Below are 230,686 nucleotides of genomic sequence, written 5' to 3' on the forward strand. Positions count from 1 at the left end.
CCCGGCCGCGCGCCATACGCCGCCAAGCGTATTCCGAACCGCATGCCACCTTTATGCCGCGCCCAGGTCTGACGCGACGGCCTTTCCCGTGAAAATGCCGAACGCGCCGTTCGTGGTCAGGCTTTCGCCGCCGCCTTGCGCCGCCGCGCCGCAGCAGTACACGCCCGGGATGGCCTTGCCGGCGCCGTCGAGCAGCCGGCCGTTTTCGTCCACCACCGCGCCGCCGCGCGTGCGGAAGCGCACGGGGAACTGCTTGAGCGCATAATAAGGTGGCTTCAGGTCGTCCAGGAACTGCAGGCGCCCGAAATCGGAGTCTTTGCCGGCGCTGACCATACTGGAATAGCGGTCCCACGTCTTTTTCAGCACGTCTTCGGACACGCCCATGTTGCCCGCCAGCTCCTCCACCGTTTGGCACGGGCCCACCACGCGCGAAGCGTTTTTCGCCGTGATCTGCGCCGCGCTGCGCGACTGCCCGCTTTCGGAGATGCGCCCGTCGAAGATGGTCCAGAAGTAGCCGCGCTCTTCGGAGAAGCACGTTGCGGCCAGCGTGCGCATGTAGTCCTCGCTGGCGAAGCGGTTGCCCTGCGCGTCCACCACCAGCGTCACCGCGAACATGCTCCACGCCGCCGCGGGCGGTAAATCACTGGTCAGCGACGGGGTAACGGCCATGTCGGCCAGCTTGGCGCCCAGCGCCTGGCACAGCTTGTGGCCCTCGCCCATGGACGCAGCCGTGTAGCACCCCACGCGCTGCCACGCGGGCAGGTAGTCGCGCACCAACGCCTGATTGCTGGCGAACCCGCCCGTGGCAACCACCACGGCGCGCGCATGCACGTCGGTGACCGTGGGGGCTTCCTTGCCCGTGACGAAGCGCACGCCGCACACGTGGTTGTCCTCGTCAAGGATGAACGCGCTGGCGCAATAGCCCGTGGAGAATTGCACGCCTTTGCTGGACAGCTTGTCGCGCAGCGGCATCATGATGCTTTCCGTGTCGCCGATGCCGTTTTTCGGCAGCACGCGGCGGCGGTTCGCCTCGTTGGCCGTGTACGTGGCGGGGTCGTCGAACTGCGCGCCATACGAGTCGCGCATGCGGTCGACCCACTCGGGCGCGGCGTAGAACAGGCGTTTCGCGAAATCGAGGTCGGTCACGCCCGCGGCCCTCAGCGTTTCGCGACGGCTGGGCCACACGTCGTCGCAGCTTTCCGTGATGCCGGCATCTTTCTGCACCTTGCTGCCCACCACGTCCATGACGGCGTTCGACTCATAGCTTTCGCCGCCCAGCACGTCAAGCTTTTCGGCCACCATGACCGAAAGCCCCGCCTCGGCCGGGTCCATGGCGGCCGAAAGCCCTGCCACGCCGCTGCCCAGGATCAGCACGTCCACGGACGCGGAAAACGACACCGCGGGCTGGCCGAGCACGCCCGTGCCCTCGGCCGACGGGGTCGACACCGCCGAACAAGCGGAAAACGCCGGCACCGCCGCGACGGCCGCGGCCGCGCCCACAAGCTTGAAGAACGCTCGACGCTGCATGCAAGTAAGCCTTTCAGCCGGCAAACGGCGGCCTGCAAGAAAAAGCGGGCCGCCGTTTGGTTGGTTATCGAAGCCATGGTAACGCCGAAGGGGCAGGCCTGCGCCCGCCCCTTCCGAAATGCGTCAGATATTCGCGCCAAAGGCGCACAGCCAGCGCATGGGCGCGGGGCCGGGTGCGCCCCGCTTGCGCGAGGCCGCGCTGACAAGCCAACCGCCGCGCGTTCGCGGAATCGCACGTGACCACTCTCCCACCCCAAAGCACACGCATCACGCGCATCGCCCGGCACGCCTTGCGCGGGACGATGCGCAGCCGCACACCTAGTCGTAGAACTTCGTGTCCGGGAACGGCGGCTCGAGGGCGCGCTTGAACGCCTGCGACTCCACCTTCGCCAGCACGCGCTCGACGTCGGCGCGATTGAACCCGGCTTCCACCAGGCCGTTCTCGTTTACGCCGTGCTCGTAGTGCGCGATGAGCATGCGGTCAAGCGTGGCGTAGTCGATGCCCATGGACTTCTCGTCCTCCTGGCCGGGGGCAAGCTCGGCACTGGGCGGCTTCACCAGCACGTGCTGGGGGATGGGCGGCACCTGCCGGTCGCGCTCGGCGCGCTCGTTGCGCCAGCGGGCAATGGCGTACACGTCGGTTTTGTACAGGCCGCCGATAGGGGCGAACGCGCCGGCCGTGTCGCCGTACAGCGTGGAGTAGCCCATCATGGACTCGCTGCGGTTGCCCGTGTTCACCAGCATCCAGTTGTTCGCGTTCGAAAGCGCCATAAGCACGACGGTGCGGCAGCGCGCCTGGGTGTTCTCCGACGCCGTGCCGGCCAGCTTGCCGCAGCCCGAACGGCGCAGCACCGCCTCGAACGCCTCGAACGGCTCGCAGATGGACACGACGTGTGTTTCTATGCCCAGGCTCTCCGCCAGCTCGCGCGCATCGTCAAGCGAGTGGTCGGTGGAGTACGGGCCCGGAAGCATGACGCCGTGCACATGCTCGGGGCCGAACACGTCGGCGCACAGCGTGGCGATGACGCTCGAGTCGATGCCGCCGGAAAGCCCCACCACCATGTCGGTGAAGCCGGCGCCTTCCGCATAGGCGCGCAGCGCTTCGGCGCACGCCTGGTACATATCGTTCGCTCGCATAAGCCGTCCTTTCAGCGCAAGCGGAATTCCTTCACGTGCTAGTATGCCCAAGCCATGTTTCCGGGCTATTGCGAAACGCCCACAGCTTGGCAACAGGACGAAAAGCATACACAAAAGGGCCCGCTGCCGGGGCCTTCTGCACTTGCGAATCCTTTAGCGCTTGCGGCGTTTCACCAGCCTCGTTCACGTAGCATAGCTCGGCTGTCACCGATGCCGGACGCAGACCGTCCACGTCGTTCTCGTCATTCCACGCCTTCTTCACGCTGATGCCGTCGCCGATGAACGTACCGCAGCCCTTCCCCTTCGTGTAGGTGATGGTCTTCTTGTTCTGGTCGGCGAAGTCGTACGTTGCGCCCGCATCCTCGTGCGCGCTCAACGTACCGGACAGCGCGGTTGTTTCCGCCTTCACTTAGTTCATGTCGATGAACGGGGCGTTGGCGGTATCGAGGTCCTGCGCGATGGTACGCGGGAACGTCACCTCAGAGCCACCCGTCACCCGACTATTCTTGAATTTAATGACATCATGCTTGTTGATGTTCTCAGAATACAGCTTGAACGCGTCGGTGTTGTTGCCGAACACGATACCCTGGTTGTACCAGTACATGCCGCTTGGCAGCTGCCCCTGGGCGCTTTGCGTGCTGGCTTGGTTTTCGTCCGCCGTTGCCACCTTCGTCAGCGGCGAAAGCCCCACCACCAGGATGGTGGACATGACCTGCACCTGCTGATAGTTGACGTACAGCAGCCGTTTTCAAGCGTGGGCGTGGCAGACGCACCGCCCACCAGGCTTGAATATGTTGAAAAATGCTACTGGATGGCGCGAATCTGCTCGGCCAGCCATGTGGCCCATTCCTCCACGCCATCGCCTTTCGTGGCCGCAATCGGGAAAATGGGCGCCTGCGGGTTAGCCTGGCGCACGTTTTCGCAAAACGCCTGGCAATCGAAGCCAAACGCCGCCACGGTGTCCACCTTGTTCAACACCACGGCCTGCGACGCGCGAAATGCGCCCGGACATTCCAGCGGCTTGGCGTCGCCTTCGGACACAGACAAGATCACCGCCTTCGCGTTCTCGCCCAGGTCGAAGTCGGCGGGACGCGCCAGGCTGCCCGCGTTCTCCACGATCACCAGGTCAAGGCGGGCAAAATCCAGCTCACCGACGGCACAGTTGAGCGCTTCGGCGTCCAGGCAGCACGCGCCGTCCACGTCAACCCGCACGGCCGCGATGCCCTGCGCCTTGATGCGCTCAACATCCGCGTTGCTGGCTTTTTCGCTTTCAACCACGGCGATGTTGAACTCGTCGCGCAGAGCCTCGATAGTGGCCAGGATGGTGGACGTTTTGCCCGAACCGGGGCTGGCCAGCAGGTCAAGCAGGTACACGTGGTGCTCGGCGAAGCGACGGCGCAAAGCGGCCGCCATTTGATCGCTTTTGATGAAAGCAGATTGCTTCGTATCCATACGCACGGCGCTCCTTCCTGGTGATGGCGAATAGTGCAAAAAGCATGCGGCGAACCTCTGCCCAAGCAGCTCTCAACGAAGCAGCCAAAGGCGCCCGCGCAGCAAATCGGGCCACAAGCTTAGCGCCCAGCCCCGCCACGACAACACCGCCACAAGCCAAGGCGCAAAACCCGGCGCGAGCGCTCCAACGCCCGCAAAGTAAAATCTTGTAGCGACGCCAAAGCGCTAGTCGTCGGGCAAATCGACCTCGATGGAATCGATTTGCATCTCGCGTCCGGCAATCAGCTGCGTGGCGTAGCTGCCGCACTTCGGGCACATCATGTGGAAGCGGTCGTGCTCGTACTCGGCACCACAGTCAAGGCAGCGGCTTTTCGGCTTCACGATATTGATGTCAAGCTCCGCGCCCTCGCTGATGGTACCTTCCGTCAGCACCTCGAACGCGAAGCGCAACGAGTCCTCGATGGCCTCGGTCATCTCGCCGATGGACAGCACCACCTTCAGCACCTTCGTGGCACCGGCTTGCGCAGCAGTTTGCTCCACTGCGTCCATGACGCCCGTCATGATTCCCAGTTCGTGCATGATGCTCCTTTGCACACGCGATGCGCGCGGCCCCAAGCCGCGCACGGATGATACGCATCCATACTAGCCCATCAACAGCAATACGCCCCGCGAATCCCTGCAAAGCACCGAAACGCACGGAAGCCCGTGCGTTTGCACGGGCTTCCGGAACAATCAGTAACAGCAAGCGGTAAAACAGCAGGCAAGTTTGCGAAGCCTGCGACCTGGCTACTTGCGCTTGACGGCCTTCAGCGTTTTCGGCTTGTTGATGCCGGCTTCCTCGGCCTCTTCCTTTGCCAGCTCGTCGTTCTGCTTCTTGATGCGGTTGCGCAGCGCCACGCGCGCCAACAGCAGCGACACCTCGTACAGCACGATCAGCGCAGCGAACATGAGCGCCATGGTGACCGGCGAAGCGTCAGGCGTGATGATGGCGCAGAACACCAGCAGGCCAACATAGATGCCGCGCCAGCTGTTGCGCAGTTTCTTGTACGGCACCACGTTGAACACCACCAGGTAGAAGATGATCAGCGGCAGCTCGAAGGCAACGCCGAAGCCTAGCAGGAACTTGATGATGATGTCCACATACGTAGACATGCGCGGCGTAACGGTGCCCAGGCCAAGCGCCTGGTCGGTCAACCACTGGAACGCCGGGTTCAGGATGATGCAATAGCAAAACACTACGCCCACAATGAACAGCGCCACGGCGGCAACGAACGTGGGGATAAACCACTTGCGCTCGTTGGGCTTAAGCGCCGGCAGGAAAAACGCCAGCAGCTGCCACAAGATAACCGGCGAACAGGCCACGATGGCCGCCCAAATGGAAATCTTGAAGCGAGTGCCGAACGCTTCGAACGGGTCGATGGCCATGAACGACGGCAAGCCGTCGGGACCCTTCGGCAGGTAGTCGGCGATGGGGATCATGAGGAACTGACCCATGGTAGGCGTGGCGAAGTAGAACACGCACACGCCGATGAGCAGGCACACGACAATGCGCACCAAGCGCATGCGCAGCTCGCCCAAGTGATCGAAAAGGGGCATACGCGCCGGTCCGATAGGCATCGGTTATTCCCCCTTTGCTTCGGTAGATGCGGACTGGTTGGCAGCAGGTGCTGCAGAAGCCGGGGCGGCGGCAGGCGTTGCGGCCTCGGTGGACTTCGCGTCGGCGGCGGCAAGGGCGGCCTGCTTGGCAGCTTCGGCCTTCTCGGCATCGGCGGCCTGCTTGGCAGCGCGCTCGCGGTCGTAGCGGGCCTTGCGCTCGCTGAAGCTTTCCTGCTTCGCAACGGTGCGCGGCTGCTGGGAAGCGGCCTTCGAAGGTGCGGAATGCGTTGCCTGCACGGCCTTGCTAGCGCTGTTCACCGCCTTGCTGGCACCATTCGCGGCCTTCTTGCCCGCGTCGGCGGCCTTTTCCATAACGTCAAGCGGGTTCTTGAACGGTTCGTCGGAATCGGGGTCGTACACCTCGTTCTTGATAACCTTGTTCATTTCCTCCTGCGCGTTGCGGAATTTGCCGATTGCCTTGCCCAACGTTTTTGCCATGGCAGGCAGCTTGTCGGGACCGAACAGCAGAAATCCGAACAGCAGAATGAGGAATAACTCAAATCCACCGATACCAAACAAAGCAATCCCCTTTGTAAGATGTCCACTACGTCCGTTGGGGCGCCAGCGAAGCGCACAACAACAGCCATTTATAGTAGCACATTCGCCCGCAGCGCCTTCGAGCGCAAGTCCTCTACAGAAAAAGTATTCCTGGGGAATTTGGCGAACTTTTCGGCGCGCAAGGCACTAAGCGACGAATGGGCGCCGCACGTGCAAAGGCGAAGCGAGCCGCCAGCCCGCAATCGCAAGCGTAGACCGCGGGGATGCAAATCGCAACGACAAGAACGCGTAAACGCAAAGGCACGGCGAAACGCAAAACGGGCGCCCCGCCGAAAACGACGGGGCGCCCGCAACGTGCAACTTGGACACGCGTTGCCTACATGGACAGCACGGACAGCGCGATGGTGGGAATGCCCAACGCCAGCACCAGGATGACGCACACGACAATGGTGAAGATCTTCTTCGTGCGCTCGGCGCGCTCACGGCGGGCCTTCTCCTTGCGTTCACGTTCCTGAGCAGCCTTGATGCGCTCGGACTTCTGCTTTGCCGTAAGCTTTTGATTCGTTCCCATGTCCTACCTCAACTTGCTGCGAATCTCGATGACGCGAGCGATGTTGCGCGCCACTTCCACGCCCACGTGCCAATGGTTCTTCTCGTACAGCACCTTGCCGGCAACCATGGTCATCATCACATCGGAGCCGTTGCAGGCATTGACCACCGAGGAAACGGGGTCGGTGGTGGGCGTTTGATGCGAACCGGACAGGTCGACGGCAATGACGTCGGCCTGCTTGCCCACGTCAAGGCTGCCCACCTTGTCGTCGATCTTCAGCGCGCGAGCGCCGCCCATGGTGGCCATCTCCAGCATGGTTTCCGACTGCATGAACTCGCGCGAGTTCACGGCGCGCTGCAGCAGCATGCCGATGTGCATCTCGGCGATCATGTCGGTGGAGTCGGTGGCAGCGGGGCTGTCGGTGCCCAGGCCCACGCGCAGGCCGTTGTTCAAAAACTCGCTCAGCGGGGCCACGCCCATGCCCAGCTGCGCGTTGATGCGCGGGCAGCTGGCAATGGATACGTCGTATTCCTTCAGCTTGCGAATGTCGTGGCCGCTGACGTAAACGCCGTGCACCATCATGACGTTGTCGCTTTCGAACGCGCCCCAGTTCAGCGCGTAGTTCACCGGCGTGGTGCCCGTGGGCAACCACGGCGGAATCTCCACGAAGCCGCGCTTGGTGTCCATGGAGTGCACGGAAAACGGCGAGGATCCGTAGCGCACGAAATCGCATTCCTCGCGATCGCCGGCCAGGCGCAGCGCAACGGGCACGTTCTCCTTTTTGGCGAACTGCGCCACCTTACGGAACATCTCGGGATGGCACGCGAACACGGCCGACGGCGAAAGGCCGATGGTGACGCGGCTGGAATCAACCTCTTCGCGCCAGTGCATGAGGTCGTTTTCGGCCTGGTGCATGGCGAAATCCACACGGCGGCGATCCATGGCGCCGACCTCACGGTAGATGACGCTGCGCATGCCGAGCTTCTGCGTGGCCGTGCAGCTGGCGCCCGACGCCGTGATGTCAGCGACGGTGGTGATGCCGCTGGAAAGCGCTTCCAGGCCGCCAAGGACGGCCGAGTCGTACCAGTCGGCCACATCGAGCTTCGCGGACAGCTCGCGCATGGTCATAATCCACGTTGCGTAGGGCACGTCGTGCACGATGCCGCGCAGCACGGCGTTTTCCAGGTGCGTGTGCAGGTCGACGAAACCGGGCAGCAGCGCCGCCTGGCCATAATCGGACGTTTCCTCGTCGGGATAGCGCAACTTGAGCATGGCGGCGGTTCCGACGTCGCGGATAACGCCGTCGCGAACGAGCACGGCGCCGTTGTGGATGGGCTCCGAAGTGATGGGAAGCACGTACTGCGCGCACAAAAGCATGGATGGCCTCGCTTGTTCCGTGATTTGCAAGTAAACACGTATGATAGCACCGATGCGCCCGCCCGCCGGGCATCCACGAAAGCAACGCGGTAAGCGGAAAGTGGGTACCGCGGGGATGCAATGCGACGAGGAGACAGGAGCGACAAAGGACCCGAAACGACGGGGCGCCTGGTGTCGCAGCGTCATCAGGTGCCCCGTCGCCCCACCGCCCGGCCAGCACTAAATGATGTCCGGGCAGCCTGCACCTCCGCAGCTCTTACTTTATTGGAAGCGTTGCCGTGAACGTGGTGCCCGCCTCTTGCGTGCTGGCAACCGTTAACGTGCCGCGATGCTCTTCGGCGATGGCGCGCGCGATGGCGAGCCCCAGGCCATGGCCGCCCGCGCCGCTGGTGCGCGCCTTGTCCGCGCGATAGAAGCGATCGAACACATGCGGCAGGTCTTCGGGCGCAATAGGCGCACCGGTATTGCGCACCGTAAGCTTCGCGTGCTTGCCCGTCTCCGAAAGCGTTACTTCCACTGCGCCGCCTTCGTCAACGTACTTGCACGCGTTGTCGATAAGCGTGCCCGCCAGCCGGCGCAAGCGCTGCTTGTTGCCGGAAAGCGAGATGCCGGGTTGCACGTACGATTCCAGCTGCACGCCGCGCTCGAACGCCACGGACTCGAACTGCAAAAGCTCGCCTTCTACCAGGTCGGACAGGTCAACGGGCTCGAAATTCGCCCGCGGCGCTCCCGCGCCTGCGGCGGCCTCTTCCTCGTCCATCTTCGCCAGCTCCAGCAAATCGCCCACCAGGCCCTGCATGGCCTCGGCCTCGTGCTGCGTGCTTTCAAGCCACTGGCTTTGGCTGGCAACGCTGCGCTCGGGGTGCTCAAGGGCAATGGACGTATTCGCCAGGATTACGGTAAGCGGCGTTTTCAGGTCGTGGCTGGCGTCGGCCACGAACCGGCGCTGCTGCACCCATGCACGCGCCACGGGGCCAAGCGCCCAGCGGCTGAAGAACAGGCTGATGACGAAGAACACGGCCAGCGTGGCAACCTCGATGACAGCCAGCGTTGCCGCAAGGCTTTCCCAGCCCCGCGCCGAGCTGATGTCGGCGAACGCCAGATACATGTCGCCGCCCGCCTGACGCTTCAAGTAGAACAGGCCGGAATCGGAAAGCTTGCCGAAGCCCTCGGCGGCATCGGCAAGCTCGGCGCCCGCCTGCTCAAGCACGTCGTCGCTGATGGATGCCGTGTTGAAGCGACCCGACGCCGCCGTGACACCGTTGGCGTCTACCGTAAACAGCGCCACGGGAATAACCTGGCCGCCGCCCTTGTCGCGCCCGCCGATGGTGGGCCCGCCGAACCCGTCCGCATCATCGGCAACGCCAGCGGTAAACGTGCTTGCGCCAGCGCCGGTTGCGGTAGGAGAATCCTTGCCCGTCGCGTCAGAAGAAGAGGCGGCCGAAGCCGAGCCGCCGTCAGGCGTTTGCGCCGCGGCGGCAGGCTGGCCGCCTTCCCCGCTTGCGGCGGCCTGATCGGCCGAAGGACCCTCGCCCTCCGGAGCCGCGCCTCCATCGGGCTGGCCGTCTTTGCCCGGCTGGCCATCTTTGCCCGGCTGCTGTTTTCCCTGATGATCGGACGCCTGGTTCACCACGTCGTTCAGCGTGGCCTCAACCACCGCCACGCTTTGCTGGTAGTTCACCACGCAAATGGTGGCAAACACCGCCGTCAGCACCACGGCAACGGTGATCATATTCAGGGCGATGAACTTGATGCGGAGCTTCTTCAGCATGCGCGCGCCGCCTTACGCCGCAGACTGGCCGTCGACGGCAAGCCGATAACCAGCCTTGCGGATGGTCTCGATGCACGCTTTCGATCCCAGGAAGCGCATCTTTTTGCGCAGGAAGCTGACGTAGGCTTCCACGTTGTTGTCCTCGGCCGTGGACTCGATGCCCCACACCCGCTCGATAAGCAGCTCTTTCGACACCACTTGGCCCGGGTTGCTCATAAGCACTTTCGCCAGGGAAAACTCCTTGTACGACAGGTGGATGGTCTTCTGTCCGCACGTCAGGTCGTAGCTTTCCAGGTTCAGCGACAAGTCGCCCGCCGCAAGCTTTTCGAGCACCACCTCGCCCTGGCGACGCGTGAGCGCACGCAAGTGCGCCAGCAGCTCGGCGGGGCTAAACGGCTTGGTCATGTAGTCGTCGGCCCCGCTGTCAAGGCCGGTGATCTTGTCGGGCACGGCGTCGCGCGCCGTCAGCAGCAGCACCGGCGTGCTGACGCTTTTGCGGCGCAGCTCGGCCACCACGGTGAAGCCGTCCATTTTCGGCAGCATGACGTCAAGGATGACCACGTCATAGATGCCGCTTTCCGCATACGCCAGGCCATCGGCGCCGTTGTGCACCACGTCGACGCCGTAGTGGTTTTCCGTCAAGATATGCGCAAGCGCCTGCGCCAGGCGTACGTCGTCTTCCACGATGAGAATCTGCATGGTGTGCCTTTCGTTACCGCAAGTTCGCGCCAAGCCAAGCGCGAATGCCCCGCCAGCCGTGCCGCGCCAACCGAACGTCAGCAAGCAAACGACATGGGAAGGCGCAATCGTTCACCCAACAGTATACGGTGAACCCTGAAAGCGGGCTGAAAAGGCTTTACGTTGGCACGTTTCCGAGCTTTCCGAATCCAAAGTCATTCGAGAGCTTTCTTTTGGCATGTTTTTGAGCTTTCCGAGCCTTTATCCATCTGCAATCAAACCTTTTTGGCACGTTTTGCGATTTTCCGTAGCTAATCAGCGGATACTAGCGGGAACGAGATTCGGAAAGTTCGAAAACGTGCCAAAAACCCGGAAGCGACTGTCACAAGACTCGGAAAGTTCAAAAACGTGCCCGGGAGGTCCAACGCAAGGAAGGCCGCCCACCCGGACGACCTTCCTTCTGCTTGCAATTTGTGATTCCGCTTGCAGCCTGCGGCTCTAGCGTTCGTAAACCTGGTCGCAGCCGAGCAGGTCTTTCATGGTGTGCCAAATCTGGTGCGGGTCGCCTATGGGGTGCGCCAGCGGCTTCATCTCGTAGCGTTCCACCGCGCCCGACAGCAAGTCGACGGCGAACACCTCGTCGGACAGCGTCAGTGCCTGCTTCGGGCAGATGTCGGTGCAGCAACGGCACTTCACGCAATCGCCCGGGAAGTGCTCGACGCCGAACGTTCCGTCCTCGTCAGTGAACTTGCTGATGGCGCCCGTCGGGCAGAACGTGGCGCACATCTGGCAGCTGCTGCATTTGTCCGGGTCGATGATGACGTGGCCCCACAGACGCGTCTCGATCATGACGTCCTGCGGCTCGCCCAGGCTGGCCAGGCTGTTCAGCAAAAGCTCGCGGCGATCGGGGATGAAATGCGGCAGCGTGCCGTCTTCCATAACCTTCTGGAAGCGCGACTCGGGCTTGTCCTCGATGCCCAGCGTTTCCTTGACGGCGAAGTCGGCCGTGGTGCCGGCAGCCGTTTTGGCCTCGGACTTCATTTCCTCGAAGAAGTGGCGCTTGTCGGCGTCGAAACTGGCCTTGCCCTCCAGGCGCGCGCAGCGCGGGAACTTGGCTACCAGGTCAACGCGCATGCCGTTGTTCCAGGTTTCCAGCAGCGTATTGGCGGTGTCGCGCACCTGCTCGGCCATGTGGAAGCCGGTGGCGTGCGGGCATTCGCCGCACTTGCCCTCAACAAGGCTGACGTGCTTGGCGCCGGCAACGGCCAGCGTGGTGAGCAGGCTTTCCTCGACGCGGCCCAGGCACGTGACGGGCACGACCTTCGTGCGGTCGATCAGACCTTCGGCGGCATTCACGATCTGCTCGCACGCGATGATGACCTCACCATCGGCGGCACGCATAGCCTGGATGCACTGATGCAGCAACTCGGCGTCGTTGGGACGGTGCGCCTCAAGCGCGCACGTCGGGCACACGGTGGCGCACGTGCCGCAGCCGATGCACTTTTCCGGCGAGATGATCAGCTCGTTGTCCTCATAAGAAATGCAGCCTGACGTGCACACTTCGGCGCATTTCAGGCATTTTGCGTTACGATTGCGCACAACGGCGCAGCGGTTCTGGTGAACCGTGATATCGGCGCTCTGCAGTTTTTCGAGCAGACCGAAGAAATTCTTTGCACTTGGCATTGCTGCCCCTTTCTCGTCTACCCCCTTGCAAACCGCCAGTATAGCGGTTCCCCACACCAGTCGCCCCCACGACCCGAAACGTTAACGCCGGCAAACAGCGCGAAGGCAGAGGCTGACTGCCCTGCCTTCGCGAATGCGCTACTTGAACGCGCCCGTTGCGGCGTCGAACTCGCGCACGGTGCCGTCGGCGTACTCGATGCCCCACGTGCCGTAGTCCACGTCGAACGCGGGGAGCACCGGAGCCGCAAACGCGGGCTCGGGCTGCTCGGCCGCATCTGCCTCGCCGGCCTCAGCAAACTCAGCGGCCTCGCCCTCGGCAACGACATCGACGGCCGCAACGGCTTCCTGAACTGCAGCTTCGTCGACCTCGGCAGCCTGCTCTTCCGTAACCCCAGCGGCCTGATCGGCCTCGGCTTGCGCCTGCGCCGCCTCGGCGGCGGCCAACTGCGCCTCGTAGCTGGCGCGCGACGGGATGCGCACGCACGCGATGCCTTCGCCCAGCGCGCCCTCGTTCATAAGGTCGCGCACGCGCTCGACCATGTCCACGCCCTCGGCCGGGAACGACGAGTCGCTGCCCGTCTTCACCGCCATAAGCGCGTTGTCGCCGAACTCCAGCTCAAGCCAGTGATACGGAAACGCCGGCTCGCCGTTTTCAGCGTGGATGTTGTTAGCAGCCGTGATGGTGTTCGACACCTTCGCGAACATGTTGTGCAGCCACTTCGGCATGACGCCCTGCCACAGCTCTTCGGCGTCGGCGTTGGACTTGTCCCAATACGGGCGGTGCAGCTTGATCATGAAGCGCATGATGTTTTCCACGCGCGCTTCATCGACCGGCGCATGCGACTGCACCAGCGACGGCGCCACGTAGGAATACGAGCGCTTGATATCGGCAACCTGCTCGTCGTTGAATAAACGTTCGTCCAGGTCCATACGCAAAATTAAAGAGGGTCGAATAAAAGCGGTCATGGCTCATCTTCCTTTCCTGAGAGCAATGCGGACCGCGCACGCCCCCGCGCGCGTCGGTACTGCCTTCCACTTGGATTCTTCCCCAAACCCCGTCGCGAAGTATCGCGCAACCGCCGGCGCGTTGTCAAACGCCAGTTGCCGAAAGCGTTGCGGACAAGCTTGCTTTTATCCTGCAGAAAGCATAACGAACCGCGCGAAATCAACCCTTGACACCGCCGGCGCGCCACCCCTATCATCGGTTGTGGGGAGTCCGCCTGCGTGCGAGAGGCGCGCGGCAGACATGTTTGCAAAAGTCGGAGCTTCAGGGGTGAAGTTCCCGGAGTCGGCCTGACGGGCCGGCACTGTAGCGTCGAGCCGCTTGGGCTGGCGCTTGTTTTGTTGTAAGCAATGTCTGGGAGGGGCGGAGCATGTCTGATTCCACTTTCGATCTGTTCGATTCCGAGCTTGATGAGTTCGATCCGCTAGAGGACACCGGCGCCGACGAAGAAGAGGACGAGGGCGGCGACATCGCTGCTATCAGCGCCGCAACCGATACGCCCGGCGAACAGCCGGCCGAGCCCGTCGACACGCGCACGCCCGAAGAGCGCATCGACGACCTGTTCAAATCCATGGCCCCGCGCCGCAAGGTGCTGCTGGGCATCCTGACCTTCGTGGAAGAGCCGCAAACCGTCACCGACGTGAACGCGCACGTCGACAAACTGCAGGAAGACAACTTCAGCGTGTACACGGCCGCAAACCTGTGCAGCCTGCTTGAGCGCGCCGGCGCCATCGAGCGCGTCACCGCCGACGGCACGCCGGCCGACGAGGTTGAAACCGAGCCGAAGACCGTCGTCGTGGACGGCGTGGAGTACCTGGAAGCCGCCGAACCCGTTGAGGTGTTCTGGCGCATCACCGAGGCTGGCCAGGCAAAGCTTGATTCCGACAAACCCATCGACCGCCTTCGCACCCTGCTTGAGGAAGACGCGAAGTACGCCACCATCTACAAGCGCATCCTAATGCTGTGCAACGACGCGTCCGGCGCCACCACGCCCACCATCAACGGCGTTGTGGACAACGACCCGCTGGTGCAGAAGCCGCGCCTGTACGCGCCGCACTTCGTGGACAAGCTGGAGAAATGCGACGCGCTTGAATGGCGCAAGGCGTGGTTTACCACCGAAATCGGTAAGCAGGGCCTGGAAATGCTGGCAGATGTCGTGGACGAGCCCACGGCTGAATACGAGGAGAAGTAATCATGGCTGAGAACACCAACACCGCCGAAGAGGCAACCATGGACGAGCTTATCAAGCTGATTGAGCAGCGTGCCGCAACGTACGGCCTGCTCAGCCGCTTGTTCCGCGTGGAAATCGACCAGGAACTGCTTGACCAGCTGCACGGTATGCGCTTCCCCGCCGCCACGGGCAACTCCGATGTTGACGAGGGTTACCTGCGCCTGGCGAAGTACCTGTCTAACACCTGGGAGAACAGCCTGACCGACCTGGCCGTGGACTACACGCGCGTGTTCATCGGCCACGGCGTGGACGCCTTCTCGGCCGCTTACCCGTTCGAAAGCGTGTACACATCCGAGAAGCGCCTGCTCATGCAGGACGCCCGCGACGAGGTGCTGGCCATCTACCGTTCCGCTGGCCTGGACAAGCAGGACAGCTGGAAGGAAGGCGAAGACCACGTGGCGCTGGAGCTGGAGTTCGAGCAGATTCTGGCCAACCGCACCGTTGAGGCGCTGCGCCGCGGCGACGAGGACGAGGCCGCCGCGCTTCTGACCACGCAGCAGAACTTCCTGGAAGACCACCTGCTGTCCTGGGTGCCCATGATGACGGCCGACATGAAGCGCTTCGCGAAAACCGACCTGTACCAGGGCCTGGCGTATCTGACCGATGGCTTCCTGAACACCGACAAGGCGTTTTTGGACGACGTCCTCACCGACGAGGAATAGGCACCGCCCGCGGCGCGCGCGTTGAAACCGGCGCGCGCCGCGGTGACACTGCAAGGTTTCCCGGCGTGGAGGGCGCCGGCGTGGGGGCCGACATCGGGCGAACGAAAGAAGGAGCGATGACTACTACAGAAAACCGCACGGACCTGCCCGAAGGCCGCGCGGACAAGACGAGCCAGGCAGCGGGCGCGGCAAGGGCGCAAGCTGCCGAAAAGCAGGAGAGGACCGGCGGCATGACCCGCCGCACGCTGTGCCTGGGCATCGGCGGCGCCGCCGTGATGCTGGGCTTGGGCGGGCTGAAGTACGTGGCCCCGCAGGCCATCATTCGCCCTCCGGGAGGCCAGGATGACGAGCGCCTAATCAGCGCATGCATCCGCTGCGAGAAGTGCTACGAGATCTGTCCGCGCGACGTCATTCGCCCGGCGCACATCGAAGACGGCATCCTGAACATGCGCACGCCAACGTTCGATTTCAGCGACAACTACTGCGACTGGTGCACCGAGGAAAACGGCGGCACCCCGCTGTGCGTAAGCGCTTGTCCCACGAAGGCGCTTGAGCTGCCGGCCGGCGCCACGAAGGAGAACACCATCATCGGCCGCGCCGTCATCAACACCGACTGGTGCCTGGCGTACAAGCTGATCGGCTGCCGCTTCTGCTACGATGCGTGCCCCTACCAGGCCATGGAGCTTGACGGCGACAATCGCCCGGTGGTCCTTGAGAACAAATGCAACGGCTGCGGTGCCTGCGAAAGCGTGTGCGTGTCGCTGCAAAACGGTTCCATTTCCGAGGGCGCCACGGCGCGAGCAATCACCATCCAGCCGCTTGACCAGGTAGAAAGGTAAGGTGCGGTCATGAAAAAGAATTCGAAGACGCTGCGCACCTTAACGGCGCTTGCCGTCATCGTCATTGTGTTCGTCGGCTTTTTGACGAACCTGGGCATCGGCACCATTTCGGCGCCGGGCATCTGGGACATCTCCATCCTGTGCCCGCTGGGCGCGCTGGGCACCATGCTTGCCAGCAAGATGATGGTGCCGCGCGCACTGGTGTCGCTGGTCATCATGGTGGTGCTTATCGTCATCTTCGCCCGCGCGTTCTGCGGCTGGATCTGCCCGGTGCCGCTGGTGCAGAAGCTGCGCGACCTGTTCAGCAAGCCGCAAGCTAAAGAAGCGAAGGCCAAAGACGCCGACGGCGCCAAGGCCGCCAACGTGGCCCCGCTGACCGACGAGGAGAAGGCCGCGCTTGCCACCGGCTGCGAGAAGGACGCGAAGGGCCTGGCCGGCTGCGCCAGCTGCGCGAAGAAGCGCGGCGACGCCGTTGACGCCCGTCATTTCGTGCTGGGCGGCGCGCTGGTGTCCACGTTCATCTTCGGCTTCCCGGTGTTCTGCCTGGTGTGCCCCATCGGCTTGACGTTCGCCACCATTTTGCTGCTGGTGAACCTGTTCGGCCAGGGCGATGTCACATGGTCGCTCATCGTGGTGCCGGCGCTGCTGATCGCTGAAGTGGTGCTGTTCAAGAAATGGTGTCACAAGCTGTGCCCGCTGTCGGCGTTCATGAGCCTTATCGCGAAGCTGAACCGCACGTTCAAGCCCACCATCGATGACGCGAAGTGCCTGGAAACCAGCAAGGGCGCCACGTGTGGCCGTTGCGGCAAGGCCTGCAACGAGGGCATCGACCCGCGCCACCCCGAGCTTTCCGAGGCCGCCTGGAGCGAGTGCACGAAGTGCCGCAGCTGCGTGGACGCGTGCCCCGCGAACGCCATCACCATGCCGCTGATCGCCAAGAAAGGCGAGAAAGTTACGCTGGCGAAGAACGAGTAGTTGCTTGACCTGCGGCAACGCCATTGCTGCAGGATTTGCCGCCGGCGACACGTGCACGCTGGCGGGGCTTGCGGGCGGCGGGCGCACAGGCGCCTTGCCGGCCGGCAGCCAGCGCGGGAACTGGTACTTCCCGCGCAGCACGACGGGAATCGCCGGGCCGCGCGCCCGGCCTCCCGGGTAGAGGGTGGCTTAGCAAGGGCCTTGGGGGATAGGCCACCTTCTACCCGGGAGCAGCGCTCTCTCACCCCCCTCCCTCCCCACAGAAGAGGGCGCCGCTCCCCCTTGCACCATTGAAGCGCGCTTCGCCTCGCACCCCTCCATTTCGCGAAGCGCAAAAGTGGGACAGAGGGACAGTCCCTTTGTCCCACTCCCCCGTCGCAGCCGGCAAGCATCGGCGCGCGTGGCGAGGGGGTGCTTTGCGAACGCAAGGTAAAGCGTTCGTTGTTTTATGGAATATACCGCGGACGCGCTTGCGCGTTCGCTCATCGGAACGCAAGGTTCTGGCGTTCGCCGCGCAAGAGCGTCAATGCTCGCAGCGGGGCACAGGACCAACGCGTTCGCCATATATATAGGTATAAGCAGACATCAGCTGGGAGGTCTGAAATGACGCAGGATCAATCGCAGGTTGCCGCAACGCGCATCGTTGGCGGTGTGGGCACCGGCAAAACGCAGGAACTTATCAGCCGCGCGGTCGAGGCGCTGAAGCAGGGCGCGAAAGCCACCGACGTGCTGGTGCTGTGCGCCACGCCGCAAGCCGCGCTGGCGTTCAAGGCGCGCCTTGACGCCGCCGCCGAAGCTGCGGGCGTAAGCGCCGCCGACGTTGCGGTTACCACGCCGCGCGCGCTGGCGCTCGACGTGATGAGCGACGCCGAGGCCATCCGCTGGTCGGGCCGCGAGCCGCGCCTGCTGACCGATTACGAGAAGCTGTTCCTGCTTGAGGACATGAAAGTCAGCGGCCTGCGCCCGAAGCGCCTGCGCGAGATGCTGAAATTCTTCTACCGCAGCTGGACCGAGCTTGCCGACGACGATGAGAACTGGCTGTTGGCCGGCGAGGAATCGAACATCCACGAGCTGGTGAAGGCGAACCTGGCGTTCACGCGCAGCATCCTTGAGCCCGAACTGGGCAACCTGGCCGTGAACTACCTGCGCAGCCATGCCGGCGCGCGCGATGCCCACGCGTTCGCCCACGTGTTCGTGGACGACTACCAGCGCATCAGCAAGACATCGCAGCTGTTGGCAGGCCTGGTGGCGCGCGAATCGCTTACCATTGCGGGCGACCGCGTGGCCTGCGTGGAAGTGTACGACAGCTACCCGTACGCCGCCGGCCTGGACGAGTTCGTGGACGCGCACGCCGGTGCCGCCGACGTTGAGCTGACCGAGTGCCGCACGTGCGCCGCGGGCGCGCAGGCTGCTGCGAAGCTACTGGCCGACCCGGCTGTGGAGTCCGTGGCATTCCGGCCCGCAGACAGCGCTGCCGCAGGTGCAACCGAAGTGCTTGACTTCCCCGAGCCCGAAAACGAATTCGTGGGCGCGGCCAAGCGCGTGGCCGACGCCGTTGCCGAGGGCGTGTCCCCGGCCGACGTAGTGGTGACCGTGCCGAACGGCATCTGGGCGCGCAACATCACGAAGGCCCTGCTGGCCGCAAAGGTTCCCGCGCGCATCCTGACCGACCGCCAGCCCGTGCGCGGCGACATCCGCGACAACGCGCGCTGCGTGCCGGCGCGCGTGCTGACGGCGCTTGACCTGGTGGCAAATCCCGAGAATGCGCTGGCATGGCGCTGCTGGTGCGGCTACAACGACTGGCTGGCCAACAGCTCCGCCATCGCGAACCTGCGCGCGTACGCCGACGAGCGCAACGGGGGCCTGGTGGCAGCACTGCGCGACGTGCTGGGCGGCGCACAGGCCGTGAGCACAGGCGAGATCGACCGCGTGGTAGGCGCCAAGCGCGTTGCCGATGCGCACGCAGCAGGCCTTTCCGTAATCGAAGCTGCCGCAGGGCTTGAAGGTTCCGCACTGCTGGACAAGCTTGCCGAGCTGGTAACCGGTGAGGCGGGAGCAACCGCCCCGGCCGTGGTGCGCAGCCTGTGTCTGGCCAGCGAAGACAACTCCGCCGCCGCCATGGCCGCACGCTTCCGCGCTCGCCTGCTGGCCCCCACCATCGACGCCGCCGACGCCGTGCAGGTTGTGCTGTACGACCAGGTTGCGGGCCTGTCGCCGAAGATGCTGGTGGTTGCCGGGTTCGTGGCCGGCTTCATCCCGTGCCGCGAGTACTACGACAGCGCCGAGATGCCGCTTGACAAGCAGGAGCGCGAGCACGAGAAAGACGTGCGCCGCGCGTACGCCCTGGCTGGCAAGGCAAGCCAGAAGCTGGTGGTGTCGCGCTTCGGCATGACCGACCTGGAGACGGCCGGGCGCCTGAAGCTGCACATCGGCCGCATCCGCCTGCAAAACGGCACGCGCATGTGCATCATCCCGCCCAGCGACTTTACCGAGCAGCTAGCATAAAGGCTGGCGAAGGGAGCAGATGCTTCGCCAGCCACAACGTAGGGCTGGGCGAATGTGCGCCAGTAGCAAACAAGCGCGAAGCGTGTCACTGCCCCCCAAAGGGAATTTGGTGACGCGCTTCGCGCTTTCTAGTTAGGGAAGAGCTTTCGCTCTTCCCTACGAGTCTTCTTGCAAGGCAGCCTATTTGAGGTACAACACCCGCTCAACTCTACGCCCTGGAGCCCAGTAGCCACCTGAATTTTCGGGTGCACGCGTTGAGCAATGTTCCGCTAGAGCAAAAGCGGGTCAACATTCATCGCAACGCTGGCTTATAGCAGGGCTGCTTCCCAGTCCGCCTCTTTGAAGCCGGCGAGCACGAAGTCGGGGCCGACGACGATCGGGCGCTTCACCAGCATGCCGTTCGTTGCCAGCAGGTCGTAGGCCTGCGCGTCGGACATGCCCGCGTCAAGCTGCGCCTTCACGTTCAGCTGGCGATACAACTGCCCGCTGGTGTTGAAGAACCGGCGCAGCGGCAGCCCGCTTTTCGCGTGCCATTCGGCCAGCTCGGCAGCCGTGGGGTTGTCGGTCACAATGTCGCGATCGACATACGCCACGCCATGCGCGTCCAGCCACGCCTTCGCCTTCCGACACGTCGAGCACTTCGGGTATTCCACAAACAGCACTTCCTGCATAGTTGTTCCTTCCTCGCACCAGCGCACACCACCGCGCGCCTTCGCTATCGGTCTGTTCAGTATACAGAACAGATTTCACCCATTTTTGTTCTGTATACTGAACGGATTCACCTATAATCTGTTCTGTATACAGAACAACCTCGAAAGGTTTGCTCATGAACCACGAGATACTGAAGACAATCATCTTCGATCAACACCAGGTCATCAAAAACGCGACTATTGTACCGCGACGCTATTCATTCGACCCCCAAGCAAATTACGTTGTTACGGGCCTGCGCAGGTCGGGCAAATCTACGCTGCTCTACAAAGTCGCGCAAGATTTGGTTCGCGCTGGAGCAACATGGAATCAAATCATTTACGTCAATTTCGAAGACGAACGCCTCGCTGAATTCGGGCTCAATGATTTCAACGACATCACCGAAACCCTTGCCGAGCTCACCGACAAGCAAGGTTTTTTCTTCTTCGACGAAATCCAAAACATCCCTGGGTGGGAAAAATTCGCCCGTAGGCTTGCCGACGCAAACGAGCGCGTCTACATAACCGGCAGCAACGCAAGCATGCTCAGCAGCCAAATCGCCACGACACTTGGAGGGCGATACCTTACGAAGCACGTAAGCCCCTATCGGTTTGACGAGTACCTTGAAGCCCTCGGAATCCCTCACGACAGCGGCGCCATCTACGCCACGAAATCGCGGGGACGAATTCTGGGAGCGTTCGATTCGTTTTACCAAAACGGAGGTTTTCCCGAATCGCTGAGATATCAGTCGCAGCGCGAATACGTCGAAAGCGTTTACCAGAAGGTGCTCCTGGGCGACGTTGCCGCACGCAACAATGTTCGCAACCCCGATGCCCTGAGGGTGCTCATGAAGAAAGCCGCGGAGACCGTTGGACGCGAGTCGTCGTACACGATGCTTCACGGCATGCTAAGCGGCATCGGCTACAAAGTCGGCAAGAATACGGTCATCGACTACCTTGCGATGGCCAGAGAGGCATATCTGCTGTTCGACGTCGAAAACACCGTAGCGAAGTTTGTCGAACGCGAAGGCAACCCAAAACGCTACTTCAGCGACAACGGGCTGCTCAATTTATTCCTTGTGGACAAAGAGCCCACCTTGCTCGAGAACGAAATCGCCGTCGCTTTGCGGGGGGTGTTCGGCGAAGGACTGCGCTATATCAGGTCCGCGAAAACAGGAATCGACATCGACTTCTTCGTTCCCGAAGAAGGGCTGGCCGTTCAAGTTGCATATTCCCTTTCCGAAAGCGCACGCCCGCGCGAAGTCGGCAGCCTGGTGAAGCTTGCTCACGTGGACGATTCTGTGCGCAGACTTGCGATCGTGACGAAAGAAGAAGAGGGCGAAATCCAAGAAAATGGGGTACGCATTGAAGTGAAGCCCGCCTGGAAGTTCCTGCTGCAAGACTGCGTTCGATAGGGCGGGCAGCGCGGCCGCAGCCCACGCATCCCATGCGCCGCTCGCCCTGGAACGCCTTCTTGTAGTCCTGCCAATCGGGAATCTTGAAGCCGGCCAGCGCGATGCTGTTGCACACGTTCTCAGCGTCGTCGATGGGCCACTTCTCGTCGTCGGTCTCGCCGTCGCAGTACAGCCGGCCCGACTCGATGGTCTTGTAGATGCTGGTGGCGTCTGCCCAGCTGGGGTTGCACTTCGGGTTCGTGCGCTTCATGGGGTACTTCAGGCGGTCCGGATGGTACGCGGCTTGCAGCGATGCCTGGCCCTTCGAGCAGTGGTTGCCCATGGACTAGAAGGCGGCCTCGTCGCCTTCGCTGCGGATGACCTTGCCGTCTTGCACGTACACCCACACGCCGCATTCCATCTTGCCGCAGCCGCGGCACGTGGAACGAATGCGCTTGACCTCGCCGGTCGACGTGGAGCTGGCGCTGGATTCGGCCAGCGCGGTGCCGGTGCCTGCGATTCCGACCGCAGCAGCGGTAGCGGCAGTCATCTTCGCGAACGTGCGACGCGTCATCGTGAGCTTGCCCATGCATCCTCCTTTCTTGTGGCGCGCTTGCGTGGTGCGCCGTCTCCTCTTGCGGTTTGCGGCCTCTCGTCCGAGCCGCTTGCCGCCCCTCTAGTCGGCCGCGGGGCGTGCCCGCCGCCGACTTCGAGCTGCCGCGCACTGCCTTGGGCAGGGCTTGCGCGCAGCGCGTTCGACACTGGCCACGATACGGCGACAAGCGGGCGGCGCGAATCCGGCCGGTTGCATGGTTGAGGGCGGAATGGCGAAATCATGTCAGTAGCATGATGGCGTTGACCTGAGAAGACATTGGTTAACGAGTTAGGTTTGATTAACATGAGCAGCGGCCGAGAATGCGCGCGAAACCGAGATCATGACGATGTTCGCCAAGGGTCGCAACCTGGCCTACATCCAAGAGCAGCTATGCCTGTCAAAAAGCACAGTCAGCACCCACCGCCAGCACATCTACCAAAAGCTCGGCGTGCACTCAAGCCAAGAGATGATCGACCTGATCCAAGAGGAGAAGGCGTAAAGAAGGACGGTCCCGACCTTCGCATGGACACTTGGAGACGTAGCGTTATCTGTCCGGGATTCCCCGTCGCGAAGCGATGTCCGCCGCCCAAGAGACGGCGGGGAGCCGACCTGGGCCGCACTTCCCCCGCGACCGCAATCCGGACGGATAACGCTACGTCCCCAAGTGTCCGCCCGAAGTGTCCGACGGCAAAGGCTTTACTTCGCTTTAATCAGTAGTTTTACCTCATTCGCAATTTTTTTCGGGTTGCGAACGATTCCGCGCGCATATCGCACCAGCTGCAACGCCGGGCGCAATGGCGCGATTCTGGAAGCGCGCGGGAACAAGTACCCCAGCGCCTCATCGTTGGTTAAGCGCTCGCGCAGGTAACCGCGCTTTGCGGCGCCCAAATCGCCTTCGTGCTTCGCCTTCTGCTTATCAAGCCGGTTCTCCACCATTCGATTGCTGTTGCCATACGTACCGCTCCTCAGTAAATAGCGAAGGAGATCCGCTTGCTCGAACGGCAGCGGATCAACGGCGCAAGCTCCGCCGAAGCCCACGTCAGCCAGCGCACGCACACGAGCCTCGAAATCGAGCAGACCAGTCTCTCGCAACTCGGAGAACACATAGTCCCAATCCATGTCCATACCTTTAACGTCAAGAAGCACACGCGTATCGACCACGAAGCGGATACCGCAACCTGCGGCATCGAAGTGCTTGAACGCGTGCGCCATAATATAGACGTATTCATCCTCATCAGAGAAGCGGAACAGATGCGGGTCGTGCTCATCTCGAATAGCGCGTTTCCATGGGTTTTCGTAGTAAGCGGCCATGGGGCTTGAGGACGACACGAGGCAACGATGCGGTTCGAAATTGAAGATCGGCTGCTTTTCGAACGACTCATGATTGCCCACGCGCAACGACTTCGTGGTGTAACCCAAGTCATGCATCACGCGCTCGATAACACGGATGCCACGCTCCACCGTCGCTTCGCGCTCCGCATGCGTTGCGCCGCAAATGCGGAAGCCTTCGTCCTCGATAGGCTCAACAAACCCGTACAGAAAGTCGTTGTCAGCCATAGATCGCATTTCAGGACGCGGGTAATAATCCGCCAGAAGCGCGCCTTTCATTGGGAGGCACGATAGGCCCTCGAGCGCCAATGCAGCAAATACCAGCTCTCGTTCCGCATCGAAGCGAACTCGACGAAACAGCGTTATCTGGGCTTCGTTTTCCCATTGCCTTCTCAGATCAGCGGGAATATCGTCACGGGTTTCCGCGCCAAACCACGCCATACCCTCAACGCTGTTATGTTCAGCAAGCGCATGCACGCACCGCCAGGTCACGCCGACGGGTATTGGCTGCGCTGGCACGTCATGCAGACCGCAATCGATGAGATGCACCAGATATCGTCCCGCCCGATCGAGCATTTCGTTTTCCACAATGCATCCTTTCTCATATACCCGCCGAAATAGAAAACGGGGAAACGCTCAGAGCAAGTGCCCTGGCTCCAAAGCCTCCTGAGCGTCGTATCGCCATCTTGCCAATTCACTATCGCAAGCTTCAGTAGCCTGCCTCGCGCTATCGTTCGACGCAGGCCCCCTTGCGCATTTCCACTACGCGATCGCATGCGGCAAGCGTCGCCTCCCGATGCGTCACCAGCACGGCAGCCCTGCCGGGCAGTGCGCGCAGGTTGGCCAGCATCCTGCGCTCGGTTTCGGCATCGAGCGCCGAGGTCGCTTCATCAAGCAGCAGCACCGGCGCCTGGCTGTATACGGCGCGCGCAACGGCCAGCCGCTGCATCTGCCCCTCAGATAACCCCGTTCCGCGCTGCCCTAAAGGCGTGTCCAATCCCTGCGGCAACGCCCTAATGAAGTCCCATGCACATGCCGCCTTGCAAGCAGCAACAACGCGTTGCAAATCAAGGTCGTTACCCTGTTCGGCAAAAGCGACAGTATCGCAAATCGTACCTGCCATCAGGCGATTTCCTTGCGGAACAAACGCAAAAAGCCCCTTTGCCTCGCAAAGCGGGACACGTATGCCGCCAGCATCCTGCGCCCACGCCTCGCCCGATTGCGGCATATATGCGCCCAGCAGCAACTTCGTCAACGTTGACTTGCCAACACCGCTCGGACCAGCCAGGCCCACGAATTCGCCCGCATTCAGCGCAAAATCGCAGCCATGCAGCACATCATCGCCGCAATCATACGCAAACGACGCTCCACGCAACTCCAACTTTGAGAACGATGCAGATTCGAAAACGACATCATCGCCGGCAAAGACCTCGGCACTCATGCTTGCTTTCGTCGCGACATTAACTTGCATTTTGACATCAAGGCCGGACGAGCCGCTGCCTCTCGACCGCGCACCAGCTCCGTCGCCTTCTGAAACATTGATTGCACTTGCTTGCAGAACAGCACCAACGCTATCCCGCAAAGTCGTTGTACTTTGCTTGCCATCTATCTCCCGATTGAGCCCCATAAGGCGCTCAGAACTTGCAAGCATGGACGAGTATTTTGAGAACGATCCACCTAAGCTGGAAAACGGTGACTGAATCTGACCTATAAGCTGAACTATCGCCATAAGCGTTCCGTAGGTGCAGGTTCCGTTAAGGATGCCAAAGCCGCACCAACCGAAGCCCAGCACATACCCCATCTGCACCGCCAGCACAAGCGCCGTGCTGCAGCCGTTGGAAACATCCGCCTTACGCAAACGCGCACATCGGTGAGCGGCCATGGCGCGCTCGGCGCGCTCGCATACCTTACGTTCGCAGCAAAACGCGTGCACAACCAACAAACTGTCCAAGCATTCCTGCAGGTAACTGCGCATATTTCCTTCAGCTTCCTGCATGCCCGCATGCAGTCGCTTCAGTAGCGGGCGCACAGCCAATGAAGCTGATGCGGCAATGCAGCCGCCAACCACAAAAACAAGCGTCAAGCTTGGCGCCAGGGCAAACAAGGCTGCTACAACACCAACCAAGCGAACCGTCATGGAAACCATTGTCGGAATGAGGGTGCAGGCGCCATCGGCAACAACGGAAACGTCCGAGGTCATGCACGTCATCAGCTCTCCGGAATGCCGATGCTGCACGCGTTCGTATGGCTGTGCGAGCACGTCGGCAAAGGCGCGGCAACGCAGCTGATTCTCGAAACGCGACAGGGTTCGCTCAAGAAGAGCCCGATTGGCGGCGATACAAGCGACCTGAACGCACAGAATCCCGGCGAACACTCCACACCACAGCCAGAAACCATTGAAGCTTCCTGCAACCGCCTCATCAATGGTCTTCTGCATCGCCAGCGCAAAGCCGACAGCGTTTAATGCCATCAGACTCTGTAAACCACACAGCGCCACAATGCGAGTAAGCCCCGCTCGGCCAATGACGCCAGCAATCCAGCGGCGCGCAGGCATCCCGCCACCGAACACATGTTGCAGCTTCTGCCTTATATTCATTGGGACTTGTCTTTCCCGGGTTCTTCGCATACACCAGATGCGTCGACGGCAGCACGCTGTCCGGACTCACGCTTGCCGCAGCTCCCTGCAACGCTAGCGGCGTCTGACCCAATCGCGCGATGACGCGCCTGCCTTTTGCTGCCCTTCAAGCACCGTTTAGCGCGCCCGGCAAAAGCACGTGCCCGCATAGCATAACGGCGTAGCGGATAAATCGCATACCACGCACGCACATACGCTCGATAAGGCAAACCGTCCATATCTATCTTCTTCTCACCACGATAAAGCCCCGTCAGCACGCCGATAACGCGCTCATCTGGAATATCGGGTTCCTTGTTTAAGCAGTTATCGCCTAACATGGTGTAGCTGTCAGAGTGAACCTCGACGCATCGATGCAACACATAGTCGTCACCGCGGCGATACAGAGGAACCTCGAACCTGCGAAGCCGACGGCCATGCAGCGGCTCGACGACGATGGTATCGCGCCGGTTGCGCAGCATCGGACACATGCTCACCCCTACCGTAGTGCTCACGTACACACCTTGCTGAGCAAGCACCTCTTCTATATGTTTGCCGGACCGAGACACCGCCTATGCCAAAAATCCCTCTTCAGCAACCTGCTTCACAAACGCAGCAACATCCGTCGCGGCTTTCTCGCCGTCTACTTCATACGCAGACACAAGGTCAGCCGCAATCTCCTCGTTCGATTTGCCCGCCGCAAGTCCTTCCCAGATTACGCGACCCGTCTCGTTCAGCTTGATCATGCCGTGAAAGCCCTTGCTAGCTTCGCCGGTGGCGATAACGACCACCTGACCGGCAACTTCACGCAGCACAAAACCCTCTTTGATACGCATAACGCCTCTTCCCGATAAACCGGAGACAGCAGCAGCCGCACATCTGCCTCCCAATGATTAGCAACAAATAAGGTGCTTACTCACCTCGAAAGTCGATTGTCGAGAGAAGCAAGCACTGGCGTTCCGATAGCTAGATTGCCGGCCGATACGGCAATCCCGTAAGCGCTTCGAAACTTGTACGAACGGCGTCTTCGGACATATCGCAAGCCAGCGAAAACAGAGGCACGCGCGAGACCAGCGCATCAAGCAAGTCAAGCGTGTTCCCCGCCGCACAAGCGTCTCCAGGCAGGTAAACCTGACGTACCACCTTGCCCAAACACGCAGCTGGTTCTATACGGCAAATAGACGAAGCCCCCACGTCGCTGCGCGAGATCAGCACGATACCCGCCAGGGGAGCCGACGCATTCTCCTGCCAGCCTTCTTTACCTGCCCAAGGCGTACCGTACGCAATGGGTGACTCATCGGCGGCCGCAGGAATGCGCACGAACGGCTTGTCGCCGTTCACGACTCGCACGCCCGCACCCAGGTATTGCCGCCATAGCATAATATGTGTCGATTTGCCCGTTCCGCTTGGCGCCATGAACAGATACGCTTTGCCCGCGTATTGGATAACCGCCCCATGCACCAACATGCGATTGTGTTGCGGCAGCTCATTCGCGATGCTGCGCAAAACCGCCAACGTTTCCAAATACGAATCCGCCCAATGGCGACCTTCAGTCGCAATCGCTCGCTCGGCATCAATGGCTTCTTGGGACATCAATACAACCAAGTCCGCAGCCACAGCATCGTCGCACTTTTCCAAGTAGTCTTTGCACAGATGCCGAACATCCTGATGAAGAGCCAGTATGTCTACCGTCAAGCCGGCAAGACGAACCCGAAAACGCGTTTTCTCGAGCCCGTTGCCACCATTATCCGCGTGCTTCTTCATAACTTAGTAGTAACCCGTCCAAACGCCACCTTCGCTCGAAGGCTTGTCAGAAGAGCCTACTCCGCCATTACCCGAATTGCTGGAATTCGAGTTGTCGGACTCGCCATTACCACCAGAAGCATTACCGTCACCGGAGCCTTCCGCCGCCGGCTGATCGTTGCGCGAATCGGAGGCATCGCCATTACCGCCGGCAATGCTGCCAAAGTCCACCACATTGTCAGCCGACCCATCGTCCGCACCGCCACCGGATCCGATACCTGCTGCCGCAGAGCCCGATCCACCAGATCGACTCTGGCCAACCGGCGACTGCGAGTTCGTCCCCTGCGTCGTCTTCTGGCCGCTCGACTGCGCATCGGATTTATCGTTCGCAGGTTGCTCGGTAGTCGCACCGACTTGCTTAGCATCTTCCGACTTCGCCGAATCATCGCTTTTACCGCAGGTGACTAAAGCGATAGTAGTCGCGATTAGCAAGAGCGCGACGAATATCGCGATTGCGGCAATAGTTATTTTCTTCTTATCTATTGGAGCACATTTTGCGTACATACTCACGTCACCTGCTTCCCCGGAGAACGAACACGCTTTCTTTAGCATGAGCAAAGCGTGCCGAGCAACAAACCGCTTTTCATACGAGAGCCGCTCGGCATTAGCTCTCACCCGTATCCAGAATCCCTATCTCTCGCCGACAAGCATCTTCAAACGCCTGCATCATTAAACAGAATGGCAAACGAGTGCGCTCGGTTAAAACCAAAAGCCCTCGTGATTCAATAATCACGAGGGCTATGACTATTGCTGTAAGGCAGGGAACCCAGGATTTACTACGGTATCGCCAGACGAATCCGTAATCACATCCTCTCCCAGAAGCACCACTTGCATCGTCGGTTCTTTATACTGCTCTTTTTCCATCGCTTATCCCTTTCTATTCGCAAGCTTGAATGACTTTGTTTGCATAATCTATTTCATTGGCCCCAGCCAGAGAATAATCCCTGATGAGCTGGGCAACTTCATAGACGGATCGCTGTTGATAGCCGACTTCGCTTGCGGTTACTTCAGTTCCGTCAGCCGTCTTGTATTCCACAAAAGCTTTTTCACTGATAAGCGCCTTGTAACTTGCCTTCGGAACCGGAGCGAAAACGATATTGGAAGTCACCGTACCGTCAAGAAGATTCAGCTGGCGATCCTTCGCAATGGTTCTGTTGACGCTGCCGCCAGGGATATACCAATCCCATCCGTTCTGAACAAAGCTGCACTGTTCCGGTATAGACAAGTCGTAGCCAAAACGAAGCGAGGTTGACGTAATGGCATCGCCCAAATCCATACGCAGCGACCCGCCCTTGAAATGAATCAAATCGCTAACCTTGACAAACTTGGGGTAAGCTTGTCCATTCGCTTCTTCCGCTGCGTAGGCTTCGGTGAAGCTAGAATCCTTGTACCAGCCAGCAAAGGCGTAATCGCTGGACATGTTGAAGTCAGCGTTGTTGATAGCCATTCTGCCGCCATTAGCATTAGTGTAGTCTGCAAGGCTATAGGACTGGTTGACATCGCTTGCAAGCACAGCGTAATCGGAGAACTTCGCAGTCTCGAACGTGACTGCACCACCCTGCTCGTCAACGTTGGTAGGATCTATAAGGTCAACCTCGTCGTTGTGGACGCGTGCAACCGTGACCTTCTTGCCAGCGATAACTTGGGGATCAACCTCAATCGTTACCTCGATGGGATCCGCAGTCTCCTTGACGGGGACCGTAGCGGCAGCAGTCACATTGTTGTCGGAGTCCTTAACCTCCGTCACCATATCAACGGAAAGCTCAAACGGCACAACAGTCGCATTCTTGGCGGTATCGGCAATTTGCTGGTTCGCTACAACATCCTGATTAGCCTTAACAACAAGTTGGACGTTAACCGACGCTCCGCTCTTTGTTGCCTCCTCAGCAACCTTGTTGACTTCATCTGCCTTGCCCATAGCACTTGCGTCAACGGTAACGCCGCCGATATTGACCTCACTTGCGCTAGTTTCGACCGTAACATACTTAATCGACTCAGCAGCCTTTGCCGCCGACTCAGCAACCTTCTGCTGCTCGGCTTGCTCGACAACTACGCCAGAGGTGGAAACGGAGCCAGAAGCACTGCCACCCTCAGGTTTGACTTCTACGCCCTTTTCAGCGATGCCATAAGTGCCGTCGCTGTTCTTAACGCAAGCAAAGCCCTTGGCGCAGCAATCAGAGGGGACTTCAGCAGAGAACGTGCCACCGGAAACGGCAGCATTGCCACGATTTTCCGCATTGTAATAATTGCGAATCATCGTTTTGCCGCCTGCAAAACTTCCGCCAGAGACCTTGAGGTCATCTGTGTCCTGCCCGTAGGAAGATGTGAAGAGAACGGAAGGAGCCGTGCCCTCGGCAGTGAAGCTGCCCCCGGAGATAGTCGCCTTGCTCCAGTTCATAATCACATACTGGCTCGTATTGGTGAACGTACCGCCAGTGATTTCAAGCGTAGTGTTCGACCCGTTCTTCACCGCGTTGACGCCGCCAGAGAAGATGCCGCCTTTAATAACCATCTTTGCATTGGTGTCATCGGCGTTACAGAGATTGCTAGAATAGCCTCCCGCATTGCGGACAGTCGCCCCGCCCTCAATAGTCATGGTTCCTTTATTCTGAACCGTATACCAGCTATTGCCTCCATTGCCATAGAGCTCGAGCGCGCCTTTCTCCTGACTACGCTCGAACAACCCGCCCTTGAGCGTAGCCGTACCATTGTTGACCAACGCACCCTTAGCATGTGTGACGTTGTCAACCGTGCCGGTCTTCGCGGTGCTGGAGTCTGCGACAATCAGCGTGCCATTATTAGTGATGGTGTGGTCCCTGACGTTGGTGAGCTTGAAGCCATTAAGGTCGAGCGTAAGGTTCTTGCCCTCGGCGACCGTCACGTCCTCGGCGGCATTCGCCAGCAACTTGACGGTGTCGCCGTCCTTTGCGACATCGATGGCGGCTTGAACGGATGCATAGTTGGCGTTAGCCACTTGAGCCACAGCTTTTGAAACGGTATATGTTGCATCAGTGTCTTCGCCAGACTTCATGACGCAATAGCCATCAGCCATGAAGTTCGTGCCTTCGCCTTCAGCCGTATTGTTCGAGGGATCGAAACCCTTAAACGCACCGCCGGCAACCCTAATGTCTGCTTCGCCAGCCTTGCAATTCTCATCTTTGCAGTTTAGCGTCCATGCAGGCGTAGCGGACTCAAACGTGCCACCCTTAACAACGATGTTGCCTTGATAAGCATAAATCATATCGAACTGCTGGCAATCGGTGTTCGTAATCTGCTGCTTATAAGTTCCACCTTCAAGAGTGACCTTGGCGGCAGTCGACTCCGTCTGCACGGCCATAGCATATTTGCTGTTCTCAACAGCGGTAACCACGCCATAGCCCTTGATGGTTAAATCGCCAACCAGCTTAACATCAAATACACCGTGGGCACCATTGCCCGTGATGTTGTGACCATTCAGGTCAATGGTGACTTTATCTTTGATTTCGTAATAGTTGCTAGGCTCATTGATATCCTGCAGCAGCTTGACAACATCGTTAGTGCCCGCAACGGCATTAATGGCACTAGAAAGCGTGGGATAATTGACCCCGTTGACCTCTGCCGGAGGATTCGTCTTGGAAAGCCCATACATACCGTCACCAGACGTCACTACCGAGTAGCCATCTGCCAAGGTTGCTCCATTGGCGGAAGGGTCGGTAGAAAACTTGCCAGCTGAAACGGTAATCTTAGAATCATCCGTTTTTGCAGGGTAATTCGCAGCAGCATCAAAGACCAGCGCTGCGCAGGGGAGCTGATTTTTATTGTCGCCAACCCAACCCTTAATGCTACCCGTGCAGTTAAAGGTACCACCCTTAACTGTTACATTACCGGCACGCGCAACGATACCGGCACCGTTCGTGATGTTGAACGTACCGCCAGAGACGGTAATCTTGTCTTTCCACGGAGCATAGATACCACAGGCGATATAGCCATCGGTAACGATGGCACCGTTGAAGATGCCGCCTTTAATCGTGATTTCGTTGGATTCACCATCACGATCGGTGCCGTTACCGGCGATTACCGCATTATCGGTAGCGTTAAACGTACCATTTTTAATCTGGATGTAAGATCCGGTTGCTTTGCCCGTGATTACGGCGCCTTCGCGTCCCTCGTAGGTGCCCGAATTAATGAAGAGTTTGGAATCATCTCCACCAACTGCAACTGCAACGTTTTCCGAAGAAGAAACTTTGCCAGGCTCTTTGCTTGTCGATCCGCCCGAAAGATACAAAGTACCATTATTCAGTATTGCGGTACCTTTAGACGCAATAGTATGATTCATCAAATTAATGGTGATGCTTTTACCCTTAGGAATAACGACCGATTCGGTCAGCGTTACATCCATCGCCAACATCACAGTATTGCCATTTGCTGCCGCGTTAACGGCATCTTGCAGCGTTTTGTATCCGTCGCCCTTGCCGCGAATTGTAGCAACAACGGGCTCCTCAATCTCGGTTGCGCCATCTTCTGCTGCAAGCTTCTGAGCCGCAGGCGTCTCAGCTTCCAGCAGGGATTCGTCGGCATTCTGAGCTGCCGACTCTTGCCCGTTAGCAACTACCTTGCTGGAACCTTCATCTACCGAGTTCGAATCAGCTAGATTCTCAGAACCCCCCCCCCAGCGTGTTCTCGGCTTGAGGCTGTTCGGCAGCTGCGCCCGATTCAGCACTCGCGTCGCCGTCGCCGGCCCAAGCCGAAACTGGCGCATTAAGCGACACGACCATAGTAGCCGCTACCAGCACGGAGAGCGCTTTGTTGCCCAATGATGCCCTAGCCATCCCGTCACCTTCCTTTCGTTTCCCGACGCGCCTACGCAGAGCGTTCGCGATGCTTCGTCTTGACAACGCGATACGTGACCAGGTGACCGTCGGCGCAGCTTAAATTCCATATGCAGCTTGCAATGCGGCGGCACCTTACAGCTGAGACGATTTTATCGTCACCCCCCGCCCAGGTCAACGCAAGCAAAACCACTTGAAGTAAACTTTGGATTAAACGAACTTACCGATTGTCACCAGCGAATACACTTTTGCAACCAACGACATTCAACTGGTTTAGCCCCGCCGACATCATTACCACCTGAGCATCTAGCTCGACTGCGCCAACCAACCCTTTTTCATCAATCAAGCGAAGCACAGTGGAGCTCGAGCACGCTCCGCGAAAACCGCCACGAACGCTTAGAGGCTCGCACCGTCGCGCATCCAGCCCTTCCTCCACCTGTTCGGTATATTGAACAAATACGTACCGAATCTGTTCAATATACCGAGCGGATTCGACGCTGCATCTGCCCATCGTCACGAAAGAGGAAGAACGCGCCATCGAAGAGGACGGCAAGCGCACCGAAGTCAAACCCGCCTGGAAACTCCTGTTGCCAATCCGGGATAGCATCTCCTGGATTGGCAACACCTTCTTGGACACTTTTCTTAGATAGTCAGCCCCGCCAATCTGAACTCGACCGGGCTCATGTAGCCGAGCATCGAGGGGACACTTCGGGGACGTAGCGTTATCTGTCCGGGGTTCCCCGTCGCGAAGCGATGTCAGCCGTCCAAGTGGCAGCGGGGAGCCCGCCTAATCCGCACTTCCCCGCGACCGCAATCCGGACAGATAACGCTACGTCCCCATGTGTCCGGACAGATAGCGCTACGTCCCCGAAGCGTCCCCCAAGTGTCCGCGACCCGAAGCGTCCGACCGCTGAAGCCATCGAGGCATGCGCTGCCATTGCGGCCTTCGCAATGCGTTATGCTAATGAGTAAGCATGTACGAAAGGAGGGCCTTATGCGGGCTTTGGTGCAGCGCGTGACGCATGCGCAGGTGGATATCGATGGCGAAACGGTGGGCTCGTGCGAGCGCGGGTACCTGGTCCTGCTGGGCGTGGGCGCGGACGACGGCCCCGAGCAGATCGAGCGGCTGTGGGGCAAGATCTTCAAGCTGCGTATCTTCGAGGATGAGAACGGCAAGACGAACCGCTCGCTTGCCGACGTGGACGGCCAGGTGCTCATCGTTTCGCAGTTCACCCTGTACGCCAACTGCAAGAAAGGCAACCGCCCCTCGTTCACGAACGCCGGCGCGCCCGATGCGGCCGAGCGCCTCTACGAGCAGTTCGTAGCCCGCGCCCGTCAAGACGTGCCGCACGTGGAAACCGGCCGCTTCGGCGCCATGATGCAGGTCAGTCTCGTAAACGACGGCCCCTTCACCATCTGGCTTGACACCGACGAGTTATAAGGTTTCGCCAACCTGACAAGGGGACAGGTCGTTTGTCAGGTTAAGGCCCGATTGACAAGCACCCTCTCCTAGCTTTTTTTTCGAATTTGGTGACGCGCTTCGCGCTATTTTATTTGGATCGAGCTTTCGCTCGACCCTACGGTTCAATATGCATCCGAACCCAAACCCGCCTGTTGAATAGGGCGTCAAGACCGTTTTGCCCCCTTTTCAACCCCATACGTAAAAGAAGCCGCCCAATGGGCGGCTTCTTCAAATCCCGGATGTTTTCCCGCTCGACTAACAGTAGAACAGGATGTCGTTGTAGGTGGGCACGGGCCACAGGTCGTGCGCTACCACGCACTCCATGGCGTCGACGCCGGCACGCAGGCGTTCCATCTTCGGCACGATCTCGTGCGCGTACTTGTTCGCCTTCTCCTGCTCGTCGGCGATGGCGCGCGCCTCAAGGTGCGCCTCATGCAGGTCGTTCAGCGCGGCGTTGATCTCCTTAATGCCGTCGGTGACCTTCTTCAGCAGCTCGTCCTGCACAGACGTGTCGATGCCTGCGGCGGCGGACTTCAGCTCGTTGATCTCGTTCGCAACCAGCGTGGCGTACTTGTTGATGGCCGGCAGGTACGTACGGCGCGTCATGCGCTTCATGGTGCGCACTTCGATGTTCATAAGCTTGGTGTACTTCTCAAGCTTCACCTCGTAGCGGCTGCGCACCTCCACCTCGGACAGCACGTTGAACTCTTCGAACAGCTTGATGCTTTCGGGCGCAACGTACGCCGGCAGCGCATCGGCCGTGGTGCGGTTGTTGGCCAGGCCGCGGCGCTCGGCCTCGGCGGGCCACTCGTCGGAGTAACCGTTGCCGTTGAAGATGATGCGCTGGTGCTTCTTCAGCGTCTCCTTGATGTAGGCGATGGCGGCAGACTCGAACTCCTCGCCCGTCTTGCCCTCCATGGCGTCGGCGAAGTCCTTCAGCGACTTGGCCATGGCCGTGTTCAGCACCATGTTGCAGTCGGCCAAGTTCACCGCCGAGCCCGGCATGCGGAACTCGAACTTGTTGCCCGTGAAGGCGAAGGGGCTGGTGCGGTTGCGGTCCGTGTTGTCCTTCAGGAAGTTCGGCAGCACCGAAACGCCCAGGTCAACGGCAACCTTTTCCGCAGACGTGTACTCGTGGTCGTCCACAAGCGCGTCCACGATGGCGCCCAGCTCGTCGCCCAGGAAGATGGACACGATCGCCGGCGGGGCCTCGTTGGCGCCCAAGCGGTGATCGTTACCAGCCGACGCGACGGTCATGCGCAGCAACTCCTGGTAGTCGTCGACCGCCTGGATGACGCCCGTCAGGAACACCAGGAAGCGCAGGTTGTCCATGGGCGTTTCGCCAGGGTCAAGGAAGTTCGTCTTGCCGGCGGAAATGGACCAGTTGTTGTGCTTGCCCGAACCGTTGATGCCATCGAACGGCTTCTCGTGCTGCAAGCACACCAAGCCGTGATGGCTGGCCAGCAGGCGCATCTTTTCCATGGTCAGCAGGTTCTCGTCGATGGCGCGGTTTGCGTTCGTGAACAGCGGCGCCAGCTCGTGCTGCGCGGGGGCAACCTCGTTGTGCTTGGTCTTCGCCGACACGCCCAGCTTCCACAGCTCGCTGTCCAGCTCCTTCATGAACTCGTTGACGGTGGGGCGGATGGCGCCGAAGTAATGTTCCTCAAGCTCCTGGCCCTTCAACGGGGAGTAGCCGAACAGCGTGCGGCCCGTCATGATGAGGTCGGAGCGCTTCGCGTAGTCCTTCTCGCTGATCAGGAAGTACTCCTGCTCGGCGCCGACGGTGGGGATCACGCGATCGACATGCTCGCCGAACAGCGCCAGCACGCGCTTGGCCTGCTCGTCGATAGCGCTCATGGAGCGCAGCAGCGGGGTTTTCTTGTCAAGCGCCTCGCCGGTATAGCTGCAGAACGCGGTGGGGATGCACAGCACCTCGTCCTTGATGAACGCGTAGCTGGTGGGGTCCCAGGCAGTGTAGCCGCGGGCCTCGAACGTGGCGCGCAGGCCGCCGGACGGGAAGCTGGAGGCATCGGGCTCGCCCTGGATGAGCTCCTTGCCCGAGAAGCTCATGATGGCGCGGCCGTCGCCGGTGGGATCCAGGAAGCTGTCGTGCTTCTCGGACGTGATGCCGGACAGCGGCTGGAACCAATGCGTGTAGTGCGTGGCGCCCTTCTCGATTGCCCATTCCTTCATGGCGTGGGCAACCACATTGGCCACCTCGAGGTTCAGAGGCTCACCCTTCTGGATGGTCTTCATCAGGTCTTTGTACGTTGCAGATGGCAGCCGCTCCTGCATCGTGTGCTCGTTGAACACCATCGAGCCGTAGATCTCAGGAATTTTCGACATAGGCGTGAGCTCCTTCATAGTTACCTTTCAGACGCGTGCTTCCCTCGAGACTGCTTACGGGTAAGCGGATTTGCCAATTCTCGTAGCTTAGCATCTTGAGCAGACAAGCTGCACGTCAACTTGCTATAACTTACGGTACCGGCGCTATGTTTCCGGTAGTTTTCAGGGGCGGTAACGTTTCGTTACGCGCGCGGCGTGAAGCCCGTCGCCGCCAACCACTCCAAGATTCCCCAACGGCAATCAATGCGTAGCCCCGAACAACCGCATATCACAACAAGCGGTAGCATATCTTGCCGAAAATCGCTCATGTATGTGATTTAATTTGCCGGCCCGAGCAAACAGCCACTTGCTGCTTGCATATGCCCAGGTCACAGCAGTCTGCAACCGATGGGCACTTGGCATGTCACCAGCAAATCACATACATGAGCGATTTTTAATCCGAAACACGCTACTTGCAGCGCATACCGACAACAAATCACCCAATTCCAGTTCGTTGAGGAGCCTTCCTGCCCGCCTTACGCTCGCCTACCACAGCAAAGTCGCCATTGCGAGGTTCCGCCGCAAGGCTCACCTCGCACTCCTCCTCAAAAACGCGGAAAGCCCGCTTCGCAAATGCGGAACGGGCTTTCGTGGCTTGCACGGCTGCGTAAACGCAACCGAAAGGTGCAAACTTAGCGCTTGCTGAACTGCGGGCGCTTGCGGGCCTTCTTCAGACCGTACTTCTTGCGCTCGACCATACGAGCGTCGCGCGTCAGGAAGCCAGCCTTCTTCAGCTCGGCGCGGTAGTCGCCAGCTGCCAGCAGGGCGCGGGAGATGCCGTGACGCAGAGCGCCGGCCTGACCCGAGATGCCACCGCCGTCGATGCGGGCGAGCACGTCGAAGTGATCCACAGTATCCGTGACCTTGAACGGGGTCTTGGCATAGTCGAGCAGGGCCTCGCGGCCGAAGTACTCTTTGCCGTCACGACCGTTGACAGTCACCTTGCCGGTGCCGGGAACGAGACGCACGCGAGCGACAGCGTTCTTACGACGACCAGTGCCGTAGTACAATGCTTCATTCGCCATGGGTTAGTCCTCCATCTTGATCTCGACCGGCTTCTGAGCCATATGCGGGTGCTCAGCACCAGCGTACACCTTGAGCTTCATGCCCTGTGCACGGCCCAGCGTGTTCTTCGGCAGCATGCCCTTGACGGCATGCTCGATGACGCGCTCGGGATGCTTGGCCATGGCCTCGGCGAAGGTCTCAGACTTCAGTCCGCCCGGATGACCGGAGTGGCGATAGTAGCGCTTGTTCAGTTCCTTCGAACCGGTCACGCGAACCTTGTCCGCGTTGATGATGATCACGAAGTCACCGGTGTCCACATGCGGCGTGTACTGCGGCTTGTGCTTGCCCTTCAGAATGGTAGCAGCCTTGGTAGCCAGACGACCGAGAACCTGGTCCTCAGCGTCGATGATGTACCATTTGCGCTCAACTTCATGGGGCTTAGCGTGATACGTCTTCACTTTTTTTCCTCCATGTCCTTCCTGTTACGCTGTGCGACCACAGCGCACAGGGTGTCGTTTTTCAAAAGTGCAGGTCTGTTGGCCGCCGGTTTCCTACGCCAGCACGCCGGGCCAGGGTCTGGACACCCCATCCAGTGGCGCTGCCTCCACCCTACGTTTACGGGGCTTTTGAAAGCGAACTTTTGTAGTCTACGGGTTTTGGCGCGAGCAAGTCAATGGGCCACGAATGCTCAACTGGGGAAATCCCGTGATTTTCACACGGATTGCACAGGTCCCGAGCGCGCGTTTACGCAAACTGCAACAGGCAGACGGGCGTGCCGGTTATCGCCCCATCCTTGCGCGCGCTTTCGCATAGACGAGGAGCCCGACACCAACGCGAGAGGCGCATTTCGCGGCAAATTCATCGAGCAGGAACGCGTCTAATTTCTGACGGTTTCGCTTTCCGCGCTTACTCTAGGGACTGCCCGTCTCGCGTCTTGCGCAATCCCTCGGGGCGATAACTTGCTTTCTGGTTTGCCAATAGCCCGGCTTTCGGATGCTTTGATATCATGGTGCCAACGGTATTTCGCGCTCGGCAAACGGCAAACCGCCCGAACGTGCATATATAGAAAGGAAGCATACGTCATGCCTATCCGCATCCCCGACCAGCTGCCTGCAACCGAGCAGCTTGAAAGCGAGAACATCTTCGTGATGACGGAGCATCGCGCCATGCACCAGGACATTCGTCCGCTGCGCGTGCTGCTGCTCAACCTTATGCCGAAGAAAATCGAGACGGAAACGCAGATCATGCGCAAGCTGTCCAACACGCCGCTGCAGATTGAAGTGGAGCTGCTGCACACCATCAGCCATGAGTCGAAAAACGTGTCGCAAGAGCACCTGAAAACGTTCTACCGCACGTTTGACCAGGTGAAAGACAACCGCTATGACGGCATGATCATCACGGGCGCGCCCGTTGAGCTGCACGAGTTCGAAGACGTGGACTACTGGGACGAGCTGTGCCGCATCATGAAGTGGTCCACCACGAATGTGCACTCTACACTGCACATTTGCTGGGGCGCACAGGCGGGCATCTTCTACCACTACGGCATCCAGAAGCACGAGCTGCCGAAGAAGCTGTCCGGCGTGTTCAACCACGACGTGCTGAAGCCCTCCAGCCCGCTGGTGCGCGGCTTCGACGACAAGTTCTGGGCGCCGCATTCGCGCCACACCACCGTCGACGCCGCCGACATCGAGGCCGATCCGCGCCTTGAGATCGTGGCGCAGTCCGACGAGGCCGGCGTGTACATCGCGAAGAGCATCGACAGCCGTCACTTCTTCGTGTTCGGCCACCCCGAGTACGACACCGACACGCTTCGCAACGAGTACAACCGCGACGTGAACAACGGCCTTGACGTGCCCGTTCCCGCGCACTACTTCCCCAGCGACGACCCCACGCAAGAGCCGGTCAGCACGTGGCGCGCGCACGCGCAGCTGCTGTACACGAACTGGCTGAACTACTACGTGTACCAGACCACGCCCTACGACCTGGACAGCCTCGGCGACGCCGAGTAGCAATGCGGCAGGGGGGGCGCCGGCTATGCTCGAAGCGCTGAAGACCGAATGAGCGCCGGCATTCAACGAGTGCGGAAGAGGAAGCGCGCCAAACTCGTGCCGAAACAGCCGGCAACGGCTTGACGCCGTAGGTTGCCCCAACCGATTGGCAGGGCCCCACGCCGTGGTGCGGGGCCCTGCCTGCGCTTAGATGAGATAATGCTTCCGGACTAAAAACGGGAAGGAGACGAGCAGCCCCATGGCGAAGTATTACACGCTGAAACCGCAGGTCACGCCTTTGCCGAAAGCTGATGATGCGAAGGACTCGGCTGCGAAGACGGCGAAGGACGGTGAGCAGCCCAAAGACGATCCGTTCATTCGCGCCGAGGCCGAAGACGACGACGGGTACGACCCTTATTCGGACCGTCCGCCCACGCCCGAGCCGCAGTTTCAAGCGAACCCTTGGGATTAGAAGACCGCCCGCGCTGGAGAATCCAACGCGGGCGGTTTGTTTTGGAGAGCGGTACGCCGCGACCGATGGCTTTTACTTTTCCGCTGCGCCCAGGAACAGAGGGCTTTCGTTCCAGGTCAGGAAGTCTTCGAGTTTGAGGTCCTCGAAAGTTTTGACAGCGTGTTCGGCGCCGGCCTGCATTGCCTCCCACGTGCCGGCGTCGTCGCTATCGTACACGCCGAGCGTGCGGTAGCCCGCGTTGCGCAGCGTGTCGATGGCATACGCGGAATCCTCCACGCCCCAAGTGGTTTCCTTCGGCGTGCCCATGATTTCGCGCGCGCGGTCCCACACATCGGGCTGGCGCTTCGTGGAATGCACGTCCTCCACCGACAGCACGCGGTCGAGCAGCGGCGCGAACCCGCAGCGCTGCATGCCCGCCATCAGGTACGGCTTCGGGCTTGACGACGCCACGGTCAGGTGCGCCCCCGCCTCGGCAAGCGCGCGAGCGAACTCAAGCGCGCCCGGCCGCGCTTCGGCGCGGTTGCGATAGAAGTCGAGCATGTACTCGTCGATCGTACGCACCACGTCGCGGTCGTCTTCGCCCAAGCCGAAGTGCTCGTGGAAATACGCGCCGCATTCGGGAATGCTCATAGGCGCAAGCGCGGCGATATCGTCGGCAGTCAGTTCGCCACCTGCGCGTTTTGCCAGGTCATATTGCAACTCATGCCACACACCCATCGAATCGAGCAACGTTCCGTCGCAATCGAAGATCACGCCGATATTCGAAGCATCCATATTTGTCTCCTTATTACGGAAAAGGCGGGCTTATGCTGCCCGCCCCCCGAAAACTTGAGTTATGCCCGCGCGGTTATTCCTTGGCGCCGTACTGCTCGTAGTACTTGTCGATGGCGGCCTTGATGTCGTCGCTGATGACAACTTCGCCTTCCACCTCTTTGTTGTACAGGCACTCTACAACTTCGGCCATGCTAACGATGGACGCCACCGGGAAGCCGTACTTCTCCTGCACTTCCTTCTGCGCCGTAACGACGCCGCCCTTGCCCACTTCCATGCGGTTCAGGCTAACGATCAGGCCCTTCACGTCCACGTCGGCGGCACCCTTCAGGATGGGGTACGTCTCGTCGATGGACTTGCCGGACGTGGTGACATCCTCGACCATGATGACGCGGTCGCCGTCGTGCAGGTCGGCGCCCAGCAGGTTGCCCTTATCTGCGCCGTGGTCCTTCACTTCTTTGCGGTTGCAGCAGTAGCGCACTTCCTTGCCATACAGCTCCTGCAGCGCGATGGCCGTGACCACCGCCAGCGGAATGCCCTTGTAGGCCGGGCCGAACACCACGTCGAAGTCCAGGCCGAAGTTGTCGTGGATGGCCTGCGCGTAGTACTTGCCCAGGCGATGCAGCTGCTCGCCCGTGACGTACGCACCCGCGTTCATGAAGAACGGCGACTGACGCCCGCTTTTCAGCGTGAAGCTGCCGAACTTCAGCACATGGCTCTCCACCATAAAGTGGATGAACTCTTCCTTATACTGCTCCATCATATCCCCTTTTCCGTATACCAGAGTGGGACAAATGGACAGTCCCTTTGTCCCACTCTCACTCACAGGTCCACCAAAGTCAGCGAGGGCGCTTGTGGTGCGTCGTATTCGGTTGAAGCAAGCGGGCATTGGCCTTTGGGCCATGCCCGCGCAGCTGAAATCGAAGACGGCGTGCCACAAGCGGCCACAGCGTCGAGCAGGTCCGCCGGCCGGCAGGCCGGCGGAACCTCCTAGTCTTCTACGCGGATAACGCTGGGTTCGGCGCGCAGGACGTCGTCGAGCTGGCCGATCTCTTCGAGCACACGGCGCACGCTGGCCTCGCTGGCGGTGTGCGTGACATAGCTGAGGTTCACCGTTTCGTGCTCGGCGCTGCCGCGCTGCACCACGCTGCGCACGCTGACGCCGTGTTTGGCGAACACGCCGGCCATAGAAGCCAGCACGCCGGAACGGTCAGCCACGGCGAAACGAATGTAGTACTTCGTGTGCAGCTGCTCCATCGGCACGATGGGCAGGTTGTCGGTGCACGTGCAGCCGACAACAGGCGGGATGCCCAGCGTCATGTGGCGCGCCACCTCAAGCACGTCGCCCATAACCGCCGCAGCGGCCGGGCCCGCACCGGCGCCTTCGCCGAAGAACATGGTTTCGCCCACGGCGTCGCCCGTGACGTAGATGGCGTTGTACACGCCGTTGACCATGGCCATCTGGTGCGCCTTCGGCAGCATGGTGGGATGCACACGCACGTCAATGCCCTCGGGCGTGCGATGAGCCAGCGCCAGCAGCTTGATGACATAGCCCATGTCGTCAGCCGTGTCCATGTCAAGCTGCGTGATGTTGCGGATGCCCTCGGTGTACACGTCGCCCAGCTTCACGCGGCTGTTGAACGCAATGGATGCCAGGATGGCAATCTTCGCGGCGGCGTCGAAACCGTCCACGTCAGCGGTGGGGTCGGCCTCGGCGAAACCCTTCGCCTGCGCCTCGGCCAGCGCATCGTCGTAGGACAGGCCGTCGTCGACCATGCGCGAAAGCATGTAGTTCGTGGTGCCATTCACGATGCCCATGACGGACGTGATCTCGTTGCTGATGAGCGAATGCTTCAGCGGCTGGATGATGGGAATGCCGCCGCCGACGCTGGCCTCGAAGCCCACTTCCAGGTTCTTCTCGCGCGCCAGGCCCATGACCTCTTCGCCGTACGTTGCCATAAGCGCCTTGTTGGCGGTGACCACGTTTTTGCCGGCGTTCAGCGCACCCAGCACGATGTCGCGCGCAACGGTGGTGCCGCCGATAAGCTCGATGACGATGTCGATTTCCGGGTCATTCAGGATATCGTTGAAGTCGTCTGTGAACAGGTCGGACACGCCATGCGCCTCGGCCTGTTCGGGATTGCGCGAGCACACGCGCACAAGCTCCATGTCAACGCCCAGACGGCGCTTGAAATCCTCGCGATGGTTGTGCAGGATGTCGATGCAGCCGCCGCCGACGGTGCCCGTTCCCACAAGTCCAAGTTTGATGGTCATATATCCCCCTTCAGAAAAGGCAGTTCCCAACAGTTCCGCTCCAAGCCAACTCAACGAACCTGCCTACCCCAAACCCGCAGGTCAAACTAAATGCCGCAGGTCCAACAAAGTCAGCGAGGGCGCCTGTGGTGCCCGGAATCGGCCTGAAGCAAGGCGGCATTGGCCTTTGGGCCATGCCGCCGCAGCTGAAGGTCGAGGCCGGGTGCCACAGGCGACCACAGCGTCGAGCGGTCCGCCGGCCGGCAGGCCGGCGGAACCCTAAAGATCACGATGATAAAGGTCGGCGTAGGTTTCGCGACGGGTGGTCACGCGTGCTTCGCCGTCCTTCACGAACACGATGGCGGGACGCGGCTGGCCGTTGTAGTTGCTGGCCATGGTGTAGCAGTACGCGCCGGTGCCGAACACGGCAACCACGTCGCCCACCTCGGGCGTCTGCAGCGGCATGTCGATAACCACGGCGTCGCCGCTTTCGCAATGCTTGCCGCACAGCGTGACGATCTCGGTACGCGGCTGGCCCGCCTTGTTCGCGATGGTCGGTTCGTAGTCGGCATGATACAACGCCGTGCGGATGTTGTCGGACATACCGCCGTCAATGGCCACGTACTTGCGGATGTTCGGCAGCGTTTTCAGGATTCCGATGGTGTACAGCGTGATGCCGGGCGTTGCCACCAGGCTGCGGCCGGGCTCAACGGCCAGGCGCGGCAGCTTCACGCCCAAGCGCTCGCAGTTCTCACGCACGGCGTTGACGGTGCATTCCGCGAACTGGTCGATGGTGGACGGCTTGTCCTCGGCGGTGTAGGCGATGCCCAGGCCGCCGCCCATGTCCAGCTCCTCGACCTCGTAGCCGTACGTTTCCTTCACGCGCGCGATGAACTCCACCATGACCTGCACGGCCTCGGCGAACGAATGCAGCGCGAAAATCTGCGAGCCGATGTGGCAGTGGAGGCCAGCCAGATGCACGTTCGGAGCCTCCAGGGCGTCCTTCACGCATTTGAAGGCGAAGTCGTTGAGCATGGTGAAACCGAACTTGCTGTCCTCGCAGCCCGTGCGGATGTACTCGTGCGTGTCGGCCTCCACGCCAGGGGTGACGCGCATGTAGATGTTCTGAGTGACGCCCAGCTCGCCGGCAATTTCGCTCACGCGCGCCAGCTCGATTCTGCTGTCAACCACAATGCGGCCTACACCTGCGGAAATGGCCTCGCGCAGCTCCTGCGGCGTTTTGTTGTTGCCGTGCACGAACACGCGCTCCATGGGGAAGCCCGCCTGCTGCGCGCACCACAGCTCGCCACCGCCGGACACGTCCAGGCACATGCCCTCCTGCGCGGCGATGCGCGCGGCCTCCTTGTTCAGAAACGCCTTCGACGCGTAGATGACGTCGGAGTTTTCGTAACGGCTGCGGAACGACGTGAGGTACGTTTCCATGCGGTTGCGCAGGTCAGCCTCGTCCATGACGTACAGCGCGGTGCCTTCCTTGTGCGCCAGCTCAACCATGTCGACACCGCCCACGAACAGGTGGTCGTCGCGAACCTCGGCCGTCATGGGCAGCACGGCGCCCAGGTCCATGGTGGTTCGGTTGTCGGGTTGCTTCGTGTGGTCTGATGGTGCCAAAGACATGGGAGCGCTCGCTTTCTTCGCATTTCCAGACGCCTGTTGCGCGAGCTTGTTGCCCACGGCAAACTAGCGACGTTTTTAATCCGAACCATAGTACCAGCCCGCGCGCGATGCACCATGTCCGGCGCGTAAATTTCGCGCGTAAAACAGGTAAGGAAGTGCGAGGCTTCCAGAAGCAGGGACGCCGGCTGTTCGAGCGCAGGTGCGCCAATCATCCCGCGAGCCGCAACCCTGCGTTCAGAGCGCTCGACGCGAATTCAGCTGCAAGCATTCACGCTGCCGCCTGAATATATTGGCGCCGGTCGATCCACCGCCCTCGATGTCGTTTCGCTTTTGGGGAATGCAAGTCATTCACGGCGCCCTCGCGCTTGTTTTATCACGGCCGGAATCCTGCGGCCAGATGCGGTACCATGGGTGCCAGCGATATCGTTTGAAAGGGGAAAACAATGGCGAAACCCGAACCGTCTATGGACCAGTGGCTGGCCGAGGCGAAGCAAGATCCGAAAGCCGCGCAGTGCGGCATGTTCCTGACGCACAACGGCGTGGTACGCGTAACGCCGAAGGCGCAGGTGCGCGAGGGCGTCGAGGGGCTTGGCGATGTGGCGCAGGTCGACTTCAGCTACGACGCCGAAGGCCTTGAGCAAGCCGTCAAGGAAGCACTCACCTGGCCGGGCGTCTATTATGTACGCGTATGGCTCAACGAGGGCGTGCTGAACGTGGGCGATTCGCTCATGTACGTGCTCATCGGCGCCGATATCCGCCCGCGCTGCATCGACGCGCTGCAGAAGCTGGTCGGCAAGATCAAGAACGAGCTGGTGGTGGAGAAGGAGATCTACGCGTAGAGGCAAGCGACGCGCCTGTATCTCGTTCCAAATACGAAACGGTGGCGAAGGGATATCCTTCGCCACCGTTTTCTTTTTCGTGCGCTTTAGTCCGTGAAGTAGCGGACGCCGCTTTCGAACAGGGGCATGAACTTGTTGCCCGGGACGTTCTTGTACAGACCGTTGCCGCGGCGTTCCACGTGACCCATCTTGCCGAGCACGCGGCCGTCGGGGCTGGTAATGCCCTCGATGGCCATGACCGAGCCGTTGGGGTTCACGTCCCAATCCATGCTGGGCTGGCCGGCCTCATCAACGTACTGCGTGGCAATGCGGCCCGTCACCTCAAGCTCGTGCAAAAGCTCGGGGCTGCACACGAAACGGCCTTCGCCATGGCTGATGGCCACGGTGTGGATGTCGCCCGGCTCGCACTGGGACAGCCACGGGCTCAAGTTGCTGGCCACGCGCGTGCGCACCAAGCGGCTTTGGTGACGGCCGATGGTGTTGAACGTCAGCGTGGGGCAGCTGTCGTCCATGGGGCGGATGTCGCCGTACGGCACCAGGCCCAGCTTCACAAGCGCCTGGAAACCGTTGCAGATGCCCAGCATCAGACCATCGCGGTTGAACAGCAGATCGCGCACCGCTTCGGTAACCTCGGGGGCGCGGAAGAACGCCGTGATGAACTTCGCCGAGCCGTCGGGCTCGTCGCCGCCGGAGAAGCCGCCCGGCAGCATGATGATCTGGCTGTTCTTGATGGCCTCGACCAGGGCCTTCGTGCTTTCGGCAACAGCGGCCGGCGTAAGGTTGTTGATGACCAGCGTGTCGGCCACTGCACCCGCCTGCTCGAACGCGCGAGCGGAATCGTACTCGCAGTTCGTGCCGGGGAACACCGGGATGATGACGCGCGGGCGGGCAATGGTGCCGTTGTACGTGAGCGGCAGGCGGTTGTCCACCGTCACCTGCTTCACCGGCTCGCCGGAGCGGCGATACGGGTACACGCTTTCGATACCCGACTCCCACGTTTCCTGCAGCGCGGCCATATCAAGCGTCTCACCTGCGGCAACGAACTGATATGCCTCGGTGGTGGCGCCGATGACGGCAACGTCAAGGTTGTCGGTTGCCTGAGGCAGCTGCGCATCGTCGGCCAGTTCCACCAGGAAGCTGCCGTACGCAGGCGCGAACAGCGCATCGGCGTCCGCGTCGTCAAGCGACACACCGAAGCCGTTGCCCACGCACATCTTGAACAGCGCCTCGGCGATGCAGCCGTAACCCGGCGTGGAAACCGCCAGCGCCGCACCCGAGCCGATAAGCTCCTGCATGGCGTCCATGGCGGCCAGCGCGTCCTCGGCCGCCGGCGCGATGCCCTCGGCGTCGTAGCAGCGCGGCGCCACCAAGGCCACGCGATGGCCGGCCCCCTTGAACTCGGGCGACGTCACGCGGCCGACCTTGCCCACTGCCGTGGCGAACGACACCAGCGTGGGCGGCACGTCAAGCTGCTCGAAGCTGCCGGACATGGAGTCCTTGCCGCCGATCGACCCGATGCCCAGGTCAACCTGAGCCATAAGCGCGCCGAGCACGGCCGCCGTGGGCTTGCCCCAACGGTCGGCGTCGCCGCGCAGGCTTTCGAAGTATTCCTGAAACGTCAGGTACATGTCTTGGCGCTTGAAGCCGGCCGCCACCAGGCGCGCGACGGACTCGACCACGGCCACGTACGAGCCGACGAACTGGTCGGCCTCGGTCAGATACGGGTTGAAGCCCCAGGCCATGCCGCTGCACGTGGTGGTTTCGCCATCAACGGGCAGCTTGGCAACCATGGCCTGCGCCGGCGTGAGCTGGTACTTGCCGCCGAACGGCATAAGCACGGTGGCTGCGCCGATGGTGGAGTCGAAGCGCTCGGACAGACCCTTGTTCGAGCACACATTCAAGTCGCCGACCAGGGAGTTCATGCGCTCAGCAAGCGTAGTGCCCTCCCAGGTGCGCGCGTAAGCGCCGCCGTCGGCCACGTGCACGTCCTGCTGCTTGGGCGCACCGTTGCTGGCCAGGAACTCGCGGCTGACGTCGATGATGGCTTCGTCGTTCCACATGACGCGCACGCGCGGCTCCTCGGTGACCTCGGCCACCACGGTTGCCTCGAGGTTCTCCTCGTGCGCGTAACGCAAGAACTCGTCCACGTCGGCAGCGGCGATGGCGCAGGCCATGCGCTCCTGCGACTCGGAGATGGCAAGCTCGGTGCCGTCGAGGCCGTCGTACTTCTTCGGAACCTTGTTCAGGTTGATGCGCAGGCCGTCGGCCAGCTCACCGATGGCCACGGAAACGCCGCCGGCGCCGAAGTCGTTGCAGCGCTTGATAAGACGGCATGCCTCGCCGCGACGGAACAGGCGCTGGATTTTGCGCTCCTCGGGCGGGTTGCCCTTCTGCACCTCGGCACCGCAGTGCTCAAGCGATTCCAGGTTGTGCTCTTTGGAGCTGCCCGTGGCGCCGCCAATGCCGTCGCGGCCGGTGCGGCCGCCCAGCAGCACCACCACGTCGCCCGGAGCAGGCGTTTCGCGGCGAACGTGGTCAGCCGGCGTGGCCGCCACCACAGCGCCGATTTCCATGCGCTTGGCAACGTAGCCGGGGTGGTACAGCTCGTGCACCTGGCCCGTGGCCAGGCCGATTTGGTTACCGTAACTGGAGTAACCGGCAGCAGCCGTGGTGACGAGTTTGCGCTGCGGCAGCTTGCCGGGCAGCGTTTCGGACACGGGCGCCAGCGGGTTCGCCGCACCGGTGACGCGCATGGCCTGGTACACGTAGCTGCGGCCCGACAAGGGGTCGCGGATAGCGCCGCCCAGGCATGTGGCCGCGCCGCCGAACGGCTCGATTTCCGTAGGATGGTTGTGCGTTTCGTTCTTGAACAGGTACAGCCAGTCCTGGTCTTCCCCGTTCACGTCCACCTTGCACTTCACCGTGCAGGCGTTGATTTCCTCGGACTCGTCCAGGCCGGTGAGGATGCCCTTGGCCTTCAGCCACTTCGCGCCGATGGTGCCCATGTCCATAAGGCACACGGGCTTGGCGTCGCGGCCCAGTTCGTGGCGCATGTCCAGGTACTGCTCGTACGCGGCCTTCACGCGCTCGTCATCGATGGCAACGTTCGTCATTTCCGTGCCGAACGTGGTGTGACGGCAGTGGTCCGACCAGTACGTATCGATCATCTTGATTTCGGTGATGGTGGGGCAACGGCCTTCGCTTTGGAAGTACTGCTGGCAAAACGCCAGGTCAGCCTCGTCCATGGCCAGCTCGCGCTCATCGATGAAGCCCTGCAGCTCGTCGGCGGTAAGGTCAAGGAAGCCGTCGAGCACCTCGACAGGCGCCGGCTGGGGCTGCGCCATGGCCAGCGTTTCGCGCACATCAAGCGACGCCTCGCGCGCCTCGATGGGGTTGATGACGTAGTGCTTGATAGCGTCCACGTCTTCGCTGGTCAGCGCGCCGGAAAGCAGGTACACCTTCGCGCTGCGCACCTCGGGACGCTCGCCCTGGCTGATGAGCTGGATGCATTCGCTGGCCGAAGCCGCGCGCTGATCGAACTGACCGGGCAGGAATTCCACGGCGAACACGAGCGCGCCGTCGGCGGCAGGCAGCTCGGAGGTGGCCACGTCAACCTGCGGCTCGCTGAACACGGTGGGGATGCACTGCTCGAACAGCTCCTGCGAGATGCCCTCCACGTCGTAGCGGTTCACCAGGCGCAAGCCCTCAAGCGCCGTGATACCCAGGATACTGCGCAGCTCGTGCGCAAGCTGCTGGGCCTCAACGTCGAAGCCGGGCTTCTTCTCCACATAGATGCGGGAAACCATGGACGTCCTTTCTGTACGTCGTGTGCCGGGCGCACGCGGCGCCCTTCCGAAAACGCAAACGGGCACCGAACCGGCGCCCGCTTGCAAATTGCCTTATGAGGCCGAAGCGGGTTTGTAACCTGCTTGGTCTTGCTTACTGGTCCTTCTTCTTGCCGAAGCCGAACAGGCCCTTCTTCTTGGGCTCGGGCTCAGCGGGCGTCTCGGCGGCCTTCTTCTCGGCGGCGCGCTGGTCGGCCTTCGCCTTCTTCTCGGCGGCGCGTTGCTCTTTACTGGGGTGGCTGAGCACCTCGTCGGCGTACTTCTGGCGCGCCTTGCGGCACTTCGCGAAGTCGATGTAGAGCGCGGCGATGATGGCAACGTAAGCAAGCGCCAGCGTGACGTACGTTGCCGCGGCCGGCATGCCGAAGCTGTTGCCGGCGAAGCTGAGGCACGTCAGCACGATGGCCGCGATAAGGCACACCCACCAAATCTTGCGCAGGCGCTTGTACTCCGCGGTGGGCGGGTTGTAGAACTGGCGGTCGCGCTCCTGCTGTTTGGCGCGCTGCTGCTTGCGTTCGGCCTTCTTCTGCTGCGGCGTTTTCTCGGTGGGCTGGATGCGCACCGAGGACGCAGCCTTCGTGACCGGCTTGGCGGAAGCGGCGGATTTGCGCGTGGCACCCTTGTGGTTGTCGGTGGTGTAGCGCTCGTTCATCGGGTTTCGTTGGGTCATGTTCAGTCGTTTCTAGAATCGAAGAATTGCAGATGCGGCGAAGCCTCTCATTGAAACGCAACACCGTAGGTCTCGACTAAGTCAGCGAGGGTGCGCGAGGTGCCTCAGATTGCCTTGGAGACCGAACATGCCATTGGCATGTTCGGTCTCCATTTATGCGTCCGAGCGGACGCCATCAGCTCAGCTGAGCAGGCCTTATGGCCATGCCGCCGCAGCTGAAAGGCAAAATGAGGTACCTCGCGCGGCCGCAGCGTCGAGTGGTTTCGCCGGCCGGCAGGCCGGCGAAACATTAGTACTCGAACTTCTTGCCGGAAATCTTCTCGTATGCGGCGATGTACTTCTGGCTGGTGCGCTCGATAACTTCCTGCGGCAGGCGCGGCGGGTTGCCCGTGCGGTCCCAGTTGGCGTTAAGCCAGTCGCGCACGTACTGCTTGTCGAAGCTGGCCTGGTCGCGGCCCTCTTCGTACTCGTCGCCCGGCCAGAAGCGGCTGCTGTCGGGCGTGAGCACCTCGTCGGCCAAGATGATCTGACCGTCGATGACGCCGAACTCGAACTTCGTGTCGGCGATGATGATGCCGTTTTCGGCCGCGTGGTCGCGCGCGGCGGTGTACACCTTGATGGCCAGGTCGCGCAGCTGCGTGGCGGCATCTTCGCCGATGATTTCGGCGCAGCGCTCGAAGCTGATGTTCTCGTCGTGATCGCCGATTTCGGCCTTCGTGGAAGGCGTGAAGATGGGTTCGGGCAGCTTCGAGGAATTCACCAGGCCCTCAGGCAGCTTGATGCCGCACACGGTGCCCTGCTTCTGGTATTCCTTTAAGCCGCTGCCGGCCAAATAGCCGCGCACGATGCACTCGATAGGGAACATCTCGGCTTTCTTCACCAGCATGAAGCGGCCACGCAGGTAGTCGGCGTAGGGCTTGAACTGCTCGGGCAGGTCGGCCACGTCGGCGCTGATGAGATGGTTGCCGATGACGTCCTTGAGATGGTCAAGCCAGAACAGCGAGATTTGCGTGAGCACGGCTCCCTTGTGCGGGATCTCGTCCTCAAGAATGTAATCGAATGCCGAAATGCGGTCCGTTGCCACCATCAACAGCTTGTCGCCCAAGTCGTAAATGTCGCGCACCTTGCCTTGTGCGTCCGGCTTGATGTCGATTCCGCTCATGCCTGCTTTTCCTTTCCTATGCGGTTTCGCGCTGCGCGCACCGCGCACGCAGCCTGCTTATCCGCGCCGCCCCCGGCGACGTTGTAACCTTGCCATTATCGTCTATTTTTCATCGTCGTGCGAGCGTCCGAACGGTATCCCCGTTTTTTGCGCAAGTCGCTGCTCGCGCTGCTCTTTGCGCTGCTGCTGTTGCTCTTTACGTTGTTGCTGCTGTTCCTTGCGCTGCTGTTGCTGCTGCTCCTTGCGTTGCTGCTGCTCTTTGCGCTGTTCCTTGCGTTGCTGCTTCTGCTCTTCCTCTTCAGTGTACAGAGGCAGGTTGATGGTGAAGCAAGCGCCCTTGTCCTTCTCGCCTTCCACGGTGACGAACCCGTTGTGACGGTCGACGATCTCCTTCACCACCGACAGGCCGATGCCCAGGCCGCCGCTTTCGCGCGTGCGGCCGGCGTCGGCGCGCCAGAAGCGGCTGAACACCATCTTCGCCTCCTCGGGCGTCAGGCCGATGCCCGTGTCGCGCACGGCGATGGCCGCTTTGTCACCATGGCTGGAAACGCTGACGGTGATGGTGCCGCCCTCGGGCGTGTAGCGCACGGCGTTCGAGATGAGGTTGGCCGTGGCCTGGCGAATCATGTCGGAGTCGCCGCGCACGCGCACGCCGCGCTCCACCTCGTAGATGAGCTTCAGGCCCGAATCGGCCACGTAGGCCTCATGCGTGGCGATGATGCCGCTGATGAGGTCGCCCACATCGAGCACTTCCTTCTTCATGGGGTTGCTGCGGTTTTCCAGGCGCGACAGCTTCAAGATGGCGTCGACCAGGCGCGACAGGCGCTGGACCTCGGAGTTCACCGTTTCCAGGCGCTCCTCGTTCGGCTCGAACACGCCGTCGACCATGGCCTCGACCGTGGACTGAATGGCCATAAGTGGCGTGCGCAGCTCGTGCGCCACGTCGGTGGTAAGGCGACGCTCCAGCTTGCGGTCGCGCTCGATGGAGTCGGCCATGGCGTCGAACGTCATGCCCAGGCGGGCAATCTCGTCCTCGCCGCGAATGCCCGTGCGCGCCGAGAAGTCCCCTTCCTTGATGGCCCGCGCGGTGGACGCCATGGTATTGATGGGGCGCACCAGGTTGCGCGCGAACAGAAAGCCGATGCACGACGCCAGCACGATGGCAAGCACCGTGGCGAACACCATGGCCTGATAGGAGTTGCTCGAGAATTGCTCGTCGGCCTGCGTCAACAGCGACTCGCTGCCGTACACCCAGATGCGCACCGAGCCCACAGCCGTGCCGCCGTATTCGATGGGCGCGCTGGTAAACTGCTGGCTGGCGCTGACGGGCGGGGCAAGCGTGCGGCTGCTTTCGGAGCCGCCGCTTGACGACTGGCCGCCCGACGTCATACCGCTTTTCGTGCCGCCGTCGTCGTTCTCGATGGTAACAGCCGACGAGTCGTACACCGCCTTGCCGGTGGTGTTGTCGATGATGGCCACGCCCACGCCGCTGTTCAGGCTTTCGGCGTACTTCGCCACTGCCTCCACCTGCGGATCGTACAGCGTGTGCGATGTGTCGTACACCTCTTCGATGCGCGAGGCCGTGCTTTCGGCCAGCGACTTCATGTTCTCTTGCGTGTACGTATGGAAGTGCTGCTGCCACACGAACGACAGCACGCCGATGGCAACCATGGCGGTCATGGCCGCTATCAGGGCGAATGCCATGGTCATGCGCGTGGCGTACGTCAGGTTGTTCCACCAGTTGCGCACGCCCTGGAACGATTTCTTCTTGCGTTTCTTTCCCTCGGAGGGGCGCTCAACCACAACCGGCCCCGTGGATGCGGAGCCGGTCGTTTGAGCGTCTTGCGTTGTGTTGGTGTCCACGTGGCACGCGACCTTTCGTCACGAAATGAAAGGCGCGGCCGACGCTGCCAGCCGCGCGCTGGCTAGCGATGGCAGGTTACTGGCCCTGCTTGGTGGGATCCTCGAAGCGGTAGCCCACGCCGTGCACGGTGTGCAGCCACTTGGGGTTGCGCGGGTTGTCACCGATCTTGGCGCGCAGGTTCTTCACGTGGGAGTCGATGGTGCGCTCGTAGCCCTCGAAGTCGTAGCCGAGCACCTTTTCCACCAGCTCCATGCGCGAGTACACGCGGCCCGGGTAGCGGGACAGCGTGGTGAGCAGCTTGAATTCGCTGGCCGTGAGGTCGATTTCCTTGCCGGAAACCATGACCTTGTGGCCGGACACGTCGATGGTGAGCTCGCCGAATTCCAGCACCTCGCGCTGAGGCTCGGAGTCGGCATGCACGCGGCGCAGCAGCGCGCGGGCGCGGGCCACCAGCTCGCGCGGGCTGAACGGCTTGACCAGGTAGTCGTCGGCGCCAAGCTCCAAGCCGATGATGCGGTCTTCCACTTCGCCCTTCGCCGTAAGCATGATGATGGGCACATCGGAGTTGTCGCGGATGGCGCGGCAGACGCGCTCGCCGGGCACACGCGGCAGCATGAGATCAAGGATGACCAGGTCAAAGTGATGTTTCGAGAATTCTTCCAGCGCCTCCTGGCCGTCGCCCACAGCGGTTACCCAGTAGTTTTCACGCTCGAGATAAGCGGTAACGGCATCGCGGATGGCCTTCTCGTCCTCAACCAAAAGGATGCGGCGCGTTTCGTTGCTCATGGTTCACTCCTTAGGAAGTACGGTCCATGTTGACGTCCGGCGCGTCCCCCTTGGGCACGCCGGATGAATGGTGTTTGGGTTTATTGTAACAAGTGAAGTCAAACCGCTTCGCCCCTGTTGGCGAAATGACATAATTACCGCCATGGTAACCCGTAGAACATCTTCGGGCGGCACCTCGCGCCGCCCTTCCCAAACATCCCGCGCGAACAGGAGCACCGGCAAGCCGGCCCGCCCTGCACGTGGCGCTTCCGCACGCCCGAATACGGTTACGCGTGGCAGCGTTTCAGCAGGTCGTAGCCGCGGAACGCATGCAAGCGCACGCCCTGTTGCCGGGCGAGGCCCCGCTGGGCGCGGCAAGGCGACCCGCGGAGGCGCCGTGCGCAATGTCGGCTCGCGCGGTGCCGGCATGTATGTGGGCACCGCCACGCCCACGCCGCTTTCGGGCACACCGGGGCTTGGCGGCATCGGGCTTTCCGGCGGCGCGCCAAGCAGCCACGGCACGCCGCGAGCGGCCGCAGGCGATGGCGGACAGACGCTCATCACGCGCCGCGGGCTGCTGCTTGGCGCGCTGGGCGTCGGCGTTGTTGCCGCCGTGGGCGGCGGCGCGGCGGCCGTTGTCAGCAGCCAGGACAACAAGGCGCCCGACATCCAAACGCTGAAGGTGCCCACGGACGCCGTGTCCTCGATTTCAGACTTGTCCCAGATAGACAACGTTGACGACTGCATGACGAAGCTTGGCGAGTACGATCTGCCCTACGGCACGCTCGTGTTCGCCAACGACAGCAAGTTCGCCTGCTGCCTTCTGCCCACCGAAAAGGCGAAGCCGCTGACGCAGGTTGCCACGCTTTCGCTAAGCTCGGGCACCTACACCGTGGTGCTGGACAAGGCGCAGGGGCAAGATGACGGCTTCGAGATTTACGATGCGCGGTGCACGTCGCAAGGCGTCGTGTGGACCGAGGCCGACATTCTTGACGGCGTGTGGCGCGTGTTCTCGGCGCGCCTGAGCTCGGACGGCGGCAGCGTTTCTGGCGTGCAAAAGCTTGACGAGGGGTCCACCAGCGAGTTCGAAACGCCTACGATCGCCGCTGTGGGCAACCACGCGTTTTGGCAGGTCATGCCGAAAATCGACAACACCGTTTCCGCAGCTTCGCAAATTGCGCAGCTCAAGCGCGCCACCATGGGCAGCACCGATGGTAATGTGGTGTACGAGTCCGCTGGCCGCATGGCCACCGCGCCATACGCCTCAAGCGACGGCGTGGTTATCACGCCGCGCGCCGACGGGGCCTCGTCGTACTACCAGCTGACGCTTGTCAGCGAAAACGGCGACGTTTCCGACACCGTGACGCTGCCCGCTTCCATGAAGCCGCTTGAGGCCGGATACGGCAAGACGGGCTTCACGTTCGCGTTCGACGCCACGTACAGCTACGGCGACGGCATTGCCAACTTGGGCACGTATGCCCCGGTCAGCAAGCCGGGCAACGGCGGCTACAGCGACCAGAAGTGGCTGCGCTTCGACCGCACCCCCACCACCGCGCCGGCGTGGTGCGGCAACTGGCTGATGGTGAAGTCGACAAGCGCCGTGTGCGGCGTGGACGTGGAGGGCAAGCGCTATTTCGCGCTTGACGTGGCCAACGGCGCCGACGATTACGGCGAGTGGCTGGCGTCCGAAGGCGCAGGCGACACCGTGGTGACGTACTCGAACATCGACTACACCCCCATCGGCGGCGAAGCCGTGAACTGCTGCCGCGTAAAAGTCTGGCAAGCAAAATAGCACAGGGCAAGTTGCACCTGCCCGCTTGTAACGCCCACCTGCGAGTTGCGCCTGCTTGCGAGTTGCAACCACTCGCAAATAACGCTCGCTTGCAAGTAGCGCAATTTGCGAGTTGCAAAGACCGCCCCAAAGCAGTGAGGCATCAATGAAACGCCGGCTTTCGGAAGGATTATTCCTTGTCGGTTTTCACGACGAAGCCGAAATAGATGAGGTGGCCGGCCCATACGATGGCTAGCACGATGCGGCCGACAGGGACGCTGCCCATGAGGGCGAAGCCGATGGCCAGCAACGCCGTTACGGGAACGAGGATGGTGAGCTTGGCCTTCAGCGTCATGGAGCGCTTCGTGACGTAGCCCTCGAGCACCTGCTTGTAGAGCTTCGTGCATTTGAACCAGGCGTTCAGGCGCTCGGAGCTGCGCGCGAAGCAGAAGGCGGCCACCAGGATGAACGGCGTTGTGGGCAGAATCGGCAAGACCACGCCCACCATGCCAAGCGCGAAGCAGAGGAAGCCGCCTGCGGCCCACAGACCGTGGCGGAGCTTCGAATTGCTGCGTTTTGGCTGGTCGGACGCAAGAATCTGCTCGACTTCCATCACTTGCTCGTTCACGTGCGCACCTGCCTGTTGTTTGAGGTTGTTAACAAATCGCAAGAAGTTTACCAGGGTTACGACCGGGCAACAACCATAGGTAACAAAAATCACACGAGGCCACGCCGGGATTGCCAGCGTGGCCTCTTGCATAGGGGCGTTGTGCCGAAAAGCACCGGCGCGTCCGAGGCGTAAGGCCGCCCCTCGCGAAGGGCAGCCTTGCTGCTGCTAGTTGTTGCGCTTGCGCAGGCGCAGGGCCGCAGCGGAGATGATGGCGCCGAGCGCGGCGATGAGGCCGCCGCCCACGATCGGGGCTACCGGGGCCATGTCGCCCGTCTGGCTCAGCTTGCCGCTTGCCGCGGTTGCGGAGTTGCCGCTAGCAGCGCCGGGGGAGCCGCTGCCGGCTGCGTTACCGCTTGCGGAGCCGTTGTCAGAGCCGTTGCCGGCATCACCAGCACCGCCGCCGTTGTTGCCGCCCTGGTCGCCGCTGCCATCGTCCTTACCCGGCTGGTCGTCACCGTCGCCGGGCTTGGCCGGATCGTCCTTGCCAGGCTGGTCGGGCGAAGCCGCCTTCTCCAGGCCATGGCCAGCCTCCTGCAGCGTTTTCACGGCTGCGTCTACGTCGGCCTGCGTGGCGTTCTCGTCAGACGCAACCTTTTCGGCATTCGCCAGCGCATCGACCATCGCCTTCCAGCTTTCGGGCGTGTAATCGGACTCGTTCAGTCCCTCGATTGCCTGTTTGGCATGCTCAATTCCCTTGTTCAAAGCCGACTTGTCGGCCTTCACTTCAACCACGGCATCACCGCTGCGAACCGATGCTGCATTGTTTGCCACGCCCAGCGTGTTCGTTATCTCAACGCTGTACGCATGCTTGCCGGCCTCGGTCGCGTCGACCGTATACGTGGCATCGGTCGCGCCCTCGATGGCCGCGCCGTCGCAGAACCACTGGTACGTTAGCACGCCACCATCGGCTGACGTGGCAACCGCCGTCAGGCTGACGGGCTTGCCCACCGTTGTTTCGGTCAGCTCCGGCAACTGCGCCGCGAACTCGGGCGCCACCGCAGGAGCAACGCCGCGCACAACCACCTCGGAAGACTTCACCATGGCGCTTGCCCCGTTCGCCGAGGAGGTCAGCACCACGTAATACGTGTGCTCCCCAGACAAAACGTCGGGCTCAAAGCTGGCCTGGTTCGCTCCTTCAACGGCCACGCCGTCGCAGAACCACTGATACGTCAGCTGCTCGCCCGCCGCAGCGGAACCGACAACCGCCAGCACGGGCGCCTGGCCGCCTTCGACCACTGTCACAGGCGCGGTATCAAGATCGCGCACCAGCACGGGCGCCGATACTTCGCCAATCACATCGCCGGCCGTCAGCATGGTTGCATCGCGCACCTCGGCGCGCAGGTTCGTACCGTCGGCAGGCACCTGCCAGTTAATCGCGCTTGCATCAGACCAATCAGACAGCAGCGTCTCGCTTCCATCGGCGTTCTGCTGGAAGAAGCGGAACTGCTTCTGGCCGTCCACGCCGCCCACGGCCGTCGCGGTGACCTGCACCGTTGCCCCGGGCACCGTCGGAGCGGCGTTGGTCAGCTCCACGGCAAGCGGCGTGTACAGCTTGATGTGAGAAGCGGTCCACGCATCAATGTCAAAGTCGGCCGGTAGCTGACCCCACCATGCGAACATGGCCTCCTTCATGTCCTCGAATTCGGCACTCAGCGAATCCTTCGCAAGCTGTGCCACTTCCTCGCTTCCGGCGTACACGTACACCTGGTTCACGCGCTCGGCCGTTTCCTCGGCAGTGTCGCCACCGAACGCCGTGCCGGCGATGCTGAACGCCTCCACCGTAGATGACAGCACAATGGTTTGCAGCGCCACGTTGTTGAAGCGCGCTTTCTTCACGCCTGGCCCGAAGTACGCCGAGGCCATGAAGCCGTCATCGGTGAAGTCCATTGAGTCCTCGAACGCCCCCGATCCAGTCATGCCGCGCAGGATCAGGTGGTTCGGCATGTCTCCCATAAACGCGCTGTCGGAGATGTACGACACGTTCGGCCCGAAATCGGCAACGTCAAGCGGCACGCTGTACAGGCCGTCCACGTGCTCCAAGCTGTTGGGAAAGTTGATGTCCGTCAGCGACGTGCAATTATTGAACGCGCCCGTATCCAACTGGCGAAGGCCCTCGGGCAGCACGACCTTCTTGAGGTTCGCGTTGTTGCGGAACGCCTGCGCATCGATCTCCACCGTGCCCGGCGCAACCTCGTATTCCTCGAAGTCGTTCGTGGGCAGCGACAAGATCAGGTGCTTGCCCGACAGCAGCGTGTTGCCGTAGCCGTCCTTCTCGCCGTTGCTGTACTCCATGTTGCCGTACAGCACGTTGTAGTCAGCCGAATACACGGGGTTGTCCTCGGAAACCGTCAGCTCGGACAGCTCGTTGGCACCAGTCACGAACATGGAGATGTTGCCGGTCAGGCCCGCGCCGATGTGCACCTTCTTCAACGCGGAGATGTTGGAGAACGCGCCTTCGCCAAGCGTGGTCAGCGAATCGGGCATGATGATGGCCTGGATGGCCGAGCTGAGCCCGAAGCACTGATTGCCCACAGACTGCAGACGGTTCAGGTCGGTGCGCAGGTCGACGTCGGTCAGACTCGTACAGCTATAGAACGCGCTGCCGCCAAGGCTGATAGCGCCGCCGATGTTCGCGCTGGTAATCGCAAGGTTCATGAACGACCCGTGCCCCACCGTTTCCATGCCGTCGGGCAGCACCACGGAGCCGGCAAGCTTGCCTTCGCAGAACGAATACTCGCCTGCGCTCTTCAGCGTGCTGGGGAACGTCACCTCGGTTTCAGCGCCCTGGTAGAACGCGTAGTCGCAGATTTCCGTCACGCCTTCAGGCACGGCATAAGAGCCCGAAACGCCCAGCGGATACGTAATGAGCTGGCTTCCATCTTTGTTGAACAGCACGTCATCTTTCACGCTGTAGTGCTTGCAATCCTTCGGGATGTTGATGTGCAGCAATGACGTGTCGCCCACGAAACCCTTGACAAGCGCGCCGTCGGGGATGTTGGCGTTCAAATTGATGGTGGACAGGCTGCCCATGGACGCAAACACGCCTTCGCCAACGCTGTTGACCGAATCGGGCACCGTCAGCTCCGTGATCCTCGTAGACGCAAACGCGCTGCCGCCAAGGTACTTCAGCCCCTCGTTGAGCTGCACGGACGTGATGCCCGAGGCAAGGCCGAACGCGCCATCGCCGATGGTCTTCACGCCAGATGGCATAACGATTTCTCCGGAAAGCGCCGTGCCGCTAAACGCGTTTGAGCCGATTTCCTGCAGCTGCGACGGCAGGCCCTTCGTTTCGCCGTCCTGCGCACCTTCCACATCGGCAAGTTTCAGCTCGCCCAAGCCCAGGCACGCCATAAACGCGCCGTCGCCGATTTTCGTGACGTTGTCGGACACGGTCACGTCGTAAGCCTGCGGGCTCGACGAAAGCGCATCGCTGGGGATAACCGTTGCACCGCCGAAGTCGACCACCTGCACCGTGGTGCTGGACAGAACGCCCGCGCCCAGTTTCTCCACGGACTTCGGGAACTTCACTTCCTTGAGCTTCAGGTTGTTGTAGAACGCCTGCTCGCCCACTTCGCGCAGCTGGCTGGGGCGCTCAGCCGTGTCCTGGAACGTGACGGTGGTGAGCTTCGGGCAGTTGGAGAACGCCTGATAGCCGACGCTTTCCACCGACGAGGGCACAACCACTTCCTGCACGGGCGTGCTCATGAACGCCTGATCGTTGATGCGCTTGACGTTGTTCGGCACCTCAACATAGGAGCTGTTGCCCGCGTAGCCAAGCATCGTGCCCGTGGCCTCGTCGATGACGAATTCGTCGTAGTTGGCGGGGCGCACTTCCGCGGTCATGGTTGCCGAGCGCGTCTTGCCGTCAAGGCCCTGCACCGAAGCGGTAAGCGTGGCGTTGCCGATGCCGGTGCCGGCCGTTACCGTGGCCGACCCGTCTTCGTTTGCCTCAACGGAAGCGATATCGGCATTGTCGCTGGTCCACGTGACGGTTTGCCCTTTCAGGCTATCGGCCACAAGGGCTTTGACCTGGGTTGATCCGTCGGGCGCAATGCGGACGGACTTGCTGGCCATCACAATGCCCACCTCGTCGGATACCGCTGCCACGTTCACCGTAGCCTGTGCTTTCACGTCGGGATTGAGCGCGGAAGCAGCCGTGATGGTTGCGGTGCCGTCGGCTACAGCGGTCACGTTGCCAGCCTGGTCGACCGTTGCCACGGACCCATCGGAGCTTGACCACACCAGGTTCTTCTCGGTGGATTCCTCGGGAAGCACCGTTGCGTTCAGCTGCGTCTGCTGGCCAGGCGACAGCGAAAGCTCGGTGGAATCAAGCGTCACCGACTCGGCAGCAATCGGGGTCACCACCACGGACGCGGGCTTGCTGGGGTTCAGGCCGTAGTCCCACGCGTACAGCGGAACGGTGTTCGGGCACGGGTCGGTGCCGCCGATCTGCGTCTCCACCTTGTCCCACGCCGCCTTGATGTCGGAAATCTTCGTCGTGAAACTCCACGTGTGCGTGCCGTCCTCGTTGGTCACGGGGTCGGACGTGGGGTTGATGCGATAGAAGTAGCCACCGGTTTCGGGATCGTGGAAGTCGAAGGCCGCCAGCCAGGAAAGGTCGGTCACCTTGAAGCTGACGGTGGCTTCCTCGCCTTCGCCCGCATACTCGATATCGGTGATTTGCGGGCCCGTGGTGTCGTAATAGAACGAGGCCACTTGGTCGGTTTGCGTTTCCCCGCCCGGACCTGCGGTTGCGGCCGTGCGCTCCAGCGTGTACTTGCCGTCGGGCAGACGGCGCCCATCGCCGTCCTTGCCGGCAAACGAGGAATAGTAGCCGATGCGCGCATCGGCCGGGATCACGTACCCGCCGCTTGCATAGTAGTACGATTTCGAAACCGCATCGTGGCTGTACTCCAGCACGGTTTCGCCCGCCTCTTTCTTGTACGTGTACGTCAGGTTGTCGACGCCGCGCAGCAGGCCCGTCAGCGGGATGAGTTGGCTGGGGGCACTGTCGTAGCCCATGTTCGATACAACCATCTTGTTGACGTCGACCTTGCTGTAATCGCCCGCCTGCACCAGCGCGCTTGCGGTTGCGTCAAGCAGGTTCACGCCAAGCGGCAAGCCGTTCGGGTCGGAGTTCACGGTGCCGTACATGTGGTACGAACCCGTGCCGTCTTCGGTTATGGCCTGGCCGTCGAACACGTTGCTCTGGGACCAGTCGCCGTAGAAGCCCAAAAACGGCACGGACAGGTCAACACCGCCGTCCGTTGCAGCAAGCAGCGCGAAGCCGTCGACGAACGTGCCGTTGGGAGTGTTCTGCGCAGCCCAGCTGGCGAACACATCGCCGCAGGTCACAGATACGGTGAAGCTTGCCTTGCCGCCCGCCGGAACGCTTACCGTGCCTGACGCCGCGTTATAGGCGTCGCCGCTGAACGTCACATCGATGCCCTTGCCGGTCCAGTTATCGGATTGCAGCTGGAACAAGCCGTCGGCAACCTGTTCGGACAGCGCCGCGCCATCCGCCGCAAACGTATGCTCTTCGGCGCCAAGGTTGGTCAACGTCACCGCGAAATTCCATGCGCCGGTAGCGGATTCACCCAGGTCAGCCTTCGGGCGCGAAACATCGCTGGCGCCTTCAACGGTGGCGAACACGTCGGATGCGGTTGCGGCCTTCACGTTCGCCAGGCCGGCGCCCTGTTTGCGCGGGCTATAGTAGCTGCCTTCAACCGCCTGGTCCGCAATAGGCGTGGCCGTTGACATAAGCAGCTGCGTCACCGCATCGCTGCGCTCGGCGCCGCTTAAGCCCGCGAATTTCGCGTCGTTTTCGATATATTGATGCATCTGCGCCGAAATGCCCGTCATCTGCGGTGTTGCCATGGACGTGCCGGACATGTAAGCGTAGCCATTGTCCAAAACGCTTGAGTAGATGTTGCCGCCCGGCGCGGTGATTTCAGGTTTCAGGTTCAAATCGGGCGTGACGCCCCAGCTGGAGAAGTCGCTCATGGCGTAGTCCGTGGATGCCGGCAACGAGGCACCTGAGTCCACAGTCACGGTTTTCGTTTCGGAATTCGCCAGCAGCTCGCCGTCATCGCCGGAGATGCACACCACGGGGAAGTACAGGTTCATGTCCGAAACGGCAGCGTTGTCAAGGGCGCCAGGCTCGTTGTTGTACACGATGATGGCTTTCGGCCAGCCCATCGCACCGGCGTTGCTCATGATGTTCTGAATCTTTTCGGTGAACGTGAGATTCGGGTCAGACTCATTCGCTTTTCCGCGCTTGACCAGGACGATCTTGTTGCTGAGGTCCCAGTTGTTCGCATTACCCCATTCGTTCGTTTCATTAGCAGAACCATAGCCCAGATCAACCAGGTCGTACGTGCCGTCCTCGATACCGGTAAGGTCGGGCGCCGTTTCGCCGCTGTTTTGACCGTTGCGCTGGATGCCCATCTTGTCGTAGCCAATGACGGTGCCGTCGGCAGCCTTGAACGCGCTTCGAGGCAGCGAGTTGTTCACGCTGGCCACGGAAAACGCGCTAACCGACGTGGAAGGCGACGACACGATGCCGCTGTCAGGGTCTTCTGCATACGGTTTGCTTTCGCCGGACTGGTTGCCAAAAGCGGCAGAGTACGCGTTACCTGCGGCAACGTTAACGGTGACGCCAAGGTCTTCCAGCTTGTGCAGCGCCTCGTCGAACACTTCGGAGCCGTATTTCGAGAAGCCGCCGTCCGTGCCCAGCGACATGTTGATAGCGTCGGGTGCAAGCACCGCGCAGTCGTCGAGTGCGGCAAGGATGGCGTCGTTGGGGATGGAACCGGTGACGTCGGAGGCCACCTTCATGGCGATGATCTGGGAGTCGGGCGCCGTGCCGCGGATTTCGCCGGCGTTTGCTGCGGCAATGCCCGCCACGTGCGTGCCGTGCTCCAGGTCGGATGATTTCGGCGTGACTTCCGTGTCGTAGTCGGCGTAGTCGTATGCGAAGGGGATTTTCTCGCTCACGTACACGCCGTGCTGGCCGCCGGCCACCATGGAGCCCTGCAAGCTGGAGACAGCGCCCGAAGTCAGCGCCACCGCGTTGTCGTCCAGGTCGCCGGAGAACGCTTCATGACCCGTTGCCACACCCGAGTCGATGATGGCAACGGTCTGGCCCTCGCCGGTTTCTTCAACCTGATCGGCCGCGGTCATGTCAAGCGAGCTTTGGTTTTTCGGCGCAGCTTGCTCGCCTTCGTCCTGGGGAATGTCAAGGTTTTCGCCCAAGACCGCGCGCTTCACGCCGTCCATGGCCTTGATGTCGTCAAGCACGCCCGCGGGCGCCTTGATGGCGAAACCGTCGATGACGTGGTAATAGTCGTGCAGCTCCTGAACGGCGTCATCGGCAGCCTGCGTCGAGAGCAGCTGGATGCCGCCGTTTTCGTCGGTGCCCAGCTGTTGCGCCACCACCTGGCGGATGCAGTCTTTGAAGTACGCGTGACGGTCTTGTTGCGCACGGCCCAGCAGATTGCTGAACAGGCTGACGCCCTGGTTGCCGCCGTCCTCAAGCTGCACAATAATGGTGACTTTTTCGTTGGGATCTTGCCCCACGCCGTCCAGAAGGTTTGTCCCACCTGCGGTTTCTCCGACTTCGGCTTCGGAGGTGGCCCCGCCCATGGGCGTCAGCAATGCGCCGACATCCTGATTGGAAGCGTTTGTATCGAAGTCCGCGCTTTGGTCGGAATCTGCTGCCTGCGCCGCCGACTCCGCCGCAACGGACGCGGATGAGCCTTGCGCCTGCTGGGTTCGAGCTGTCTGATTCGCCGCGTCGTCCTGCGCGGGATTTGCCAGCGCGGCCGCGGGAACCATGAGCGTGCTTGCCAGCGTAACGGCCAAGCCGCCGCGAATCATGCCAGTCAGGCTCTCTTGCATGGTTGGGTGCATGTCCTGTTCCTTTCCTGCTTCCACTCATTCCCATCCGGATAGATGCATCGCCGACGGTACACGCGCCGTCACGCCAAACTCGCCATCATTGCGACCTCGGACGAGCTCGCAATGATGAGCGATTGCAAGCAACCGCATAACCGTTCGCAGCACGCAGACAAGCGCAAGCCAAGCCGAGCCCAGAGCGCGCACTCGCCCAACACTGCGCGAACAGCGTTCTCGTGCGATGTTATCTTTGGATTACTTATCGATAGTAGCAAAAGTTACCCTTAGATACCATTGTTAATTTGTCGAACGGATTTTTTCGTTTGCGAAGACGCCCCGCAGGCAATTGCTCGGAGACGTTCCCGCAGGCTTATTTTCGAAGGTGTGGTGTTCCCGCAGGCCAACGCCAAGCACGGTGAGTAGCGCCAGCCTTTGATGCAATTAAGCAGTCAGGCAACGAACCCCAGCGAAAGGCGGCGTCGAATGCCAGACAGCAACGACGCGAGTCCGAGGCCCGCGCAGAAGTTCGGACGAGCATAGCGGTTCAGCCAGTTGCGCCGCCCCCGGTACCTGTCCCCCGATCCCGTCAAGCCCAGCTTCGCCACATCCCGCTCACCTCGCAAGCCGCCGGCAGCGCGCTTTCGCGCGCCGAGTTGTCGCGCCCAAGTCCGGTTTCGCGCACCGAGCCGTTACACCCAGGTCCGGCTTCGCGGCGTCTCTCTCGCAGCATCGAAGCCCCCTTTGTGCAAGATTTTGAACTTTCCGAGCCTTCGTTCATTTCCCAATCGAAATAGGACAAGATTTTGAACTTTCCGAATGAGAAACACCCCCTCTAAGCTCGTATCGTGCAAGAAATCGAACTTTCCGAATCTGAAGCCACAATTCCACGAGCAATTCCATTCGGAAAGTTCAAAATCTTGCACCAAACTCCCTCCAACAGCACACCAACGGCTACGCCGAGCAACACAACATCCAGCAAACGCCGGCCACACGCCCGCGAATCACCCTTCACGTCCCACCTTCGTGGCCTCCGCCTTTGCCCCCTGCTTCCATCTCCGCCTATTGCCTCTATTTCCACCTTTGCCTCTAGTTCTGCCTGCGCTTCTGTTTCTGCCCCTGCCTCTATTATCGTTTTCGCCTTCCGTCTTTGCTTTCGCGCCCCCGTCTTCGCCTTTGCCCTTCGCCCCCTGTGCTTTCATCTCCGCTTTCGCGCCTGCTCTTCACCCTCCGCCGCCGCAGCATCACCAAGATTCGCCGGTTCCACCCCCCAGGAAACGCTGATACGGATTCGCGTCCAAAAACCATCATCTCTAGCCCATCCGGAAGGTTTTCGCCCCGGTCCCCTGGCTGTGCGCGACAGCGCATCATCGACGCCCGAAAATCGCTCGATTGCCCGCCATTTCGCCAATTTCGTTAGCTTGTCCAGCAAAAGCACGCGGAACCTTACCGGTTTGCACCTTGAGCACACACCGGAATCTTACCCAGGTCTTGCACCAGCATTTTTCCAGTTCAAAGGGATATTTCGCATGCTATGATGCAGCCCATGACCACCGTAATCACCCACATATCGGCGCTCCAACTTTATCGTACGGGATTATTCGACAACCCCGAGGCCGGGATGCGCCAACCCGCACGCCAACCCGAAATTGCGCGCGCGATCGCTCACGCAAAGCCCTCTCGCAATGAGGCGGAGGCGCTTCTTGCCGACATGCCGCAAGATGCCGAAAAGCCCGTCCACCTGCTAGTGGCTGACGAAAGGGCGCGATGTCGAAGCAATCTTGTCCGATGCCATGTTCCACCCCCGGTGCTCCCGCGCCGAGCCTTAACGCGCATCGATAGCGACCGCTACGTCGCGTCGCCGCATTTCCTGTTTCAGCAAATGGCGCCGTCGCTTTCGCTTGTTGAGCTCGTTTGCCTTGGCTTTGAGCTGTGCGGGGATTATCGACTTTCCAACGGCGCTGAGCGCGGTTTTCGCCAGCGCGACTCATTCGGCACGCCGACCTCGTTCCAGCAGCTCGCGGACTGCGGCCCCTGGACAAAAGGCGGCAAGAAAGCGCAGCTTGCACTCCGATTCGTTTGCGCGCACTCGGCATCACCCATGGAAACCATCGCAGCGATTTCGCTGACGCTTCCTTGCGCATACGGAGGATTCGGTCTGACAAAACCGCAGATGAACTACAGGATCAACTTGTCGAAAAACGGCAGGGCAACATCGGGGAAATCGTACGTAGTTGCTGATATTTGCTGGCCCGAGCACAAAATTTGCGCCGAATATCAAAGCACCCAGTTCCATACCGGCGCTGAACGCATCAACGCAGACGCACATCGGCAGACGGCCCTCGAGGAACGAGGCTATTCCGTGTTCGAAATTACCGCGCAACAGGCGCTTAGCGAGCATGGCATGGATGGCATCGCACGCGCCATCGCGAAAAAGATGGGCCGCAAGTTCCGCCCACAAGCTTCATGGGCGCACAAGCAGCAAGCGATGCGGAAGGACCTGCTCGCCTGGCACGGTTTTGACGTATAAGAACGGCTGCGGAACGCAGTACTCCCGCTGCCGCCCGAAATCAACACCGGTATGATTCCGGGATGTCTGCGCAACGCCGCAGTAACGACCGTATGGCGGAAGCGAAATGAGCCGGAATGCAGGATTTCGAACTTTCCGAGCCCAACTTTCACCCGAGCGGATGGTTGGTGCAAGAAATCGAACTTTCCGAGCTTATCATTCGCCCTGGCCGACATTTGGTGCAGGATTTTGAACTTTCCGAGCCTATTCGAGCGCGAACAGATTCGGAAAGTTCAAAATCTTGTCCAAGCACAACGAAAACGAGGCCTCAGCCCCGTTTTCGCATTCGGAAAGTTCGAAATCCTGCGCCAAACGCGCAACCCACCCGCGCAGAAGCTACCCACCCATACGCGAAGCGCGCTCCTATACTGCCAGGACGAAGGGCTTGCCTTCGCGATGCGGGGGGAGCTGCTCTGGGAGTCCGCCGCGAAGCGCGCTTCTACACCGCCAGCACGAAGGGCTTGCCTTCGATGGTGGTGACGCCTAGGCGCACGCCGTAGACTTGCTCGAGCAGGTTGGGCGTGATGATGCTGTCAGGCGCGCCTTGCGCGACGATGCGTCCGCCGGCCAGCGCCACCAGGTTGTCGCTGTAGCGCAGCGCTTGGTTCACGTCGTGCAGCACCATGGTCACCGTCATGCCGAATTCGCTGTTCAGGCGTTTGACTAGGTGCAGGATGTCCAGCTGATAGCGGATGTCCAGGTACGTGGTGGGCTCGTCGAGCAACAGCACGTCCGAGCCCTGCGCAAGCGCCATGGCAATCCACACGCGCTGCGCCTGCCCGCCCGACAGCGCAGACACCGGCCGGCGCGCGTACTCGGTCAGGCCCGTCACCTCAAGCGCCCAGGCCACCATGCGCTCGTCTTCCTCGGTGCTTGCCGCGCTGCCCACGCCGTGGTACGGGAAGCGCCCGTAGCCCACCAGCTTCTCCACCGCCAGGTCGCCCGGCGCGGAGTTCTTCTGGTGCACGATGGCCACCAGCCGCGCGAAATCGCGCAGGCGCAGCGCGGACACGTCGCCGCCGCGCAGGTGGATGCTGCCGCCCGTGGGCTTGAGGTTTTTCGTCAGCAGATTGAACAGCGTGGACTTACCCGAGCCGTTTGCCCCGATGAGCGTGGTGATTTGCCCCTCGGGAATGGTCAGGTCCAGGCCATCGAATATGGGCACGCGCCCGTGGTCGTAAGCGAATTGCAGCCCGTTTACAGTGAAGACGGGGGCAGCGGGCACCGAATCCGTCAAGCTAGCGCCGGCCTTCCCCTCCATCTCATCAGCCACACCGGCCGAAGGCGCGGCGGTCAGCTGCTCGTTTTCGTTATTCGCCATAGGTACCACGCGCCTTTCGGAGCAGCAGGATGAACGCCGGGCCGCCTACCACCGACATGATGACGGCGGCGCTAATCTCATACGGAGCCGCAATGGTGCGGCCGAGCGTGTCGGCCAGAAGCAGGCAGAACGCGCCAAGCAGCATGCTGTAAGGCACCAGCCACTTGTGCGACGTGCCCACCAGCAAGCGCGCGATGTGCGGCACGATCAGGCCCAAAAAGCTGATGGGGCCGATGATGGCCGTGGAAATGGACGCCAGCAGCACGGCAACGGCGCTGATAAAGATGCGATTTTTGTTCACGTCCAGGCCTAAGCTGCGCGCCGTTTTATCCTCAAGCGAAAGCAGGTCGCAGCGCTTCGTCACCAGCAGCGCAACGATCAGCCCCACGGCCGCGTAACCCGCAAGCGTTTCCAGATCGCTCCACGTTTTCATGGTGATGTTCGCGTTCACGATGCTGGCCACGCCCGACAGCGTTCCGCCCGTGCCCGAGCTGAACGCGCTGGAAATGCCCGAGAACATGGCGCTGACGGCCACGCCCACCAAAATGACGCGCAGCGGCGAAAGCCCGCCACGCCACGACAGGCTGTACACCAGGCCGAACGCCACCATGCCGCCCGCGAACGCGAACAGCGGCGTGAAGTAAAACAGCGCCGGCGCGAATGCCGTCACCAGCACAGCCGCCAGGCTTGCGCCGCTTGACACGCCGATGATGCCCGGATCGGCCAGCGGGTTGCGGATGACCGCCTGCAGAAGCGTGCCCGAAACCGCCAGCGCCGCGCCGCCCACCATGGCAATGAAGATGCGCGGGAAACGCAGGTCGTAGATGGTGGCAACCGTGTCGTCGTATTCGACGAACAGGCCGCTGACCAGCTGTTCTGGGCTTACCTGCAAGCTGCCCGTGTTCACGGCAACGAAGAACAGCGCCACAAGCGCCAACGCCGTCACCACGAACGCGGCTATTTTCCTTCCAGTACCTACCATAGCTTAGCCTTCCTCGCCGTACAGCATGGGTTGCAGCGTCTGCAACGCATCGGGGTAATTGAACGTGGCACTCATGCCGAACTGGTCGTACGGCAGGTCGTACACGCGCCCTTCCTTCACCGCGCGGAAGTGCTTCCACACGTCGTTCGTGGCGAATTCGTCGGCGAACATGGCCATGACCTGGTCTGGCAGCGCGTGCGCCGTACGCAGGATGATGTCGGGGTCGCGCGCCTGCATGTCTTCGGTGTTCACATTCAGGAACTCCTGGTCGGAACCGGCATACACGTTTTGCCCGCCCGCAAGCGCCACCAAGCTGCCGGCGTAGCTGTTCTCGGTGGCCACAATGTAGCTGCCGGGCAGGCCCATGAGCACCAGCACGCTCGGCTGCGGCTTGCCGTCGATGCTGGCGCGATAATCGGCCATGAACGCATCATATTCCGACACAAGCGCCGCCGCCTGTTCGCGACGGTCGAACTTCGCGCCCATGGCCGAGATGCTGGCGTACATGCCCTCGACGCTGCGCAGATCCAAAAACATGCACGCCACCGCAATGCCGGCGTACTCCGGGCGCAGGTCGTCGATGAGCGAATTCGGGCCGATGACGCAGCTGGGATGCAGCGACTTCACCACTTCCAAATCGGGCGACATGGGGCTTCCCACCTGGGGAAGCTGCGCGTAGCGCTCGGGCATGTCGCGCGAGGAGCTGCACACGCCCACCAGGTCAAGGTCCAGCTTGTCGCAGATGGTGGCCACGGCGGGCGATGTGGCGATGAGCCGCTGCTGCTCGGTGCCGTCGGCATTGCGATATGGATGCTGGTCGACGCAGCCGGCAAGCGGCAGCGCCGCCGCCGACAGCGCGGCCACCGCCAGGCCGCCGACGAAGCGACGACGCGTCATCGCGCGGCAAGCGCGTGGCTGCCAAGCATTGGCGGAAGCCTGTGCGAGTGCTGCAGAAAGCTGCCGTTGAGCAGGTTTTTTGCCAGCTGAGCTCGCCGCACCTTCAGGCGATGGCGGCAAAGGAGCGCCCATCGGGGAAACGCAAGCGCCCTGCCGCCCCCCGCCTTGCTGTTCGCTGCGCACGCTACTTGCCCTTCGGCTTCGCGGCGGCGGCTGCTGCGGCGGCCGCGGCGGCTTGCTTAGCGCGCTTGGGCTTGAGATACGCGAAGTATGCGATCACGCCGGCGATAACAACTACCACCACGATGCCCGCCACAACAGCGCCGGTGGTGGCGCCATCAAGCGGGGCGGACTGGCTGCCTTCGGTGGTTTCCTGGCCATCGGCGTTGTACTCCTTCACGCCGGAATTCGCTGCGGAATCGGCGCTCGGAGCAGCTTCGCTTGTTGCGGTTGCGGCGGCGTCAGCGGCAGGCACGGTTTCGCTCTGGGCCGCCGGCGCCGGCTCAGCGGCTTCCTCACCAGGCACGATGCTCTCGACGAACGGCAGCGCGTCCGTGTTGCCCTCCGCCAGGTCCGCCAGCTGCACGAAATAGACAACGGCGCGGCTCATGGGGTTCACGTACATGCTGACGCGGATGTTCGACGTCTTGCTGGGCACCTGGAAGCGCCAGTCGGCCACCGCGGTGTCGCCCACGGCGGACGTCTGCATCTGCGTGGCCTCCACCTCGGCAAACGCGCCGTCGCCGGCGTTGTCGGCCCAGAACGCCATGGCGCCCATCTGGTCGGCCAGCTTGAAGCGCAGCGTCACGAACGTGTTGCCCGCAGTGTCGGTTTCCACGAGCGCCGCCGGGTACGTGCAGCCCGTGGTCATGGATTCGGCCAGCGCAATGTTGCTCTGACCTGCGGAGTCTTCGATACTTCCCGTAACCGGGTTGCTGTACGACGGCACGGTCGCCGCCGTGTACACGGCCGACGTGGCGGCATGCGCCACGCCAACGTGGGCCACCGCCGAAACAGCAAGCGCCACCACCACCGCGCACACGGTGGCCAACGTGCTGCGAACCATTCGCTTCGTCATGGATTTCTCCTTCTGAACAGGGAAAACGATTCCACTTATTAAACGGCGAACAGGCCGGCCCCGCACTGCGAGGCCGGCCTTTCGCTTCGCCCGCAAAGGGGCTGCCCCCGCAGGCAACGAGGCAAACGCACGCCCCGAAATCAATAACGCGCAAGCGTGGCAATCGAGTTTGCGAGCCAGCGCCCGGCATGCCAGCAAGCGCCCCAAGCGTCGTCACGCACGGCAGCCGCCCTTGCTTTGCGCCGCATCAGCCCCGCCCGAGTTCGCGAAATGCTGCAAGGCGAATGCCGGCACGCAAGGGCGACCGGCTGCTACTGCCGCTTGCTGCGGCGACGGGACGCCACGGCAACGCCGCCGGCCACCAGGGCCGCAACCGCAGCAGCGCCCGCAACACCGGCAGCGACGTCACCGGTCTGCGCCATGGTGGTGCTGCTAGAAGCCACCACGGAGTCCTGACCCGTGCCCAGGTCCTTGGCCTGCGACAGCTTCAGGTGCATGTCGGCAACCTGCGCGCCGCCGCCAAGCTGCTCCATCTCCTTGATGGTCATGCTGATGGGCACCACCGTGTCGGAGTCGGCCTTCGGAATGGAAACGGTGTACTGGTTGCCGCTTTTCGCCAGCGTGGAGCCGTTGTACGCCAGCGAGATGATGTGGCTAGCGCCTTCGCTGGTGGCCGAGAAGCTCACCTTGAACGTGCCGTCGGACTGCGGGCGGACCAGCGCGGTGTCGCCGAAGTACTTCGCGGCCATGGACGTCTCGGAGCTGTTCTGCTTCAGCCAAGAAACGGGCACTTGATAGGTGTGGCCAACCTGGAAGCCCTGCTCAGCCTTCTGGCCAGCGGGGTCGGTGGTGGTAGTGCCGGAGTTGTTGCCACCGTTGTTGCCCGCGTTATCGTTCGGGTTGCTCGGCTTGATCGGCTCGCCGCTGGTGGTGGGCAGGCTGGTGGTGTCCATGCTCAGGTATGCCGTCTGCTGCATATCGCCCACCGGCGTGCTCAGGCCGAAGGTCAGCTCGATTGCCTCTGCCAGCGAGTCGACCGTCACTTCATACTGGTTGTTGCCCAGGCTGGTTGCATCGGCGCCAGCATGCGAAACGCCCTTGATGTACTCAGCGCCGGCAGCGGTAATACCGAAGCGCACCTTATAATGAGCGCCGTCCCACACCACCGTGGCGTTCTGCTCGAAATACTGGGCAGCCATGGAGTCCGAGCCATCGGCCTTCACCAGCTTGGCAGGCACGGTGTACTCCTTGCCCTGTTCAAGCTTGAAATCAGCCTTCGAACTAGAGGGCTTATCGGCGGAGTTGTCGAACGCTTCAATGGCCGCATTCAGCTGCTCGGTTGCCGCGTTCACGCCCGCCTGAGGAATCTTGTCGTTGGCAGCAGCCTTCTCGGCGATGGCAATGGCCTCCTGCAGCGCAGCGAACGCCTTGTCGGTCTTGTTGCCCCGCTCGATGGCCTTCGCCTTCGCAATGGCAACGTTCAGTGCGGTCTTGTCAACCTGCTGCTCGTCCTGACCAGGCTTGGGCTTGGTGCCTCCGGGGTTGTTGAACGCCTCCACAGATGCGCTCAAAGCCGTAATGGCATTAGCAATGCTGTCGTCCGTTGCGTTGGCCGAGTCGACGGCAACGTAAGCGTCGTCGATGGCCTTCTGCAGCGCCGCGTTCGCGCCGTCGGTCTTCCCGCCCGCGGCAAGTGCCTTCTCGGCAACCACGATTTTAGACGTCAGGCCCGTCCTATCAACGGAAGAAGGTTTTGGCGTCGCATCGCCGATGACCAGCTGGAACGGGTGCAAATTCGTCATCAAACCCGTGGGGCCCGCTTTTAGTGTGTAGCCGAACGTGATGTTGTACGTGCCGTCAACTCCAGGTAGCGGCAGTGAATACGTGGCCGAGCCGTCCTCGTGCACCACCTTCGGCACCTTCACGCCCGCAAACGTGATGTCTCCAAGCGTGTTGCCCGCGCCCAGCGAATTCGCCGTCAGCTCGACGGTGTAGCCGTTTTTGGCCGGAGTCACCTTCACCTTGTCCTGGAAGCTGCCACCATACTTGGACGTGGCATCTTCGCCCTTGAAGAACAGCTTGAAACCGGTTTCGTAAGCCGCATCGGCTTCTTTGATGGGAAGCGTGGAGGTGTCGAGCGTCATGGTGTAGTCGATACCTGCCGGGAACATGCCCGCCATGGCGCCGCCGATGACGATGTTCGCCTTGATGACGTCATCAAGCGAGGAAACGTTGAACGTATACGTATGGTCCGCAGACTGGGAAATCTTGTTCCCATTGACGGTCATGTCGCCGATTGCGGCGCTGTATTCGGCGAAGCCTACCACCACGTTGTACGTGCCGTCCGCTTGCGCGACGATGTCGACCTGGTTGCCGAAATACTTGCCGATCATTTGCTTGACCATGGCGGCCATAGAACCCTCGGCATCGTATGCAACGTTGACCGTATATGCCTTGCCAACCTCCAGATCGTACTGCTTCTGCTGGCCCTCGCCAGAGAGCGCCACGGGGGTTGCGCCGTCGTTGCCGGCATCTTGCGCCAGGGCGATTGCCGGCACCATGCCCGTGGCCAGCGTGGCCGCCAGCACCAGCGAAGTTCCGCGACGAACAACGCTGTATCTCATTTCCTGTTTCATTCCGCTGTTCCTTTCATCTTCCAACGACGACCAAACGCGATTGCAAACCACCAGTTCGGAGTGTCGATTTATCTCAGGCAAACAGTTGGTTTTTTCGAACTGTTATCTCAGGTGTACTAAACGTTAGAAGTATACCTAAGTCCACAAATAAGGGAAGAACCGTGGGTAACTTTTGTTACAAATTCTCCGTAACTAGCAAATGTGCTGAAACTGCCGCGCGTTGTTTGGAAATTGGTGGTGCGCCTTCGGCGCTTTCTATTTGGGGAAGAGCTTTCGCTCTTCCCTACGAGTTTTGGCTGCATGGCTGTTCGGTGTCGCAGCTGGCATCAAGCCCTGCAAAAGAAGGGGAGACAGGAGCCTCCCCTTCTTTCAAACACGTGGTTACTCGCGATTTTTGCGGCGCGCGAAGAACGCTGCGATCGCTGCCGCTACGGCGCCGAAGACGCCCGTTGCCACCAGTGGAGCAACCGGAGCCGCATCGCCGGTCTGCGACAACGTGCCGCCTGCCGGGCTCGATGTGGCCGACGCGCTACCGCCGGCATTGCCACCGGCACCGTTGTTTGCACCTGGCGTACCGTTAGCAGGCGTTTCGCCCGTCGGGGCCTTATCGCCCGGCGTTCCAGCAGCAACCTTCACCAGCCCAGCCTGTGCCTTGGTCAGCGCATCAAGCGCAGCGCTCACGTCGGCGCTGCTTGTCGGGTTGGCCAGCTGCCGCTCGGCCGCCGCCAGCGCTTCGGAGAACAGCTTCCATGAATCCGCCGTGTAATCAGCCTCGTTCAGCTGCTTCGCCTGTTCAACCGCCTGCTGCAAACCGGCAACATCAACGTCGCCAGGCTGCGGATTCGGGTCGGGATCAGGCTTCGGCGTCGGTTCCGGATCGGGAGCGGGATCAGGCTTCGGCGTCGGTTCCGGATCGGGATTCGGGTCGGGCGCCGGCGCAACCTTCACCAGCGCGGCTTGCGCATCAGTCAGCGCGTGCAACGCATCGTCGGCCGCCTGCTGCGTAGTGGGATTGGCCAGCACGTTCTTCGCCGTGGCAAGCGCTGCCGAGAACGCCTTCCACGAATCCGCCGTGTAATCGGATTCGACAAGCTTGTCCGCTGCCACAATGGCATCTTGCAGCGCAGCCGTGTCCACGTTCGCTTCCGCAAGCGCGCCCTGCGCGGCAACCAACGCCTCAAGCGCCCCATTGACGGCCGCCTGACTTTCAGGATTCACCAGCTGCGCACGGGCCGCGGTCAACGCCTTCGCGAACGGCGCCCACGTTTCGGCCGTGTAGTCGCCGCGGTTGAGCTTCTCGGCCGCCGCCACCGCATCGGACAACGCCTGCGTGTCAACTGCCGCAAGCCCGGCCACCGTCTTCACGGTCACCGCAGCACTTGCCACGTTCACGCTTACGCCGTCGACGGTCACGCGCGCCACCACGTGGTACGCATGGTCGCCCGCGCCCGGCGCATACGATGCACCCGTTGCGCCCTCGATGGCCGCCCCATCGCAGAACCACTGGTACGTTACCGCCGCCCCATCAGGCGCGCTCACCGTCGCGTTCAGCACCGGCGCGTTTTGGCCTTCGCCAACCACTACCACACCGGACTTGTCGAGCGTCACCTTCGGCTGAACACCCAGCAGCGTTGAAGACTCCGTCAGCCACGTGGCGTCGCGCACGTCGGCGCGAATGGTGGAGCCATCGGTGGGAACGGCCCAGTTCAGCGTGTCGGCGGTAGACCAATCGGCCAGCACGTTCTCCTGGCCAGACGGCGAAACCTCCACGAAGCGGAACTCTTTCGCCCCGTTGACGCCGCCCTGCGCCGTGGCCGTAACCGGCGTCACCTGGCCCGGCTCCACCGCGCCCGCCGCGGCAAGCGACACGGAAAGCGGCGTGTACGCAAGCAGCTGATGCTCAGGGTCAAGCGAGCCATACGTACCCTGCATGGCCGCCTTCGCCACATCGTAGCCCTGCGACCCCGCCGGCGCATAGATGCGCACGTCGCTGGCGTAACCGCCGATGTTCCAGCCGAACTCAAGGCTTTCCAGATCAGCAGGCACCACCAAAATCTTCGGGCACGTTTCCGATGCGCTAAAGCTGATCTTCGTCATGCCAGGACCGAAGTATGCGGACTGCATGATGCTGTCGTCCTGCTTCGAGCTGGACACGTACTGTCCGCCGTCGCCGCCGCGCACAATCAAATGCGTGGGCAGATGCCCCGAGAACGCCGAGGCGCCGATATTGCTTTTCGGGTTGCCCATCTGCTTGATGTTCGTGCCGAACTCCACGAAGTTCAGGTTCAAATCCCAGTTAAACGCCGTGTCAGCCACGTACTGCAGGCTATCGGGGAACGTGACGCTTGCCAGGTTGTCACACGTGTTGAACGCGCCCCACTCGATGGACCTCACGCCCTCGGGAATGACTACGGACTTGATGACGCGGTTCGAGCGGAACGCCTCGCGGTCGATGGATACGGTGCCGCTTTGCACGGCCACGTTCTCCGTCTTGCTGGCCGCAGCGCTCTTGACCAGGTGCAGCCCGTCGTCCATCTGCGCGTACAGCACGTTGTCCAGCGCCGAGTACACCGGGTTTTCGCCCGAAACCGTCAGCGTTTCAAGCGACGAAGCGCCCGCGAACAGCTCCGCGCCGCCGCTGGCGATGCCCGCGCCGATATGCGCCGCCGTCATGCCCGTGAGGTTCTTGAACGCGTTCGCGCCCACTTCGGTCACGGAATCGGGCAGGATAACGGCCTTGATGGCGCCGTTGTAGGATGCCGTGTCCTTGCCGTCAGTGCTGGAGTCGTCGTCCGAGCCAGTGGTTTCCTCGTCCGAGAACGCCAGCGCGCCGATCTTCGTCAGCTTGTTCAAGTCGCAGCGCAGGTTCACCGTCTCCAAGCTCACGCACTTCGAGAACGCCTTGGCGGGGATCTCCGTCGCACCGCCGATGTTGATGTACGTCATCGCCGAGCAACCGGCAAACGCACCTTCGCCCATAGTGGTGAAGCCGTCAGGCAGCACCATCGACGTCAACGTTGCGTTGGCAAACGCCGAGGCGCCGATGCTGGTCAGACCGTCGGGCACGTTGACCTTCGTCGCCTGCGCACCGTTGAATGCGTTGTCGGCCACCTGGCGAACGGAAGCGGGCACCGTGTACGTGCCGCCCGGCAGCTTCTTACCCGCCGGGAAGGCCACCAGCTGCGTTGCATCCTTGTTCAGCAGCACGCCGTCAAGCGCCGAGTAGTTCGCCACGCCTTCGGCAACCTTGAACTCCAGCAGCGCCGCGTCGCCCACGAATGCGCTGATGAGCGCGCCGTCCGGCACCTGCTTGCCCACGGTCACCTCGTTGAGCTGCTTCATGTTCGCAAACGCGCCCGCGCCCACGCGCGTCACCGTGTCGGGGATAGTCACCGCAGCGGCATTCGTACCATCGAACGCGGCGGCGCCGATGGACTCAAGGCCGTCGTTGAGCTCAAGCGTTTTCAGGCTGGCGTTGCTGGCAAACGCGTTCGCGCCGATGATGCGCACGCTGGCCGGTAGCTTCACCGACTGCAGGCGCGCACCGTTGAACGCCTTGTCGCCGATGGTGGCCAGGCTTGCAGGCAGCCCCTCGCGCACCGAGCCGTCGGCGCTGCGAACCTTGATCTTGTTCAACGCCGAGCACGCGTCGAACGCCGAAGCGCCGATGCTGGTCAGCTTGTCGGAAACGGTGAGGTCGGACAGGCACATGGAGTCTTCGAACGCCGATTCCGCCAGGTACGTCAGGCTGCTGGGCAGCGACACGCGCTGCACCGTGGACACGGCGAACGCCTGCGCGCCCATCTGGGTAACGCCTTCGGGCACGTCGATGGCGCCAAGTGCCTGCGTCCCGTAGAACGCGCGGTCGCCGATGCTCGTAAGCTTGCTGCCCTCGGCGAACATGACTTTGCCCAGGCTGTGCGTGCTCTTGAACGCCTCGTTGCCAATGGCAGTCACGCTTGCTGGGATGACCACGCTTTGGATGTCCGACCCCGAGAACACGCCGTCGGCGATGGACGTGACGTCGTTGGGGATGGACAGGTTCGTGGATTCGCCGCGATAACCGGTCAGCACGCCGTCGGCAATGACGAAGTCGGCGTAATCGGCCTGCTCAGCGCGCACATGGATGGTGGCGGATTTCTTCTCGCCCGCCGCGTTCGTCACCGTTGCGGTAACGTCGGCGTCTCCCGTTTGCCCCTGAGCCGCAAGCGTCACGGCGTTGGAAACCTGACGCAGCTTGCCGTCGGCCTGCTGCACCTTCACCACGGACTCGTCCGAGCTTTCCCACGTCACGCCGCCCGTTGCGAAATCGTCGGCCACCAGGGCGCTCACCTGCAGCGACCCGTCAAGCGTCAGCTTTGCCGTGTCCTGCGACAGCACGACGCCCGTTGTGTTGGACACCTGCTCAACCTTCACCTGCGCCTTCGCGGTGATAGCCGGGTTGTCGGCAACGGCCACCGTCACCTCGGCGGTGCCTTCGGCCACGCCTTCCACCTTGCCATCGGCGTCAACCTTCACCACATCGGGATTCGAGCTTTCCCACACCAGCTTCGTCTGCGTGGAGTCGGCCGGCGAAACGGTTGCCGACAGGCTTCCCACCTGGCCGGGCGCCAGCGTCAGCGCGTCGGTCGAAAGCGTCACGCCCGTGGCGGGCACGGGGTTCACGACCACTTCGATATCGTCGCTGATGTTCGAGCCGTAGTCCCATGCGCGCATGTGCACCACGTTCGGGAACGCCAGCCCGCTGTGGCCCGGGCCGCTCCAGCCGTTCCATCCGCTGCTGATCTCGGACACGGGGATGGACACGTGCCACGTGCGCGTGCCGTCGGCGTTTTCGACGGGGTCGGACACCGCGGCGTTATCCCAACGGCTGGTGGGCACCTTCACCTGGTAGTACTTGCCGTCGGCCTTCTTCGGGTCGTCATCGGGCCCCACGAAGTTCACGCCCGCGAACCAGCTGCCGTCGGTCACGTCGAACGCGACGGTGCGCTCATCGCCTTCGCCCTGCAGCTCCACATTGCTGACCTGCGGTTTCTCGGTATCGTAATAGAACGTCTGGTCGAGCGTTTGCTGCGCGGCGTCATCGGTTGCCAGCGTTGCGGTACGGCGCAGCGTGTACTGGCCGTCGGGCAGCTGATTGCCGTTTGCGTCCAAGCCGTCGAAGATGGGCTTGTTCGCCGTATCGATATAGTAGTCCTCAACGTACAGGTACGTGCCCACGCTGTCGTTGTACGTGGTCTTCGAAATCCAGTCGTAGCTGTAGTTGCGCACCGATGCGTTGTCGGCGTTCAGGTAGTCGTAGCTCAAGCTGCGCGCGTTGCGTTGCATGATAGTGAACGGCACCAGGCGCGTGGGCGCGTTCGTTGCCGCCGACGAAGATACCACAGCCTTTGCCGGGTCGGCGTCACCATAGCTGTCCAGCGGGTTTTTGCCCAGCGTCTTCGACGTGTTCTGGTTCATGATGGCGCTGCCCACGATGTGCTCGTTGCCGCTGCCCGCCACCGGGTCGATGGCGCTTTGCGCATCCCAATCGCCATAGAAGCCCAGGAAAGGCGCGGACAGGTCGACGCCGCCTTCGCTTTCGGCAGACAACTTCACGAAGCCTTCCACGTAAGCGCCGTTCGCAGCGTTTTCGGCTACGAACTGCTTAAACGCGTCGGTGGCTCGCACGTTGACCACCAGCGTAGCGCTGCCGTCGTTGTCATTGCCATCGTAAGGCTGCACGGTGATCTTGCCGTCCTTGGCGTCGCCGCCGAACGTCACGTCGATGCCGCGACCCGTCCAGTTGTAGTCGCTGCCCGCGAACAAACCTTCCGCGATCTGCTCGGACATGGCGGTGGCGTCAAGCGCGTACGTCTGCGCCGTCGAGCCGACGTTCATCAGCTTCAGCGTGAAGCTCCACGTGCCATCGGCCGACTCGCCCATCTCGCCCTTCGGGCGCTGCTGAGCCGCTTCTTCGTTCGTCAGGTACGCGGGCGTGTTGATGGCCGCCTTCGCGTTCACCAGGCCGGCGCCCTGGAAGCGCGGGCTGTAATAGGTAGCGGGGCCATCGTCCACCATGGGGTCGACAACGGGGCTGGCCGTGGACATGAGCAGCTGCGACACCAGCGCGCTGTACGTGGACGCATCGAAGCTGGCGAACTTCTTGTCGGAGGCGATGTACTGGCGCACCTGCGCGGATATGCCCGCCACCTGCGGCGTTGCCATGGACGTGCCCGACTTGTAGCCGTAGTCGTTGTTCGTGACCGTGGAGTAGATATTGCCGCCGGGCGCCGTGACCTCGGGCTTGATGCTCAGGTCAGTGGTGGGGCCCCAGCTGGAGAAATCGCTCATCTGATACGCGGTGGCCGGCGCCGTGGTCAGGCCGTCCACTTTCGTGATGCGCTTGTCGGTGGCAGCCAGCAGCTTTTCGCCAGCAGCCTTCGTGATCATGATGGCCGTGGTGTCGTAGCTGTCGATGGCGAACGACGTAAGCAGCTCATCGCGATCGTCATAGATGACCACGGCGTACGGCGACAGGCCCGACAGGTTGTTCACCTTGTCGACGAAGGTGAGGTCGTTGCCGTCGGCGTCTGCGCCGCGTTTCACCAGCACGATGGTGTTGCGGCCCATGCCGTCGGGATATTTCTCCCACAGCGCAGCGGCGTCGGCCGTGCTGCCCACGCCGCCGTCCACGTACTCGTACGTACCGGCCTCCAGCGCGGAGAACTTTGGCGAACCATAATAGTTCAGGTTGTTGGCTTCGATGTAAGGAATGGTGCTGCCATCGGCCGCTTGAAACGCCGGTGAGTCCTCGGCGCTGTTCACGCTGGCCACGGCCACAGTTTCGGGCAAAGCTGACGGGTAGGACAGCACGGAGCTGTCGGGGTCGGACGCGAAAGGCTTGTTCTTGCCCGACTTGTTCTTATAGCCCGACGTGTAGGAGTTGCCGGCCGCCATGTTCACCGACGCGCCCGTGGCCGTCAGCGATTCGATGGCGTCGCCGTACGTGGACGCCGCCGCGTCGGAGAAGCCCGCGTCGGATCCCAGCGACACGTTCACGGAATCGGGCTTGAGCACCACGGCGTCGTCGAACGCGGCCAGAAGCGCGCTGTCGTAAATGGTGCCGTCGGAATTGCAGCTGACCTTCAGCATGGCAATCTGCGCATCCTCGGCCGTGCCGCGCACCTCGCCGGCGTTCGCGCCGACGATGCCCGCCACGTGCGTGCCGTGATCCATGCCCGACAGCGAGCCGGGGTCCACATCGGCGTCGTGGTCGGCGTAGTCGTATGCGAACGGTATCTTCTCGCTGACGTAGCGGCCGTTCTTGCCCTCGCCCATCTGCGTCATCTTCGCGCTGATGCCCGACTCGGTTTCAGCCACGGTGGCGTCGTTCAGGTCTCCTTTGAACGCGGAGTGATTCACGTCAAGGCCCGAGTCGATGATGGCCACCAGCTGGCCTTCGCCACGCTGGTCAACCTGGTCGGCCTCGGTCATGTTCAGCGCATTCTGGTTCATGGGGGCATCTTGAATGCCCTGGTCGGCGGGCACTTCATAGCCGCGCTCGATGAACGCATTTTTCACGCCGTCCAGGCTGCGGATGGTTTCCAGCAGGTTCGCCGGCGCCTTGATGGCGAAGCCGTCGATGGCGTGGTAGTAGTCCTGCAGCTCCTGGAATTCGGGCTGCTGCTCCTGCGTCGCGTCGCCGGACGCGTCGTCGGCGTCCTCGGCGGAGAGCAACGCGATGCCTTGCGCCTGCTCTTCGTTGACCATGCTGCGGATTTGATCCTTGAAGTAGCTGTGGCGCGACTGCTTCACCGTTCCCATGATGCGACTGAACAGGCTGACGCCCTGCGAGCCGCCGTCCTCAAGCTGCACGATGATGGTGACGTTGCCTTGCGCATCCGTGCCGTTGGCCTGCGCCTGCTGCATGGCCTGCTCAACGGCCGATGTCGCGGAAGGCTGCTGCGCCTGGTCGTCACCGTCGGCGGCAAACGCGGCCGTGGAAGGCACCATCAACGTGCCTGCCAGCGTCAGCGCCAGACCCGAGCGGACAATGCGTCCGCCCTTCTGCTCCTCGCCCATGTTATTCCCTTCGTTTCCATTTAACCCGAAGTAAACAGTTCACGATTTCCAACTGTTTACCATTTGATACTTCCCGGCAGTATAAACGAGCAACGCCGCAAAGGGAAGAACAAAGGGTAACTTTTGCTACCACAAGCGGAGGCGCCCGGCCGAAGGCGGAAATCTGGCCACTGAGCCCTGCCTTGCCGATAGCGCGAACGGAGGCCGACACGGGGGGCGCAACGCGGGGACGGGGCTAGCATCCGCCAAGGAGAATCCGTCGGACGACCGTTCCTTGTCGCTTGGTGACGCCAACAGCCCTGCGTCACGTCGCGTCATCAAGTTAGCAAATTGACGAAATCGACCCTGTTTTCGGTTAGCAAATTGACAAAACAGGGGTCGAAAACGGTTAGCAAATTGACAAACCGCAGGTCAGCAGATTGCGTAACAGCATGTTGTGCAGCGGCCACAAAGCAATTGCCCCAAACCCCGCAGTGCGATCGCAAATTTGGTGAAAAGTTGCATTCACGACGAGAATTGCCGCTGAAAAGTTGCATCTTCGAGCAAAGTGCACGCTGTCCGCACCGCTCAAGGCCACCCGAACGGCGCGCCCTGCCGTAAAGTTCGCCGTAGTTTGCGCTGTGTCGGTTGTGCGAAGTCGGGCATTTGCGCGTTGTTGGTGCTTGCGGTCACGCGTTCGACCGGGTACTATGCACTTATTGAGATTCGTTCTCAATAAGCAAAGACGAGATGTACTTCATATTCAGACGACAAGGAGTATGCATTATGAATAAGCGCACCGAGCTGCCCACCGCCGAGAACTCTTCCAACTTCCACCGCGTTGCCGGCGCCACCTGCGAAGTTGGCACCACGCTTGAGAACCTGAAGGCCGCCGTCTGCGGCGAGACCGGCGCTTCCGCGAAGTACGCCGCCTGCGCCAAGCTGGCGAAGGAGAAGGGCTACGAGCAGCTGGGCCGTTTGTGGGAGGCCACCAGCGCTGCCGAGCAGGTGCACATCCGCCTGGAGGCCGGCCTGGTCGAGGAGCTGGAGCCGGGCTACGAGCGCCCCGTCGCCGACGCCCCCGAGCTGGAAGAGATCGACCTGAACCTGGTCGCTTCCGCCAACGGCGAAATCTTCGAGACCACCGACATGTACCCGGGCTTCATCGCGAAGGCCCAGGAAGAGGGCAACGCCAAGGCCGTGCAGGTGTTCACGAAGGCCAAGCTGGCCGAGGCCGTGCACGCCGAGCTGTACCTGCAGGCGTACAACAACATCGACGCCGCCGACGACGACTCCTACTTCCTGTGCCCCGGCTGCGGCTACATCGAGAAGGGCACCGCTGCCCCCGAGAACTGCCCCATCTGCGGCGCGCCCGCCAAGGTGTTCAAGCAGTTCTAAATCGCAAGCGAACAACCGCAAGCATCGCCAAACGCCCGACGGCAACCGCCGCCGGGCGTTTTTTGTTCGCAGCAATCTCTACAACAGGCCTCAACGAACCTAGCTGCCAAGTTGCTACCCTACGCACCCTCCGCTTAAACGTTTCCTTTTGTGAACTTTTCTTCCATGGGCGCATTGCTCAGCAGAACACTTTATTATGGGTGCAGACACAGACGAGAGGCGCGGAATTTCCCGCGCTGATATGGGGGGAACAATATGCTGCTGAGCGAACTTGCGCGCGGCCAGGCCGGCGTGGTCAAAGTCGTGGAGGGTCAGGGATCAGTTCGCCGCCACTTACTTGATATGGGCCTTACGCCCAACGCGGTGGTAACGCTGCAGAAAACGGCCCCAATGGGCGACCCCATCCAGGTGACGGTGCGCGGTTACGAGCTGACGCTGCGCCTGAGCGAGGCGAACAACGTGCGCGTGCGGGCGCTCGACGCAGCCGAAGACGCCGCCGCCGTTGGCGCGCCTGGCGCAACGCGCGCGCCGGCAGCTGGCAGCGCAAGCGCAACCGATTCCGCATCCGTCGCCGCCCACTGCGAGCCCGTGCCCCACCCCGGCCTTGGCGAGTTCGGCCCGGCCGAAGAGGCGTATCGCGCCCACGCCCGCCGCGCCACCGCGAAAACCGGCCCGCTGACGTTCGCGCTGGTAGGCAACCAGAACTGCGGCAAAACCACGCTGTTCAACCAGCTCACGGGCGCAAACCAGCACGTCGGCAACTTCCCCGGCGTCACGGTGGACCGCAAGGACGGCACCATCCGCGCGCACGCCGAGGCAACCGTCACCGACCTGCCGGGCGTCTACTCGCTGTCGCCGTATTCCAACGAGGAGATCGTCACGCGCGACTTCCTGCTGAACGAAAAGCCCGATGGCATCATCAACATCGTCGACGGCACAAACATCGAGCGCAATCTGTACCTGACCATGCAAATCATGGAACTGGGCATCCCCATGGTGCTGGCGCTCAACATGATGGACGAGGTGGAGGCCAACGGCGGCACCATCCGCGTGAACGAGCTGGAGGCCGAGCTGGGCATCCCCGTGGTGCCCATTTCCGCGGCAAAAAACGAAGGCGTCGACGAGCTGGTCGACCACGCCCTGCACGTGGCGCGCTTCGACGAGGCGCCCGGCCGCATCGACTTCTGCCCCGCCAGCGAGCACGAGCACGACCCGCTTGGCGCGGTGCACCGCTGCGTCCACGCCACGGGTCACATCATCGAACCCTACGCTGACCAAGCGAAAATCCCCACGCGCTTCGCCGCTACGAAAATGGTGGAAGGCGACGAGCTTATCGCGCGCAAGCTTGACCTGCCCGAGTCGGCCATCTCGTCCATCCGCGAGCTAACCGCGTCCATGCAGGCCGACGCCGGCATGGACGCCGAGGCCGCGCTAGCCAACATGCGCTTCGCCTTCCTGGCGAACCTGTGCGCCAACACGGTGGTGCGCCCGCAGGAAAGCCGCGAGCACAAGCGCAGCGCAGCGGTCGACAAGCTTCTGACCGGGCGCTATACCGGCATCCCATGCTTTTTCGCCATCATGGCCGCCGTGTTCGTGCTGACATTCAGCTTCATCGGCGCGGCGCTGTCCGACCTGGTCAGCGCCGGCGTAGACATATGTCTCGATGCGCTGGAGGCCGGCTGCGAGGCGTGGGGGCTCAACCCCGTGGCGCAGGGGCTGCTCGTCGATGGCATCGGCGCGGGCGTGGGCGCGGTCATCGGTTTTCTGCCCACCATCGTCACGCTGTTCTTCTTCCTTTCCATCCTGGAGGACTCAGGCTACATGGCGCGCGTGGCGTTCGTCATGGACCGCCCCATGCGCAAAATCGGCCTGTCTGGGCGTTCCATCGTGCCGCTGCTCATGGGCTTCGGCTGCTCGGTGCCGTCGTTCATGGCCACGCGCACACTGTCGAGCGAACGCGACCGCAAGATGACCACCATGCTGGTGCCGTTCATGAGCTGCAGCGCGAAGCTGCCGATATATGCCCTGATCGTAGGCGCATTTTTCCCGCGTGCACTGCAGCCGGTCGTCATGATCGGGCTGTACGCGTTCGGCGTTATCGTGGGCATAGCGTTCGCTGTGGTACTGAAGCGGGCACGTTTCCGCGGTCAGCCTGTGCCGTTCGTGATGGAGCTGCCGAATTACCGACTGCCCGCCGCGAAAAGCGTGGCGCGCCTGGTGTGGGACAAGGCGAAGGGCTTCGTGAAGAAGGCGTTCACCGTGGTGCTGGCCGCGTGCGTGATCATCTGGTTCCTGCAGACGTTCGACGCGCGCCTGAACGTGGTGGACGACGTGAACGCCAGCCTGCTTGCGGGCATCGGCGGGCTGATTGCCCCGCTGTTCGCGCCGCTGGGCTTCGGCGACTGGCGCGCGGCCACGGCGCTCATGACGGGCTTCATGGCGAAGGAGAGCGTGGTGTCCACGTTGACCCAGGTCACGGGCGGGGCCGACTTGACCACGCTGTTCACGCCGGTGACGGCGCTGGCGTTTCTGGCGTTCGTGCTGCTGTACACGCCGTGCGTGGCGGCCATCGCCACCGTGCGCAGCGAACAGGGCGGCGCGCGTGCGGCGCTTGAGACGGTGCTTTTGCAGTGCGGCATCGCATGGGCGGTGTCGCTGGCGGTGTATCTGGTGTGCTCGCTGACAACGGGCAGTATCGCTAGCGCGTTCAGCGTGCCAGGCCTGGTGGCGGGCGTTGTCATTGTGGCGGCCATCGCGCTGTACCTCACGCGTCAGCGAACCGATGGCGAGCTGAAGGTGGGGTGCCGTACCTGTCCCGCCAACTGCAAGAAATCGGGCGGCTGCCACTAAGGCGCCCGCTATTTGCAAGCGGGGCCAGCAGGGAACGTCACCGCGCGACGGGCGGCTGACGCTTCCGCATACGCGTTCCGCAACTACAACAAAGCCCAACGCAGGGCATTCCGCCTGCACGCAAAAGTGCCCGGTCGCACGACCGGGCACTTCGCTTTCCTTTTCCCTATTTCCCCATTTCCAGCAGCACTTCGCCTTCCAGCGATTCCACGCGCGCCGCGCGAATGCGGCCCGCTTCCAACTCGACGAAGCCCACGGACGCGGGGAACCCGCCGCGCGGGCGGCTGACGCTACCGGGGCACATGAGTAGGCTGGCCGGGTACGCATCGCGGCCGGTCAGAAGCTCGGGGATGTGCGTGTGGCCGTGCACGCACACCTGTGGTAGCGGATCGCCCGGCGCGATGGCGCGCGAGCCGTTGAAGCCGATGCGCACGTCGTTGGGGTAATGCGCCACCAGGAAACGCACGCCATCGATGACCGGGTGCGCGAAACGCGTGACGCTTTTGCCGTACTCGTCGTAGTCGTTGTTGCCAAGCACCGCCGTGGTGGGCGCCAGGATTTGCAGCTCGCGCAAAATGCCGGGGTCGCAAATGTCGCCCGCGTGAATGATATAGTCGCAATACGCCATGGCACCCAGAGCCGCCTCGGGCAGCCGCCCATGCGTATCGGAGATCAGCCCCACCAGCTTCATGCGCTACCCCTTCTCCACCAGGTCGATGAGGTCTTGGTGCGAATGGATGTCGAACTTCGCGTAAATGTGCTTGACGTGCGCTTTCACCGTGTTGCGCGACACCACCAGCTGCTCCTGGATGTACGCGCGGTCGCGGCCGCGTGCCAGCATCTGGAACACCTCAAGCTCGCGCGGCGTCAGGCCGTACTCGTCGGCCAACGCGGCGCAGCGTTCGTCGAACGTGGCCTTCGGCGCTTCCACCACAGCCGTTTCCACCGGCGTCACGCCGTTGATGACCTCGCGAAAGCTGAAGTTCTTCAGCCCGATAAGCGCGTAGCCCACGAACAGCAGGATCAGCAGGGCCGCAAACAGGTCGAACAGGGGCGTGCCCATGCCGGCCAGCGTGTTCGCGTGCACGCCCACCGCCGCGCCAAGCGTGCTGCCCAAGCTAGAGACGCCACGGCCCCACGCGAACGCCGCCACTGCGCCGCGGCTGTTGCGCGACGCCACGGCAATCAGCACCAGCCACGCCACCATATCGAACAGCGTGTTGCCCGACGACAGCAGCATCACCGTGGCCGTGCGCGAGCCAGCCAAATCCATGGTCATGGCCAAAAAACCCGCCACAATCAACAGCACGGAAATTTGAACCAGCAGGTCGGTGGGGAATTTTTTGCCCGACAGCAGCACCCATACGGCCGCAATGGCCACGGGCAGAATCACGAAAAACGACGACAGCGGCGCGCCAGCCACCTCGCCAAAGCGCAGCGAGCAACCGAACGCCACGCGGAACAAAAACAGGCACACGAACAGCTGGCTGGCCAGCGGCAAAAACGACGACGGGCGCGTGACGGAGAAGTCGTGCGGCGCTTCGCCATACTGCGTTTCCTGAAGAATAGGCCGCGCGTCTTTCCACGTCAAAGCCCAAGCGATAAAAGGTGCCACCAGGAAAAACACCACGCCAAACCACACGGGTAGCAACCATGCGAACGCCGATGCCACGCTTTGCGCCACAAAGGCCAGCGTCACCAAGATGCTTGCCTGCCCAAGCGACAGACGCGACGCCGCAAGAGCTGAAACCAAAATGCACCAAGCCCGTCCAACGGCCAACGCGCACGAGGATGCCACAAGAAGCGGCGCGCTGCTAAGAGCAAGCGCCACGGGAAGGAGAAAGCCCATGGCAAGCAGCGCCAGGCCTCCCCTGTTAAGCATTTCCACATGCAAGGCTGCCGGCTTAAACGTAGCGAGCAAGCCCAGAACAATGAGAGCTGCCGCATTTGCGGTTACCGAGATATCACGTGCATAAGAGAAGACCGTATCGAAGCACGGAAACACCGAGATGTTCATGAACGAGGTAGTGGACAACACTAACGACAGTGCCACAAGCAATCGCCAAAAAGACGCCGTGAACAACTGCGGAGCCGCCGCGATAGCCGCGGCGGCGGGACTCTTCGAAGCCGAAGCGGCAACGGGCTGCTTGTCCGCCAGCACATTCGCTTCGTTATGCATGTCCTTTTTAGTCATGTTCGCCATTCTAGCATGCAAACCCCCGCCGCGCGCCTACACACACCCCCGCGAAACTACCATTTCATGCAAACGTTGAGCAAATCAACAGCCAACCGCGACCCGCTTATTCAAAAAATCGCTCATGTATGTGATTTAATGGTCGAACCCTAGGTAGAACAGGCAACACGACTGTCATTTCCCCAGGTCACACAGCTGCGCCCACAAGGGATACAACGCACATTGCCAACAAATCACATACATGAGCGATTTTTGTTCAGCACCCTGGACAAAACAGCAGCTTTCCTACGCTGCGAATAGCCATGCGAGCTGCCTCTCCCGGCTTCACAACATACAAGCGCCGAAAGCCCCCGCCCGCAAAAACCCGAGGGGCCAAAGCCAAAGCGTCACAAACTCGCTCGAGTTTGGGATTTGCTGGAAAAGCTTCAGCGACCAGCTCGACATGTAAGACCGTGACCTGGGACAATAAGGAATCCAGCTCCCACGCTACCTCGACCATTCGCATTAAGCCCCAAACTCGAGCGAGTTTGGGACAATCCGGGTCCGCCGAACTCGAGCAACCACCTGAAAACGCAAATACGCCGCGGCCTTTCGGCGCGCGGCGCTGCAGTTGGGCGAGACGTTCGCGGCTCTCGCACCGAATAATCTTGCGATGGGACAAAGGGGCAGTCCCTTTGTCCCGGTTTGCGTTACCGAACGGTTGCCTGCCGGCTTACGCCTGGCCGGTTGCCGCCAGCATGCCGGCGCGACGACCTTCGACCATGGTGCGGCCGCAGGCCAGGCCCGTGAACAGGTTCGGGTAGCTGACGCTGAAGAAGCCGCCCGAGCAGTCGCCAGCCATGTACAGGCCCTCGATCTCGGAACCGTCCTCGCGGAAGGGGTGCATGTTCGTGTCGATGCGCACGCCGTCGAGCGTGGCCAGGAACCATGCGCCGGTGCGGATGCCGTAGTACGGCGGGGTCTTCAGCGGCATCAGACGGTAAGGCTCCTTGTTGTAGTCCTCGTCCTTGCCGTTCTCCGCCATCTGGTTGTAGCGGTTGAACGTCTCCACGAAGTTGTCCACCGGGATGTTCAGCTTCTCGGCCAGCTCCTCGGGGGTGTCGGCCTTCTGCAGATAGCCCTTCTCCAGCAACGGATCGAAGAACATCTTCGGCATCAGGTTGATGCTCATGTTCGACGGGCTGCCGTTATCGAACGGGTACAGGCGGCAGCAACCCACCTCGTTCATCTGCTTGACCTGCTCGACATAGTCGCTGTCGAAGATATCGCAGTAGGTGTGGCCAGGCTGCATGATGGTGGAGTGCAGCATGTAGTCGTAGGGACCGGATTCGTTGCAGAAGCGCTTACCGTTCAGATTGACCTTCATGAACGGCTGCTCGCCGAACCACCACCACTCGCCAACAACGCCGTCGCCAGCAAGCTCGTCGGGTTTCACGCACGCACGGTTGAACGAGCATGCGGCGCCGATGGGGTCCATCTGGCCACCGGCCCACAGCGCGGCCTTGATGCCGTCGCCCGTGGGGTTGCCGCCCTTGCCCGGAGCCGCAATGCGAATCTTCTGGTTCCAAGGCTGGCGCGCCTCCATCATCTCCAGGTTGTTGCCGTAGCCGCCCGTCGCCAAGATGACGCCCTTGGGGGCGTTGATGCGGATGTAGTGGCGGTCGTTCACGTCGCGGGCGATGATGCCGATTACGCGGCCGTTCTCGTCCTGCTCCAGCTTGATGAGCTCGGTGGACCAGCGGAACTCGGCACCCTTCTCCTCGGCGTACTCCTTAAGCGACACGCCGAAGTTGAAGTTCTTGTCCTCTTTACCCTTATCGGTCTTGTTCGGGCTGTGGCCGGTCGCCCACGCCTTATCGCGCGCACCCTGACCCTCCGTGCCGACGGAGCCTTCGAACTGCATGACCAGGCGACCGTCGCGCTCGACGATCTCGGTGAGCCAGTCGATCAGGGCGCCGGATTCGTTCGCCCACACCTTCACCAGGTCGTAGTCGATGAAGCCGTTGGCATAGCGGACGATGTCCTCCATGGCCTCCATCTTGTCGATCTTGAACTGCGGGTACTCGTCGAACGAGGCCAGCTGCAGCTTCGAGTCGATGGCGCCGATATCCTCGCGCGGGGCGAGCACGGTGGGGGTGCGGTCGATGCCGAGCACCTTCGCGCCGTTTTCCGCGGCGGAGATGACGGCGGGCAGGCCGGCGGTGCGGCAGCCCACGACCAGCACCTCGGTGTCGATGGTCTCGGTGATATCGCGCTCGGCGACCTCGGGAGCCTGGCCCAGCCAGCTGGGCGTGCCGGGCACCTGGCCGGCGGTTTCGCGCACCGGCTCCTCGCCGGCGGGGACGGTGTAGCCGTTGCCGCAGCCGGTCAGCGCGCCCATGGCGGCAGCGCCGATGGCCGTGATGCCCGCGCCCTTGAGGAAGGTGCGACGGTCGAGTCCGTTATGCTGCATTCGGGGCCTCCCATCCCTCGGGCATGTTCAGATTGTGGCACTGGTTGCACATGAGCACGCTCTTCTCGTGCGCCTTGTGGCAGTCGCCGCACTCGAGCGCCAGGTCCTGGTGGCTGCTGTGCGGGTTGAACTTCTCGTCGTTGCCCTCGAAGCCCCAGGTGCTGGCGACCACGTCGTCCATGTCGTGGCAGCCGCTCTTGGCGCAGAACTCCTCGCTGGCCATGTCGGCACCATCCGCCAGCTTCGTGCCGTCGGCGGTCATGGGATAGTCGTCGGAGGTCCACTTCATGACCTCGCCCACCTGCTCGGTGATCACGGGCTCATGGCAGCTCAGGCAGTTGTTGCCCGCCTCGGCGTGGGCGGTCACCAGCATGCCCTTATCGCCGCTGTAGTACGTGTCCACGTAGCTGTCCATGGGGCTGTGGCAGATGGAGTTGCAGAAACTGGGCGTCTCGTGCCACACCCAAAAGCCTGCGCCTGCCACCACGATCACGGCAGCAATGACGCCACCGACGATCCAGCCGCGCTTGGCCTTGCGCTTCGGCGCCGGGGCGCCGGGCTGGGAAGCGTTGTTCTCTTCAGCCATTCGTTCCTCTCCTTCTCTCAGGGATCGGCAAGCTCGGTGGGTGCGACGGCGCCTTGAGGAAGGCGTCATGCGGCTGGTACCAGCAACCGCGATTGGCGAAACGACGCGCTGCACCGTGCTCCACCCACCGGGCTTGCCGTGGGGGCTCATTCGCCCCCGTTGACGCGCCTATCATGCGCCCGCCGGGGTGCCCGCGCCTAGTACCCCCGTGGGGTGAAGTTGCGTTTCCGCAGGTGAGAAGCACGCAAGGTGACCGCAGGATGATACGAGGGTAATGCCTTGAGAAAGGGCAAGCAGGTGCCAGGATGATGCCCGCGACACCTGCGGATGGCGTCTTGACAATTCACGCCACACGCGAAAAGCCCCTTCGCGGGCGAACCGCAAAGGGGCTTTCGAAGGAGAGTAAGAGAGGGAAAGAGGAGGATGAGCGCTCGGGCGCGGCTGCGCGCCTGGCACGTGCCGCGACCGTTTCGGAAGCCGCGCCTTCGGCGGCGTCCCGCGCCCGCGCCTGCCGGCACGGGCAAGCAAGATACCCGCCGCCACGCTCAAAGCGGCGGGCCTTGCGGTCCGTGCCGCCCGATTGCTCAGGCGGCACACCGCAGGCAATTAGTCGATGGAAATGGAGCGCGAGGTTTCGGGCTCGGGCTTTGCGACCTTCTTCGGCACATCGATCTGTAAGGTGCCGTTGTCGAACTTGGCCTTGATGTCGTCTTCTTCGATGTCGTCGCCAACATAGAACGTACGGCTGCACTTACCGGTGAAACGCTCCTGGCGCACGTACGTGCCTTTCTTGTCCTTATCCTCGGACTCCTGCTTCGTTTCAGCGGTGACGGTCAGGTAGCCATCTTTCAACTCAGCCTGCACGCCTTCCTTGTCGAAGCCCGGCAAGTCGATGGTCAGTTCGAAGCCAGTGTCGGTTTCGCGGATGTCGGTGCGCATCAGGTTCGGTGCGGTCTTAACGCTCGGCGCAGCCATGGTGCCGAAGAAGTTGTCGAATGGGTCGGCCATCAAATCATTGAAAAAACGATTAGAACGAGGTACCAGCATGGACATCATTGTCATCTCCGTTTCCTAGGTGCGAAACCTTGCCGCTCAGCGCCGGTTGCCACGCGACCGAGGCGCCGTGCCTGCTTGCGCCGCCGAACGACCGGCTTTCGTGCGCCTTGTCGACGCTCCGCAAGCCCATCGCCCGGCCCGCGCTTTGGCGGGCGGTTCGTTCCGCAACCCCTTGGTTGCTTTCGTTGCGGCCCCGCTTCGGGGTCCGCTCCTTTGAACAGTTATCGTTATAGTCCCTTCGTTAGCACTCTGCAAGCGAGAGTGCTAACGCGTTACCTTCGCGTCATTTTTGCGTCACAATTCGGGAACTATTCGCGAAACCGCCCGCGAAGTTGGCGCGGAAACGGCGCGAAGGCGGCGACACATATCCCGAGCGAAAGACCCAACGGTTGTGGGCGGTTTGAGCAAGCGAAATCGCCAAAGCTAGACCCCATGCCTACCGCGACCTGGCCTTATGCGCGCTCAACCCCCAAGCGGGCAGCAAAAAGCGCCCAGAACTGCAACACCAACGACAATTCCAAGGGCGAAAACCGCCCAAACCGCCCAGAACAGAAGTACACGTGCAAGGCGTCTTCATGCGGCCTTCACCTTTCTTTAAGCTTGCTTTCAGCAGGAGCCCGTACTATAAGGCTCGTTCCTTTTCCCTTCCCTATGGGATTGCGTCTTCCCATCCGCAATCCCGCAAGCGCGTCTTTCCCATCCGCGCTTGCTATCGCCGCGGAACTTCCCGTCCGCGGCGCAGACGAAGGGATGCGCGGGCTTCCCACCGCGCGTCCGCGGGGCGGCAGATTCTCCCATCCGCTGCCCCGCTTCCCTGACCGGGCCGCGTCTTCCCATCCGCGGCCCGGCTGCGGCGCAAGGCTTCCCACCTGCGCCGCAGCGTCTCTTTGGCGGCCGCGCTTCCCATTCTCGGCCGCCATTTGCGTTTTTGGCCCCGTGCGCCCATGCGAACGCACAAGTACCCACGCGATCGCGCAAGCAAGATGTCGCCAGCGAACAAGCGCGTAGGCACGCGAGTGCCCGCCATCCAGCAAGCATGCGGCGGAGTCCCCCATCCAACCAGCAACAACCGCACGCGGCGGATCCCGAAACGCCATGCTCGCCGAGCACGGCGCGCATCCTGCGCACTTCGCGCGCGATGCGGGGCTTGCTTGCGCTACCATGGTTGCGACCAACGCGAAAGGACGAATCATGCAGCGAGAAACGCCCCAACTGAAGAACATCGAGCAGGTTTCCGAAGGCTGGGTCAATAAATATGTGCTGACGTACGTGCTGCCCGACGGCACCGATTATCAGTACGAAGCCGTATCGCGCAAAGGCCTGGATGCCTACCGCGCCGAGCTTGAACGCCTGGGCAAGCGCAGCGACGCCGCCATTGCCGCCGTCGACGCGGGCGCCGAGGACTTCGGCGCATCCGTGCTTGAAGAGGCCGAAGGCGTGACGAACCTGGCCGAGAAGCGCGTGGCCGACGCCGTGTCCATCGTGCCCGTCACGCGCCGCAACGAGCTGGTGCTTATCCGCGAGTTCCGCTACCCGCTGAACAGCTGGGTCATCGGCCTGCCCGCCGGCCTGGTGGAGCCCGGCGAAAGCTACGCCGACGCCGTTGACCGCGAGTTGCGCGAGGAAACGGGCTACCGCCTGCGCTCCGACATCCCCAAACCGGCCGCCATCGATCCGCTGCCGCAATCGGGCCGCTCATCCACCGGCATGAGCGACGAAAGCGTGCTGACCGTGTTCGCCCAGGTGGAGAAAGACGAGGAGCAGCACACCGAACGCGGCGAACTTATCGAGGTGTTCACGCTGCACCTGCGCGACGTGCAACGTTTCCTGAAGCAGAATCAGCTTCCGCTAGGCACGCGTTTGCAACTGGTGCTGGAAATGTTCGCGCGTAGCACCGACTTCTAGCGGTCGCTGCCGCCCACCGCTCAACAATCGGGCGGCAACAGCCCTTGGGGCAATGCGAACGAAAGGAAGCCTCGTGCCGGCTCCTTTTTCGCTCGCTGTTTCAGGCAGCCGTCGTCTCATCTATTCCCAAACGCAACGTGGCCGGGCTCCTTGAAAGGCGCCCGGCCACGCGTTTTTTCTGGCTGTTCTGGTTTACTTGCCTTTGCGCAGGTCATCCAGCACGTTGAGCGCGGCGTTGTAGCCGCCCGCCCCGTAGCTTAGGCATTTCGACACGCGTGCGATGGTGGTTGCGGATGCGCCCGTGGCCTTTTCGATGGAAGCATACGAGTTGCCCGCGTCAAGCTGGCGCGCCACGGCCAGGCGCTGCGACGTTTCGCGGATTTCGCGCACCGTGAACAGGTCCTCAAGCAGCTGGAAAATGGTGTCCTTGTCGTCAAGGGCGGACAACACCGCCAGCAGGTCTTCGACCTCGGGGGTACGCAGCTCGCTCATGCCATCACCTTTCCTGCACGCTTCACGGATAATGCTGCTTCCATTGTACTCCAACCGAGTAGAGCGCTAAAGAACTCCGCAATCGGGAGGCTTTTAGCGGCGCTGGACGCGCACGTCGCCGGCCTGGCCGGCGGCCATGGGGCTGTCGCCTTGACCTAGCCCGCCAAGACCCGAGCTTGCCGTGCAGCTGGCGGTGATGGCGGTTTCACTGCCGCCCGAAACCGTGCCGGAATCGGTGTAGCCATCGGCATTCGCGCCCTCGACGCTGCCGCCGACGACCAGTGAGTACTCGCCGCCCTCGGTAAACGCAGGGCTGGACGCCAGCACCATGCCGAACTGCTTCGCGGCCGTGAACGACACCACCACGTTACCGCTTGCGTCCACCACGGCAACCGTCTGACCTGCAGTTCCACTAGTCGCAGCCATAGCGAAAGCCTGCATACCGCTGGTGAAGTTCTGCGCCATGCCCGTAGAGCCCACCACCAACACGGTACCGCCGTTGACCGTGCCGCTAGGTCGTAATCGAACGCGCCATCACCGCTGCTGGTGGGACCAGCCACCAGCAGCACGCCGCCGTTGACCTCCACGCTGCCGTTGCCGTCAACGCCGTCGCCGGCCGCATCCACCACCAGGTAGCCGCCATTGATTTGGATGAGGCAGTTCTCATCGCCCATGGTCATGCCGCCACCCTGGCCGCCTTTGCCACCCTGGCCTGCGCCCTCAGCGAACGCATTGTCGGGAGCGCCACCGTTTGCCGCCGCCTCGCTGTCTTCGGGAGGCGTGGGCGCGTTGCCGCCTTGGCCGCGCTGGCCCCTGGCGGCATCGCCTGCGGATGCGGCGTCGTCGACCGTTGCGTCATCGGCGTTCGCGGCCGCACCGTCGCCCGCCTGGATGTCGAACGTGCCGCCGTCGATGCTGACGAAGCCCTTCGTCGGCTTGCTGTCCTTGTTCGACTTGATGCCGTCGCCGCCTGCCGCAATGGAGAACACGCCGTCGCGAATCTTCACACTGTCACGCCCGCGCAGACCGTCTTCCACTGCGGAGATGTTGTACGTTCCCGATACAACGGTCAGGTCATCCTTCGAGCACACCGCATGGCGATATGCCGCGGTCACGTTCAGGGTGACGCCGTCGGCGGAAGCGGTTGTGCCCGAGCCGGAAATCGTTGCGGAATCGCACGAGGTCGAACACGCCCATGACGGCGATACCCGCACCCAAGTTGCCGTTGACCAGGGTGATTACCATCTGCACGATCAGCGGCAGCAGCGCCAAGGTCACCACGAAGTTCTTCGAGTAGTTGTGCCGGAACATGTAGATGCACGCCACGGCCGCGCCCAGCACAATGGACGCCGCGCAGCACATGAGGAAGCCGACAGCAGAAACGCTTGCCACCAGGGAATCGGTCGTTCCGAAGACCGAGGCCAAAGCTGCATCAAGCACGGCAGTTCTCCTTTCGGGTTGGGGTTACGCAAGAATGCGGATGCTACGCACGGTGCGAGCGGAAGGGCTTGCGGGCACGCCGCAAGCGATGCGCAAAGAACTATGCAATCGCCGCGGCCGCGCTGTTGCAATTGGCAGCCGCACGCTCAACGGCCTCATAGGCAGCACCATACTTGCTGAACGACGACGGGAACACCGCACAGCCGTTCAGCGCCTCGACCAGCCACGATGGGAACGCCGCGCCCGTTTTCACTTCCATGATCACCTCGCCGAGGCCCAGCAGCGGGTGATACGACTCATCGAAGTGCTTTCCGGAAGCCATGGCATCGCGATACGACACGCCCGCGTCGAATGTGATGCGCAGCCCCTCGGCGTCGGCACCCGGCAGCGGCGCGTACGCCGTGCGCTCGCACACGACGTACATGGACGGACGCAGGTTGCGGTAGCGCGCCACGAACGAGTCGATCTCGCGCGCTATCTGGAGGCTGCGCGACGCCAAGGCTTCAACCTGCTGCAACGGATCCACCAGCGGGTTCATTGCGCACGCGTTCTCGTACGGCACGCCTCCCATCAGGTACGACAGCGCTGCCGCCTGCGAGCAGCCCACGCGACGCTTGTACACGATGCCGTCGTACTTCTTCTTGATTTCCACGTACACGCGCTCGGATTGCAGCGGCGTGCCGTACGAGCGCACGCGCAGCTTCTCCTTGTACAGCGGTTTTTCCAGGCTACGCGCAATCAGGTCGCGGCTTGGCGTGTCGAAGTACAGGCTGGTGATGCGCGTGCGGCCGTATTCGTCGGCGGCCATACGGCCAGCCAGCGCGTCAAGCACGCAACGATGTTGCTTCGCGTTTAAGCGGTATTTGACCTCTTTGCGTTCAAAAGTGTCGGTGAATGAAGCCATCGTTGTTCCTTCCGGCGGGCGGTGCGCCCAATCGCAGGGGCAAGTTCGAGGCTTGATACTACCCAGATGTCCTTAAAGCTGCCTGAAACCTGGAAGGACGGCAACCTACACACTTTGCGAAGCCTTGAAACGCCAATCGCGAATGAACGCCCAGCAGAAGGTGCGCGAAGCGCGCAGGCCCCCTCCGAGCGCGCGATGCAGACGCGCCCCGGAATCCCCGCGGTGGAGCGCATCGCACAGCCCCGGCATTTCGGCCTGCGCGCAGCAAAAAGCCCGCGGGGTTCGCGGGCTTTCGGGTTGCTTGCTATTCGGTTCGCTGCGGGCTGCGGTTCGCTCTACGAGCCACGGCACTGGTTGCGGTTCGTTATCCGCAAGCGGTTCGCTATTCGGGCTTTTTCGCCACGTGAACTGCGGCGATGCCGCCGGTGTAGTTCTTCCAGGTCACATCGGTGAAGCCAGCCTGCTCCATCATGCGCGCCAGCCCCTGCTGATTCGGGAACGCCTTGATGGACTTCGCCAGGTACACGAAGCCGTCGCGGTCGCCGGTGATGAGGCCGCCCCAGAACGGAATAAGGTGCTTCAGGTAGAAGTTGTACAGCGCGCGCCACACCACGTTCGGCGGCGTGCTAAATTCCAGGCACACCAGGCTACCGCCGGGCTTGAGCACGCGGAACATTTCCGCCAGCGCGCGCGGGCGGTCGGGCATGTTGCGGATGCCGTATGCCATGGTGATGGCATCATAGCTGGCGTCGGCGTACGGGATGTTTTGCGCGTCCACCACCTCGAAGTCCACGGGTACGCCGTCGGAAGCGCCGTCGGAATAGTGCGCGCGGGCCACGTCGAGCATCTCGTTCACCAGGTCGGTGCACTGGATGTGGCGCGGGTGCTTGGCGCGCGCCACGGTGAAGCTGACGTCACCCGTGCCGCCGGCGATGTCCAACACATCGTCGTTTGCGCTGATGGGAGCCTGTTTCATCATACCGGCCAGCCACAGCTTGTACGCGCCGAAGCTGGAGATGGCATTGAAGCGCTCGTACTTTTTCGCGATGGCGGAGAAGATGTCCTTCACGCGTTCGGACGAAATCTCGGCCGGCGCTTCCTTGCCGGTGGCGGTATCGATGGCCATGCGGTTGTGCTCCTTGCGTATCGTGCGGCGCCCGGCAAGCCCGGGCAGTTTCGTAGGGCGCCGCCTACGGGCGCCGTCGAGTTCTGCGTTGCAGGCGCCGCTGTGCGCGACCGCCCCGCAAACGCCCTCGTGAGGTTCAGCACCTTAGTATAGCCGTTCGATCCGAGCACCCCACGCTGGCAAGCCCAAGCACACGGAAACGGCCTTGATTCCCCGCCGCCGCGGCGCGCGCCGAGGATGACGGTGGGCAGCTATCGCAGCAACGTCGGATTCGCGCCTTTCGAGGAGACGGTGGGCAGCAGCAGGGATGGCTGCGGGCAAAATCGGCAGCGGCAAGCGCGACCGGGCAAGCGGCGACAAGAATCGACGATTTCTGTAGCTCAATGGCTTCGGGATTCGGCCTGTGGCAAGAATATGGGATTGCTGTAGCGTCGAACGCCCTCAGGAGATACAGGAATCCCGCATTCTTGCCAATCCGCCGCGTTTCGCGCTAGTTCTTGCTACAGAAATCGAGGATTCTTGCCAAAAACCCACCTTCAGTTGCTCGCAGCTACAGAAACACGCTTTTCTTGCCTAACCCGCCCCTCAACCCATTCGCGCCCGATTCGCCCGCCCCTCAACCCATTCGCGGCTCGATCCGCTCGCCCCCAATCCGCTCGCCGCCCGGTCGATTCAAGGCAAATCAGGGCCCGAAGATGCCGGCGATAGACAAATCTTGCAGGTTATCCTTCCGGGAACACACCGCGGTCTTACCCGCACGCCTTTCGAACCTTGCACATATCTTACCGAAATCTTGCACGCAAATTATCCCTGTTCACAAGCCATTTTTCGCAGCTTTTATCTGTTATGATGCCCCCATGACAATCATCATTAGCCATACATCCGCCCTTCGCCTGCTCAGACTTCCCTCTATCGACGGAAGCATGTTCACTGCGCAAATGAGTCCATCGGCCGCAAGCAATGCGCTTGACCGCACGCAACCTTGCGCCGATGAAATTTCCGAATTTCTTGCACGACACCACTTCCCCAATGGCGAGAAGCTCCACATCCTCATCCCGCGCGAAGATGCACGCACCAGAAGCGCCCTGGCAACCTGCCACGTCGAGCCCGCAGCCCTTCCCAAAGGCGCACTGATTCGGCTTTCCGACGGCAATTGCGCGTGCACGCCAGCGTTCACGTTCCAACAGCTTGCCGCAAAGTTGCCACTTGCGCAGGCCGTAGCGCTTGGATTCGAGCTTTCGGGTTCCTACCGCCTTAGCCCCGATTGCGAAAAATCGTTCCAAGCGCGCCCGGCCCTTGCCGCTCCAAGCCAGCTTCGACAGTTCGCCGAAGCGCACCATGCCCATCGGGGCGCGCCGAAGGGTAGCATTGCGGCGCGTTACGTTCTGGGCGACTCCGCTTCGCCGATGGAGACCATCACCGCAATTCCGCTTGTGCTCCCCTGCCGCTACGGAGGATACGGGCTGCCCGCGCCGCATATGAACCACACGATTCAACTTCCCGAAAGCGCCCAGCGCACCTGCGGGAAGCGGTATCTTGTTGCTGATTTGTTTTGGCCTGAGCAGCAGATTTGCATGGAATACAACAGCACGCAGTTTCACACCGGCTCCGAGAAAATCGACTCCGATGCACGCCGGCAAACAGCGCTTTTGGACGCCGGAATCCAGGTAATCGAGGTCACCGCCGCGCAGGCACTCAGCGCAGACGGCATGGATGCCATTGCCATCACACTTGCGAAAAAGATGGGGCGAAGGATTCGGCCGGTGAAATCGTGGCGTGCCGCGCAAAGCCGCATGCGTCACGATCTTCTTATCTGGCATGGGCTGCATTAAGGCGAAGCGATGCCGCAAGTTGACTGCGCGGCGCCCCACGCATGACGGCAAGTCCCGGCCCAAACGATGCCGCGCCCCTTGAGTGCACGACGCGAATCCGGCCGAGGCGATGGAGATGCCCTTCGAGCACACGGCGTCAAAACCCGAGGATGCGCCGACGACCGTCTGGCTCCCAAGTTTCCGCATCCGGAATCTTTGCGCAGGTCAAGACGCGAGCTTTGCGGGAATGCACCCGCGGAACGGGGTCGAGGGTTGCTGGATGGCAAAAAACTGGTGTTCCTGTATCTCTGGGTGCCCAATTCAGTGCAGCTGGCAAGAAATCGGGAATCCTGTAGCGCGCCGAGGGCACTTAGACGCCGAATTGACAAGAAATTGGGATTCCCGCATCTGAGGAGAGGGTTTCTCCATACAGGAAGCTGCTTTTCTTGCCATCAAGTGAAGAAAACGGCCCCGCAGATACAGAAACGTCAGATTCTTGCCAGCAGATAGACGGCGCTACAGAGGGCAGGGTATCCGAAAGGGTATCCTCAGAACGGCGCGATGGAAAGGGGCATCCGGAACGGCGCCTTCGAGGCAACACGCCTTCGAGGCGGCGTGACGGGAAGGCGTACCCCAGGCGAAGCCGCATAAGCGGCGCCCCGGGTAGTGCGTTCGGAGCAGCGGCATAGGAAAGCGCACACGCGAACGATGTCGCCGAGAAACGAGCTCGAGACCGTGCGTCTCGGCGATGCGAGACGACGCGTCGAGGGGCGGCAATCCGGGACGACGATACGAGACGGTACGTCGGGGCGACGCATCCGGGGCGATGCGTTCGGAGCTGCGCGCTCGGCGGGGCAATGCGGCTGGAGGGCGCATTCGAGACGATGCGTCAGGGTGGCTGCGAGCAGCCGGTGCGGCAACATCGGGGAGCAGCGCCGGTGGACCCGCCGACGGATGTGCTGACGGGCGGGCGTTTGCTAGTAGGGTTGTTCCAGGTCAGCGTGGGCTTGGGCGTCGGTTTCCAGGCCGTAGAACTTGCCCTGGCGGAAGCGATCGAGCGCCACGAGCGCGATCATGCCGGCGTTGTCGCCGCAGGCGGAAAGCGGGGGCATGACCAGGCGCACGTGCAGTTTCGCGCACAGCTTCTCGTACGCGGCGCGCAGCACGGGGTTCGCCGCCACGCCGCCCCCCAGGCAGAACGTCGGCGCACCTGTTTGACGCAGCGCCATCTCGGCCTTCTTCACCTGCACGTCCACCACAGCCGCCTCGAAGCTGGCGCAGATGTCGGGCATGTTCAGCGGCCTGCCGGCGGCGCGCTCGTTGTTGATGTACGTGACCACAGCGGTTTTCAGGCCCGACAGGCTGAAACGCATGTCGCCGGAGTGCATCATCGCGCGCGGAAACGCGATGGCCTCCGGATTGCCCTTCGCGCCCTGCGCCGACACCACCGGCCCGCCCGGGTAACCCAGGCCCAGCGCCTTGGCAACCTTGTCGAACGCCTCGCCCACCGCATCGTCGATGGTGGCGCCCAGCACACGGTAATCGCCCCAGTCGCGCATGTGCACCAACATGGTGTTTCCGCCGCTGACCAGGGAAACCACCGCCGGCGGAGCGAAATCGGGCGCGCCGATCTTGTTCGCGTACAGGTGGCCTTCCAAGTGGTTCACGCCCACCAGCGGCTTGTCGGCCGCCCAAGCCGCGCCCTTGGCGAACGCCACGCCCACCACGAGCGCGCCCACAAGGCCCGGCGCGTACGTCACGCCCACGCCGTCAAGGTCTGCCCAGGTCAAGCGCGGCATACCCAGGCGTTGCGCCGCCACGTCGAGGCATTCGTCGCACACGCCGCAGATGGCCTCGATGTGCTTGCGGCTGGCAATTTCGGGCACAACGCCGCCAAAGCGGGAATGGAAGTCGATCTGGCTGGCCACCACATCGGACAGCAGGTTGCCCTCGCCATCGACGATGGCCGCCGCCGTCTCGTCGCACGAGCTTTCGATGGCCAGCACAAGCGGGCGCACCAGCTTGGCCGCAGGCTCGGCGGCAACTTGGGCGTTGTGCGCCTCGTCCACGCGCAGATGCATGCCCGCAACGTCGACCTGGTGAGGTGCGGGCTCAGAGTCGGCAGCAGATGCCGCGCTCACTTCGCTATACGAGCCTTCGCTGCAGGGGACATTTGCGCAGGTGGCCGCAGCGTCGCCGCCTTCGCGCACGGCGCGTAGCGCGCGGTCGCTTGCGGCTGCCGAAACGGCGGACCCGCCAATCACGCCTTGCAGCGGACCTTCCATGATGACGGCGTCCTCACGATCGGAATAGTAGCGCGGACGCTTGCCGACCGAATGCATGCCCAACGATTCGTAGAATGCCTGCGCACCCGCGTTCGAAGCGCGCACTTCAAGCGAGCACGTGGTGGCGCCCAGGTCACGCGCATCAGACGCCACACGCGAGATAAGCGTGCGCGCAATGCCGCGACGGCGCCACGCCGGGTCGGTGCCGATCTTGAGGATTTGCACCTGCCCGTCCACGATCATGCCGCCCGCATAGCCAACAAGCTGCAGCCCGTCGCCCGCGGCAGCAAGCGAAGGTGTCGGCGCAGCACCATCGTCATCAGGGGAAACACCGTCGGATACGCAGGAAGCGCCAGCTTGCGCCGGGCGCGCGATCGCAGACGAGGAAAGCGCCCCGTCAGCACCTTCGCCTTCGCCAGCCTGCGCCGGCGCGTATGCTGCCCACCACGTGCGGTCAGGACGCGGAAGCTCGTCGGCAACCAGCGCCGCGTTCCACGCATCCGAGCCCATGACCTGCGCCTCCATGGCTGCAACCGCTTCGGCATGCGCCGCGTCGAGCGGCTTGTACGTGATGCCGTGCTCATCGGCGCGCGCGTTGAGCACGGCCGTGTCGTGCATGGTGGCGTGTTGATCGCGGCGCGGCGCCACGTCCTGCACGCCCGTGGCAAGGTTCTTCGGGTCGTTTTTCGCCAGGCGAATGCGCTCGTTTTCCTCGGCGTCGGACAGACGCGTGTACACCGGCAGCAGAAAACCCGGGTTGTGACGCGCCGCATCGAACGGGTCGGCCTGGCCCGCGCGCCACGCCGCCCGCAGCGCCAGCAGCAGCCCGGTGCCCGTGGGCGCCCACAGCTCCTCGGGCAGCAACGCGCCCGCCGGAGCGAACAACTCCGCGTACTTCTTCAGCCCGTCGCCCGTAAGCGAAAGCGTGCCCGCCGCAGCGCCACCGGCACCGGCAGCGCCGCCTTCGCCAGCTAGTTCCTCGGCTGCCACCTGGGATTTCACCACGCGGTCAGCTTCCAGGCGCTGCACGCCCGCATCGTCAAGCGCATAGCGAACGGGATACACCTCGCGGCGCATAGCGTCGGCCACCACGGCCAGGGCACCGCGCGCGCCCGCGGCCCACGCGTGCCACGCCACCGCATCAAGCGACGACACGCCCACCAGCGCCGCGCCAAGCGCCTGCGCGATGCCCTTCGCCGTGGCCATAGCAATGCGCACGCCCGTGAACGACCCCGGGCCGCGCCCCACGCACACGCACGCAAGCTGCCCACGGCTGACGCCGGCGTCTCGCAGCAGGGCGTCCACGCGCGGCAGCAGCTGCGTGTTCGACGCTCGGCGGGCCTCAACTTCCAGCGTTGCCACCGGCTCGACCGCGCGCTCGCGCACATCCAGCCGCCCCAGGCCCATAGCGATAACCTCGTTCGCCGTATCGAACGCCAGCACATATGCAGCTTCAGGCACAGCACTCCCCTTGCTTCTTGATTCCAGTTACAAACAACGGGCAATCGAACACGCAACCGCCCTCCAACGCGGCTATGCGTCCGTTGACGTGCGGCCCGCATCCCCATCGGTGTCGGAAGCCGTTTCACCTGCGGAAACGCCAGCATCTTCAACGCGAATCGGCGAGATGGATCCCGTGGTCATGGGCGCACCGCCCGGCAAGATGAACCCGCCGGCGTTCGCCGTGGTCTTCGACAGGCGCGCCTTCGAGTCGTTCGCCCACACGGTCAGAAGCTGGCGCGCGCGGTTGCCCAGCGCGTGCGCGATGATGCGGCGACCGCCCTCGGGCGTCACCAGGATGCGCACCTCAAGGTAGCCGTACGGCAGCGCGCCAGGGAACTTCTCGCCCCACTCGATGAACGACACGCCATCGGCGTCGATGACGTCGTAGTATCCCGTGTTCTCCAGTTCGTCCGCATCGTCAAGGCGATACAGGTCGAAGTGGTACAACGGGATGCGCCCGTCGTGATATTCCAGCAGGATATTGAACGTGGGGCTGGTCACCTGCGCGGAAACGCCCAGGCCAGCCGCCACACCTTGCACAAATTGGGTTTTACCGGCGCCCAAATCGCCCGAAAGCACGACGACGTCGCCCGGATGCAGGTACGGCGCCAGCGTTTCAGCCAGCTGCTTCGTGCTTTCCGTCGAGTCGGTTTTACGTGCGTATGTCAGTCCGTTAGCCATAATGCAGCCATGATACGACAACGCGCAACAACTTGCACCCCTGCCACGAAAACGGCGAACAAGCAGGGAAAAGAAGCGGCGGACGGGACAGACCGCACCGCAAAAAACGGGGAGGAGCCACTGCCCCTCCCCGTTGAAATCGTGAAACCTGTTACGGAACCCGACAAACGACCTGTCCCTTTGTCATGCCCCTTAGCTTGCCGGCCCTATTTCGCTTGCGCGGCTTTCAGTTGCGCTTCCGCTGCTGCCACGGTGTGCTCCATGGTAAGGCTGGTGGTGACGGTGCCCACGCCGCCGGGCACGGGCGTGATGGCGTCCACGATGGGCTCGACCACCTCGAAGTCCACGTCGCCGCACAGCTTGCCGTACGCATCGAAGTTGATGCCCACGTCAAGCACCGTCTGACCTGCGCGGAAGTACTCGCGGCCATACGCGCGGGCCCGGCCCGTGGCGCAGATGACGATGTCGGCCGAGCGCGAAATCTCGGACAGGTTTTCGGTGCGGCTGTGGCAGATGGTGACGCTGGCGTTGCGGCGCAGCAGCATCATGGACACCGGCTTGCCCACCACCAGGCTGCGGCCGATCACCACCACATGCTTGCCGGCGATGGGCACCTGGTAATGCTCGAGAATTTTCACGCACGCCGCCGCCGTGCACGGAGGGAATCCGTCGGGCGCATCGGTGAACACGGCCGCCAGCGACGCCAGCGAAATGCCGTCGACGTCTTTCGCCGCGGCCAGCGTGTTGCACATGGCCTTCTCGTCCATGAACGTGGGCAGCGGGCGGAACATCAGGCAGCCGTGCACTGTCTTGTCGTAGTTGATGGACTGCAGCGTGGCTTTAAGCGCCGCCTCGGGGGCGAACTCGTCCAGCACGTACGGCTTCGTGTTGATGCCCAGGCCAGCGGCGCGTTTCACCGCTGTTCGCTCATAGGACAGGTCGTCGGGGCGCTGCCCCAGGCGCACCAGCGCCAGCGTAGGCACAACGCCCTGCTCGCCCAGCGCCGTGATGCGCGCACGCATGTCCTCCGCCATGCTGTCGACAACGGGTTTTCCTTTTAGCAACGTTGCCATACGTCCACGTCTTCCTTACGAAATAGCGTCTTTCACGAACGCGAACACCTCGTCGCAGCGCTCGCGCGTCTTCGCAACCAGGCGATCCGCCTCCTTGCGATAGCCCTCGGCCCGCGCATCGTCGGCCATAGAGGCCACGTTGATGTACACGTTCAAGCTGGCGCCGTCCACCGCCGCCCGCGCGAACGCCGCAGCCACGCCCGCATCGCTGCGCGCCATGCGGCTGCCGTTGTACGCCAGAAACTCGGTGTGGTCCACCACGACCGCGGCCGTGCGCATAATGTCAAGCGGCACCTCGCACGCGTCCACCAGCGCAGCTTGGATGGCCGCCTCTTTCGCAGCCTGCTGCTCGGGCGTGTCCTTCGGCATACGATAGGCCGCCGCCAGCGGGCCGAACGCCTGCGCATCCTCGCCCACCAGCTCAAGCAGGCGGCGACGCAGCGCCGCAAGCTTCTCAAGGCGCATGTACACTTCGGGCTCCACCTGCGCAAACGACTTCTTTCCAACCGTCAAGTTGCCCACCATGGAGGCAAGCGCGGAAGCCAGCGCCCCGCAATACGCGGAAGCCCCGCCACCGCCCGGCGTAGGAGCCGCCGAAGCAAGTTCTTCAACGAACGAAGTGTCCATGCATTCCCTTTCGATATCCCCATCGCAGTGTCCCGCGAGTACCCGAGGGCCGTTTTCGGTCGAGCTTTCGCTCGACCCTACAGACGGCTTCCGGAAACGTCTCCGCAAGCCGCACGCGAATGGTTTCCGGAAATGTCTCCGCAAGTCATACGCGAGTGGCTTCCGGAAACAATCCCGCAGGTCAACCTCTTTCTTCCGCCAAAGCAGTCTGAAAGATCGACCTCAGGCCCGGCAACCACCACGAACAAGTTAGCCAAGGCGGAGGTCGGGCGATGCCCACAAAGCGAGTTCCGCACGAGCCAAAAGCCCCAGTGGGGCTTTTGTGCGAGCAGGACTGTCTGAGCGACTGGGCGTCGCCCGTCCTCCGCCGCCGGGATTAGAACAAACCCGTGATTTTGCCGGTTTCGTCTACGTCGATCTTGAAGGCTGCGGGGCTTTTGCCCAGGCCCGGCATGGTCATGATGTTGCCCGTCAGCGCCACCACGAAGCCGGCGCCGGCGCTTACCTTGACGTCGCGCACGGTGATGCGGAAGCCGCGCGGCGCGCCAAGCTTCGTCTGGTCGTCGCTGAAGCTGTACTGCGTCTTCGCCATGCACACCGGCATGTCGCCAAAACCCAGCTTCTCCAGTTTCGCCAGCTCCTTGGCTGCCTTCCCCTCGAAGTCGACGCCGTCGGCGCGGTAGACGCGCTTCGCGATGGCCTCGATCTTCTCGCGCAGGCCCAGCTCGCCGTCGTACGCGAACTCAAACGTGTCGGCGCTGCGGCCGGCCTCGTCACCCTGCTCGCACAGGCGCACCACCTCGTCGGCCAGCGCCAGGCCGCCTTCGCCGCCCTTCGCCCACACCTCGGACAGCGCCACGTTCACGCCCAGCTCGCGGCACTTGTCCTCGACCAGCTTCAGCTCGGCCTCGGTGTCGGTGGGGAAACGGTTGATGGCAACCACGCACGGCAGCTTGTACACATTCGTGATGTTCTCCACGTGCTGAAGCAAGTTGGGCAGGCCCGCCTCAAGCGCCTCAAGGTTTTCCTCGCCCAGCTGGTCTTTCGCAACGCCGCCGTGGTTCTTCAGCGCACGCACGGTGGCCACAACCACCACGGCGTCGGGCTTGAGCCCCGTCAGGCGGCACTTGATGTCCAGGAACTTCTCGGCGCCCAGGTCGGCACCGAAACCAGCCTCGGTGATGGCGTAGTCGCCCAGCGCCAACGCCATGCGCGTGGCCATGATGGAGTTGCAGCCGTGCGCGATGTTGGCGAACGGGCCGCCGTGCACGAACGCCGGCGTGCCCTCAAGCGTTTGCACCAGGTTCGGCTTCAGCGCGTCTTTCAGCAGCGCGGCCATGGCGCCCTCGGCGTGCAGGTCGTGCGCGGTGACGGGCTGGTCGTCGTAGGTGTAGCCCACCACGATGCGGCCGAGGCGTTCCTTCAGGTCGGTGATGGAAGTGGCCAGGCAGAAGATAGCCATAACCTCGCTGGCCACGGTGATATCGAAGCCGTCCTCGCGCGGCACGCCGTTGGCCTTGCCGCCCAGGCCGCACACGATGTTGCGCAGCTGGCGGTCGTTCATGTCCACGACGCGCTTCCACGTGATCTTGCGCACGTCGATGTTCAGTTGGTTGCCGTTGTGGATGTGCGCGTCAAGCAGCGCCGCCAGCAAGTTGTTGGCCGCACCGATGGCGTGGAAGTCGCCCGTGAAGTGCAAGTTGATGTCTTCCATGGGGATGACCTGGGCATATCCACCGCCCGCAGCGCCGCCTTTGATGCCGAACACGGGGCCCAGGCTGGGCTCGCGCAGCGCCACCACGGGGTTTTTGCCTTGACGGTTCAGCGCATCGGCCAAACCGACGGTAGTGGTGGTTTTGCCTTCGCCGGCCGCCGTGGGGTTGATGGCCGTCACCAGCACCAGCTTGCCCGGCGTGTGCTGCTGGTCGCGCAGCAGGTTGTAGTCGACTTTCGCCTTCGTGGTTCCGTACTGCTCCAGGTATTGCTCGGGCACGCCCACCTTCTCAGCGATGGCGCTGATGGGTTGCGGGGTTGCAGCCTGGGCGATTTCGATGTCGGTCAACACGTCGGGCCCTCTCTCTCGTCTGGTTGAGGCACCTCGGCGCCACGCGCGCGGGGTGCGTTGGTCGTGAGGGACATTCTAGCCGGAATGTGGCGCGACGCGACGCACGCCGGCGCCAGGAAACATAGATTTCAAGGCAGCGGCAATATTGGGGTCTGAAAGGACACAGTTAAGGAAGAACGGTGAAGAAAGTACCCGTGGGCGAACAAGGATTTCCGCGAAAAAGCCCGCGGCAACGGAAGCAAAAACCGCAGCGAAGCCACGCGAAACCAAAACATCACCCGATTCCGCGCTCTATCGGCCGGGCCCGCCACCGCAAGCCCGATAAAGCCTGCCAGGCATCAGCTATTTCGCGCCTCGCGGACCAAGGAAAACAGTTCCTTGCGCGTATGCACGCCCGTTTTGGTGTACACGTGGCGCACGTGCGACTTGGCAGTGTTGAACGACACGCACAGTTCCTGCGAGATTTGATCGATGGTGCGTCCGCGGGTCAGCAGCACAAGCACCTCCGCCTCGCGGTCAGACAGCCCGAAGCGCTCGGAAACCGCACCACAGCTCTCGCGCAGCGCATCGAACGCCGCCAAGGACGCAGCGGCCACGCCAACGGAAGAGGAAGAGGCGGCGCATGCAAGCTGTTCCTCGCTGCAGGACTGCGAAGCGGTGCCGCAACCCTCTGCCGCTGCGGCAACTTGCGCAGCATCGGCGCCGCCGGAAGCACCCGCCTCAGCCGCGACCCGCACGTCCGCATCCGCAAGCGCCTGACTCGCCGCAACATCGCCCGACGCCCCGAGCGGGCAGCCCTGCGATCCCGCCACCCCACAGCCAGAAGCCGCGCACGACGCGGGCACAACCGGCTCCTCGGCGCAACGGACGCGCGGCTGACGCGACCCGGGGGCGTCGCCGACACGCAGAGGGCCCATATCGGTTTGAGCAAGCATCTGGTCGATGGTGCCTTCCTTGAGCACTACCATCGACACCACCACCAGCACAAATACCATAACCACGGCGAACGCCATAAGCGAGTCGGCATTCTCGGCCATGCTTGGCGCAGCAAGCGTGCAGCCAAGCCAACCGACGGTCGTGCCGACGGCCGAGGCGCCGCGGCCGAAGCCGAACACCATGACCGGAGCCAAATCGGTACGGTTCGCCACATGAGCAAGCAAGCACCACACGAACAGGATGAACAGATTGTAAGCCGCACCGATGATCATGCGCTGCACCGGGTCGTAACCGCCCACAAGCGGTACCACGATGATGCCAAAGCAGCCAAGCACGATGATGGGATAGTACAGTTTGCTCAAGTCGAACCCGCGGTCGATGGCGCCGCCAACGGCCAGCAGCAGCAGCGCTACCACGGACACGGCGAACACCATAAGCGCATGTCCATGGCTCGACGACACCGCGCCAGCTAAGTCGATGTTCGCCCCCATGCCATTGTAGAACCCGGCAATGGCGGAAAACGTTGCAATGGCAATCACAAGCTTCATGAAGAATCGCGCAGGCAGCGATTCGGTGGGAATGACCTCACGGCCGGGGCGGCCCTTGCGCGAGGGGTCGAATGTGACGGTGCACAGCGCCGCCATAAGCGGCAACCCTACACACAGCACAAGCCTCAGCTCATGGGGCAGCCCGATGACCACGAAGTAGAGCCCACCGGCAACAACGAAGGCCGCAGCGGCGTTGGTCATCGCCTTGCGCGCAGCCATAACCGAGTACATCATGCCGAAGCGCAACGACACGAATGCGGTGCCGACGCCCGACAGCACGCAGCCCGTCCAAAACAGCGGATTGCCCGCATCCTGGTCGGTCAGCCCGACCATGCCCGTGGCAAGCGAAGCGATAAGCGCAGCTATCGCCACGAACTTGACGCTGGCCACCAGCTTCGCCGCGCGTTTGTGCAGCAACGCCGCGGCCAGCAGCGTAAGGGCCAAAGCGGTGGTGGATAGCAAGTACATGACGGTCTGAGACGACATGCCGTTAATCCCAGCAGGATAGCTGAACAGCACGTCGCTGCTATAACACAGGAAAATCCAAGCGTAATAGCAGCCAAACCCCAAATATTTGAACGCAGGCCATTCGGCCTCGATATTCTCAAGCCATTGCCTCAAGCGGCACCCCTCCTCATTGCCAGCGCAAACCGCGAAGCCTCCCCAGAGACGCCTGGACGCGCACGCGAGCCCCCTATTCGCCTTCGATTATACCAGCGCGCGGCTAATACGCCGGACGCAAGCGAGCGCACAGCCCATCCGCGTGCGCAGATGCGGGGTTCGCGCCTTCCCCAAGGCCCGAACCCCGCCTTCCACCCGTACTCTACTCGGTCGCAGCAATGGCGCCGAAGTTCTCCAAGCGAATGCCGTAGACGTAGTCGTCGTCGCTCCAGTTCGGGTACAGCCCCTCATCGGTCGGCGTCACCGACAGCGCGTCGATGCTCTGGCCATACCAACGGTTGCCGTCCTTGGAAGCGTCCGACGCCGCGGCGAAATGCCAGCCCATCGTGCCGAAGTTGTCAACGTCGAACGCGGTGGCGCCGTAGGCTTTTTGGACGTCGGCGTAGGAATCGCCCACTTTCACACCGGCAGCCGTCTGGAACGCCACGCCCGAGTTACCGTCGACGGTGATGCCGACAACCTGGCAATTTTCCCACGATGTATCGGCGCTTCCCGTGTTGACCAGATGCAGGCCGACCGTCTTGCCGTCGGCGCCGCTCAAGACAAACCCGTTGGCCGCCGAAGCACTCCAGTACCGCTGAGCCGCCACCGTCAGATCCGATTTCGGTGCCCAACCGGCATCAGCGAATTCCGATGCCGCGCAAGGCAAGGTGAAGGTCTTGCCCTCAAGCGTGAACGTGTAGATGCCCGAAATCTCACCGGCCGATGGCGTTTGCGCGTCGTAGGCGCCGTTGTCGACCCATGCGTACTCCGGCGCTTTGTACGCGCCAACCGTAGTGCCCGACGCGCTGGTGGAGTCAGAGGCGCTAAGCTGCTGCCCCTGCTCGTCGGCTGCACACCCGACCAGGCAAAACGCCAACGATCCCGCGGCCAGCGCCGCTACCGTGGCGCGAACCAGGGTGCCGCGCCCGGCGGCGCGATCCGCGTGCTTGCTATTCATGAGCTTCTCCTTTGCTCTCGATATTGCTTCCCGCCACCTCAGCGACGGTGCATTTACCCGCGTCGGCTTGCACAACCGGCGCGGCTTCGGTTTCGCTTGCATATGATTCACCGGCAACGGCCACAACGGACCGCTCGCCGCTTTTCGGAAAGAAGGGGAACGCAATAGCCTGAACAGGGCAAACGTGTTTGCATTCACCGCACTTGACGCACTCGCTCAGGCGCGTGGTCGGCGCCCCGGCGTGCAGATCGATGCCCTCGGGACACGCCTCGGCGCACTTGCCGCACGCGATGCCCCTGGAACCCTGCAGGCATGCGTCCTCGTTGAGCGTGGCCCGAAACGTCCTGTTCCCGCGAGCAATAAGCCCCATCAGCGCGCCAAGCGGGCACAGCGTATGGCACCAGCGTCGCAGCACCACCGCTTCGATGATGAGGATGGCCGGGAACACAACCAGGGAAAGAGACGCTTCGCCGAACTGGATGGCCCGCCACAGGCAAATGATGGTGGCGAACGTCAAGCCCACAGGGCAGACCAGGCAAAACACCGGGAACCCGAAGGCCGCCGTTGTCAGCACCGCGCCGCCAAGCACCCACATGCGCGAATCGCCTGCGCCGCCACGTTCGGCATCGGGCGCATCATCGGGAACCGACCGCCTGCGTGCAAGACCCTTGCGCGCCGGCTCTTCGGCAACGGCGCCGCCGTTGGCAGACACGCCAGCCGCCTTGCCCGCCTGCGCCTTTGCCGCCGCGCGCTCGCGACGCTCGTGCGGCGTCTTCAGGCCGAACAACGCCCGCAGCAGCACCATCGGGCAGCCCCACGAGCAGAATGCACGGCCGACCAACAGCACCACCGCCACGGCGATGATCAACCCGATAACGCCAGCAGGCACGATGGTACGCGAGGCGATGGCGGCCTCCACCGCGCCAAGCGGGCAGATTGCCGCAACGCTTGAGATGCCCAGCATGGAAGGCGTGCCCGTACCGGTGTGGAACGCCAGCCCAACGCAAGCCAGCGCAACAAGGCACAGCGCGCACAGGCGGCGCTTCGTGCGCGGCAACATGCCGCCTGCGCCCTTACCGCTCGACTCCGAGCGCCCTTGCTTCGCCATGCCCATCACCTTCCTTCCCCGTCGACCAACGTAGAACCGATTGCCTCGTAGGCCGAAACGCTTTCCACCACGATTCCGCGGCGCGTCCCGCCCGAGAACGTGCCGTACACCAGCGCGGTACACGCGCACTCGCAGGCACCGCAGCCATTGCACAGCTGGGCATCGATGACCGGCCGACGATCGCCGTCGAAGGTCAGCGCACCGAACGCGCACGAATCCTTGCAGTTCTCGCAGCCCAGCGTGTATGCCAGGCAACGGTCGCGCTGCACAACGGCAACGCCGATTTTGTCGCAAGCGGGGTCGAAGGCGCCTAGCGCGCCGGTCGCGCACACCTCCTGGCATTTCCCGCAGAAATCGCAGTAGCCGCGATGAAAGTTCAGCTTGGGCGTGCGCGCCTGCAAAAAGCCATCGTCCACCGTGGCCACCGACACGCACCCGGTCGGGCACACGCTTCGGCAGCGGTCGCACTTCAGACACGCCGCATGCAGCAGCGCCTCATCCTGACCACCCGGCGGACGCAGCAAATCGCCCTGACCGGCGAAGGCCTTGCCAGCCCCACCTACGGCAGCGCAGGCGGCGGTGGCGGCGCACAGCCCGATAAACGCGCGACGCGTTACGCGCCCCCGCCCGCCTTCGCTGAAAGACGCGCTGTCGTCTGCAGAATGCGCAGGCTCACGCCGCATCGCCGTCGGCCTCCTCTCGATCGTCCATCCATGCGCTGCGCACCTCGCATTCGGGCCCCGCGATGCCGAGCGCATCGGCAATCCCGTCAAGCACTTCGCGTTCGATGGCCAGATAGCCGCGCACAAGGTTCGCCACGCCGCGGTAAAAATCGGTCTGGGCGTACTGATCTATGGCGTCGCAAAACTCGGGCAGCCAGTTCTCCTGGTGAAACTGCAGGAAGCTGCGCTGCTTGGACACAAGCTCGCGCAAACGTTCGATGTCGCCGTTTTTAGCGGCATCGCTTGCGCGCTCGACAAGCGTTGCCGCGAACTGCAGCTCAAAGCCCAGATGGTCTTCCGGCGTGGTGTTGTCAGCCGGCAGGTCCATGCCCTCAGAGCGGTAGTAGGCCAGCGCCCCATCGCGAGCGTCTTGCATAAGCAGGCGCTGCTTGCTTGTGAACACCGACTCATAGGGCGGGGCCAGCACGTGGTCGTAGGTGCCCGCGCCCAAGAACGTATGGGCATAATCAACCGCCAAGGTCTGAGCAGTGGCACGGTTGCGGTGACGCAGGTACTCCACCATCTGCGCATAGCCCTGCGCCACCTTCGACCCGTCGCGTTCAAACTCCAGATGAGCAAGCCGCTCGATCTGATCGTCTTTCAGCTCGTACAGAAACAAGCTGGCCAGAAAGCGGTCGAAAGCAGCGCGGGCCTCGTTGGCCGCGACGATTTCCTCCATCAGCGTCTTGTCCATGACGTTCTCGCTCATTGCGATGCTCCGTTCCTCTACTTCGCCGCCAAAGCTCGAATGCCCGACGGCGCGCGGCCTGCCGCCGCTTCCCCCTTTGCGGCATGCCGAGCCCTGCGCACAGAGCCGCGACAACTTGCCGCAGGGTCGTGCCCGCTTGTGCAGCAGGCACGACCGCAACCATTGCTAAATCGCCTCGCCGAACAGCGCCATAAGCGCCACCGAGGCCGTCCACATCAAAACGCGGTACGACACGGACCCCACGAACCCGCCGATCATAGCGGTGACGCCAGCGGAAAACGCCAGCTTCGGCGAACGCGCAACCAAGATGCCGCACACGCCCGGGACCACGCTGCCCACGGCAACCACGGCAATCCAGAACAGCACCGTCTGGTCATTGAAGGCCGCGCCCGAGGCAAACCCGTAAGCCGCCCCGAGCACCAGCGACGCCGCGCCGGCAACGGCCAGCTCAACGCCGGCTACCTTGTGCGCTTCGTCGGATTCCTTGAAGTAGTAGCCCACCAGCATCCAGATTGCGGCGCCAGCCGGAATGGCGGTGCCCAAGTACCCAAGCGGCAGCGTGATGGTGTTCCACGCCAGCTGCGATGCCATCATGTAGGATGAACCGCAGGAACAGGTGAAGATGGGCCCCATTGCGATGGCAAGCACAGCGACCGCCTTGCGCGCGCCGGCGGAAACCTCGCGCTTGACCAGCAGGAAGAACACAACCGCCAGCACGGCGTCTATGCCAATAAGCAGCGCTTCAACGAAAATGCCCGGTGCCGGGTGCTGCAAAACCCACAGCACGTGGTCGACATGGGACAAGTGCGTCACCGACGCCACGCCGCCGACGGCCAACAACACGGCGGCCAAAACGCAGCCGACCATAAGACCCTTATCATTGCGCGCCCTGCCGAGGAACTCGTTGAGGCCGATGAAGGCGAACAGCCATGCACCCGCGCCCGAGATGGCCGTGAACAGAACGAGCGACCATTGGATTTCCATTGCTTCCTTCCCTTCTATGCTTCGGGATACGCAGCAGTCTGCGGAGCCGTGCGAGGCTTCACGCGTTGCTGCCATTCGCCAATCGATGTGCTGAGAATGTAGTGCGTGCACGGGCCGTTGCCCTGGTCTTCGAGCGTGTGGATGGCCGAGTCATCGTACTTGGCCAGCTCCTTAGACACGTCGGAGTTCGGGTCGTCAAGATCGCCATAGAAGCGCGCGCCCGAAGCGCAGCTCTTCACGCAGGCCGGCAGCTTCCCGGCGCTGGTCAGCTGGCCGCACAGCGTGCACTTCTCAACGCACTTCTCGGTCTTGTTCCAGCTGCGCACGCCGTAAGGGCACGCCATCATGCAGTACTTGCAGCCGATGCACTTCTCCTTGTCCACCAGCACGATGTTCGTGTTGGGGTCGCGGTAGCTCGCGCCGGTCGGGCACACGTGCACGCAGGGTGCCTCCTTGCACTGCTGGCACATGGTGGGCAGCGCATAACGGGTCATGTTGGGATATTCGCCGACGGGTCCAACGGTCAGCACCTTGCTCCAGCGCTGGCCAAGGGCCACGTTGTTCTCCATCTTGCACGCGATTTCGCAGCCGAAGCAGCCCGTGCAGCGATCGAGGTTGACGACGATGCAGTTATGGGACATGGTCATAGCTCCTTATTTCGCAGGCGCGCCGTAATCGAACACGTCGTCGGTGGGGTCGGAATACTCGGGCAGCCACGGCTCGAATTGCTCGGGCTCGGTCCACACCTCGTTGAGGATGGCATCGTTGCTGGGGCTTACCTTCACCTGGAAGCCGCGCAGCGTATAGGTGCCGTACTCGGGGTTGTACGGCGGGTCGTTCTTGGTCAGCACGTTGATGTTCATGACCTTGTAAGCCTGGTCGGGGTGGTCGGAGTCGAGCAGTTCAGGTGCCCAGAAACGCTCCTGGTACACCACGCCCTTCGCGATGGCGGTGGTAACGCGGGCGCGGCCGTGGGTTTTGCCGCGGCGCGATTCGATGTCGACCCACTCACCGTCGGAGATGCCGTACTTCGCGGCGTCGTCGGGGTGGATCCACATCTCGGGCACGGGGTAGATTTCGCGCAGCCACGGAACGTTGCGCAGGGTACCGTGGTGGTACATCGGCAAGCGGCCCTCGGTCAAAACCAACGGATATTCCGTATCGGTCAGCGGACTTTCCGCCGGCTCCTCGTAGTAGGCCAAAGGCTCGTAATCCTTCGACGCCGGTTCAAGCGTCAGATGCGCCGTCTCGTCGCACTGCGCCCATGGGTAGCCCGTGCGGCCAAGGATGATGTTGGACTCGCAGTACACCTCAAGCTTCTTCGACGGCGTGCCGAAGCCCTTGGGCTTGCCCGTACCGTCATCATTGAGGTAGGTGTAGTACGTGCGGTACTCCTCGGGCTCGGCCCACTTGATGACGCCTTCCTCGCACGCCTCGTCCCACGTCATGTCCAGCTTGTTCAGATGCTGAATTTGCTTCTCGTATTCGTTCTTGTAGAACGGCGTGGTATGGCAAGCGTCCTTGTCGAACGCCTTCGGGCAGTGCTTGTTGCCCAGCTCCGCGCACTTCTGCACGATCTGGGTCCAGATGATGCCTTCCTCGACGCCCTCGAACAGATGGGTGACGGCCTGACGCATGACGATGGTGTTGAGCTGCGGGATGGGCAGGTTCGTCTCAAGCCATTCGGTGCAGGGCAACAGGTAGTCGGCGCACATGACGGAAAACGCCGTGGGATACATGAAGATGTGCACCACCGTGTCCAGGTGCGGGACAACCTCGTCCAGACAGCTTGAGTTGCCAAGCACCACGTGCTTGTTGCCCGAACGCTCGATCCACATGTGAATCTGATAGGGGTCGCCGTACTGCATAGCGCGCAGCACGCTGGGGATGTGCGCCATGTCCCAGCAGATGAGGCCTTTGTGCTCCAAGTAGCCGCAGCGCTTGCGGACCTTCGCCTCGGTAAGCAGACGCGGGGTGTTGCCCAACTGGTCCTTGCACGGGGCGCTTGCGAACTTTTGCAGCATCGCACCGGGCTTCTCGACGTTGCCCATAAGGAACTCAAGGTTCAGCGCGCCCAAGGCCGACTGCTGAGACTGCGGGTACTGGTCGATGGCAACGCCCTGCATAATAGCGGACTGGCCATCGGGATCGGTGTAGATTTCCAGAGCCTTCTCGATCTGGGCGGCGTCAAGCCAGCAAATCTCTGCCGCCTTCTCAAGCGTCCACTCCTCGCAGCTTTCCTTGAGAAGCTGCCCGCCGGACTTGCACTCCAGCCCGTTGACAACGTGCGTGCCGAACAGCTCGGGGTCGACATCGGTATTCATCGGGAAATCCGTGACCACAACAGGCTGGTTGGTGTTGGCGTCCCACACGACGTAATCCTTGTCGGTGCCTTCAAGCCCCGCTTCGGTCGCCTTAAGTGTCAGGCGCGTTTCGGGGTTGATAAGGTACGGCATGTTCGTCCAGGTCTTGCAGAACTGCTCGTCGTACTTTTTCTTGTCGATGATCCAACGCGTCCAGGCCAGAAGCAGCGCCACGTCGGTGCCGGGGCGGATGGGCAGCCACACCTCGGCCTTGCTTGCATCAAGCGTGTAGCGCGGGTCGATGACCACAGTGCGTAGGCCCTGCGGACGGGCGCGCAGCTCGGCTAGGCAGCGACCGCCGGTGGCCACCGAGGAGTTAGACGGGTCGGTGCCCCACAGCACGATGGTAGTGACCTTGCAGTCATCGAAATAGAAGTCCCAGCCGTTGGAGTCCGAGAAGCTCAGGTTGTTCGGTTTGCCAGCGCCGTAGGCCAAGATAGATGCCGCCATACGCGGCAGATAACATTGCGAGCAGCCCGGCTCCCACACGTTGGGTGTATTGATGGCCTCGCCGAAGCGCTTGACATTGGAGAAGTGGGGATTGCCGCCGCCGCCCGTCGAAACGCTGATGGCCTCGCTGCCGTACTTGTCCGACACGCGGTTGATTTCAGTGCAAATCTCGGTCAGGGCGTCGTCCCAGCTCATGCGCTCCCAGTTGTTCGTGCCGCGTTCGCCAACGCGCTTCATGGGGTACTTGTTGCGCATGGGGTTGTACAGCGCCTGGATGCCGGACAGGCCCTTGGCGCACACGCCGCCCTGGCTCATGGGGCTTTCAGGGTTGCCCTCGATCTTAACGACGCGGCCGTCGCGCACGTGCGCCAAAACCGCGCACGATGCGATGCAGGCGCGGCAGGAAGTCTTGTAGATCTTCTCCTCCCCCGCTTGCTCGGCATAAGCGGAATCGGCCTTGGTGAAGCAGCCTGTGGCTTGAATGCCCAGGCCAGCTGCAGCGCCCAAAGCCCCTGCCGCCTTGACGAAGCTGCGACGTGTCATCGTTTGGTTCGTCATGTGATGCTCTCCTCCTCGTTTTTCTTGCTTTTCTCGTTTTCTTCACTCGGCGGCCCGTCCGCACGGATTTTCGCCGCAGCGGCCCTGGGCATTACCGGGAGAATGCCTTGAACAGATGTTTTGCGGCGCCTGCTACTTGCGACGGCGCTTTCAATGGATGTCGCCGGAATTCCGGCTGAAGGGCCCCTCGGGCAAGAGGGGGTGAGGGGTGCCCGAGGGGTTATCAGACTTCGGCCATGGCTTGGCCGTGGGTGGTTATGGTCCAAAGGCCGTCGGCCCAGCGAATGCCGTCGACGGTTTCCAGGTTCGAGACGAAATGCCCGGCATAGACGGTTTTCGGGGTGCGCATGGCGGGGATTCCCGCCAACGCCTGCTCAATGTCATCCATGGAGATGCCCTGCTCGCACAGCGAGAGGACCTTGCGATAAATGGCGCGGTAGCTGGATGGCTCGCCAGCAAGCATGCGGCCATAGCGCTTCACGGGATCGAAGTCCGCAAGCGCCTCGCGGCCGGCCTCGGTGATGACGAGCAAGTAGTCCACCGGCTGATCGACCAGGGCGGGCTGCGCATCGCCAGCAGAAGCGTCAACGCCTGCGGCAGCGGATTCTGCAGGTTGCGGCTCTTCGACGGGAATCTGCTCGAGCGCGCCGGCCTTAACGAGCAACAGCGACAACGCATGCGCGTTCTGGTGGCTCAACTGCATCACGGGCAGGTCGTAGACGTCGTCTTCGATATCGCGATACGGACGCGCCTCGTTGCATGCGCGAAGAATCTCAAGCATGGGCAACGTGTTCGCATGGTTAGCGGTCAACGCACGCTCAACGCGCAAGCGTGCCGCCGCCGGGTCTTCGGTTTTGGCCGCAGCCACGGCTGCGCCATCTTCCGGCCTCGGTTCAGATGCGTTCTGAGCCGCCGCACTTACTTCGATGTCGTCAACGTTGTTCATGCTCGGTTCCCCCTTCTATCTTGCGCCCCGTCCCTCTTGCAGGGCACGACCGAAATTCTAGGAACAGCACCGCAACGCGGGAAACGCCCGTTCTCGGGTGAAATATCGGCGTGGCCATCGCCCGTTTTTTGGCGATTCGCAAAGCGCCCAGGCGAAGCGAAAGGTGTCATCGCAATTGGTGACGTCTTGGTGATTCGCTAGCGTTTTACCTGATGAAATGCTTGGTGATGCCTTCTTATGCCCGCGTTTCCCACCTGTCGAACAACAGCCTTCCGCGCACTTTCGCAAGCAACGACTTCGGCACTTGGCGCATCGCCCCTTTCGCACGTCCGCGCAAGCCGCGCTTCCGAAACCCGCCCAAACGCAAAAACGGCCCGGTTTCCCGGGCCGTTTGAGGCGTCGCGTTCGCTATTCGTTCGGGCGGCCGTACAGGCCCGTTTCATCGTGCGCGATGAAGTTGTCGTACACCAGGCGAAGGCCCTCGAGCGTAAGGTCCTGGTTCACCTCGTTGATGGTGCGCGACAGCGGAGACACGCGCGGGGCAAGCCCGCCGGTGCCGATGACGGCCGTTTTGTAGCCCAGCTGGTCGAAAATGCGGTTGACCAGGCCATCCACACGATCAGCCTCGCCGTAGACGATGCCCACCTGCATGGCCTGCTGCGTGTTGCGGCCAATGGACACGTGCGGGTTCACCAGTTCGATGGCGCCCAGCTTCGTTGCGTGGCTGAACAGGGCCGACGAGCTGGTTTCCACGCCCGGGGCAATCACGCCGCCCACGAAGCTGCCCGTGCGGTCGATGACTTCCATATTAGTAGCGGTGCCGAAGTCAACCACGATGACCGGCGCGCCGTACAGGCTGCGCGCGGCCACGGCATCGGCCACGCGGTCGGCACCGATCTCGCGCGGATTCGGATAGCCCGACGCGTCGAACAGGTCGCCCGCCGTTTCGGCCGAGCACACCACGGCGCGATGCCCCAGCATCTGCTTAGCCGCCGTGCACCACGCATCGGTCAGCGCCGGCACTACCGATGCCAGGCACATGCCGCCGATGTCCTGGAACGAAAGGCCCTCGGAATTCAGCAGCGGAATCAGCTTCACGCGCAGCTCGTCGCACGTGTGGTGCTTGTTCGTGGCCACGCGCCAGCGATGGCTCAGCTTCTTCCCCTCGTACACGCCCACCACGGTTTGCGTGTTGCCAACGTCGATTGCCAAAAGCATTCTTTCGCCCACTCTCTCACGTACTGCCCAGAACGCCGCAGCTTGCAGGCATTGCCCGCGCTGAATGCGGCGCCCATCTCCCTCAAGCCGGCGCACGCCGGCCCCTTCGGGCTTTTTCGCGCGCACAAGTATAGCAGTACCGCCACCCCTATCAGCCCCGATGTTGGCAAGTAACGTGTTTTTGACGGGAAGCGAACACGGGCAGCAATGCGAGTATAGTTGTGTCGCAAGAATGGTACGGAGACGCGGGGCGCGCCCCCTGCGCTGCCGGGAAGCGCCGCGGCGACACGTGCGGCGCGCGATACGAAAGAGGCCCATCATGAACGAATCGCCTTCACGCATCTTGGTTGTCGACGACGAGCCGTCGATCACCGAGTTCGTCGGATACGCCCTGAAGAAGGAAGGGTTCGCGCCCGACGTCGTTGACAACGGCGAAGATGCGCTGGCCATGGCGCAGAAGAACGACTACGACCTGTTCGTACTTGACATCATGCTGCCCGGCATGGACGGCTACGAGCTGTGCCGCCGCCTGCGCGCGAAAACGTCGGCGCCCGTGCTGTTCCTTTCGGCGCGCGACACCGAGCTTGATAAGGTGGTGGGCCTGGAAATCGGCGGCGACGACTACCTGGCAAAACCGTTCGGCGTACGCGAGCTTATCGCCCGCGTCCGCGCGCTTTTGCGCCGCAGCCAGGGCAACGAGATGGTGGGCGTCAACAACCACGCCATCACCGCCAGCGGCATCACGCTTGATGAGGATGCGCACACCGCCACGGGCCCTGCCGGCAACATCGACCTGACGCCGCGCGAGTTCGAGCTGATGGCATGTCTGATGAAGAACGCCGGCAAAGTGGTTTCGCGCGAGGAGCTTTTGCGCGACGCGTGGGGCTGGGAATACCTCACGGAAACGAAAACCGTGGACACGCACATCAAACGCCTGCGTGATAAGATTGAGCAGGCCGGATACGATCCCGGCCTTGTGGAAACGGTTCGCGGTTACGGATACAGGTTCAAGCTATAAAACGGCTGCAAACATATTTCGCGCTTTTGGCAACGCTGCTCAGCTTGCTTGCGGCCGCTGTTGCCTTAGTGACGTGCATGCTACTGTTCGACGCGTCCATCCTGTCGCTTTTGGTGCTGGTGCCCATCAGCGTGGTGGTGTTCTGCTTAAGCCTGCTCATCGGGCATTTCCTGTCCGAGCCGCTCAGCGATTTGGCGAAGAAGACGGCCGCGTACCGCAACGGCGCCGACATCCCGTTCGAACCCGACGGGCGCATGCTTGAGGCCGACCAGCTGACGGTGGACTTCAAGCAGCTGGTGCAAACCACGAAGCAGCAACAACACGACCTGGCCATCAAAGAGCAGCGCCAAAACGAGTTCATCAGCGACGTTGCGCACGAGCTGCGCACACCGCTGACCGCCATCCGCGGCAACGCCGAGATGCTGACCGACCCCGACCTGCCGCCGTCGCTGCACGACAAGTTCTGCGACATCATCGTGAACGAAAGCGAGCGCTTAAGCCTCCTGACGCACGACCTGCTGACGTTGCAGCGCATCGAGAACTCGCCCATCCCCGAGGAGATGCAGCGCGTGAACCTACGCGAACTGGCCAGCAACGTGGTGGACGCGCTGCACCCCATCCTGCAAGATAGGCAGGCGAACACCCTGGTCACGGGCGAGGCGCCCGATGTGCTGGGCAACCCCGACAGCCTGCGGCAGGCCATCACGAACCTGGTGGAGAACGCCAGCCGCTTCATCCAGCCCGGCGGGCACATCACCGTGGAGCTGGCCGGCGTGAACGGCAACTCCGTGGTTGCCGTGAAAGACGACGGCTGCGGCTTCGGCGACGTGGACCCCAAGCTGCTGTTCGACCGCTTCTATCGCACCGACGCCAGCCGCACGCGCGGCACGGGCGGCACGGGCCTGGGGCTTGCCATCGTGAAGTCCATCGCCGAAGCGCACGACGGCACGGTGGAAGCGCTCAACCTGCCTGAAGGCGGCGCGTGCTTCATGATCGCCATCCCGTCAATTCCCGCCGACATTTCGGAGAAGAAGGTTACGCGGAAGTAGTGGGGGCAGGACGATTCGCGAAGGCAGGAGCGCTTTCGCCAATTACGCGGAGCGAACCACTCAGGGTTCAATCGCAAACACGCTTCAACTGTGCTGTCCGCAAAACTTGCTGGCGATGTTTTGCTGTAAGAGCTTTCGCGAGAGTGCGAGCTCGTAGACCGGTGGCAGCTCCTGCATGTGTAACGTCCGCGTGCACTTTGCGGCAATCTCGCATCGCCATGAGCAGAATCGGGCCAGAATGCGGCCGCCTGTCGCGGTTCTTGCTTCACTTGTGCACTAATTCCGGTGCGCTTCTCTAGGAGACGTGAGGATTCGCGGGCGCCCTGCGGGCCGGTGCTATACTCGGGTGCGTTTGACACTGCACCATTTCCGGGGCGCGTCGCCCCGCATTCCCTAAGGAGCATCATGGGTTGCACCATCATCGGCTGCGGCAAGAAGCTGCCGAAGCTTGACGTTGCCAACGACGAGCTGTCGAAGCTGGTCGACACCAGCGACGAATGGATTTCCACGCGCACGGGCATTCGCTCGCGTCGCGTGTGCGTGAACGAAACGAACGTCGACCTGGCCGAATGCGCTGCACGGCAAGCGCTTGGCTGGGAAGAGGACGGCTGGGCCGCACGCCGCATTGCGCCCGAAAAAATCGACCTGGTCATCTTCTCCACCGTCACGCCCGACGCGCTGCTGCCCACCGGCGCCGCCGCCATCCGTCGGCGCTTGGGGCTGGTCAACGCTGCGGCGCTGGACATGAACGCCGCGTGCACCGGCTTCATTTACGGGCTGACCATCGCCGAGTCCATGATGGCTGCGGCCGCCCCAGGGGCGCCGGGCGCTGCTGGGCGCAACCCCATTCGCCACGCGCTGGTCATTGGCAGCGAGCGGCTTTCGCGCATCATCGACTGGAACGACCGCAACACGTGCGTGCTGTTCGGCGACGGCGCGGGCGCGGCCGTGGTTGAGTGGGACGAGACGAAGCCGGGCATCTTGTCGTGGTTCATTCGCAACGACGACGATGTCGACAACGCGCTGACCTGCATGAACGCATTCGACACGCCGCAGCCATTCACGGAAGCGGGCATCGACCCCGCCGCGCTTGAGCTGCCCGACCCCAGCTTCGCCTCCATCCATGACGAGTACGAGCAAACCGAGCGTATTGCCGCCGGCGCGCCGCACCAAGTGCTGCACATGCACGGGCAGAAGGTGTTCAAGTTCGCCACGAAGGCCATGCCCGACGCCGTGGAAGAGGTGCTGCGCCGCGCGGGACTTGGCATCGACGACGTGAAGCTGATCGTGCCGCACCAGGCCAACGAACGCATCATCAGGTACGCCGCCAAGCGCATGAAGCTGCCGCTTGAGCGTTTCCAGATGTCTATCGCGCACCGCGGCAACTCGTCATCGGCGTGCATTCCCATGACGCTGTGCGATGCCTACGAGGAAGGCCGCATCCAACCCGGCGACAACGTGGTGCTCGTAGGCTTCGGCGGCGGCTTCACCAGCGGCGCCGTGCTGTTCCAAGCGTAGGGGATTTGCGAAAGCAGAGGGGCACCCGCAAGGGGCCCCTTTTTCGCGTGCAGCAATGCTTGCGCTATCCCGTTCCGCGACATGGAGAGGGCTTTCCTGTGCCGTTTCGTGGACAAGGTGGGCGGAATCGCCCCGCGCACGCGGAGCCCCGCTCCCCTAGCGCCCAAAGTCGAGGGGTGCTCGCCTCATTCTAGCGTCGAGCGAGAGCTTGCCTTCCCCGCCCCGTAGCGTCGAACGAGAGCTCGCCTCCCCCGCAGGATCGAACGAGAGGTCGCTTCTCCCCCACCCCGTAGGGTCGAGCGAGAGCTCGACCATCAATAGAAAGCGCCGAAGGCGCGCCGCGCTTTTTCAGCGTGACACGCCTTCGGGATAATGGTGACGCGCCCTTTGGGCGCTCTTTTATTGGTACCGAGCTTTCACTCGGCGCCACGAGTTCTTACCGCAATCGCAAACCGATTTGCCGGCGAATTGCGTCTCGCAGCTTCGCCGTCCCCGCTTACGCGCGATGGCTCACCGCGGCGTTAACGGCGCGGGCACAGATGACAGCCGCAACCAGTTTCGCCAGGTCAACCAAGATAAACGGCGCCACACCAGCTGCGAACGCCGCTGCCGGGCTCATAGCCGCCACAGCCATAAGCTGCGCCCAGCCGCACACGTAGGCCACGGCCAAGAACACCAGGCCCGTCAGGAAATCGATGGCGAACGCGCGGGCACCCTTCGCCTGCCCGTCGCGCGCAAGCACGGCCTTCAGCGCGAAGCGCACGGCAACCGCCAGGCCCACGCCCAGCAGGTAGCCCCACAAGAAGCCGCCCGTGGCACCCGCCAGCACACCGATACCGCCACGCATGCCGCTGAACACTGGCACGCCCAGCGCACCGAGCACCAGGTACACGGTAATGGCCGCCACGGCCTCTTTCGGCTGCAGCACCAGCACCATGAATGCCACGGCGAAAATCTGCAGCGTGAACGGCACAGGGCCCAGCGGCACCGTCACCCACGCCGACACGGCCGTAATGGCAACGGTCAACGCCACGAACGCGATCGAACGCGTGCGCGACCCAGCGGCCGCCTTCTTCTGAACCTGCTCCACGATTCTCCCTCTTTCCTCTTCCCACGCTTCGGGAAGCCATCCCTGCAGCATGTGCCTCAGCAAGCAGCGCAATGCCGAACAGGCAGCACCACGCCCTGGCAGACACGCAATGCCCCAACAAGGAGCACCACGCCCCCGCAGACACGCAATGCCCAACGAGCAGCGCATATTTCAGCAGAAGCGAGCACTCTTCCGAGCAGTGCAACGATTCCGTAATCAGCGCACCATGCCGGCAAGCAATACCATGCTGCAGCGGGCGATGCGACCCGCGCATCTACCCTTTTCCTATAGGTTGCGGGGGGAATTGTAGCATGCACAAGCTGCCCGAAAACCGCACAAGCGCAAAAACGGCCCCGCAACGGCAAAAACGTTGCAGGGCCGAAACAAAACTTCCGCGCTCGAACCCGAAAACAACCGACAGTCGACCATGCTCAGCGAAAAATCGCTCATGTATGTGATTTGCCGGCAGAAGCACCTGTACACCCATTATCAGCAAGCTTCTGAACTGGGGAAACGCCAACGCAAATTCACTATATCCCGCAAACATCTCGTTAAATCACATACATGAGCGATTTTTCAAATCAAATCATCTGAGAGCAGCCATTTACAAGTCCGGGTACAAAGTTGCTCGAGTTTGAGACTTGCTGCGAATCTTCGTTCAAGCCACATGTACCTACTTTTGTGACCTGGGGAAACGCTGCGCTCTTTTACCTCCTGCCGTAGATCGACTCATTAAGTCACAAACTCGCGCGATTTTGCGACGCAAGCCTGAGCACAAGCGCAAAAACGGCCCCGCAACGGCAATAACGTTGCGGGGCCGAAACAAACTGGCGACTTATCGCGTTGCTGGCTGCGCGTTAGAACTTCGCTTGGAGCTCGCCGGTTTCCAGCTTCTTCAGGCGCTTCAGCTCCAGCAGCACAAAAATCGCCGTGGTGAAGATGGCCAGGAAGTCTGCCACCGGGCAGGCGAAATACAGTGCGTCGAGCCCCGTATAGCCCGGGAACCACATGGGCATGACCATAGGCAGGCCGATGTACAGCGGAATCAGGAACAAGATCTGGCGCGTTAGCGACAGGAACACCGACTTCGCCGGCTGACCCGTTGCCTGGAAGTAGTTCGAGCCCACAATCTGGAAGCCCACGAACGGAATCAGGAACAGCTGCACGCTCAGCGCGAACACCGTGAACGACTTCAAGTCGGGGTCGGTGATGCCGAAGAACCCGACGATGGGGTCGGCGAACAGATGCACCAGCGCCCACAGCACCACCGCAATGACCGTCGCGCCCGCAATACCCCAGGCCAGCGTCTTCTTCACGCGATTGAACAGGTGCGCACCGTAGTTGAAGCCCAGCAGCGGCTGGATGGCGATGGCCATGCCGATCAGCGGCAACACCACGAACGACGCCACGCGTTGCACCACGCCGATGGACGCCAGCGCGCCCTCCGCGCCGATGGTGCTTTGCGCGCCGTACGCGTTCAGCAGGTTGTTCAGCACGAAGTTCACCGCGGCCATGCCGATTTGCACGGCGAAGCTAGCAAGGCCTAGCGACAGAATCAGGCGCACGGTTTCAGCATGCAGCGGCATCTTATGCAGATGCAGACGCATGGGAACGCCCTTCGTCATGCAGAAATACCACAGCACCGTGGCGCACGAAATGGCTTGGCCGCACACGGTGGCAAGCGCGCTGCCTGCAACGCCCATGCCCATGACCAGCACAAACAGTGCGTTGAACGCCGTACACGCCACGGCGCCGATGATCATGGTACCCAGCGCGCGATTCGGGGCACCGGCCGTGCGGATGAAGTTGTTCACGCCCATGCCGATGCACTGGAAGATGAAGCCAAGCGAGATGATGCGGATGAACTGCGTGGCGTAGCCCCAGTCCTCGGGCGTGGCTCCCGAAATGTCCAGCAGCGCGTCAAGGCACGCGGGGACGAACACGATGATGGCCACAATCACGGAGAAGATCAGGGACAACGTAACCGTGTTGCCCAGGCTGCGCTCGGCCTCTTCCGGCTTGCCCTCGCCCATGCGCAGGGCCGCCAGCGCGTTGCCGCCGTTGCCCACCAGCATGGCGATGGCCATGAACACCGTCATGATGGGCATGGCCACCGTGGCGGTGGACAGGCCGATTTCGCCCATGGCCTGCCCCAGGAAGATGGAGTCGATGACGTTGTACGCGCCGTTGACCAGCATGCCCAGGATGGAGGGAATGGCGAACTCGGTAATCAGGCGCGGGATGGACTCCGTGCCCATGCGGGTGACTCTGTTGTGCTGACCGGCCGCGCCGGACTTGCCGGGCGCGCCTTGCGGAGCGGCGGACGCGGGTGCGGCGGGGGCGCCGGCTGCCGCAGATGCGACCTTCGTTTCTTGCTCTTGCGTCATTACGTGCGTGCTGCCTTTCGAGAACCATATGCTAGCTTGATTTTTGTCAGTTCTTTATTGTACGACCGCCGCGCAGGCAAGGACACACCCGGGCACGTGACAGCGCCGGATTCCATCGTACGTGCATATAGAGGCAGATGGGGAAGAGGTTCCCTTGTTCGGGATTCGGTTGCTGAATTGGCAGTCTGTTGAGCATGGCAAGAATCCGGGCTTTCTGAATCATTTGAGACTTTGCTGCGTCACAACGGCAAGAATACGGGGTTTCTGTAGCGTCGCAGGGGCTTAGCGGCTCCATAATGGCAAGGATACAGGCTTTCTGTAGCTTCACGCACCATTTAGTGCTACAGGAATCCCGCATTCTTGCCACCACAGCTCTTTCTCGGCCCCGAAGCTACAGAAATCGACTTTTCTTGCCGTGGCAACTGGCTGTTGCCGCAACCCTGCGCCTGCCCGCTTCCGCAGTTGTCGAGATAAATCGGCTGCTCCCGTACGCACGACAGGCGACCTGTCCCCTTGCCAGAAAACTAACAAAGGGACAGGTCGCCTGTCGTGTTTTGGGGAAGGTTACGAGCGGATGTGGGCTTCGCCGGAGTTGGCGAAGATTTCGGAGCCGTCGGCGGCGCGCAGCACCAGACGGCCGTCGGCGGCCGTGCGCACGACGGTGCCGGCGGCAAGCGCGTTGCCGGAAAGGTCTTCCATGCGCACGAAACGCCCGGTCAACGCCGCATGATGGTCGAACTCCGCCTGAAACGGGGCAAACCCCTCTGCGCACCATCGCGGGTAGAGCTGCGCCAGCTGATCGCACAGCGCCTCGGATACCGCGGCGATGCGTTGCTTAACGGGTCCTTCGCAAAAGCCCAGTTCATCGAGATATACGGGGATATTCTTGCCCGCAGGCGCATCGTGCAGCTGCCCATCGGGACGCGCCACGTTGATGCCAACGCCCACGCACAACGCCTTCGCGTGCACCTCGGTAGAGATGCCGCCAAGCTTAAGGAACGGACGGGGGGCTGAAGCCGTGCCGGCGGCCGATGCGGCGGCATCCGCTTCACCAACCTGCGCGGCGGGCGCAATCGATGCCTCGCAAGCATCTTCAGCGGCTACAGCAGTCGCACCCCCACCGACGGCAGCATCGTCTTCGACAACCGCCGACATCGCGAGCACCTCCCAGGCAACTACCAGGTCGTTTGGCCATTTCACCTGCGCGCGGTCGGCCAGCGCGGGGACCAAGCTCGCAACAGCTCGACGCACGGCAAGACCCACAAGCAGGCTCAACGTAGGCAGCTGGGCAAAGGGAACGTCGGGGCGCAACAAGAACGACTGATACAGCCCGCCAATCGGACTTTCCCATGCGCGTCCCTGGCGACCGTAGCCAGCCGTTTGCCGCAGTGCGCGTACGGCAAGCCCTTCCGGTTCGCCAGCTTCAATAGCCTGCTTGATGACATCATTCGTCGAGCTCACGGATTCAAGCGACTGCACACAAAACTGCATGCGTTTCCCTATCGATCGAGCTTTTCGGCCTTGCCGTAGCGTTCGGCTTCGGGCTTGGCGGCGGCGGAGACGCGCACGTCGTTGGCCAGCATATGGTTCGGGCGCAACTCCAGCAGCGGCTTCACCACGAAGTCACGCTCGAGGATGCCGGGGTGCGGCAGCGTGAGCACGTCGTTGTCGATGACGTAGAGCTGGTAATCGAGAATATCCAGGTCGCAGGTGCGCGGCCCGTTCTCAATCTCGCGCACGCGGCCCAAGCTATTCTCGATGGCGTGCAGGTAGCCCAGCAGCTCCTTCGGCGCAATGCCCGTGCGCAGCAGCACGACGGCGTTGATGAACGTGTCCTGGTCCTCGTAGTACGCCGGCTCGCTTTCGTAGAAGCTGGAGATGTCGATGATCTGCGAATCGGGCAGGCTGCACAGCTCGGTGATCGCCTGGTTGAGCATGGCGATTTTGCCTTCGCGCTCTTCACCCGGGTTCGCCACCAGCGGCACGTTGCAGCCCAGGCCCAGGAACGCAAACGGACGCAGGTCGGCCAGCGCCTTCACCGTTTCGGCCACGTTGTGCGTGCGCACCACCGTGGCGCCCAGCTCGCACGCCATAAGCGCCTCGGTAGCGCTGACATGGTCGCGCTCGGTAGGTTCGTCGATGCCGTACGCGTAGCCCAGGAAGCTTTTGCGCGACACGGCAACCATGGTCGGGTATCCTAGGCGGCAGAATTCCTGGAAGTTGCGCACCAGCTCAAGCGTCTGTTGCGCCGTTTTGCCGAAGCCGGGGCCGGGGTCCACGCAGATGCGCTCGGGTGCGATGCCCGCCGCCTCAAGCATGGCCGCCTGGTCGCGCAGGTAATCGCGCACCTCGGCAACCACGTCGGTGTACTGGGGGTTCTCCTGCATGGTGCCCGGTTCGCCCTGCATATGCATGACCACCACGCCGCAGTTGCTGGCGGCGGCAACCTGCACCATGGCGGGGTCGCGGAAGCCCGACACATCGTTGATGATGGCGGCGCCGGCTTCCAGGCACGCGCGCGCAACCTCGGCGTGGCGCGTGTCCACGCTGACGCACACGCCCTGCTCGGCAAGCGCACGCACCACGGGAAGCACGCGGGCGATTTCTTCCTCGATGGTGACCTCGGCCGAACCGGGACGCGTAGACTCGCCGCCCACGTCGATCATGTGCGCGCCCTCGTCAAGCAGCTGCTGCGCCCAAGCCAGCGCCGCATCGGGCGCGTTGTGCGTGCCGCCGTCGCTGAAGCTGTCGGGCGTGACGTTCAAGATGCCCATGATCACCGGCTTGCGCGTATCGAATTCGAACGAGCCGCATTTCCACATCATGTTGAAGCCTTTCCTTTGAAAGCGGTGACGCGCCTTCGGCGCTATCAAATAAGGGCTCAGCTTTCGCTGAGCCCTACGAAGCGCACGCAAGCTTGCTGCGCTACGCAAAAGTGGGACAAAGGGACTGTCCCTTTGTCCCACTTCGTCTTACTGCACCGGGGGAACGGGGGGCTGGCCGCCGTCGAAGGGGGGCTGCGGCGCTCCGGGCGCGGGCTGCTGCGGCACCTGCGCGGCAGACGCAGGCTGCTGGCCGTTCCAGTTCGGGTCGGCAAGCTGCTCATCACGAGCACGCGCGGCGGCCTCTTCGGCCTCCTTGGCGGCAATGATGTCGCCTTCGCGCTGCAGATACTCGTTCCAGGTGTTGTTCAGCAGCGCCTGGCACGCTTCGCCTTCCACGGTTTCGCGCTCAAGCAGCACGCTGGCCATGAGGTCCATCTGCTCGCGATGCGCGCTGAGAATCTCGTAAGCGCGGTCGTGCGCCTCCTTCATGATGCGCGCAACCTCGTCGTCGATGCGACGCGCGGTTTCCTCGGAGTAATCCTGCGTGTTGCCCATGTCGCGGCCCAGGAACACCTCATGGTTCGGCTGGCCGAACACCTGCGTGCCCAGCTCGGCCGACATGCCGTACTGCGTAACCATGGCGCGGGCCATCTTCGTGGCGCGCTCCAGATCGTTGCTGGCGCCGGTGGTCACGTCGTCGCAGAAAATCTCCTCGGCAACGCGGCCGCCCATGAACACGGCCAGCTCGTCGCGCATCTCGCCCACCGTGTTGAGGACCTTGTCCTCCTTCGGGATGGACAGCGTATAGCCCAGCGCGCGGCCGCGGCTGATGATGCTGATCTTATGCACCGGATCGGCCTTCGGCAGCAGGTGGCCCACTAGAGCGTGACCGCTTTCGTGGTACGCGATGGTGTGCTTCGTCTGGTCGTCCATCACGCGGCCCTTGCGCTCCGGACCGGCGATAACGCGCTCCATGGACTCGCTGACTTCCTGCTGCGTGATGATCTTCTTGTTGCGGCGCGCCGTCAGAAGCGCGGCCTCGTTCAGCAGGTTGGCCAGGTCGGCGCCGGAAAAGCCCGGGGTCAGCTTCGCCACATTCGCCAAGTCGACGTCGCTGCCAAGCGGCTTGTTCTTCGCGTGCACGTTCAGGATGCGCTCGCGGCCCTTCACGTCGGGCGCGTCCACCACAATCTGGCGGTCGAAGCGGCCGGGGCGCAGCAGGGCCGGGTCAAGCACGTCGGCGCGGTTCGTGGCGGCAATCAGCACCACGGAATCGTTCGCCTCGAAGCCGTCCATCTCCACCAGCAGCTGGTTGAGCGTTTGCTCGCGTTCGTCGTGACCGCCGCCCAGGCCGGTGCCACGCTGGCGACCGACGGCGTCGATCTCGTCGATGAAGATGATGGACGGGCTGGCTTCCTTCGCCTGCTTGAACAGGTCGCGCACGCGCGATGCGCCCACGCCCACGAACATCTCAACGAAGTCGGAGCCGGAAATGCTGAAGAACGGCACGCCCGCCTCGCCGGCCACGGCGCGCGCCAGCAGCGTTTTGCCGGTGCCCGGAGGGCCCACCAGAAGGCAGCCGCGCGGGATCTTCGCGCCCATGGACTGGTACTTCGCTGGGTTGGCCAGGAAGTCCTTGATCTCCTGCATTTCCTCGACGGCCTCGTCGACGCCGGCAACGTCGGAGAAGTGCACGTCAGGGCGCTCCTCGATGTTCTGCTTCGCCTTGGCCTTTCCGAAGTTCATCTGCGAGTTGTTCGCCTTCGACATTTGGTTGAACAGGAAGAACAGCATGGCGCCGATGAGGATGATGGGCAGAAGCGACGTGAGGATGTCACCCCACGGGCTGGGCGTTTGCACCTCGTACTTGATTTCGGGGTGCTGAGCCATCAGATCGGACAGCGAGCTGCCGGCCCACGTGCACGTGAACTTGTGCGGCGTGCCCAGCGTTTGCTGGTCCACGTCGGTGGTGCCCAGGCCGGTCAGCGCCTTGCCCGTGGTCGGGTCCTTCAGCGTGGCCATGCCGGCGTTCATGGCGTCGATGGCGCTGTTGAACGCGTCGGCGGCAGAGCTACCTGCGGTGATGGCCGGGTAATACGTGCCGTTGATGGTGTAATCGCCGGCGCTGTACGTGACCTCGGTCACGCGATTCTGGTCAACAGCCTGCATGAACTCGGACGCCACCAGCTTGTCGGTGGTGCCCTGCGACGCTTGCGACATGCTCATGAACTGCTGGCCGACGAAGAACGCGACAAGCAGGAAAAGGACAACCGAAATGATGGTTGTCCGAGGATTGGGCTGCTGAATTTGCGGTTTGTTGTTTTGCGGCATAGGCCTTACTTTCTTATTTGTAGAGCTCGGGCTTCAGAACGCCGATGTACGGCAGGTTGCGGTAGCGCTCCGCGTAGTCCAGGCCGTAGCCGACGATGAACTCGTCGGGGCACTCGAAGCCGACGTACGCGCAATCGATTTTCGCCTGCGCGCGGGTTTTCTTACGCAGCAGCGTGGCAACCTCGATGGACTTCGGGTTGCGGGCGCGCAGCGTTTTCAGCAGGTACGTAAGCGTCAGACCCGAGTCCAAAACGTCTTCGGCGATGACGACGTTTCGACCTTCGATCTGCGACGACAGGTCCTTCAGGATGCGGACGACGCCCGAGCTTTTCACGCCGTTGCCGTAGGAGGAAATGGCCATGTAGTCCATTTCGCACGGCAGCTGAATCTGGCGCGCCAGGTCGGCCATGAAGATGGCCGCACCGCGCAGCACGGAAATCAGGATGATGCCGTCGGGGTCGTCTTTGTAGTCCTCGGTGATGCCGGCGCCGATTTCGGCGACGCGCTGCTTGATTTCATCCTCGGTGAACAGGATGCGATCGATGTCTTCGTGCACGATGATTACCTCTTCGATGCATTTGCCTTGGGCGCGAATCCGCGCATTTATGAACGAGGGTAAGTTTACCATTCGGCACACACCCCCAGATGACAATACCGTAACGTCACAAAATCGCTGCCGCCCGCGCCGGCGGGCCCGGCGCTACTTCAAGTCGGGGAATTCGTTGAGCAGGCGCGTGACGGGTAGGCCGATGACGGTGTCCAAGTCGCCTTCCACGTGCTTGATAAGCCGCGCGCCCTCGCCTTGCGCCGCATAGGCGCCCGCCTTGTCGAACGATTCGCCCAGCTTCAGGTATTCGGCCAGCTCATCGTCGGTTTGCGGATGGAACGTGACGGCGGCGCGGTCCACGAATGTGCGGAAGCCCAGCGACACGTCCTCGGCGTTCGGCGCGGAAACCAGCCACACCGACACGGCCGTGAGCACCTCGTGCGTGTTGCCCTGCAGGCGGCGCAGCATGCGCTTGGCATCCGACAGGCTGGTGGGCTTGCCGAAGATTTCGCCGTCGCACACCACCATGGTGTCGGCGCCGATGATGGCCGCCATGCCCACATAGCCCTCGCCGAGCACTTCCTGCACCACGGCGCCGGCCTTGCGCTCCGCCAGTTTCTTCACGGCCTCGGGCGGATTGGCCTCAAGGTCGGGCTCAAGCGATTCGTCGACCTCGGACACGCGGACAGTGAACTCAACGCCTTCGCGCTCGAGCAGCTGCTTGCGGCGCGGGCTGCCCGACGCCAAGATGACGTCCACATGCTCGGGCGCGGGCTGCGCGTTTTGTTCCGCCTGGTCAGCCGCGGTTTGCGGCGTTTGTTGTTCCGTCATTTCTTCCTCCTTGCTCGGAACACGGCCATGGGCTCAAGGCGCACGCCGTGCTTGTTTGCGCTGATTGCCAGGTTACCCTGGATGTTCGCGACGTAGCCGCCGCGGGGTTTTGCTTCCCGCGTGCCGGGGCGATCCCACGCCGCCAGCACCGCGTCGACCGAGGCCGTCTCCACGCGCGCGTCGGGGCTGAGCATGGCCTGCAGCACCTGCACGACGGCGCGACGTTGCAGCGGCGCTGGTTGGCTGCCGAACGCGGGGGCAAGCACGCCGCCTTCCTCGTAGGCTGGCGGGCGCTCCGGCAGCGCTTCGGTCCACGTCATATGGCATTTCACCAGGTCAAATGCCATGTTCTCCAGCATGTCGTCCTCGTCGGCGATAAGGTTCATGGTGCGGCCAAGCACGTCGAGCAGCTGCGGACTGCGCTGCTTGATGCGCGGAATCACCTCGTGGCGCACGTAGGCGCGGAAGCGGTCAGTGTGTGCGTTCGTGGCGTCCTCGCGCCACAGGTTGCCTTCGGCATCGCAGGCGCACGGCAGGCCGTCGCATTCGCGTTTGCACAGGTAGGCGCGCAGATCTTCACGGCCAACGTCAAGCAGCGGGCGCGTGACGGGGCCGTTGGCGTACTTCATGGCGCGGAAACCGCCCGGACCCGTGCCCACCATGGAGCGCATGTAGAAGTTCTCCACGCGGTCGTCGGCCGTGTGCGCCGTGAAGATGCGGCCCGCCGACAAGGGCGCCGCCGCGTGGCGGCACAGGCTGGCAAGCGCCTCATTAGCTGCCAGGTAACGCTCGCGGCGCGCGACGGCCTCGACGTTACCGCCTTCGCGCTGCGCTTCGCCCGCGATGTCGATTTTGCAGCTGAACAGGGGAATTGCCAGCAGCTCGGCCAGCTGAGTCACGAACGCCTCGTCCTGATCGGCCGCGCCCGGGCGCAGGCAGTGGTTCACGTGCAGCATGGCCACGGGCCCGATAACGCCTTCGTCGGCCAGCTGGCGCGCGATGTACGCCAGCGCCGTTGAGTCCGAGCCTCCCGACACCATCAGCAGCACCGGCGAATCTGCGTTCGCCAAGCCGCGCCGCGCGATGGTCTCCCGCGCCGCGGCCATCACGTCCTTGGCATGCTGACCCGATCCGCTTCCGCGCGAATCGGAGTACGCCATTGCGCCTTCGCTACCGGCTTCCCCGCCCTGCGTCGCAACCTCCTCACGCAAGCCGAACGGGCGAGTCGATTTCGCCGAGTTTTCTTCTTCCGTCATGTTCCCTACCTATTTATATACGTGTTGCCGAAGACGGCGTTACGCGCGCTCGATGAGCGCGATGGTTTCGATGTGGTCGGTGTGCGGGAACATGTCCACGGGCTGCACCACGCGCACCTCGAAGCCGAACTGGCGAAGAAACGCCAGGTCGCGGACTTGCGTTTCCGGGTTGCACGAGATGTAGACGATGCGCGACGGCGCCAGCTGCACCGCGGCGCGCAGGAATTCCTCGCTTGAACCGGCGCGCGGCGGGTCCATCAGCAGCACAAGCGGGCGGCTGTTTTCATCGACGCCCGCGCGACCTGCCGCCGCTGCTTCCGCGGCCATGTCGCGCATGAACGCGCCGGCGTCGCCCACCACGAACTGCGCGTTGTCCACACCGTTGTGGCGCGCGTTCTGCCGCGCATCGCGGATGGACGACTCCACGCAGTCCACGCCCGTGACCTGGGCCGCGCCCATCGACGCCGCCACCAGCCCGATGGTGCCCGTGCCGCAGTACGCGTCGATAGCGTGCTCGGCGCCCGTGAAGTTCGCCAGTTTGATGGCTTGGCGGTACAGCACCTCGGTCTGCACGCTGTTGACCTGGTAAAACGACTGCGACGAAATGCGGAAACTCAGACCGCACAGCTCGTCCAGAATGAAGCCGGGGCCGTAAAGCACCTGCTCGCGCTGGCCAAGCACCACGTTCGTTTGGCGCTCGTTGATGTTCTGCACCACCGTGGTGATGAACGGGCAGCGGCGCACCAGTTCGCGGCAGAAGCCTTTCGCGCCGGGGAATTCGCGGGCGTTCGTGACCAGCGTGACCAGCACCTCACCCGACGTGTGGCCGACGCGCACCACCGCATGGCGCATGAAGCCGGTGCCGCGGTCCTCATCGTAGGGCTCGATGCCGAACTTCAGCATGATGCTGCGCACCGCGCGAATAACCTGCTTGGCCTGGGCGTTCTCGATGAGACACTCCGAAGTGTCAATGATGCGGTGCGTGCCGGCCGCGTACATGCCGCACAGGATGTCGCGCTGCGGGGCCGACGGGCGGCTGGGGCGCTTGCCGCCGCGCTGGCCGCGCTGCTGCTTCGGCGCCTTTTGCGGGCGACCGGGCGCGAACGGCGACATCACTTTGTTGCGATAGCAGTACGGGTTGTCCATGCCCAGAATGGGGCGCAGCGCTTCCGGGCCTGCCACCTGGGAAAACAGCTTCGCCACGCGCTGATTTTTCGCGGCAAGCTGGCGCTGATAGGGCTCGTTGACGTGCTGGCACGCGCCGCACTGCCGCGCCACCGAGCACGCCGGCAAGCCACCGCCAGCTTGGAGCTGTGACTGCGGCCGTTCACCTCGATTGGCTCGCAGCGCGTTTGCGCCCCGCTGCCGCTGAGCGCGTGCCGAATTGCCGCCATTTGCGGCGCGACCTCCGCGCACGTTTCCGACAGCGCATTTGTTGTCATTGCCGCGCGTGCGCTTGCCGCCGTTTTCCTTCATGAACACCCCTCGTAAACTTGCATAAACCGTAACTAATTAGTATACGCACGCACGATGCGCCCAAACCCGCCTAAAACCAACCTCAAGCCAGATTCCACGAGCGCCATCGGCGCAGAAAATCGCTCATGTATGTGATTTAATCGCACCTCGCGCTCTATCGCCCCATTACACCGCATCGTTTTCCCAGGTCACACGCTAGCAGCAAGAGTCCTTACTCGACGATTCCGCAGCAAATCACATACATGAGCGCTCTTTTGCTTCCACGAGCGTATCGTGCCGCGAATTCGCGCGTTTCGTGTAACGACCTGGCAACGGGTTCGGCACGATTTGGCGCAGGTTGCCCGCCGCCGCGCGCAGGCCGCACACGCGCGCGTATTATGGCGCGTAAGGCGGATGCTTGCAGCACGCGCCTCGCCCGAACGCGCGACCGGGCGCCCGCGCTCCGCCAAACCCGCACTCCCCCGCGCGGCACACCCGCGCTTCTAGCGAAACGAGGTCTCATGAAACGTCGATCCCTCGCTGCCGCAATCGGCATCGTTGTTGTAACGCTTATCTGCGTGTGCTCGCTCTACGCACACTTCATCCAAGAAAAGGTCTACGAAGAAAGCGCCGACCACCTGAAAGAAATATACACCCAGGTCAACAACACGTTTTCCATGCTGGTATCCGACAACTGGAATCACCTGACCACCTGGAACATGTTCTTCGAAGACACGGCGAAGCACTCGCCCGACGGCGCCGTCGATGGCGAAGCGGCCGACGAAACCCGCGCGTTTATCAGCAGCGAGCAGGACAAGTGGGGCTTCACCAACTTCTACTTCCTTAACGGCAGCGGGGAGTACGTCACGCCCAGCGGCGAGCGCGGCACGCTAAGCCTCGGCCAGCAGCTTGACCAGCTGAACGCCGGTAACAGCATCGTGGCCGACACCGTTCCCACCAGCGGAAACGGCCTTACCGTGTTCGCCACGCCCGTTGCGCCGGCGTCGTTTGACGGATTCGCCTACACGGCCACAGCCATCAGCTACAACAACCACGACATGGAGGCAACGCTTGACGTGAATGCGTTCGACGGGCAGTCCAGCTGCTTCGTCATCACGCCGGCGGGCAACCTGCTGTTCTCTGCAACCGACCAGTATTCGCAGTCGGCAAACCTGCTTGACTGGTTCGACAAGATCGCCTCGTTCGACGGCGACACAAGCCTAGCCTCGGTACGCGACAACATCCTTGCAGGACAAAGCGGAATCACGCAGTTCTCCACCGTCACGGACCACTACTATCTCACCTACATGCCCGTGGGGTTCGAGGACTGGATCATGGTGGGCGTGGTGCCCAGCGGTGTGGTGAACGCCAGCATATCGGAAGTGCAGCTGACCACCATCATCACCGTGTCGGTGGTGCTGTTCGTAGTGGGCGCACTGGTGGTCATAATGCTGTGGCAGCACGGCCGGCGCGCGCTTGACCAGCAGGTCGGCGAGGTGAAATATCGCGAGCAGCTGTTCAGCGCGCTATCAGGCAGCACGGACAACATCTTCATCATGTTCAGCCCCAACGGCGCAAGCGTGGACTACGTTAGCCCGAACACCGACCGTATTCTGGGCATTTCCGCCGCCGACATCTTCGCCAACGTGCGCAGCATCGACCGCTCGCTGGAGCCGGGGTCGGAAAGTCTGCTTGCGCGCGGCGTCGGCGACCTGGCCAGCAACGACCACTACGAGGGCAACAGCACGCGCCGCCATCAGCAAACCGGCGAAATGCGGTGGTACCACGAGACGCTGTTCCGCGCCACAGTGGGCGAAACGGAGAAGCTGGTGTACGTGCTGTTCGATCGCACGAAAGAGACGGAAAGCCGCGAACGGCTGCAGCAGGCGCTGGTGATCGCGAAGCAGTCGAACCAGGCGAAAAGCACGTTTTTGGCGAAGATGTCGCACGACATCCGCACGCCCATCAACGCCATCATGGGCATGACGCAAATTGCGCGCGATAACGCCGGGAACTGGGAAAAGACCGACGAGTGCCTGGCAACCATCCAGGCGTCGTCGCAACATCTGCTCAGCCTTATCAACGACGTGCTGGACATGTCAAAAATCGAGAGCGGCGCCATCGAGCTGCAAGAAGAATGCTGCAACCTTGACGACCTGCTGCGCGACGTCGACGCCATCATGCGCCCGCAAACCACGGCAAAAGAGCAGCTGCTCACGCTTGACGCCGTGAACGTGCGCCACCGCCGATTCGCCGCTGACCAGCTGCGCGTGCGGCAAATCCTGCTGAACCTGCTGTCGAACGCGGTGAAGTACACACCCGATGGCGGCATGATCGCGCTGCACGTGGAAGAGCTTGCGCAGACAAGCCCGAACTTCGCGCGGCTGAGCTTCATCGTGCGCGACAACGGCATGGGCATGTCGCCGGAATTCGTGGAGCACGTGTTCACGCCGTTCGAACGCGCCGACGGTCAGAAGATGCAAGGCATCCAGGGCACCGGACTGGGCATGACCATCACGAAAGCGCTGGTGGACGCCATGGGTGGCACCATCGATGTGGCCAGCGCCGAGGACAGAGGTACAACTTTCACGGTACAACTGAAGTTCAAGCTTGGGGTACCCGACGGTGAAGCGTGTGCGCCGGCAGCGGGCGACGAGGAGGATACGCACGCGAATGCGCTGGTCAACGGCTTGAATGACGGCGTCGAAAGCGATAGCGGCAGCAAGCCCTGCCAGCGCGATGGCGTGTCGCAGGAAGCCGGCGAAGGCGGCAAACGTAACAAGAATGAAGCCGTTGCGGATGAGCCGGGAAACGCAGGCGGCGCGCGCGACGACGCGGACGCCACCAACAACAAGCCCGAGGGCAAGGGCAAGCGGCTTTCGTTTGCGGAGGTGTTCGAGGGCCGTCGCTACCTGGTGGCGGAGGACAACCAGATCAACCGCATCATTCTCACCGAGCTTTTGACCGAACATGGCGCGCAGCTTGACGAGGCCGAAAACGGGCAGGAAGCCGTCGAGGCGTTCGCCAACAGCGAGCCGGACCGCTACGATGCCGTGTTGATGGACGCCATGATGCCCGTGATGGACGGCTACGATGCCACACGCGCCATCCGCGCGCTGCCGCGCCCCGATGCGCAAACCACGCCCATCATCGCGCTGACGGCCAACGCCTACGCCGACGATGTGAAAAAGGCGCTCGACGCCGGCATGAACGCGCACGTAGGCAAGCCCTTCAAGGTCGGCGACCTAGCAAACGCCCTGGTGAAGCTGCAGAAAGAACGCGAATAGCGGCAAACCTTACAGCCATCTTGCCTCTCAACGCGAATTTCACGTCGAGTGATACACTTGCGAACAACACCCACGCGCCGCCAAAGCCGAAAGGATTCGTCATGAACTTCATCGTACGTTGGCTTGTTACCGCCATTGCCGTTGCCGCGGCTGTGTGGCTGGTACCGGGCATCGCCGTGATCGGCGCCACCGAAAGCTGGGTGGCCATCGCCATAATCAGTCTGGCGCTTGCCCTTATCGACATGAGCGTCAAGCCCTTGTTGCAGCTGCTCAGCCTGCCCATCACGTGCCTGACGTTCGGCATCTTTTACCTGGTGGTGAACACCATCATGCTGTACCTGGCCGCATGGCTGAGCAACGAGATGTTCCACATTGGGTTCGTCATCGCCAGCTTTGGCAGCGCGTTTGTTGCCGCCATCGTCATCAGCATCGTGTCCGCCATCATGAACGGCATCGTCGGAGACAACTAACCCGCCGCAGCAAGCGCAAGCAAATCCAACAGCGCAGGCACGGGCGGCCTCATCCGCCCATTAATGCCCCGCCCCATCGCCAACCGCGAAGAGACGGGGCACATTTTTGAACTTTCCGAACCTGAAACCATTCGCTCGCAACTTTTGGACAGCATTTCGAACTTTCCGAGCCTATTTCGCTTCGATTTGCACGCGATTGGCAAGATTTCGAACTTTCCGAATCCGTTCGGGCGTAATTAGATTCGGAAAGTTCGAAATCTTGTCCAAAACGAGTCTCGAGGTGATGGGCGAAGCGAAGCGTGTGCTCGAGCGCCCCCTTAACAAATTAATGAAACAAATATCTAATGAGTATTCCCTTTTGCGTCCTCGCGCTGTAATATGTTGCTAGATTAGTAGCATTTCAAAACAGAGAGGGGATTTGAAATGGACGTGTTCTCGGACGTTGTGCTGCTCTCGCGCATTCAATTCGCGCTGACCGTGGCATACCACTTCTTATTCGTACCGCTGTCGATCGGGTTAGGCCTGATCATGGCCATATTCGCCACGAAATACCACCGCAGCCGCAGCGAGCAGGACGGCAACGCCATGCGCTTCTGGGTGCGCATCTTCACCACCACGTTCGCCATTGGCGTGGCCACCGGCATCACCATGGAGTTCTCATTCGGCACGAACTGGGCCGACTACTCGCGCTTCGTCGGCGACATCTTCGGCGCGCCGCTTGCCGCCGAAGCCCTGTTCGCATTCTTCCTGGAATCGGTGTTCCTGGGCATCCTGCTGTTCGGGCGCAACAAAGTTTCCAGCCTGTTCTACACCGTGTCCGCGTGGCTGGTGTGGGCCGGCTCGTGCCTGAGCGCGCTGTGGATCATCATCGCGAACTCGTGGATGCAAACGCCCGCCGGGGCCGAACTGGCCGCGGACGGTTCGAAGGCCATCATCACCGATTTTCTGGCCGCGGCGTTCAACCCGTCCACGCTGCCCCGCTATACGCACGTAGTGGTTGCGCTGCTGATCATGGGCGCGTTCGCCTCGATGTGCGTGGGCGCGTGGTACCTCCTGAAGGGCAAGCACACCGATTTCGCCATGAAAACCGTGAAGATCGGCGCCGCGGTGGGCATGGTAGCCTCGTGCGCCATGATTGTGACCGCGCATTCCTCGGCCGTTGAGGTGTCGCAGGAACAGCCCACGAAGCTGGCCATGATGGAGGGCATGTACGGCGACGAGGTGCCGCCGCTGTACGCATTCGGCTGGGTTGACGAGGAAAACCAGCAGGTCATCACCCCGTTCGCCATTCCGGGCGGCACCAGCTTCCTGGCAACGGGCACGTGGGACACCGAATACCAGGGCCTGAACTCCCTGGCGCAAACCGATAAGTACGCCGATGTCGACGTGGCCAACATGCCCGTGAACCTGGTGTTCCAGTCGTACCACCTGATGGTGGCCATGTACGGGCTCATCATGCTCACCGTTATCCTTGCGCTGGTGTTCACGTTGCGCGGCGGACGCATCCGCACCATGCGCTGGCTGCAGAAACTGCTGGTAGTGGCACCGCTGTTCCCGCTCATTGCCATTCAAGTGGGCTGGATCACCGCCGAAGTTGGCCGTCAGCCGTGGGTGGTGTATCCGTCGACGTCCGGCCCCGACGGCGTGGCTCTGCTGACGCAAAACGCCATTTCGCAGTCGGTTTCGGCACCCGAGCTGCTGACCACGTTGGCCCTGTTCATTGCCGTGTACGTGTTCCTGTTCGTCGGCTGGGCGCGCGTGATCTCGCACTTCATCAAGCGCGGTCCTGTGGCCGATTCCGAAACCAACGCCGCCAAGGAAGGTGAGTAACAATGAGCGCACTGGCCGTACTGTGGTTCTTCCTGATCTTCGTACTGATTGCCGGATACTTCGTGCTTGACGGGTTTGACCTGGGCATTGGCGTGCTGTATCGCGCGCTGGCGAAAACCGAGGGCGAGCGGGCGCTGGTGCGCCGCAGCATCGGCCCTGTGTGGGACGGCAACGAGGTGTGGCTGCTCACCGCCGGCGGCGCGCTGTTCGCCGCGTTCCCCGCTGCGTACGCCACCACGTTCTCGGGGTTCTACCTGGCTGTGATGCTGGTGCTGTTCGGCCTGATCGTACGCGCGGTTTCGCTTGAGTTCCGCGCGCACGACAAGCAGTGGGGCCGCGTGTGGGACGCATGCTTCACCGTGGGATCGTTTTTGCCGGCGCTGCTTCTGGGCGTGGCGCTGGGCAACGTGATCGCCGGCATCCCCATGGCGGAAAACGGCGACTACGCCGGCGTGCCGCTGCTGGGATTGCTTTCGCCGTTTACGCTGGTCACAGGCTTGCTTGGCCTAGCAATGTGCCTGAGCGCGGGCGCGGCGTGGGCGGCGCTGAAAACGCAGCGCGAAAGCGCCGTGCATGCGCGCGCCGAGAAACTGCGCGTGCCGCTGCAGATTGCGACCCTAGTGCTGTTCGCCGTTGCCAGCGTGCTTGCGTTCACAACGGTTTCGCCCGCGTTCGCGCCCGGCATGTTCGCGGCGGGCGTGGTGTTCGCCGTTGCGTTCGTGGCCTGCATTGCCGCATCGCTGATGGCTAGCCGCAAAGGCGCCGACCTGCCCGCGTTCATCCTGCAATCGGCAGCGGCCGTGTGCCTGGTGGGACTTGCCGCGGTCTCGCTGTTCCCCAACCTGGTGGTTGCCGCGCCCGGCAGCGTGGGCGCAACCATCACGTTGGCAAGCGCGGCCTCGTCCGACACGGCGCTGGCCTGGATGACGGGCATCGCGTGCGTGGGCGTGCCGCTGGTGCTTGCGTACCACGTCATCGCGTACCGCGTGTTCCGCGGACGTCTGAGCGAGAAGGACGTGGCATAATGGGCGCGCGGCTGTACGCGAAATGGCTTGCCGCGCTGTGCGCAGGCATGGCCCTGTTCGGCGCTGGCGTCATGGTGGTTGGGTACAAGGCGCCCACCGTGGGGCTGATTGCCACCGTCGCCCTATTGATTGCGGCGGCCGCAGTCCTCGCGATCAAGGCGCGCTAACGTAGCGAAAGAGGCCTCGCCCCGCAGCGAGGCCTCTTTCATTTGCGGGCCATTCACCATCTCCGCTCCGCGTCACTCCGCGCCCCATTCCCCCGCCGTTCACCCTTCCTTAATTGCTACTGCGGGCCTCTCATCTGGCCTTATACAATAAGTAACGTTTCCGGAACGTTTGTGGCTTTTCATCGCAGACGTTGTGCCGGTCGCGTGGATTCCCCAGCAATTTGCTCCTGATTCGTCGCACCGGGCTAGTATGAATGCCCGAACAAAACGTTATCTGTCCGCACCTTAAGCAAGGGGATGTTCCACGCATCATGAAACCGAATAGCGACACCGCAAGCGGTGTCAAGAATTGTGCGCGCAAAATGTGGGCGCACACGAAGATTTTCGTCGCTTCCATCAAGTCCGACCTCAAGGAGACGCGCGACGAGATGTTCGTCGGCGCCGACACGCCCAAGGAGCGCATGCAACGATCCATTAAGCACGGCCTGCTGCTGCTTGCACAGTTATGCCTGATCATGGGCGTATACGCCGCCGGTTGCGCCATCGCGTCCGTGCTGCCCATCGCACTGCCCGGCAACATTTTGGGCATGGTGCTGCTGCTGGTTCTGCTGGGAACGCACATCCTGAAAACGAAGTACATCAGCGACGCATGCGACTACCTTATCGACAACATGTCCGTATTCTTCATTCCCGCCGGCGTGGCTATCATGGGCTGCTTCTCCATGCTGGAGAATTCTGCGGCGAAGTTCGCGTTCGTATGCATCGCCACCACCGTCATCGTGTTTTTGGCCACGTCCTACACCGTGCTGCTCGTGTCGTGGATCATGGCGAAGCTGGGCAAGGATACCGCGCTTGCGCCTGCCGTGGGGCCGAAGGGCTCGGACGACAGCGCCGCTGACGGCGACGCGACCGCCGACGCCAGCCGCAAACACGCCGAAGTGCAGCCGAAACACCACGCGCACCCACACGCCCACACCCACACTCACCCGCACACGCCCGCATCGGGCAGCATCATCGCGCCCGTGCCCAGCAAGGAGGCGTAACCCATGCTCAGCCTTATCGCGACCCTTGCGGTCGGCACCGTCATCTCGTTCATCGTGTTCAAGCTTGCCGTGGCGCTGTATAAGAAGGTGTGCTCGCCCCTGCTCAACCCGCTGCTGGTCACCGTGGCGTTCATCATCGCGTTTCTGTGCATCTTCCACATCCCGCTGGATTCCTACGAGTCCAGCGTGCAGCTGATTTCGTTTTTGCTGGGGCCGGCCACCGTGGCGCTCGCCTATTCGGTATATCGCCAGCGTCAGATTCTCAAGCAGCATTTCGTGCCGATTTTCTGCGGCTGCTTGGTCGGCTCCATTGTGTCGATGGTCAGCGCCTACACACTGTGCGAGCTTCTGGGCCTTGGCGACGAGATGGCGGTGTCGTTCATCCCGAAGTCCGTCACCACGCCCATTGCCATCGCGGTGTCTCAGGAACTTGGCGGCATCACGTCCATCACCGTGGCGGCCGTTATCATCACCGGCATTCTGGGCGCTATTTTCGCGCCGCTGATGTCGAAGATTTTCCGCGTGAACAACCGCATTGCGAAAGGCGTGGCCATCGGCACGTGCTCGCACGCGGTAGGCACCACGAAAGCGCTTGAGATGGGCGAGCTGGAAGGCGCCATGTCCGGCGTCAGCATCGCCGTATCGGGCCTGCTCACCACCGCAATCGTCGTAATCGCCGGCTGCTTCGTGTAGCAGGGCGTTCGCCGCAGCCGGGCTCCTGGTTCGCCGCGCCGAATCCCACCCCCATCGTGGGCCCGGGCGGAAGCTCAGGCCCAAATAGACAGCGCGAAGCGCGTCACCCTCTTCCCATCGCACCCACGACCAGGGAATATGGTGGCGCGCTTCGCGCTTTTTTTATAAGGATCGGGCTTTCGCTCGACCCTACGGGTTCAACCCCACAAGACCATCCGCCTGGCAAATGACCCGTCCCCTTGTGATGAGAATGGGAAAAGGGACAGTCCCTTTGTCCCAAAAAAACATCCCAGGTGGCACCAAAGTCAGCGAGAGCCGCTGTGGTGCCCGGAATTCGCGGGAACGCGAGGGCGCCGCGTACTTCGGTACGCAAGCCCTCGGGTTCGCGCGAAGGCCGGGTGCCACAGCGGCCCACAGCGTCGAGTAAATCCGCCGGCCGTCAGGCCGGCGGAACCTTACAAAGCCAGGCGATAAATCTCGGCGGCGTCTTCCATGGTTAGTTTCTTGAAGCTGCCGAACGGTTCGCCCTTGTTCTCGCGCAGCGTGGGAATCATCTCGTCGATGGCATCTTCGATGTTGTCCTCGTCAAGCCCCAGCTCGGAAAGGCTGGTGGGCATACCCAGGCTGGCGAAGAACATGCGCGTCTCGTCGATGGCCGACAGCGCGTCGGATTCCACGTCGCCCGTCGACGCCAGGCCGAACACCTCGCGACCGTACTGCGCAAAGCGCGCCGGGTTCGCGTCGTACACGTACTCCATCCACGCCGGGAACAAACACGCCAAGCCCGCACCGTGCGTGACGGTGGTGTCGTAGGCGGACAGCTCGTGCTCAAGGCCGTGGGTCGCCCAGTCCTCGTGGCGCCCCATGCCCAAAAGTCCCTGGTGGCACAGCATGCCGGCCCACATGATGTTCGCGCGCGCATCGTAGCTGTCCGGCTCAGCCAGCACGCGCGGCGCCTCGGCGCGGATAGTGCGCATAACGGACAGGTTCATGCCGTCGGTGATGGGCACCGGCCCCACATCGTCGAAGAAGCGCTCCAGCAGGTGGCAGTACATGTCGGTGATGCCGGCAGCCGTTTGGAACGGCGGCAGCGTGAACGTCAGCTCCGGGTTCATGAACGCCAGCTTCGGGCGCTGATAGTTGCTGGCGTAGCCCGTCTTCATGCCCAACTCGTCGTTGCTGATTACGGTGTTCTTCGACGCCTCGCTACCGGCAGCGGGGATGGTCAGCACCACAGCGATGGGCAGCACGTTTTCGTTCTGCCACTTCTTCGTGATGAGCTCCCACACGTCCTCTTCGATGCAAGCGCCGTTCGCGATGGCCTTCGCCGAATCCACCACCGAGCCGCCGCCGACGGCCAGCACCCAGTCGACGCCGTTTTCCTTGCACAGCGCCACGCCCTCGCGCACCAAGCCGATCTCGGGGTTCGGGCGCACGCCGCCCAGCTGCACGTATTCGATGCCGGCCTGCTCAAGCGACGCGCAGACGCGGTCGATCAGCCCCGACTTGATGGCGCTTTGCCCGCCGTAGTGCAGCAGCACCTTGTGCGCGCCGCGCTCGGCCAGCATGCCGCCGACCTTGCTTTCCGCGTTGCGCCCGAACACGAAATGCGTCGGAGAAACGAATTCGAAGTCTTCCATGGAAACCGCCTTCCTCGGTTGCGGGCGCGCACGCCTCGCTATTCCACTTGTCGGCTTTCGCCATTGCTTTCGGCAGCAGTTTCAGCGCATGCGGCGCGTGCGGCGCAGGCCCCTCCCACGCCCGGCGCGAAACCGCAAACCCACTTTCACCTGCAAAAACGTAGCGAAAACACGCCTGCGCCCCACCAGCCTTTGCCAGCAAGCAGCGCGTTGCGCCCAGTATAGCGCGCCAACCACGCAATGCCGAGAGCAGAAGTGGAGTTTCGCGCCGGACGGCAAATGCTCGCGACGAAAACCCGACAAGGAGGCATGGCGAAACGGCGGCGACCCCTCGATAGCATTGCCGCACCCCGCCTTACCCGCACCCGCGCAAAAAGCATCTTCGCCAAGCGTCGCTCGCATCTGCGTCCGCAGCCGCGACCACGGCCGCACCATCGCTCGCGCCCGCGTTTGCGCCCACTCCCGCATCTGCGCCTGCACCCGCACCTGCGTCCACACCTGCACCCATATCCGTGCTGCGGCCACGGCCGCACCTGCGCCTGCACCTGCACCCGCACCAAACGTCGCCCGCATCTGCGCCTGCAGCCGCACCCATATCCGCGCCGCGGCTACGGCCGCAAAAGGCCCCCGTTGTCCGCTGTACCGCCGCACGCACCTGCATAAAATCGCAACCGGCCGAAAGGTGAAATTCAACTTCTTGAGAATATGGCCACTGTTGGCCAATAATCCTAGAAGCTGAAATTACCAGGAACGGCGAACAAGGAACCCAAAGCGCGCTGACTCACATTTTTGATACAAACGTAATATTTTTCGTAATAAGCGATACCGTTTTGAGGGTTTCACGCTGCTTGTATTCGCGACCTTCAAAAGCACTTTTCAGCTTCTCGCAATTCCGGCCGCAAATCGTTCAGCTTCTCGCATTCTTGCCCAACAATGGCCAAAAAGCCGCAAAGCTGAATCCCGGGAGGACAAAACGGCGCCTAACACGCCTGGCAGAGGGGGCAAAACGGGCAGGGGGCAAAACGGGTAAGAGGCAAACTCGACAGGGGGGGGGCAAAACTCGATGAGCGATGACCTCTTGTCCTGCTTGACGGCTGTGAAATGGGCTACGAAAAAAATGAAGCCGGAGAGGAAGGCTCCGGCTTTCGAAAGGAATCCCGACAGGTTACGGGCTCTTGGCAACCCGCTCCGCTTTTCGCGGACCCTTGCAAACTACGAGACAGTCAATTTGGCGAAGATAGTCATTTCAGTTTTGCAATATATCCACTGTCGGACAGTTGAGAATTTTACACGTCTCAACATATCTTGCAACTCCTTCATAAAGCGTACACGCAGGTTAAACACGCTTTTCATAGGCTTTGAACTCGCATTATAGGCCGCTCTTAAATCAAAACGATTTTTGATAGTTTTTGCATAATGAATGCCAAAATATACAAAGTGACAATCCGGCAACAAATGCCCAGCCCACGCAGGCGGCGAGAGAAGCCCCTGCACGCGAGCGTATCGGCAAGGCAAGCGCAGACGTAACAAACGCAATGCGAGTAAGCAGCAGGCGGACAAAGTCCTAGAAAACTTGCTAGCGAAGAGGCCGCAAGCGAAAAGTCAAAACCGGGGGATAGCGGGCTACCGAGATCGGAACGGCACCGCAAGGCCCGCAAGCGCGCCAATCTCGCAAGGCCACCGGCGAAATCGACCGCCGTCGGCATTAATGACCGAATTGCCCCTTTATCTTGCGGTTTGCGCCCAAAACGCGACCCCCACGTATAATGGACCGGATTGCGAAAAACGCCGTCGACCTGTCGTCGATCGCCGACGCGCCCCGCAAGACGCCTCAGTCCCGCGCCCAGCAAGGAGGCGTCCCATGAGAAAACCGAAGCTCGTCAAACTCGCGGCTCTGGCGTTTGCAAGCGTCTGCGCCATCGGCCTTCTGGCCGGCTGCTCCAGCTCGTCCGGCGGCGCACCCGCAACCAGTAACGGCGAGTACCCCACCATCACCATGAACGCGCCCTACCGCAACATGTCGAAGTTCCAGGACCCGGTGCACGAGAAGTGCCCCGAAATCAACCTGGAGGTCATCCCCTACAACGGCGCAAACACCAGCGCGTACATGACCGACATGCGCAAATCGGGCCAGATGACCGACATCTTCTTCAACACCGTGTACACGCCGGGCCATCTTGACGACGAAAACGACTTCCTTGACATGTCCGGCCTCGACTTCACCGACAACTACGTGCAGTCGCGCCTGCGCGAGGTCACGCCCAACGGCGGCGCCGTATCGCTTGACGTTGCCGATCCGCCCTGCAACGTGCCTGGTAGCGAGCGCTCAGGGACGCGGAGTAGCACCCATTAACCGAGTATTAACGCCGTAACACTCCATTTCCCCTAATGGAAACGCATTCAAAAAACGCCGCCGGTAGCGTTTGCCTTGTCACATTCGCACGGAGCGCGCATGCGCTGGGGAGATGCCCCTTCACTCTCCCGAGCGCATGTGCCCTCCCGGACCGGAAAGGGGAAGGCAATGGAGGATTTCCTGACGTCGTTCTTCATCACGCCATTCACCGGATTGGCCGAAGGCATCGCAAGCGCCACCAGCCCGCTTGACGTTATCGACGCCGTCGACGGGTTCGTGTGGGGTCCGATCATGATTCTGCTGCTGCTTGGCACGCACATTTTCATGACCATCCGCACCGGGTTCATCCAGAGGAAGATCGGCACGGGCATCAAGCTGTCCGTCACGAAGGACGACCCGTCCAACGCCGACGGCGACATCACGCAGTTCGGCGCGCTGACCACCGCACTTGCCGCCACCATCGGCACGGGCAACATCGTGGGCGTGGGCACGGGCCTTCTGTTCGGCGGTCCGGGCGCCATCTTCTGGATGTGGATCACCGGCATCCTGGGCATCGCCACGAAGTACTCCGAGGTGTTCATTGGCGTGAAGTACCGCGTGAAGGACCACTCGGGCAAGATGCTTGGCGGCGCCATGTACGCCCTTGAGCGCGGCTTCAAGAACAAGAAGGCCGGCCGCATCCTGGCCATTCTGTTCGCCCTGTTCGCGTCGCTGGCCGCGTTCGGCATCGGCGCCTCCACGCAGTCGAATTCCCTGGCCGACGCGCTGTACAACACGTCACTTATCGACGGCAAGGCCATCCCGCAGTGGCTGGTGGGCGCCGTGGTTGTGGTGCTGGTTGCCATCGTCATTCTGGGCGGCATCAAGTCCATCTCGAAGGTGTGCGAGAAGCTGGTGCCCGTCATGGCCCTCTTCTACGTGGTGTGCTGCCTGGTGATCATCGGCATGAACGGCCAGTACCTGGGCGAGGCCATTCGCCAGATTATCGTGGGCGCGTTCACCCCGGCCGGCGCCGCCGGCGGCGCGGTGGGCTCCACCGTTACGCTGGCCCTGCAATTCGGCTTCAAGCGCGGCATCTTCTCCAATGAGTCCGGCATGGGCTCTGCTCCGCTGGTTGCCTCCTCCGCCACCACGAAGAACCCCGCACGTCAGGCGCTGGTTTCCATGACCGGCACGTTCTGGGACACCGTGGTGGTGTGCCTGATCACGGGCCTGATGCTCATGACCACGCTGCTTGCCAACCCCGAGCTTTCCACCGCCATTGTCAACGGCACCATCTCCTCGGGCGCCGGCCTTGCAACCGCCGCGTTCGAGAAGATCCCCGTGTTCGGCCCGTTGGTGCTGCTGGTTGGCCTGATCACGTTCACGTACTCCACCATCCTGGGCTGGAGCCAGTACGGCAACCGCGCCATCAGCTACCTGCTGGGCAAGAAGGCCGTCATGCCGTACTACATCGTGTTTTTGCTGTTCGTGTTCTGGGGCTGCATGATGGTTGGCGACGCGGCGAACAGCGCCACCGTTTCGAACCTCAGCTCCGTGGTGTGGAACTTCGCCGACGTGATGAACGCCCTGATGGCCATCCCGAACTGCATCGCGGTGCTGGGCCTGTCCGCCATCATCGCCCGCGAAACGAAGCACTACGTCTTCGACAACAACCTTGAGGAAGTCGACAAAACCGAGATTCCCCAGTACGACGAGAAGTAGCGCATCGCAAACGACACACAAGCCGCGAGCGGGACAAAGGGACTGTCCCCTTGTCCCGCTTACGCCGCGGCTCTAATGCCTCTCAGGGCTCGTCCTTCTTTGAGGCAGCCCCCCCCCGGCTGTTTCCGACGCGATTGAGCGCGGCGAAGAATTGCATCTCATTCGACACGCCCATCTTGTGGTAGATGTTTGCGATGTGGCGCTTAAGCGTGTTCTTGCTGATGCTTAGCTCATCGGCAATGTCGGCGCGCGACACGCCTTTCATAAGCAAGCACGATACCTCCCACTCGCGCGGCGAAAGCGAATACGCGGCAACAATGGGGTCAGTATCGCAATCCATCATGAAGCGATTCACGCCATTGGGGTACACAATCCTAAAACGGCTGCAAAGATGCGTGTTGACGTCGTCGAATACGCGCATCTCTTCATCGGTGAAATTGCCGTGCTCCTTGGAGCGCATAAGCGAAATGGTGCCGAACAAAATGCCATCGGCCGCGATGCACGCCGTTGCCGTGTAGGAGATGCCCATACGGCTTTCCCATTCCTGATGGATGCGCGAATGCTCAATCACGTCCAAGCTGACCAGGTCCGTTGCGCGAACGGTGACGGGAATTCCTTGGTTGTAGAACCACGAAAGATAATCGATGGTATGGTAGTAATTCGCATAGAGCGCGGTGATTTCCTCATCCGTGTCCATGCTTCGATAATTGAACGCAGCCTTATACCGATCCGACTGGTCGTTCAGCGCCGTGTACGAGTGATCGAACGGAATAATCTCGCGCAGACCTTCGCAACAACTCACCAGCAAGTCTTCCATGGGAGTCGTATAAATCTTAAGAATTAGGTCGTTTTGCTTCCTCCGCATATCTTCTGCCATATGCCACACTCCATACGCAAAATCTGATTGTCCCCTTAGGGAAATTATACCGGTGCGGCTTTCGGTAATTCCCGAAAACTAGCTTTACATTCCGTTTTCCGTAGGTAATCGGTGCAGAATATGCATTGCAGCGTATCTGACCACCGCAAAGGCCAACCCGGTTTTACGCAAAATGGCAAAGGCCCCATCGCGTTGCCGACGGAGCCTTTGCCTGCAGTTGGAAAGCGCGACGGTGGCGAAAATCCGTCGCAGGGTATGTCGGAGTTATCGTGCGCGAAAGCCACAAGCCCCGCGCAGCCGGCGGCACAAATAGAGGGGATGCCGCCGACCGCCACGACGCGAGCCCGGGAGCGGTAGAATCCCGGAGCATAATCGAAAGCCCGCAGGCGCGCCCAAGAAAGCGCGGTTATTCGAGGCGCGTCCTGTGGGCAAGGCCACACTCCCTGGCCCGCACTTGCGCACGCGTAGAAGCTAAAGGGCACGTGGACAAGGGACTGCAGCGCAGGCAGGGAGTATGGCATTGCCCGCATCGCGAAGCTTCCCGGGTTGCGCGCCGCATCTTGGCATGCGGCGCGCGCTATCGGAAAAGGCCAGGTCCGCCAACAAAATGAAAGCGGCAATGGCAGGCAGCTTGGCAAAGGCGAAGGAGCCCACGCGACGGCGAATGCGCGCGGCGCCGGCGCCAAGGCGCCTGCCAGGAAGGATCCTGGCAGAGTGGGCAGTTTACGCGGTGATGACGGTGCCCGTCTTGCCCTCCAGGCCGGCGGCGGCGCACTCGAGCGAGGTGATGAGCGCCTTGCCCTGCGGGTAGGCCTCGACGTACTCGATGCAGGCCTCGACCTTGGGGAGCATCGAGCCGGGGGCGAACTGGCCCTCCTCGATGTACTTGCGGGCCTCGGCGACCGTCATGGAGGAGAGCTCCTGCTGGTCGGGCTTGTTGAAGTTGATGCACACCTTCTCGACGGCGGTGAGGATCACCAGCATGTCGGCGCCGAAGTCGGCGGCCAGCTTCGCGCTGGAGCGGTCCTTGTCGATGACGGCGGGCACGCCCTCGTAGCCGTCCTCGGTCTCGAAGACCGGCACCCCGCCGCCGCCGGTGGACACCACGATGTAGCCGGCGTCCATGAGGTCCTTGACGGCGTCGAACTCGACGATGCGCTGGGGCTTCGGGGAGGCCACCACCTGGCGCCAGCCGCGGCCGGCGTCCTCCTTGAACGTCCAGCCGGTCTCGGCGGCCTTGGCCTTTGCCTCCTCCTCGGTCATGAACGCGCCGACGGGCTTGGTGGGGTTCTGGAAGGCCGGGTCGTCCGGGGAGACGACGGTCTGGGTGATGACGTTGGCCGTGGAGCGCATGATGCCGCGGGCCTTGAGGTCGTTCAGGATCGCCTGGGACAGCTGGTAGCCGATGTAGCCCTGGGACATGGCGCCGGCCTCGGGGAAGGGCATCTCGGGCGTCTTGCCGTCGTTGGCGGCGGCGTAGGCGAACGCGTTGTTGATCATGCCGACCTGCGGGCCGTTGCCGTGGGACACCACGACGTTGACGCCGTCGCCGACCATGTCGACGATGTGCTTGGCGGTGTTCTTCACCAGCTCGAGCTGCTCCTGCGGCGTGTTGCCCAGGGCGTTGCCGCCCAGGGCGATGACGACACTTGGGCCGTCTCCTTTCTGATATGGCATAAGACTCTCCAATCTTGATTACGGCGTTCAGCAGGGGCGCCCGCACTTCGCTATCTCAAGGGCACGCACCCCGCTGAACTGCGAATACTTCAACATTGAACGCTGCTTCATCCAGCGGCAAAACTACTTCACGTCAGCCGGTTCCGCTTTCGCTTCCTCGTTCGAATTCGGGAATCCGCCGATGCCGCGCTTCACAAGAAGCAGCTTTCCAAGCACGTAGTACGCAACCGCGCTGAAGATGCACACGGCGGTCGTGGCGTTGCAGAATCGGAAAGCATCGTGCGGGATGCACATGAAGGGATCGAAAATCAGCAGGTACAGCACAACGGACGCGGCGAACACTCCAATAGCAACCCAGTTGAAGCCGCCCCAGAAGTAGTACTTGGAGCTTTTGCCGTTGTTGTACGCATCGCGAATGGAGATGTGCTTTTTCCTGAACGCGTAGTAGTCGACAAGCTGCATCATGGCGATGGGAGCGCAGCTCATGCTGGAGATACCCAAGATGATGTAGAAGCTGTCGTACAGCGGCTCAGCCCAAATCATGCCGACGAAAGCGATGATGGTGATCAGGCCGGTGCACTTGCCCCAGGAAAGCTTCAGGAAGCTCTTGACCTGCTTCACGCCAATGCCCAGGTTATACAGCATAACGGAACACGCAGTGATGTCTGCGCCGATGACCAGCACCAACGCCGCGGTGCCAAGCGCCAAGCCGCCCATAGGAATCATCCAAGCGGTCGGGTCGGAGCTGCCAACCAGCAACGCTGCCGCAACGCCCATAACGGTGCCCAAAGTGGCCGCGAACACCAAGCCGATAACGTTGGGCCAGAATGCTGCCTTCGTGGTTTTGCACAGCTTTGCCAGGCCGCCCATGTTCGGCCACCAGGAAAAGCCAGCGCCCATGCTCAGCTCGAACGCAATCAGGAAGTTCAACCATTCATCTTCAAACGGCGCAAGCGGCTGCGCGGAAAGCACCGTGTCCCATCCGTAGTTCATGCTGACCACAGCAAACAGGAAGATCAGGATGATAACGAAAATCGGGGCCACAATGGAATTCAGCTTCTTCAGCAGCTCCGGGCCCTTCCAGGCAACAAGCCAGCACACAGCACCAGCAGCAACCGAGAGAATGAACACGGGAACACCCGTAGTGATATCGATGTCGGTGAATCCCAGGACGATGTTGCCGATGGCCTTCGCAACCATCATGCATAAGATAATGAGCCAGGCGATGACGAATATCGACATCAAGATCAGGAACACCTTTGTGCCCTTGCCGCCAAGGATGCCTCGCACCGAGGTGTAGGCATCAACACCGTACTTGCCGGATATCACCTGCGTTGCCAGCGACATAAGCAGCACAGCGATGATGTTGCCGGCAATAGATGCAACCAGAGCAGTTTGCACGCCAACGTACAGGGCCAAGCTGCCGCCTGTAATAAAGCACCACGCGGCACATGCAAATCCCGTGATGACAACCGTGTAATCCTTGAAGCCGTAAACACGCTCGCTTTTCAAGACGGGCATGGACTCGCTTTGGGCCTCGCTATTGACATCTGTTTCAGCCATAGTGCACCTCCCCTTAGAAATACATGACCGCATACCAGACCACAGGCAAAATTCCAAGCACGATGAACATCGCGGCAATCAAAATATTGTCGGTTCTGTTCAACCCTGGAATGAGATCACCTGTACGTTCCTGCTCCTCAATTTGCGCGATGCGCTCGAACAGTTCCCCTTCGTGATCCTCGTCGAAGTTCGTGTTTCCACTGAGTTCGGATCTTATTTTTTCCACTTCGCTCATGGACTACTCCCTCCTCAAATTCGGAGTTGGCAATCACCCGAAGCACGAAAGAGAGCCGTTTCGACATTGTTTCGACACCATTCGAAGCAAGCCGTACCCTCACCTGGCTTCCCTTTTATGCTTCTGGCGAATTAAAAGAAGGGCGTGAGTCTCGCAACCAATCAGAAACCCACGCCCTCTATCATTTGATTCAGCTCATCCAGTCCGGTTGCCCCAGCAAACTCGTTGGCTTCGCGGACTGGGTGATGCGCAAAACAACGATTTCCTAGGCGGAAGGCTCCTGCTGCGTGATGCAGTGGATGTTGCCGCCGCCGTACACGACCTGGCGAGAGTCAACGCCGACGCACTTGAAGACCCCTTCGCCCCAAGTTTCGTCGTAGATCTTCTGCAGCGTTTCCACGGCAAGCGCGTCGTTGACGTCGCCGTACTGCGGGACGATGCAGCCATGGTTCGTGACCAGGTAGTTCATGTAGGAAGCAATCTGCGGCTCGTCCTGAGCGGTACGCGGATTCACAAGGTCGATGGAGTTGGCCTCTTCCTCAGACATGAAGCAGGGCTTTTCGGGCATGGGAAGCTTGTAGACCTTCAGCTTGCGGCCCTTCGCGTCCGTGGCGTTCACCAGCGTGTCGTAAATCTCATGGCACTGGCGATAGAACGGGTACTCGGGATCGTCGGTCCAGATGCAGGCCACAACACCCGGGGCGATGAACGTGGCGCAGTCATCGATGTGGCCGTTCGTGACAGCCGGGTCGATGCCTTCCTTAACCCAAATGACCTTTTCAACGCCCAGGTATTCCTCAAGCTCCTTGGTCATGTACTCGCGCAGCTCTTCGCTGAAGGGCTCGTACTTGCGCGGATACAGCGGCCAATCGCCGGCATCGGGCTCGTCGGCAACCAGCACGGAAGCCGTGCGGCCGGCGGAAAGCAGGCAGGAATCGGTCACGATAAGGGTGCCTTCGCCGTCAACGGTGATGGAGCCGCCCTCAAGAATCACGTGGTCGGGACGATACGTGCGAACGCCCACGTAATCGGCCATCTTACGAGCGATCTTCGCGTCCTTGTCCCAGGGAAAATACAGGCCGTCGACCAGGCCGCCGTATGCGTTGAAGTGCCAGTCGGTAGCAGCCTTGCCGCCCTTGCCGTCAACCAGGAACGTTGCGCCCGTGTCGCGGAACCACGCATCGTTGATGCTCATCTCCATGACGGTGACGCGCTCGTTGTCCTTGAACACGGCCTTACAGTTGTCGTAATCGGCCTCGTTGCAGCACATCACAACGGGCGTGAACTCGGAGATGGCGTTCGCGATGCCCGCATAGGTGCGCTGAGCAGGCACAGCGCCGAACGCAAACGTGTCGGGGCGATTCGGCCAGCCCATGAACACGCGGTCTTGCGGCGCATACTCAGCAGGCATGTAGAAGCCATCGACCTTAGGAGTGGACTCAGATTCGGTGATAGCACGCATTTCAGTACCTCCAATGGATACGAACGGGCCGCATGATCGCGAACGACCATGCGGCCCTTGCGAAAATGTGTTGGGAAGCCGCTCGACCGGCAGGATCGCGCCAGCACCGGTCGACCGGTTACGTTAAAGCCCTAGAAGTCGTAGTTGTGGATGCGCGGGGTCAGCAGGTCCTCAACCTTGCCGCGGTAGTAGTTCTCCAGGTACTCGCTCGTGTTGCGGCGAAGCGGCCACAGAATGTACACGAGGATGCCGCGCTGAGCGTACAGACGATTCTCGCCGAGGGGCAGGACCGCAGATTGCGGGCCGTCCCACACCGCGTCGGTAAGCTCCCAGTTGCGGTTGCCGGGCAGGTAGTGCATGACCCAAGCGGACTTCGGAGCGTGAGCCATGAGCTCCTCGTTGATCTGGAACTTCGGGTAGAAGACCTTGAACGCCTCTTCCTCGGAAACGCCCATCTTGTGATAGTTCACAACGCCGGTGTAGAAGAAGTCGGTCTCAGGGGCGTAGGCAATCGGGTCCTCGGTGCAGATGATCTCGCCGTTGCCGTCCTCGGCAGCCTGAGCGCGGCACTTGGCCAGCAGCTCCTCGGAGGGCCAGAACTTCTTCGGAGCAGCGCAGATTACGCGGATGCCCAGGCGCGGGAACAGGGACAGGTGGTCCATGAACACGCAGTCGAAGCCGTCGGCGCCATCGCCCAGCCACATGAACGTGCAGTCGGAAAGCTTTTTGCCCTTCGGCTTGCGCTCGATCATCGTGATGAGGTCGGCGATGACCTGCGTGGGATGATGCTGCTCCTGGCTGCCAAAGCCGTCGGACTGGAACTCGGCGCAGGACATGCCGCTGATAACCGGCACGGTGGAGTTCGCGACAACCTCGTCGATGACGCGCTGAGAAAGGCTGCGGATCATGATGGCGTCAGCCATGCTCGAGATGATTGCGGCGGTCTCGGCGATATCTTCCTGGCCAGAGCCGGCATGCAGGGAGCTGCCGTCGAGGAACATTGCGTGGCCGCCGAGCTGCTGCATAGCGGTCTCGAAGCTCACGCGAGTACGGGTTGACTGCTGGTCGAACATCATGGCGAGAGAGACGTTCTTGAGCAGAGGCAGGCGCACGCCCTTCTCCTCCATCTCTTTCAGCAGCAGGCAGACATCGAGCAGTTCGTTGATCTGGTCCACAGACCAGTCGCTCAGACGGTTCATGTCCATGTAATGCTCATGCTTCATAACCCTCACTCCTTCTTTTGACTTCGTCTTCCGACGATTTGCCCTTTTGAACCCCTCACCTTGGGATTCGGTGATTCGAACTTTACGGTTGGCCGGGGGTAACCCTCAATCGGCCGGCGGCACCATTTGTCAAAAGTGTGAGAAAGGGTTACAGAGGCTATTGCATCGAGCCATTACCTGCTACATCGCATGGCCCAAAAGGGTTATGCGGCGGTCACCCCGCAGGCGCGTTCGTCGGGCAGTTAATGAAGAAGACCGGATATCACTTTGTCTGCATGCATAAAAGCAGGGCAGAGAGATTGCCCCCAGCAGGCATAAAGCAAGCGGCCGTGCGAAGCTTGGCGGCACCCGGCAAGCGCCCCTCGTCGAAAGGCAAGTAGAGCGAGCCGCGCAGTCTACGACCCCGTAACGAAAAGTGGGACAAAGGGACTGTCCCCTTGTCCCACTTTCCCCGCTCAGCCTGTCGCCTGGGAGCGTCAAAACAGCGTTAAGCCCTAGTGTTTTGCTTTCCGCTTCGGCTTATTCGCTATATAGCGGTGTGTTGCGCGGCGTTTGCCGGATGGCGCGGGCGCGCAACCTGCACGGTGCACTCGGGGGGCCGACATGAGAAGGATTCACGTCCAGAACATCAGCGTGATCAGCATTGCCGTTACGATTATTCTCGGCCTTGCGTGCGTTGCCATTTTCATGCAAGGGCGCGTGCAGTTCGAAACGCTGCAACAGGCCACGGAAACGTACATCAGCTGCGAGAAAGACGCCAAGCAGCTGCAAAGCGGGTCGGACTACCTGACCGAACAGGTGCGCATGGTGGATATGACCAGCGATTTGCGCTACACCATCGAGGAGAAGATCAACGCCATCAACGAACAGCTGGCGCGCCCCGAAGACGGGATGCCGAAGGTGTCGCTGAGCGTAGGCGTGGCATTCGCCGACCGCCCGAACCCGGGCGAAAACCTGTTCAAGGACGCCGATCAGGCGCTGTATTACACGAAGGAACACGGCCGCAACGGCTGCACGTTCTACGGCGACAAGGGCACCGGCGCAGGAGCCGACACACAAGGGTAAGCGCACGCAGCTGACAAGGAGACTGACAAGGGGGGGCAGGTCGTTTGTCAGCTGTCCAATGTGCACATGCGAGACGAGGGGCCCGCGAAGCGGGCCCCTCGTTGTTTTACTTGATACGTTTTGCCTACGCCAGGCTTACGAGCAGCTGGTGAATACGCAGGTCATCGTCGAGTTCTGGGTGGAACGCCACGCCGATTTGGTTGCCGGCACGCACGGCAACGATGCGGTCGTCAACGCGCGCGAGCACCTTGGCGCCCTCGTGGGCCTCCTTGATGAACGGCGCGCGAATGAACGTCATGGGGATGTCGGTCGTTTCGCCATCCGGCACGCCCGGCAGGCCCGCGCACGGGGCCACCGTGTGGAAGCTGCCCAGTTGGCGGCCATAGGCGTTGCGGCGCACCGTCACCGGCAGCGTGCCGAATGCGCCGGGCGCGGTTGCGCCAGCGGCAACGGGGCCCGCGGGGTCGCCCGCGGCAGGGACGCCCTCTTCGACGTTTTGCGCCAGCAGAATCAGGCCCGCGCACGTGCCAAGCACCGGCAGGCCGGCGGCCACGCGATTGCGCAGCGTATCCAGCATGCCCAGCTCGCGCAGCATTTTCGCCTGCGCCGTGCTTTCGCCGCCCGGCAGCACCAGCGCGTCGAACGCCTGGTCCACATCAGGCCCCTGGCGCAGCTCCACGCACTCGCACCCCAACTTGCCCAAAGCGCGCTCATGCTCAATAAACGCCCCCTGAACAGCCAGAACCGCAACTTTCTTGCTCATAAGGAAAACCTTTCAATCAAGGAAACCTGACAAACGACCTGCCCCTTGTCGGGCTGGAAACGCCGCAGGTGGCGTCAAAGTCAGCGAGGGCCGCTGTGGTGCCCGGAATTCGTGGGAACGCGAGGGCGCCGCGTACTTCGGTACGCAAGCCCTCGGGTTCGCGCGAAGGCCGGGTGCCACAGCGGCCCACAGCGTCGAGTCAATTCGTTTGCCGGCAGGCAAACGAAACCTCTATTTCCCACGTTCAGCCATGAGCAGGGCAATCTCGCTCTCGTTGATGCCGACCATGGCTTCGCCGAGGTCTTCGGACAGCTCGGCAATCAGCTTAGCGTCCGTGTAGTTCGCCACGGCCTTCACGATGGCCTGCGCGCGCTTGGCGGGGTTTCCGGACTTGAAGATGCCCGAGCCCACGAATACGCCCTCGGCGCCCAGCTGCATCATCAGCGCGGCGTCGGCCGGGGTCGCAACGCCGCCGGCAGCGAAGTTTACGACGGGCAGCTTGCCGTTTTCGTGTACGTATTTCACTAGGTCAACCGGCACCTGCAGCTGCTTGGCGGCCTCGAACAGCTCATCTTCGCGCAGGTTCTGGATGCGGCGAATCTCAGAGTTCATCATGCGCATGTGGCGCACGGCCTGCACAACGTCGCCCGTGCCCGGCTCGCCCTTCGTGCGGATCATCGTGGCGCCCTCGGTAATGCGGCGCAGGGCCTCGCCCAGGTCGCGCGCGCCGCACACGAACGGCACGTTGAACTGCGTCTTGTCGATGTGGTACGTGTCGTCGGCAGGCGAAAGCACCTCGGACTCGTCGATGTAGTCGATGTCGATGGCCTGCAGCACCTGCGCCTCGACGAAGTGGCCGATGCGGCACTTCGCCATGACCGGGATGCTGACCGCTTCCTGAATACCCTTGATCATTTTCGGGTCGCTCATGCGGGACACGCCACCGGCCGCACGGATGTCGGCGGGGATGCGCTCAAGCGCCATAACGGCGCAGGCGCCGGCTTCCTCGGCGATGTGCGCCTGCTCGGGCGTGGTGACGTCCATGATGACGCCGCCCTTCAGCATCTGGGCAAGCTGGCGATTCAAGGCAACGCGCTCGGCGGCGGTTTGAGGCTCGGTCATTTCCTACTCCTTCTCTAGGTATGTGGTGTGTTCGAAGGATACGCCGCATCTGGTTATGGTAGTATGACCAAAACCTGTCCTTTTTATATGACCAGATGTTCCACGTGAAACACTGCGAGAAAGTATGGCGAACAGATGTTCTTTTACGACATGAATTTGCGCGGAAATTGCAGCCTTTACGAATACCTGTACCGCTGCATTCGCCACGACATCGCACACGGCACCATCGCCCCCGGCGAAAAGCTGCCTTCGAAGCGTAACCTGGCCAAACGCCTGGGTGTGAGCCTGATAACCGTAGAAGCCGCCTACCAGCAGCTTGCGGCAGAAGGCTACATTCGCTCGCGCGAACGCTGCGGCTACTACGCAAGCGACCTTGCCCCTGCCGAACGCGTTCAACAAGCGAGCAACGAAAGGCTCGGCGCAACACATCTCGGGGAAGAATCGGGTGCAAGCGGTGGCTTTCAAGAAGCAAACGACCGAGGAAACGCGCATGTCGCAGGGCAATCGAATACGCGAATCGGCGCTCAAGCACCCCGAAGCCGACCCCGCGCGACCGACGGCGCCGAAGCAGCCGACACGGCCCTCGATGCCGCGCCCTCTCTGCTGGCCGATTTCACGCACAGCACGTTAGCCACCGTGCTGTTCCCCTACGCCACCTGGGCGAAGACTGTGCGCAAAACGCTGTCTGACGAGTCGGCGGCAACGCTTGCCGAAGCGTCTTCGGCAGCAGGATCGCCCCAGCTTCGCCAAGCGATCGCCGACCACCTGCGCGAATACCGCGGCATGCACGTAAGCGCCCAGCAGATTGTCATCGGCGCTGGCGCGCAAACGCTGTATCAGCTGGTTGTGCAGCTGCTTGGCCGCAATCGCACGTTTGCCGTGGAAACACCGGGTTATCCGCTGCTTGCGCGCATGTATCAGCAGCAAAACGTGCAGACTGCGCATGTGCCGCTTAACGAAGGCGGCATTGCCATGGAACAGCTGGCGCATTCGGGTGCATCGGTGGCGCATATCATGCCGTCGCACCAGTTCCCCACCGGCATCGTCACCACGGCCAGCCGCCGGCGCGAGCTGCTGAACTGGGCGCGCGAGGGAGACCGCTACCTTATCGAGGACGATTACGATGCCGAATTCCGCATGGCCGGGCGACCTATCCCGTCGCTGTTCAGCATCGACGCCGCCGAGCGCGTGCTGTACCTGAACTCGTTCGCGAAAAGCCTGGGCGCTGCCTTCCGCATGGCCTACTTGGTGCTGCCGCCGCGCTTAGCGCAGCAATTCCACACCCAGCTGGGGTTTTACGCGAACACGGTCAGCCCGCTCGACCAACTGGCGCTGGCGCGCTTCATCGAATCGGGAAGCTACGAGCGCCACGTGAATCGCCTGCGCACGCGCGCCCGCAAAACACAAGATGCCCTGGTGGGAGCCCTGCGCGAGCACCTCGGCAGCAGCGTATCGTTCACGGAGCTAAACAACGGCCTGCATTTCATCATGCAGCTTGAAAGCAAACAGAGCGAAGCCGCCCTTGCCAACGCCGCGCTCGAACACGGTATCCGCATCGCGCCACTGTCGCAGTTCGACGAAAGCGGCAGTACGGGCACAGCCAACGTGTCATCTTCCGGCAACACCACCCCCGCAGCGCCCCGCCCGCAGTTCATCCTACGCAGCGACGCAATAGACGCCGAAACCGCCGAAACCATAGCAGCCGCCCTCGCAAACGCATGGGCATAACGTCGACGCCCCCTTCGGCCACTTCCGCGAGAAAGGGCGACCAAGCCGCAAGAAACACGTAGGTCAGAGCGAAAGCTCTGACCCTAATCAACAGCGCCCAAAGGGCGGTCACTATTTTCCCGAATCGGGCGCGTCACCATTTTCAACGGCGCCCTCCAAAACCCTGGCGGTTTTCACCGCGCGCTATTTGTCGCCATAGTGGCTTTTGCAGGAAGCAATCTCTATGTTCGGACCCGAAATCCGATACACAAGCCTATTTTTCTCATCGATTCTGCGAGACCAAAAACCTGAAAGGTCACCGCGCAACGGCTCCGGCTTCCCTTCGCCAGCGCTTTGCCCGTTTCGCTCGATATCCTTAATAAGGGAGTTGATCTTCTTGAGCGTCTTTTTGTCTTGCTGTTGCCAACCAATGTAATCGTCCCAGGCTTCTGGAGCCCAGACCTTATTCATCTTCATAGGTTGCATCAATCAAGTCGTGTGCAGCACCATGGCCGGCGTTTAGCGCATCCACCGAACGGCGAAGATGAGCAAGATTCTCTTCGGAATAAAACGGGTCCACCGATACCTCGAACGGAATACGGCGTTCGCGTCCCATCTTCTTCGCGAAAATCGTAAACGCCGTCGTCATGCTCATCCCCAAGTCTTTGCAGACGGCTTCCATATCTCGTTTCGTTCTTTCGTCCATGCGGATATTGATAGTAGCGGTAGCCATAACATCCTCCTTTGCTCGCATATAATTATAGCAACTGTAACGCTATTGTGTATACAATGTCTACTAATTGTTATTCGAAGATTTCACGCTCGCGCTTGTTAGCGCATGCGAGCAAGGTGAACGCGCTGCGGGGAACACGTAGGTCAGAGCGAAAGCTCTGACCCTAATCAACAGCGCCCAAAGGACGCGTCGCTGTTTTCAACGGCGCCCAAAAGGCGCAGCGCCCCCCTTCCCGAACCGAGCACGTTTTCTTAAGATAGTGGCGCGCCCTTCGGGCGCTTTCTCATAGGTGTCAGCGCTTTCGCTCGACGCTACGAAGGTTGCCGCAACGCTAGCGAATCGCCGCCCGCCAGCCGCTTCCGCATATGAAAAAGGCCGGACAATTGCCCGGCCTTCCTCAGCGTTTTACCACTTCACAGCCTATTTCGCGTCGTATTCCGCCTTGAGGGCCTTCAGTGCCGGCAGGCTGTTCTCGATGGTTTCACGCGCAATGCAGTAGCTCATGCGCACCCAGCCCGGGCAACCGAAGCTATCGGACGGCACGATCAGCAGCTCGTGCGCCTTCGCGCGGTCGCTGAACGCCTGGGCATCGGGCTCAAGCGCGCGCACCCACAGGTAGAATGCGCCGTCGGGCTGCACGTATTCGTAGCCTATCTCGTCAAGCGCTTCCGTAAGGATGCGGCGGTTCGCAGCGTACGCCTCCACGTCGGACGGCTCGTCCACGCACGCAGCGGCCACGCGTTGGAACAGCACGGGAGCGCACACGAAGCCATGCGCGCGACCGGCGCCGGCAACGGCGAAGAACACGCGATCGGCCTCGTCGGCGTCCATGGTGTCGGACACGTATACGTAGCCAACGCGCTCACCGGGCAGGCTGAGTGCCTTGGAGTACGAATAGCACACCAGCGTGCGCGGGTAGATGGCGGGCACGCACGGAACATCGGCGCCGTAGGTGATTTCGCGATACGGCTCGTCGCTGATCAGGTAAATCGGGTGGCCCACTTCGGCGCTTTTCGTCTCCAGCATGGCCGCAAGCGCTTCCAGATTCTCGCGCGTGTACACCGCGCCCACCGGGTTGTTCGGCGAGTTGATGATAACGGCCGCCGTCTTTTCGCCGATGGCGGCACCCATGGCCTCGACGTCAAGCTGGAAGCTGGGAACCTGCGCGGGCACTTCCACAATGGAGCAGCCCATGGTTTCGATCCACACCTTGTACTCGGGGAAGTACGGCGTGGGCACGATGACCTCGTCGCCAGGGTTCGTGATGGCGCCCAGGCTGATGGTGATGGACGCAGCCGCACCCACCGTCATGTACACGTGGGCCGCCTTCGCGTCGATGCCGGTGCGGCGCGCGATGCTGTCGGCGATGGCCTGGCGCACGGCGGGGATGCCGGCGGCCGGCGAATACGCGTGCAGCTCCACCGGCGGCAGCTTCATAAGCTCGGCGATAGTGTCGGCCACTTTCTGCGGAGCGGGGATGCTGGGGTTGCCGATGGAGTAGTCGAACACCTTGTCCTCGCCGATTTCGGCTTTGCGCTGCAAGCCGTAGGCGAACAGCTCGCGGATGGCCGAGGGCTCGTTGCCCAGGCCGTACATTCTTTCGTTGACCATAAGGTGCTCCTTGCGTGCGGGCGCGCAACGCGCCGAACAATAACTCACCAGTCAGAGTAGCACTTCGCAGGGCAAAAGCGGCGAAATGCCCGACGCACGGCAGGCGCAACCGCGGGGATAGTAGGCAATCCGTCACCGCCGGCGGGCGCGAGTTGCGTTACAATAACCCCAGAACACGGGCGCGCGCCAAAACGGTCGCGTTCGAACCAACCTGATGCATCCGCGTAAGCGCATATGCGCTGCGCACAAGGAAAGGGGTTCTCATGGCTTTCGGTTACAATCGCATTTTCGCAGCCCTCGACGGTGCTTCCACCCAGCGCGCGGTCGTGGAGCGTGCAATCGCCCTGGCAGCTGAAGAGCACGCCGAGCTGACGTTTGGCCACGTCATCGACTCCGTGCCTTACGAGGCTTCGGGCGTCGACTTCGAGCTTCTGTGCAACGAAGGCAAAATCCGCATCGAAACCGACCTGGCCGACCTGCTGGAGCAGGCGCGCAACAACCCCGATATCCCCAGCGTACAGCTGCTGGTGCGCGCAGGCCGCATCACCGACACGCTGCAGAAGCAGCTCATCGAGCCCATTGAGCCCAACCTGGTCATCTGCGGCGAGCGCGGCCTGAGCAACATCAAGTACGTGTTCGTGGGCAGCGTCTCCACGTACCTCATCCGCAACGTCCGCTGCGACGTCTTGGTGGTCAAGGAAGACTAACCGCGCAAAGCGAACGGCGAAACAAGCAAGAACGCGAAGGCGGCTGTATCAAAAGCGATTTCGATACAGCCGCCTTTTATTGCATCCGAAACACTCAGACAATGCAGCTTGCCGAACAAAAGCAAAGAGGGGCTGGCTACGCCATTTGAACTGCAGTTTTGGGGCGCAGTTCAAGCATGCGGTGATCGAGTTCATCGAGGCGCACCGCAACCGCCACAGGCCCGCTCGACGATCGGTACAAGATGCCGGCCGAGACCATGGCGGTTTCCCCCAACGCGCGGCACCCAAGCCCGAAGAGCTTCCCATGACCGCCCGATTCCTCGAGCTCGCATGTCCGAAATTTTGACACAGGTCACTCTTTTCTAACGGAGAGAGCGTCTCTCCCCCCGCTGATTACGAGACTCGTATTTCACGGGGCGACCAGATGCGGTCCCCCTCGTGCAAGCGGATTCTGTACGCGACGCGGGCGCGAACGGCAACGGCACGGAAACGAAGGGCGGCAAGCGGTCGCAGCGCGGGCGCACCCCGCTTGACGGTGACGCTACGTCACGCGCGATAATGATGCGTTGATTTTTCTGACGATCCTGCCTGCGAGAGGGGCGCGCATGCCTGCATATGGAGATGACCTGATGACCGTCGGCGAGCTCGCCCGCCGCGTGGGCGTGACCGTGCGCACTATTCAGTACTACGACCAAAAGGGCCTGCTCCACCCCAGCTCCAAAAGCGAGCAGAATCAGCGCCTGTACTCCCACGACGACGAAGAGCGCCTCTATCGCATCCTCACCCTCAAGTACCTCGGCTTCTCGCTCACGAAGATCAAGGAGGCGGAGGCGCTCGACGGCCGCCAGGAGCTCTCCGGTGCACTCGAGCACCGCATGCACGAGCTCGAGCGCGAGAGCGTCGAGATCCTACGCAACATCAGCACCGTCAGCAGCCTCCGAGAGCACCTCGCCGCAAGCGAGCGCGTGTGCTGGAGCGACTTTGCCCAGGCCATCAGCGACATGCAAAACCGCGAGGACGTGCTGTGGCTGGCCATCAACGGCGAGGGCTGCGACGAGAGCAGCGTCCCGGAACTCACCCAAGAGGAGGTCAGCCGCTGGCACCAGCTCATGGGCGACACCATCGAGGCCATGCACGACGGCATGCGGCCCGGCGACGAGCGCGGCCGAGAGCTCGCCCTGCGCTTCGAGCGCCTCGGCGGCATGTCCGGAGCGCTGGCCGGCCTCAAACGCCTCGCCAACCAGCGCGCGCAAGGCCCCAAGCAGTACGACCGCGACTTCTACGCGGGCATCCAGCGCAGGACGCTCAGCTTCCTCAAGGACGCGCTCGAGGCGCTGCGGGGTTAGGGACGCCAAGCCGCAACAGCCGCAACCATCCCGTGTCAGCACCCGCCCCGCTTAGGTCGGGTGCTGCTTTGCATCGCCTGCCATTCGCCCAGCTCAACGAATTAATCGGTAAATCTTATTACTCGCCAACTTATTTTCGCGCAGCACTTGCCCATGACGCAACGTCGCCCGTTAGTATCCTCAATCGGTTTTGAGAGAGGAGAGACGATGATTGTATCGTGGATGACAACCAACAGGTGCAACCTCAAATGCGAGCACTGCTACCAGGACGCGGCGGAATGCGACAGTCGCGAGCTGACGACGGCAGAGGGCAAGGCGATGATCGAGCAGATCGCGCGCGCCGGCTTCAAGATCATGATCTTCAGCGGCGGCGAGCCCCTTATGCGCGACGACATCTTCGAGCTCGTGGCGCACGCCGCAGCTCAGGGCCTGCGCCCCGTGTTCGGCAGTAACGGCACACTGATCACCGACGAGGTCGCGCGAAAGCTCAAGGAGGCCGGCACGTGCTCCATGGGCATCAGCATCGACAGCCTCGACGCGGCAAAGCACGACGCCTTCCGCGGCGTCGTAGGCGCCCATGCCGACACCCTTGCGGGCATCGAGGCATGCAAGCGCGCGGGCCTCGACTTCCAGATCCACACCACCGTGGTCGACTGGAACCGCGACGAGATCTGCGACATCACGGACTTCGCGCAGGATATCGGCGCTGTCAACCACTCGATCTTCTTCCTCATCCCCGTGGGTCGCGGCAAGTACATCGAGGAGACGAGCCTCAAGGTGCTGGAGAACGAGGCACTGCTCCAAGACATCATGCGCAAGACCGCAGAGGTCGACATCGACGTGAAGCCCACCTGCGCGCCGCAGTTCACGCGCGTCGCCGACCAGCTCGGCATCCCCACCCGCTACACGCGCGGCTGCCTGGCCGGCCTCACCTACTGCGTCGTCGGCAGCGAGGGCATCGTGCGGCCATGCGCGTATATGACCGAGGAGGCCGGCGACGTGCGCGAGCAGCCCTTCGACGAGATCTGGGCGACGAGCCCCGTGTTCGAGCGCCTGCGCACGCAGGCTTACGGCGGCAACTGCGGCAAGTGCGACCACAAGGAGCATTGCGGCGGCTGCAGGGCACGCGCGGCGTATTACCACGACGGCGACTACATGGCACAAGACGACTACTGCGCCTACGGGCAGAAGCTCGGCTGCAAGGGCGCCTAGGCGAGAGGCCGGCGACAGTCCCCTGCCGCTGCGATAACAGGATATCGGTGCGGCACGGCGACAGGACCTGGCAACGGACGCGACGGATGTGGGCGCCGCATGATCGGCCGCCCACATCAGATAAGGAGAACCATATGAAGAGGATTGCAACGAAGGCGTGCGCATGCGCGTGCGCGCTGGCGCTGGCGGCAAGCGGCAGCACGATGATCGGCTGCTCCAACGGCGGTGCGGACGGAGACGAGGCCCAGCAGAGCGCGACGAGTCAGAATGCCGGCTACACCTTTACAGACGACCTGGGCAACCAGGTGACCGTGAGCTCTCACGAGCGCGTCGTCGCGGGCATGGGCAGCTTCGCGAACATCTGGGAACTGGCAGGTGGCACCCTCGTCGGCGCGTCCAGCGACGCGTTTTCCGACTATCACATCGAGTCCGAGGCGGAGAAGGTCGGCGACTTCTCCTCCCTCAACGCGGAGTCTATCATCGCACTCAACCCGGACTTCGTGATCTTGACCGGCGCAAGCTCCGGTCGCGGCGGCGGCGTCGCCCAGACCGACCTCAAGGACACCCTGCAGGCGGCGGGCATCCCCGTGGCGTACTTCAACGTCACCACCTTCGACGACTACCTGCGCATGCTCAAGACCTGCTGCGACATCACCGGCGACGCCGAGGCGTACAAGGTCAACGGCACGGAAGTCGCCGAGAGCATCGACGCCATCAAGAAGAAGGCCGAGGGAAAAAGCGCGGGCAGCGTCGCGGTGCTGACCACGTACTCCGGAGGCACGCGCGTCCAGGCGTCTTCGACGCAAACGGGCACCATGCTCGCCGAGCTGGGTGCCAGCAACATCACCGACACCGACAAGAGCTTGCTCTCCGACTACAGCCTGGAGTCCCTGGTCAAGGCCGACCCCGACTTCATCTTCCTGCTGCCCATGGGTGACTCGAGCGAGGCCGCGCAAAAGGCCCTCAAGGACCAGACCACGGCCAACCCGGCTTGGAAGGAGCTGACCGCCGTCAAGGAGGGCCGCGTGATCACGCTCGACCCCAAGCTGTTCCTCTACAAGCCCAACGACAGCTGGGATGACGCATACGAGGACCTGTACGAGGCTCTGTACGAGACGCCGCGCGAGCAGAAGTAGCGTCCGACATTGAAGGAGATGCATACGACAAACCCGCACGGGGAGCGCGGGCGCGCCTTGCAGGCGGGTGGCCGATTCGCCATGGCCATGGTTGCCGCAGCGGTGCTGCTGGGATGCGCGGCGGTGCTCGGCATCGTCATCGGCTCGACCTCCGTCGGCCTGTCCGACGCGCTCGCGCTCGCCTTTGGCGCGGATGCCGAGCAGACAGCGGCAAACGTCATCTGGAACATCCGCCTGCCGCGCGTGCTTGCAGCGCTTCTGGCCGGTGCCGCGCTCGCGCAGGCGGGCGCGCTCATCCAGGCGGCACTCGACAACCCCCTGGCCAGTCCCAACGTCATCGGCGTGAACGCGGGCTCGGGCTTCTTCGTGCTGCTGGCGGCGTGCGCCTTTCCCAACGCCTTTGGCCTCGCTCCCGTGGCGGCCTTCCTCGGCGCCCTGTGCGTCGCAGGCCTCATCTTCGGCGTCGCCGGGCTCGGCGGCTCATCGCGCCTCACCGTGGTGCTCGCCGGCATGGCGTTCACGGCGATCTTCACCGCCGGTATGAACACGATCCTCATCGTGAGTCCCGACGCCTACGTGGGCGCCTCGGGCTTTCTGGTCGGCGGGCTGTCCGGCGTCAAGCTGAGCGAGGTCATCGTCCCCGGCTGCGCGATCTGCGCGGTGCTGGTGCTCGGCCTGTTGCAGGGCACGCGGCTCAACCTGCTCTCGCTAGGCGAGCATCAGGCGCACTCCCTAGGCCTTAACGTCCGCCGCACGCGCCTTACCGCGCTGGTGTCCGCCGCCGCACTCGCGGGTTGCGCAGTGAGCTTTGCGGGCCTCATCGGATTTGTGGGGCTCATCGTCCCGCACGCGGTCCGCGCGCTGGTGGGCCACGACAACCGCCGCGTCCTTGCGATGGCGCCGCTGCTGGGCGGGCTGCTGGTGTGCCTGTGCGACCTGCTCGCCCGCACGATGTTCGCCCCGTACGAGATCCCCGTCGGCATCGTCTTGTCCCTGCTGGGCGGGCCATTTTTCGTCTACCTGATCCTGCGCCGCAGGAAGGGAGGTCTCAATGGCTAGCGTACAGCTGAGCAACGTCACCTTTGGCTACGGCGAGCGCGCCTTGTTCCGCGGGCTGGACCTCGAGCTCGCGCAAGGCAAGGTAACGGGCATCATCGGCCCCAACGGCTGCGGGAAGTCGTCGCTGCTCAAGCTGGCAAGCGGCATCTGCAAGCCTTGGGAGGGCAGCATCCACGTGCTGGGGCGCGATGTCAGCGCGCTTTCCTCCAAAGAACGCGCAAGGTTGTTGAGCTTGCTGGCGCAGGAGCATGCGGCGCCGCCCATGAGCGTGAGGCGGCTTGTGGAGTGCGGGAGATTTCCGCACCATGGGATATTCGCGACGATGGACGCGGCGGATTGCAAGGCAGTTGACCGGGCGCTTGAGGCATGTAGACTTGCGGAGATCGCCGAGCGCCCCGTGGCCGAGCTTTCCGGCGGGCAGCGTCAGCGCGTCTTCATCGCCATGATCCTGGCGCAGGATGCGCCCGTGGTGCTCTTCGACGAGCCGACCTCGTTTCTCGACGTGTCGGCGTGCTACGAGGTGATGGAGCTGATGCGCTCGCTCAAGGAGGAGCACGGCAAGACCGTCGTCGCGGTGATCCACGACATCAACCTGGCGCTCAAGTACTCCGATGAGGTCTGCGTCATGCGCGCCGGCAAGCCGCTGGCGCAAGGGGCGCCGCATGAGGCCGCGGTGCTCGCCGCAGTCGAGGACGCCTTCGACGTGCGCGTCGAGCTGCTGCATGGCGAGTTAGGGAGCTCTTATGCGCTGTGGCGGCGCACGGAGCGCTGACGCTCGCAAGCCAGACGGCAGGTTGCTAGCGCGGGCGCGACGAATCGTCTAAACGGTCGGTCGTACAGACAATTGCCGATTGCGGCCGATTTGAGCGATAGGGAGAAAAGGCGGCTGTATCAAAACCACTTTTGATACAGCCGCCTTTTCGTTTCCAGATACGGCTCAAAACCCCAAGTCGGCTTTCACGGCACAGTCCGCCCCGTGCGCGCCGCTCGTGCACCCCGGCATCGGATGCCGCCCAAGACGGCAAAGCCCGAACAACGCAAAACCCGAACAGCACCTCGAGCCCAACCTGCGGCGCCTAAGACCGCCGGTGCGCCCTTACGACGTGACCAGCAAAATGGCGCCGATGCCGAGCAGCAGAATGTACGTCAGTTTCAGGAAGCGCTCTTGGCTGATGCGTTTCGCCAGCTTGCCGCCTATGAACGTGGCCAGCACGATCAGCGGAATGCAGCACAGCACCATCAGCCACACCTCGCCAGTGAAGTGCCCCGCCCACAACTGATAGAACGCGTATAGGAAGTTCAGAATCGACCACACCGCCGCAAGCGTTGCGCGGAACTGCTCCTTGTCCGTAAGCTTCTGCACCGCGTAAATCACCAGCAGCGCGCCGCCGGAAACGAACATGCCCTGAATGAGACCCGCCGCCACCAGCACGCCCCACAGCGCCCATTCAGGCAGGAACGTCTGCTTCTTCTGCACAAGGTTCTTGATGCCAACAGCCAGGATGACCAGGCCGTATATCTTCAGCAGCGCATGCAGCGGAATCACGGTGTCAAGCCAGGCACCCAGCGCCACGAACGGCAGCATCACACCAACGATCTTCCCCAGCTCGCGCCAATTGATGCTGCGCAGGTTCAGCGCCGCCAACAGCGTGCACGCAAGAAAGCCCGTTGCGTTCAGGATGGAAACCGAGCTTTGCAGGCCCAGCGTGTACGTGCCCACCGGCATGCAGAAGATGTTGCCGGCGAAACCGGTGATGGCCTGCACGGTGTAGCCGAACAAAAACACTGCCAAGAATATGACGTTTTTAATCACCGAAGTTCCTTATCATCTCGTACCGCGTACGCGCGCGGGTACCTTTTACTGCGCGTTGCCGCCTTTTGCGGCCAATCCTGCGTTTTGCAACTATCAACGAAATAGGTTGCAAGTATATTACCAAAATGCCATTTTGCCGCTAATTGCTTTAGCATAGAGGGGTCAAACATCGAGGAACGTAGGGGAACGTGGCTGCATTCGACATTACCATTGCCGGCGACTCCGCAATTAACCTGGAGTTCGCCAAAACCATATCGCCGCAGACCAGCGGCATGATTCGCGTTGCGGCGCAAACGCTTTCGGACGACCCCATCCCGGGCGTCACCGAGCTGGTGCCCACGTTTTGCTCGCTGATGGTCACGTACGACCCGTGCACCATCGGCTACGACAAGCTGTGCCAGCGCGTGCGCGGCAAGCTGCGCAACCTGGCCGCAGCCGAATCGGGCGTGAAGCGCATCGTGGTTATTCCCGTGTGCTACGGCGGCGAATTCGGTCCTGACCTGCACACGGTGTCCGAGCACGCCGGCATGAGCGAGCAGGACGTCATCGCGCTGCACTCCGCACACGACTATCTTATCGACATGCTGGGCTTCCTGCCCGGCTTCGCCTACCTGGGCGGCCTCGACCCGCGCCTGCACACGCCGCGCCTGGCCGAGCCGCGCACGGAAATCCCCGCAGGTAGCGTGGGCATCGGCGGCGCGCAAACGGGCATCTACCCGCTGGCAAGCCCCGGCGGCTGGCAGATCATCGGCCGCAGCCCCGTGCGCCCGTACGACCCCGACCGCGAGCAGCCCATCCTGTACCGCGCCGGCGAGTACCTGCGCTTCCAGCCCATCACGCGCGCGCAGTACGACGCCATCGAGGCGCAGATCGCCGCGGGCGGCTACCAGTACGACATCATCGTCGAGGAGGCCTAGCATGGGCGTCACCGCAATCAAACCAGGCATCCTTACCACGCTGCAAGACCAGGGCCGCACCGGCTATCTAGGCAGCGGGTTCAGCCCCTCGGGCGTTATGGACAGCCGCGCGCTGCACATCGCGAACCTGCTGGTTGACAACCCGCCCGACGCACCTGTGCTGGAGTTTTGCCTGGCCGGGCCCACGTTGCGCTTCACCACGAACACGTTCGTGGCCATCACCGGCGGCGACTTCCGCCCCACGCTCGACGGCCAACCTGCGCCCATGTACACCGCGCTGGCCGTGCACCGCGGCAGCGTGCTTGCCTTCGGCGCGCCGAAAACGGGCATGTACGGCTACCTGGCCATCGCGGGCGGCAGCATCAACGCGCCCGAAGTCATGGGCAGCCGCTCCACGAACCTGAAGTGCGGCATCGGCGGCTGGAAGGGCCGCGCGCTCATCACCGGCGACTACCTGCCGTTTTGCACGCGCAACCTGGACTTCATGGCGAACCTGGGGTCGCACACCGTCGAGCGCGACGACGACTTCTACGGCTTCGGCGCCGATGAAATCACGCTGCGCGTAGTGCCCGGCCCGCAAGAGGACATGTTCACGCAGGACGGCATCGACACGTTCTACGGTCAGAAATACACCACCACCAGCCGCTGCGACCGCATGGGATTCCGCCTGGACGGGCCGGAAATCGAAACGTACGACGGCAGCGACATCATCTCGGACGGCATTGCGCTGGGAGCCGTGCAGATTCCCGCCGACGGCCGCCCCATCATCATGCTGGCCGACCGCCAAACCACGGGCGGTTACGCGAAAATCGGCACCGTCTGCTCCGTTGACCTGCCGAAACTGGTGCAGTGCACGCCCGGGCGCACCATTCGCTTCGCGCCTGTCACCGTGCAGGAGGCCCAGGAGCTGTACCGCCAGGAAGCGCGCCGGCTTGACGCGCTGGCGAAAGTGGTGAAACGTCCGTGTTACGGCGGCATATCGCCGCGAAGAACGGCGCGAAGACTGACGCCCATCCTGGAAGCGCAAGCGAAAGCACACGCGTCAGGAAGTCAGAAACTGTGGATTGAACTGGGCAAAACCGAGAAAGAACGCCTGCAGGCGGCCGAGGCCGGCGCAAGCGACACGAACCGATAGGAGCATCCATGAGCATGAACGAGACGAACGCCGAAACCACGCTTCACCAGCAGGAAATGCAGCAGCGTCGCAAGAACATCCTCGACCTGCTGGACATCATGGACGAAGGCAACCTCACCGCGCTGCGTTTCAAGGACGGCAGCATGGAAATCGAACTCGAGCGCACGCCCGCGCCGGGCAGCATCTCGTCGTCCGCGCTTCCTCTCATGGCCGAGCGCGTCGGACAGCTGCTTAACGCCCGCGAGGACGCTTCGGGCGTTACCGCCGGCGCTGCTTCTGCCCCGCTTGCCGCCGAGGACGACTCGGTCAGCTTGGTCCGCAGCCCCATGGTGGGCACGTTCTACGCCGGCCCCAGCCCCGACGAGGACCCGTTCGTGAAGGTGGGCCAGGAGGTGCTGACCGGCCAGACGCTGGCCATCGTTGAAGCCATGAAGATGATGAACGAGATCACCGCCCCCGCGCCGGGCGTCGTCACCGAGGTGCTGGCCGCAAACGGCACGCAGGTGGAGTACGACCAGCCGCTGTTCCGCATCTCCACCAGCGCGAACGCGTAAGGCCAGGCGAGCCCCATGTTCAACAAGATCCTCATAGCCAACCGCGGCGAGATAGCCGTGCGCATCATCCGCGCATGCCGCGCCATGGGCATCAAAACGGTTGCCGTGTACTCCACGGCAGACCGCCAAGCGCTGCACACCTACCTGGCCGATGAGGCCGTGTGCATCGGCCCCGCACCGGCGCGCGATTCGTATCTGAACACCACCGCCATCCTGGCCGCGGCCCAGGGCACGGGCGCCGACGCCATCCACCCCGGCTACGGCTTCCTGTCCGAGAACTCCACGTTCGCCAAGCTGTGCCGCGACAACGACATCGTGTTCATCGGCCCCACGCCCGAGGTCATCGACCGCATGGGCAACAAAAGCCAGGCCCGCCGCACCATGATGGACGCCGGCGTGCCCGTGGTGCCCGGCACGAAGAAGGGCATCCATGACGTGGACGTTGCCCTTGAGCAGGCCCGCACCATCGGCTGGCCCATCATGATCAAGGCGTCGTCGGGCGGCGGCGGCAAGGGCATGCGCGTGTCGGAGAGCGAAGAGGACTTCGCCGACATGTTCAACATCGCCCAGCGCGAAAGCGTCAACGCCTTCGGCGACAACACCATGTACCTGGAGCGCGCCGTGCAGAACCCGCGCCACGTGGAGGTGCAGATCATCGCCGACAACCACGGCAACGTGGTGGCCCTGGGCGAGCGCGACTGCAGCGTGCAGCGCAGCCACCAGAAGATGATCGAGGAAAGCCCCAGCCCGCTTTTGGACGCCGACGAGGGCCTGCGCCGCCGCATGATGGACGACGCCGTAAAGGCCGCGCGCGCGGTGGGCTACACGTCCGCCGGCACCATCGAGTTCCTCATGGACGCCGAGCGCAACTACTACTTCATGGAGATGAACACGCGCATCCAGGTGGAGCACTGCGTCACCGAGATGGTCACGCACACCGACCTGGTGGGCGAGATGATCCGCGTGGCCGCCGGCGAGCCGCTGTCCTTTTCCCAGGATGACATCGTGCTGCGCGGCCACGCCATCGAGTGCCGCATCAACGCTGAAACACCCGAGAAGAACTTCATGCCCAGCCCCGGCACCATCTCGCAGATGCACCTGCCCGGCGGCAACGGCGTGCGCGTGGACACCGCGGCTTACGACGGTTTCGAGATCTCGCCGTACTACGACTCCATGATCGCCAAGATCATCGTGCAGGGCCGCAACCGCACCGAGGCCATCGCGAAGATGCGCACCGCGCTTGAGGAAATGGTCATCGTGGGCGTGAACACCAACCTTGACTTCCAATACGCCATCATGGAGAACGAGACGTTCCGCGCCGGCCTGGCCGACACGGGATTCATCGAGCAGTTCCTTGCAGGCGAAGTGTAGGGATCAACGAAAGGAAGCGTTATGGGAATCGAAATGCCGGTACCTGCAAAGCCCGAAGGCGTCGACGCCGAGGTGTGGGAGCAGATGCTCCACGCCACGCCCGCCGAGGCGCGCCATCTGATCCGCGAAGGCAAGTTCGCCGCCCCCACAAGCGGCCTGTGCCCGGGTTACGCGCAGGCGAACCTGATCATCCTGCCCCGCGAGCAGGCCTACGATTTCCTGCTGTTCGCGCAGCGCAACCCCAAGCCCTGCCCCATCCTGGAGGTCACCGAGGTGGGCGAGCGCATGACGCACATCTGCGCGAAGGACTGCGACGTTGCCACCGACTTCCCTGGATACCGCATCTACAAGGACGGCGTCATGGTGGACGAGGTCGACGACGTGGTGGACTACTGGCGCGATGACCTGGTGGCGTTCATCATCGGCTGCTCGTTCAGCTTCGAGAGCGAGCTAATCGAGGCGGGCATCGAGATGCGCCACAACACCCAGGGCCGCAACGTGTCCATGTACCTTACCAACCTGGCGTGCGAGCCGGCCGGCTCCATGAGCGGCAACACGGTGGTCAGCATGCGCCCCATCCCCTACGACCAGGTGGTGAAGGCGGTGCAGATCTCCGGCGCCATCCCGAAGGTGCACGGCGCGCCCGTGCATATCGGCGACCCCTCCGTCATCGGCATCAAGGACATCGCCAAGCCCGACTTCGGCGACCCGGTGGACATCAATCCCGGCGAGGTGCCGGTGTTCTGGGCATGCGGCGTCACCCCGCAGTCCATCGTCATGAACAGCAAGCCGCCGTTCGCCATCACGCACGCCCCCGGCTACATGCTGATCACGGACACCAAGAACGTGGACCTGAAGGGCTAGAGGGCAAACGCGCCGACCCGCCCAAGGCCCGTCCGAGGGAGAACAACCCGAACCGACGCCGTGCGCGGTTGCAGCATGCCGCAACCGCGCACGCTCATGTATATGGAAATGGAAGTGTTTGAACATGCCGAGCATCGATCTCAACTCCGACCTGGGGGAAAGCTTCGGGCGATACACGCTCGGACTTGACGATCAGGTCATCCCGCTGGTTTCCAGCGTCAACGTGGCGTGCGGAATGCACGCCGGCGACCCGGCGGTCATGCGCCGCACCGTCAAGCTCGCCGCCGAGGCGGGCGTGGCCGTGGGCGCGCATCCGGGCTACCCCGACCTTCAGGGCTTCGGCCGCCGCGACATAGCCATGTCGCCCGACGAGGCCTACGACTACATCCTGTACCAGATCGGCGCGCTGCAGGCCTTCTGCCACGCCACCGGCGCGCGCATGCACCACGTGAAGCCTCACGGCCAGCTGTACAACCGCGCCGCCGTGGACCCGGAGCTTGCCCGTGCCGTGGCCGCCGCCGTGCACGACGCCAACCTGGACCTGGTGCTGGTGGGCCTGGCGAACAGCGAGCTCATCCGCGCGGGCCAGGCGGAGGGCATCCGCACCGCGCAGGAGTTCTTCGCCGACCGCAACTACACCGACGAGGGCCTGCTGGTGTCGCGCAAGCTTCCCGACGCCGTCATCACCGACGAGGACTTCGCCGTGGCGCGCGTGGTGCGCGCCGTGAAGGAAGGCGCCATCGAGTCGGCATCGGGCAAGCTGATCACCGTGAAGCCCGACACCATCTGCATCCACGGCGACAACGTGCACGCGCTCGAGTTCGCCGGCAAGATCCGCACCGCGCTGACCGAGGCCGGCGTCGAGGTGAAGCCCGTGTAGCAGCGGCGCGGAGATGCTGCGACAACGCGCGACGCAGCACCGCAGAGCAACTCCACACGAAGCAACAGCTGTTCCACAACGCCGCGCCGCGGAACAGCAACGCACAACAGAGCGAAACGCGAAGAGGGCCGGGATCTACCCGGCCCTCTTCTTGTGTCCCGCCGCCGCCCCATGCAGGTGCGACGGCGGGTTTCCTCTATCCGGCCTTCGCCGGGAACGGCTGCGCTAGCGCTTATCGCGACGGCGCATGATGCACAGCGCCGCGATGGAGGCCGCGCCCGCCAGGGCCACTGCCGCAAGCGGCAGGACCAGGGCAAGCCTGTCATCGCCCGTCTGGGTCAGCACCTTGCCGATGGGCCCGCTCGGCGTGAAAGTCTTGCCGCCGGGCTGCGTGGGCTGCGTGGGCTGCACGGGCGCCGGAGGCTCGGCGTACGTGTTCGTGAACGCGAGCACGTCGGCATCGCCTGCCACCGTTGCGTTCAAGTGGCCGAGCCCGTCATCGACGACCGTCACGGTCACCTTGTACGCGTGCTTGTCGTACGTCACGTTCGCCTGCGCATCGTCGAGCTCGGTGAGCGCGAACTCGTACGTGCCGGGCTTGTCGAACGTCAGCGCCGGGAAGGCGATCTTGCCGTCGGCGGCGTTCTTCGCCTTCAGCTCGGTGCCGTCGGTCGCGGTCAGTACGAACGTGAACTGCCCGTCCTCAAGGTTCTTGCCCACCAGCGTCTTGGAGGCGCCGATGACCACGGTCGTGGGCGTTGCCTGGTAAGCGTTGGCGAAGGTCGCCTCGCGCGCGTCTTCCAGCGCATGGGCCACGCTGAGCGTGCCGTCGCCGTTGTCCTTCACCGTGGTGACCACGGTGTACGTCGCACCGTCGTACGTTACGCCGTTGGCGACGGTGCCGCCCCCGACCTCGTGCAACGTGTAGCGGTGCGTGCCGGGCTGCGTGTACTTCACCGCGCTCAGCGCCACGCTGCCGTCGGCGGCGTTAACGCCGGTCGCCACCACATCTTCGCCCTCGAGCAGCTCGAATGCGAACTCGCCGGCAGCCATGTCGCGGCCCGTCAGCGTCTTGGTCACCGCCACCTGATCGGTCACGCTGAAGTGAGCGGGCCCCACCTTGTAGGTGTTGGCGAAGGAGAACGCCGGGCTCGCCGCATCGCCCTGGCGCTCGACCGTCAGCTTGCCGGCGCCGTCGTCGGTCACCTTGAAGCTGACCGTCTTGGTCGCCGCGGCGTCGTTGGTCACGCCGGGCACGTCACCGCTCTCCGTCACCTTATAGGTGAACACGTGGGAACGCGGCTTGCCGGACTCGGGCTCCGGGTTCGCCGGCTGGTCGGCCGGCTGGTTGCCGGGAGCGACCGTGTCGACCGTGCCGCTGGCGGCATCGGAAGCCGCTACGGCGCCCGCACCCTGCTCGTCGCCTGCCGCGGGCTTGTCGCCCTCGTCGGCGGCGGGCTTGTCACCGTTGCCGGCGGCCTGGGAGGAAGCGTTGCCCGCATCCGCGGCGGCCTTGTCAGCGTCGGCAACAGCCTTCGCAGCATCGGCAGCCTGGTCGGCTTCCTTGGCCGGCGTTGCCTGATCAGCGGCCTTCGCGGCATCCGCTTCAGCCTTGTCGGCATCTGCGGCGGCCGTCTGGCCGTTCACGCCCAGGGCGCGGTTGAGGTCGTCCAGCGTGAACGTGATGGAGCCGAAGTCCACGTTGCCGTCCGCCGTGTTCTTGGCGGTGGTGCGCTCGGGCATGGGAGCGGCCGCATCGTCGGAGGTCACCGTGAAGGTGAACTTGCCCTCGATGGAGGCCGGGTCAAGCCCGGGTGCCGCCTGCAGCGTCTTCACGCCGGACAGGCCCACCTGCACCGGATCGCCCGTGGAGTACGTGTTCTCGAACTTCAGGCCATCGCCAAGGTTCGCCGTTGCCGTAAGCGAGCCATTGCCGTTATCGACGACCGTCACCTTGAACGGGATCGGCTGCGTCTGCGGCGTGATGCCCTGGTCAGCCAGGCCATCGGTCTTCTCGTAAGCCAGGTAGCTCACCGTCCACGAGATGACTCCCTTGTCGGAGGTCCTGGAGGCGTTGCCGTCCTGCACCAGGCCCTCAAGCATCTCGGTGGTGTAGTGAAGGCCGTCGAACGTCACGGTGCCATCGGCCGCGTTCTTGGCCGTCCGCAGGTCGTCCCCGCCCGTTGCGTACTTCACCGCGAAGATGAACTCACCGGCGGAAAGCGGACGTCCCGTGAGCGCCTTGGTCGCCGTCACCTGAGCGGCCGCACCGCCCGGGTTGTCGGTAGAGGCGGCATACGTGTTGGTGAAGGGAACCACCGCAGGACCTGTGCCGGCAGCAGACGGATCTGCGCCGTACACGTACGTCTTGTCGCCCTTAGGTCCGGCCACCACGGTCTTGACCGTCAACGCGGCCTTCTCCGGGTTGTCCTCGACCGTCACCGTTACCGTGTACTCCGTCGTGTCGTAGGTGTAGCCGGTAACCTTTTCGCCTACCACCTCGACCACCTTATAGGTATACGTCTTGCCAACGTCGCTCTGGCGCAGCACCACGTGCTGCTCGCCCAGCGCGGACTTCACGGCTTGCGCGCCATCCGCAGCTGCGGGCATGGCGATCTCGGCGCCTTCCAGCGACAGACCCAGCGCGTACGCCGACGCCTCGTCGCCAGGAGTCACCTTGATGGTGAACTGGCCCTCGGCCATATCGCGGCCGGTCAGGGTCTTGGCCACGTTCAAGCCACCCGCCGCCGTGTAATCGATTTCAGCGGTGTAGCGATTCACGAACGTGACGTTCTCCGCAACTGCAGAGGCCTTGAGCGTGCCAGAGCCGTCGTCGGACACCGTCACCTTGATGGTGGCCACGTTGCCGTCGTACTGGATGCCCGGCAGCTTATGGTCGTCGGCGGGCACGACCTCGCGCACCTCGTAGACGAACGTGCGCTTATGGTCGGGCTCGGCCTTCACCATGTCGGACGTGAACTTGATCTCACCGAACCCGAAGCTCCCCGCGTTCGCCTTGGTCACCGTCGCGCTGGTCACATCGTTGCCCGCAGCATCCTTGGGCAGCGGACCGCCATCGAGCGCCTTCAACTCGAACGTGAACTCGTCGGAGTCAATCCAATCGCGGCCCTCGAGCACCTTGCTCAGACCGGCGGTGGCGGTGTCGTAGCTGGTCGGGGTTGCCTGATAGCCGTTCACGAACGCCACGGTCGCGGAATCGACGACCTTCCCATCCAGCTTGGTGGTCAGCGTCAGATGCTTGTCGGGATCGCCGCTCATGCCCACTGTGATCTCGAGCGTATGCACGCTGTTGTCGTAGGAAACGCCGGGCTTAGCATCGGCGGGCACGACCTCGCGCACTTCGTATGCGAACGTCTTGCCGATATCGGCCTGCGTGAACGCGACGCCGTTCATCTTCGCCATATCGCACGCGACGCCATCGGCACGCGCAGCGTTGGTGAAGCTGCGGTCGGAATCCGTCAAGCGGGCTTCGGCATCTTCCGCAGACACGGTATCGGATTTCACGCCATGGATGCTGAAGGAGAACTCATCAGCTGCCATATCGCGGCCGTTCAGCGTCTTCTGGACGGTGATGCCGGAGAACTGCGCATTCTGCTCGTACTTGTTCTCGAACTTCGCCGGCCCGTTGTCGTAGCTCACCGCGGCGACCAGCTTGCCCGTATGGTCATCGGTCACCGTGACCGTAACCTTGTGCACATGGCGATCGAACACGATGCCGCCGGTTGCGGTGCCCGCTGCATCAAGATCCTTTCCGCAGTACTTATCCTCCTGCACCGCGAACGAATACGTGCCGGGCTTCTTGAACGTCATCTCGCCAAAGGAGAACCTAGTCTCATCGCCCGCCTTCGCGCCGCTCACCACGGCTTCTTCGGCACCCTTCGGGATGATGATGCTGCCGTCGTCAATGGCCTTCTGCGTGGCGCCATCCGCCGCGCTCAGCTTGAAGCCGAACGCCTCGCCTTCCGCCATATCGCGGCCGGTCAGCACCTTGGTGCCGTGAATCGCCGTATCGCCCTCGAGCTTAGCGGAATCGGGTTTGTACGAGTTATCGAAACTGAACATGGCGCCGGTAATCGGCTCTTCGCTATCGTTCTCGTAGTACTTGGCGCTCAATTCAAGCGTGCCGCCAACGTCCGCGATAGTCACCTTCGCGGCCCACACCGTCTGGTCGTACACCATGCCGGCCGGGTCGAAGGTCTTGTCCGCCAGGACATCTCGCACGGCACGCCACGTATCGCCGACCTTAACCACCTCGACGATCTTGTATTCGAAGGTGGCGTCGAGCGTTTCGGGATCGAGATTCCCGTACGTGAACGTCGCCTGCGGGAACGCGATGCCGCCGCCTGCCTCGACCGCGGTCAGGGCGCCATACCACATCTTGCCGCCCCACTCGTGATCGATACGCATCGCGCCTTCGCCTTGGGGCAACGGCGCATCAGGGTTGTCCGTGCAGGCGATCACGTGGAACATGCCCGGCTTAAGGGGGTTCTCACCTGTCGCGTCCGTATACGTCTTCGTGCCGCTAGGAGTCCACTTCACCTCAAAGCGGTTGTACTCGTTCACGAACGACGCCGTATCGTCCTCGATGGGCTGCGGCTTCTCATATTTCACGCCGTCATCGCCTACCAGCTTCGTCATCTTAGACTCCACCGTCAGCGTACCATTGTGGTCCTTGTCGGTTACCGTCACGACGACCTGGTACAACGCCTGGGATGCGCTCACGCCGGGATTCAAAGTGCTGAGCGCCTCGGACTCCCAAATCTCATACGTGTACGTGCCCGGCTTCGTGTAGCTGATGTCCTGGAACTGGAAGTGCACCTTTGTATCAGCTGGAGTGCCATACGGCTGCGTTACCTTGACACGCGTCTCGCCCAGGGTGTCGGTCGGCGGCATCGGCGCCTCAACGGACGTGTCGGCATCCTTCAGAATGAACGTGAACTCGTCGGTTTCAAGCCAAGCGCGTCCGGTCAGCACCTTCTCGCCCTTGAGGTACGTCTCGCCATCCAGCGTGCCGGATGCGGCATATGTGTTCTTGTACGTTACCGCGCTCGTGTTACCGGCAGCGATCTGACCTTCCGCACCAGCGGCCTCTGCCGTGAAGCCGTCGCGGTGCGTCTCGCTTACCTTATAGTCCCAGCCTGCGGAAAGCCCGTACACGTACAGGGTCTCGCCCGGCTTCAGGGAATGCTTCGCCTGGCCGTCCTGGCCGAACGCCAGCACGAACTTATCGCCTTGCTGCTCGCCGTTCGCGTTCTTCACCACGGCGTTAAAGCTCTTGCCGGCGGCATCTTGCATGGTGATGGCGAACTCGAAGGATTCGTTCGCGAAATCAGCCGCGTTATACCCATCGGGCAGCTGCAGCTGCTTCGTCACCGTCAGCGTGCCGGGTACATCGACGCTCAGCTTGCCGTTGTTGCCCAGATAGGCGTTGATGAGCGTTTGCGCGGAGGACTGCTCAATGCCGCTCCACTTCGGGTTCAGCACGTCATCGGCCGTGGCCGTGGGATTATCGGTCTTGACCTTGTGCAGTTCGTTGATGTAGGTCAAACGCGGCGTGCCGGACTTGAAGTAGCAGGCACCCGTGGAATCCCAGGCGATAGAGCCCTCGACCTTCTCAGCGGCGTCGCCCGGGAAGGACACATGCTCGGTCTTCGCAACGGGCTTGCCGTTGTCCATGGCGTAGTAGTTGTGCTTGTAGTAGTACGTAGAGCCTTTCTCTACCGACTTCGCAGGAACAGTGCACGCCTCATCGGTGTAGATAGGCGTGTCCTGCGTGAAGTAATAGTAGCTATTGCCCGCTGCCGGCTCGAACGTGGCGACCACGTCGCCCGTTTCCTTGCCGGTCCACTTGTTGGCGTAGAAGCTCACCTTGCCCGTTGCGTCGGTGTTCTTCTCCATATACGCCTTCATGGCGTCATCGGGATTCTCCAGCAGATCGAGCGCCGCCGGCTTCACGCCGGAGGAGTACAGCACCGAGATTGGCGTGGTGTTCGAGACGCTCATGGTATCCTTCGCCAGGTCGATGGCGAAGTTGCGCAGCGGGATCAAGGATGCGGGCACCTTCACCTGCACCTTGTCGCCCACCGCAACGTCGTTCGAACGCGTGACGGTGATCACGACGTCCTTCAGATCGGCAGCAGCCAAGCCGGAATGCACGTCACCGCTGAAATGGTACGTGTCGACGTTTCCGTCCGTGGTCTTGGACTTGCAGCCGTACACCGTTCCGTTGTACACGAGCTTGGACAGGTCGGTGACCTGCATGTAATCGCCCAGCTGATCATCAAAGGTGATGTAGCCGGTCTCGTGCTCGAAGCCTTCGCTCGTCTCCGTCGGATAGCCGGCGCCCGTCGAGATCTCCTTGGAGATGTCGTCGAACACGCGCTTCAACTCGTCGGCGTTGGTCGCGCTCTTGTAGAACGCGGCGTCTTTACCGTCGGAGCCCTTCGCGCGGTCGCCGAAGCTCCATTTGTATTCGCCCGGCCACCAACTCGTTTTCTCATATGAATACGTCGCAGACGGGTAGTTGCTCGACACGGCATGCATGAGCTTATTCTCGTTGGAAACGCCCTGCTCGCTGGGATACTTGGCCGGATCTGCGCCCTCGAAGATGCCGATGGAGTACACCGCAGCACCCGCGTCCTTCATATCCTTAGCGTTTCCAACGGCGCTCGAGGCGACGTCCGGAGAGAAACTGCTCTGGGTCGTCGGCGTGCCATCGGTGAAGAAGATGACGACCTTCTTGGCATCGGAACGACCAGAGGTCTGACCCTTCGCAAGCTCCAAGCCTGCGGCGGCATTCGTTGCGCCGGCGGGCTTGATGGCGTTCACCTGGGACGAGAAAGCATCTTTCGTCTCATCGGTACACGGAGCCAGCGTCTTCATCACCTGGCTGTAGTTGTACGAATATCCGCCGTCGCGATACGTGTCGTTGCCGACCTTGTCGGTCTTGTTCCCAGCGAACTTCACGATGGCGACCTGATGCTGCTTAGCCGCATCCTTGACCGTCGCATTCTGCTTGGCGATCTCATCGATGAACGAGTTCGCTGCGCTCTTGAGCGCAGCGATGCGCTTTGTGTCATCGCCGCCGCCCATGGCGTCATCCATCGACCCAGATGCGTCAAGCACCAGCACGATGTCGAGCGGCGTGGTTGCCGTATCGGATAGGTTAGAGGTGGACGACAACGCCGTGAGCGCGGTCAGGAAGTCCGCACCATTCTCCTTGGATATGGTGACGCCGTTCTTGCTGATCTCGCCATCTGACACGGTCTTGTCGGTCCAGATACGTCCAACGCTCGACGTGTCGCTCTTGATAAGCCCCGACCAATCCCAAATGGTCGAGGGGTCCGTGACGGCGGTCTTGTTTCCGCTGTACGTTGCCGCCGATGAGCCTTCTGCGAACGCCGCGCCGCCGAACAGCGGCGACAACGCAAGCACCAGCACAGCGGCTAACGCTGCTTTAAAACGCTTCGTCGATTTCATGCCCTCGCCTCCTTCCACCGCATCGCGGCTTTCCGTATCCCCTTGCGCTTGCATATGCGCGCGCTCGGGCTTTTCCGGTACCCTGACATATTCATGGGCCCACTCCTTCCCGCACGGCCCTCCCATGCCATCGCGCCCGCCGACGTCGGCCTCACTCGCCGATCGCCGGACGCGCGCATAGCCCGTAACCGCGCATCGCGCCAGCGGTGCAAACGGCATCGAGCCGCTACACCTCCTCTAAACATCATTGCCAAAGGGGGTACACGGAACCACGCCGTATTTACGAACGCGAGACTTAGACGATTTGTTTTCGCAGGTGGGTGAAGCGGCGTCAGGAGGTCGTATAAACGACCCCCTGGACAAAACAGCCAAACCGCGGACGCCCCCCGAGAACTCACGGCCAAAGTTAACCCCTTCGGAAAAATTAAAAAACGATGGCAACGCGACAAGGGATACAATAAGGAAAAGGGTGCGGACACACTTGGAAGGAAGGGCGCGATGGGCAACGCGAAACGTGAAAACAGCCTGCTCTTTTGCGCACTTGCGTTGTTCTTCTTCGTGTTCCTTGAGTCGACGCTGTTCTTCCAAACCAACCTAGCTCAACACGGAGGGCACGCTCCCTTCCTCTTGCAGCTCCCCATCCAAGGCGCCAGCACCCTGGGCCTTCTGGCCTTTCCCCTCAAGAACCGTCTTGTCGGCGAAAAAGGCCGACCTGTGTTCATGGGAGTCGTCACCGTCCTTGGGGTCGCGTGCCTTGTCGGCGTCGCTTTCGCATCCTCGCCGCTGGTGATCGCGTGCACGGGTGCGGGCGGGTTCTTCCTTATCGGGCTCGCCGGCGCCACCGCGTACTGGGCAACGTGCGTGAGGTCGCGCAACATCGCGCGATTCGCAACGCTGATCGGAGGTAGCCACGCGCTCGGCGTGCTCGCGCAGATCCCCTTGTTCAAATTCACGTCGAACCACCTGATCGAGGCCGTCGTGCTTTCCGCGGGAATCATCGCCCTGGGCGCGATCAATGCGCGCATATGGCCGCCCCGATCCGCACTCGCAGACTTTTCCGCACAGCGGGAACAACGCGGAGGAAATCACCTCGTAAGCAGCAAGTTCGCCGGATGGCGTCTCGACCATATGACCCCTCGCACCGCCGTCATCGCGATCTTCGCCTTAGTGCTGCTGTTTTCCGTGCTGTTCAACACGCTCTACACCTTTATCGACATTGGCTCGCCCTGGACCAGCCAATACACCAACGTAACGCCCCGCGTTCTGATGGCCGTCGGAGGCTTTGCCGGCGGCGTGCTGTTCGACCTGCACCGGGCGCGTTACCTGGGCATCGTCATGTTCTGGATGATGCTGCTCTCGGTCGGCGCGATGCTCGGAGTGGAGGCAGGCGGGCCGTACGTCATCGGGGAAGTCGTCTACTTCTTGGGCTCAGGTGTGTTCATGACGTTCTACACCACGATGTTCATCTGGATAGCGCAGCTCCTGCGTGCCCCCGACCTGTGGTGCAGCATGGGACGAGCGCTCAACAACGTGACCGCCATCGCAATCGGCGCACCCGCGCTGCTGGTGATCGACCTGACGAGCCCCGTGGCCGTGATCGCGCTGCTGATTCCCCTGATCATCGGCATCAACGCGCTGCTCTTCGCCGCCGGCATGCTGGACTTGCATCCGCGCCCGAGGGGCGACGAAGTCGCAGGGCACACTGGGCAGCAAGCCGGCGTGCCTGGGTCCGCCGGCAATATCACGCCTGGTCAAACGGAGGTCGGCGAGTACACGCCTGCTGCCGGCAACACTATGCCCGGCCCCGACGGCAGCGACGCATCCGCCCAAAGGGCAGCTGATGGGATGCCGGAAGCCGCGGAGGGCCCGACACCCGGCGCCGCGCCCTCCGCAGACGATGCCGCCATCGACCCCGAAGCGCACCTTGCGGATTTCGCCGGCCGTTTCTCACTCACGCCGCGCGAGATCGAGGTGCTTGCCACCGTCACCGCCGACGAGCGCCCACTCAAGCATGTGGCCGCGGACATGGGCATCTCCCTGCGCGTGCTCCAGCGGCACCTGACCTCGCTCTACCAGAAAACCGGCACGCAATCCCGCGTCGGCCTCACGAAGCTGTTCTGGGAGCAGCTTCCCCCCCCCCGCCACCCCCCGCGCGCAATATCGCACGCCGTAGGAGAGTCCCGAGAAGGCTACGCCACCAACCGGCAAACCCCGCGAAACCGTTCACCCGCTTCCCCATTGCGAGCTGCCCCCTTCGACCCATACGCCCCGTAACGCGAAAAACCCCGCCGCAACCAAGGTTGCGACGGGGTTTCGAATCTCAGAAGGCGCAGGGTCGCGCGGCTTCCCTTTAGCGGAGCACCAGCTTACGCGGCGTTGCGCTTGACGGTGGCCACGATGGTCTTCACACCCTTGACGGCCAGCACCACGGCCAGCACGAACAGCAGCACAGCCAGGATTGCCTGCACGGCGGGGGCGAAGATGTCGCCGCCCTTCATGATGAGCAGCATCTTCTGGTAGAACGTGATGCCCAGCGAGGTCAGCGTGGCGGCCAGCATGAAGGCCATGGGCACGAAGAACATCTTGTTGTTGCGGCCCGCGTTGCCCAGCCATGCAGCCACGGCCAGCAGAGCCAGGGCGGCCAGCAGCTGGTTAGCAGCACCGAACAGCGGCCAGATGATGGTGTAGCCGGTCATGCCCAGGAACACGCCGATGACCACGGTGATGATGGTGGCAACGTAGGGGTTCGCCATAACCTTGCGCGCGCCCGTGAGGTCCTCGGGCTTCGTGTCGACGGGCGTCCACAGCTCCTGGAACATGTAGCGAGCCAAGCGGGTTGCGGTATCGAGCGAAGTGAGGCAGAACGCGGAAACGGCCAGGATGAGCAGCGCGTATGCCAGACCCTGCACGTCGGCCAGGCCAGGGATGCACGCGAGCATCTGGGACAGGCCGTCAGCGAAAACAGCGGTCGGAGAAGCGTAGCCGCCCGCGGCGTACTTGCTCCACACGAAGCCGACGGCGCACAGCGAGATGACGGCCAGCAGGCACTCGATGAGCATGCCGCCGTAGCCGATGGGCTGCGCCTGGCTTTCCTTATCCAGCTGCTTGGACGTGGTACCCGAAGCAACCAGGCTGTGGAAGCCGGAGATGGCGCCGCACGCGATGGTGATGAACAGCGCGGGGAACAGGAAGCCAGAAGCGGCGGCCTTGTTCGTGATGGCCTTGCCCGCCTCGTCGACCAGTGCCTGGCCGGTGGAAGCGTCGAAGGCGGCGTTCGTGGCAACAAAGCCGGTGAACGCGGGGATCTGCAGGTTCGTGGCGGCACCCATGAGCGATGCGCCCACGATGCCGATGACGGCCAGGATGATCATGCCGTACAGCAGGTAGCTGGACAGGTAATCGCGCGGCTGCAGCAGAATCCACACGGGGGCAACGGAGGCGATAAGGATGTACACGCCCAGGATGATCATCCAGGTGTTGTAATCAAGCGCCAGGGAAATGCCCATGAGCGGCAGGTTGTAGCCGATGGCAACCATGATGATGATCAGGATGATGGCGGTGACGATGTTCACCGGGCCGGGGATGTTGCGGCCACGGGTCAAGAAGCCGTACACCACGGCCACGCCGATGAAGATGATCGAGATCATAGCCGTCTGCTCGTTGGCCAGGTTCGACGCGGCGGCAGCGGTGGCGCTGACGGCGAACGTGTTGGCAACGATGGAGGCAAATGCGGCAACGACCAGCAGCAACGTCAGATACGCGAAGATGCAGAACAGCTTCTTCGCCGTGTTGTCGATGTTCTCGGCAACAACAACGGCCAGCGTCTGGCCCTTATGGCGCAGCGACGCGAACAAGCTACCGAAGTCGTGCATAGCGCCGAAGAAGATGCCACCGATGAGCACCCACAAAAGCACGGGCACCCAGCCGAACACGGCCGCCTGGATGGGGCCGTTGATGGGGCCTGCGCCGGCGATGGACGAGAAATGGTGGCCCAGCACCACGTAGGGCGGCGCGGGCACGTAGTCTACGCCGTCTTCCAGCTCATGGGCCGGAGTCGGGCGCTTCGGGTCAACTCCCCATTGCTTGGCAAGCCAGCCACCGTAGCACACATAGCCGATGACCAGGATGACCGCAGCAACAAGGAGGATAAGCAATGCGTTCATGGGTTCCTCTTACTATTGCGTCGTGGTTCTTACGCTTGAACGGACAGGGTCGCCTCAATCGTCTGCTTGAGTTGCTTGCCCATCGCGTTCGTGGTCACGCGCTTCGTGGAAAGGTCGGCAACGGCCACGCGGAGGTCCGCCCAGCCGCGGATACCGAAGGCGAAGTTCTTGCGGAACTTGGTTTTGCGCACCAGCCGCAACGCTTCTTCGGTACAGGAATCCGCCACGATCACCAGGGAAATGGCCGACGACATATGGTTCGGTTCGGGAACCACTTTCGCAAGCCCGTCGTTTTCCATGAACGACACGAGGTCACGCACCTGAGTTTCGTCCAGGCGGTTGGCCAGGACAAAGAACAGATACTCGTGCGTGTCGACTTCCCACAGCTTTGCGCGCTTGACCAGCACGTACTTTTCGCCGTAGGAATGGAATTCGGCGTACCCAGGGAAGGTGCGGCCGGCGTATTCGTACTCACGTTGCACATCGAACCAGCGCTCGTGTGCAGCGAGAATACGTTTCAATACGAGGTGCTTTTCGTCCTTTGCCGGGGAGGGTTGCTCCCCAGGCCGAAGGGCTTGCTCTCCAACATGCGCGGCAGCCTGTTCCTCCGCCTCGCACTTGGCCTTTCCCGACGCATCCGCTTGTTGAGCGGCCTGCGCGGTGCCTTCCGCACTCGCCTGAATAGCCGTTTGATCGCTCAAATGCCCGCAATCTCCTTTTGGTATCTCGCCTTTCTCACGTCAAGCGTGAGCACCTTATTGTAGTGGCTTGGCAACGGATTCGTAACATGAAATGCCCACATTTTTCCGTTAAGTGGCGCAAACGCGGGGTGAAATGACACAAAAGCGATCGCGTTGTAGGACAAACACACAAAAATGCCCCGAAAGCACGAACTTTCGGGGCATGTGGGAATGCAAGATTGTCTCAACCGCTAGTCTTCCCAGGCGAAATCGGCTTCGCCGTTGAACACCTTCAGGGCGTCGGCAACGGTGTAGTCGGCCAGCGTGATGGCGCTGATGGCCTTCGTCAGACGAACGGCCTCGTCCAGGCTGCGCTGGTGGATGTTGCGGCCGGTGGCGTTACCGTCGGCACCGCCCACGTGAATCTGGTCGTGCAGCTGGGTGAGGAACGTCTCGGCGTCAACGGTGGAACCGCCGGCGCACACCAGGCCCGTGCGGCCCGCAGCCATGGAAGCGATCTTCAGCGCCTCGGCAGGCGTGCGCTTGTCGTCGCCTTCCGGCTTGGGCGGGTTGACCTTCACGAAGTCGGCACCCAAGCACAGCGCCACGCCAGCAGCGCCGGCGATGAGGTCCGGGTCCTTCTCGGCGGTAACGGCCTTGCCGCGCGGGTAGATCCACAGCACCACCAGCAGGCCGTTCGCATGAGCGGCGGCAATGAGCTCGCCAGCTTCAGCCAGCATGGTGGACTCGTATTCGCTGCCCAGGTAGATGGTGTAGCCCAGGCCAACGATGTTTACGCCGTTTTCGCGCATGGCCAGCACGGCGTCCAGGTCGTACAGCTGCGGGCTGTACGGATCTTCCTGGGCCGTTTTGACCAGGTTGGTCTTGGAGTTCATCTTCACCAGGTAGTTGATGTTGGGGTAATCGGCAGCGTACTGCGCAATTAGGCCGCGCTGACCAGCCAAAACACCGCACACACCCTGGTCGCCGATCTTGAAGAGATGCTCGGGCTCGGCGTCGGCGATGTCGATTCCCTCGCCGTAGAAGTCCTTGTTCAGATGCTCAACTTTCTGGTCGCACGCGAACAACATGAGGCGGCCGGTCCCACGGGTGGCCTTCATGTAGTTGTCGACGTACGTCTCGCGGACGTCAGCCAGGACGTCGGCAGGTACCTTCACCTGGTCGCGAGTGATCTTGGGCATGATGTTCCTCCTTTAAGGATGCAAATTCCAAGGAAAGGCAGCGCACCTTGCGCGCCACACGTTGGGTTCATTCTAGCGAAGCCGCAAGCCCCGCCGCGGCCATACACGGAAAAAGCCCCGACCAACCCGGTAAGCGGCCACTCACCGGGGAAAGCCCGCCGCTTAAAACCACTCGCGTTTGTTGAGGACGTACATTTGCTCGAACTCGGTTTGAGATTTTGTGAGGTAGAAGATGCCCTCGACGATGGCGATGACCCAGATGGCCCACACCGCCACGGACAGCGTGACGATGCCGCCGAGCACCGACACGCCCAGCATGATGAACCCGGACGTGTTGTAGCCCAGATAGAACTTGTGCACGCCCAGCCATCCCAGGAAAATAGCCAAAAGACCTGCGGCAACGTGATCTTTTTCGCCGACCGTGGGGGCTACGTAGGGCTGCTGATATTGCTGCGCGTATGGGTTTTGCGGTGCGCCGTACGCACCCGGCTGCGGCTGCGCATAGGGCTGCTGCGCACCATAAGGTTGCTGTGTGCCGGTGGGCGTCTGACCAGGTTGCACGTAGGGCTGCGCGCCAGTGCCCTGACCAGGCTGCGTGTACGGCGGTTGCTGCTGTGCGGTGCCATACGGCTGCTGCGGCTGGGCTTCGACCTGCGGCGATGTCGCTTGCTCGCTTGCCATGCGCGCCCGCGCCGCGTCCAGACGCGCCTGCGCCGCACGCACTTCCGCTTCTGCCGCCGCAACCTCTTCGGCCGCGCTGCGATTGTTCATCGAGTCCATTGCGCTTCCCTCCGCAACTTACACCATCGGCACTTTCGCCAAACGCTTCTTATTACCTGCCAGCCTTATCGCCGCCGCAAAACCGTTCGCCAGCAAACGAATCCAACCGCCGCTGTGCCGGCGGTTAGCCCAACGACTCTCCCGCTACTTCTTCTTCGACAGCTTCTCAACTGCGCCGACAATCTGGTCGCGGAAAATCAGGCACACCACGGCCACCACGGCCAGCGCCGCGAAAGTGACGATGCTGCCCCACACGTTGCCGTCGACCAGGCCACTTGCCGCGTACGTGGAAATGAGGATGCCCGGAATGCGGCCGACGTTCGACAGCACCAAAAACGTGCGCATGCGCATGCTGGTCAGCGGCACCAGGTACGTGAAGATATCCTTCGGCATGGCGGGGATAAGGAACAGCACGAATACCGTCAGCTCAAGCTTACCCGATTTCTCAAAGCGCTCGAACTTGTCGAGCCATTTGTCCGACACCATGTCGCGCACGAACGGCGCACCCAAGCGATGCACCACCACGAACACGAACGCGCTTGACAGGATGCTGCCGATAAGGATGACCAAGCCGCCAACCCAGGGGCCGTACAGTATGCCGGCTGCCATTTGCGTGGCCTCGCCGGGGATGAATGCCACCACGATCTGCAGAAACTGCAGCGCCAGCAGAATGAGGAAGCCAAGCGGACCGGCGTTGCGCACGTCGTTGATGACCTCGTTGATGCCGCCGGGCTCGAACAGCGTGTGGATGTAGGGCCACAAAAGCCAGCCAAGCAGCCCGATTATGGCCACGAATGCCACCAGGCCGACGATCTTGAAGATATCGCCGCGGCGCACGGGCCTGCCGCGCAGTTCCGTTTCCTCGTTGGCTTTTGCGCGAATGACCTCTCTGCGCTCCTGCACGCGCTCTTTTCGTTCCTGGCGGCGACCGCCGCGTTCAGTTTGCTGCTTTGCGCGCTTCGTCCGCTTGCGGGAGCTTGCTGTTTGCTTCTTGCGCGATTGAGCGGCGATAGTTTTGTTGCGTTTCATAGCGCTCACTTCGCTTTCGGGTTAGTCGCCGTTGCGGGCCTTGTCGTACTCTTCCTTGAACGATGCGAACATGTTCTTCTTTTTGGGAGCAGCTTTCTTTTTGGCCGTTGACGTGGTCTTTTTCGTGCTGGAAGACGACGTTTTCTTCGTGGTGCCCGACGGTGCCACGGCCTTGTCGTACTCGCTCTTGAAGTCCTGGAACATGTGCTTGGACTTGCTGATCTGCTTGCCCGTGGCGTAGGCGCCCTTGTTCACGGCCTCGCCGGTTTTCTTCGCGGCGTTGCTGACGACGGGCTTGGCCTTGTCAACGGTGGTGTGCACCTTGTCCACGGCCACCGCAGTTGCGGCGCCGGCCGCCTCGGCCACGCCGCCTTCGCTGTTCAGGTCGGCAACTTCGTTCGACACCAACATGGCGCCCAGCTGCACCTCGTCGGTTTCGGTGCCTTCGTCGCCCATCTGTGCAAGCGCTGCGCCCACGCCGCGCTTGAAGCCGCGCACCATGTCCGCCGGAATGGTGCGCTTGCCCAGCAGCGTGTTGGACGCGGCGCCGTTATCGGTTTCGAACGATTTGACCGTGCCGGTGAGGCGATTGAAAGTGACGTTGCCCACGTAACCATAGGACTCGCCGTCTTGGGACATGACGGGCAGGCCAACCCACAACACGCAATCGTCCCAGTTCAGGCCCGCTTGCTTGCAGTACGCCTTGCCGCTGGTTGCCGCTTCGGGGCGAATGACGATGCGCCCGTCCACCAAGTCGTAGCCGTCGATGGGCACGAACAGGTCCGAGCGGTGGAACATCCACAGCAGGTCGGGACGCTTCACCACGAACCCGATGACGCGCTTCTCCTTCGGGTGGAACACGAAACGACGCACCTTGCCGATGCGCTTCGTGCCTTTCTTGCCGCCGATTACGCGCGTGCCGGTCAGCTCTTTTGTGGTGATGAGTTTGCTCGCCATGAGACTTTCTTTCCCCCGTACAGCACGAAACGGCGCGCCCTTTTGCACCCGGGTAGGTTGAGGACGCGTCGTTTCGTCATGATGATTGTGAAACGTGAACTATTCTTCTTCGGCCTTTTCCTCGGCTGCAGGTGCGGGCTCGGCGTCTGCCGCGGCCGCGGGCTCGGGCTCGACGGCCTCAGCGGCAACCTCGACCGGAGCCTCGGCTGCTTCGCCGGATTCCTCGGCGTTCTTGGCAACCTGGTTGGCAATACGCTGGCGAGCGGCTTCGATCTTCTCGCGCAGCTCGTCGTTGTCCTGCGTGAAGGACGGCTTCACCTTTGCGGCAACCTCCTGCACGCGAGCAGCCGCCTGACCAGCAACTTCCTGGCCGCGAGCCTGCACGTTGGACACGACTTCTTGACCGCGAGCAGCAACGTTTTGGTACGCATGCTGAGCGTTCGAGCCAGCATCAGCGCCGATGTTCTGCGCCTGGCCCCAAGCAGCGTTCACCTTTTCCGCAACCAGCGTGCGAGCTTCCTGACCCGTGCGGGGGGCGCACAGCAAAGCCACTGCAGCGCCAGCAACGCCGCCTGCCAGGAAAATACCGAGTTTGTTGCTCATAACGGCCTCCTTAAAGGTCCACGATTGAATATCGCTTTTCCGCTTATTATAGGTGCTCGCAACCGCTCGGCCGCTCAAATCGCAGCTTGACCAAAAATCAGTTGCCATTTCGTTAGGTTCGCGCGAAAGACGGGCTTAGAGCGCGCTTCACTTTTTGCGGAAATCGACGAAATTATGCCAGGAGCCTTTGCGTGAAAAATGCCGCGCTGCTGGATGCTGCACGGCATGTTCTTGGAATCTCTGGATTGATTGAAGCGCGGAAGGGCTTATGCGTCGAGGGCGCTTTCGGCCAGTTCGTTAAGCAGGTTGGGCAGCGTGAGGCCGGCGGCTTTTGCCGCTTGGGCGAACGGGGCTTCGGCGGCGAAGTTGGGGTTCGCGGTGGCCTCGAGGATGATGGCCTGGGCGCCGTCCCAGATCAGGTCGATGCAGCCGCAGTCGCGCATGCCGAGCGCGCGGTAGACCTCCAGCACAGCGCGCTCGATTTCGGCGCGGATGGCCTGGGCGTCCGGCTCGCTGGGGGACAAAGACGCGTTGCGCACGGGCGTATGGAGCTCCACGGCGCCGGCGGTTGCGCGCGCGGCGGCGTCGTACCAGCCGGCGTTCGGCACAATCTCCACCGGCGGCAGCGCGAACGCATTCCAGCCCGTGCCGATAACGGGAACGGTCAGTTCGACGCCTTCGACCCACTGCTGCACCAGCGCGCGGTCGGCAAGCTTCAGGGCCTCGTGCAGCGCCTCGGAAAGCTGCTCGGCGTTCTCCACGCGGCAAACGCCTTGGGCGGCGCTGGCGCTTGCAGGTTTCACGCACAGAGGATAGCCGCTTGAAATACGGCTTTCTACCTGGGACAACACCGCTTCGGCACCCCATGCTTCGAACGCGCGGCGCGACAGCGTCAGCGACTGTGCCGTAACCGCGGTGGTCACGTCTTCCGTAAGGTTGTGGTACGCCTGCAGCGCTTCGGCAAGGCCCGCCTTGTCGTAGGCGCGGCGGCACACGGCCGCGCTGCTGCCCACGCATGGCACGTTGGCAGCTTCAAGGGCGTCCTGGATGTCGCCGGATTCGCCGTCCGCTCCGCGCAGGCAGTTGATGGCCACATCGGGCTGGGAACGCAGCAGCGTGTCCACCAGGCCGCCGTCAACCATAACAAGTTCCGGCTCGTGTTCTGCTTCTTTCAGCGCTGCGATGACGTCGTTCGCCGCGGCCACCGAACGCTCCGATTCGAACGTTCCCCCAGCTAGCACTGCGATTTTCAAACCCATGGCGGTCTCCTTTCGATCCGCTTTCGAAGTTCTATCTTTGTGTTGCACGTTTTGTGTACAACGTAGTGGTACTCATGCCGCAAGCGAGCTGGCTTGCGAAAGCCGGCTGCTGGACGAGGGCGACGGGTACTTGCTCCCCGTTCGGCAGACGGCTTATTCCGCGCCGCGCAGCGTTTCGTTCAAGAACGCCACCGCATCGCGAAACGCCCGCAGCGCAACCTGATCGTCGGCGAACGACACATCGATGCGCGCAAGACCGGCGCGCTCATCGGCCCATTCGCTGGTACCGACAATCGGCCGCTCGCGCGGGGTGGGCTCCGCTTGAGCGGCCGAGCCCGCGTACGCGTCAGTGCGCGAAGCGGTGGGCGCAACGCTGCGCGATGCCGTGCCCACCCTTGCATGCTGCGCAATCTGCGAGCGAACCTGCAGGTCAACCACCAGGTGTTCCAGCAGATGCGGCAGCGGCGTGCAATCCATCACGGCGGCGAACATGGCGCCGCGCTCGTTCACGCACGCATGTTGCGGCAGCGTCGGGAACGCCGGCAACACGCGCCGCATCAAGCTTGCAGACGTCACGCGCGGTGCGTCGGCAAACGACACCAGGCACACCAGATGGCCGCGATGCACCTCCATGCGCGTGACGCGAACAGGGTCGACAGCCACTACAGCGACCCGCTTTTCAACTGTTCGAGCGTTACCGCGTTGCTGCCGGCCGAATCGATACCGCCTTCCGCAACCGCGCCTTGGAACGAGCTCTCGCCCGATGTGCTGGAGTCCTGAGCGCTATCCGATTGAGGATCGGCTTTTTCGCCAGCGGAAACGCCTGCCAAGCTATCGGCAGAAGACGCATCGGCCTCTGCGTCCACACCCGCGTCCGCAGCGGCGGAGCCGTCAGCCACGGCGTCGGATTCCGCGTCCGCACTGTTGTCGCTTGCGCTTTTCGCCTGGTCAGCGCCAGAAGCGCTTGTCGGAGCGGTGGCGCCTTGCGTTTGCGTGCGGTCGAGCACCGTCACGCCATCAACCACAGCCTCTCGCTCGATCTCTTGGCCTTGCATACTGCGAATGGCCTGATCCAGCTGCCACACAATGTCGCTGAACAGGTTGCCCCAGAACGAGAAATCGTTGCCATCGGTGATGACCAGCTCCGAGCGATCAACGGAAAACCGGTAGCGACCATGGCCTTCCATCTGGCCAAACGTGAACGTGATGGTTTTCGCGCCCGTGTCCAGCGTGTAATTGTAGGCAACGTCGTCCGTCAGGTGAATCTTCTCGCCATCCACGGTGACGATTGATGTTGTACCGTTTGCGTACCACATTCCCTGGAAATCGGCCGCGTCGTCATAGCGAAGCCAGCGCCCCCACGAGAACACCGACACTACAACCACAATGATCGCAAGCACCGCCAGCGCCAAGCCCAAAGGCCAGCTCATATGGAATGCAGGCACCTTGCGCTTTCGGGTCGCAGCGGCATCCGCAGCCTCGGGGTCGGCGGCAGCGTTCGCGTCGGCGCCATCCGCGGCGCCAGCCGCAAACCCGCGCGCGCCGCCCGCGCGACGACGCCTGCTGACTCCAGCGCCAAACGAACCCGTTGATCCCACGGCATCTTCTTCGCCAGCGCGCGCAGCATTCGAGTTGCTGCCCGGCTCTTCCTGGTGCGCCAATTTGCGCTGCCGACGTTCCAGTCGACGTTTGGCCGCATCGGCCGCAAGCGATGCGCGCGCTGCATCCTCAGCAGATTTCGCGTCGACGGTAGAGACTTTCCCTTCAAGCTGTTGCGCCTGGTCAGACGCAGCTTTATCAGCCTTTGCAACCGAGAATCGCTTCGGTTTGCGCGTTTTCGGCTGCCCGCTGGCGCCCGAAACGCTCGGCCGCTTTCCGTCCGAAGACGCGTTCGCGGCCTCAGAACCGGCAGCCCCCGCGCCGGTCGAAGAGCCCGCTAGCGGCGTGCGCGCCTTCGTAGGCTTCGCCGCACCGCCCGCCGCCGGCGCATCGGCACCCGCTGACGTCGACTGCCCCGCGCCGTTCGCCGCTTGATTCTGCTTCAGACGCGATGAGCTTTGCGGCATAGCGATGCGCCGCTTGGGCTTGCTCGGTTTCGCCGGCTGCGCCGCGCTCGCGGCCGCCGCGCCAGCGCCCTTCGCTGACTGCGCGTCCGCTTCCTTCGCGTCCGCCTCGGGACGCACCTGTCCATGGGCAACCGTTTTGCCCTTAACGGAAGGGCGCGCCGGTTTGGCCGGCGCGCCCTGAACGTTATTCTGCTTCGGTGGCTTTCGCTTCGTTACCACGTGCAAAATACCTTATCTACGTGCGGTTTTCCTACGCTTGCTGCGCGTTTCCTACGCCTGGTCGCCGATGACCTCGACGCCGCCCATATAGGGCACCAGCACTTCGGGCACCTTGATGGTGCCATCGGCCTGCTGGTAGTTCTCCATGATGGCGGCCATGGTGCGACCAACCGCCAGGCCGGAGCCGTTGAGCGTGTGAACGTAGCGCGTGCCCTTGAAGTTCTCAGGGTCGCGGTACTTGATGTTCGCGCGGCGCGCCTGGAAGTCGACGCAGTTCGAGCAGGAGCTGATCTCCTTGTAGGCGCCGTAGCTGGGCAGCCACACCTCCAGGTCGTACGTCTTGGCGGCGGAGAATCCGATGTCGCCGGTGCACAGGCTGATCACGCGATACGGCAGGCCCAGCAGCTGCAGGATGTTCTCGGCATCGTTGACCATGGACTCCAGCTCGTCGTAGCTTTCTTCGGGCTTGGCGTACTTCACCATTTCCACCTTGTCGAACTGGTGCACGCGGATAAGGCCGCGCGTGTCGCGACCGGCGCTGCCGGCCTCTTCGCGGAAGCACGGCGTGTAAGCGCAGTAATGAAGCGGCAGGTCAGCGGCATCAAGCACCTCGCCGGCGTGAATGTTGGTCAGCTGCACCTCGGCCGTGGGGATAAGGTAGAGGCCCTCGCGGGTCTTGAACAGGTCGTCCTCGAACTTCGGCAGCTGGCCCGTGCCCGTAAGCGTGTTGGAGTTGGCCATGGCCGGGCACCACCACTCGGTGTAGCCGCGGGAAGAATGCGTGTCGGCCATGAAGTTGATGATGGCGCGCTCGAGGCGGGCAGCCTGGCCGCGCAGCAGCACGAAGCGGCTGGCAGCAAGCTTGACCGCACGCTCGGGCTCAAGCAGGTGCAGGTCAGCGCCCAGATCCCAGTGCGGTTTCATGGTGATGCCCTCGGCCTCGAAGTCGCGCGGGGTGCCCCAGCGGCGCACCTCGGGGTTGTCGTTTTCGTCGTCGCCCACCGGCGTGGTGTCGGCCGGCATGTTCGGCGTGTGCAGCAGGATATCGTGCAGCTCGGAGTCGGCGGCTTCGCGCTTTGCGGACACCTCGGCCAGCTGGTCGTTGATCTGGCGCACGCGCTCCTTGGCGGCCTCGGCCTCTTCCTTGTTGCCGGCGGCCATCATCTGGCCGATGCTTTTGGACGTGGCGTTGCGCTCAGCCTGCAGGGCCTCTTCCTCGGTGATGGCGGCACGACGGGCTTCGTCAAGTTCGGAGAAGCGCGACGCGTCCCATGAAGCATGACGATTCTTCATCGCCTCGGCGACGGCTTCTTGGTTTTCGCGAACGAACTTTAGGTCTAGCATTGCGCGCTCTCCTTCTATAAATCGGTTCTCGTAGAGCAGTTGAACCAGTATAGCGCAGCAAACGCGCGGGCGGCGCAACCGATGCAACGCCTTCACGGGAGCGGCACGCCCACATCCGCGGGGGCGCGATTATCGACTGTGGTTTGCTAGCCAGTTCAGAGCGCTGGCGGCGTAGATGGTGGCGGCTTGGGGCAGGTAGTCCTCGTTGAAGCGCACGCGCGGGGTATGGTGGCCGAACGGGCCATTGGCCTCCGAAACCGTGTCCAGGACTCCGCGCTCACCAGGCGCAACAGCGGACGAAGCGGAGAATATTTCCTGACAGCATGCCGACTTGCCCGCAGCAAGATGGCCATTCGCCATGCAATCAGCGGCGAACCTCGCTTCGCCGTCAATTCGGGCGCCGAGCACGAAGTAGGCGGTGGGGACGCGTTGGGCAACGATGGCGAAGTCCTCCGAGCCCATCGCGTGCAGGCCGCCCACTGGGTTCGCGTTGGGGATGGCGGCAGTTGCGGCCGCCAGGCATTCGCGCACCAAGGCGTCGTCGTTACGCAGTTCGGGGACGTCGGTGAGCGTTTCCACCCGGGCCGTTGCGCGATACGTTGCTGCCACCGCCGGCGCGATCTGCGCGATGCGCTCGACCAAAAATGCCCGCTGATCAGGGTCGAACGCGCGCAGCGTGCCCTCCATGACCGCCTGCTCGGGGATGACGTTCGCCGCGTCGCCCGCCTGAAACTTGCCGATGGTCAGCACCGCCTCGGCGAACGGCGACTTTTCGCGCGACATCAGCGTCTCCAACGCCTCGTGGATTTTGATGGCCACCACGATAGGGTCGACGCAATTCTCGGGCGTGGAGCCGTGCCCGCCTTTGCCCGTCACCGTGATGCGGAACCCATACACCGACGCCATGGTCACGCCGCCGAAACGCACCGTGCCCACGGTCCACCGCTAGCTCCTTCCATGTCGTCATTCCGACTTCCCAACTTTCGCTTCGAGGTCCTCTTTGTCCCAAACTCGCTCGAATTTGGGACTTAATTCCAGCGTGCCTTATAACAGTGAAAATGATTTCGCATTTCCCCAGTTCACAGCCTTGCTGTTTTCGTGATAGCTCGCAAGCTTTCAACAAGTCCCAAACTCGAGCGAGTTTGGGCTCGCACCCTTACGGCAAGCCAGCGCTCAATCGTACGCGCCACCACGCAATCACCTTCCAACCGCCTCAGCCGGAACCGCCGCCAGGAAATCGCCTTCCAAACGCCTCAGCCGGAGCCGCGCGTAACCAAAAATCGCTCATGTATGTGATTTGTTGCCGACCAACCGAGTAGTCGGCAAAATCGCTTTTTGTTTCCCCAGGTCACAAGGTTGCGCTTTCCTCTATTACTCGGTAACCACTCAGCAAATCACATACATGAGCGATTTTTGTGGTAACCCTGCCGTCTGATGGAAGATTTTGAGGCGCAAGCAACTCCGCCAGCGAGCATACAAGATAATGGGAGCATGAAAGCGATTTCGAACATAGCAAACCACATCTTTCGTCACACGCCACCAACGTTTCGCACGCAAGATAGTAGCGGCGGCAATGGCCTAATCCGCGAAAACCAAGACCGGCTGGAAGCCTTAGAAGGAACCAGCTCATCTGCGCCAAAAAGCGCCTCATCCAGGGCGGTGCCGAGCGCCGAGCCATCACCCCGTGCAATCTCGATGGCGCAAAAGACCACGTCGCGGGCGTTTTGCGCTATCGATTGTCCGGGGCGTTGTCCGTTGGTGCTTGAGTTGCGCGACGGGGAACTTGCGCGCGTGCGCGCCAACAAGGCCGCGCCCGCGTGCCATCGCGGCCTGTCCATGCGCGCCTGGGCGAACAGCCCCGATCGCCTTATGTGGCCGATGCGCCGCGTCGGGCCGCGCGGGTCGGCGCAATTCGAGCGCATCACCTGGGACGAAGCGCTTGACACCGTAGCCCGCGAGTTGGCACGCGTGCGCTGCGAGTTTGGCAACGACGCCATCTACCTGGCGTACAGCACGGGTCAATCGTGCACCACGGCCGACCCGTTCGAGCGCCTGCTCAACTGCTTCGGCGGCTTTCTCGACCGCTACAACAATTACTCGAACCCACAGATCAACGCCATGGTGCGCGCTCTGTACGGCGAAGGCGCGCTTTACCCCGGCGGCAGCGACCTTGATGCGGCGGCCGATGCGAATCTGCTGCTTGTTTTCGGCGCTTCACCTGCGGAAACGGGAACCGGTCGCGCCACATGGCATGGCGCCTGGGACCGCGTATGCAAGCGAATGGCCGCGCGCGGCGGACGCATCGTGATGGTCGACCCGCGCCGCAACGGTTCCATCCGCGAAGCCGAGCAGGCGTTTGGCCGCGAAGCAGCGGAAAATAGTTTAGCCGCAGCGCGCCAATCAGCCGAAACACCGACTTCTACGAATGATGCTTTGCGTTCAAGCTCCCACGAAACCAGCCCTCTCGATCAAAGTTGCCCATCCGATAAGCAATCGAAAAGCTCGGTAGCGGAGCACAACCGCGAAGCCCCGCCCAATGCCAACGTCACATGGCTGCCCGTCAACCCTGGCACCGACGGGGCGCTGGTTGCGGCACTTTTGCACGAGCTGACGTTTACGCACAACGCGCTGGCCTGGGATTTCCTGCGCGAATGCTGCATCGGCTTCACTGACGACACGCTGCCTGCGCGCTGGCGCGGCAAGGGGCTTTCCGTCCTTGATTACCTGCAGGGCACCGGGTACGACCGCGTGGCGAAAACGCCTGCGTGGGCCGCGCGCATCACCGGCGCAAGCGAAACGGCCATCCGCGACCTTGCGCGCGAACTGGCGCGCACGCAACCCACGTTCATCATGCAAGGCTGGGGGCCGCAGCGTCGCAGCAACGGCGAGATGACCAGCGGCATGATCATGCTGTTGGCGCTGGCGCTTGGCCAGGTGGGACTTCCGGGAACGAACAACGGCATGAACGTCGCGTGGGGTGGCGGGTTTCTTACGCATGTTTCCGCAGGTCGCAATAGCGTTCCCTTCCGCATTCCCGCCTATCGGTTCCTGGACGCCATCGAGGACGGCACGCGCCTGGGCGTCGCCGAAGGCGTGCGCGGGCTTGCGGCCGACCAGCGGCTGGCCCACGGCATCAAGGCCATCGTGTGCCACGGCGGCAACTGCCTGACGAACCAGCATGGCGACGTCAACCGCGCGCATCGCGTGCTGGCCGACACGAGCGCGTGCGAGTTCATCGTGAACATTGACGTGGAGTTCACCGACTCGGCGCGCTATGCCGACATCGTGCTGCCCGACCTGTTCCGCATGGAGCAGGTCAGCGTCATGGACGCGGACACATGGGGCCGGCGCATCGTTGCCGCCGATGGCGCGCTTGGGCCGCGCTTCGAGCGCCGCGGCGCATGGGATATGTGCTGCGACCTGGCGAAACGATGGGGCATCGAAGCCACGTTCGCCGAAGGGCTCACGGAAGCGGAGTGGATCCGCGAACTGCACGAAACCGATCGCGAACGCACCGCGCAAGCCAGCAGGCGGCTGGCGCCCGAGAAAAAGCGCCTGACACCCGAAGGTACGCAAGCCGACAGCGAGCAAACCGATAGCGCTCAAACGCTTGGCGCACAACCCGCATGCCAAGCGCAGAAAACCCGCGACGACCACGCCGCAGAAAACACGCCCGTCAGCACCTTGCCTCCATTCGAGCATCTGCTTGAACAGGGCGTTTGCTTCCGCAAAGACGCAGCGGACGCGCCGTTCGTGGCGCTAGCCGACTGGCGATGCGACCCCGTAGCGCACCCGCTGGACACACCTTCAGGCAAAGCGGAAATCTTCAGCGAGCACCTGGCCGCCGTTGCCGAGTCGCTGCACGGCACGCCCGACGAAGGCGCCATCACGCCCATTCCTACCTACGTGCCCGAATGGAGCGCGGCGGAATTCGGCGTAGACGAGCCCGAAGGCAAGTGCGAAAGAGGCGACCAACCGGCATCTGAAGGCGAACTCGCAAAAGCGCTCAAGCCAAACGCGGGTCAAAACGCCCGCAACTCTGCCAACCCAGCAAGCACAGCAGTGCCGCGCGCCTGCGAACAGGCGCTTCGCGTGTTTGGGTTCCATAGCGTTGCGCGCATTCACTCGTCGTGGGGCAACGTGTTCGCCATGCCGAAGCGGCCGCCGCAGGTCATCTCCATCAACCCCACGGACGCCGCCGCGCGCGGCATCCGCACAGGCGACCTGGTAGAAGCCACCAACCGCTTCGGCGCGCTGCGCCTGCCCGCCGAAGTCACCGACGACGTGATCGCCGGCACCGTCATCATGCCCCAAGGCGCCTGGTGGAAGGTCGATTCCGCAGCGTTCGCAACAAAGGCCTCAAGCAACCAAACGCGAAAGAGGACCGCCAGTGGCGCCGTAGCCGCCAGCCCCCGTCCCGTCGATGTTGGCGGCTGCATCAACACGCTCACGTCAAGCCGCCCCTCGCCGCTAGCGTTCGGCAACCCCCAGCACACCTGTTGGTGCCGTCTTCGGAGCGTGTAGCCAGTTTGCGAAGCGTGGTTGTTCTTCGTTTGCGCCGCGGTTTCGCGGCAAGTGGTGTAGTATACTTTGGCTTTGTAAATCGCGCCTGCGGGCGCAGTCGCATAAAACCGTGAGGATCAGCATGGATTGGGTCGGCCTTTACCATTTTCTTTTCGAAACGTACGCCGGAATCGGCGCTATGGTTGGTGCAGGCATCGTCATCAGCCTTATCGCATGCGTCATCATGGAGCGTCGCACGCGCAAAACGTTCGTCGACCGTCCGAAGGGCGAGGACGATTGGTCGTTCTTCGACGACGATGATAACGAGTAGCATCTCACGTTAATCCACGGCGGCCACTCACTCACACGATTTGCCGCCATAGCAGCGCCGACGTCGCCAAACGTCGGCGCTTTTCTTTTGTAGAGGACTGTTTCACGTGCGCTTTTGATGCGCCATATTCGGTATAGCGGGGTCGTTCAGAAGGGGAGATCCGTTCCCGCCTATGCCTATGGAGGCACGCCCATGGATGAGAAGAAACCCGCAGAGCCGCAGGAAATCTGCCGCGAAGAATTCATGAAGCGCCTGCGCCCCGAGTACCGCAAGAGGCAAGGCGAAAAGTGCCAGGCAGCAAGCCGGCGCCAAGCGCGCTAGAAACGAATAGGGGACGAGCGACAGCTCGTCCCCTTCTCGCCAACGCCCGAAGGGCGCGTCACTGTTCTCCAATTCCAACGCCCGAAGGGCGCGCACTCCCTTACAGCTTGAAGCCGATGGAATCTAGGACGTACTTCGGCACCATGAAGCGGACGGTCTTTTGCGGGTCGACCATCTGACACACTTCCACGTCGGCAACCAGCGACAGCAGCATGACCAGGTCGGCCTCCGTTTCATTGGTGCGCGACGCCAGCAGGTCCACCATCTGCTGAACGGCCAGGTCAGCGGCCGCATCCAGCGAGTCAGCCGACACGATGATGCCCAGATGCGTGTCGTTTTCGATCAGCGGGTTCACCAGCGAAAGCTCGGGCATGGCCGTCAGCGTGACGGTGGCATGGCCCGCAACTTCGGCGCCGGAAACGCTGATTTCGCCGTCGCCCATGGCCGCGTGCATGTCGCCGCAGCCGAACAGCGCGCCGTCAACGGCCACGGGGAAGTACAGCGTGGCGCCCGTGGTGATGGCCGTGTTGTCCATGTTGCCGCCGTGCGTGCCCGGCGTGCCGCAGTTCACCGGCTCGCCCGCCGGCGCCACGCCGATGACGCCGATCATGGGGCGCAGCGGAATGCTCAGGCGCTCGTCCCACACCAGCGTGTTGCCCTGCACCTTGCAGTAATGCGTGGCCCAGTCCTCGAAGCGGTCGCCACACGGGCCTTCGTCCTTGCCCGTGCACGAGCACGTCTGCTCGTCGAACTCGATGTTGTCGATGTGCACCTTCAGCGCACCGCCGGCCACGGCGCCCTCGACGAAGATGGGGCCGGTCGCCGGGTTCACGGCATCCCAATCCAGGTCATCCATCTTGTCCTGCGGGCCGGTCAGCTGGTTGCTGAAGCAGTCCTTCGTACGGATGCGCACCGTTTCGCCAGACGGCACGGTCAGCACCGGCTCCAGGTCGCGGTCGAAGAAGAACAGCGTTTTGTCGTCGTTCAGCTCAATCATCAGGTTCCCCATTCGTTCGTTTTCGCCATCCCCCTCGGGCATGGCGCTTGCCACATCTCACGCCGTGGCCGCGTTTTTGTTGTTATGCGCGATTGTGAAATCGCAGGTCAGCAAGCAGTTTGCGAAGTTAGCGCAGCGGAATAGCGAATCTCACCCAGCAAAGCAAGTTTCACGTGCGCAGCATTGCGCGCCGCGCCAGCCCGTGCGCGCGCCAGGCAAGCCCACAAGTTTCCGCCCAGCGAACCGCCGCCGCACCGCAGCTTCGGGCACCCCGGTCGCAAGCCATTGCGTTTCGCTATTCGTCGTCTTCGTCATAATACTCGGGATCGGGCAGAAGATAGCTGGCAAACAGCATGATTGCCGCCGAAACCGCCAGCGAGGCGATGTCGAAGGCCGAAGGCGTCCAAGGCGCTTGTGCGGAAAGCGAAGCCGCCGCCAAAGCCAGACCGCCCGCCATAGCCGCCGTACCGGCCAGCGTGCCGAACGCCGCGAACAGCCGCGTGGGACGCCAGCGCAGCAGCGCGCAAACGCCCGCCGCCACAACCCAGCTTGCCACCACCGCCCACGTGCCCGGCTGCGAAAGCAGTGCCACCATGCGGTCGGAAACCACTTCGCCAGCGAACGCACCTGTGGAGAAATGCCAGGTCACAAGCATGTTCCAGCCGAACAGCGAGCCGCTTCCCAGGCCAGCGAGCAGCAGCGCGCACATCGCCTGGAACGCCGCCGTTATCATGGCGGGCACTGGACGCAGACAGAACCCAGCAGCCAGCGGGGCCAGCGGGCCCAAGCTCACCGCGCCTGCAAGCGGCGCCGCCAGCACGGCGTTCGCCAACGCATCGTCCGTGCGCCCGAGGTACCACCACCATACGCCCGCCGCAACCAGCAGCACGCAACCCGCCGCCGGGATGCCGCACGCGATGAGCATGCCCGAAAACGCCAGCAGCCCCAGCAGCGCACCCAGGTGCGGACGAAGCACTCCTGCAAGCGTGAACAGGCAAAACAGTCCCCAGAACAGAGGATTGTCGAAGCCCGACGCTTGCGGGATGTTCGCGAACGACACGAACGCCAGCACCGCCGAGCCCGCCGCGCCGCACCCGTGCGACGCCACGCGCAAAAGCATCGGCGTGATGCGGTCGCGCAGCGAAATGCGTGGGGCGCGGGGCGCAGGCGCAGGCGCCTCGTCCTCCGCCGGCCCCTGCACGATTTCGGCCAGCGCCGCGCGACCCTGCGCCGCGTCGCCCAAAAGCGGCGCGAGCTCTTCGGCGAAGTCGCGCACCGACTCGTAGCGCTCGTCGCGTTCGGGGTCCAGCGCGTAGAAGATCACGTCGTCGGCCGCTTCGTCCAGGTCGTCCCAGCACAGCGACGGCAGCACCAGCTCGCCGTCCTCGATCGCCTCCTGCGCTTGGAACAGGTCGGGCGCGAAAAACGGGTTTTCGCCGGCCAGCATCTCGTACGTCACCGACGCAAGCGCCCACTCGTCGCAACGCGCGTCCAGGTTTTCCTGCCGCATCTGCTCAAGCGGCATGTAGCCGATGGTACCGCCGCCAGCCGGGCCGAACCCCGAGGCGTCGGCCAACGTGGCCAGGCCGAAGTCGGTCACTTTCACCTGGCCAGCGTGGTTGATCAGGATGTTGTCGGGTTTGATGTCCAGGTGCAGCACGCCGTTTTCGTGAGCAACCTCAAGCGCGTGCGCCACGCCATCGAACACGGCGGCCACGATGTCAAGCGTCAGCTCGGCGTCGTGATTGTGCAGCAGCTCCGTCAGCGTCATGCCCTCGACGTACTCCATGATCAGATACGCCGTGGAATCCTGGATTTCGAAGTCGTACACCGCCACGATGTTCGGGTCGGAAAGCATGGCGGCTGTACGCGCCTCGTCAAGCCCGGGAATGCGCGACAGCGTGCGCACCAACGGCTCGTCGTCGGCAGCCTGCGTGAGGCTGACGGATACGCTTGGCGCAGGAATGGACGCACGAACTGCGGAAACGCGAGCGGCTTCTTCGCCGGAAACATCCGCTTGCGCCTGCGCTTCGGCCTGCGCCATGGCCCGACTGGTTGCGTTGAACAGCCAGGCTTCGGCAGCGTCTTCGTCCTGCGCGCGCGAGGTGCCCGCAACCAGCGCACGGTCGGAAGCCACGCTGCCTACCGCAAGCAGGCTGTCGCCCGCTGCAACCGGCGCGGCCTCCGCATCGCTTTCCCCGCCCGCTTCGCCGCACGCTTCCGGCAAATCTTCCCAAGGCGGAATATCTTGTGGGTCGACGGCAGCTTGCGCGCGAGATGCAGCAGCCGAGTCCGCAACGCCAGCGCCCATCAACGACGCGTCCGCTCCCGATGCTCCGGCGCAGCCCGCGCTGCCAGGCTCGGCACCGGACGACGTCCCGTGCATCGCAGAGCCATAACTTCTCGCTTCGTCTTCCTCATCAGGCAAAACGATAGCATCGGCACCCGGAAGCGCCGCGCGTTCAAGCTCGGCTTCGGAAAGCGGGATGCACTTTATGGCCACCTTGCGCTGGATACGCGTGTCCCACGCCACCTGCACGGTGGCGAATCCGCCGGCCCCCGCTTTCCCCAGGGGCTTGTATCGATTCAGTATGAGCTGCTTTTTCGTCATGCACACATTATATTGGCCCGGTCGATTCGGCCTATCCCCGCGCGGCGCATTTGGCTACAATCTTCGCGACCTACACAGCAACCCCCGCGAAAGGAAGCCTCGTGCAGCCTTCGAACCACCTCGACTTCACCGAGCGCGCCGCTCGTTCGACCAGCGCGAATCAAGATAGTCCCGAAAACCTGCCCGCCCGGAATCAGTCGGCCGACTTCGCCAACCCCGGCGCCAAGCCCAAATGTGCCAACGCATTCGTAAGCCTTTCCGCCAATGGCAAGCTGAAGTCGCGCAGCAACCGCAGCCTTGCCGGCCACGCCCACGCATGCAGCGCCAACCAGGCCGCTGTCCCGAAAACGCGCATCGTTTCGGCGTTTGCTGCATTGTTGCTTGCGCTCGCGCTGGCATTCTCGGGCTTCGGTTGCGCAGGCATCGCCGCACCCGACGGCGCAAGCACTGGCGGCAACGCGCCCGCCACCAGCCAGCCGCAGGACAACGGCGAGGTCGACAGCGCCACCGATTCCGCGCGTGCAACTATCGCCGACATCCCGGCGTATTCGGGCGCCTTGTGCATCAACATCAACGGCGGCGTGCCCGGATTCACGACGCAAGACGAAGCCCGCGGCGCGTTTATGCAGTTCAGCGAGCTGGATTTCGAGGGCCGCTGCGGCGAGGCGTTCGCGCGCATCGACACCGACACCGTTTCCAACGACAAGCGCGGCGACATCTCGTCGGTTCACCCAAGCGGCTGGGTGCAGCGCAAGTACAGCTTCGTGGACGACGGCATGCTGTACAACCGCTGCCACCTGATTGCCCATCAGCTGTGCGGCGAAGACGCCAACGAACGCAACCTCATCACCGGCACGCGCACGTTCAACGTGATAGGCATGCTGTATTACGAGGAGCTGGTGGGCGACTACGTGCGCGCAACCGGTAACCACGTGCTGTACCGCGTCACGCCGCTGTTCGCCGCAAACGACCTGGTGGCGCGCGGGGTGCAGATGGAGGCGAAGTCCATCGAGGACAACGGCGAGGCCGTGCAGTTCAACGTGTTCGTGTACAACGTGGAACCCGGCGTGGCCATCGATTACGTGACCGGCGAAAGCCAGGAGTCGGCCGACACGCCCGCCGTTGCCAGCAAAGGCGAGGACACCATCACCACCGCGGCCGCCGCGCGCGCCGCCCAAGCTGCGGGCGAAAGCGGGGCGAGCAGCTCCACCGGCAACGCGGGCGAATCGAACGGCGCGAGCGCATCGGGTTCCAGCAGCGGCTCGACCAGCGCAAATGCCAGCGACACTGCCAGTTCGTCCGCCGAGCAGCACGACTACATCCTGAACGCGAAGAACAAGAAGTTCCACCTGCCCACGTGCTCGGCAGTCAACGACATCGCCGCTGCAAACCGCCAAGACTTCACCGGCGCCCGCGACGAGCTCATCGCGAAAGGCTACTCCCCCTGCGGCATCTGCAAACCATAGAACAAACCGCGCCGTACTGAGTATTTTTACTCATTGTACTGAGTAAAAATACTCAGTACAATGAGTAAAAATACTCAACACACCTAGGAGCGCCCATGTTTGAACGCAATCAAGTCAGCACGCTTGTTTCCCGCCTTGCCGAAAGCAACAACCCCTTGTTGGAAGTAGTCGTGGGACCGCGCCAAACCGGCAAAAGCACCATTCTCGCCCAAGCGCTCGCAAAACTTAGCGTTCCTACTACGTTTATAAGCGCCGATGACGCCATCGTCCCCTCAACAGATTGGCTGCAAACAGAATGGCAGCAGGCCAGAAACGCCACAGCCGGAGGCGCGCATCCGGCGGTACTTGCGATCGACGAAATTCAAAAGGTTCCGCATTGGTCCGCCGCGGTCAAAGCTCTTTACGATGCCGACCGGCGCAATGCAGTACCGCTGCGAATCGTGCTCAGCGGCTCATCGTCGTTGCTTCTTCACAAAGGCTTGGAAGACTCGCTTATGGGACGCTTCGAGCTCATCCGTTCGCCGCATTGGAGCCTTGCCGAATGCGCGGAAGCTTTCGGTTTCACGCTTGACGACTTCCTCTATTTCGGAGGTTATCCGGGTGCAGCGCGTTTCACCGATGACGAAGCCCGCTGGAGCTCCTATGTTCGCGACGCCATCATCGAGCCAACCATATCGCAAGACGTGCTGTCGCTCGGAGACATCAGAAAGCCAGCTTTGATGAAATCCCTGTTCAAACTGGGTGCCATCTACTCTTCCCAGGAACTTTCGTACACGAAAATGCTTGGGCAGCTGCAAGATGCGGGCAACACGGTGACAATTGCGCACTATCTTGACCTTTTGGGAAAGGCGGGAATGCTGTGCGGCCTGCAAAAATACGACGACAAAGAGCTATCACGCAGAAAAAGCTCTCCGCGTTTGATGGTGTACGACACTTCGCTTATGACCGCCACGTCCGACAAAAGCAAAACTGCATTCGAAACGCAACGTGACTTGCGAGGACACCTGGTGGAATCGGCAGTCGGGGCCCGTCTACTTGCGCGCGCGCCGGAAGAGGGCTTCACCGTTTCATGGTGGCGCGAAGGCAACAACGAGGTTGATTTCGTGTTGGCGAAAGGAACGGCGCTAGCGGCAATTGAAGTGAAAAGCGGGCACGAAACCGCCCAAAGCGGCATGGCCGAGTTCCTGAAGAAGCATCCAGAAGCAAAGCGAATCATCGTCGGCGGCGGCTCAGCAGGCGCCTGCAGCATCGAAAGCTTCCTTCGCGATGAAGTGCCGCTGTTTTACGAATAGACCCATTCACCTGGCAAAATCTCAATTACTCACTATACTGAGTATTTTTACTCAGTATAGTGAGTAAAATTGTTTTCAGGCTCATGCACAACGCGGCCCCGCTTCCCGTCAGCAGGCTTTTCGCCAACCGCGCGCGCATCCTCCTGCATCGCAAACCACTTCCCGTCAATCGATTTCGCTCACGGCAGCCAACCATAGCCTCGCCGATGCCGTAAACAGCCGCAACCACCCAAAAGTCGCAAAATCGTTGACTTTTGCCCCTGCCAGGGTGCAAAAGTGGCAGAACCATACCGTTTTCGGTATAGTTCTGCCACCCCGGAAGCAAGACAAGCCGTTTGCTCGGTCACGTTATCGTGCTTTTCCTTACGCGGGCGCCGCTATCGAATGGGCGAATCGGCTCATTGCCGAAATCGATTCGCATCGCTAGAACAGCGACGTTTGCTCAAACGGGGAATCGTGTTGCGGCGCGGCCGGTTGCACAGGGCGCGAGATCAACGCCACGTCGCTGCGATTCGCCAACCTATGCCAGCCGTTCGCGAAATCGGACCACGGCGCACGCAGCCACCACACAGCCTCTTGCGGGCTCAACACCAACGGCATGCGGTCATGAACAGGTGAAACGACCGCGTTCGGGCTGGTGGTCACCACGGAAAAGCAAGTTTCGTCCCGCACGCCCGCAAGCAGCAGCGGTACCTCGTTTTCGGCGCCGAAACGATACCGACGCTTGATGTTCCGGCCCGTTTTCGGACTGCGAACCGTCTCCGTCGCATGCGTTTCGAAGAAGCCGCGCGCGGGCACCACGCAGCGCCCGCGCGATATCGGCCCCGCCCACATGCCAGGGTTCGGCCCCATCGCTTTCTCCAAGCGCGTGTTATACACCGGGCGTTGCGACCACTCAGCAGCAAATCCCCAGGTCAAACACAAAGTGGAAAGCACACCGCGCGAATCGGCAACAACCACGTCAACCGCAGACCCCGGAGCAGCATCCGTTGGCACCGCGCCAGCAGCCCCAACCAAGCGAGCAGGCCAATCGGGCATCACGTTAACAGGCGAGACCGCCTCAAGCACGCGAACAACGTCCGCAACCTCGTCCCAACCCAAAACTTCAAAGCGCCCACACACCGCAAACCCTCGCTTTAATCAGCGTTTGCTTCGCGCGCAATCTCAACGCCGATGCGGTGAGGCACGTCAACGACCAGGGCATTTCCCATGCAGAAGGCACGGCGACCATCGCTCATGCCCGTATTGGTCCAACCCTTCGGGAAGCCTTGCAGCTGGTCGAGTTCGTCGGGAACCAAACGACGATACTTGCCATCAATCTCAACGACATGCTTGAAACGAGAAGCGCCAATGCCGCCTTCACCCGTCAGAATCGTGCGAGACGGCTTCTCAAGTGAATCCGGGAAAGCCATCGATCCTTCCGAGTAGAAATACTTGAAGCCCGTCTTCTTATTGACGCGCTCTTCACGCTTGCCGCCCTTGAGGTACTTCCACGATTCAAGTTTCTCATCAGGAATGTAAAACTCAGCAGGCACTTCCCCCTCGGGAACCAGCACATTGCCAAGCGCACCAAGTTTGCCCTCGTACTTTTCAGCCGCGTCAAACGTCAAGACTTTGAAGTCCTGCATAACGCCAACCGAGCAAAAAGGCGATTTCTTGCCTGCAAGGTCAAAGTGCTGAGTGATGTCGTAGGGGTCGTGCTGAATCTCAAACTCCGAAATCGAATCCGGCTCCGCGACGGGGAACGCACGCGCCATCACGCCCTCGCGAGCACGCGCAGCCAAATCCCAATTGCTGCTCGTGAGTTCAGCAAAAACGTACACACGCTTGCGGCGCTGGTCAAAACCGTACTCGCCGCTGTTCACCACATGCCATTCAACCGAATATCCCAGGTCAGCCATGCAAGAAAGGATAATTGCGAAATCGCGGCCACGCTGCGTTGCAGGGCTTTTCAGCAGACGGTCCACATTCTCAAGTAAAACGTACTTCGGTTCCTTCAGATGCAAAAACCGATAGATATCCCACCAAAGCACGCCCTTCTTGCCCTCGATGCCTCGAGCGGCAGACAGCGGTTTCGCAACGCTATAGTCCTGGCAGGGGAAGCCGCCGACCACCATGTCGACATCTGGAATGTCAATCTCGCCAGCCTCGTAGTCGTCCAGCACCTTATTGATGTCTTCGTTTACGCAACTGCCTTCGCCAAAATGCTGCTCGTAGCAGCGCCAGGCGAACTGCTTGCCATCCGTTCCCGGCGGCTCCCATTGGTTCGCCCAAATCGTCTCAAAAGGACCGGCAGCGGGCATATCGAGCTCAGGATGATCGGCATTTCGGTAGCCCTCAAGGCCCAGGCGAAACCCGCCAACGCCAGCAAACAGCTCGGCCACCTTAATCGTCATATTTCCCATCCTTTGCCTGATAAAAAGAAGCCGGCCGCTAGGCCTGCGCAAAAATCGAACCTATCCAGGATCGATAATCTTGCCCCAAAAGTCAACTCTCTGCATCTGGTTCTTTTATCAAAATCCGCAACTGGTCCCCAACGAATCGCACTCACGAATCCGCCGCGTCAGATTCATCCGTCTTTACCACTTTATAGATGTAGCTGTTATTCAGCCAGAAGCTCTGCTTCGTCATCATCCGGCCATCAGGAAGCGGATAAGCGTCTCTTTCGACATCGCCCAATTCCGTTCCGTCAGCAAACCGATACGCAGATTTAGTTGCATGCGGGCGCACATGAGCAACGGCATTGTCTTCCGCCCCCGGCAAATTGTTCTTAACCCTAATGCTTCCGTCTCTCTGCCTTGTTACATCAAGATAGACACCTTCTTCAACAACCTTTTTCGTTGCCTGCCAACAATCATGAACAGGGCCGTCCAGATCCATCGTTGGCATAGACCAGAACAACGCGTCTTCCAAACGCGCGCAGCCATCTTCTTTCCTGAACACCACAAAGAAGAATCTTGTCTGCTCCAGATATTCAAATAGCGACGAGCCTTCCCAGTCTTCCTCTACCAAGTCAAGGAATTTGAACGTATCTAGCGATAAGTTTTCCTTTATCCCGCCCCTTGTTTCAAGGCGAACGGTTCGCACCGAGATATTTGCCTTCTCGAACTCCTGAGCCTTCTCACCTCTAACGCCGAGCATGGCGTACGACAAACTTGACCATTGCCGTTTATTGCCCTTGTATTCCAATCCAAACTCTTCGCAAAGTTCGCGATCGGTCTTTCCAAAATGGGGCTTGATCAGGGACAACACGTAATCTTCGAACGTCTGAGTTGCAGGAGCATCGCCCTTGACAATGCAATCAAGATCTTCGCTCTCATTCATTAGGTAGTGGTGCAGCACGTAATCCATGTATTGGCGCTTGAGACAAAACGCGCGCTTCTTCGCCTTTGGACCACCTGGCGCATAATATTGGTCAACCCAGCTTTTGGCCGCTGTCGGCCCTTTCGTGCAAGCACCCAAATAGACAGTCAAGCTTTCACTGAGCCGGTCCGCTTTTCCTTCTTGGACCAGCGATGCAATCTTGCGATAGTCATCGCGAATGATTTTCAAGTCATTCTCTGGGATTTCGAACAATTTCGCATAGCGAATTTGCTGCCGATAAGGATCAATCGCCTTGTCGCGATGGTAATACACCAGCATCATCTGCTTACACTTTCGTGCAACAACAGCGTCATCGAATTCCGATTGTATAGGCTCATCGTAGGGAATCATCGAGACAACAAGCCGCTCACCAGCGGAATAATCGCCGTTTTTCTTCTTATCGAAGCACGAGACTTTCAGTTCAACGCCGGCCTCGGGAAAGTCCGCATCGTGGTCGCTATTTGCTTTATAACCGAAAAAGCGCTCTTCAACGAGCGTGCCCATTCCACCTTTGTATTGGCGGTTATCGTAATCGCGCGTTGCTCCATCCGGCGGATAAATTCCCATATCCAGGATGTCTTGGAATGTCTTCCCTTCGAGAACCGAAGCGCGCGAGGCAATGGCCTCAGGAGTTGAATAATCACCGCAAACTGACGTGCTAGGATTCGAAATCCCCATCTCTATCTCCGCTCGCTTAAACTCGCAACCACACATGCCGCACCCATCGTATCAAACAAGCACGAACGCTTCCGCAAGCACAAACAAGGCCGAGTTCTCTCCGGAACCTTTTCGCAAGCGAACGGCGAGCGAATCCCAAATGCGGCCGCGCGTCGAAATGTTCCTGCTCCGCAGCCAAGCGAACTAACGTTGTCTGGCCCGGGCTGGTCCCAGTAACCGCGCCAATCGGGGATGAGATGTGCAGCAATCACTTAGCTCCGGGCGCATGGATTGCGGCAAACGTTTGATTCCGATGCGCACGGATTCCGTTTTCGCGGGATGTGGGAACGTTTTCATTCCCACATCCCGCGAAAACAGCACCAGACGGCCCTCCGCGGTTCCCATTTCTCCGGTTTCTGCACCCCGCACGACAGCCCGCGCCTCATCCAAAGACAAAAGCGTTCCCACTTCTCCCGAAAACGGAATTCCTCCCGCCCCGTTCATCCCACTTCGCCAAATTACGGAACCCACGCTTGGCGCGGCAGACAGTAAGCCAAGCATGATGTCACGACAGCGTTTGCGAGGCACAGGCTTTAGCCTGCTCGAGAAAACGCAACATTGCCCATCGTGCTTCTCAACCATTTCCGACCAATCGTTTCCAGCCCCCGTTTGCTGCCCCATTTTCCCTATCTATCAAATTTGCTAGACGTATCTATCGTTTTTGATAGCTGTATCTAGCAAAAATTGGAAGGTTCTTTATTCGTGTACAGACGTTAGCCCCAACGCTTCCTTACACCTCTTTATATGTTTTAGAAAAACGTATAAAGAAGCAAGGCGTTCCTTGGTTGCAACTTATACGTTTTGGCGAAACGTATAAGTTGCAGCACGCCCATCAAGGCGGCCGGCGGCCTTAGTCGCCGCTTTTCGCGCGAAAAAAGGGAGGCCCGCTTTCGCGAACCTCCCTATTCTGATAGCTATCGGGCAGGCAACAACCTGTGCGGTTGCGGCTATTTCTCTTCCGCTTCCTCGTCCTTCTTGTCGGCTTCGGTGATGCTGCAGTTCGTGATGAGGATCAGCCCCGCCACGGATGCGGCGGCCTGCAGAGCCGTCACCGTTACCTTCGCCGGATCGGCAACGCCCATGGAAATCATGTTGCCGTACTTGCCGGTTTCGCAATCCAGGCCATAGCCCGGCTCGGCCTCAAGCGCCTTGGCCACCTCAACATCGCCGTTGTAGCCGGCGTTGCTGCACAGCGCGCGCATGGGCTCTTCGAGCGCCTTGCGCAGGATGTCCACGCCGAACTTCTCTTCGTCGCTGGCAACTTCCACCTGGTCAAGCGCCTTGGACGCCTGGATAAGCGCCACGCCGCCGCCAGCCAGAAGGCCCTGGCTTGCCGCGGAACGCGTTGCGCGCAGTGCGTCCTGGATGCGGCTACGCATCTCGTTCATCTCGGACTCGGTGGCCGCGCCCACGCTCATGACGGCGATGCCGCCGGACAGCTTCGCCAGGCGCTCGCGCATAACGTCAAGCTCGTAATCGGAATGCGGGCGCTTCAGCTCGTTGCGAATAGCCTCGCAGCGCTGGTCGATGGCTTCCTGCTTGCCTTTACCGCCGATGATGAGCGTGCGGTCCTTCGTAATCTGCACGCTTGCAGCGCGACCGAGCATGCTCTTCTTCGCATCGGCCAAGGTCAGGCCGCGGTCGGGCGTGATAACCTCGCCGCCCGTCAGGATGGCCATGTCCTCCAGCTCGGCCTTGCGGCGCTCTTCGGCGCCCGGCGCCACCACGGCGGCGCTGATAAGCGTGCCGCGCTGGCGGTTCATCAACAGCGAGTTCAACGATTCGCCGCGCACGTCGTCGGCCACGATCAGCAGCGGATGGCCCGTCTGCATGACCTCCTCAAGCACCGGCACAACGTCCTTGAAGTTGTCGGCCAGGCGCTGGTCGGTGATAAAGATGTACGGCTGCTCGAGTTCGCCGGTCATCTTGCCCATGTCATCGGCCATATACGGCGAAATGAAGCCGCGGTCGAACAGCATGCCCTTCTTCACGTCCAGGCTGATGCCGAACTTCGTGGACTTCTCAACGGAGATGACGCCGTCCTGCCCGATCTCGTCGAGCGCCTCGGCGATGGTGTTGCCGATTTCCGGGTCGCCCGAGGACACGGTGGCGATTTCGGCCATCTGCTCGCGCGTGGTGACCTGCGTGGCGGACTTCAGCAGCGCATCGGACGCAACGTCGGCGGCCTTCTGGATGCCGCGGCGCAACGCCAACGGGTCATTGCCGGCGGTAACGTAGCGCACGCCCTCGCGCACGATGGCGTCGGCCAGAAGCGTTGCCGTGGACGTGCCGTCGCCGGCCTCGTTGTTGGCGGCAGTGGCGGCCTCGCGCACCACCTGCAGACCCATCTTCTCCACGCGATCGCGCGAACCGACGTGCGCGGCAACCGTAGCGCCGTCGTTCGACACGTACGGATGACGCTCGCCTTCCTTCGTGACGCCGACGTAGCGGCCCTTCGGACCGATGGTCACGCGAACCGTGTCGGCCAGCTTCGCCACGCCAGCCGCAAGTTTCTCGCGGGTTTCGTTATCGTACGAAATTTCTTTAGCCATGCTAAGAGCCCCTTCCTTGAGCACGCGCACAACAAAATATGCTACCTACGAAAGTTAGCACTCTTTGGCCTCGAGTGCTAGCCACAGCAGCCTATTAGTCAGAAAAGGGAAGCGTTTCGTTACCTTATTTATCCTTCCAGCCACTCCACAAGAGGTTCGGGGGCGTTGAATACTTCGCAATCGCGACGCCAGTCAGTGGAGTTGAGGCCCGTTTCGCATGCGCGGTCGAGCATTTCCACCATTGGATCGAAGTACCCGCCCACGTTCAGAATGGCGCTTTTCGCATCGAGCTCGCCCGCCTTCACCTGCGACACGACCACGAAGAACTCGTCGAACGTGCCCAGACCGCCCGGCATGGTCACGAACGCGTCCGCCAGCTCGATCATGCGCGTTTTGCGCGTGGCCAGGTCAGATTCGCAAATGAGCTCTTCACACGGGAAGATGTCGCGGCCCTTCTGGTTCAGGCCCTCGGTGACCACGCCGATAACGTTGCCGCCCTCGGCTGCAACGCCGTGCGCCACCGCGCCCATCAGCCCCACGTCGTAGCCGCCGAACACCATGCCGTGGCCGTGTTTCGCCAGCGTGCGCCCCAGCTCGAACGCCGCGTCCACGTACACCGCGTCCAGATTCAAGCTCGACGAGCCGAACACGCAAACCCTCATGGCAAACCCTTTCGATCGCAAAATCACAACGCCGCATAGCGTACACCATCCGCAAAGCGAAAAAGCGATCCTCACGAGTGCGCGCGTACAGAAAATCGCTCATGTATGTGATTTAATCGCACCAGCAAGCGTAGCAACGGCAACTCCATTTCCATTTCCCCAGGTCAAAGATGCGCGTCATACAACGCTACTTGGCACCTTTCCAGCAAATCACATACATGAGCGGTTTTTGCGCGCACGGCCAGCCGCAACCGGTTAGCACGGCCCGCCGCACCCGACCTCGCCCGGACGAACGCCGCCCCCCGTGCTACCCGAAACGCAAAAGGGCCCGGCGCAACCGCCGGGCCCAACAGCAACCGCCGCGTTTTCGCAGCCTCTACCTTATTAGTAAGCAACGCTTCGCCGCAACAGCGCGAAACACGTTTGCGGCCTGCCGCTATGCCGCTTCCTCTACGCTGTCCAGCAGCTCTTCAAGCACGGCGGCGTCTTCCTCGACGTAGCCCATGACCAGCTGGGCCAAGCCCTGATAGAACGCGGTGTGTGAGAAGCGACGCATGTCCTCGGTCATCATGGGCAGCCAGTTCAGCAGGTGGTCCTGCGCGAACGTGCGCTGCGTCTCAAGCTGCTCGATGGCCTTGTCCTCGTCGCCGGCGCGCAGGGCGTCGGCCGTGCGCATGGCCATGCGTTGCATGAACTCAAGCTCCAGCGCGATGTGGTCCTCGCCCTCGGTCCAGCGGCCGCGCTTGAGGTTGTTCTCGCGCAGCGTCTGCAGCACCTCTGCGCGCGCCTCCTGCATCATCAGGCGACGCTCGGAGGTGTACACGCTTTCGAAGGGGTATGCGGCGGAAAAGCCGTTCACACCGTGGCCGATGAACGTGCGCACGTAGTCGATGGCCAGATCAGTGATGCTATCGTCCCAGCTGGTGCGCAGGTAGTCGTACAGCATGTGGTAGCCCTCATCTACCTTCGCGTTGCCCGTGGCCGCCGGGAAGCGCATGCCCTGCAACTCAGTGAGCACCGCTTTGTCGACTTCCTTCAGGAACAAGCGTGCCATCAGGCCATACGTACGCGCGCGGCCGTCCATCAGCGCCGCCAGATCCATTTCCTCGGCCTCCTGCGCCGCAACCATTTCCTCTGCCATCCCTTATTCCCCCTTCTTCTCAACCTGCGCGTTCACCTCGGACAGCATCATGCGGCCCAGGTCAGTCAGCTGCCACGAGCGGTCCTTCCAATGCAGCACGTCGGTGCGCTCCAGCATGTCGATGAAGTGCCCGCCGAAACGGCGCGGGCTCTGCACAACTTCGAAACCGTCCACCAGCTGCTCGATGTCATCCTTCGAGCGCGGGCTTGCGGCAACGAAGTTCATGACCGCGCGGTACACCTCCACGTACTTCACGTCGCGGTTGAACACCATGTCGCGGAACGCCGACCCGTCGGTCATCTGGGCAAACACTTCTTTGCCGGCCTCGGTGGTACGCCACGTGGGGTCGACGCGCTCCTTGATTTCCAGATACTCGACGCCCTCTTCGATGTCCTCGTGCTCCTCGACAGTCTCGGGCATCTCAAGTTCCAGCGCGCCGGCGCGTTCGAGCATGCGGCACAGCGTGGTGGTGCCGTACACGGAGCGGTTGTCGGCCTGCAGCGCGTCAACCTTCTCGGTCAGCCCGCTGTTCAGGCAGCCGCCTTCGCACCAACCCAGGATGGAAACGAGCACCGGACGACGCGCCGGGTTGTGATCGAGCATGGCAAGCACCGCTTCAACGGCGCCGCCTTGGCGCTCGGGGCTGTACACCGACTCGCGCTGCATGCCCTCGGGCATGTTGCGCATGGTGGGATAGTCCACCGTATCCAACGGGTTGTCGTCGTCCATGTCCTCCTGGTTGATGTCCAGATCGTCCACGGCCAACGGATCGAACTCGTCCTCTTCGTCCCACAAGTCGACGATTTGGTCTTCGGCCATTGCCTTGTCCCCCTGTTCTCCGATCAGGCCGCCCGGCATCCGCGCGGCGTTGCGCGCGGGCCTTCGCAAGCTTGCACGGCGCGGGCCTTGCAAGCTCACCGCAAGCACTTGGCGGCGGCAACACATGCCGCACGCCGCGCCCCATGGCGGCGATTGCCCGTAAACCTGCAGGTCACGGGCGTTTCCTCTTCGCTGCGGCTCATTATAGGAAGCGCGGCGGGCGCCCTATCATCCCGCAAACCCTAAAATGGCGAACTTGTTGGCCCGCACGGGCCGCGCCGGGGCCTTCAAGCATCATACGCGCGGGCTTATTCTGCATTTCCCCAGTTCAAACGCGTGCGAATGCCTTGCGGCGAAAACGCACGCCCCGTATACTTCCAATCACGTTGCCGAAAGCGGGGCTTTCCGTTCCTCACAGTTATGCGAGAAGGGAGGCTCTTATGGTCAACGCATCTTGGGGCAAGAAGATTCTTGCCATCGCGGTTGCGTGCTGCGCATGCGCGCTGATCGCCGTACCGGCCTACGCGTTCTACTACGTCCACAGCGATGAGGGCACTCAGGTGGAAAGCAAGGGTGTGTACGAGATCACGTGCGTGCTCGACGAAACCGCCCAGGGCGGCGCGATTCGTAGCGAGCTGGTCCTTGTCCCCGAGGGCAGCACGGTTGCAGACCTGCTGAACGAGGACGTTATGTCCAGCGAGAACCAGAATGGCATCGACGCCATTCACAACTACGACGTCACCAGCTTGAAGGACTACCTGTCCGGCAAGCAGTACACGTGCACGGTGTATGCGGCCGAAAGCCAGAAGCCGGGCACGCAGACCACGCACGACGGCCAGGGCACCACGGGTGAGAGCACCCAGCTCAACCGTTACGACAACGTGGTCATCACGGTGGCATAGCGTTTCGCCCGCCGCCTGCTCGGGGCTGGTCGACCAGCCAGCCCCGGCGGCCCCTTTCGCGATCGCGCAAGACGGCACGAGGGCGTCGCCGATGCCACCGAACGGGAAAACGGCGTTCCCCTTTCCCGGGCCTTGGCGACGCCAATCCCGGCCCAACACCACCCGCCTGCCGCCCCAACGCCGCGGCAGCACAGAGACGCCGGAGATGCGCATGCGAAGCCGTCTTCTTGAGCGTTCTCCATGAGCGCACTCAAGCGAAACAATCGAACGATTTCAGCCGATTCCGCCCCGCGCCCACGCCATCATCCCCCGAGGATGATTTTTCCATATGCCCAGGTGAGACGCTTACCTTGACGCTTTCACCCTGAAAATTACCCCGCTCCCTCATACCACTGCCCCTTTGCGCCCGCTATTATAGGGAATCGAAGAGGATGCAATAAAATAGGAGGGTTTTGCGTATGGGGGTACGTGTTCCTCGAATCACGCTCAAGGCTGATTTCGGAGATGAAAGCGCCTTTGGAGAGCTCAGCATGCTGTCGGTGGGCTACGGCCTGCACCAAGCATGGGTGTTCGCGACCATGTTCGGCACCGCTTCGGTGTTCGGCGCGGCGCACACGTTCAACGGCATCTACAACAGCAGCGTGTCGCTGCCTTACCTTATTTCTTCATGCGTTTACGTTTGCGCGCTTCTGTTCATGGCGCTGACGAACCAGCGCTTCCTGAAGGCCTACACCACCCGCACCTTGCTGTGCGTGGGTGCATGCCTGTCGTGCGTGGGCACGTTTCTGCTTATGGCGCCGCCGAGCACCGGGTTCCCGCTGTTCGAGCTGATTTCGGGCATCATGACCGGTATCGGTTCGGCCACGCTCATCATCTACTGGGGCACGGCGTTCGCCCGCTGCGACAGCGCGTCGATCGTGCTGAACACCGCCGTGGCCATCACCATCTCCATCGTGCTGTTCGCCAGCGTGCTGCATTACGCGCCCTTCCCCATCTCCGGCACGGCAACTGCGCTGGTTCCCCTGCTTGAGCTGGCCATTTTGTGGAAGAAAACGCCGGATGCGTACTTCAAACGCAACGATGTCCCCATTTTCAAGCCGCTGCCCATCAACCGCGGCAAGTTCATCGTACGCTTCGGTATGCCGGTGCTGGCGCTGGGCATTGCGCTGGGCCTGCTGCGCAGCAATTCCCTGCAGAACCTGGTCATGAACCCCAGTGTGGGCACGCAGCCCATGCTGATGCTGGCCGCCGGGTGCGCCACCGTCATCGTGCTGGTCACCATCATGGCGCTGGGCGGCAGCGACCGCTGGAGCCGCTTTTTCCAGCCGCTGGTGCCCTTCGTTGCCGTCACCATGTTCTTCATCCCATTCGCCAGCACGGAAAACTACATGCTGACCAGCGTGTTTCTGCTGGTTGGGTTCCTGTGCTTCGAATCGCTTATGTGGATCTTCTTCGGCGATCTGTCGCAACGCTTCCGTCTGTCGCCCGTGTTCGTGTTCGGCCTGGGCCGCGGCATCCTAGCCTTCGCCATCATGATCGGAACGCTGGCGCCGGTGGCTGCCGTGAACTACGTGCATGCCCTGCCGTTTGGCGGCGAAACCGTGGTGCTGCTGATGCTGCTGGTCATCATGTTCGCCTACGCGCTGCTGCCGCGCGAGCGCGAGATCGAGGCCATTGTGGCTCCGTGTCCGCTGGTCAAGGCCGTGTCCGAAAGCTTTGAGAGCCAAAGGGAATCCGCCCGCGTGGCCCAGGCGCGCAACTGCGGCGAGGCCCAGGGCATGACGCGTTCGTTCATGGACGCCGTCCAGCGCGAACGCGAGCGTGCCACCGCGGCGGCGAGCAGTGCGCAGGCTGGTGCGCAAGCCGCTAGCCAGAGCGCATCCCAGGGTACGACGTCGGAAGCGACGACCAATGTGGCCACGGGCACTGCGAACGCGAGCGTCGAAGGCGCTTCCCATCAGGAAGAACGCGCCGACGCGCACAACGCTGATGCCGCATCGGGCACGCCGGGCACCTCGGCGGCGGCTGAAAACGCCGCAAGCTCCAGCAATGCCGCGCCCGACGCGCCTGCCGCAGTCGAAGGCACCGCAAGCGCCCAAACCCAGCAGCCCGCGCAAAACGGCGAAGGCGCTTTGGGCAACGCCGTCGCAACAAGCAGTGCCACAGCTTCTGCAACCGCCTCACCTGCGCAAACGCATAGCTCTTCCGCTTCTAGCGCTGCCGGTTCGATGCCTGCGAGCAGCACCGCCTTCGTCACCGTAAGCCGCACGCCGCTTACGCAGGAGCCGGCCGCAAAGCCCGCGAACGGCAACGACGCCGTGCGCGGCGGCGGGCGCTTCCGCGGCAAGTGCGAGACGGTGGCCAACACGTTTTTGCTGTCGCGCCGGGAAACGGAAATCCTGTTCTTCCTGGCCAAGGGCCACAACGCCGCTTACATCCAGGAGAAGCTCTACATCTCCGAAGGCACGGCGAAGACCCACATTCGCCACATCTACCGCAAGTGCGACGTGCACAACCAGCAAGACCTCATGCGCATGGTCGAAGATGCGCAACCAACCGAATAGCCCAGCGCGGATTTTTGTGAAGCCAGCTTCGCCAAAATCCTCGGCGCACGAAGTCCAAATCTGGCAAGAAATTGAGATTCCTGTATCCTGCATGCCAAAATCGCGCTCTCGTGGCAAGAAAAACGGGTTTCTGTAGCTCCGATCCGCCGAGAAATCCTCTTTTTGGCAAGAAACCCCAATTCCTGTAGGGTTTCAAGAGTCCGAAAAGGGTTTCGCGCTACAGAAATGCCGATTTCTTGCCACGAGAGCGCCCGGGAGGTCATCGGGATACAGAAATGCCGATTTCTTGCCAAGCGCAGAAGCGCGAACGCTTTCCTGAACCGCCTGCGCCGCTCCGAAGAGCGCAACGCTGCCGCTTTTATCCCTCCGCTTTCTAATGGGACAGAGGAAAGGGGAAAGGCCAGTCCCTTCGCCACTCGCTTCACACCGACCCGAGCGGCAACACGGTGGAAAGTCAGCCCCTTCGCCCCGCCTTCGCCGTCCCTTCACCCCGCCAATGCCATCGGCTACGCCCACGCCTTCGCCTTGCCTTTACCTTCCTCCCTGCCCCCCATTCGCAAGCGGGCGTGCCACCGGCGTGCACCAGGCAATTTTCCGCTTACGATAAAATGACGATTGCGTAAAAGGCCTGGGGCAGCCATTATGATTGTGTCATGATGGAGCATCGGATAATTTGCGGCACGCGCCGCCGATATATGAGACAGCGTTGCAAGGAGCGGTAATGGGCATCTTCTCGAAGTTCGAGGGCAAAATGGAGGATACGTTCGAGGGCACTGCGGACAAAATGTTCGACGCCCCTATTTCCCCTGTTCAAATTGCTAAGAAAGCCGAAAAGCAGATGCGCCGCGAAAAGATGGTCGGCGCCGGCAAGCAATACGCGCCCACGCTGTACACCGTGCTGGTGAACCCCGACGACGACCGTCGCCTGTTCGGTTACTACCCCACGCTTGCAGGCGAAACGGAAACGTACCTGGCCGCGAAGGCGTCCGAGCAGGGCCTGATGATGGACGGCCAGCCGCTCGTGCGCTTTATCGTAGACGAGGGCCTCAAGCACGGCAAGTTCGACGTCATCGCCGAAGCCGTGGCCGCGCCCATCATCGCGCAGCTGCGCAACGAGGAAATGCAGCGTTACGGCCTGGCGAACAACGGCTACGGTGCGGAGGCCGCCTACCCTGCGCAGCAGTTCGGCCGCTCGGCTGCCGCCATGGCGCCTGAGCAGTACTTCGAGCAGGCCCCGTACGAGCAGCCGCACTATAACCAGTACGAGCAACCGTACGACCGGGGCTATCAGCAACCGGCCGTCCAGCAGGCAGCCCCCGCTTCCAACGGCTGGGAGCCGCAGGGCTACCAGCCCGCGCCCGCGCCCGCGCCCATGCCGCAGCCCGACTTCGGCGCCGCGCCCATGGCCGGAGCGGCGGCCGCAGGTGCCGCAGCCGGTTACGCTGCTGCACAGGCCTCGCCCCAGCCGCAGGCCATCCCGCAGCCCGCGCCCCAGCAGTACGGCGCGCCCCAGCCGGCCGCTGCCGCCAACACCGTCGTGTTCGCAGGCAACCCGGCCGACCTGCAGCAGCCGCATCAGGCAGCTGGCCGTGCTCGCTTGATCGACACGGCCGCGAACCGCGCGTTCGACCTGGCCAGCGCCCGCGTTTCGCTCGGCCGCGAATCGCACAACACCATCACCATCCCCGACATCAACGTGTCGCGCAACCATGCCGAAATCACGTTGAGCCCGCAGGGCATGTGGATCATCACCGACCTTGGCTCCACGAATGGCACGTACGTCAACGGCCGCGCCATCGCAAGCCAGCCGCTCAACGAGGGCGACCACATCTCCGTCGGCACCACCGACCTTGTGTTCACCCTGGCATAACGGAAAAGCGAAGGACACCCCGTGATTGACTACGCGCTACTTCTTATTCGCCTGCTGTTCGTTGCGCTGCTTTACCTGTTCCTGTTCGCCATCATGAAAACGGGAATCGGCGCCGTGCGCGGCCAGCGCAAGCGCGAGCGCACCTGGAGCCTTTCGGTCGAACGCGGCCCGAAAGAGCTGCGCGGCGTGTCCATCGTTGTGCGCGGGCCGGTCATCGTGGGCCGCAACCCCGGCGCAGACATCGTCATCGGCGCGGGCTATGTGTCGGGAAGGCACGCCCGCTTCAGCCTGATGGGGCAAAACCTCTTCGTCGAGGACCTTGGCTCCACCAACGGCACGGCCGTGAACGGCCAATTTATTACCGAGCCCACCGCCCTGCGTAGCGGCGACACCGTTAACGTGGGCGACGTGGCCATTCGTGTGAGGTTTTCATAATGGCACGTGAACAGCGTTCCTATAAGTCCACGCAACGCACCCGCAAAGGCGCCGTCACCACGTTCGGCAGCCGCACCGACGTCGGCTGCGTACGCGACCACAACGAAGACAGCCTAATTGTCACGCCGCCGCTGTTCGCCGTTGCCGACGGCATGGGCGGCCATGCAGCGGGCGAAGTGGCATCGGAAATCGCCGTGAACGTGCTGGCGGAATTCGCCCCGAAAGATCTTGACGGAGCCGTACTCGAGCACGCCGTCGAAGAGGCGAATCGCGAAATCATCCGCGCTGCGCACGACGGTCGCGGCCGCGACGGCATGGGCACCACCATGACCGCCTGCATGCTCGAGAACGAGCGCCTGCTTATCGCGCAGGTCGGCGACTCGCGCGCCTACCTGCTTCACCAGGGAAAACTCCAACAACTCACGCGCGATCACAGTTTGATGACCGACATGATCGAAGCCGGCCAGCTCACGCCCGAAGAGGCACGCCATCATCCGCAGCGCTCCGTCATTACGCGCGCGCTTGGCAGCGACCCGCACACGCGCCCCGACATGTACGAGATCAACGTCGAAACCGGCGACAGGCTGCTGGTGTGCTCTGACGGCTTGTCGTCCATGATTCGCGACGAGCAGATCGAAGCCACCATGCGCCGCGTGCGCGACCCGCAACGCTGCGCATCGCAGCTGGTCAACGAGGCAATCGCCGCCGGCGGCCACGACAACGTCACCGTCATCGTGGCCGATGTCACGGGCTTCGCCGAGAAGCGCCGCAAGAAGATGGCGCGCAAAACGAAGCTGTCCGTGGCGCTGGTGTTCGTCCTGCTGCTTGCTATTCTTGGCGGCACGGCCTGGGGCGTGCACACGTGGCTGCACACCACCGCCTACCTGGGCAACGACAACGGCAAGGTTGCCGTGTACAGCGGCGTGCCCGCCGACGTGTTCGGCATGCCGCTGCACAGCCAGGTGGAAACAACGGATGTGAACGTGTCCGACTTGCAGCCCGGCACCGCCGCGCGCCTGCAAGACGGCATTCGCGTAGACACGCTTGACGCCGCAAACGACCTGGTGCAGCAGTACCGCGACGAGGCGGCGCAGCACAACAAGGCGGAAGGATAGCCCGCCATGTCCCGTCGCAACATAGAACTCATCCTGCTGTTGGTGGCCGCTCCCGTGGTGGCCCTGCTGTTCGTGATGATCGCCATCAACGAAGGCCAGCAGGTCAACTTCGATTCGCTGAGCGTGCCCATCGGCATCTTCGCCGCTTTCGTGGTGGCGCATCTTGCCGTGCGCAAGCTCGCCCCCGGCGCCGACCCGGCACTTTTGCCGCTTGCGTTCTCGCTTTCGGGCATCGGCATCGCCTTCATCACGCGCATCGCCCCGTTCACCGACGCCCCCAACATGGCGCAAGGCCAGGTGATGTGGCTGTTCGTAGGCGTTGGCTGCATGGTTTCGGTGCTGCTTTTGTTCCGCAACTTAGACAAGGTTGCCAACTATAAATACACGCTCATGCTTGCGGGCATCATCTTGCTGCTCAGCCCGCTTATCCCGGGCCTGGGCCAAGAAATCTACGGCAGTAAAATCTGGCTGCATATCGGCGGCTTCTCGTTCCAACCAGGCGAAATCGCGAAAATCGTCATCGTGCTGTTCATGGCAAGCTATCTGGCGGAAAACCGCGAAATGCTGTCCGTGTTCACCGTGCGCATGGGGCCGCTGCGCCTGCCTGACATCCGCTCGCTGCTGCCGCTGCTGCTTATGTGGGGCGTGGCCATGCTCATCGTGGTCTTCGAGAAGGACCTCGGCAGCGCCATGGTGTTCTTCTTCGTGTTCCTGCTGATGCTCTATGTTGCCACAGGCAAGAAGTTTTACCTGATCATCGGCCTGGGCCTTATGGCCATTGGCGGCGTGGCGGCCTTCATGGCCTTCAGCCACGTGCAGGTGCGCGTGAACACGTGGCTTGACCCGTTCGCCGATGCGCAGAACACCGGCTACCAGCTGTGCCAGGCGCTGTACTCCATTGCCGACGGCGACCTGTTCGGCGTGGGCCTGGGCAATGGCCTTGCCGGCGGCACCGACGCGTTCAGCGCCATCCCCGTTGTGGAAAGCGACTTCATTTTCGCCGACATCGCCGAGGAAATCGGCCTGCTGGGCGCCTCGGGCGTGCTGCTGCTGTTCCTGTGCTTCGCCATCCGCGGCTTCTTGACGGCCGCGCGCGCGAAGTCCGACGTGTCCAGCTTCGTGGCCGTGGGCCTGACCAGCATGATCGTGCTGCAGGCGTTCATCATCGTCGGCGGCGTCACGCGCGTCATCCCGCTGACGGGCCTAACGCTTCCGTTCATCAGCCAGGGCGGCTCGTCGCTTCTGGGCAGCTTCATCATCGTGGGCTTTCTGCTGCGCGCGGGCGACGAGGCCACGGGCATCGAGTCCGAAATGCTGAACGGCACCACGTCCAGCCTGCACTCCAACAGCGTGCTCGGCCGCATCAGCCTGGGCAAACGCCTGACGCACAGCATGTTGTTCTGCAGCGCGCTGTTCGCCATTTTGGTGGCGAACCTGACGCTGATCATGGTGGTGAACGCCGATTCCTACCAAAGCATGCCAGGCAACAACCACACGCTTGCCAAGGAAGCGAAAAGCGAGCGCGGCACCATTTCCACATACGACGGCATCGTGCTGGCACGCAGCGTGCTTGACGACGACGGCAGCTACAGCCGCATCTACCCTGCCGGCGACCTGGCCAGCCACGTGGTGGGCTACGTGTCGCAGCAGTACGGCACGTCGGGCATTGAAGACGCGTACAACGACACGCTCAAAGGCCAGGAGAACTTCGCCACCTGGACTGATGTGCTCAACGACATGGCCGGCATCGGCACGACGGGCAACGACGTGACGCTCACCATCAACTCGAAGATCCAGCAGGCAGCGCAGGACGCCATCGCCGGCAAGAAGGGCGCTGCCGTGGTCATGGACCCGAAAACAGGCGCCGTCCTTGCCATGGCCAGCGCGCCGACCTACGACGCCGCCAACTTTGAGCAGGTCATCGCCGCGGCGAACGCCGACAGCTCCGACTCGTCGCTTATCAACCGCGCAACGGGCAACCTATACGCCCCCGGCTCCACGTTCAAGATGGTCACGTTGTCCACGGCGCTTGAGGACGATGTTGCCAACGAGTCCACCACGTTCTCGTCGCCGGGCACCATCGACATCGGAAACGCGTCCGTGTCGAACTTCAACCACATGAGCTACGGCACGCAAACGCTCGAGCAGGCCACCTGGTGGTCCGCCAACACCGTATACGGCCAGCTAGGCGTGCAAATGGGCGCCGACAAGCTGGTGGAAGGCGCCGAGCGCTTCGGGTTCAACCAAACGTTCGATTTCCCGCTGGTCATGTACACGTCGCTTATGGCAGACCCCAACGAAATGACCGAATGGGAAACCGCCTGGGCCGCCGCCGGCGTGCCCGTCAACCCCATGAACCACGAGAGCCCGGCCGGCCCGCAGGCCACCGTACTGCAGATGGCCATGGTGGGCAGCGCCATCGCCAACGACGGCGTGCAGATGACGCCGTACCTGGTCGACGGCATCTACAACGCCAACGGCGAACGCAGCTTCACGGCGCAACCGCAAAAACTGCGCACGTCCATCAGCGCCGAAACCGCAAAACGCGTGCGCGAGGTGCTCAAGGGCGTCGTGAATAACGGCACCGGCACCGCTGCGCGCATCGACGGCGTGGACGTGGCCGGCAAAACCGGCACCGCCGAGAAAAACGACGGCAACGACATGTGGTTCGTAGGCATGGCTCCCGCCGACGACGCAAGCATCGTGGTTGCCGTGGTAATCGAAGATGGCGAAGAAAGCGAAGGCACCATCAAAGCGCATGATATTTTGCAAACCGCTTTGGAAGTTCAGGGCCTTTTATAGATAAAGTGTGCTCGGCGCGGTACTATGAGGGTTACGCAAATACCGCCCAGCATGTGACCTAAAGGAGTTTAAACGTGACCGGAAACATGATCGGCAGGGTGTTCAACAACCGCTACCAAATAACCGAGCGCATCGGCATCGGCGGCATGGCCGAGGTGTACCGCGCGCAAGATAACGTCTTGGGTCGTATGGTGGCAGTAAAGGTGATGTTGCCCCAGTACGCCGCAGACCAAAGCTTCACCCAGCGCTTCAAGCAGGAAGCGGCAAGCGCTGCCAACCTGCAAAGCCCCTACATCGTCAACGTGTACGACTGGGGCCAGGACGAAGGCACCTACTACATCGTCATGGAATACGTGCGCGGCTCCGACCTGAAAACCGCCATCAACCAGCGCGGCGCCATCAACCAGCGCAAGGTCGCCGAAATCGGCAGCCAGGTGTGCCAGGCGCTTTCCGTGGCTCACGGTCTTGACATCATCCATCGCGACATCAAGCCGCAAAACATCATGGTGCAGC

At 62.2% G+C, this 230,686-nt stretch carries 167 protein-coding genes and 2 pseudogenes (1 of these 169 cut by a window edge); 56 read left to right on the forward strand and 113 right to left on the reverse strand.

The window, feature by feature from the left end; translation table 11 throughout:
* Positions 1-51: 51 nt before the first annotated feature.
* From ET524_RS03245 to ET524_RS03310, 14 genes are all read right to left on the reverse strand, one after another.
* Complete coding sequence (locus ET524_RS03245; protein WP_129423317.1) at positions 52-1,527, reverse strand: FAD-dependent oxidoreductase; 1,476 nt, start codon at positions 1,525-1,527, stop codon at positions 52-54.
* 318 nt (positions 1,528-1,845) lie between these two features.
* A complete protein-coding gene (nadE, locus tag ET524_RS03250) occupies positions 1,846-2,664 on the reverse strand; it encodes an NAD(+) synthase (RefSeq protein ID WP_129423318.1) in 819 nt (272 codons plus the stop codon).
* A gap of 31 nt (positions 2,665-2,695) precedes the next feature.
* Entirely contained in the window at positions 2,696-3,073 is a 378-nt protein-coding gene (locus ET524_RS03255) for a Cna B-type domain-containing protein (protein WP_129423319.1), read from the reverse strand.
* A complete protein-coding gene (locus ET524_RS03260; protein WP_129423320.1) occupies positions 3,074-3,373 on the reverse strand; it encodes a hypothetical protein in 300 nt (99 codons plus the stop codon).
* Positions 3,374-3,468: 95 nt separating this feature from the next.
* A complete protein-coding gene (hypB, locus tag ET524_RS03265) occupies positions 3,469-4,116 on the reverse strand; it encodes a hydrogenase nickel incorporation protein HypB (RefSeq protein ID WP_201738633.1) in 648 nt (215 codons plus the stop codon).
* Positions 4,117-4,341: 225 nt separating this feature from the next.
* Positions 4,342-4,695: a hydrogenase maturation nickel metallochaperone HypA gene (hypA, locus tag ET524_RS03270; RefSeq protein ID WP_129423322.1), complete on the reverse strand. Its 354-nt coding sequence runs from the start codon at positions 4,693-4,695 to the stop codon at positions 4,342-4,344.
* A gap of 207 nt (positions 4,696-4,902) precedes the next feature.
* Entirely contained in the window at positions 4,903-5,733 is an 831-nt protein-coding gene (tatC, locus tag ET524_RS03275) for a twin-arginine translocase subunit TatC (RefSeq protein ID WP_129423323.1), read from the reverse strand.
* A 3-nt stretch (positions 5,734-5,736) separates the two neighbouring features.
* Positions 5,737-6,291 carry a Sec-independent protein translocase subunit TatA/TatB gene (locus ET524_RS03280; RefSeq protein ID WP_129423324.1) on the reverse strand — a complete coding sequence of 185 codons (555 nt, stop codon included), beginning with the start codon at positions 6,289-6,291 and terminating at the stop codon, positions 5,737-5,739.
* 355 nt (positions 6,292-6,646) lie between these two features.
* The gene (locus tag ET524_RS03285) at positions 6,647-6,841 is read right to left on the reverse strand and encodes a CASC3 protein CASC3 (protein ID WP_129423325.1); all 195 of its coding nucleotides are present in this window, start codon (positions 6,839-6,841) and stop codon (positions 6,647-6,649) included.
* Between the two features lie 3 nt (positions 6,842-6,844).
* A complete protein-coding gene (locus tag ET524_RS03290; RefSeq protein WP_129423326.1) occupies positions 6,845-8,197 on the reverse strand; it encodes an amidohydrolase family protein in 1,353 nt (450 codons plus the stop codon).
* A gap of 256 nt (positions 8,198-8,453) precedes the next feature.
* The gene (locus ET524_RS03295; protein WP_201738634.1) at positions 8,454-9,968 is read right to left on the reverse strand and encodes a sensor histidine kinase; all 1,515 of its coding nucleotides are present in this window, start codon (positions 9,966-9,968) and stop codon (positions 8,454-8,456) included.
* 12 nt (positions 9,969-9,980) lie between these two features.
* Entirely contained in the window at positions 9,981-10,667 is a 687-nt protein-coding gene (locus ET524_RS03300; RefSeq protein ID WP_129423327.1) for a response regulator transcription factor, read from the reverse strand.
* A 477-nt stretch (positions 10,668-11,144) separates the two neighbouring features.
* Positions 11,145-12,329, reverse strand: a complete 1,185-nt coding sequence (locus tag ET524_RS03305) for a 4Fe-4S binding protein (RefSeq protein ID WP_129423328.1) — start codon at positions 12,327-12,329, stop codon at positions 11,145-11,147.
* Between the two features lie 138 nt (positions 12,330-12,467).
* Positions 12,468-13,295, reverse strand: coding sequence for a hypothetical protein (locus ET524_RS03310; protein WP_129423329.1), 828 nt, complete (start codon positions 13,293-13,295; stop codon positions 12,468-12,470).
* Between the two features lie 407 nt (positions 13,296-13,702).
* Here ET524_RS03310 and ET524_RS03315 point away from each other — a divergent pair, with 407 nt between their 5' ends.
* The 5 genes from ET524_RS03315 (at position 13,703) to ET524_RS03335 (ending at position 19,544) form a co-directional block, all read left to right on the forward strand.
* Positions 13,703-14,524, forward strand: coding sequence for a hypothetical protein (locus ET524_RS03315; protein WP_129423330.1), 822 nt, complete (start codon positions 13,703-13,705; stop codon positions 14,522-14,524).
* A 2-nt stretch (positions 14,525-14,526) separates the two neighbouring features.
* Positions 14,527-15,225: a TorD/DmsD family molecular chaperone gene (locus tag ET524_RS03320; RefSeq protein ID WP_129423331.1), complete on the forward strand. Its 699-nt coding sequence runs from the start codon at positions 14,527-14,529 to the stop codon at positions 15,223-15,225.
* Positions 15,226-15,341: 116 nt separating this feature from the next.
* The gene (locus ET524_RS03325) at positions 15,342-16,064 is read left to right on the forward strand and encodes a 4Fe-4S dicluster domain-containing protein (protein ID WP_201738635.1); all 723 of its coding nucleotides are present in this window, start codon (positions 15,342-15,344) and stop codon (positions 16,062-16,064) included.
* Positions 16,065-16,073: 9 nt separating this feature from the next.
* Positions 16,074-17,039, forward strand: coding sequence for a 4Fe-4S binding protein (locus ET524_RS03330; protein ID WP_129423332.1), 966 nt, complete (start codon positions 16,074-16,076; stop codon positions 17,037-17,039).
* Between the two features lie 603 nt (positions 17,040-17,642).
* Positions 17,643-19,544 carry a UvrD-helicase domain-containing protein gene (locus ET524_RS03335; protein WP_129423333.1) on the forward strand — a complete coding sequence of 634 codons (1,902 nt, stop codon included), beginning with the start codon at positions 17,643-17,645 and terminating at the stop codon, positions 19,542-19,544.
* A 308-nt stretch (positions 19,545-19,852) separates the two neighbouring features.
* Here ET524_RS03335 and ET524_RS03340 read toward each other — a convergent pair whose 3' ends face one another.
* A complete protein-coding gene (locus ET524_RS03340; protein WP_129423334.1) occupies positions 19,853-20,215 on the reverse strand; it encodes an arsenate reductase family protein in 363 nt (120 codons plus the stop codon).
* A gap of 155 nt (positions 20,216-20,370) precedes the next feature.
* On the opposite strand from ET524_RS03340, the gene ET524_RS03345 reads away from it, so the two are divergent.
* Positions 20,371-21,645: an ATP-binding protein gene (locus ET524_RS03345; protein WP_129423335.1), complete on the forward strand. Its 1,275-nt coding sequence runs from the start codon at positions 20,371-20,373 to the stop codon at positions 21,643-21,645.
* 325 nt (positions 21,646-21,970) lie between these two features.
* Here the strand turns inward: ET524_RS03345 and ET524_RS03350 are convergent, their stop codons facing one another.
* Complete coding sequence (locus tag ET524_RS03350; RefSeq protein ID WP_201738636.1) at positions 21,971-22,213, reverse strand: hypothetical protein; 243 nt, start codon at positions 22,211-22,213, stop codon at positions 21,971-21,973.
* Positions 22,214-22,553: 340 nt separating this feature from the next.
* Here ET524_RS03350 and ET524_RS03355 point away from each other — a divergent pair.
* Positions 22,554-22,718: pseudogene (locus ET524_RS03355) on the forward strand (response regulator transcription factor); the annotation flags it as partial.
* A gap of 197 nt (positions 22,719-22,915) precedes the next feature.
* On the opposite strand, the gene ET524_RS03360 reads toward ET524_RS03355, so the two are convergent.
* From ET524_RS03360 to ET524_RS03390, 7 genes are all read right to left on the reverse strand, one after another.
* Positions 22,916-24,136 (reverse strand): nucleotidyltransferase domain-containing protein, encoded by a 1,221-nt coding sequence (locus ET524_RS03360; RefSeq protein ID WP_129423336.1) that lies wholly within the window; start codon positions 24,134-24,136, stop codon positions 22,916-22,918.
* Positions 24,137-24,275: 139 nt separating this feature from the next.
* Positions 24,276-26,144: an ABC transporter ATP-binding protein gene (locus ET524_RS03365; RefSeq protein WP_161566594.1), complete on the reverse strand. Its 1,869-nt coding sequence runs from the start codon at positions 26,142-26,144 to the stop codon at positions 24,276-24,278.
* Positions 26,141-26,674 carry a S26 family signal peptidase gene (locus ET524_RS03370; RefSeq protein WP_201738638.1) on the reverse strand — a complete coding sequence of 178 codons (534 nt, stop codon included), beginning with the start codon at positions 26,672-26,674 and terminating at the stop codon, positions 26,141-26,143. The genes ET524_RS03365 and ET524_RS03370 overlap by 4 nt, the downstream gene beginning before the upstream one ends.
* A 57-nt stretch (positions 26,675-26,731) precedes the next feature.
* Positions 26,732-26,995, reverse strand: coding sequence for a PqqD family protein (locus ET524_RS03375; RefSeq protein WP_129423338.1), 264 nt, complete (start codon positions 26,993-26,995; stop codon positions 26,732-26,734).
* A 130-nt stretch (positions 26,996-27,125) separates the two neighbouring features.
* Positions 27,126-27,923 (reverse strand): hypothetical protein, encoded by a 798-nt coding sequence (locus ET524_RS03380; protein WP_129423339.1) that lies wholly within the window; start codon positions 27,921-27,923, stop codon positions 27,126-27,128.
* A 3-nt stretch (positions 27,924-27,926) separates the two neighbouring features.
* Positions 27,927-28,472, reverse strand: a complete 546-nt coding sequence (locus ET524_RS03385; protein ID WP_129423340.1) for a hypothetical protein — start codon at positions 28,470-28,472, stop codon at positions 27,927-27,929.
* A 367-nt stretch (positions 28,473-28,839) separates the two neighbouring features.
* Positions 28,840-32,661, reverse strand: a complete 3,822-nt coding sequence (locus ET524_RS03390; protein WP_129423341.1) for a hypothetical protein — start codon at positions 32,659-32,661, stop codon at positions 28,840-28,842.
* Positions 32,662-33,764: 1,103 nt separating this feature from the next.
* On the opposite strand from ET524_RS03390, the gene dtd reads away from it, so the two are divergent.
* The gene (gene dtd, locus ET524_RS03395) at positions 33,765-34,211 is read left to right on the forward strand and encodes a D-aminoacyl-tRNA deacylase (protein ID WP_129423342.1); all 447 of its coding nucleotides are present in this window, start codon (positions 33,765-33,767) and stop codon (positions 34,209-34,211) included.
* A gap of 276 nt (positions 34,212-34,487) precedes the next feature.
* Here dtd and ET524_RS03400 read toward each other — a convergent pair whose 3' ends face one another.
* The 3 genes from ET524_RS03400 to rplM form a co-directional block, all read right to left on the reverse strand.
* Positions 34,488-36,578: a glutamine synthetase III family protein gene (locus ET524_RS03400; protein ID WP_129423343.1), complete on the reverse strand. Its 2,091-nt coding sequence runs from the start codon at positions 36,576-36,578 to the stop codon at positions 34,488-34,490.
* A gap of 671 nt (positions 36,579-37,249) precedes the next feature.
* The gene (gene rpsI, locus ET524_RS03405; protein WP_129423344.1) at positions 37,250-37,642 is read right to left on the reverse strand and encodes a 30S ribosomal protein S9; all 393 of its coding nucleotides are present in this window, start codon (positions 37,640-37,642) and stop codon (positions 37,250-37,252) included.
* A gap of 3 nt (positions 37,643-37,645) precedes the next feature.
* A complete protein-coding gene (gene rplM, locus ET524_RS03410; protein ID WP_129423345.1) occupies positions 37,646-38,080 on the reverse strand; it encodes a 50S ribosomal protein L13 in 435 nt (144 codons plus the stop codon).
* 624 nt (positions 38,081-38,704) lie between these two features.
* Between rplM and metA the strand changes: the two genes are divergently transcribed.
* Together metA and ET524_RS03420 are read left to right on the forward strand one after the other, a co-directional pair.
* On the forward strand, positions 38,705-39,631 hold the full coding sequence (gene metA, locus ET524_RS03415; protein WP_129423346.1) for a homoserine O-acetyltransferase MetA: 927 nt from the start codon (positions 38,705-38,707) through the stop codon (positions 39,629-39,631).
* A 238-nt stretch (positions 39,632-39,869) separates the two neighbouring features.
* Complete coding sequence (locus ET524_RS03420) at positions 39,870-40,082, forward strand: hypothetical protein (protein WP_129423347.1); 213 nt, start codon at positions 39,870-39,872, stop codon at positions 40,080-40,082.
* 72 nt (positions 40,083-40,154) lie between these two features.
* On the opposite strand, the gene ET524_RS03425 is transcribed toward ET524_RS03420, so the two are convergent.
* From ET524_RS03425 to lysA, 4 genes are all read right to left on the reverse strand, one after another.
* Positions 40,155-40,856, reverse strand: coding sequence for an HAD family hydrolase (locus tag ET524_RS03425; RefSeq protein WP_129423348.1), 702 nt, complete (start codon positions 40,854-40,856; stop codon positions 40,155-40,157).
* A gap of 73 nt (positions 40,857-40,929) precedes the next feature.
* Positions 40,930-41,613, reverse strand: a complete 684-nt coding sequence (pyrE, locus tag ET524_RS03430; protein ID WP_129423349.1) for an orotate phosphoribosyltransferase — start codon at positions 41,611-41,613, stop codon at positions 40,930-40,932.
* A 230-nt stretch (positions 41,614-41,843) separates the two neighbouring features.
* A complete protein-coding gene (locus tag ET524_RS03435; protein ID WP_129423350.1) occupies positions 41,844-43,127 on the reverse strand; it encodes a homoserine dehydrogenase in 1,284 nt (427 codons plus the stop codon).
* Between the two features lie 258 nt (positions 43,128-43,385).
* Entirely contained in the window at positions 43,386-44,741 is a 1,356-nt protein-coding gene (gene lysA / locus ET524_RS03440) for a diaminopimelate decarboxylase (RefSeq protein ID WP_129423351.1), read from the reverse strand.
* Positions 44,742-45,184: 443 nt separating this feature from the next.
* On the opposite strand from lysA, the gene ET524_RS03445 reads away from it, so the two are divergent.
* Entirely contained in the window at positions 45,185-45,580 is a 396-nt protein-coding gene (locus ET524_RS03445) for a molybdenum cofactor biosynthesis protein MoaE (protein ID WP_129423352.1), read from the forward strand.
* Between the two features lie 86 nt (positions 45,581-45,666).
* On the opposite strand, the gene ET524_RS03450 is transcribed toward ET524_RS03445, so the two are convergent.
* From ET524_RS03450 to ET524_RS03470, 5 genes are all read right to left on the reverse strand, one after another.
* Positions 45,667-49,386 carry a phosphoribosylformylglycinamidine synthase gene (locus ET524_RS03450; RefSeq protein ID WP_129423353.1) on the reverse strand — a complete coding sequence of 1,240 codons (3,720 nt, stop codon included), beginning with the start codon at positions 49,384-49,386 and terminating at the stop codon, positions 45,667-45,669.
* 133 nt (positions 49,387-49,519) lie between these two features.
* On the reverse strand, positions 49,520-50,095 hold the full coding sequence (locus ET524_RS03455; protein WP_129423354.1) for a hypothetical protein: 576 nt from the start codon (positions 50,093-50,095) through the stop codon (positions 49,520-49,522).
* 289 nt (positions 50,096-50,384) lie between these two features.
* Complete coding sequence (locus ET524_RS03460; protein ID WP_129423355.1) at positions 50,385-51,257, reverse strand: phosphoribosylaminoimidazolesuccinocarboxamide synthase; 873 nt, start codon at positions 51,255-51,257, stop codon at positions 50,385-50,387.
* A 102-nt stretch (positions 51,258-51,359) separates the two neighbouring features.
* Positions 51,360-53,120, reverse strand: coding sequence for a sensor histidine kinase (locus ET524_RS03465; protein WP_129423356.1), 1,761 nt, complete (start codon positions 53,118-53,120; stop codon positions 51,360-51,362).
* Positions 53,121-53,196: 76 nt separating this feature from the next.
* Positions 53,197-53,907 (reverse strand): response regulator transcription factor, encoded by a 711-nt coding sequence (locus tag ET524_RS03470; RefSeq protein WP_042432516.1) that lies wholly within the window; start codon positions 53,905-53,907, stop codon positions 53,197-53,199.
* A gap of 376 nt (positions 53,908-54,283) precedes the next feature.
* On the opposite strand from ET524_RS03470, the gene ET524_RS03475 reads away from it, so the two are divergent.
* Positions 54,284-55,678 carry a hypothetical protein gene (locus ET524_RS03475; protein WP_201738639.1) on the forward strand — a complete coding sequence of 465 codons (1,395 nt, stop codon included), beginning with the start codon at positions 54,284-54,286 and terminating at the stop codon, positions 55,676-55,678.
* Positions 55,679-55,847: 169 nt separating this feature from the next.
* Here ET524_RS03475 and ET524_RS03480 read toward each other — a convergent pair whose 3' ends face one another.
* Entirely contained in the window at positions 55,848-56,285 is a 438-nt protein-coding gene (locus ET524_RS03480; protein WP_236648242.1) for a YbaN family protein, read from the reverse strand.
* A 207-nt stretch (positions 56,286-56,492) separates the two neighbouring features.
* Positions 56,493-64,238: a leucine-rich repeat protein gene (locus tag ET524_RS03485; protein WP_129423357.1), complete on the reverse strand. Its 7,746-nt coding sequence runs from the start codon at positions 64,236-64,238 to the stop codon at positions 56,493-56,495.
* A gap of 1,528 nt (positions 64,239-65,766) precedes the next feature.
* On the opposite strand from ET524_RS03485, the gene ET524_RS03490 reads away from it, so the two are divergent.
* Positions 65,767-66,750, forward strand: a complete 984-nt coding sequence (locus tag ET524_RS03490) for a hypothetical protein (protein ID WP_236648243.1) — start codon at positions 65,767-65,769, stop codon at positions 66,748-66,750.
* A gap of 478 nt (positions 66,751-67,228) precedes the next feature.
* Here ET524_RS03490 and ET524_RS03495 read toward each other — a convergent pair whose 3' ends face one another.
* The 6 genes from ET524_RS03495 to ET524_RS03520 all read right to left on the reverse strand — a co-directional run bounded on the left by ET524_RS03495 (position 67,229) and on the right by ET524_RS03520 (position 81,767).
* Positions 67,229-68,110 (reverse strand): ABC transporter ATP-binding protein, encoded by an 882-nt coding sequence (locus ET524_RS03495; protein ID WP_129423359.1) that lies wholly within the window; start codon positions 68,108-68,110, stop codon positions 67,229-67,231.
* Positions 68,100-69,092 (reverse strand): FecCD family ABC transporter permease, encoded by a 993-nt coding sequence (locus tag ET524_RS03500; RefSeq protein WP_129423360.1) that lies wholly within the window; start codon positions 69,090-69,092, stop codon positions 68,100-68,102. The genes ET524_RS03495 and ET524_RS03500 overlap by 11 nt, the downstream gene beginning before the upstream one ends.
* A 3-nt stretch (positions 69,093-69,095) precedes the next feature.
* Complete coding sequence (isdE, locus tag ET524_RS03505; RefSeq protein WP_129423361.1) at positions 69,096-69,989, reverse strand: heme ABC transporter substrate-binding protein IsdE; 894 nt, start codon at positions 69,987-69,989, stop codon at positions 69,096-69,098.
* A gap of 184 nt (positions 69,990-70,173) precedes the next feature.
* Positions 70,174-71,067 carry a heme-binding Shp domain-containing protein gene (locus tag ET524_RS03510; RefSeq protein WP_129423362.1) on the reverse strand — a complete coding sequence of 298 codons (894 nt, stop codon included), beginning with the start codon at positions 71,065-71,067 and terminating at the stop codon, positions 70,174-70,176.
* 311 nt (positions 71,068-71,378) lie between these two features.
* Positions 71,379-73,703, reverse strand: coding sequence for a hypothetical protein (locus tag ET524_RS03515; protein ID WP_129423363.1), 2,325 nt, complete (start codon positions 73,701-73,703; stop codon positions 71,379-71,381).
* A 381-nt stretch (positions 73,704-74,084) separates the two neighbouring features.
* Positions 74,085-81,767: a leucine-rich repeat protein gene (locus ET524_RS03520; protein ID WP_129423364.1), complete on the reverse strand. Its 7,683-nt coding sequence runs from the start codon at positions 81,765-81,767 to the stop codon at positions 74,085-74,087.
* Between the two features lie 765 nt (positions 81,768-82,532).
* On the opposite strand from ET524_RS03520, the gene ngr reads away from it, so the two are divergent.
* Positions 82,533-83,144 (forward strand): nigerythrin, encoded by a 612-nt coding sequence (gene ngr, locus ET524_RS03525; RefSeq protein ID WP_129423365.1) that lies wholly within the window; start codon positions 82,533-82,535, stop codon positions 83,142-83,144.
* Between the two features lie 255 nt (positions 83,145-83,399).
* Positions 83,400-85,994 carry a ferrous iron transport protein B gene (gene feoB / locus ET524_RS03530; RefSeq protein ID WP_129423366.1) on the forward strand — a complete coding sequence of 865 codons (2,595 nt, stop codon included), beginning with the start codon at positions 83,400-83,402 and terminating at the stop codon, positions 85,992-85,994.
* A 166-nt stretch (positions 85,995-86,160) separates the two neighbouring features.
* Here feoB and ET524_RS03535 read toward each other — a convergent pair whose 3' ends face one another.
* The 5 genes from ET524_RS03535 to ET524_RS03555 form a co-directional block, all read right to left on the reverse strand.
* A complete protein-coding gene (locus tag ET524_RS03535) occupies positions 86,161-86,685 on the reverse strand; it encodes a metallophosphoesterase family protein (protein ID WP_129423367.1) in 525 nt (174 codons plus the stop codon).
* Between the two features lie 3 nt (positions 86,686-86,688).
* Positions 86,689-88,188, reverse strand: a complete 1,500-nt coding sequence (locus ET524_RS03540; protein WP_161566595.1) for a helix-turn-helix transcriptional regulator — start codon at positions 88,186-88,188, stop codon at positions 86,689-86,691.
* 712 nt (positions 88,189-88,900) lie between these two features.
* Positions 88,901-90,640 (reverse strand): FAD-dependent oxidoreductase, encoded by a 1,740-nt coding sequence (locus ET524_RS03545; RefSeq protein WP_129423369.1) that lies wholly within the window; start codon positions 90,638-90,640, stop codon positions 88,901-88,903.
* Entirely contained in the window at positions 90,630-91,226 is a 597-nt protein-coding gene (locus tag ET524_RS03550) for a cytochrome c3 family protein (protein ID WP_129423370.1), read from the reverse strand. The genes ET524_RS03545 and ET524_RS03550 overlap by 11 nt, the downstream gene beginning before the upstream one ends.
* A gap of 606 nt (positions 91,227-91,832) precedes the next feature.
* Positions 91,833-92,288 carry an Hsp20/alpha crystallin family protein gene (locus ET524_RS03555; protein WP_236648244.1) on the reverse strand — a complete coding sequence of 152 codons (456 nt, stop codon included), beginning with the start codon at positions 92,286-92,288 and terminating at the stop codon, positions 91,833-91,835.
* A gap of 1,185 nt (positions 92,289-93,473) precedes the next feature.
* On the opposite strand from ET524_RS03555, the gene ET524_RS03560 reads away from it, so the two are divergent.
* Positions 93,474-94,187: an NUDIX domain-containing protein gene (locus ET524_RS03560; RefSeq protein WP_129423371.1), complete on the forward strand. Its 714-nt coding sequence runs from the start codon at positions 93,474-93,476 to the stop codon at positions 94,185-94,187.
* A gap of 192 nt (positions 94,188-94,379) precedes the next feature.
* On the opposite strand, the gene ET524_RS03565 is transcribed toward ET524_RS03560, so the two are convergent.
* From ET524_RS03565 to ET524_RS03585, 6 genes and pseudogenes are all read right to left on the reverse strand, one after another.
* Positions 94,380-94,679 (reverse strand): YerC/YecD family TrpR-related protein, encoded by a 300-nt coding sequence (locus ET524_RS03565; protein WP_129423372.1) that lies wholly within the window; start codon positions 94,677-94,679, stop codon positions 94,380-94,382.
* Between the two features lie 93 nt (positions 94,680-94,772).
* Positions 94,773-95,168 (reverse strand): hypothetical protein, encoded by a 396-nt coding sequence (locus ET524_RS11690; protein WP_201738873.1) that lies wholly within the window; start codon positions 95,166-95,168, stop codon positions 94,773-94,775.
* Positions 95,169-95,296: 128 nt separating this feature from the next.
* Positions 95,297-95,842 (reverse strand): annotated as a pseudogene (locus tag ET524_RS12160) (carbohydrate-binding domain-containing protein); the annotation flags it as partial.
* A complete protein-coding gene (locus tag ET524_RS03575; protein WP_236648245.1) occupies positions 95,754-96,119 on the reverse strand; it encodes a DUF4956 domain-containing protein in 366 nt (121 codons plus the stop codon). The gene ET524_RS03575 and the pseudogene ET524_RS12160, both read right to left, overlap by 89 nt.
* Before the next feature lie 100 nt (positions 96,120-96,219).
* On the reverse strand, positions 96,220-97,023 hold the full coding sequence (locus tag ET524_RS03580; protein ID WP_129423373.1) for a polyphosphate polymerase domain-containing protein: 804 nt from the start codon (positions 97,021-97,023) through the stop codon (positions 96,220-96,222).
* A gap of 382 nt (positions 97,024-97,405) precedes the next feature.
* Positions 97,406-98,149: a class I SAM-dependent methyltransferase gene (locus ET524_RS03585; RefSeq protein WP_129423374.1), complete on the reverse strand. Its 744-nt coding sequence runs from the start codon at positions 98,147-98,149 to the stop codon at positions 97,406-97,408.
* 695 nt (positions 98,150-98,844) lie between these two features.
* Here ET524_RS03585 and ET524_RS03590 point away from each other — a divergent pair.
* On the forward strand, positions 98,845-99,981 hold the full coding sequence (locus ET524_RS03590; RefSeq protein ID WP_129423375.1) for a hypothetical protein: 1,137 nt from the start codon (positions 98,845-98,847) through the stop codon (positions 99,979-99,981).
* Between the two features lie 956 nt (positions 99,982-100,937).
* Here the strand turns inward: ET524_RS03590 and tsaD are convergent.
* The 15 genes from tsaD to ET524_RS03665 form a co-directional block, all read right to left on the reverse strand.
* On the reverse strand, positions 100,938-103,706 hold the full coding sequence (tsaD, locus tag ET524_RS03595; protein WP_201738640.1) for a tRNA (adenosine(37)-N6)-threonylcarbamoyltransferase complex transferase subunit TsaD: 2,769 nt from the start codon (positions 103,704-103,706) through the stop codon (positions 100,938-100,940).
* A 72-nt stretch (positions 103,707-103,778) separates the two neighbouring features.
* A complete protein-coding gene (tsaE, locus tag ET524_RS03600; protein ID WP_129423376.1) occupies positions 103,779-104,429 on the reverse strand; it encodes a tRNA (adenosine(37)-N6)-threonylcarbamoyltransferase complex ATPase subunit type 1 TsaE in 651 nt (216 codons plus the stop codon).
* A gap of 206 nt (positions 104,430-104,635) precedes the next feature.
* Positions 104,636-105,502 carry a bifunctional 5,10-methylenetetrahydrofolate dehydrogenase/5,10-methenyltetrahydrofolate cyclohydrolase gene (locus tag ET524_RS03605; RefSeq protein WP_129423377.1) on the reverse strand — a complete coding sequence of 289 codons (867 nt, stop codon included), beginning with the start codon at positions 105,500-105,502 and terminating at the stop codon, positions 104,636-104,638.
* 15 nt (positions 105,503-105,517) lie between these two features.
* Positions 105,518-106,129 (reverse strand): cyclodeaminase/cyclohydrolase family protein, encoded by a 612-nt coding sequence (locus ET524_RS03610; protein ID WP_129423378.1) that lies wholly within the window; start codon positions 106,127-106,129, stop codon positions 105,518-105,520.
* A gap of 376 nt (positions 106,130-106,505) precedes the next feature.
* Positions 106,506-108,194, reverse strand: a complete 1,689-nt coding sequence (locus ET524_RS03615; RefSeq protein WP_129423379.1) for a formate--tetrahydrofolate ligase — start codon at positions 108,192-108,194, stop codon at positions 106,506-106,508.
* Between the two features lie 338 nt (positions 108,195-108,532).
* Positions 108,533-110,299 carry a helix-turn-helix transcriptional regulator gene (locus ET524_RS03620; RefSeq protein ID WP_129423380.1) on the reverse strand — a complete coding sequence of 589 codons (1,767 nt, stop codon included), beginning with the start codon at positions 110,297-110,299 and terminating at the stop codon, positions 108,533-108,535.
* A 202-nt stretch (positions 110,300-110,501) separates the two neighbouring features.
* Complete coding sequence (locus tag ET524_RS03625) at positions 110,502-111,299, reverse strand: hypothetical protein (RefSeq protein ID WP_129423381.1); 798 nt, start codon at positions 111,297-111,299, stop codon at positions 110,502-110,504.
* Entirely contained in the window at positions 111,292-112,407 is a 1,116-nt protein-coding gene (locus ET524_RS03630; RefSeq protein WP_201738641.1) for a 4Fe-4S binding protein, read from the reverse strand. The genes ET524_RS03625 and ET524_RS03630 overlap by 8 nt, the downstream gene beginning before the upstream one ends.
* Positions 112,408-112,412: 5 nt before the next feature.
* A complete protein-coding gene (locus ET524_RS03635) occupies positions 112,413-113,090 on the reverse strand; it encodes a 4Fe-4S dicluster domain-containing protein (RefSeq protein ID WP_118351045.1) in 678 nt (225 codons plus the stop codon).
* Complete coding sequence (locus ET524_RS03640) at positions 113,080-113,838, reverse strand: TorD/DmsD family molecular chaperone (RefSeq protein ID WP_201738642.1); 759 nt, start codon at positions 113,836-113,838, stop codon at positions 113,080-113,082. The genes ET524_RS03635 and ET524_RS03640 overlap by 11 nt, the downstream gene beginning before the upstream one ends.
* 165 nt (positions 113,839-114,003) lie before the next feature.
* Positions 114,004-114,822: a DmsC/YnfH family molybdoenzyme membrane anchor subunit gene (locus ET524_RS03645; RefSeq protein ID WP_129423382.1), complete on the reverse strand. Its 819-nt coding sequence runs from the start codon at positions 114,820-114,822 to the stop codon at positions 114,004-114,006.
* Positions 114,823-114,836: 14 nt separating this feature from the next.
* Entirely contained in the window at positions 114,837-115,463 is a 627-nt protein-coding gene (locus ET524_RS03650; RefSeq protein WP_129423383.1) for a 4Fe-4S dicluster domain-containing protein, read from the reverse strand.
* 12 nt (positions 115,464-115,475) lie between these two features.
* Complete coding sequence (locus ET524_RS03655) at positions 115,476-118,193, reverse strand: molybdopterin-containing oxidoreductase family protein (RefSeq protein ID WP_118351051.1); 2,718 nt, start codon at positions 118,191-118,193, stop codon at positions 115,476-115,478.
* Positions 118,194-118,416: 223 nt separating this feature from the next.
* Entirely contained in the window at positions 118,417-119,139 is a 723-nt protein-coding gene (locus ET524_RS03660; protein WP_118351053.1) for a hypothetical protein, read from the reverse strand.
* A 408-nt stretch (positions 119,140-119,547) separates the two neighbouring features.
* On the reverse strand, positions 119,548-120,351 hold the full coding sequence (locus tag ET524_RS03665; RefSeq protein ID WP_201738643.1) for a type III pantothenate kinase: 804 nt from the start codon (positions 120,349-120,351) through the stop codon (positions 119,548-119,550).
* A gap of 325 nt (positions 120,352-120,676) precedes the next feature.
* Between ET524_RS03665 and ET524_RS03670 the strand changes: the two genes are divergently transcribed.
* The 3 genes from ET524_RS03670 to ET524_RS03680 all read left to right on the forward strand — a co-directional run bounded on the left by ET524_RS03670 (position 120,677) and on the right by ET524_RS03680 (position 123,942).
* Positions 120,677-121,375: a response regulator transcription factor gene (locus ET524_RS03670; protein ID WP_129423385.1), complete on the forward strand. Its 699-nt coding sequence runs from the start codon at positions 120,677-120,679 to the stop codon at positions 121,373-121,375.
* Between the two features lie 77 nt (positions 121,376-121,452).
* Positions 121,453-122,424: a sensor histidine kinase gene (locus ET524_RS03675; protein WP_201738644.1), complete on the forward strand. Its 972-nt coding sequence runs from the start codon at positions 121,453-121,455 to the stop codon at positions 122,422-122,424.
* A 405-nt stretch (positions 122,425-122,829) separates the two neighbouring features.
* The gene (locus tag ET524_RS03680; protein ID WP_129423386.1) at positions 122,830-123,942 is read left to right on the forward strand and encodes a 3-oxoacyl-ACP synthase III family protein; all 1,113 of its coding nucleotides are present in this window, start codon (positions 122,830-122,832) and stop codon (positions 123,940-123,942) included.
* 496 nt (positions 123,943-124,438) lie between these two features.
* Here ET524_RS03680 and ET524_RS03685 read toward each other — a convergent pair whose 3' ends face one another.
* The 9 genes from ET524_RS03685 to rlmD form a co-directional block, all read right to left on the reverse strand.
* On the reverse strand, positions 124,439-125,032 hold the full coding sequence (locus ET524_RS03685; protein ID WP_236648246.1) for a biotin transporter BioY: 594 nt from the start codon (positions 125,030-125,032) through the stop codon (positions 124,439-124,441).
* 857 nt (positions 125,033-125,889) lie between these two features.
* Positions 125,890-127,419: an MATE family efflux transporter gene (locus ET524_RS03690; protein ID WP_129423388.1), complete on the reverse strand. Its 1,530-nt coding sequence runs from the start codon at positions 127,417-127,419 to the stop codon at positions 125,890-125,892.
* A gap of 564 nt (positions 127,420-127,983) precedes the next feature.
* Positions 127,984-128,910, reverse strand: coding sequence for a biotin--[acetyl-CoA-carboxylase] ligase (locus ET524_RS03695; protein ID WP_129423389.1), 927 nt, complete (start codon positions 128,908-128,910; stop codon positions 127,984-127,986).
* A gap of 8 nt (positions 128,911-128,918) precedes the next feature.
* Positions 128,919-130,244, reverse strand: a complete 1,326-nt coding sequence (folP, locus tag ET524_RS03700; RefSeq protein WP_129423390.1) for a dihydropteroate synthase — start codon at positions 130,242-130,244, stop codon at positions 128,919-128,921.
* Between the two features lie 147 nt (positions 130,245-130,391).
* A complete protein-coding gene (gene ftsH / locus ET524_RS03705) occupies positions 130,392-132,575 on the reverse strand; it encodes an ATP-dependent zinc metalloprotease FtsH (RefSeq protein WP_129423391.1) in 2,184 nt (727 codons plus the stop codon).
* A 13-nt stretch (positions 132,576-132,588) separates the two neighbouring features.
* Positions 132,589-133,131: a hypoxanthine phosphoribosyltransferase gene (gene hpt / locus ET524_RS03710; protein ID WP_129423392.1), complete on the reverse strand. Its 543-nt coding sequence runs from the start codon at positions 133,129-133,131 to the stop codon at positions 132,589-132,591.
* A gap of 144 nt (positions 133,132-133,275) precedes the next feature.
* Positions 133,276-133,953 carry a Maf family protein gene (locus ET524_RS03715; RefSeq protein WP_129423393.1) on the reverse strand — a complete coding sequence of 226 codons (678 nt, stop codon included), beginning with the start codon at positions 133,951-133,953 and terminating at the stop codon, positions 133,276-133,278.
* Positions 133,950-135,209 (reverse strand): tRNA lysidine(34) synthetase TilS, encoded by a 1,260-nt coding sequence (tilS, locus tag ET524_RS03720; RefSeq protein WP_201738646.1) that lies wholly within the window; start codon positions 135,207-135,209, stop codon positions 133,950-133,952. Before tilS ends, ET524_RS03715 begins: the two co-directional genes overlap by 4 nt.
* A gap of 39 nt (positions 135,210-135,248) precedes the next feature.
* Positions 135,249-136,685: a 23S rRNA (uracil(1939)-C(5))-methyltransferase RlmD gene (rlmD, locus tag ET524_RS03725; protein WP_129423394.1), complete on the reverse strand. Its 1,437-nt coding sequence runs from the start codon at positions 136,683-136,685 to the stop codon at positions 135,249-135,251.
* A gap of 500 nt (positions 136,686-137,185) precedes the next feature.
* On the opposite strand from rlmD, the gene ET524_RS03730 reads away from it, so the two are divergent.
* From ET524_RS03730 to ET524_RS03755, 7 genes are all read left to right on the forward strand, one after another.
* Positions 137,186-139,951 (forward strand): ATP-binding protein, encoded by a 2,766-nt coding sequence (locus ET524_RS03730; protein WP_161566596.1) that lies wholly within the window; start codon positions 137,186-137,188, stop codon positions 139,949-139,951.
* A gap of 101 nt (positions 139,952-140,052) precedes the next feature.
* Positions 140,053-140,421, forward strand: coding sequence for a phage holin family protein (locus tag ET524_RS03735; protein ID WP_129423396.1), 369 nt, complete (start codon positions 140,053-140,055; stop codon positions 140,419-140,421).
* Between the two features lie 423 nt (positions 140,422-140,844).
* Positions 140,845-142,251: a cytochrome ubiquinol oxidase subunit I gene (locus tag ET524_RS03740; RefSeq protein ID WP_129423397.1), complete on the forward strand. Its 1,407-nt coding sequence runs from the start codon at positions 140,845-140,847 to the stop codon at positions 142,249-142,251.
* Positions 142,252-142,253: 2 nt separating this feature from the next.
* Positions 142,254-143,276, forward strand: coding sequence for a cytochrome d ubiquinol oxidase subunit II (gene cydB / locus ET524_RS03745; RefSeq protein ID WP_129423398.1), 1,023 nt, complete (start codon positions 142,254-142,256; stop codon positions 143,274-143,276).
* The gene (locus ET524_RS11520) at positions 143,276-143,443 is read left to right on the forward strand and encodes a hypothetical protein (protein ID WP_161566597.1); all 168 of its coding nucleotides are present in this window, start codon (positions 143,276-143,278) and stop codon (positions 143,441-143,443) included. Before cydB ends, ET524_RS11520 begins: the two co-directional genes overlap by 1 nt.
* A 311-nt stretch (positions 143,444-143,754) precedes the next feature.
* Complete coding sequence (locus ET524_RS03750; RefSeq protein ID WP_201738647.1) at positions 143,755-144,486, forward strand: CidA/LrgA family protein; 732 nt, start codon at positions 143,755-143,757, stop codon at positions 144,484-144,486.
* Positions 144,487-144,489: 3 nt separating this feature from the next.
* Complete coding sequence (locus ET524_RS03755) at positions 144,490-145,179, forward strand: LrgB family protein (RefSeq protein ID WP_129423399.1); 690 nt, start codon at positions 144,490-144,492, stop codon at positions 145,177-145,179.
* Positions 145,180-145,634: 455 nt separating this feature from the next.
* Here the strand turns inward: ET524_RS03755 and ET524_RS03760 are convergent, their stop codons facing one another.
* Positions 145,635-146,819 carry an iron-containing alcohol dehydrogenase gene (locus ET524_RS03760; RefSeq protein WP_129423400.1) on the reverse strand — a complete coding sequence of 395 codons (1,185 nt, stop codon included), beginning with the start codon at positions 146,817-146,819 and terminating at the stop codon, positions 145,635-145,637.
* Between the two features lie 1,861 nt (positions 146,820-148,680).
* Between ET524_RS03760 and ET524_RS03765 the strand changes: the two genes are divergently transcribed.
* Positions 148,681-149,172 (forward strand): hypothetical protein, encoded by a 492-nt coding sequence (locus tag ET524_RS03765; protein WP_129423401.1) that lies wholly within the window; start codon positions 148,681-148,683, stop codon positions 149,170-149,172.
* Between the two features lie 168 nt (positions 149,173-149,340).
* Positions 149,341-150,876: an alanine/glycine:cation symporter family protein gene (locus tag ET524_RS03770; RefSeq protein WP_129423402.1), complete on the forward strand. Its 1,536-nt coding sequence runs from the start codon at positions 149,341-149,343 to the stop codon at positions 150,874-150,876.
* Positions 150,877-150,958: 82 nt separating this feature from the next.
* On the opposite strand, the gene ET524_RS03775 is transcribed toward ET524_RS03770, so the two are convergent.
* From ET524_RS03775 to ET524_RS03800, 6 genes are all read right to left on the reverse strand, one after another.
* Positions 150,959-151,753, reverse strand: a complete 795-nt coding sequence (locus tag ET524_RS03775; protein ID WP_129423403.1) for a helix-turn-helix transcriptional regulator — start codon at positions 151,751-151,753, stop codon at positions 150,959-150,961.
* Between the two features lie 723 nt (positions 151,754-152,476).
* A complete protein-coding gene (gene arcC, locus ET524_RS03780) occupies positions 152,477-153,430 on the reverse strand; it encodes a carbamate kinase (protein WP_129423404.1) in 954 nt (317 codons plus the stop codon).
* A gap of 123 nt (positions 153,431-153,553) precedes the next feature.
* Positions 153,554-154,993: a purine-cytosine permease family protein gene (locus ET524_RS03785; protein ID WP_161566598.1), complete on the reverse strand. Its 1,440-nt coding sequence runs from the start codon at positions 154,991-154,993 to the stop codon at positions 153,554-153,556.
* Between the two features lie 13 nt (positions 154,994-155,006).
* On the reverse strand, positions 155,007-155,228 hold the full coding sequence (locus ET524_RS03790; RefSeq protein WP_129423406.1) for a hypothetical protein: 222 nt from the start codon (positions 155,226-155,228) through the stop codon (positions 155,007-155,009).
* A 265-nt stretch (positions 155,229-155,493) separates the two neighbouring features.
* Positions 155,494-156,690, reverse strand: coding sequence for an agmatine deiminase family protein (locus ET524_RS03795; protein ID WP_129423407.1), 1,197 nt, complete (start codon positions 156,688-156,690; stop codon positions 155,494-155,496).
* 131 nt (positions 156,691-156,821) lie between these two features.
* Positions 156,822-157,913 carry an ornithine carbamoyltransferase gene (locus tag ET524_RS03800; protein WP_129423408.1) on the reverse strand — a complete coding sequence of 364 codons (1,092 nt, stop codon included), beginning with the start codon at positions 157,911-157,913 and terminating at the stop codon, positions 156,822-156,824.
* A 603-nt stretch (positions 157,914-158,516) separates the two neighbouring features.
* Here ET524_RS03800 and ET524_RS03805 point away from each other — a divergent pair.
* On the forward strand, positions 158,517-158,978 hold the full coding sequence (locus ET524_RS03805; RefSeq protein ID WP_129423409.1) for a diguanylate cyclase domain-containing protein: 462 nt from the start codon (positions 158,517-158,519) through the stop codon (positions 158,976-158,978).
* 124 nt (positions 158,979-159,102) lie between these two features.
* Here ET524_RS03805 and pdxT read toward each other — a convergent pair whose 3' ends face one another.
* Together pdxT and pdxS are read right to left on the reverse strand one after the other, a co-directional pair.
* On the reverse strand, positions 159,103-159,741 hold the full coding sequence (pdxT, locus tag ET524_RS03810) for a pyridoxal 5'-phosphate synthase glutaminase subunit PdxT (protein ID WP_129423410.1): 639 nt from the start codon (positions 159,739-159,741) through the stop codon (positions 159,103-159,105).
* Positions 159,742-159,972: 231 nt separating this feature from the next.
* Positions 159,973-160,863, reverse strand: coding sequence for a pyridoxal 5'-phosphate synthase lyase subunit PdxS (gene pdxS / locus ET524_RS03815; RefSeq protein ID WP_129423411.1), 891 nt, complete (start codon positions 160,861-160,863; stop codon positions 159,973-159,975).
* 135 nt (positions 160,864-160,998) lie between these two features.
* On the opposite strand from pdxS, the gene pdxR reads away from it, so the two are divergent.
* Positions 160,999-162,591: a MocR-like pyridoxine biosynthesis transcription factor PdxR gene (pdxR, locus tag ET524_RS11525; protein WP_161566599.1), complete on the forward strand. Its 1,593-nt coding sequence runs from the start codon at positions 160,999-161,001 to the stop codon at positions 162,589-162,591.
* Between the two features lie 183 nt (positions 162,592-162,774).
* Here the strand turns inward: pdxR and ET524_RS03825 are convergent, their stop codons facing one another.
* The 3 genes from ET524_RS03825 to ET524_RS03835 form a co-directional block, all read right to left on the reverse strand.
* Positions 162,775-163,047 carry a Txe/YoeB family addiction module toxin gene (locus tag ET524_RS03825; protein ID WP_269089544.1) on the reverse strand — a complete coding sequence of 91 codons (273 nt, stop codon included), beginning with the start codon at positions 163,045-163,047 and terminating at the stop codon, positions 162,775-162,777.
* The gene (locus ET524_RS03830; RefSeq protein WP_129423412.1) at positions 163,034-163,303 is read right to left on the reverse strand and encodes a type II toxin-antitoxin system RelB/DinJ family antitoxin; all 270 of its coding nucleotides are present in this window, start codon (positions 163,301-163,303) and stop codon (positions 163,034-163,036) included. Before ET524_RS03830 ends, ET524_RS03825 begins: the two co-directional genes overlap by 14 nt.
* A gap of 420 nt (positions 163,304-163,723) precedes the next feature.
* Entirely contained in the window at positions 163,724-164,914 is a 1,191-nt protein-coding gene (locus ET524_RS03835; RefSeq protein ID WP_129423413.1) for a pyridoxal phosphate-dependent aminotransferase, read from the reverse strand.
* A 263-nt stretch (positions 164,915-165,177) separates the two neighbouring features.
* Here ET524_RS03835 and ET524_RS03840 point away from each other — a divergent pair, with 263 nt between their 5' ends.
* From ET524_RS03840 to ET524_RS03865, 6 genes are all read left to right on the forward strand, one after another.
* Entirely contained in the window at positions 165,178-165,621 is a 444-nt protein-coding gene (locus ET524_RS03840; RefSeq protein ID WP_129423414.1) for a universal stress protein, read from the forward strand.
* 629 nt (positions 165,622-166,250) lie between these two features.
* On the forward strand, positions 166,251-166,967 hold the full coding sequence (locus tag ET524_RS03845) for a MerR family transcriptional regulator (protein WP_161566600.1): 717 nt from the start codon (positions 166,251-166,253) through the stop codon (positions 166,965-166,967).
* Between the two features lie 207 nt (positions 166,968-167,174).
* Complete coding sequence (nirJ2, locus tag ET524_RS03850) at positions 167,175-168,179, forward strand: putative heme d1 biosynthesis radical SAM protein NirJ2 (protein ID WP_129423416.1); 1,005 nt, start codon at positions 167,175-167,177, stop codon at positions 168,177-168,179.
* 134 nt (positions 168,180-168,313) lie between these two features.
* On the forward strand, positions 168,314-169,315 hold the full coding sequence (locus tag ET524_RS03855; RefSeq protein ID WP_129423417.1) for an ABC transporter substrate-binding protein: 1,002 nt from the start codon (positions 168,314-168,316) through the stop codon (positions 169,313-169,315).
* A gap of 18 nt (positions 169,316-169,333) precedes the next feature.
* Positions 169,334-170,374, forward strand: coding sequence for a FecCD family ABC transporter permease (locus ET524_RS03860; protein WP_129426035.1), 1,041 nt, complete (start codon positions 169,334-169,336; stop codon positions 170,372-170,374).
* Complete coding sequence (locus ET524_RS03865; protein ID WP_129423418.1) at positions 170,367-171,146, forward strand: ABC transporter ATP-binding protein; 780 nt, start codon at positions 170,367-170,369, stop codon at positions 171,144-171,146. Before ET524_RS03860 ends, ET524_RS03865 begins: the two co-directional genes overlap by 8 nt.
* 324 nt (positions 171,147-171,470) lie before the next feature.
* Here the strand turns inward: ET524_RS03865 and ET524_RS03870 are convergent, their stop codons facing one another.
* Positions 171,471-172,187 carry a sulfite exporter TauE/SafE family protein gene (locus tag ET524_RS03870; RefSeq protein ID WP_201738649.1) on the reverse strand — a complete coding sequence of 239 codons (717 nt, stop codon included), beginning with the start codon at positions 172,185-172,187 and terminating at the stop codon, positions 171,471-171,473.
* 188 nt (positions 172,188-172,375) lie between these two features.
* Between ET524_RS03870 and pxpB the strand changes: the two genes are divergently transcribed.
* The 6 genes from pxpB to ET524_RS03900 all read left to right on the forward strand — a co-directional run bounded on the left by pxpB (position 172,376) and on the right by ET524_RS03900 (position 177,908).
* Positions 172,376-173,104, forward strand: coding sequence for a 5-oxoprolinase subunit PxpB (gene pxpB, locus ET524_RS03875; RefSeq protein WP_129423419.1), 729 nt, complete (start codon positions 172,376-172,378; stop codon positions 173,102-173,104).
* 1 nt (position 173,105) lies between these two features.
* Positions 173,106-174,239 (forward strand): 5-oxoprolinase subunit C family protein, encoded by a 1,134-nt coding sequence (locus ET524_RS03880; RefSeq protein ID WP_129423420.1) that lies wholly within the window; start codon positions 173,106-173,108, stop codon positions 174,237-174,239.
* Between the two features lie 8 nt (positions 174,240-174,247).
* Entirely contained in the window at positions 174,248-174,793 is a 546-nt protein-coding gene (gene accB, locus ET524_RS03885) for an acetyl-CoA carboxylase biotin carboxyl carrier protein (RefSeq protein WP_201738650.1), read from the forward strand.
* 15 nt (positions 174,794-174,808) lie between these two features.
* Positions 174,809-176,164, forward strand: a complete 1,356-nt coding sequence (gene accC, locus ET524_RS03890; protein WP_129423421.1) for an acetyl-CoA carboxylase biotin carboxylase subunit — start codon at positions 174,809-174,811, stop codon at positions 176,162-176,164.
* Between the two features lie 21 nt (positions 176,165-176,185).
* Positions 176,186-177,028: a putative hydro-lyase gene (locus ET524_RS03895; RefSeq protein ID WP_114620627.1), complete on the forward strand. Its 843-nt coding sequence runs from the start codon at positions 176,186-176,188 to the stop codon at positions 177,026-177,028.
* Positions 177,029-177,152: 124 nt separating this feature from the next.
* Positions 177,153-177,908 carry a LamB/YcsF family protein gene (locus tag ET524_RS03900; protein WP_042432147.1) on the forward strand — a complete coding sequence of 252 codons (756 nt, stop codon included), beginning with the start codon at positions 177,153-177,155 and terminating at the stop codon, positions 177,906-177,908.
* Between the two features lie 225 nt (positions 177,909-178,133).
* Here the strand turns inward: ET524_RS03900 and ET524_RS03905 are convergent, their stop codons facing one another.
* On the reverse strand, positions 178,134-185,408 hold the full coding sequence (locus tag ET524_RS03905) for a Spy0128 family protein (RefSeq protein ID WP_161566601.1): 7,275 nt from the start codon (positions 185,406-185,408) through the stop codon (positions 178,134-178,136).
* 498 nt (positions 185,409-185,906) lie between these two features.
* On the opposite strand from ET524_RS03905, the gene ET524_RS03910 reads away from it, so the two are divergent.
* Positions 185,907-187,682 (forward strand): LuxR C-terminal-related transcriptional regulator, encoded by a 1,776-nt coding sequence (locus ET524_RS03910; RefSeq protein WP_129423423.1) that lies wholly within the window; start codon positions 185,907-185,909, stop codon positions 187,680-187,682.
* 92 nt (positions 187,683-187,774) lie between these two features.
* Here ET524_RS03910 and ET524_RS03915 read toward each other — a convergent pair whose 3' ends face one another.
* The 12 genes from ET524_RS03915 to ET524_RS03970 all read right to left on the reverse strand — a co-directional run bounded on the left by ET524_RS03915 (position 187,775) and on the right by ET524_RS03970 (position 200,646).
* Complete coding sequence (locus ET524_RS03915; RefSeq protein WP_129423424.1) at positions 187,775-189,571, reverse strand: carbon starvation CstA family protein; 1,797 nt, start codon at positions 189,569-189,571, stop codon at positions 187,775-187,777.
* 29 nt (positions 189,572-189,600) lie between these two features.
* A complete protein-coding gene (locus tag ET524_RS03920) occupies positions 189,601-190,272 on the reverse strand; it encodes a hypothetical protein (RefSeq protein ID WP_129423425.1) in 672 nt (223 codons plus the stop codon).
* Between the two features lie 230 nt (positions 190,273-190,502).
* Entirely contained in the window at positions 190,503-191,453 is a 951-nt protein-coding gene (locus ET524_RS03925) for a beta/alpha barrel domain-containing protein (protein WP_129423426.1), read from the reverse strand.
* A 162-nt stretch (positions 191,454-191,615) separates the two neighbouring features.
* The gene (locus tag ET524_RS03930) at positions 191,616-192,233 is read right to left on the reverse strand and encodes a TM2 domain-containing protein (RefSeq protein ID WP_129423427.1); all 618 of its coding nucleotides are present in this window, start codon (positions 192,231-192,233) and stop codon (positions 191,616-191,618) included.
* A 144-nt stretch (positions 192,234-192,377) separates the two neighbouring features.
* Positions 192,378-193,262, reverse strand: coding sequence for a VTT domain-containing protein (locus tag ET524_RS03935; protein ID WP_129423428.1), 885 nt, complete (start codon positions 193,260-193,262; stop codon positions 192,378-192,380).
* Positions 193,263-193,283: 21 nt separating this feature from the next.
* On the reverse strand, positions 193,284-194,219 hold the full coding sequence (locus ET524_RS03940) for a PRC-barrel domain-containing protein (protein ID WP_129423429.1): 936 nt from the start codon (positions 194,217-194,219) through the stop codon (positions 193,284-193,286).
* A gap of 99 nt (positions 194,220-194,318) precedes the next feature.
* The gene (locus tag ET524_RS03945) at positions 194,319-194,822 is read right to left on the reverse strand and encodes a YtxH domain-containing protein (protein ID WP_129423430.1); all 504 of its coding nucleotides are present in this window, start codon (positions 194,820-194,822) and stop codon (positions 194,319-194,321) included.
* Between the two features lie 266 nt (positions 194,823-195,088).
* On the reverse strand, positions 195,089-196,081 hold the full coding sequence (locus ET524_RS03950; RefSeq protein WP_201738651.1) for a D-alanine--D-alanine ligase family protein: 993 nt from the start codon (positions 196,079-196,081) through the stop codon (positions 195,089-195,091).
* Positions 196,082-196,234: 153 nt separating this feature from the next.
* Positions 196,235-196,744 carry a cyanophycin synthetase family protein gene (locus ET524_RS03955; protein WP_201738652.1) on the reverse strand — a complete coding sequence of 170 codons (510 nt, stop codon included), beginning with the start codon at positions 196,742-196,744 and terminating at the stop codon, positions 196,235-196,237.
* The gene (locus ET524_RS03960; protein WP_129423431.1) at positions 196,744-198,366 is read right to left on the reverse strand and encodes a hypothetical protein; all 1,623 of its coding nucleotides are present in this window, start codon (positions 198,364-198,366) and stop codon (positions 196,744-196,746) included. Before ET524_RS03960 ends, ET524_RS03955 begins: the two co-directional genes overlap by 1 nt.
* Positions 198,367-198,417: 51 nt before the next feature.
* Positions 198,418-199,710, reverse strand: a complete 1,293-nt coding sequence (gene serS / locus ET524_RS03965; RefSeq protein WP_129423432.1) for a serine--tRNA ligase — start codon at positions 199,708-199,710, stop codon at positions 198,418-198,420.
* A gap of 129 nt (positions 199,711-199,839) precedes the next feature.
* Entirely contained in the window at positions 199,840-200,646 is an 807-nt protein-coding gene (locus ET524_RS03970) for a M20 metallopeptidase family protein (RefSeq protein ID WP_129423433.1), read from the reverse strand.
* A 759-nt stretch (positions 200,647-201,405) separates the two neighbouring features.
* Here ET524_RS03970 and ET524_RS03975 point away from each other — a divergent pair.
* The 3 genes from ET524_RS03975 to ET524_RS12035 all read left to right on the forward strand — a co-directional run bounded on the left by ET524_RS03975 (position 201,406) and on the right by ET524_RS12035 (position 204,865).
* Positions 201,406-204,234: a molybdopterin-dependent oxidoreductase gene (locus tag ET524_RS03975; RefSeq protein ID WP_201738653.1), complete on the forward strand. Its 2,829-nt coding sequence runs from the start codon at positions 201,406-201,408 to the stop codon at positions 204,232-204,234.
* A 121-nt stretch (positions 204,235-204,355) separates the two neighbouring features.
* Positions 204,356-204,544, forward strand: a complete 189-nt coding sequence (locus ET524_RS03980; protein WP_129423435.1) for a DUF6724 family protein — start codon at positions 204,356-204,358, stop codon at positions 204,542-204,544.
* A 192-nt stretch (positions 204,545-204,736) separates the two neighbouring features.
* Positions 204,737-204,865: a hypothetical protein gene (locus tag ET524_RS12035; protein WP_269089545.1), complete on the forward strand. Its 129-nt coding sequence runs from the start codon at positions 204,737-204,739 to the stop codon at positions 204,863-204,865.
* 100 nt (positions 204,866-204,965) lie between these two features.
* Here ET524_RS12035 and ET524_RS03985 read toward each other — a convergent pair whose 3' ends face one another.
* Positions 204,966-205,862 carry an acetamidase/formamidase family protein gene (locus ET524_RS03985; RefSeq protein WP_129423436.1) on the reverse strand — a complete coding sequence of 299 codons (897 nt, stop codon included), beginning with the start codon at positions 205,860-205,862 and terminating at the stop codon, positions 204,966-204,968.
* Positions 205,863-206,157: 295 nt separating this feature from the next.
* The gene (locus ET524_RS03990; RefSeq protein WP_236648247.1) at positions 206,158-208,473 is read right to left on the reverse strand and encodes a serine/threonine-protein kinase; all 2,316 of its coding nucleotides are present in this window, start codon (positions 208,471-208,473) and stop codon (positions 206,158-206,160) included.
* 101 nt (positions 208,474-208,574) lie between these two features.
* Between ET524_RS03990 and ET524_RS03995 the strand changes: the two genes are divergently transcribed.
* Both ET524_RS03995 and ET524_RS04000 read left to right on the forward strand, forming a co-directional pair.
* Complete coding sequence (locus ET524_RS03995; protein WP_129423437.1) at positions 208,575-209,939, forward strand: DNA/RNA non-specific endonuclease; 1,365 nt, start codon at positions 208,575-208,577, stop codon at positions 209,937-209,939.
* Positions 209,940-210,034: 95 nt separating this feature from the next.
* The gene (locus ET524_RS04000) at positions 210,035-211,231 is read left to right on the forward strand and encodes an ATP-binding protein (protein WP_129423438.1); all 1,197 of its coding nucleotides are present in this window, start codon (positions 210,035-210,037) and stop codon (positions 211,229-211,231) included.
* Positions 211,232-211,654: 423 nt separating this feature from the next.
* On the opposite strand, the gene ET524_RS04005 is transcribed toward ET524_RS04000, so the two are convergent.
* The 7 genes from ET524_RS04005 to ET524_RS04035 all read right to left on the reverse strand — a co-directional run bounded on the left by ET524_RS04005 (position 211,655) and on the right by ET524_RS04035 (position 220,485).
* A complete protein-coding gene (locus tag ET524_RS04005; RefSeq protein WP_129423439.1) occupies positions 211,655-212,353 on the reverse strand; it encodes an SOS response-associated peptidase family protein in 699 nt (232 codons plus the stop codon).
* A 14-nt stretch (positions 212,354-212,367) separates the two neighbouring features.
* Positions 212,368-213,615 (reverse strand): DNA (cytosine-5-)-methyltransferase, encoded by a 1,248-nt coding sequence (gene dcm, locus ET524_RS04010; RefSeq protein WP_201738654.1) that lies wholly within the window; start codon positions 213,613-213,615, stop codon positions 212,368-212,370.
* A gap of 163 nt (positions 213,616-213,778) precedes the next feature.
* The gene (locus ET524_RS04015) at positions 213,779-215,272 is read right to left on the reverse strand and encodes a Sau3AI family type II restriction endonuclease (protein ID WP_161566602.1); all 1,494 of its coding nucleotides are present in this window, start codon (positions 215,270-215,272) and stop codon (positions 213,779-213,781) included.
* A 986-nt stretch (positions 215,273-216,258) separates the two neighbouring features.
* On the reverse strand, positions 216,259-217,863 hold the full coding sequence (gene groL / locus ET524_RS04020) for a chaperonin GroEL (RefSeq protein ID WP_129423441.1): 1,605 nt from the start codon (positions 217,861-217,863) through the stop codon (positions 216,259-216,261).
* A gap of 128 nt (positions 217,864-217,991) precedes the next feature.
* Positions 217,992-218,525 carry an LOG family protein gene (locus tag ET524_RS04025; protein ID WP_129423442.1) on the reverse strand — a complete coding sequence of 178 codons (534 nt, stop codon included), beginning with the start codon at positions 218,523-218,525 and terminating at the stop codon, positions 217,992-217,994.
* Positions 218,526-218,961: 436 nt separating this feature from the next.
* Complete coding sequence (locus ET524_RS04030; RefSeq protein WP_201738655.1) at positions 218,962-219,666, reverse strand: TorD/DmsD family molecular chaperone; 705 nt, start codon at positions 219,664-219,666, stop codon at positions 218,962-218,964.
* A 3-nt stretch (positions 219,667-219,669) separates the two neighbouring features.
* Positions 219,670-220,485 carry a hypothetical protein gene (locus tag ET524_RS04035; RefSeq protein ID WP_129423444.1) on the reverse strand — a complete coding sequence of 272 codons (816 nt, stop codon included), beginning with the start codon at positions 220,483-220,485 and terminating at the stop codon, positions 219,670-219,672.
* Positions 220,486-220,925: 440 nt separating this feature from the next.
* Between ET524_RS04035 and ET524_RS04040 the strand changes: the two genes are divergently transcribed.
* The 7 genes from ET524_RS04040 to pknB all read left to right on the forward strand — a co-directional run.
* Complete coding sequence (locus ET524_RS04040) at positions 220,926-221,387, forward strand: hypothetical protein (RefSeq protein ID WP_129423446.1); 462 nt, start codon at positions 220,926-220,928, stop codon at positions 221,385-221,387.
* Positions 221,388-221,845: 458 nt separating this feature from the next.
* A complete protein-coding gene (locus ET524_RS04045) occupies positions 221,846-223,951 on the forward strand; it encodes a helix-turn-helix transcriptional regulator (protein ID WP_201738656.1) in 2,106 nt (701 codons plus the stop codon).
* A gap of 721 nt (positions 223,952-224,672) precedes the next feature.
* On the forward strand, positions 224,673-225,821 hold the full coding sequence (locus ET524_RS04050; RefSeq protein WP_129423448.1) for an FhaA domain-containing protein: 1,149 nt from the start codon (positions 224,673-224,675) through the stop codon (positions 225,819-225,821).
* Between the two features lie 21 nt (positions 225,822-225,842).
* Complete coding sequence (locus ET524_RS04055) at positions 225,843-226,256, forward strand: FHA domain-containing protein (RefSeq protein ID WP_129423450.1); 414 nt, start codon at positions 225,843-225,845, stop codon at positions 226,254-226,256.
* Positions 226,256-227,371, forward strand: a complete 1,116-nt coding sequence (locus tag ET524_RS04060) for a Stp1/IreP family PP2C-type Ser/Thr phosphatase (RefSeq protein ID WP_129423452.1) — start codon at positions 226,256-226,258, stop codon at positions 227,369-227,371. Before ET524_RS04055 ends, ET524_RS04060 begins: the two co-directional genes overlap by 1 nt.
* A 6-nt stretch (positions 227,372-227,377) precedes the next feature.
* A complete protein-coding gene (locus tag ET524_RS04065; RefSeq protein ID WP_129423454.1) occupies positions 227,378-230,173 on the forward strand; it encodes an FtsW/RodA/SpoVE family cell cycle protein in 2,796 nt (931 codons plus the stop codon).
* A 74-nt stretch (positions 230,174-230,247) separates the two neighbouring features.
* Positions 230,248-230,686: the 5' end (the start) of a Stk1 family PASTA domain-containing Ser/Thr kinase gene (gene pknB, locus ET524_RS04070; protein ID WP_236648248.1), read on the forward strand. 1,601 nt of this gene lie beyond the right edge of the window; only the first 439 of its 2,040 coding nucleotides appear in the window; it begins with the start codon at positions 230,248-230,250; its stop codon lies off the right edge, out of view.

The sequence above is a fragment of the Senegalimassilia faecalis genome (assembly GCF_004135645.1).
Lineage (GTDB): Bacteria > Actinomycetota > Coriobacteriia > Coriobacteriales > Eggerthellaceae > Senegalimassilia > Senegalimassilia faecalis.

Coding starts and splice junctions, on each gene's coding strand:
- ET524_RS03245 (WP_129423317.1), bottom strand. CDS start 1,527: ATGCAGCGTCGAGCGTTCTTCAAGCTTGTGGGCGCGGCCGCGGCCGTC.
- nadE (WP_129423318.1), bottom strand. CDS start 2,664: ATGCGAGCGAACGATATGTACCAGGCGTGCGCCGAAGCGCTGCGCGCC.
- ET524_RS03260 (WP_129423320.1), bottom strand. CDS start 3,373: ATGTCCACCATCCTGGTGGTGGGGCTTTCGCCGCTGACGAAGGTGGCA.
- hypB (WP_201738633.1), bottom strand. CDS start 4,116: ATGGATACGAAGCAATCTGCTTTCATCAAAAGCGATCAAATGGCGGCC.
- hypA (WP_129423322.1), bottom strand. CDS start 4,695: ATGCACGAACTGGGAATCATGACGGGCGTCATGGACGCAGTGGAGCAA.
- tatC (WP_129423323.1), bottom strand. CDS start 5,733: ATGCCTATCGGACCGGCGCGTATGCCCCTTTTCGATCACTTGGGCGAG.
- ET524_RS03285 (WP_129423325.1), bottom strand. CDS start 6,841: ATGGGAACGAATCAAAAGCTTACGGCAAAGCAGAAGTCCGAGCGCATC.
- ET524_RS03290 (WP_129423326.1), bottom strand. CDS start 8,197: ATGCTTTTGTGCGCGCAGTACGTGCTTCCCATCACTTCGGAGCCCATC.
- ET524_RS03295 (WP_201738634.1), bottom strand. CDS start 9,968: ATGCTGAAGAAGCTCCGCATCAAGTTCATCGCCCTGAATATGATCACC.
- ET524_RS03300 (WP_129423327.1), bottom strand. CDS start 10,667: ATGCAGATTCTCATCGTGGAAGACGACGTACGCCTGGCGCAGGCGCTT.
- ET524_RS03305 (WP_129423328.1), bottom strand. CDS start 12,329: ATGCCAAGTGCAAAGAATTTCTTCGGTCTGCTCGAAAAACTGCAGAGC.
- ET524_RS03310 (WP_129423329.1), bottom strand. CDS start 13,295: ATGACCGCTTTTATTCGACCCTCTTTAATTTTGCGTATGGACCTGGAC.
- ET524_RS03315 (WP_129423330.1), top strand. CDS start 13,703: ATGTCTGATTCCACTTTCGATCTGTTCGATTCCGAGCTTGATGAGTTC.
- ET524_RS03320 (WP_129423331.1), top strand. CDS start 14,527: ATGGCTGAGAACACCAACACCGCCGAAGAGGCAACCATGGACGAGCTT.
- ET524_RS03325 (WP_201738635.1), top strand. CDS start 15,342: ATGACTACTACAGAAAACCGCACGGACCTGCCCGAAGGCCGCGCGGAC.
- ET524_RS03330 (WP_129423332.1), top strand. CDS start 16,074: ATGAAAAAGAATTCGAAGACGCTGCGCACCTTAACGGCGCTTGCCGTC.
- ET524_RS03335 (WP_129423333.1), top strand. CDS start 17,643: ATGACGCAGGATCAATCGCAGGTTGCCGCAACGCGCATCGTTGGCGGT.
- ET524_RS03340 (WP_129423334.1), bottom strand. CDS start 20,215: ATGCAGGAAGTGCTGTTTGTGGAATACCCGAAGTGCTCGACGTGTCGG.
- ET524_RS03345 (WP_129423335.1), top strand. CDS start 20,371: ATGAACCACGAGATACTGAAGACAATCATCTTCGATCAACACCAGGTC.
- ET524_RS03350 (WP_201738636.1), bottom strand. CDS start 22,213: ATGGGCAAGCTCACGATGACGCGTCGCACGTTCGCGAAGATGACTGCC.
- ET524_RS03365 (WP_161566594.1), bottom strand. CDS start 26,144: ATGAATATAAGGCAGAAGCTGCAACATGTGTTCGGTGGCGGGATGCCT.
- ET524_RS03375 (WP_129423338.1), bottom strand. CDS start 26,995: ATGCGTATCAAAGAGGGTTTTGTGCTGCGTGAAGTTGCCGGTCAGGTG.
- ET524_RS03380 (WP_129423339.1), bottom strand. CDS start 27,923: ATGAAGAAGCACGCGGATAATGGTGGCAACGGGCTCGAGAAAACGCGT.
- dtd (WP_129423342.1), top strand. CDS start 33,765: ATGCGGGCTTTGGTGCAGCGCGTGACGCATGCGCAGGTGGATATCGAT.
- ET524_RS03400 (WP_129423343.1), bottom strand. CDS start 36,578: ATGTCGAAAATTCCTGAGATCTACGGCTCGATGGTGTTCAACGAGCAC.
- rpsI (WP_129423344.1), bottom strand. CDS start 37,642: ATGGCGAATGAAGCATTGTACTACGGCACTGGTCGTCGTAAGAACGCT.
- metA (WP_129423346.1), top strand. CDS start 38,705: ATGCCTATCCGCATCCCCGACCAGCTGCCTGCAACCGAGCAGCTTGAA.
- ET524_RS03420 (WP_129423347.1), top strand. CDS start 39,870: ATGGCGAAGTATTACACGCTGAAACCGCAGGTCACGCCTTTGCCGAAA.
- ET524_RS03425 (WP_129423348.1), bottom strand. CDS start 40,856: ATGGATGCTTCGAATATCGGCGTGATCTTCGATTGCGACGGAACGTTG.
- pyrE (WP_129423349.1), bottom strand. CDS start 41,613: ATGGAGCAGTATAAGGAAGAGTTCATCCACTTTATGGTGGAGAGCCAT.
- ET524_RS03435 (WP_129423350.1), bottom strand. CDS start 43,127: ATGACCATCAAACTTGGACTTGTGGGAACGGGCACCGTCGGCGGCGGC.
- lysA (WP_129423351.1), bottom strand. CDS start 44,741: ATGTCTTTGGCACCATCAGACCACACGAAGCAACCCGACAACCGAACC.
- ET524_RS03445 (WP_129423352.1), top strand. CDS start 45,185: ATGGCGAAACCCGAACCGTCTATGGACCAGTGGCTGGCCGAGGCGAAG.
- ET524_RS03450 (WP_129423353.1), bottom strand. CDS start 49,386: ATGGTTTCCCGCATCTATGTGGAGAAGAAGCCCGGCTTCGACGTTGAG.
- ET524_RS03455 (WP_129423354.1), bottom strand. CDS start 50,095: ATGACCCAACGAAACCCGATGAACGAGCGCTACACCACCGACAACCAC.
- ET524_RS03460 (WP_129423355.1), bottom strand. CDS start 51,257: ATGAGCGGAATCGACATCAAGCCGGACGCACAAGGCAAGGTGCGCGAC.
- ET524_RS03470 (WP_042432516.1), bottom strand. CDS start 53,907: ATGAGCAACGAAACGCGCCGCATCCTTTTGGTTGAGGACGAGAAGGCC.
- ET524_RS03485 (WP_129423357.1), bottom strand. CDS start 64,238: ATGCACCCAACCATGCAAGAGAGCCTGACTGGCATGATTCGCGGCGGC.
- ET524_RS03490 (WP_236648243.1), top strand. CDS start 65,767: ATGACCACCGTAATCACCCACATATCGGCGCTCCAACTTTATCGTACG.
- ET524_RS03495 (WP_129423359.1), bottom strand. CDS start 68,110: ATGGCGAATAACGAAAACGAGCAGCTGACCGCCGCGCCTTCGGCCGGT.
- ET524_RS03500 (WP_129423360.1), bottom strand. CDS start 69,092: ATGGTAGGTACTGGAAGGAAAATAGCCGCGTTCGTGGTGACGGCGTTG.
- isdE (WP_129423361.1), bottom strand. CDS start 69,989: ATGACGCGTCGTCGCTTCGTCGGCGGCCTGGCGGTGGCCGCGCTGTCG.
- ET524_RS03510 (WP_129423362.1), bottom strand. CDS start 71,067: ATGACGAAGCGAATGGTTCGCAGCACGTTGGCCACCGTGTGCGCGGTG.
- ET524_RS03515 (WP_129423363.1), bottom strand. CDS start 73,703: ATGAAACAGGAAATGAGATACAGCGTTGTTCGTCGCGGAACTTCGCTG.
- ET524_RS03520 (WP_129423364.1), bottom strand. CDS start 81,767: ATGGGCGAGGAGCAGAAGGGCGGACGCATTGTCCGCTCGGGTCTGGCG.
- ngr (WP_129423365.1), top strand. CDS start 82,533: ATGAATAAGCGCACCGAGCTGCCCACCGCCGAGAACTCTTCCAACTTC.
- feoB (WP_129423366.1), top strand. CDS start 83,400: ATGCTGCTGAGCGAACTTGCGCGCGGCCAGGCCGGCGTGGTCAAAGTC.
- ET524_RS03535 (WP_129423367.1), bottom strand. CDS start 86,685: ATGAAGCTGGTGGGGCTGATCTCCGATACGCATGGGCGGCTGCCCGAG.
- ET524_RS03540 (WP_161566595.1), bottom strand. CDS start 88,188: ATGACTAAAAAGGACATGCATAACGAAGCGAATGTGCTGGCGGACAAG.
- ET524_RS03545 (WP_129423369.1), bottom strand. CDS start 90,640: ATGCAGCATAACGGACTCGACCGTCGCACCTTCCTCAAGGGCGCGGGC.
- ET524_RS03550 (WP_129423370.1), bottom strand. CDS start 91,226: ATGGCTGAAGAGAACAACGCTTCCCAGCCCGGCGCCCCGGCGCCGAAG.
- ET524_RS03555 (WP_236648244.1), bottom strand. CDS start 92,288: ATGACAATGATGTCCATGCTGGTACCTCGTTCTAATCGTTTTTTCAAT.
- ET524_RS03560 (WP_129423371.1), top strand. CDS start 93,474: ATGCAGCGAGAAACGCCCCAACTGAAGAACATCGAGCAGGTTTCCGAA.
- ET524_RS03565 (WP_129423372.1), bottom strand. CDS start 94,679: ATGAGCGAGCTGCGTACCCCCGAGGTCGAAGACCTGCTGGCGGTGTTG.
- ET524_RS03580 (WP_129423373.1), bottom strand. CDS start 97,023: ATGGCTTCATTCACCGACACTTTTGAACGCAAAGAGGTCAAATACCGC.
- ET524_RS03585 (WP_129423374.1), bottom strand. CDS start 98,149: ATGGCCATCGATACCGCCACCGGCAAGGAAGCGCCGGCCGAGATTTCG.
- ET524_RS03590 (WP_129423375.1), top strand. CDS start 98,845: ATGCCGGCGATAGACAAATCTTGCAGGTTATCCTTCCGGGAACACACC.
- tsaE (WP_129423376.1), bottom strand. CDS start 104,429: ATGGCTAACGGACTGACATACGCACGTAAAACCGACTCGACGGAAAGC.
- ET524_RS03605 (WP_129423377.1), bottom strand. CDS start 105,502: ATGGCAACGTTGCTAAAAGGAAAACCCGTTGTCGACAGCATGGCGGAG.
- ET524_RS03610 (WP_129423378.1), bottom strand. CDS start 106,129: ATGGACACTTCGTTCGTTGAAGAACTTGCTTCGGCGGCTCCTACGCCG.
- ET524_RS03625 (WP_129423381.1), bottom strand. CDS start 111,299: ATGAATAGCAAGCACGCGGATCGCGCCGCCGGGCGCGGCACCCTGGTT.
- ET524_RS03630 (WP_201738641.1), bottom strand. CDS start 112,407: ATGGCGAAGCAAGGGCGCTCGGAGTCGAGCGGTAAGGGCGCAGGCGGC.
- ET524_RS03635 (WP_118351045.1), bottom strand. CDS start 113,090: ATGCGGCGTGAGCCTGCGCATTCTGCAGACGACAGCGCGTCTTTCAGC.
- ET524_RS03640 (WP_201738642.1), bottom strand. CDS start 113,838: ATGAGCGAGAACGTCATGGACAAGACGCTGATGGAGGAAATCGTCGCG.
- ET524_RS03645 (WP_129423382.1), bottom strand. CDS start 114,822: ATGGAAATCCAATGGTCGCTCGTTCTGTTCACGGCCATCTCGGGCGCG.
- ET524_RS03650 (WP_129423383.1), bottom strand. CDS start 115,463: ATGTCCCATAACTGCATCGTCGTCAACCTCGATCGCTGCACGGGCTGC.
- ET524_RS03655 (WP_118351051.1), bottom strand. CDS start 118,193: ATGACGAACCAAACGATGACACGTCGCAGCTTCGTCAAGGCGGCAGGG.
- ET524_RS03660 (WP_118351053.1), bottom strand. CDS start 119,139: ATGAACAACGTTGACGACATCGAAGTAAGTGCGGCGGCTCAGAACGCA.
- ET524_RS03670 (WP_129423385.1), top strand. CDS start 120,677: ATGAACGAATCGCCTTCACGCATCTTGGTTGTCGACGACGAGCCGTCG.
- ET524_RS03675 (WP_201738644.1), top strand. CDS start 121,453: ATGCTACTGTTCGACGCGTCCATCCTGTCGCTTTTGGTGCTGGTGCCC.
- ET524_RS03680 (WP_129423386.1), top strand. CDS start 122,830: ATGGGTTGCACCATCATCGGCTGCGGCAAGAAGCTGCCGAAGCTTGAC.
- ET524_RS03690 (WP_129423388.1), bottom strand. CDS start 127,419: ATGACGCAAGAGCAAGAAACGAAGGTCGCATCTGCGGCAGCCGGCGCC.
- ET524_RS03695 (WP_129423389.1), bottom strand. CDS start 128,910: ATGCAGTTTTGTGTGCAGTCGCTTGAATCCGTGAGCTCGACGAATGAT.
- folP (WP_129423390.1), bottom strand. CDS start 130,244: ATGATGTGGAAATGCGGCTCGTTCGAATTCGATACGCGCAAGCCGGTG.
- ftsH (WP_129423391.1), bottom strand. CDS start 132,575: ATGCCGCAAAACAACAAACCGCAAATTCAGCAGCCCAATCCTCGGACA.
- ET524_RS03715 (WP_129423393.1), bottom strand. CDS start 133,953: ATGACGGAACAACAAACGCCGCAAACCGCGGCTGACCAGGCGGAACAA.
- tilS (WP_201738646.1), bottom strand. CDS start 135,209: ATGACGGAAGAAGAAAACTCGGCGAAATCGACTCGCCCGTTCGGCTTG.
- rlmD (WP_129423394.1), bottom strand. CDS start 136,685: ATGAAGGAAAACGGCGGCAAGCGCACGCGCGGCAATGACAACAAATGC.
- ET524_RS03730 (WP_161566596.1), top strand. CDS start 137,186: ATGAAACGTCGATCCCTCGCTGCCGCAATCGGCATCGTTGTTGTAACG.
- ET524_RS03735 (WP_129423396.1), top strand. CDS start 140,053: ATGAACTTCATCGTACGTTGGCTTGTTACCGCCATTGCCGTTGCCGCG.
- ET524_RS03740 (WP_129423397.1), top strand. CDS start 140,845: ATGGACGTGTTCTCGGACGTTGTGCTGCTCTCGCGCATTCAATTCGCG.
- cydB (WP_129423398.1), top strand. CDS start 142,254: ATGAGCGCACTGGCCGTACTGTGGTTCTTCCTGATCTTCGTACTGATT.
- ET524_RS11520 (WP_161566597.1), top strand. CDS start 143,276: ATGGGCGCGCGGCTGTACGCGAAATGGCTTGCCGCGCTGTGCGCAGGC.
- ET524_RS03750 (WP_201738647.1), top strand. CDS start 143,755: ATGAAACCGAATAGCGACACCGCAAGCGGTGTCAAGAATTGTGCGCGC.
- ET524_RS03755 (WP_129423399.1), top strand. CDS start 144,490: ATGCTCAGCCTTATCGCGACCCTTGCGGTCGGCACCGTCATCTCGTTC.
- ET524_RS03760 (WP_129423400.1), bottom strand. CDS start 146,819: ATGGAAGACTTCGAATTCGTTTCTCCGACGCATTTCGTGTTCGGGCGC.
- ET524_RS03765 (WP_129423401.1), top strand. CDS start 148,681: ATGAGAAAACCGAAGCTCGTCAAACTCGCGGCTCTGGCGTTTGCAAGC.
- ET524_RS03770 (WP_129423402.1), top strand. CDS start 149,341: ATGGAGGATTTCCTGACGTCGTTCTTCATCACGCCATTCACCGGATTG.
- ET524_RS03775 (WP_129423403.1), bottom strand. CDS start 151,753: ATGGCAGAAGATATGCGGAGGAAGCAAAACGACCTAATTCTTAAGATT.
- arcC (WP_129423404.1), bottom strand. CDS start 153,430: ATGCCATATCAGAAAGGAGACGGCCCAAGTGTCGTCATCGCCCTGGGC.
- ET524_RS03785 (WP_161566598.1), bottom strand. CDS start 154,993: ATGGCTGAAACAGATGTCAATAGCGAGGCCCAAAGCGAGTCCATGCCC.
- ET524_RS03790 (WP_129423406.1), bottom strand. CDS start 155,228: ATGAGCGAAGTGGAAAAAATAAGATCCGAACTCAGTGGAAACACGAAC.
- ET524_RS03795 (WP_129423407.1), bottom strand. CDS start 156,690: ATGCGTGCTATCACCGAATCTGAGTCCACTCCTAAGGTCGATGGCTTC.
- ET524_RS03800 (WP_129423408.1), bottom strand. CDS start 157,913: ATGAAGCATGAGCATTACATGGACATGAACCGTCTGAGCGACTGGTCT.
- ET524_RS03805 (WP_129423409.1), top strand. CDS start 158,517: ATGAGAAGGATTCACGTCCAGAACATCAGCGTGATCAGCATTGCCGTT.
- pdxT (WP_129423410.1), bottom strand. CDS start 159,741: ATGAGCAAGAAAGTTGCGGTTCTGGCTGTTCAGGGGGCGTTTATTGAG.
- pdxS (WP_129423411.1), bottom strand. CDS start 160,863: ATGACCGAGCCTCAAACCGCCGCCGAGCGCGTTGCCTTGAATCGCCAG.
- pdxR (WP_161566599.1), top strand. CDS start 160,999: ATGTTCTTTTACGACATGAATTTGCGCGGAAATTGCAGCCTTTACGAA.
- ET524_RS03825 (WP_269089544.1), bottom strand. CDS start 163,047: ATGAAGATGAATAAGGTCTGGGCTCCAGAAGCCTGGGACGATTACATT.
- ET524_RS03830 (WP_129423412.1), bottom strand. CDS start 163,303: ATGGCTACCGCTACTATCAATATCCGCATGGACGAAAGAACGAAACGA.
- ET524_RS03835 (WP_129423413.1), bottom strand. CDS start 164,914: ATGGTCAACGAAAGAATGTACGGCCTGGGCAACGAGCCCTCGGCCATC.
- ET524_RS03840 (WP_129423414.1), top strand. CDS start 165,178: ATGGCTTTCGGTTACAATCGCATTTTCGCAGCCCTCGACGGTGCTTCC.
- ET524_RS03845 (WP_161566600.1), top strand. CDS start 166,251: ATGACCGTCGGCGAGCTCGCCCGCCGCGTGGGCGTGACCGTGCGCACT.
- nirJ2 (WP_129423416.1), top strand. CDS start 167,175: ATGATTGTATCGTGGATGACAACCAACAGGTGCAACCTCAAATGCGAG.
- ET524_RS03855 (WP_129423417.1), top strand. CDS start 168,314: ATGAAGAGGATTGCAACGAAGGCGTGCGCATGCGCGTGCGCGCTGGCG.
- ET524_RS03860 (WP_129426035.1), top strand. CDS start 169,334: ATGCATACGACAAACCCGCACGGGGAGCGCGGGCGCGCCTTGCAGGCG.
- ET524_RS03865 (WP_129423418.1), top strand. CDS start 170,367: ATGGCTAGCGTACAGCTGAGCAACGTCACCTTTGGCTACGGCGAGCGC.
- ET524_RS03880 (WP_129423420.1), top strand. CDS start 173,106: ATGGGCGTCACCGCAATCAAACCAGGCATCCTTACCACGCTGCAAGAC.
- accB (WP_201738650.1), top strand. CDS start 174,248: ATGAGCATGAACGAGACGAACGCCGAAACCACGCTTCACCAGCAGGAA.
- accC (WP_129423421.1), top strand. CDS start 174,809: ATGTTCAACAAGATCCTCATAGCCAACCGCGGCGAGATAGCCGTGCGC.
- ET524_RS03895 (WP_114620627.1), top strand. CDS start 176,186: ATGGGAATCGAAATGCCGGTACCTGCAAAGCCCGAAGGCGTCGACGCC.
- ET524_RS03900 (WP_042432147.1), top strand. CDS start 177,153: ATGCCGAGCATCGATCTCAACTCCGACCTGGGGGAAAGCTTCGGGCGA.
- ET524_RS03905 (WP_161566601.1), bottom strand. CDS start 185,408: ATGAAATCGACGAAGCGTTTTAAAGCAGCGTTAGCCGCTGTGCTGGTG.
- ET524_RS03910 (WP_129423423.1), top strand. CDS start 185,907: ATGGGCAACGCGAAACGTGAAAACAGCCTGCTCTTTTGCGCACTTGCG.
- ET524_RS03915 (WP_129423424.1), bottom strand. CDS start 189,571: ATGAACGCATTGCTTATCCTCCTTGTTGCTGCGGTCATCCTGGTCATC.
- ET524_RS03925 (WP_129423426.1), bottom strand. CDS start 191,453: ATGCCCAAGATCACTCGCGACCAGGTGAAGGTACCTGCCGACGTCCTG.
- ET524_RS03930 (WP_129423427.1), bottom strand. CDS start 192,233: ATGGACTCGATGAACAATCGCAGCGCGGCCGAAGAGGTTGCGGCGGCA.
- ET524_RS03935 (WP_129423428.1), bottom strand. CDS start 193,262: ATGAAACGCAACAAAACTATCGCCGCTCAATCGCGCAAGAAGCAAACA.
- ET524_RS03940 (WP_129423429.1), bottom strand. CDS start 194,219: ATGGCGAGCAAACTCATCACCACAAAAGAGCTGACCGGCACGCGCGTA.
- ET524_RS03945 (WP_129423430.1), bottom strand. CDS start 194,822: ATGAGCAACAAACTCGGTATTTTCCTGGCAGGCGGCGTTGCTGGCGCT.
- ET524_RS03950 (WP_201738651.1), bottom strand. CDS start 196,081: ATGGGTTTGAAAATCGCAGTGCTAGCTGGGGGAACGTTCGAATCGGAG.
- serS (WP_129423432.1), bottom strand. CDS start 199,710: ATGCTAGACCTAAAGTTCGTTCGCGAAAACCAAGAAGCCGTCGCCGAG.
- ET524_RS03975 (WP_201738653.1), top strand. CDS start 201,406: ATGGCGCAAAAGACCACGTCGCGGGCGTTTTGCGCTATCGATTGTCCG.
- ET524_RS03980 (WP_129423435.1), top strand. CDS start 204,356: ATGGATTGGGTCGGCCTTTACCATTTTCTTTTCGAAACGTACGCCGGA.
- ET524_RS12035 (WP_269089545.1), top strand. CDS start 204,737: ATGGATGAGAAGAAACCCGCAGAGCCGCAGGAAATCTGCCGCGAAGAA.
- ET524_RS03985 (WP_129423436.1), bottom strand. CDS start 205,862: ATGATTGAGCTGAACGACGACAAAACGCTGTTCTTCTTCGACCGCGAC.
- ET524_RS03990 (WP_236648247.1), bottom strand. CDS start 208,473: ATGACGAAAAAGCAGCTCATACTGAATCGATACAAGCCCCTGGGGAAA.
- ET524_RS04000 (WP_129423438.1), top strand. CDS start 210,035: ATGTTTGAACGCAATCAAGTCAGCACGCTTGTTTCCCGCCTTGCCGAA.
- ET524_RS04015 (WP_161566602.1), bottom strand. CDS start 215,272: ATGGGGATTTCGAATCCTAGCACGTCAGTTTGCGGTGATTATTCAACT.
- groL (WP_129423441.1), bottom strand. CDS start 217,863: ATGGCTAAAGAAATTTCGTACGATAACGAAACCCGCGAGAAACTTGCG.
- ET524_RS04025 (WP_129423442.1), bottom strand. CDS start 218,525: ATGAGGGTTTGCGTGTTCGGCTCGTCGAGCTTGAATCTGGACGCGGTG.
- ET524_RS04030 (WP_201738655.1), bottom strand. CDS start 219,666: ATGGCAGAGGAAATGGTTGCGGCGCAGGAGGCCGAGGAAATGGATCTG.
- ET524_RS04035 (WP_129423444.1), bottom strand. CDS start 220,485: ATGGCCGAAGACCAAATCGTCGACTTGTGGGACGAAGAGGACGAGTTC.
- ET524_RS04040 (WP_129423446.1), top strand. CDS start 220,926: ATGGTCAACGCATCTTGGGGCAAGAAGATTCTTGCCATCGCGGTTGCG.
- ET524_RS04045 (WP_201738656.1), top strand. CDS start 221,846: ATGGGGGTACGTGTTCCTCGAATCACGCTCAAGGCTGATTTCGGAGAT.
- ET524_RS04050 (WP_129423448.1), top strand. CDS start 224,673: ATGGGCATCTTCTCGAAGTTCGAGGGCAAAATGGAGGATACGTTCGAG.
- ET524_RS04060 (WP_129423452.1), top strand. CDS start 226,256: ATGGCACGTGAACAGCGTTCCTATAAGTCCACGCAACGCACCCGCAAA.
- ET524_RS04065 (WP_129423454.1), top strand. CDS start 227,378: ATGTCCCGTCGCAACATAGAACTCATCCTGCTGTTGGTGGCCGCTCCC.